The 166357-nt window shown below is 61.4% G+C and carries 153 protein-coding genes, 6 pseudogenes and 1 riboswitch; of the genes and pseudogenes, 79 read left to right on the forward strand and 80 right to left on the reverse strand.

Translation table 11 applies throughout. From position 1 onward, the window contains the following. Positions 1-99 precede the first annotated feature (99 nt). Entirely contained in the window at positions 100-327 is a 228-nt protein-coding gene (locus Tal182_RS32370; RefSeq protein WP_164517815.1) for a hypothetical protein, read from the reverse strand. On the opposite strand from Tal182_RS32370, the gene Tal182_RS22225 reads away from it, so the two are divergent. Together Tal182_RS22225 and Tal182_RS22230 are read left to right on the forward strand one after the other, a co-directional pair. Next, on the forward strand, positions 275-841 hold the full coding sequence (locus Tal182_RS22225; RefSeq protein WP_085861026.1) for a sugar transferase: 567 nt from the start codon (positions 275-277) through the stop codon (positions 839-841). The genes Tal182_RS32370 and Tal182_RS22225 overlap by 53 nt on opposite strands. Positions 842-965: 124 nt before the next feature. Further along, entirely contained in the window at positions 966-3017 is a 2052-nt protein-coding gene (locus tag Tal182_RS22230) for a nucleoside-diphosphate sugar epimerase/dehydratase (protein WP_085861027.1), read from the forward strand. Here Tal182_RS22230 and Tal182_RS22235 read toward each other — a convergent pair. The 3 genes from Tal182_RS22235 to Tal182_RS22245 all read right to left on the reverse strand — a co-directional run bounded on the left by Tal182_RS22235 (position 2993) and on the right by Tal182_RS22245 (position 5304). Then, positions 2993-4267: an O-antigen ligase family protein gene (locus Tal182_RS22235; RefSeq protein WP_085861028.1), complete on the reverse strand. Its 1275-nt coding sequence runs from the start codon at positions 4265-4267 to the stop codon at positions 2993-2995. The two genes, Tal182_RS22230 and Tal182_RS22235, sit on opposite strands and share 25 nt — an antisense overlap. 360 nt (positions 4268-4627) lie before the next feature. Beyond that, positions 4628-4879 (reverse strand): hypothetical protein, encoded by a 252-nt coding sequence (locus Tal182_RS22240; protein WP_085861029.1) that lies wholly within the window; start codon positions 4877-4879, stop codon positions 4628-4630. 38 nt (positions 4880-4917) lie between these two features. Next, positions 4918-5304 (reverse strand): DUF2934 domain-containing protein, encoded by a 387-nt coding sequence (locus Tal182_RS22245; RefSeq protein ID WP_085861030.1) that lies wholly within the window; start codon positions 5302-5304, stop codon positions 4918-4920. Between the two features lie 186 nt (positions 5305-5490). Here Tal182_RS22245 and Tal182_RS22250 point away from each other — a divergent pair, with 186 nt between their 5' ends. Both Tal182_RS22250 and uxuA read left to right on the forward strand, forming a co-directional pair. After that, the gene (locus tag Tal182_RS22250; RefSeq protein WP_085861131.1) at positions 5491-6213 is read left to right on the forward strand and encodes a GntR family transcriptional regulator; all 723 of its coding nucleotides are present in this window, start codon (positions 5491-5493) and stop codon (positions 6211-6213) included. A 44-nt stretch (positions 6214-6257) separates the two neighbouring features. After that, the gene (gene uxuA, locus Tal182_RS22255) at positions 6258-7445 is read left to right on the forward strand and encodes a mannonate dehydratase (RefSeq protein ID WP_064806438.1); all 1188 of its coding nucleotides are present in this window, start codon (positions 6258-6260) and stop codon (positions 7443-7445) included. Between the two features lie 12 nt (positions 7446-7457). On the opposite strand, the gene Tal182_RS22260 is transcribed toward uxuA, so the two are convergent. Further along, a complete protein-coding gene (locus tag Tal182_RS22260) occupies positions 7458-8324 on the reverse strand; it encodes an aldose 1-epimerase family protein (protein WP_085861031.1) in 867 nt (288 codons plus the stop codon). 85 nt (positions 8325-8409) lie between these two features. Beyond that, a complete protein-coding gene (locus Tal182_RS22265; RefSeq protein ID WP_085861032.1) occupies positions 8410-8739 on the reverse strand; it encodes a DUF6665 family protein in 330 nt (109 codons plus the stop codon). Positions 8740-8881: 142 nt separating this feature from the next. On the opposite strand from Tal182_RS22265, the gene Tal182_RS22270 reads away from it, so the two are divergent. From Tal182_RS22270 to Tal182_RS22290, 5 genes are all read left to right on the forward strand, one after another. Further along, on the forward strand, positions 8882-10504 hold the full coding sequence (locus tag Tal182_RS22270; RefSeq protein WP_085861033.1) for an ABC-F family ATP-binding cassette domain-containing protein: 1623 nt from the start codon (positions 8882-8884) through the stop codon (positions 10502-10504). A 166-nt stretch (positions 10505-10670) separates the two neighbouring features. After that, entirely contained in the window at positions 10671-11243 is a 573-nt protein-coding gene (locus Tal182_RS22275; RefSeq protein ID WP_245344871.1) for a hypothetical protein, read from the forward strand. Positions 11244-11341: 98 nt separating this feature from the next. After that, positions 11342-11506 (forward strand): DUF1328 domain-containing protein, encoded by a 165-nt coding sequence (locus Tal182_RS22280; RefSeq protein ID WP_003571841.1) that lies wholly within the window; start codon positions 11342-11344, stop codon positions 11504-11506. Between the two features lie 327 nt (positions 11507-11833). After that, positions 11834-12355: a DUF992 domain-containing protein gene (locus Tal182_RS22285; protein ID WP_011427480.1), complete on the forward strand. Its 522-nt coding sequence runs from the start codon at positions 11834-11836 to the stop codon at positions 12353-12355. Between the two features lie 74 nt (positions 12356-12429). Continuing rightward, entirely contained in the window at positions 12430-12897 is a 468-nt protein-coding gene (locus tag Tal182_RS22290; protein ID WP_085861035.1) for a GNAT family N-acetyltransferase, read from the forward strand. 57 nt (positions 12898-12954) lie between these two features. Here Tal182_RS22290 and Tal182_RS22295 read toward each other — a convergent pair whose 3' ends face one another. Next, complete coding sequence (locus Tal182_RS22295; RefSeq protein WP_085861036.1) at positions 12955-13884, reverse strand: LysR substrate-binding domain-containing protein; 930 nt, start codon at positions 13882-13884, stop codon at positions 12955-12957. Between the two features lie 73 nt (positions 13885-13957). Between Tal182_RS22295 and Tal182_RS22300 the strand changes: the two genes are divergently transcribed. The 10 genes from Tal182_RS22300 (at position 13958) to glpK (ending at position 25080) form a co-directional block, all read left to right on the forward strand. Beyond that, positions 13958-14875 carry a DMT family transporter gene (locus Tal182_RS22300; protein ID WP_085861037.1) on the forward strand — a complete coding sequence of 306 codons (918 nt, stop codon included), beginning with the start codon at positions 13958-13960 and terminating at the stop codon, positions 14873-14875. A 111-nt stretch (positions 14876-14986) separates the two neighbouring features. Then, positions 14987-15760: a DeoR/GlpR family DNA-binding transcription regulator gene (locus Tal182_RS22305; RefSeq protein ID WP_064806455.1), complete on the forward strand. Its 774-nt coding sequence runs from the start codon at positions 14987-14989 to the stop codon at positions 15758-15760. A gap of 121 nt (positions 15761-15881) precedes the next feature. Continuing rightward, positions 15882-17396, forward strand: coding sequence for a glycerol-3-phosphate dehydrogenase (glpD, locus tag Tal182_RS22310; protein WP_064806457.1), 1515 nt, complete (start codon positions 15882-15884; stop codon positions 17394-17396). A 42-nt stretch (positions 17397-17438) separates the two neighbouring features. Beyond that, on the forward strand, positions 17439-18536 hold the full coding sequence (locus Tal182_RS22315; RefSeq protein ID WP_085861038.1) for an ABC transporter ATP-binding protein: 1098 nt from the start codon (positions 17439-17441) through the stop codon (positions 18534-18536). 9 nt (positions 18537-18545) lie between these two features. Then, complete coding sequence (locus Tal182_RS22320; RefSeq protein ID WP_085861039.1) at positions 18546-19616, forward strand: ABC transporter ATP-binding protein; 1071 nt, start codon at positions 18546-18548, stop codon at positions 19614-19616. Between the two features lie 3 nt (positions 19617-19619). Further along, a complete protein-coding gene (locus Tal182_RS22325) occupies positions 19620-20486 on the forward strand; it encodes a sugar ABC transporter permease (protein ID WP_064806463.1) in 867 nt (288 codons plus the stop codon). A 14-nt stretch (positions 20487-20500) separates the two neighbouring features. Further along, the gene (locus Tal182_RS22330) at positions 20501-21328 is read left to right on the forward strand and encodes a carbohydrate ABC transporter permease (protein WP_064806465.1); all 828 of its coding nucleotides are present in this window, start codon (positions 20501-20503) and stop codon (positions 21326-21328) included. Between the two features lie 13 nt (positions 21329-21341). Further along, entirely contained in the window at positions 21342-21623 is a 282-nt protein-coding gene (locus tag Tal182_RS22335) for a DUF2160 domain-containing protein (protein WP_064806467.1), read from the forward strand. Positions 21624-21701: 78 nt separating this feature from the next. Continuing rightward, positions 21702-23426, forward strand: a complete 1725-nt coding sequence (locus Tal182_RS22340; RefSeq protein ID WP_064806469.1) for an ABC transporter substrate-binding protein — start codon at positions 21702-21704, stop codon at positions 23424-23426. 151 nt (positions 23427-23577) lie between these two features. After that, the gene (gene glpK, locus Tal182_RS22345; RefSeq protein ID WP_085861040.1) at positions 23578-25080 is read left to right on the forward strand and encodes a glycerol kinase GlpK; all 1503 of its coding nucleotides are present in this window, start codon (positions 23578-23580) and stop codon (positions 25078-25080) included. Between the two features lie 102 nt (positions 25081-25182). On the opposite strand, the gene Tal182_RS22350 is transcribed toward glpK, so the two are convergent. From Tal182_RS22350 to Tal182_RS22370, 5 genes are all read right to left on the reverse strand, one after another. Continuing rightward, positions 25183-26091 (reverse strand): alanine--tRNA ligase-related protein, encoded by a 909-nt coding sequence (locus Tal182_RS22350; protein WP_082240413.1) that lies wholly within the window; start codon positions 26089-26091, stop codon positions 25183-25185. 82 nt (positions 26092-26173) lie between these two features. Beyond that, positions 26174-27160 (reverse strand): 4-hydroxythreonine-4-phosphate dehydrogenase PdxA, encoded by a 987-nt coding sequence (gene pdxA / locus Tal182_RS22355; protein WP_085861042.1) that lies wholly within the window; start codon positions 27158-27160, stop codon positions 26174-26176. Positions 27161-27243: 83 nt separating this feature from the next. Continuing rightward, complete coding sequence (locus Tal182_RS22360; protein ID WP_085861043.1) at positions 27244-28377, reverse strand: iron-containing alcohol dehydrogenase; 1134 nt, start codon at positions 28375-28377, stop codon at positions 27244-27246. 354 nt (positions 28378-28731) lie between these two features. After that, positions 28732-29919 (reverse strand): exo-alpha-sialidase, encoded by a 1188-nt coding sequence (locus Tal182_RS22365; RefSeq protein WP_085861044.1) that lies wholly within the window; start codon positions 29917-29919, stop codon positions 28732-28734. 13 nt (positions 29920-29932) lie between these two features. Further along, a complete protein-coding gene (locus Tal182_RS22370) occupies positions 29933-30838 on the reverse strand; it encodes a dihydrodipicolinate synthase family protein (RefSeq protein ID WP_085861045.1) in 906 nt (301 codons plus the stop codon). A gap of 325 nt (positions 30839-31163) precedes the next feature. Between Tal182_RS22370 and Tal182_RS22375 the strand changes: the two genes are divergently transcribed. The 7 genes from Tal182_RS22375 (at position 31164) to Tal182_RS22405 (ending at position 38802) form a co-directional block, all read left to right on the forward strand. Next, positions 31164-32801 carry an ABC transporter substrate-binding protein gene (locus Tal182_RS22375; RefSeq protein WP_085861046.1) on the forward strand — a complete coding sequence of 546 codons (1638 nt, stop codon included), beginning with the start codon at positions 31164-31166 and terminating at the stop codon, positions 32799-32801. Between the two features lie 123 nt (positions 32802-32924). Then, positions 32925-33881 (forward strand): ABC transporter permease, encoded by a 957-nt coding sequence (locus Tal182_RS22380; RefSeq protein ID WP_029531769.1) that lies wholly within the window; start codon positions 32925-32927, stop codon positions 33879-33881. A 2-nt stretch (positions 33882-33883) separates the two neighbouring features. Continuing rightward, the gene (locus Tal182_RS22385; protein ID WP_085861047.1) at positions 33884-34843 is read left to right on the forward strand and encodes an ABC transporter permease; all 960 of its coding nucleotides are present in this window, start codon (positions 33884-33886) and stop codon (positions 34841-34843) included. Continuing rightward, a complete protein-coding gene (locus Tal182_RS22390) occupies positions 34840-35847 on the forward strand; it encodes an ABC transporter ATP-binding protein (protein WP_085861048.1) in 1008 nt (335 codons plus the stop codon). Before Tal182_RS22385 ends, Tal182_RS22390 begins: the two co-directional genes overlap by 4 nt. Beyond that, the gene (locus Tal182_RS22395) at positions 35847-36839 is read left to right on the forward strand and encodes an oligopeptide/dipeptide ABC transporter ATP-binding protein (RefSeq protein ID WP_085861049.1); all 993 of its coding nucleotides are present in this window, start codon (positions 35847-35849) and stop codon (positions 36837-36839) included. Before Tal182_RS22390 ends, Tal182_RS22395 begins: the two co-directional genes overlap by 1 nt. Then, the gene (locus Tal182_RS22400) at positions 36836-37906 is read left to right on the forward strand and encodes a four-carbon acid sugar kinase family protein (protein WP_085861050.1); all 1071 of its coding nucleotides are present in this window, start codon (positions 36836-36838) and stop codon (positions 37904-37906) included. The genes Tal182_RS22395 and Tal182_RS22400 overlap by 4 nt, the downstream gene beginning before the upstream one ends. A 131-nt stretch (positions 37907-38037) precedes the next feature. Beyond that, positions 38038-38802, forward strand: coding sequence for a FadR/GntR family transcriptional regulator (locus tag Tal182_RS22405; RefSeq protein WP_064806492.1), 765 nt, complete (start codon positions 38038-38040; stop codon positions 38800-38802). An 84-nt stretch (positions 38803-38886) separates the two neighbouring features. Here the strand turns inward: Tal182_RS22405 and Tal182_RS22410 are convergent, their stop codons facing one another. From Tal182_RS22410 to Tal182_RS22425, 4 genes are all read right to left on the reverse strand, one after another. Continuing rightward, on the reverse strand, positions 38887-40671 hold the full coding sequence (locus Tal182_RS22410; protein ID WP_085861051.1) for a thiamine pyrophosphate-requiring protein: 1785 nt from the start codon (positions 40669-40671) through the stop codon (positions 38887-38889). A 98-nt stretch (positions 40672-40769) separates the two neighbouring features. Further along, positions 40770-41177: a DUF2934 domain-containing protein gene (locus Tal182_RS22415; RefSeq protein WP_085861052.1), complete on the reverse strand. Its 408-nt coding sequence runs from the start codon at positions 41175-41177 to the stop codon at positions 40770-40772. Positions 41178-41228: 51 nt separating this feature from the next. Next, a complete protein-coding gene (locus Tal182_RS22420) occupies positions 41229-41756 on the reverse strand; it encodes a DUF4142 domain-containing protein (protein ID WP_085861053.1) in 528 nt (175 codons plus the stop codon). Positions 41757-41859: 103 nt separating this feature from the next. Continuing rightward, positions 41860-43842 (reverse strand): protein-L-isoaspartate(D-aspartate) O-methyltransferase, encoded by a 1983-nt coding sequence (locus Tal182_RS22425; RefSeq protein ID WP_085861054.1) that lies wholly within the window; start codon positions 43840-43842, stop codon positions 41860-41862. A 345-nt stretch (positions 43843-44187) separates the two neighbouring features. Here Tal182_RS22425 and Tal182_RS22430 point away from each other — a divergent pair, with 345 nt between their 5' ends. From Tal182_RS22430 to Tal182_RS22440, 3 genes are all read left to right on the forward strand, one after another. Continuing rightward, entirely contained in the window at positions 44188-46086 is a 1899-nt protein-coding gene (locus Tal182_RS22430) for an APC family permease (protein ID WP_085861055.1), read from the forward strand. A gap of 76 nt (positions 46087-46162) precedes the next feature. Continuing rightward, the gene (locus Tal182_RS22435; RefSeq protein WP_085861056.1) at positions 46163-46408 is read left to right on the forward strand and encodes a hypothetical protein; all 246 of its coding nucleotides are present in this window, start codon (positions 46163-46165) and stop codon (positions 46406-46408) included. A gap of 32 nt (positions 46409-46440) precedes the next feature. Beyond that, on the forward strand, positions 46441-46704 hold the full coding sequence (locus Tal182_RS22440; protein WP_085861057.1) for a hypothetical protein: 264 nt from the start codon (positions 46441-46443) through the stop codon (positions 46702-46704). A gap of 51 nt (positions 46705-46755) precedes the next feature. Here Tal182_RS22440 and Tal182_RS22445 read toward each other — a convergent pair whose 3' ends face one another. Further along, on the reverse strand, positions 46756-47556 hold the full coding sequence (locus tag Tal182_RS22445) for an SDR family NAD(P)-dependent oxidoreductase (protein WP_085861058.1): 801 nt from the start codon (positions 47554-47556) through the stop codon (positions 46756-46758). A 243-nt stretch (positions 47557-47799) separates the two neighbouring features. Here Tal182_RS22445 and Tal182_RS22450 point away from each other — a divergent pair, with 243 nt between their 5' ends. Next, on the forward strand, positions 47800-48006 hold the full coding sequence (locus Tal182_RS22450; protein ID WP_064806656.1) for a hypothetical protein: 207 nt from the start codon (positions 47800-47802) through the stop codon (positions 48004-48006). Positions 48007-48024: 18 nt separating this feature from the next. Here Tal182_RS22450 and Tal182_RS22455 read toward each other — a convergent pair whose 3' ends face one another. Together Tal182_RS22455 and Tal182_RS22460 are read right to left on the reverse strand one after the other, a co-directional pair. Then, a complete protein-coding gene (locus tag Tal182_RS22455; protein ID WP_020922670.1) occupies positions 48025-48747 on the reverse strand; it encodes a metallophosphoesterase in 723 nt (240 codons plus the stop codon). 10 nt (positions 48748-48757) lie between these two features. Further along, positions 48758-49564, reverse strand: coding sequence for a nucleotidyltransferase family protein (locus Tal182_RS22460; RefSeq protein WP_064806658.1), 807 nt, complete (start codon positions 49562-49564; stop codon positions 48758-48760). Positions 49565-49761: 197 nt separating this feature from the next. Between Tal182_RS22460 and Tal182_RS22465 the strand changes: the two genes are divergently transcribed. The 3 genes from Tal182_RS22465 to Tal182_RS32375 are packed head-to-tail and all read left to right on the forward strand — an operon-like array spanning position 49762 to position 50344. After that, positions 49762-49983, forward strand: a complete 222-nt coding sequence (locus Tal182_RS22465; protein WP_064812439.1) for a hypothetical protein — start codon at positions 49762-49764, stop codon at positions 49981-49983. After that, on the forward strand, positions 49980-50177 hold the full coding sequence (locus tag Tal182_RS31835; RefSeq protein ID WP_125461498.1) for a hypothetical protein: 198 nt from the start codon (positions 49980-49982) through the stop codon (positions 50175-50177). Before Tal182_RS22465 ends, Tal182_RS31835 begins: the two co-directional genes overlap by 4 nt. Continuing rightward, entirely contained in the window at positions 50174-50344 is a 171-nt protein-coding gene (locus Tal182_RS32375; RefSeq protein WP_164517816.1) for a hypothetical protein, read from the forward strand. The genes Tal182_RS31835 and Tal182_RS32375 overlap by 4 nt, the downstream gene beginning before the upstream one ends. Positions 50345-50348: 4 nt before the next feature. On the opposite strand, the gene Tal182_RS22470 is transcribed toward Tal182_RS32375, so the two are convergent. Then, positions 50349-51374, reverse strand: a complete 1026-nt coding sequence (locus Tal182_RS22470; protein ID WP_085861059.1) for a Gfo/Idh/MocA family oxidoreductase — start codon at positions 51372-51374, stop codon at positions 50349-50351. After that, entirely contained in the window at positions 51371-52360 is a 990-nt protein-coding gene (locus tag Tal182_RS22475) for a zinc-binding dehydrogenase (RefSeq protein ID WP_064806512.1), read from the reverse strand. The genes Tal182_RS22470 and Tal182_RS22475 overlap by 4 nt, the downstream gene beginning before the upstream one ends. Before the next feature lie 179 nt (positions 52361-52539). Here Tal182_RS22475 and Tal182_RS22480 point away from each other — a divergent pair, with 179 nt between their 5' ends. The 13 genes and pseudogenes from Tal182_RS22480 (at position 52540) to Tal182_RS22540 (ending at position 69524) form a co-directional block, all read left to right on the forward strand. Next, positions 52540-53643: an NAD-dependent epimerase/dehydratase family protein gene (locus tag Tal182_RS22480; RefSeq protein WP_085861060.1), complete on the forward strand. Its 1104-nt coding sequence runs from the start codon at positions 52540-52542 to the stop codon at positions 53641-53643. After that, entirely contained in the window at positions 53640-55679 is a 2040-nt protein-coding gene (locus Tal182_RS22485; RefSeq protein WP_085861061.1) for an NAD-dependent epimerase/dehydratase family protein, read from the forward strand. Before Tal182_RS22480 ends, Tal182_RS22485 begins: the two co-directional genes overlap by 4 nt. Further along, positions 55676-56788, forward strand: a complete 1113-nt coding sequence (locus Tal182_RS22490; RefSeq protein ID WP_245344873.1) for a glycosyltransferase family 4 protein — start codon at positions 55676-55678, stop codon at positions 56786-56788. The genes Tal182_RS22485 and Tal182_RS22490 overlap by 4 nt, the downstream gene beginning before the upstream one ends. Positions 56789-56790: 2 nt before the next feature. After that, positions 56791-57921 carry a glycosyltransferase gene (locus Tal182_RS22495; RefSeq protein WP_085861062.1) on the forward strand — a complete coding sequence of 377 codons (1131 nt, stop codon included), beginning with the start codon at positions 56791-56793 and terminating at the stop codon, positions 57919-57921. Next, positions 57918-59006: a glycosyltransferase gene (locus Tal182_RS22500; protein ID WP_085861063.1), complete on the forward strand. Its 1089-nt coding sequence runs from the start codon at positions 57918-57920 to the stop codon at positions 59004-59006. Before Tal182_RS22495 ends, Tal182_RS22500 begins: the two co-directional genes overlap by 4 nt. After that, positions 59003-60103: a glycosyltransferase gene (locus Tal182_RS22505; protein ID WP_085861064.1), complete on the forward strand. Its 1101-nt coding sequence runs from the start codon at positions 59003-59005 to the stop codon at positions 60101-60103. The genes Tal182_RS22500 and Tal182_RS22505 overlap by 4 nt, the downstream gene beginning before the upstream one ends. A gap of 12 nt (positions 60104-60115) precedes the next feature. Continuing rightward, on the forward strand, positions 60116-61162 hold the full coding sequence (locus Tal182_RS22510) for a UDP-glucuronic acid decarboxylase family protein (RefSeq protein ID WP_085861065.1): 1047 nt from the start codon (positions 60116-60118) through the stop codon (positions 61160-61162). 20 nt (positions 61163-61182) lie between these two features. Further along, a pseudogene (locus Tal182_RS22515) lies at positions 61183-61387 on the forward strand (TIGR04290 family methyltransferase); the annotation flags it as partial. A gap of 64 nt (positions 61388-61451) precedes the next feature. Beyond that, positions 61452-62366, forward strand: coding sequence for a cytochrome c (locus tag Tal182_RS22520; protein ID WP_064806524.1), 915 nt, complete (start codon positions 61452-61454; stop codon positions 62364-62366). Between the two features lie 199 nt (positions 62367-62565). Further along, positions 62566-63729 carry a helix-turn-helix domain-containing protein gene (locus Tal182_RS22525; RefSeq protein WP_085861066.1) on the forward strand — a complete coding sequence of 388 codons (1164 nt, stop codon included), beginning with the start codon at positions 62566-62568 and terminating at the stop codon, positions 63727-63729. Positions 63730-63886: 157 nt separating this feature from the next. Then, the gene (locus Tal182_RS22530; protein ID WP_064812451.1) at positions 63887-64282 is read left to right on the forward strand and encodes a response regulator; all 396 of its coding nucleotides are present in this window, start codon (positions 63887-63889) and stop codon (positions 64280-64282) included. 182 nt (positions 64283-64464) lie between these two features. Beyond that, on the forward strand, positions 64465-65487 hold the full coding sequence (locus Tal182_RS22535) for a chemotaxis protein CheB (RefSeq protein ID WP_085861067.1): 1023 nt from the start codon (positions 64465-64467) through the stop codon (positions 65485-65487). Positions 65488-65552: 65 nt separating this feature from the next. Next, complete coding sequence (locus Tal182_RS22540) at positions 65553-69524, forward strand: CheR family methyltransferase (RefSeq protein ID WP_085861068.1); 3972 nt, start codon at positions 65553-65555, stop codon at positions 69522-69524. A 175-nt stretch (positions 69525-69699) separates the two neighbouring features. Here Tal182_RS22540 and Tal182_RS22545 read toward each other — a convergent pair whose 3' ends face one another. From Tal182_RS22545 to Tal182_RS22625, 17 genes and pseudogenes are all read right to left on the reverse strand, one after another. Next, a complete protein-coding gene (locus tag Tal182_RS22545; RefSeq protein ID WP_064806659.1) occupies positions 69700-69963 on the reverse strand; it encodes a hypothetical protein in 264 nt (87 codons plus the stop codon). Between the two features lie 205 nt (positions 69964-70168). Next, the gene (locus Tal182_RS22550) at positions 70169-70591 is read right to left on the reverse strand and encodes a c-type cytochrome (RefSeq protein WP_064812455.1); all 423 of its coding nucleotides are present in this window, start codon (positions 70589-70591) and stop codon (positions 70169-70171) included. Then, a complete protein-coding gene (locus Tal182_RS22555; protein WP_064812456.1) occupies positions 70566-71459 on the reverse strand; it encodes a cytochrome c oxidase assembly protein in 894 nt (297 codons plus the stop codon). The genes Tal182_RS22550 and Tal182_RS22555 overlap by 26 nt, the downstream gene beginning before the upstream one ends. Further along, on the reverse strand, positions 71456-72058 hold the full coding sequence (locus Tal182_RS22560; protein WP_064812457.1) for a cytochrome c oxidase subunit 3: 603 nt from the start codon (positions 72056-72058) through the stop codon (positions 71456-71458). Before Tal182_RS22560 ends, Tal182_RS22555 begins: the two co-directional genes overlap by 4 nt. After that, positions 72055-73968, reverse strand: coding sequence for a cytochrome c oxidase subunit I (gene ctaD, locus Tal182_RS22565; RefSeq protein WP_085861069.1), 1914 nt, complete (start codon positions 73966-73968; stop codon positions 72055-72057). The genes Tal182_RS22560 and ctaD overlap by 4 nt, the downstream gene beginning before the upstream one ends. Beyond that, a complete protein-coding gene (gene coxB, locus Tal182_RS22570) occupies positions 73965-74945 on the reverse strand; it encodes a cytochrome c oxidase subunit II (RefSeq protein WP_064812458.1) in 981 nt (326 codons plus the stop codon). Before coxB ends, ctaD begins: the two co-directional genes overlap by 4 nt. After that, on the reverse strand, positions 74942-75484 hold the full coding sequence (locus Tal182_RS22575) for a c-type cytochrome (RefSeq protein WP_064806661.1): 543 nt from the start codon (positions 75482-75484) through the stop codon (positions 74942-74944). Before Tal182_RS22575 ends, coxB begins: the two co-directional genes overlap by 4 nt. A 221-nt stretch (positions 75485-75705) precedes the next feature. Continuing rightward, a complete protein-coding gene (locus Tal182_RS22580) occupies positions 75706-78108 on the reverse strand; it encodes an FdhF/YdeP family oxidoreductase (protein ID WP_085861070.1) in 2403 nt (800 codons plus the stop codon). 171 nt (positions 78109-78279) lie between these two features. After that, positions 78280-78531, reverse strand: a complete 252-nt coding sequence (locus Tal182_RS22585; RefSeq protein WP_064806537.1) for a hypothetical protein — start codon at positions 78529-78531, stop codon at positions 78280-78282. 304 nt (positions 78532-78835) lie between these two features. After that, positions 78836-79170 (reverse strand): annotated as a pseudogene (locus Tal182_RS33210) (FadR family transcriptional regulator); the annotation flags it as partial. Positions 79171-79200: 30 nt separating this feature from the next. Next, positions 79201-82227 carry an FAD-binding and (Fe-S)-binding domain-containing protein gene (locus Tal182_RS22595; RefSeq protein WP_085861071.1) on the reverse strand — a complete coding sequence of 1009 codons (3027 nt, stop codon included), beginning with the start codon at positions 82225-82227 and terminating at the stop codon, positions 79201-79203. Between the two features lie 319 nt (positions 82228-82546). Further along, on the reverse strand, positions 82547-83167 hold the full coding sequence (locus tag Tal182_RS22600; RefSeq protein ID WP_085861072.1) for a thiamine phosphate synthase: 621 nt from the start codon (positions 83165-83167) through the stop codon (positions 82547-82549). After that, positions 83164-83937: a thiazole synthase gene (locus Tal182_RS22605; RefSeq protein WP_085861073.1), complete on the reverse strand. Its 774-nt coding sequence runs from the start codon at positions 83935-83937 to the stop codon at positions 83164-83166. Before Tal182_RS22605 ends, Tal182_RS22600 begins: the two co-directional genes overlap by 4 nt. Position 83938: 1 nt before the next feature. Continuing rightward, positions 83939-84136 carry a sulfur carrier protein ThiS gene (gene thiS, locus Tal182_RS22610; RefSeq protein WP_085861074.1) on the reverse strand — a complete coding sequence of 66 codons (198 nt, stop codon included), beginning with the start codon at positions 84134-84136 and terminating at the stop codon, positions 83939-83941. Then, entirely contained in the window at positions 84133-85116 is a 984-nt protein-coding gene (thiO, locus tag Tal182_RS22615; protein WP_206426548.1) for a glycine oxidase ThiO, read from the reverse strand. The genes thiS and thiO overlap by 4 nt, the downstream gene beginning before the upstream one ends. Before the next feature lie 2 nt (positions 85117-85118). Beyond that, positions 85119-86951: a phosphomethylpyrimidine synthase ThiC gene (gene thiC / locus Tal182_RS22620; RefSeq protein ID WP_085861076.1), complete on the reverse strand. Its 1833-nt coding sequence runs from the start codon at positions 86949-86951 to the stop codon at positions 85119-85121. A gap of 94 nt (positions 86952-87045) precedes the next feature. Continuing rightward, positions 87046-87177: riboswitch (TPP riboswitch) on the reverse strand. A gap of 105 nt (positions 87178-87282) precedes the next feature. Further along, a complete protein-coding gene (locus tag Tal182_RS22625) occupies positions 87283-88344 on the reverse strand; it encodes an acyltransferase (RefSeq protein ID WP_094299116.1) in 1062 nt (353 codons plus the stop codon). 498 nt (positions 88345-88842) lie between these two features. Between Tal182_RS22625 and Tal182_RS22630 the strand changes: the two genes are divergently transcribed. Together Tal182_RS22630 and Tal182_RS22635 are read left to right on the forward strand one after the other, a co-directional pair. Continuing rightward, positions 88843-90111: a DNA repair exonuclease gene (locus Tal182_RS22630; RefSeq protein WP_085861078.1), complete on the forward strand. Its 1269-nt coding sequence runs from the start codon at positions 88843-88845 to the stop codon at positions 90109-90111. Next, the gene (locus Tal182_RS22635) at positions 90111-93584 is read left to right on the forward strand and encodes an AAA family ATPase (RefSeq protein ID WP_085861079.1); all 3474 of its coding nucleotides are present in this window, start codon (positions 90111-90113) and stop codon (positions 93582-93584) included. The genes Tal182_RS22630 and Tal182_RS22635 overlap by 1 nt, the downstream gene beginning before the upstream one ends. A 120-nt stretch (positions 93585-93704) precedes the next feature. Here the strand turns inward: Tal182_RS22635 and Tal182_RS22640 are convergent, their stop codons facing one another. Next, a complete protein-coding gene (locus tag Tal182_RS22640) occupies positions 93705-94127 on the reverse strand; it encodes a type II toxin-antitoxin system VapC family toxin (RefSeq protein ID WP_064806545.1) in 423 nt (140 codons plus the stop codon). Next, complete coding sequence (locus Tal182_RS22645) at positions 94124-94378, reverse strand: type II toxin-antitoxin system Phd/YefM family antitoxin (RefSeq protein WP_085861080.1); 255 nt, start codon at positions 94376-94378, stop codon at positions 94124-94126. The genes Tal182_RS22640 and Tal182_RS22645 overlap by 4 nt, the downstream gene beginning before the upstream one ends. Positions 94379-94638: 260 nt before the next feature. On the opposite strand from Tal182_RS22645, the gene Tal182_RS22650 reads away from it, so the two are divergent. Beyond that, positions 94639-95550, forward strand: a complete 912-nt coding sequence (locus Tal182_RS22650; RefSeq protein WP_085861081.1) for an acetamidase/formamidase family protein — start codon at positions 94639-94641, stop codon at positions 95548-95550. 159 nt (positions 95551-95709) lie between these two features. Here the strand turns inward: Tal182_RS22650 and yghU are convergent, their stop codons facing one another. From yghU to Tal182_RS22685, 7 genes are all read right to left on the reverse strand, one after another. Next, positions 95710-96588 (reverse strand): glutathione-dependent disulfide-bond oxidoreductase, encoded by an 879-nt coding sequence (gene yghU / locus Tal182_RS22655; protein ID WP_085861082.1) that lies wholly within the window; start codon positions 96586-96588, stop codon positions 95710-95712. A gap of 155 nt (positions 96589-96743) precedes the next feature. After that, positions 96744-97124, reverse strand: coding sequence for a cupin domain-containing protein (locus Tal182_RS22660; protein WP_085861083.1), 381 nt, complete (start codon positions 97122-97124; stop codon positions 96744-96746). 14 nt (positions 97125-97138) lie between these two features. Continuing rightward, on the reverse strand, positions 97139-98230 hold the full coding sequence (locus Tal182_RS22665) for a Gfo/Idh/MocA family oxidoreductase (protein WP_085861084.1): 1092 nt from the start codon (positions 98228-98230) through the stop codon (positions 97139-97141). Between the two features lie 2 nt (positions 98231-98232). Next, positions 98233-99060 (reverse strand): carbohydrate ABC transporter permease, encoded by an 828-nt coding sequence (locus Tal182_RS22670; RefSeq protein WP_085861085.1) that lies wholly within the window; start codon positions 99058-99060, stop codon positions 98233-98235. Continuing rightward, entirely contained in the window at positions 99057-99992 is a 936-nt protein-coding gene (locus Tal182_RS22675; protein ID WP_085861086.1) for a sugar ABC transporter permease, read from the reverse strand. Before Tal182_RS22675 ends, Tal182_RS22670 begins: the two co-directional genes overlap by 4 nt. A 59-nt stretch (positions 99993-100051) precedes the next feature. Further along, complete coding sequence (locus tag Tal182_RS22680) at positions 100052-101305, reverse strand: extracellular solute-binding protein (RefSeq protein WP_085861087.1); 1254 nt, start codon at positions 101303-101305, stop codon at positions 100052-100054. A gap of 76 nt (positions 101306-101381) precedes the next feature. Continuing rightward, a complete protein-coding gene (locus Tal182_RS22685) occupies positions 101382-102047 on the reverse strand; it encodes a GntR family transcriptional regulator (protein WP_085861088.1) in 666 nt (221 codons plus the stop codon). 130 nt (positions 102048-102177) lie between these two features. On the opposite strand from Tal182_RS22685, the gene Tal182_RS22690 reads away from it, so the two are divergent. From Tal182_RS22690 to Tal182_RS22710, 5 genes and pseudogenes are all read left to right on the forward strand, one after another. After that, positions 102178-103374, forward strand: coding sequence for a Tm-1-like ATP-binding domain-containing protein (locus Tal182_RS22690; protein ID WP_085861089.1), 1197 nt, complete (start codon positions 102178-102180; stop codon positions 103372-103374). A gap of 10 nt (positions 103375-103384) precedes the next feature. Continuing rightward, the gene (locus Tal182_RS22695) at positions 103385-104209 is read left to right on the forward strand and encodes a phosphoenolpyruvate hydrolase family protein (protein ID WP_085861090.1); all 825 of its coding nucleotides are present in this window, start codon (positions 103385-103387) and stop codon (positions 104207-104209) included. 89 nt (positions 104210-104298) lie between these two features. Continuing rightward, positions 104299-104751: pseudogene (locus Tal182_RS22700) on the forward strand (universal stress protein). Positions 104752-104882: 131 nt separating this feature from the next. Next, on the forward strand, positions 104883-105797 hold the full coding sequence (locus tag Tal182_RS22705; RefSeq protein ID WP_085861091.1) for a J domain-containing protein: 915 nt from the start codon (positions 104883-104885) through the stop codon (positions 105795-105797). Between the two features lie 2 nt (positions 105798-105799). Further along, positions 105800-106123 carry a chaperone modulator CbpM gene (locus Tal182_RS22710; protein ID WP_085861092.1) on the forward strand — a complete coding sequence of 108 codons (324 nt, stop codon included), beginning with the start codon at positions 105800-105802 and terminating at the stop codon, positions 106121-106123. A gap of 11 nt (positions 106124-106134) precedes the next feature. On the opposite strand, the gene Tal182_RS22715 is transcribed toward Tal182_RS22710, so the two are convergent. Together Tal182_RS22715 and Tal182_RS22720 are read right to left on the reverse strand one after the other, a co-directional pair. Then, on the reverse strand, positions 106135-107064 hold the full coding sequence (locus Tal182_RS22715; RefSeq protein WP_085861093.1) for a phosphatidate cytidylyltransferase: 930 nt from the start codon (positions 107062-107064) through the stop codon (positions 106135-106137). Continuing rightward, positions 107061-107681 (reverse strand): lysophospholipid acyltransferase family protein, encoded by a 621-nt coding sequence (locus Tal182_RS22720; protein WP_085861094.1) that lies wholly within the window; start codon positions 107679-107681, stop codon positions 107061-107063. The genes Tal182_RS22715 and Tal182_RS22720 overlap by 4 nt, the downstream gene beginning before the upstream one ends. A gap of 342 nt (positions 107682-108023) precedes the next feature. Here Tal182_RS22720 and Tal182_RS22730 point away from each other — a divergent pair. From Tal182_RS22730 to Tal182_RS22735, 3 genes and pseudogenes are all read left to right on the forward strand, one after another. Next, positions 108024-108226: pseudogene (locus Tal182_RS22730) on the forward strand (BMP family ABC transporter substrate-binding protein); the annotation flags it as partial. 5 nt (positions 108227-108231) lie between these two features. After that, a pseudogene (locus Tal182_RS31840) lies at positions 108232-108368 on the forward strand (ABC transporter permease); the annotation flags it as partial. 26 nt (positions 108369-108394) lie between these two features. Beyond that, positions 108395-109684, forward strand: coding sequence for an amidohydrolase family protein (locus tag Tal182_RS22735; RefSeq protein WP_085861096.1), 1290 nt, complete (start codon positions 108395-108397; stop codon positions 109682-109684). Positions 109685-109704: 20 nt separating this feature from the next. On the opposite strand, the gene Tal182_RS22740 is transcribed toward Tal182_RS22735, so the two are convergent. Both Tal182_RS22740 and msrA read right to left on the reverse strand, forming a co-directional pair. Then, entirely contained in the window at positions 109705-110484 is a 780-nt protein-coding gene (locus Tal182_RS22740) for a class I SAM-dependent methyltransferase (RefSeq protein WP_085861097.1), read from the reverse strand. Between the two features lie 78 nt (positions 110485-110562). Next, complete coding sequence (gene msrA, locus Tal182_RS22745) at positions 110563-111072, reverse strand: peptide-methionine (S)-S-oxide reductase MsrA (protein ID WP_085861098.1); 510 nt, start codon at positions 111070-111072, stop codon at positions 110563-110565. 188 nt (positions 111073-111260) lie between these two features. Here msrA and Tal182_RS22750 point away from each other — a divergent pair, with 188 nt between their 5' ends. From Tal182_RS22750 to Tal182_RS22765, 4 genes are read left to right on the forward strand one after another with little or no spacing between them, the layout of a single operon-like run. Next, on the forward strand, positions 111261-112406 hold the full coding sequence (locus tag Tal182_RS22750; RefSeq protein WP_085861099.1) for an extracellular solute-binding protein: 1146 nt from the start codon (positions 111261-111263) through the stop codon (positions 112404-112406). Beyond that, positions 112406-113296: an ABC transporter permease subunit gene (locus Tal182_RS22755; protein ID WP_085861100.1), complete on the forward strand. Its 891-nt coding sequence runs from the start codon at positions 112406-112408 to the stop codon at positions 113294-113296. The genes Tal182_RS22750 and Tal182_RS22755 overlap by 1 nt, the downstream gene beginning before the upstream one ends. Continuing rightward, positions 113293-114120: an ABC transporter permease subunit gene (locus tag Tal182_RS22760; protein ID WP_085861101.1), complete on the forward strand. Its 828-nt coding sequence runs from the start codon at positions 113293-113295 to the stop codon at positions 114118-114120. Before Tal182_RS22755 ends, Tal182_RS22760 begins: the two co-directional genes overlap by 4 nt. A 34-nt stretch (positions 114121-114154) precedes the next feature. Then, positions 114155-115234 carry an ABC transporter ATP-binding protein gene (locus tag Tal182_RS22765; protein ID WP_085861102.1) on the forward strand — a complete coding sequence of 360 codons (1080 nt, stop codon included), beginning with the start codon at positions 114155-114157 and terminating at the stop codon, positions 115232-115234. A 5-nt stretch (positions 115235-115239) separates the two neighbouring features. On the opposite strand, the gene Tal182_RS22770 is transcribed toward Tal182_RS22765, so the two are convergent. The 7 genes from Tal182_RS22770 to Tal182_RS22800 all read right to left on the reverse strand — a co-directional run bounded on the left by Tal182_RS22770 (position 115240) and on the right by Tal182_RS22800 (position 122496). Continuing rightward, entirely contained in the window at positions 115240-116073 is an 834-nt protein-coding gene (locus Tal182_RS22770; protein ID WP_085861103.1) for an inositol monophosphatase family protein, read from the reverse strand. Between the two features lie 106 nt (positions 116074-116179). After that, the gene (locus Tal182_RS22775; RefSeq protein ID WP_085861104.1) at positions 116180-117256 is read right to left on the reverse strand and encodes an ABC transporter ATP-binding protein; all 1077 of its coding nucleotides are present in this window, start codon (positions 117254-117256) and stop codon (positions 116180-116182) included. Between the two features lie 61 nt (positions 117257-117317). Continuing rightward, a complete protein-coding gene (locus Tal182_RS22780; RefSeq protein WP_085861105.1) occupies positions 117318-118205 on the reverse strand; it encodes a carbohydrate ABC transporter permease in 888 nt (295 codons plus the stop codon). A gap of 3 nt (positions 118206-118208) precedes the next feature. Further along, positions 118209-119117, reverse strand: a complete 909-nt coding sequence (locus Tal182_RS22785; protein WP_064806570.1) for a sugar ABC transporter permease — start codon at positions 119115-119117, stop codon at positions 118209-118211. A gap of 66 nt (positions 119118-119183) precedes the next feature. After that, complete coding sequence (locus tag Tal182_RS22790) at positions 119184-120446, reverse strand: extracellular solute-binding protein (RefSeq protein WP_064806572.1); 1263 nt, start codon at positions 120444-120446, stop codon at positions 119184-119186. Between the two features lie 104 nt (positions 120447-120550). Continuing rightward, positions 120551-121450, reverse strand: a complete 900-nt coding sequence (locus tag Tal182_RS22795) for a sugar phosphate isomerase/epimerase (protein WP_064806574.1) — start codon at positions 121448-121450, stop codon at positions 120551-120553. 11 nt (positions 121451-121461) lie between these two features. Further along, positions 121462-122496, reverse strand: coding sequence for a Gfo/Idh/MocA family oxidoreductase (locus Tal182_RS22800; protein WP_085861106.1), 1035 nt, complete (start codon positions 122494-122496; stop codon positions 121462-121464). A 135-nt stretch (positions 122497-122631) separates the two neighbouring features. Between Tal182_RS22800 and Tal182_RS22805 the strand changes: the two genes are divergently transcribed. Further along, entirely contained in the window at positions 122632-123675 is a 1044-nt protein-coding gene (locus tag Tal182_RS22805) for a substrate-binding domain-containing protein (protein WP_085861107.1), read from the forward strand. A 195-nt stretch (positions 123676-123870) separates the two neighbouring features. Further along, positions 123871-124740, forward strand: a complete 870-nt coding sequence (locus tag Tal182_RS22810) for a glycerophosphodiester phosphodiesterase family protein (RefSeq protein ID WP_064806581.1) — start codon at positions 123871-123873, stop codon at positions 124738-124740. A 23-nt stretch (positions 124741-124763) separates the two neighbouring features. On the opposite strand, the gene Tal182_RS22815 is transcribed toward Tal182_RS22810, so the two are convergent. From Tal182_RS22815 to Tal182_RS22845, 7 genes are all read right to left on the reverse strand, one after another. Continuing rightward, positions 124764-125573: an inositol monophosphatase family protein gene (locus tag Tal182_RS22815; protein WP_085861108.1), complete on the reverse strand. Its 810-nt coding sequence runs from the start codon at positions 125571-125573 to the stop codon at positions 124764-124766. Next, positions 125573-126577, reverse strand: a complete 1005-nt coding sequence (locus tag Tal182_RS22820; protein WP_085861109.1) for a LacI family DNA-binding transcriptional regulator — start codon at positions 126575-126577, stop codon at positions 125573-125575. The genes Tal182_RS22815 and Tal182_RS22820 overlap by 1 nt, the downstream gene beginning before the upstream one ends. Beyond that, positions 126570-127340, reverse strand: a complete 771-nt coding sequence (locus Tal182_RS22825; protein ID WP_085861110.1) for a glycerophosphodiester phosphodiesterase — start codon at positions 127338-127340, stop codon at positions 126570-126572. The genes Tal182_RS22820 and Tal182_RS22825 overlap by 8 nt, the downstream gene beginning before the upstream one ends. Further along, positions 127340-128395 carry an ABC transporter ATP-binding protein gene (locus Tal182_RS22830; protein WP_064806589.1) on the reverse strand — a complete coding sequence of 352 codons (1056 nt, stop codon included), beginning with the start codon at positions 128393-128395 and terminating at the stop codon, positions 127340-127342. The genes Tal182_RS22825 and Tal182_RS22830 overlap by 1 nt, the downstream gene beginning before the upstream one ends. Continuing rightward, on the reverse strand, positions 128395-129237 hold the full coding sequence (locus Tal182_RS22835) for a carbohydrate ABC transporter permease (protein WP_085861111.1): 843 nt from the start codon (positions 129235-129237) through the stop codon (positions 128395-128397). The genes Tal182_RS22830 and Tal182_RS22835 overlap by 1 nt, the downstream gene beginning before the upstream one ends. Before the next feature lie 2 nt (positions 129238-129239). Next, on the reverse strand, positions 129240-130541 hold the full coding sequence (locus Tal182_RS22840; protein WP_085861112.1) for a sugar ABC transporter permease: 1302 nt from the start codon (positions 130539-130541) through the stop codon (positions 129240-129242). 65 nt (positions 130542-130606) lie between these two features. Continuing rightward, positions 130607-131953 (reverse strand): extracellular solute-binding protein, encoded by a 1347-nt coding sequence (locus tag Tal182_RS22845; protein WP_064806595.1) that lies wholly within the window; start codon positions 131951-131953, stop codon positions 130607-130609. A 249-nt stretch (positions 131954-132202) separates the two neighbouring features. On the opposite strand from Tal182_RS22845, the gene Tal182_RS22850 reads away from it, so the two are divergent. Beyond that, complete coding sequence (locus tag Tal182_RS22850; RefSeq protein ID WP_064812499.1) at positions 132203-132661, forward strand: YbaK/EbsC family protein; 459 nt, start codon at positions 132203-132205, stop codon at positions 132659-132661. An 84-nt stretch (positions 132662-132745) separates the two neighbouring features. After that, the gene (locus Tal182_RS22855) at positions 132746-133759 is read left to right on the forward strand and encodes a Tim44 domain-containing protein (RefSeq protein ID WP_085861113.1); all 1014 of its coding nucleotides are present in this window, start codon (positions 132746-132748) and stop codon (positions 133757-133759) included. A gap of 52 nt (positions 133760-133811) precedes the next feature. On the opposite strand, the gene Tal182_RS22860 is transcribed toward Tal182_RS22855, so the two are convergent. Next, positions 133812-134843 carry a hydroxyacid dehydrogenase gene (locus Tal182_RS22860; RefSeq protein WP_085861114.1) on the reverse strand — a complete coding sequence of 344 codons (1032 nt, stop codon included), beginning with the start codon at positions 134841-134843 and terminating at the stop codon, positions 133812-133814. A gap of 290 nt (positions 134844-135133) precedes the next feature. Between Tal182_RS22860 and Tal182_RS22865 the strand changes: the two genes are divergently transcribed. From Tal182_RS22865 to cydX, 7 genes are all read left to right on the forward strand, one after another. Further along, complete coding sequence (locus Tal182_RS22865; RefSeq protein WP_064806600.1) at positions 135134-135733, forward strand: HupE/UreJ family protein; 600 nt, start codon at positions 135134-135136, stop codon at positions 135731-135733. A 275-nt stretch (positions 135734-136008) separates the two neighbouring features. Further along, complete coding sequence (locus Tal182_RS22870) at positions 136009-136587, forward strand: GbsR/MarR family transcriptional regulator (protein ID WP_064806603.1); 579 nt, start codon at positions 136009-136011, stop codon at positions 136585-136587. Positions 136588-136591: 4 nt separating this feature from the next. Continuing rightward, positions 136592-138322: a thiol reductant ABC exporter subunit CydD gene (cydD, locus tag Tal182_RS22875; RefSeq protein WP_085861115.1), complete on the forward strand. Its 1731-nt coding sequence runs from the start codon at positions 136592-136594 to the stop codon at positions 138320-138322. Next, entirely contained in the window at positions 138319-140010 is a 1692-nt protein-coding gene (locus Tal182_RS22880) for an amino acid ABC transporter ATP-binding/permease protein (RefSeq protein ID WP_085861116.1), read from the forward strand. The genes cydD and Tal182_RS22880 overlap by 4 nt, the downstream gene beginning before the upstream one ends. Before the next feature lie 77 nt (positions 140011-140087). Continuing rightward, positions 140088-141668, forward strand: a complete 1581-nt coding sequence (locus Tal182_RS22885) for a cytochrome ubiquinol oxidase subunit I (RefSeq protein ID WP_085861117.1) — start codon at positions 140088-140090, stop codon at positions 141666-141668. A 6-nt stretch (positions 141669-141674) separates the two neighbouring features. Beyond that, on the forward strand, positions 141675-142829 hold the full coding sequence (cydB, locus tag Tal182_RS22890; protein ID WP_085861118.1) for a cytochrome d ubiquinol oxidase subunit II: 1155 nt from the start codon (positions 141675-141677) through the stop codon (positions 142827-142829). A gap of 13 nt (positions 142830-142842) precedes the next feature. Beyond that, entirely contained in the window at positions 142843-142965 is a 123-nt protein-coding gene (cydX, locus tag Tal182_RS22895; RefSeq protein ID WP_064806613.1) for a cytochrome bd-I oxidase subunit CydX, read from the forward strand. 45 nt (positions 142966-143010) lie between these two features. On the opposite strand, the gene Tal182_RS22900 is transcribed toward cydX, so the two are convergent. The 5 genes from Tal182_RS22900 to Tal182_RS22920 form a co-directional block, all read right to left on the reverse strand. Further along, positions 143011-145014 carry an aldo/keto reductase gene (locus Tal182_RS22900; RefSeq protein ID WP_085861119.1) on the reverse strand — a complete coding sequence of 668 codons (2004 nt, stop codon included), beginning with the start codon at positions 145012-145014 and terminating at the stop codon, positions 143011-143013. A gap of 35 nt (positions 145015-145049) precedes the next feature. Beyond that, positions 145050-146132 carry a sn-glycerol-3-phosphate ABC transporter ATP-binding protein UgpC gene (gene ugpC, locus Tal182_RS22905; RefSeq protein ID WP_085861120.1) on the reverse strand — a complete coding sequence of 361 codons (1083 nt, stop codon included), beginning with the start codon at positions 146130-146132 and terminating at the stop codon, positions 145050-145052. 13 nt (positions 146133-146145) lie between these two features. After that, a complete protein-coding gene (locus tag Tal182_RS22910; RefSeq protein ID WP_064806618.1) occupies positions 146146-146982 on the reverse strand; it encodes a carbohydrate ABC transporter permease in 837 nt (278 codons plus the stop codon). Further along, positions 146979-147839 (reverse strand): sugar ABC transporter permease, encoded by an 861-nt coding sequence (locus Tal182_RS22915; protein ID WP_064806620.1) that lies wholly within the window; start codon positions 147837-147839, stop codon positions 146979-146981. The genes Tal182_RS22910 and Tal182_RS22915 overlap by 4 nt, the downstream gene beginning before the upstream one ends. 83 nt (positions 147840-147922) lie before the next feature. Further along, the gene (locus Tal182_RS22920; RefSeq protein WP_064806621.1) at positions 147923-149197 is read right to left on the reverse strand and encodes an extracellular solute-binding protein; all 1275 of its coding nucleotides are present in this window, start codon (positions 149195-149197) and stop codon (positions 147923-147925) included. A gap of 86 nt (positions 149198-149283) precedes the next feature. Here Tal182_RS22920 and Tal182_RS22925 point away from each other — a divergent pair, with 86 nt between their 5' ends. Further along, positions 149284-150204 (forward strand): helix-turn-helix domain-containing protein, encoded by a 921-nt coding sequence (locus Tal182_RS22925; RefSeq protein WP_064806623.1) that lies wholly within the window; start codon positions 149284-149286, stop codon positions 150202-150204. Positions 150205-150245: 41 nt separating this feature from the next. Here the strand turns inward: Tal182_RS22925 and Tal182_RS22930 are convergent. Further along, positions 150246-150640, reverse strand: a pseudogene (locus tag Tal182_RS22930) (VOC family protein). 134 nt (positions 150641-150774) lie between these two features. On the opposite strand from Tal182_RS22930, the gene Tal182_RS22935 reads away from it, so the two are divergent. Then, positions 150775-151284, forward strand: a complete 510-nt coding sequence (locus Tal182_RS22935; protein ID WP_085861121.1) for a GNAT family N-acetyltransferase — start codon at positions 150775-150777, stop codon at positions 151282-151284. 20 nt (positions 151285-151304) lie between these two features. Here Tal182_RS22935 and Tal182_RS22940 read toward each other — a convergent pair whose 3' ends face one another. Beyond that, a complete protein-coding gene (locus tag Tal182_RS22940) occupies positions 151305-152399 on the reverse strand; it encodes a Gfo/Idh/MocA family oxidoreductase (RefSeq protein WP_085861122.1) in 1095 nt (364 codons plus the stop codon). A 10-nt stretch (positions 152400-152409) separates the two neighbouring features. Then, positions 152410-153420 carry a Gfo/Idh/MocA family oxidoreductase gene (locus tag Tal182_RS22945; RefSeq protein WP_064806630.1) on the reverse strand — a complete coding sequence of 337 codons (1011 nt, stop codon included), beginning with the start codon at positions 153418-153420 and terminating at the stop codon, positions 152410-152412. 358 nt (positions 153421-153778) lie between these two features. On the opposite strand from Tal182_RS22945, the gene Tal182_RS22950 reads away from it, so the two are divergent. Then, positions 153779-154939 (forward strand): fumarylacetoacetate hydrolase family protein, encoded by a 1161-nt coding sequence (locus Tal182_RS22950; protein ID WP_085861123.1) that lies wholly within the window; start codon positions 153779-153781, stop codon positions 154937-154939. A gap of 52 nt (positions 154940-154991) precedes the next feature. Here the strand turns inward: Tal182_RS22950 and scpA are convergent, their stop codons facing one another. From scpA to Tal182_RS32380, 6 genes are all read right to left on the reverse strand, one after another. Then, positions 154992-157130 (reverse strand): methylmalonyl-CoA mutase, encoded by a 2139-nt coding sequence (gene scpA / locus Tal182_RS22955; protein WP_064806667.1) that lies wholly within the window; start codon positions 157128-157130, stop codon positions 154992-154994. Positions 157131-157246: 116 nt separating this feature from the next. Next, complete coding sequence (locus Tal182_RS22960) at positions 157247-157900, reverse strand: methionine ABC transporter permease (protein WP_085861124.1); 654 nt, start codon at positions 157898-157900, stop codon at positions 157247-157249. Next, on the reverse strand, positions 157881-158966 hold the full coding sequence (locus tag Tal182_RS22965; RefSeq protein ID WP_085861125.1) for a methionine ABC transporter ATP-binding protein: 1086 nt from the start codon (positions 158964-158966) through the stop codon (positions 157881-157883). The genes Tal182_RS22960 and Tal182_RS22965 overlap by 20 nt, the downstream gene beginning before the upstream one ends. Before the next feature lie 88 nt (positions 158967-159054). Further along, complete coding sequence (locus Tal182_RS22970) at positions 159055-159894, reverse strand: MetQ/NlpA family lipoprotein (RefSeq protein WP_085861126.1); 840 nt, start codon at positions 159892-159894, stop codon at positions 159055-159057. Between the two features lie 310 nt (positions 159895-160204). Then, entirely contained in the window at positions 160205-161407 is a 1203-nt protein-coding gene (locus Tal182_RS22975) for an MFS transporter (protein ID WP_085861127.1), read from the reverse strand. Continuing rightward, on the reverse strand, positions 161407-161583 hold the full coding sequence (locus Tal182_RS32380) for a hypothetical protein (RefSeq protein ID WP_164517817.1): 177 nt from the start codon (positions 161581-161583) through the stop codon (positions 161407-161409). Before Tal182_RS32380 ends, Tal182_RS22975 begins: the two co-directional genes overlap by 1 nt. A 169-nt stretch (positions 161584-161752) precedes the next feature. Here Tal182_RS32380 and Tal182_RS22980 point away from each other — a divergent pair, with 169 nt between their 5' ends. The 4 genes from Tal182_RS22980 to repC all read left to right on the forward strand — a co-directional run bounded on the left by Tal182_RS22980 (position 161753) and on the right by repC (position 166357). Beyond that, the gene (locus tag Tal182_RS22980; RefSeq protein WP_085861128.1) at positions 161753-162205 is read left to right on the forward strand and encodes a helix-turn-helix domain-containing protein; all 453 of its coding nucleotides are present in this window, start codon (positions 161753-161755) and stop codon (positions 162203-162205) included. A 403-nt stretch (positions 162206-162608) separates the two neighbouring features. Next, complete coding sequence (gene repA, locus Tal182_RS22985) at positions 162609-163823, forward strand: plasmid partitioning protein RepA (protein WP_064806645.1); 1215 nt, start codon at positions 162609-162611, stop codon at positions 163821-163823. A 42-nt stretch (positions 163824-163865) separates the two neighbouring features. Beyond that, positions 163866-164915: a plasmid partitioning protein RepB gene (gene repB / locus Tal182_RS22990; protein ID WP_085861129.1), complete on the forward strand. Its 1050-nt coding sequence runs from the start codon at positions 163866-163868 to the stop codon at positions 164913-164915. A 149-nt stretch (positions 164916-165064) separates the two neighbouring features. Then, positions 165065-166357, forward strand: a complete 1293-nt coding sequence (repC, locus tag Tal182_RS22995) for a plasmid replication protein RepC (RefSeq protein WP_085861130.1) — start codon at positions 165065-165067, stop codon at positions 166355-166357.

The following is a 166357-nucleotide window of genomic DNA, read 5'->3' on the forward strand; positions in this document are numbered from 1 at the left end:
AAAATATCGTCTCATCTGTCCGCGCAGATCTATGGTTAACGAAAGGTGACGGAAATAAACAGAGAGATAACTTCTCGTTAAGATCTTCTGCCTTTGAGATCATGAGGTTGCAAGATTTTTGATCGGCAAGGCGAGGGAAGGATCTATCGACGATCGGACGGCGTTTTCTGGAGAAACGGTGCGGTTGGAGTTGACGTGAAACGCCTTTTTGATGATACGGCGCGATGGCGTATGGCGGAAATCCGCTGAAGAGGCAACGGAAGAAGTGCGGGGCATGGGCTTGAAACGGGCGGTGGATTTTTTCCTGGCTTTGATGGCTTCGGTCATCCTGCTCGTTCCGATCCTTGTCGTCGCTCTTAGTGTCCGGCTAACGTCGCCAGGACCGATCCTCTACTGGTCAAAACGTATCGGGCGTTTCAATCAGATCTTCCTGATGCCGAAATTCCGCAGCATGCGCGTCGACACGCCGACAGTCGCCACACATCTTCTCGAAAACCCCGAACGGTTCCTGACGCCCATCGGCTCGTTTCTGCGCAAATCCAGTCTCGACGAACTGCCCCAGCTCTGGTGCATTTTGGCGGGCAAGATGAGTTTCGTCGGGCCGCGCCCGGCGCTCTACAATCAGTATGATTTGATCGAATTGCGGACGGCCCACGGCGTCGACAAGCTCCTGCCCGGATTGACCGGATGGGCGCAGATCAACGGGCGTGATGAATTGCCAATTCCGGAGAAGGTGAAATTCGATGTCGAATATCTTGAGCGGCGCTCCCTCGGTTTCGACATGCGCATCCTCTTTCTGACGGCCGACAAGGTAGTCCGCCGTAAGGGAATAAGGCACTAAAGTTACCTACTTCTGATAGATAGGCGGTGCGGAAGACTTTGATTTCCGATTATTTCAGTTGCGCTCGTTGTAGAAAATGACAAGAAGGTGGTTGTCTGATTGATCCGCGAGACGCTGGGAAGCAATGCCTGAAAATACCCCCACTGAGACGCCACGCTCGAGATGGTTCTTGGTGCCGATGCAGGCGCTCGTCGCCCCTCTGCTGGCCATGCCGCGTGCTGCCAAACGCGCGCTCGCCTTGCTGGTGGATTCCGGTCTTTGCGTCCTGACGATCTGGCTGGCTTATTGCTTCCGTCTGAACGAATGGACGGTGCTAACCGGCGTGCAGTGGTTGCCGGTCTTCGTTTCCTTGTGCATGGCGCTTCCCATCTTCATCGTCATGGGCATGTATCGGGCGATCTTCCGTTATGCCAACATGGCCGCTTTCATTGCCGTTCTAAAAGCAATTGCGATCTACGGCGTCGCCTTCATGACGATATTTACGGCACTCAGCGTCCCGGGCGTTCCGAGAACCGTCGGCATTCTCCAGCCCTTCCTGCTGCTGATTGCGATCGGCCTGTCACGGTTGGGCATCCGTTATTGGCTCGGGGATACCTATCAGCGTATTCTTCACCAGAATACGCTCGCCAAGGTGTTGATCTATGGGGCGGGAAATGCCGGACGGCAACTCGCCGGCGCTCTGACGAACAGCGCCGAACTCAATGTCGTCGGCTACCTCGATGATGATCCGCGCCTTAAGGGCGGCATCATGGGCGGTTTGCCGATCTATGACCCGTCGGATCTTCCGGTGCTCGCCGAAGCACTTGGCGTGCACAACGTGCTTCTTGCTCTTCCATCCGCATCGCGACAGCGTCGCAATGAAATTCTCGAGCATATCCGCAAAGCCAGGGTGAACGTCCGGACATTGCCGGATCTCACGGCGCTGGCTCAGGGACGAGTCGCGGTCTCCGATATTCGTGAGCTGGAGATCGAAGACCTGCTGGGTAGGGAAGCGGTTGCGCCGCGGCAAGAGCTGCTCGACAAGGCGATGCGCAACAAGGTGGTGATGGTCACGGGCGCCGGCGGCTCTATCGGCGGCGAGTTATGTCGCCAGATTCTGCGCAACGCGCCTTCGAGCCTCATCCTCATAGATCAGAACGAGTTTGCGCTTTATAATATTCATGCCGAATTGCTGAAGCTGGCCGAAGTTTACAAGCATGAGAGCCTGCAGATCGTGCCGATCCTTTGTTCCGTCCGCGACCAGGATCGCATGGAACATATCATGCAAAGCTGGCGGCCTCAGACGCTTTATCACGCTGCTGCTTACAAGCATGTGCCTCTCGTCGAACACAATGCCGTGGAAGGCATCAAGAACAATGTCATGGGGACATTGATCACCGCACGTGCGGCAAATAAATGCGGCGTCTCGAATTTCGTGCTGATCAGCACGGACAAAGCCGTCCGCCCGACGAATGTGATGGGCGCCAGCAAGAGGCTGGCCGAGATGGTGCTGCAGGCGCTCGCGGCAGAGCTGACCGCTGACAGATTGCGGACGAACTTCTCGATGGTCCGCTTCGGAAATGTCCTCGGTTCCTCCGGATCCGTCGTGCCGCTGTTCCGGCAGCAGATCAAGGACGGCGGCCCGGTTACCCTGACGCATCCGAAAATAACCCGCTACTTCATGACCATTTCGGAAGCCTCGCAACTTGTCATTCAAGCGGGCGCCATGGCCGACGGCGGCGATGTTTTCCTGCTCGATATGGGCGAGCCCGTCCGCATTGCCGATCTCGCCCGCAAGATGGTCGAACTGTCCGGATTGACCGTCCGGGACGTTGATAATCCAGAAGGGGACATCGAGCTTGCCGTTACCGGCCTGAGGCCCGGTGAGAAGCTTTATGAAGAACTGTTGATCGGGGATAACCCCGAGACAACTGAACATCCGCGGATTATGAAGGCGCGCGAGGATTTCCTGTCCTGGGCGGAACTTTCAAAGAAGCTCAACTCGCTCAATGCGTCATTGGACCGAAACGACATGGTCGCGGCACGTGCGACTTTGGCAGAACTCGTTTCCGGCTATTCCTCGACGGGCGAGGTTTCCGATCTTGCGTTTACCGGCGCCGAAACCAATCCGGCGCATGGAGATGTCAACGCGCTAGCCTCAGCCGCAGGAAATCAGCTTCGAACGACAGGTGCATAACGCGTGCTGCCCCGGTCCGCGCAAATAAGAGCGACCATATAGGCGAAGATCGGATCCAGAGCTTTTTGGTTGAACATGATGCCGAAGCTGCCGGTTATAATGTAGCTGCTGGTCAGCAAGAGAGCGAGCGCTATGGCTAAATCCCGGCCAGGGCCAGGTTCCTTTTTCCAAGCACCGATCACGGGCGTCAGGAGCAGCAGCGAAAGCGCTGCGATGCCGACAAGGCCGGCGTCAATTCCGGCGGTCAGAAAGCCGTTATGGACATGCGAATAGGGCAGTTGCTGCCTTAGGCTCTCCGGGACTTCTGCCAAGACAGCAGCCATCCGGTTTTGCGGGCCATAGCCGGTCAACGGATCCTTGGTGATTGCCGATAGGGCACCCTTGTAAAGAGCAACCCGCGCGCTCAGCGATGTGATATCGCCATTGGTGCTTTCGAGCGATGACAGATTGTCCTGGAGCTCACGGACGCGATAGACAACCTGGTCGCTGCCCAAGGCGAGAAGTGCCAGCAACAGTACCGATCCGGTGATGGCGAGGCTGCGCAGACTGACATGAAATCGGTTTTTGGGAAAATACCAGAGAAAGATGACGAGCTGAACGGGGATGACAAGCCAGGCCGAGCGTGTTCCGGAAAGCAGCGCGCAGCCGAGGCCCGCGGCATATCCCAATATCGCGATCTTTTGCTCCATGCTTTTGGGAGATTGAATATTGAGTAGCGCGACGCCGCCGAAAAGCACGCCGATAACGCCCAGCAGCGCCGCGTTCGAGGTTCCCGCCTCCGCCCTCGGCATCAGGAACAAGACCTGAAGCAGGCTGAAAAGAAAAGTAACGATCATGCCGAGACCCGCGCCGAGGATAAAGAGCGGCATAAGGCGGCCATCGGGAGATTGACGCATTCGCGGCAAAATCAGCCAGATCGAAAAGAACGGCAGGAGCCGGAAAATCCAATCCAGTTCTTCCGAGAAAGGCGGATTGACGAATATGCTGACGATCATCACCACCGGGTAAATCGTCATGCAAATGGCAACCACTCGGTCGGACTTCGACAGGTTCAGAGGAAAGCGGGCTCTTGCCAGACAATAGAGGCCTGAGACCATCGACCCGAGGAGGATGAAGGAGTTGAAGTTAGGCGAAAGTCCGGGCAGGATTGCAAAGAGAAAGACCGCAATGCCATTGGTTCGATCAAGCGCGCTTCCTGACCCGTTCCCGGGGTGAAGCACCGCAATCACGAGTTGCCTGAAATAATTCACTTTGGTAGCCCTGACGTGTCGCTTTCCAGCCTCGCTAAGGACCGTTGTCACCGCTGTCAAGCCGTGAAGGCAGGAGGAACCTGCGCTTTTTTCACTGTCGTATTCCGGCAACAGCAGATTCGGATGCTCATTGCTCCTGCTCGATGACGGTCGCAACAGGCTGCAACAGTAAAGCTGTTCCGAACAGAAAACACGTTTGAGGTGCGAACCTATTGAGAAGCTTTGTCATCTGGCGGCGCATTCCCGCTATCAGGGAACGCCTGCAGGCACAGGATCTGAATCTCTCGCCATTCCAACCAAAGTGGCCGGCCGTTGTAGGACAGCGACGCGCCAGCGCGCCGCCACTTTTGGGGCCTGCAGCTATCGCCAATATGGGCGCGGCGCGCTTTCCACCGCTGACCGGCCGAGGAGATAGCCGAACCCGAATGCGAGAATACCAATACTGAGCAACAATGCGCTGGCGGTGTGCGGGTGGTTTCTAGCCCCGGCCGTGACTGCATGGACCTCGCGTTTCACCCCGCTGGCCGCCCATTGGACAACCTTGGCCAGTCCTTCCGGCGGCTCGACGGGGGTGCCGGTAAATCCGGCGTCCAAGTCTTTTTTATCGACCATGTCGGGAGACCTTTCCTGCATTGGCTCAAGACCGCAATTTAATTCTGCTCGCGTGTGCCGGGTGAGGCTTCGCGTTGGTCCGCGTCTTCGATATCCGTCTTGACCAGGAAGGCATCGCTATGTTGGCGCGAGGCCTCGCGCAGCGCTTCCAGCTTGGGAGGATTGTCGGCCTCGCCATATTGCGCATCGAGCTCATGCTCGGCGCGGATCCAGTGATCCCGATGCCTGCCCTCCGGCCTGCCTTCCTTCTCCCACAGCGCATGTGCTCTTTTCCGGATCTCCTCCTCACGGAGCACCGCCGGGCCGGTTTCGTGTGTGGCTTGCCGCGCCATCTTCCCTTTCCGCGCGCCGGTGAGGGAGAGTTCCTTCAGCCGTGTGTCGTCGGTCGTGTCTTCATTTTTTGTGCGTCGTACCGGGTTCTTCATCGGCGCCTCCTTGATTGGATCTCAACCAATTCGGCTGATCTAAGTTCCAACCAACAGTCTCGACAGCATCGAAACCGCGGTGAAACGACCGCGAACCTCCAAATGTGATCCAATTCCTCCGTAGGTCTTGGCAGGGTGTTACGACTGATATACTAGTATGCCAGAACACGATCGCGGGTTTTGATTATGCGGCAGTCCTCAGAAGCCCAAGCGCCTGCGGTTTCGATTTTTCAGGAAGTCGGTGCGAGGTTGCGACGCGTCACCACGGCCGGTGCCATCTACGAACGTCTCTATGCCGACATCGTCTCGCTCAGGATGCCGCCTGGCCTGTTGCTGCAGGAAAAGCGGATCGCCGAGGATTTCGCGGTGAGTCGCACGCCGGTGCGCGAGGCACTGCTCAGGCTCTCTGAAGGCGGGCTGGTCGACATCTATCCGCAGTCGGGCACGGTCGTATCGCGTGTGCCTGTCGCGTCGATCCCGGAGGCGGTGGTCGTGCGCAAAGCGCTCGAAGGTACGACCGTCGAGGCTGCCGCCGAAACCGCCAGCGCTGCCGATATTGCCCATCTGGATGCGATCATCTCCCGGCAGCGCTCGCTTGCCGCGCTCGGCAACGCCTCGAACTTTCATGAAGAGGACGAGGCCTTCCATGAGGCGATCGCTGAGATAGCAGGTTATCCCGGCATCTGGGCCCTTCTGAAGACGGTCAAGGTGCAGATCGACCGGGCGCGGCGGCTGGCGCTGCCGGCGCTTGGGCGCATGGACAACGTTGTCCGCGAACACATCGTCATTCGCAACGCGCTCGCCGCCCATGATGCTGCGGCTGCGCGCGGCGCGATGATCCATCACTTGAGCGCCGTCATTCCCGACGTCGACGAATTGCGCTCGCGTTACCCCGATTATTTCTGCTGACGGCAGGATCACTACGAAACGAAAAGGCGAGGAAAGGAACAAGGATGCGGCAGGGTTGGAGATGGTTCGGGCCGGAAGCGCCAGTGACGCTGGATGATGTCCGTCAGACCGGGGCGACCAACATCGTCTCGTCGCTGCATCAGGTGCCGATCGGCCGGGCTTGGACGGAGAAGGAAGTGCGCGAACGCCAATCGCTGATCGAGACGACGCCGGCCGATCGCTCGTCGCTCGTCTGGTCGGTCGTTGAAAGCATTCCGATCCCGGATGCCGTCAAGCGCAGGGGCGGGGAGGCGAAGGCCGAAATCGAGGCGTGGATCGCCAGCCTCGAAGCGGTAGCCGCCTGCGGCATTCCGATCGTCTGCTATAATTTTATGCCCGTCGTGGACTGGACTCGCACCGAACTCGATTTCGTGACGCCGACCGGGGCCACCGCCATGCGCTTTGATCATGAGCGTTTCGCGGCCTTCGATCTTTTCATTTTGGAACGGCCGGATGCGGCACGAGACTATTCCGATGCGGATCGCGAACGGGCGCGCATCGTCTTCGAGGCGATGTCGGAGGATGAGATCGCCGAAATCACCCGCATCATCACATCGGCTCTGCCGGGTTCGACCACTGAACCTCTGACGATTCCGGCCTTCCGGGAAAAGCTTGTCGCCTATAGCGGCATCGATGCCGCAAAGCTGCGCCGGCACCTGATCGAATTCCTGGAGGCGGTGACGCCAGCGGCCGAAGCACGCGGCGTCAAGCTGACGCTGCATCCCGATGATCCGCCGCGGTCGCTGTTCGGCCTGCCGCGCATCGCCTCGACGGCCGATGATTATGCTGCTCTCTTCGATGCGGTGCCATCGAAGGCGAACGGGATGTGCTATTGCACCGGCAGCCTTGGCGTGCGCGCCGATAACGATTTGCCGGCGATCGCCCGCCGTTTCGCCTCACGGATCTATTTCGCCCATCTGCGCGCAACGACGCGAGAGGGCGATGGCCGAACGTTCCATGAAAGCGCGCATCTGGAAGGCGACGTCGACATGGTCGCGGTTCTCCGGGAACTGGTCGCCGAAGACCGTCGTCGCGGTGCTCAGGATACCATCGTCTTCCGCTCGGACCATGGCCACCGCATGCTCGACGATCTCGACAAAACAGTCACGCCCGGCTACCCGGCCATCGGCCGCATGCGCGGCCTTGCTGAACTGCGCGGCATCCTGCATGCGCTAGGCGCTCCGCCGAATTGAGGGCGCGGACTGTCATGAAATCTCGACCGTAAAGGCGAAGCGCGTGCTCGCGCCGGGCGCTAATATGTTCGTGTACGGCCGCCGCGACAGTTCGCTCGAGCCTCCCGCTTCCGCTGCGGTTCCGTGCCATGGTTCGACGCAGATGAAGGGCGCCCCCGGCTTCGTCCACAGGGCAAGATTCGGCAGGTTTTCGAAATGGAACCGCAAAGTCGGCCCGCCCTCGGCGCCGTAGAGCAGCCCTTCGCCCGCGCCTTTGGGGAAGATCATCGCATCCTGGTCGAACAGGGCATGATCCAGCACCACCCGGCCTTTATCGAAGGGCGAGGGCAACGGCGCTGGATTGATGAGGCCGCCCTCCAGCCGCACAAGCTCCGGCTCACCCTCATTGTCGAGCGTGACGGTGTGGGCGCGCCCGGAGGCACCCGGCAGCGGCCAGGCAAAGGCCGGATGGAAGCCGAATCCGAACGGTATCGCCTTCTGGTCGCGGTTGCTGACTTCGGCGGTGACGGTCAAAGCGCGGCCCTCGACCGCGTGTTCCACGGCCAGCAGAAAGTCGAAAGGATAGATCCCCTGTGTAGCCGCAGAGGCGGCAAGCTCGTACCGGCAGGCTGTTGCCGTAGAGGCTGCGAGGGCAAATTCGCTGCGCCGGGCAAAACCGTGCTGCGCCAACGGATAGACCATGCCGTCGATCGCGATTTTGTCGTCCAGAGCCTTGCCGACGATCGGAAACAGGATCGGCGAGCGCCCTGTCCAGAAGGTCGCGTCGCCCGTCCACAACCAAGAGCGCCCGTCATTGGTGGTCAGCGCCTGCATTTCTGCGCCGAGGGAAGAGATGTCGACGGTGATATCCCGATTGCCGATCCGAATTGTGCTTGACATGGCAATTCCTTTCACGCTGGTTCGGTACAAGCATAGCTGCCTGCACCGCGGTTTCTATCTGTAGGTGGAAGACGCACGTCAGCCGTTATTTCCGTATTGCGCCCAGTCTCGCGATCACTTCGTTCGGGATGCCGTAGCGCTGGATGGCGTCGCGGTTGTTGCGCAAGCCGCAAATCTCCCGCTGAATGAAGAATGCCCAGACGGCGTCGGAGGCGTCATTGACAAGCCTCTCGCGTTCCTCTGCGCTTTGATGCTCGCCGGTCCAGGCTTTCAGCGCGGTGAGTGCCGCCTCCACCTTCAGCCCGTGACGCCCGAGCGCATCGGCGCGTTCCGACATCAACTCATATTCGAGGACGTTGAAGCCGTTTTTATCCTGCTGGGATTGTCTGAAGGATTGCGGCGGACGAACGCTCATGGGTGCGGATTCCTTGATCGGCGTAGGCCAACAACATTATCCAATGCGGCCTTCGAGATCGAGAGGGTAGGGGAACGGACCTATCCCGCCGTTTCCCTGCGTGGTAAGGGCGCCGTAACTTTTCTCAGGCCCCGCACACATCATGATTCGTATCGAAAATATCAGCAAGCAGCTCAGCCACCGCATCCTCTTTATCGAGGCTTCGGCAGCCCTCAACAAAGGCGAGAAGATCGGCCTCGTCGGCCCGAACGGCGCCGGCAAGACGACGATCTTCCGGATGATCAACGGTGAGGAGCAGCCCGACGAGGGACAGGTCTCCTGCGAGAAGGGCGTCACCATCGGCTACTTCAACCAGGACGTCGGCGAAATGTCAGGCCACAGCGCCGTCGCCGAGGTGATGAACGGCGCCGGGCCGGTCAGCGTCGTTGCCGCCGAGCTGCGGGAGTTGGAGGCTGCCATGGTCGACCCCGAAAGGGCAGGCGACATGGAGGAGATCATCGAGCGCTACGGCGAGGTGCAGGCGCGTTACGAGGAGCTGGACGGTTATGCGCTCGACGGCCGCGCCCGCGAAGTACTTGCGGGCCTGAGCTTCAGCCAGGAGATGATGGACGGCGACGTCGGCGCGCTGTCGGGCGGCTCGAAGATGCGTGTGGCGCTTGCCCGCATCCTGCTGATGCGCCCCGATGTCATGCTGCTCGACGAACCGAGCAACCATCTCGATCTCGAAAGCCTGATATGGCTCGAAGAGTTCCTGAAGGGCTATGAGGGTGCGCTGCTGATGACCTCGCATGACCGCGAGTTCATGAACCGCATCGTCAACAAGATCCTCGAGATCGATGCCGGCTCGCTGACCTCCTATTCCGGCGACTATGAATTTTATGAGCAGCAGCGGGCGCAGAATGAAAAGCAGCAGCAGGCCCAGTTCGAGCGCCAGCAGGCGATGCTCGCCAAGGAAATCAAGTTCATCGAGCGGTTCAAGGCGCGCGCTTCGCATGCTTCGCAGGTGCAGAGCCGCGTGAAGAAGCTGGAGAAGATCGACCGGGTGGAGCCGCCCAAGCGCCGCCAGTCGGTCGCGTTCGAATTCCAGCCAGCCCCGCGCTCGGGCGAGGACGTGATCAGCTTGAAGAACGTCCATAAGAAATATGGCACCCGAAGCATCTATGAGGGGCTGGACTTCATGGTGCGGCGGCGGGAACGCTGGTGCATCATGGGCATCAACGGCGCCGGCAAATCGACATTACTGAAGCTGGTGACGGGCACCACGACGCCCGACGAAGGCAGTGTCGCTCTCGGGGCGAGCGTCAAGATGGGTTATTTCGCCCAGCACGCCATGGATATTCTTGATGGCGAGCGCACGATCTTCCAATCGCTGGAAGATCGGTTTCCCCAGGCAGGGCAGGGGCCTTTGCGGGCTCTCGCCGGATGTTTCGGTTTTTCCGGCGATGATGTCGAGAAAAGGTGCCGGGTGCTGTCAGGTGGCGAGAAGGCCCGATTGGTCATGGCGATGATGCTGTTCGACCCGCCGAACCTGCTCGTGCTCGACGAGCCGACCAACCATCTCGACCTCGACACGAAGGAAATGCTGATCAAGGCGCTCTCGCAATATGAAGGCACCATGCTCTTTGTATCCCACGACCGGCACTTCCTGGCTGCCCTTTCCAACCGCGTGCTGGAGCTGACGCCGGAGGGCGTCCATCAATATGGCGGCGGTTACACGGAGTATGTGGCGCGCACGGGCCATGAGGCGCCTGGCCTGCGCAGCTGACAGCTACTTTTTCGTCGGCAGGTCGAAACCATCGAAATCGAAACGACCAGCAGAGCGCCGTCCGAAATAGTGTTGGATGGCCGGAGCTTTATCGGCGGTTTTATGTGAGCGAAGAAGAGCGCCAGCCGACATTGCCGGCGCTCTGCCACGATGATGACCCATTTCCGTGGTGTTCGGGCCTTCTTCAAACAATCGGGGCGGGCACATCAGCATGGACTGGATCAATCGTCATATCGATCAGCCGTTATTGAACGGCGCGGCAGGCTTGCTGCGGCAGTGGCACATTCGTACGCGGCAGTCGCCGGAGCTGCTGGAGCCGACATGGAATCTCGTCGTACTGTCCTTTCTCCTTATCGCGAGCGGACAGGTTATGGCGGGCAAACCTTTCGCGCTCAGCATCGCCGCGCTGGTCATGCTGGCCCTGCCTTCAGCCAAAAAATTGCTTTCGGCCGTCAAGGCAGGGGGAAGCGCCTATGGCGCCCGGGAATACAAGTCGTCGAGGGCGCGCGCCGTCGCCAAACGGGAGGCGGAATGGTCGGTGCGGATTATCGTGCTGTTTTCATCCGCCTGCCTTCCATTCATCGCCCGCATCGATGATCCGGTGGGCGCCTGTTTCATGCTGGGGGCAAGTGTCTGGTTCGTGCTGACCGGGCCGCTCAAGACCTATCTCGATGCGGCCGAACCTCCCGAACCGACCGAAGGCGACCGGATGTACAGCGGCGTCTTTCATTTCGGTTGAACAAAGCCAATGCGACGGTCCATCCGCAGGCCGTGAGAGTGAGGGAACCAAACCGGGCGGTCGCCGTTATCTCCGCAGCAACGTAAAAGGAGATTGCGATGCTTTACTACGCTCTGGTGTTTCTCGTTGTGGCCTTGATTGCCGGTGTCCTCGGATTTGGCGGCATCGCAGGGGCTTCAGCTTCCATTGCCCAGGTTCTGTTCTTCATCTTCCTGGTGTTGTTCGTCGTCTCGCTTGTCATGCGCTTCATGCGCAGAGTATAGTGAAGATTGGTCAAGTATAAAGCCCGGTGATAATTATCACCGGGTTTTGTTTTTCTTGACGGCCCTCACCGGCCGGTGGAGACTCGCTTCGAGCGAATGTGCTTTTCGTGCAACCATTCCTAACAAGATCGTGAAAGACCGCATGCTGGTCGCATATGCCTTCGAAATGTCCCAATGGGGCTGAACCGTGGAGCTGTCGCTTGCGCATTCCCACGCGCTTTGAGACGCGACGCGAAAACGGCGCCGTTCGGGATTGCTTTGCCGTCCCCTCCGATATCCGGTGCCGCCAGCCGGGTGTTCCCGTCACGATTTGAGAAGGAGAGACTTATGAAAAAAACTCTTGCGACGGCGTTTGCCGCGGTATCGTTGACGTTTGTCGGCGCGGGGGCGGCCAATGCCGCCGACCCCGTCACCAGAACCTATGAAGAGCCGGACCTGCGCAACGGCGTGAAGATCGGTTATCTCACTTGCGATATCGGCGGCGGCACGGGTTATGTGCTCGGTTCGTCCAAGGAAGCCGATTGCGTCTTTCAGTCAATTGTCGGCAATGAGCTTTTCGATCATTACACCGGCGAAATTCGAAAGCTTGGTATCGATCTCGGCTTTACCACGCGCAGTCGCCTGATCTGGGCGGTGTTTGCACCTACGGCTGGTTATCATCGCGGGTCGCTCGCCGGACTTTATGTCGGCGCCAGCGCAGAGGCGACGGTCGGTGCTGGCGTCGGCGCCAACCTCCTGGTCGGTGGCACCTCCGGTTCAATCCATCTGCAGACGGTTAGCCTGACCGGCCAGCTCGGCCTGAACGTTGCGGCCGGCAGCGCATCGATGACCTTGACCCCGGCGGATTGACGGGTTTGTCGCCCTCGCTGCGACGCGGCGGGGGCGTCACGAGATTATTCGGTTGGCTTGCTGGCGACGAAACGATGAATATCCGAATTGCAACGCCCGACGAGGATGAGATCCTGGTCGGCCACAACCTGAAAATCTGGGACAGCTATGGCACGCCGCCCGAACATTACAGGCCGGATGCGGCGGCGCGGATATCGTCGTTTTTGAGAAGTGGTCGCGAGGAGCGACGCCTCGCCTCGTTCCTGGCCGTTGTGGACGATGAAATCGCCGGTTCCGTATCTTGCCAGCTGCACCAATCGCCGTTTCCGGAAGTCATTCGGCCGGAGCAGCGGTTGCACGGTTACATCTGGTCCGTCTATGTCGCCGAGGCCTTCCGCCGGCGCGGCATTGCTTTGGCGCTGACGAACAGGGCCCTTGATTATCTGAAATCCATCGGCTGCACGACTGCCGTCATCCATGCCTCGGATGTGGGGGAACCAGTCTATCGCAGCGCTGGCTTCGAGCTGGCGAAGGAAATGCGCCTAAAGTTTCCTGTGGAGTGAGCCGCATAGCCGAAGCGCCTACAGACGGCTGAGGAATGTGCGCGGCGCGTTTTCTGTTTATGTTTTCGGCTTGCCAGGTGCGATAAAGGCGTTGATCGCCGCCTCGTCATGGCCGGCTTCGCGCAGAAAGCGGCTGGCGAATTCGATGGCAGGGCTTCTCAATGCATCGTCCGGCCGGATCAGGTGAAAAGCGACATGGGAATCGAGGGTACGCTGTGACACTGCGACGACGCGCCCGGCGGCAAGCGCGGCATCCGACAGCGGCGGCCGTGCAAGCGCAATGCCGAGCCCTTGCGCGCAGGCATCGACAACCAGATTGTAATCCTCGAAGCGTCGGTCCTGGCCACGCGGCGTATAGTCGACGCCATCACGCGCGAGCCAGCGACGCCAGCCCTCGATATTGGAGTCGTGAAGGATCGGCAGATCGAGCAGCGAAAGCGCATCCGAGCGCTGCCCGAGTCGCGCTGCCATCGCCGGTGAGGCGATCGGAAAAGATTTCTCCTGCCAGAGCGGCAGGGCGCGCACGCCGGCCCATGGTCCCTTGCCGCAGCGGATGGCAAGATCCGTGCCTTCGCCAAAGTCCGCCAGGCGGTGCTCGAGCGTCAATTCGACATGCAGCTCATTTCCTTCGAGCTTTGCCAGGCGCGGAAACAACCATAGAGAGGCGACGGACGGGGTAACGGAAAGGCGCACCACCGCCTTGTTCGGCCGTGGCAGCCAGCGCTCGCCGGTGTTACCGAGCAGGGAAAGGGCTTCCTCGGCACGGGCGAAGAAGCGCATGCCCTCCGGGGTGAGGCGCACACCGCGAGCTTCACGCGCGAAGAGCCGCACACCCATCCAGCGCTCGAGCCGCGAGACCTGCCGCGATACGGCGCCATGGGTGATTCCGCTTTCCTCGGCCGCGGCCGAAAATGATCCGAGCCGGGCGGCGCGGGCAAAGGTCTCGAGCGTATCGAGCGGTGGGAGCACTGGCGAGCTGTGAACCATGCGCACATTTGATCATCGATTGCGGTGCTTTTCAAGCATGCGTCCAAGGCCTAATCCATTGTCGCACGCACAGATGGAGGCGAAAATGAGCATGGCGGCAAGCGCACCGGTTTCGGCAAGAGAGCAAGGCGGCTTCGATCTGATCGCATTTGCGGCGATTGTCGTCACCATTCTCTTCTGGGCCTCTTCCTTCGTGGTCATCCGCATCTGTCTCGGTCCGCTGACGCCGATCGAACTGGCAACGGCGCGTTATGTGGCGGCCGGTGTTCTCGCGCTTGTCTACCTCGCCATCTACCGGCCGATGCCGGAAAAGCGTGATTTCGTCCGCCTCTCGGTCACTGCCATCCTCTTCATCGCCGCCTATGCGGTTCTCCTGAATACCGGCGAGCAGACGGTGGCGGCGGGGCCGGCGAGCTTCATCATCAATACCATGCCCGTCTTCACCGCCCTGATTGCCACATTCGCGCTCGGCGAGCGCTTCGGACGCTGGGGCTGGGCGGGAACTGCGGTTTCCTTCGGCGGCGTGGCGCTGATCGCCGTCGCCTCCGACGGCGGCTTTAAGCTCGATCCGAACGCTGTGTTGATCCTCGGCGCAGCGCTCTGCTCGGCGATATCAAGCGTTCTGCAGAAGCCGCTGCTCGCTCGCCTGCCGGCGCTTGCCGTCACCGCCTGGATCCTGCTGATCGGCTCCGTGCCGCTGTTTCCGGCCGTCCCATCGACGATCCGCGCGCTGGCGGAGGCGCCGGCAAAGGTCAATTGGGGCGTTGCCTATCTCGTCATTTTCCCGACTGCGATCGGCTATCTCACTTGGGCCATCGCCTTGAAGCGGCTCACGGCCGCGCGCGCCTCGAATTTTCTCTACGGCGTCCCGCCGGTCGCAACGCTGATCGGGTTCGTCTGGCTGGGCGAGACGCCGACGGCATTGGGTGCTGCCGGCGGCGTCATGGCGATCCTTGGCGTGCTCGTGGTCAACGTCATGCGGAAGCGATAACTGCATCGCGCTGCCGCCACGTTCGGAGTGCGGAAGCCGGGCGACTGACAAATAGGCATTGCGCCGCCGTTCGCTTTCTTTAAAAACGAAAGCAGAGCGAAAGGGGCGCCGATGTTCTTGACCGACCGACAAACTGAAATCGTGGCGATTGCGAAATCGAGCGGCAGGGTTCTGGTCGAGGAGCTCGCCTCCCGCTTTTCGGTGACGCCGCAAACGATCCGCAAGGATCTGAACGATCTCTGCGACGCGCAGGTGCTGACGCGCATCCATGGCGGCGCAACATTTCCGAGCGGAACGGAGAATGTCAAATACGAGGCGCGGCGCCAGATCGCCGCTTCGGAGAAGCAGGCGATCGGTATGGCGGCAGTCGAGCTGATCCCGAGCGGAGCCTCGCTTTTCATCAACATCGGCACGACGACCGAAGCGGTGGGCGAGGCGCTCGCCAATCACCACGAGCTGATGGTGATCACCAATAACATCAATGTTGCCAACAGGTTGCGTCTCTTTCCGGCAATCGAGGTGGTGATTGCCGGTGGCGTCGTGCGTGGCTCGGATGGCGGCATCGTCGGCGAAGCGGCTGTCGATTTCATCCGCCAGTTCAAGGTCGATTATGCCGTCATTGGCGCATCGGCAATCGATATCGATGGCGCGCTCCTCGATTATGATTTTCGCGAAGTGAAGGTCGCTCAGGCGATTATTGCCAATGCCCGCCACGTTATTCTCGTTGCCGATTCGACTAAGTTCGAACGCGCCGCGCCGGTTCGGATCGGCCAGCTTTCCCAGGTCCATACCTTCATCACCGACCACTGTCCGGTGCCGTCGATCCGCAATCTCTGCCTCGAAAACAATGTGAAGCTGATCGAAACGAGCACCAGATCGCGCTAGGTCATGCGAATGGAACAAACATTCGTTTGACATTCACATTCCTTTCGTTTTAACTGTCATCACTTTCGCAATCGCGCGAGTTTTGTGCGATGCGAAATCAGCAGCGGGCTCGGAGGGGCAATTGGGCCGGGAGATACACGACATATTCGTCATCGGGGGCGGCATCAACGGCTGCGGCATTGCCCGCGACGCCGTCGGGCGCGGCTATTCCGTCGCGCTGGCGGAGATGAACGATTTCGCCTCCGGCACCTCGTCCGGAGCCACCAAGCTGATCCATGGCGGCCTGCGTTATCTCGAGCATTATGAATTCCGCCTGGTGCGTGAATCGCTGATGGAGCGCGAGATCCTCTGGGCGATGGCGCCGCACATCATCTGGCCGCTGCGCTTCGTATTGCCTTATCATAAGGGCGGCATTCGCCCCGCCTGGCTGATCCGGCTCGGCCTCTTCCTTTACGATCACCTCGGTGGCCGCAAGCTGCTGCCGGCGACTGATGTGCTCGACATGCGCAGGGATCCGGCCGGCAAGCCGCTGAAGGCGCTGTTCACAAGGGCGTTCGAATATTCCGACGGCTGGGTCGACGATGCCCGCATGGTCGTGTTGAACGCCCGCGACGCTGCCGACAAAGGGGCGACGATCATGCCGCGCACCAAAGTGGTGTCGGCGCGGCGCGAGAATGGACTCTGGCACATTGAAACGACCGATACGGTCACTGGCCGCAATGACAGCCATCAGGCCCGCATGCTGATCAATGCCGCCGGTCCCTGGGTCGATCATGTCATCCGTTCCGCCTTCGGCCAGAACGGGGCTCATCATGTCCGTCTCGTTCAGGGCAGCCATATCGTCGTCAGGAAGAAGTTCGACGACCCGCGTGCCTATTTCTTCCAGAATCCCGACAACCGCATCATCTTCGCTATTCCCTATGAGGGCGACTTCACCCTGATCGGCACCACCGACCGCGACTACACCGCCGATCCAAAAGATGTCCGGATCTCCGAGGAGGAGACCGTCTACCTCTGCAACGCGGCTTCGGAATATTTCAAGGAGCCGGTGCGGCCCGAGGACATCGTCTGGACCTACTCGGCAGTCAGGCCGCTTTTTGACGACGGCGCCTCGAAGGCGCAGGAGGCGACGCGCGATTATGTGCTGAAGCTGGAAGGCGAGGGCGGGGCTGCGCCGCTGCTCAACGTCTTCGGCGGCAAGCTCACCACCTATCGCCGGCTTTCCGAACATGCGCTGGAGAAGATCGGCGCCGCGATCGGCGTTAAGGGTGCTCCTTGGACGGCCAAAAGCCATCTGCCCGGCGGCGACTTCCCGGTCCGTGGCTACGAAGCGGAGGTCGCCGGTCTGAAGCGGCGCTATCCGTTCCTTGCCGATGCACACGCCCGCCGACTGGTGCGCCGCTACGGCACGCGGGCTGTGACGCTGCTTGGCGCTGCCCGCGGCCTTGAGGACCTCGGGCGGCTGTTCGGCGGCGATCTCTACGAGATCGAGGTCAAATATCTCGTCGAGCATGAATGGGCCCGGCACGCCGAAGACGTGCTGTGGAGGAGAACAAAGGATGGTCTGCGCCTTTCGAAGGAACAGGCTCAGTCACTGGAGGAGTACATGGCTGCCATACCGGCGATGGCCGGATAAGGCGGCGTGTGGTCCCCGCTGCGTGGAGGCACGGGAATCGGAATGCTGGAACTGCGAAACGCCGCCAAGATGGTAGGCGCGGACTATCACATCTATCCGACCGATCTGGTCCTTGAGCGGGGTACGCTGAATGTCCTGCTCGGGCCGACGCTGTCGGGCAAGACGTCGCTGATGCGGCTGATGGCCGGGCTTGATCGTCCGACCGCCGGCTCCGTCCATTTCGACGGCGCCGATGTCACCGGCATGCCGGTGCAGAAGCGCAACGTCGCCATGGTCTACCAGCAGTTCATCAATTATCCGGCGCTGACCGTATACGAGAACATTGCCTCGCCGATGCGCATCTCGGGCAAGGATGCCGCCACAATCGACCGCGAGGTGCGCAAGGCGGCCGAGCTTTTGAAGCTGACGCCCTATCTCGACCGCACGCCGCTCAATCTGTCCGGCGGCCAGCAGCAGCGCACCGCTCTGGCGCGTGCACTCGTCAAGAATGCCAGCCTCGTGCTGATGGACGAGCCGCTCGCCAACCTCGATTACAAGCTGCGTGAGGAACTGCGTGAGGAACTGCCGAAGATCTTCGCCCAATCCGGCGCGATCTTCGTCTATGCCACGACCGAACCGTCCGAGGCGCTCCTGCTCGGCGGCAATACGGCGACATTGAACGAAGGCCGGGTAACGCAATTCGGGCCGACCATCGATGTTTACCGCCGGCCCGCCGACCTCGCCACCGCCGGCATCTTCGCCGACCCGCCGCTGAACACGCTCGACGTCACCAAATCCGGCAATGTCTTTACGCGTCCGGGCGGGGCAGCCCTTCCGGTCCCCCCGCATCTGGCTGCCGTGCCGGACGGGCCGGTGACCGTCGTTTTTCACCCGCACCATCTCGGCTTCAAGCCGCAGACGGACGACGCAGCCCGTCTGCAGGCGCGCACGCTGGTTTCGGAGATCACCGGTTCGGAGAGCTTCGTTCACCTGGATTATGACAGCGTGCGCTGGGTGATGCTGGCGCATGGGATTCACGATATCGATCCCGACATGGAGATCGAGGCCTTCCTCGACACGCGCCACCTCTTGGCCTTCGGCGCCGATGGCCGCGCTATCGCTGCAGCCGGCCGCGCTGTCGCAACGACCGGAAAGGCATAGGAGAGCACAATGGCACGCATTACGCTCGACCATATCCGCCACGCCTACGGAGCCAATCCGCAGACGGAGAAGGATTATTCGCTGAAGGAAGTCGACCACGAGTGGAACGACGGCGGCGCCTATGCGCTGCTCGGCCCCTCCGGCTGCGGCAAGACCACGCTGCTGAACATCATCTCGGGTCTGCTGCAGCCCTCGCACGGCCGCATCCTCTTCGACGGCAAGGATGTCACGAACCTGTCGACTCAGAGCCGCAACATCGCGCAGGTCTTCCAGTTTCCGGTCATCTACGACACGATGACCGTTTACGACAATCTCGCCTTTCCCTTGCGCAACCGCGGCGTGGCGGAAGCCGATGTCGACCGGCGCGTCCGCGACATTCTCGAAATGATCGACCTTGCCGGTTGGGCCAAGCGCAAGGCGCAGGGGCTGACGGCCGATCAGAAGCAGAAGATCTCGCTCGGCCGCGGCCTGGTGCGCAACGACGTCAACGCCATCCTGTTCGACGAGCCGCTGACCGTCATCGATCCGCATATGAAATGGGTGCTGCGCTCGCAGCTGAAGCGGCTGCACAAGCAGTTCGGCTTCACCATGGTCTACGTCACCCACGACCAGACCGAGGCGCTGACCTTCGCCGAGAAGGTCGTCGTCATGTATGACGGCCAGATCGTTCAGATCGGCACGCCGGCCGAGCTCTTCGAGCGGCCGAGCCACACCTTCGTCGGCTATTTCATCGGCTCACCTGGTATGAACGTCATGCCGGCGCAGATCGACGGCAGCGCCGTCAAGGTCGGAGACGAGGTGCTGACGCTCGATTACGCGCCGAAGACCGCAGGCAGTTCCAAGACCGAGCTCGGCATCCGCCCCGAATTCATCCGTCTCGGGCGGGAAGGCATGCAGGTTACCATCGCCAAGGTCGAGGATATCGGCCGGCAGAAGATAGTGCGCGCCCGCTTCGCCGGCCAGCCGATTGCGATCGTCGTGCACGAGGACGCCGACATTCCCACGGATGCCCGCGTCACTTTCGATCCGTCCGCCATCAGCATTTACGCCGACAGCTGGCGTGTCGGCAGGGAGGCCTGAGCCATGCAGAAGACGTGGAACAATAAAGCCTGGTTTCTTGTCCTGCCGGTGCTGCTGCTCGTCGCTTTTTCGGCCGCCATCCCGCTGATGACCGTCGTCAACTATTCGGTCCAGGACACGTTCGGCAACAACGAGTTCTTCTGGGCCGGCACCGACTGGTTCGTCCAGACCCTGCATTCCGACCGCTTCTGGGAAGCGCTCGAGCGCAACCTGCTCTTCTCCTTCATCATCCTGGCGCTGGAAATTCCGCTTGGCATCTTCATCGCGCTCAACATGCCGAAGAAGGGCATCGGCGTTCCCGTCTGCCTCGTTCTGATGGCGCTGCCGCTGCTCATCCCGTGGAATGTCGTCGGCACCATCTGGCAGGTCTTCGGACGCGTCGATATCGGCCTGCTCGGCCACACGCTCGAAGCGATCGGCCTCGACTACAACTACGTCCGCGATCCGGTCGATGCCTGGGTCACCGTTATCATCATGGATGTCTGGCACTGGACGAGCCTCGTCGTGCTGCTCTGCTATGCCGGCCTCGTCTCGATCCCCGACGCCTATTATCAGGCCGCCAAGATCGACGGCGCCTCGCGCTGGTCCGTCTTCCGCTACATCCAGCTTCCGAAGATGAAGCGGGTGCTGCTGATCGCCGTGCTCCTGCGCTTCATGGACAGTTTCATGATTTATACCGAGCCCTTCGTCGTCACCGGCGGCGGCCCCGGCAACTCGACGACCTTCCTGTCGATCGATCTCGTGAAGATGGCCGTTGGCCAATTCGACCTCGGCCCCGCCGCGGCGATGTCGATCATCTACTTCCTGATCATCCTGTTGTTGTCATGGATCTTCTACACGGTCATGACCAGCAGCGACGCCAACGCCTGAGAAAGGAGAGATCCATGGGTTCGACAATGAAATACAAGCCCGCCGGAAATTTCTCCTGGGTGGTCACCACGCTCTACATCCTCTTTCTGCTCCTGCCGATCTATTGGCTGATCAACATGAGCTTCAAGGAGAATGCCGAGATCACCGGCGCCTTCTCGCTTTGGCCGCAAAACCCGACGCTCCGGAACTACGCCGTCATCTTCACCGATCCGTCCTGGTATAGCGGTTATATCAATTCCATCATCTACGTGGTGATGAACACTGTCATATCGGTGCTTGCGGCGCTGCCGGCGGCCTATGCTTTCTCGCGCTACCGCTTCCTCGGCGACAAGCATCTGTTCTTCTGGCTGCTCACCAACCGGATGGCACCGCCCGCCGTCTTCGCACTGCCCTTCTTCCAGCTCTATTCGGCCTTCGGCCTGATCGATACCCACATCGCCGTGGCGCTCGCCCACTGCCTGTTCAATGTGCCGCTGGCCGTGTGGATCCTGGAAGGTTTCATGTCGGGCGTGCCGAAGGAGATCGACGAAACCGCCTATATCGATGGTTACTCCTTCCCGCGCTTCTTCGTGAAGATCTTCATGCCGCTGATTGCGAGCGGGATCGGTGTCGCCGCCTTCTTCTGCTTCATGTTCTCGTGGGTCGAACTGCTGCTGGCCCGGACGCTGACGACGACGGCGGCAAAGCCGATCTCGGCGATCATGACGCGCACGGTTTCGGCGGCCGGCATGGACTGGGGCGTACTGGCGGCAGCCGGCGTGCTCACCATCATCCCCGGCGCGCTGGTCATCTATTTCGTCCGCAACTACATCGCCAAGGGCTTTGCCCTGGGCCGCGTCTAAGGAGGAGACAGCCATGAATTTTTCCTGGATGGCCTGGACGCTGCCGACGGCGCTGTTCTTCCTGACGATCCTGGCGCTGCTGATCGCCATGAGCGTTTGGGAATATTTTTCGCCGGGCGGCACGCCGCGCACGGGCGTGCTGCGTTTCGAGACGACGCGCGGCGACCGGCTTTTCATTTCGCTGCTTGGCGCAGCGTTCATTCATCTTGCATGGCTTGGGCTCGCTGGGCCCAACCTGTGGTGGGCTCTTGCCATTTCCGTAGTCTACGCCATCGGCGTGTTCCGCTACGTGTGACGGCAAGGAGAAGACAGATGGCCGGGGGTACTGGCCGCCTGAGACGTGACTGCAATCGCAAACCCTTGGGAGGATATTATGCGACGGCACTTATTGACGACGACAGCAGGCTTGCTGCTGGCGATGACAGCATCGGCCTATGCCGGCATGGACGAGGCCAAGACGTTCCTCGACAAGGAAGTCGGCGACCTCTCGACGCTTACCCGCGCCGACCAGGAAAAGGAAATGCAGTGGTTCGTCGATGCCGCGAAGCCTTTCGCCGGCATGGACATCAAGGTCGTTTCCGAAACGATCACCACGCATGAATATGAATCGAAGGTGCTGGCTCCGGCCTTCACTGCGATCACGGGCATCAAGATCACCCATGACCTCATCGGCGAAGGCGATGTGGTCGAAAAGCTGCAGACGCAGATGCAGTCGGGCGAAAACATCTACGACGCCTATATCAACGACTCGGACCTGATCGGCACGCATTGGCGCTACCAGCAGGCTCGCTCGCTGACCGACTGGATGGCCAATGAAGGCAAGGATGTCACCAATCCTGGCCTCGACGTCGACGACTTCATCGGCAAGTCGTTCACGACAGCGCCTGATGGCAAGCTCTACCAACTGCCGGACCAGCAGTTCGCGAACCTCTACTGGTTCCGCTACGACTGGTTCAACGACGAGAAGAATAAGGCGGACTTCAAGGCGAAGTACGGCTACGATCTCGGCGTGCCGGTCAACTGGTCGGCTTATGAGGATATTGCCGAGTTCTTCACCGGCCGCGAGATCGACGGCAAGAAGGTCTATGGCCACATGGACTACGGCAAGAAGGATCCGTCGCTCGGCTGGCGGTTCACCGACGCCTGGCTGTCGATGGCCGGCAATGGCGACAAGGGCATTCCGAACGGCAAGCCGGTCGACGAATGGGGTATCAAGGTCGACGAGAACTCCCGTCCGGTTGGTTCGTGCGTCGCGCGCGGCGGCGACACCAACGGCCCGGCAGCGGTCTATTCCATCCAGAAGTATCTGGACTGGATGAAGGCCTATGCACCGGCCGCCGCTCAGGGCATGACCTTCTCCGAATCCGGACCGGTCCCCTCGCAGGGTGAAGTCGCCCAGCAGATGTTCACCTACACGGCCTTCACGGCCGACTTCGTCAAGGAAGGCCTGCCGGTCGTCAATGCGGACGGCACACCGAAATGGCGTTTTGCCCCGAGCCCGCATGGCGTCTACTGGAAGGACGGCATGAAGCTCGGCTATCAGGATGCCGGCTCCTGGACGCTGATGAAGTCCACGCCTGTCGATCGCGCCAAGGCGGCCTGGCTCTATGCCCAGTTCGTCACTTCCAAGACTGTCGACGTGAAGAAGAGCCACATGGGCCTCACCTTCATCCGCCAGTCGACGCTCGACCATAAGTCCTTCACCGACCGCGCGCCGAAGCTCGGCGGCCTGGTCGAATTCTACCGTTCGCCGGCCCGCCTTCAGTGGTCGCCGACCGGTACGAACGTTCCTGACTATCCGAAGCTCGCGCAGCTGTGGTGGCAGGCAATCGGTGATGCCTCTTCCGGCGCCAAGACGGCGCAGGAAGCGATGGACTCGCTTTGCTCCGAGCAGGAAAAGGTGATGCAGCGCCTCGAGCGCGCCAAGGTCCAGGGCGATATCGGCCCGAAACTGGCCGAAGAGCATGATCTCGCTTATTGGAACGCGGATGCGGTGAAGAAGGGCAACCTGGCACCGCAGCTGAAGATCGAGAACGAGAAGGAAAAGCCGCTTACCGTCAACTACGACGAACTCGTCAAGAGCTGGCAGAAGAAGTAAGGCGGACCCGGCCGGAGGCGACGGGGCCTCCGGCCATAATTTCCTGCCACCGGCAGCAGGCCGGTGGCACCCCACAATCTTTCTCTCATCAAACCCGGCGTCCTGCCGCTGAGCGGCGGGCTGAGCGGTTTCGTGCGAGCCGGAGACGGATATGAGCGGCTATATTCTTTCGATCGACCAGGGCACGACGTCTTCACGCGCCATCATCTTCGATGGCGACATGAAAATGGCCGGCTCGGCGCAGGCGGAGATCACCCAACATTATCCGCAGCCCGGATGGGTGGAGCATGACGCCGCCGAAATCTGGCAGTCCGTCATTAATACAGTGCGCAAGGCGATCGCCGATGCCGGCATCGACGCCGACGTGATCGCGGCGATCGGCATCACCAATCAACGTGAGACGGCGGTCGTCTGGGATCGCAAATCCGGCACGCCGCTTCACCGCGCGATCGTCTGGCAGGACAGGCGCACCGCCGAAATGTGCGAGAGCTTGAAGGCCGACGGATATGAGAAGCTGTTCAGCGCCAAGACCGGCCTGCTGCTCGACCCCTATTTCTCGGGAACGAAGCTGCGCTGGCTGCTCGACAATGTCGATGGCCTGCGCGAGAAGGCCGAGGCGGGCGAGGTCTGCTTCGGCACGATCGACAGCTGGCTGATCTACAAGCTTACTGATGGTCGCGTGCACGCCACCGATGCGACCAACGCGTCGCGAACGCTGCTCTACAATATCGATGACGGCGCATGGGACGAGGAGCTTCTCGGCATTCTCGGCATTCCCTCAGCCATGCTGCCCGAAGTCAGGGAATGCGCCGATGATTTCGGCCTAGTCGACGAGGCTCTGTTCGGGGCCGCGCTTCCGATCCTCGGTGTCGCCGGCGACCAGCAGGCGGCGGCCGTAGGCAATGCCTGCTTTGACCCCGGCATGATGAAATCCACCTATGGCACCGGCTGCTTCGCTCTGCTGAACACCGGCCGGGACCGTGTTTCCTCCTCCAACCGCATGCTGACGACCATTGCCTGCCGGCTCGACGGCGAGACGACCTATGCGTTGGAAGGCTCCATCTTCATTGCGGGTGCCGCCGTACAATGGCTGCGCGACGGCCTCGGCATCATCAGCCAGGCTTCCGAGGCCGGGGTTCTTGCGACCAAGGCGGACCCCGGCCAGCAGGTCTATATCGTTCCGGCCTTCACCGGCCTCGGCGCGCCCTATTGGGATCCGGGCGCGCGCGGCGCGATCTTCGGCCTGACGCGCAACAGCGGCCCGGCGGAATTTGCCCGCGCCGTGCTCGAGTCCGTCGCCTATCAGACGCTCGATCTGCTGGTGGCGATGAAGAAGGACTGGGGCGCTAACCAGTTGGAAACGGTATTGCGCGTCGATGGCGGCATGGCGGCTTCGGATTGGACGATGCAGTGCCTGGCCGACATCACGGGAAATCCCGTCGACCGCTCGGCGATCCGCGAGACGACGGCGCTGGGCGCCGCCTGGCTCGCCGGCTCGAAAGCCGGTATCTGGCCGGGCAGGCGGGAGTTCGCGCGGGCCTGGGCCTGCGACCGCCGCTTCAATCCCTCGATGGAGGAGGGCGAGCGGCAGGCCAAGATCATCGGTTGGAAGAACGCCGTGTCGCGCATGATTTCGGACACAGCGGCGGGATAGCGCCGGATCGGGTTTGGACTGTCTGACGCAGGCATGTGCCCAGAGGGCGTTCGGCGTATGGCAAGGCCGCCTGTCATCGCCTGTCAGGCGGCCCTATCCTTGTTATTCGCCCATGGTCTCCTGAACGTCGGCGAGATCAATGCCATGGGTGTCAAACCACCAATCCGCACTCATGGCGGAATAGCGGTCACGCAGGCGCAGATATTTAGCGCGGAGCCGCGTCTGGCGTTCGACCTCGTCCTTGAAAAAGGGATGGTCGAGCGCGCCGCCCATTTTATGGATGCGGCGGAGCAATTTGCGCAGAACATATCCCTGCTCCTTGTTGCCCGGCCGATAACCGCTCTCCACGATCGTCATGACCGTCTCGCGCAATGTCTCAAGCGCATCGCTTTGCGGCGTGCCGTTGACGATCATGTCGAGACGCTCCGCGCCGAAGCCGACGTCTATGCAGCTTCCGAGCGGATTGACGATGTTTCCAATCTCGACGCCATCCTTGTAGAACTCGGTGCAGTATCCGGTGATGCTGCCATCGCTCCAAATGCATTCCCGATCTGGAACGACGGGCACGCGCCCGCCATAGAGCGGCGTCCATTCGAGAAGGCAGTCCGGATGGATCGTTACGTGATCCGGCGTGAAGCCCAGCGTTCCCAGAAACGCAAGCCAGAAGTCGATGGCATCGCCGACTGTCATTTCTCTGAAGGAGAAAAGGCCGAGCATGGTGAAGTGGAGAAGATGAGTCCCGTCGCCGATCTCATCGAGGTCGCCCATGCGCAGGCAAGCCTGGCTGTTTGCGACGGTTCCACGATAGGAAGGATCGGAGAAGAGAGATTTGTACTGCTGCATTCCAGCGCTGCAGAAGAGCGTTGTATCGTCGTGCGGCCGTACGGATTCAATGCGTGTGAAATCGATGCCTTTGGAAAGGCAGAAGTCTTGATAGTGCTGGATTAGGCGTCCCGCGATGACATAGGCAACCTCCTTTGCTGTTCGTGCCTTTCTGCAAGATAGCGATATCGCGCGTCTGCGGCAATCCGCTGGCACCAAAGGCAGAGCATGACGACGCTGTCCTGCATCTGCGCAGCTCAGGATCTTGTAATTATGTCCTCTGCCGCGGCGAGCGGGCCATGAGTCTCGCATAGGCGATTGCCGAGAGCATATTGACGTGATTGGCCTTGCCGGTGCCGGCGATGTCGAAGGCGGTGCCGTGATCGACCGAGACGCGGTCGATCGGCAGGCCGAGCGAGACGTTGACGGCCGTCTCGAAGGCGACGAGCTTGATCGGGATATGGCCCTGATCGTGATACTGGGCAATGACCAGATCAAAGGCGCCGTTATAGGCCCGGGCGAAGACCGTATCGGCGGAGATCGGGCCAACAACGTCTATACCCCTAGCCTGCGCCTGCTCGACGGCCGGCGCCAGGAATTCCATGTCCTCGGTGCCGAACAGGCCATTTTCGCCGCAATGCGGATTGAGGCCGGCGACCGCAATGCGCGCCTTCTTGCCGAGGCGCAGGAAATGCCTGTGGCCGGCTTCGATGGTGGCGAGCACCCGCTCGGTCTTGGCGCGTTCGATCGCGCCCTTCAGCGAGATATGGGTCGAGACATGGATGGTGTTCAGCCGCTCGGAAGCAAGCAGCATGAAGGAGCTCTTCGAGCCTGTGAGGTGTGCGAGAAGCCCGGTATGGCCGTCATGGTGATGGCCGGCAAGGTTCATCGCTTCCTTGTTGATCGGGGCGGTGACGATGACATCGGCTTGTCCGGACATGGCGAGATCGACGGCGCGGGTGATGTAGCGCACCGATGCATCGCCGGCGACCGGGCTGATCTTGCCGATTTCGGGCAGGGCGGCGCCGAGCGAGACCTCGTCTACCGCGATCCTGTCGCCGCCGGCGACCTCGGCGGGTCCGAATTTCAGGCCCGAGCCGGTAACGCGATCGGCCCGCTCTAGCGCTTCCACATTGCCCACGATGACGAAATCGCGACGCTCTTCGCTTGGAAGCGCCGCCAAGGCCTTGACGATCACTTCGGGGCCGACGCCGGCGGGATCACCGAGTGTCACGGCGACTTTCGCATTCCTGTCCATCAATCGAGTTCCTTCTGAAACCGTTGCTTAGGTCCGAAGCATGATGTCGTCCGAAAACTGCCCACACTTTTCGGCACCATGCTTTAAAAGGCGGCCGCGTAAATTGAGCGAATGTCGGCGCGGGTGAGATCGCGCGGATTGTTGTCGAGCAGTCGGCGAATGGCAAAGGCGTCGTCGGCCATCGCGTCAAGATCGCTTTCCGGCACGCCCAGACCGGAGAGCTTCATTTCGATGCCGAGTTCGGCGCAGAAAGCGTAAGCCGCATCGAAGACGGAGGCGATATTTTCCGCGGTTTCGTAGCCGAGCGCCGCCATTACCGCTTTCGTCTTCTCCGCGGCTGCCGGCGTGTTGAAGGCGAGAACATGCGGGAAGATCAGAGCATTCGCGGCACCGTGCGCCACGTGCCAGCGCGTGCCCAGAGGGTAGGCGAGAGCATGGCCGCCGGCGGTATTGACCGGGCCGAGACAGAAGCCGCCGTAAAGCGAGGCGAGCGCGAGACCGGCGCGCGCCTCCGCGTCGTTGCCGTCCTTGACGGCACGGGCAAGATACCTGCCGACGAGCCGCGTTCCCTCGATCGCATAGATGTCGACCATCGGATGGGCTTTGCGGTTGGTGAAGGCCTCGACGCAATGGGCCATGGCGTCGACGCCGGTTGCGGCGGTGGTGCGCGCCGGCACGCTGAAGGTCAGCGCCGGATCGACGACGGCGATGTCGGCCAGCATATGCAAGCTTTCAACGGCGAGCTTGGCCATCGTCTTGGGATCGGTGACGAGCGCGCGGATGCCGGCCTCGCTGCCGGTGCCGGAAGTCGTCGGCACCTGGGCGAGCCCGACTTTGCGCGGGCCGTTGACCTTGTTCGGACCGACGACCTCGTGCAGCGTCTGCGTCGAGCCGGCAAGAACGGCGGCGAGCTTTGCCAGATCCATGGCGCTGCCGCCGCCGAAGCCGACGATCAACTCGGCATCGGCCGCGTTGGCCACTGCCAATACGTTGTCGAGATTGGCCGTATCCGGCTCAGGTGTCACCTCGGAAAACACCGTGACCTCGCCCTTCAGTTCCAGCACATCGATGCGCGAAGCGTTGAACGCATCCGAGATCACGAGCGTGCGCCTGTAGTTTTTTTCGGCAGCCCATCTGCCGAGCTTTCCCGCTGTGCCGATGCCGAACTCGATCAAATGCGGCCGAACTATCGTGATTGGCGAACCCAAGCTGGCCATGAACCAGTCCTCCCTGCGGATCTTGCGGCAACAGTGTCGTCTTCTTTAATGTAAAGTTGTAATGTCAATGTCAAGTCGGCATTCCCGAGAGCTGAAAATTTTGTCGCATGATATCGGAAGGTTGAAGCTCTCACGCGGAGAGAATACATATAAACATTAGACAAATCTGGGAGTTATCGGATCTCCCTCGCTGAACTCCAATAGCCCACGCAGGCCGAACCTGCCTGTCGTATGTTCGAGGAGCCAGCCGAACTTGTTATCAAGCTCAAGACGTTCGGCCGGCCGAAGCCATTGAAACCCGCGTCCTTCTCCTTCTTCGGACGCAGATTTACAATTGCTCGGTCGCCGCTTCGCTTACGGCAAGGATTGCGGGGCGAGGCGCACATATTTGATGGCCCGCCGATAGTATGTGTAGGCGATATGGAGTGTACCGTCGCCGCCCTGAACGATCGACGGATAGGAGAATTCGCGGTTCAGCGAATCCTTGGAATTGTTACTGAGGCAGAAGCCGTCGCCGGTATCGAGATCCATGCGATGCGGAAAGCTCTCGCCGCCATCCCGCGATATCGCAAGGCTCAGTGGCGCACGCGGCACACCCCAGACCGCCTTGCGGCCGATAACGGCAACGACGGCGGCCGTTTCTCCAGCCCCGTCGCCTTCGATTTCGTCATAGAGAGACTGGCGCCGCGCATCCGACATGGCTGCATTCGAATGATTGTAAACCATTGCAATCGCTCCATCATCCAGGACCGTGGCCTGGATCGAGGAATTGTTGTTCGGCAGGCCCGTGGGCTCGGGAGCGCTCCACGTCCTGCCGCCGTCGTTCGACCGGCTGGAAAGAACGGTCTCGGCGAAACGGTTGCGGTAGAAGGCGATCATCTCGTCGCCGCCGAGCGGGAGGATGTTCATGTGCACGGCGCCGATGCTGTCGGGAACGTCGTTCATCTGCCAGCTCGCGCCGCCATCGCGCGAGATCAGTACCGCTGCCGTATCGGCGTCGCCGCTCCAGCGCCGGCCGTCGAGGCCGACACAGCGGAAGATCGGCAGCAGCCATTCGCCTCTGTCGTTCACGACGATCGGCTGGCGAACGAAGGTGCCGGGGCTGTCGCAGAGGATACGAACCGTGCCGAACGTCCGGCCACCGTCATCGGAGATCCGGCATTTGACAACGGAACCATCCTGATTGCCCGAGGTCTGCGAGGTAAAAAGCAGCCATGTCTTTCGGTCAGGCGCATTGAAAATCAAAGGGTTCTGCTCGGATTTTTCCGGATCGTCGCTCATCTTTTCCGGTTCCGACCAGCGGTCGGCGCCCGGCGCCAGCCGCGACATGTAAATCGAAATGTCGCCCATGCCCTCCATCGTGCCGCCGAACCAGACGCAGCTCAGCGTGCCGTCGGGCAGGAAGGCGAGATTGGCTGCATGGTTCTGGATGCACGGCGAGGGCAGATAGGCGTCCGCGCGACCCTCGACAGCGGGGTGAGGGGTGATGGCCCCGGTCATCAGGGCTGGAACGGCTTCGGGGGGTAGGCCGGTAGAGCGCATGGCGGGGGTCTCCTCAGGGCAGCTTGGCGTAGCTCTCGGCGAGTGCGGCATAATCAGCTTCGCCGAGCGGCATCAACGGTGCGCGGGTGCGCTTCCAGGCGGGATTGCCTGTCTTCAGTCCGACCATCGCCTTGATGGTCGGGATCTGGACGTAGGAGTTGGATAGTGTGCGGTAGGCGTTGATGCGCACCTGCGCCGCCTCGATTTCGCCGGTGCGCCTCTCGTCATGGACATGGTCGTAGACCGTGCGCAGCGAACTGGCCACGAGATTGGAGGTGGCCGTGATGCAGCCCGCGCCGCCGGCCTTCAAGAGCGGCAGCAGCAGGGGATCGGCGCCCGCCAGGACGGAAAAGCCGGGATAGGCAGCGATAATGGCCTGCATGTTATTGAAATCGCCCGCAGATTCCTTGATGCCGACGACGGTTTCCGGGAAGGCGGCAATCAGCCGGCCGATCAGCGGAATGGAGAGCGGCACACCCGAGACCTGCGGAATATGATAGAGGATGACCTGTAGCCGCGTGTCGGCGACTTTCTCCAGCACCTGCGAATAGGCGGCAAAGAGGCCGTCGTCTGAGACGCCCTTGTAGTAGAAGGGCGGCAGCATCACCACCTTGGTGACGCCGAGCGACAGGGCGTGCCGGGTCAGTTCGACGGTCTCCGGAATGGCGACGACGCCCGTTCCCGGCAGCAGCTTGTCGGCAGGAACGCCGGCCTCCAGCGCCGCTTCCAGAATGGCGCGCCGCTCGCCTCCGGAAAAGGAATTGGCCTCACCCGTCGTGCCGAGCAGGGCCACGCCATGACATCCCTCGGCCAGCAGCCGTCGGCAATGATCGGTGAAAAGGCCGAGATCCGGCGTATTGTTTGCGGTCAGCGGCGTTGCGGCCGCGCTGAAAACGCCTGTAATCCTGTGATGGCTCATTCCGGCCTCCCTTCGGCGCGCCTTGTCTTGCCGATCCGTCGAACCGTCCGACAGCACATGCGATTGTCATTTGTCTGTGGCGATGGAATGCAAAGAACTTTTCCATCGCGGTGCTTTTGTCAAGAAGACAAAATGAGTGACTCCGGAGGCGGAATATTATCTAGCTGTAATTACAGCGTTATTTTTATCATATAATTTTCGACGGATTAAAATCGCGTTTTTTTGTTGACATATTTACAATAACGAGGGAACGATATGACAGGGATTATGCTGCGCCTGGGAGGGTGCAGGGAGAGTGCTGCCGAATTAATCGTGGGAGGAATGCATGTCTTTTGATCAATCTGACAAAACCAATCTATCACGTCGCAATGCGTTGAAACTCGGCCTCGCCGCCGGCGTCGGCCTTACCGTCTTCGGGATGAATGCCCGCATCGTGCTGGCGGACGAAGGCCAAGTCCTGAAAGTCGCGCATCCGGCTTTCGACCAGGACTGGTCGCCGCTGCGTGGCGGCGGCAGAACCTTCCGCTGGAACTCGATCTGGTGGGCTTCTCCGATGTATTTCGACAGTCAGGGCAATATCAAGCCCTACGTCTTCACCAGCTGGGAATCGGCCGACAATACCGTCTGGACCTTCAAGATCGACCCGAAGGCCGTCTTCTCCGACGGCAGCAAGATCACCTCGGCCGACGTCAAGGGATCGTGGGAAGTCGCCTCGATGCCGAACACCAAGAGCCAGCGCGCCGACCAGGTGCTGAGCAAGGTCAAGGGTTACGCCGAAATCGCCGCCGGCTCGGGCAATGAGCTGACCGGTGTCGCGACGCCCGACGAGGGGACGGTCGTCGTGACGCTCGCCGCCGCCGATCCGATCTTCTTCATGCGTCTCGCAAATCACATCGCACCGATCACCAAGGCGTCGCAGTCGCGCGGCAGCGACGGCGAGGAAATCATCGACTGGTACAAGCCGGAGAACAAGCCAGTTTTCTCCGGCCCGTTCAAGCTGACGAGCATCGATATCGATGCCGGCAAGATCACCTTCGAGCCGAATGAGAAATTCTTCGGGCCGAACCCCAAGCTTGCCCGCATCGACATCACCTCGATCGAGGACAATGTCACTGCGACATCGCTGATCAAGTCGGGCGAGTTCAACGCCCATACCGAGCTCGTCACCTCGACGATCATTCAGGATCTCGGCCCGGAATTCTCGGCCGGCCCGCTGATCCCGACCAGCCAGCACTTCTGGTTCAACACTTCCCGCGCGCCGATGGACGATCCGAAGGTCCGCCAGGCGCTGATCATGGCGGTCGATCGCGACGGCCTGTTCAAGGCGTCCTATCCGGATGGCCCCCACAAGAAGGCCGACCAGATCCTCAACTCGGTGCCCGGCGCCGACAATTCCGGCTTCGAGCCTTTTCCCTATGATCCGGCAGCCGCCAAGAAGCTGCTTGCCGAATCGAGCTATGGCGGGCCCGAGCGCCTGCCGAAGCTCCTCTTCGTCGGCATCTCGGCGCCGGCCATTCAGGCGGCCGCCCAGTTCATCGCCGAGCAGTGGCGCCAGAACCTCGGTATTACGGCCGTCGACATGAAGCCGCAGCAGGACGCCTATGCCGGTCCGGATCAGAACTCGGTCCAGATCTTCCGCGACGACGTCGGCACCCGTGTTCCCGACGCCGTTTCCTATCTGGCGGGCAGCATCGCCTCGACCTCGTCGAACGCGCAGAACAAGCTCGGCGGATACAAGAACGACAAGGTCGACAGCGCCCTTGCCGAAGCGGCGACCAAGGCTGCGGACGATCCGCAGCGCGTTGCTCTCGCCCAGCAAGCCCAGAAGGCGTTCCGCGAGGATTGGGCCTTCATTCCATGGTATTCTCAGGCGATGTCGCGCTGGGCCACCAAGGAGGTCAAGGGCATGGAGAAGAACCTCGACTGGCAGATCGCCGAACCCTGGAACATCTCCATCGGCTGATTGGGAATTATCGTTCCTGGCAATAAGCGCGCGAAGGCTGCAAGGCCTTCGCGCAAGTTTCAAGACGAAGAGTGCGATCTGGCTTCAGGGGTGGACCGCATCGACAACAGGTGGGAGGTGGCCTTGCTGCGCTACGTGCTAACCCGGTTCGCCATCTGGATTCCGTCCGTTCTCGTGGTGATGCTGGCCGTCTACGCGCTGGCTTTCTACGGCGCCGGCGATCCGATCAAGCTCATCTTCCTGCGCGCGCCGGGCGACGTCGCCTATAATCCGCAGCGCATCGAGGCCATCCGCGAAAGTGCGGGGCTCAACAGGCCCTTCATCGAACAGTTCGGCCTTTACATCTGGAACCTGCTGCACGGCCAGTTCGGCAATTCGCTGACCTCGGGCCGCGCCGTCTGGGCGATGGTCTCGGCTGCCGCCCCGGTCTCGTTCCAGCTTGCCCTCTGCGCCATCATCCTGACGGCTGTCGTCGCGATCCCGCTCGGCATGATCGCCGCGCTGAACCAGAATTCGCGCCTCGACTATGCCATTCTGGGCTCGGCGCTCTTCCTCTGGGCGATTCCCGCTTATGTCGCCGGTCCGCTGCTGATGGTCGGCCTCATCGTGCTTTTGCCGGGCACGAGCGTGCCTTATGGCTGGGGCGGCGTCTTCGATGTCCGCATCCTGCTGCCGCTGCTCGTGCTTTCCTTCCAGCCGATTGCGCTGATCGTGCGCCAGACGCGCGCCGCCGTCATCGAGGTGCTGTCGGAGGATTTCGTCCGCACGGCGCGCGCCAAGGGTGTGCCGGAGATCATCGTGGCGCTGCGCCATATTCTGCGGCCGGTGCTGACGCCTGTCGTGACGCAGCTCGGCCTGATCATGATCACCATCGTCAACGGGGCGATCTTCGTCGAGCTGGTGTTCGGCCTGCCGGGCCTCGGCCGGCTGACGGTGCAGGCGCTGATCAATTCCGATTATCCCGTCATTCTGGCAATCACGCTGATCGGATCGTTCCTGGTGATGGTGTCGAACCTCCTGGTGGACGTGCTCTATCCGTTGCTCGATCCGCGCGCCAATGATTCAAGAAGGAGCCGCTGACCATGTCCGCAATCCCTCTTTCCACCCCCGAAACCATCGAGGAGCCGCCGGTCAGCCTGTGGCGCGACGCCTGGCATCGGCTGCGGCGCAACAAGCTCGCCGTCTTCGGCCTCATCGTCGTCCTGATCCTTGCCTTCACGGCGATCCTCGGGCCTTATCTTACGCCCTATGATTATCTCAGCCAGGATCTCAACGCCCGCAACGCGCTGCCGTCGATGAGCCATCTGTTCGGAACCGACGACCTCGGCCGCGATGTCTTCAGCCGCGTCGTCTTCGGCACGCGGACCGCGTTCCTCGTCGCCGTCATCGTCACCTTCTTCGCCGTGCTGATCGGCCTCACGCTCGGCGCGGTCGCAGGTTTCTTCGGCAATCCCTTCGACCGCGCCATCATGTGGCTGACCGACGTGACGATGTCGGTTCCCAACCTGCTGCTCGTCGTCGTCATCAACGCGTCGCTGAAATCGCCGATCACCCGGTGGATGGAGGCGCGCTACCTCGAGACCCTCAATCCCTTCTACCGCCAGACGATCTGGGTGGATTTCATCCTCGTCTTCGGGTCGATGGCACTGATCTCCTGGCCGCCCTACGCCCGTCTGGTGCGCGCCCAGGTGTTGTCGATCCGCAGCCGGCCCTATATCACCGCGGCCCAGGCGCTCGGCCTGTCGAACTGGGTCATCATCAAGCGCTATGTCGTGCCGAATGCGCTTGGGCCGCTGATCGTCTCGGTCAGCGCCGGTCTCGGCACGGCGATGGTGCTGGAAAGCGCCTTCAGCTTCCTCGGGGTCGGGGTCAATCCGCCGACGCCGAGCTGGGGCAACATGATCTCGGACGGTCTTCGCGTCTGGCAGCATTATCCGCATCTTCTCGCCGCTCCGGCGGCCGTGCTCGGCCTTGCCTCGGTTGCCTTCAGCTTCCTCGGCGACGGCCTCAACGACGCGCTCAATCCGCGGGGCAGCAAATGATGGACACGCAAAACAGAGAACGCCTGCTCGATGTCAGGGGCCTCACTGTCGAGATCGACGGCCGCAATGGGCCGGCCGTCGTCGTCGACGGCATCGATCTCCATGTCGACAAGGGCGAGACCCTTGGCGTCGTCGGCGAATCCGGTTGCGGCAAGAGCCTCACCATGCTGAGCCTGATGCGGCTCCTGCCGAACAAGATCAAGGTCGCCAAGGGAACGGCCACCTTCGACGGCCGCGACCTGCAGACGATGTCGAACAGCGAGCTGCGCAAGGTGCGCGGCGGCGATATCGGCTTCGTCTTCCAGGACCCGATGACCTCGCTCAATCCCGTCATGCGCGTCGGCGACCAGATCTGCGAGCCGCTGATCTATCATCGCAAGATGAAGAAGGCGGAAGCCCGCGCCCGCGCTGTCGAGCTTCTACGTCTGGTCGGTATTCCTGGTCCCGAAGAGCGCCTGCAGGCCTTTCCGCACGAACTATCAGGCGGCATGCGCCAGCGGGTAATGATCGCCATCGGCCTCGCCTGCAATCCGAAGCTCCTGATCGCCGACGAGCCGACGACGGCGCTCGACGTCACCATCCAGGCCCAGATCGTCGATCTGGTGAAGGATCTCAGAGCCAAGCTCGGCATGTCCGTCGTCTGGATCACCCATGATCTGGCGCTGATTGCCGGTCTTGTCGATCGCGTCGCCGTGCTCTACGCCGGCACGGTCGTCGAGGATGCGCCGGTGGACGAGCTCTATGCTCGTCCCAGCCATCCCTATACGCGCGGCCTGCTCTCCTCTATCCCGAAACTGTCGGATCCGCCGGCAAGCCGGCTGAGCTCGATCGGCGGCACGCCGCCGGAGCCCGGCCGCCGGCCGAAGGGCTGCCCCTTTGCGCCGCGCTGCCCGCTCGTCGAGGCGATCTGTCACGAGCAGGTGCCGCGGCTCGAACCTTTGAGCGGCAGCAGCAGCCATCGCGCCGCTTGTTTCGTCGTCCAGAGAATGCAGGAGGCCGCGTGATGGCTGCTCAACCGCTGCTCAAGGTCGAAAACCTGGTCAAGCATTTCCACGTCAAGCTTGGCGCCTTCGGCGAGCGCTCGGCGACCGTCTATGCGCTCGACAATGTCGACCTCGACATCATGGAAGGCGAGACGCTGAGCCTCGTCGGCGAATCCGGCTGCGGCAAATCGACGACCGGTTTCACCATCCTTAACCTCTACAAGGCGACCAGCGGCAGGGTCGTCTACAAGGGTCAGGACCTCGCGACGCTCGACGAGAAGCAGATGCGGCCCTTCCGCCGCGACCTCCAGATCGTCTTCCAGGATCCCTATTCGACGCTCAACCCGCGCATGACCGTGGGCGAAGCGATCGGCGAGCCGATGCTCTTTCATAAGCTCTGCACCAAGGCTGAGCTGAAGGAGAGGGTAGCGACGCTGCTCACCGATGTCGGCTTGCCCACACGCTTTGCCCAGCGCTATCCGCACGAACTTTCCGGCGGCCAGCGCCAGCGCGTCGTCATTGCCCGCGCGCTTGCCTGCCAGCCGAAATTCATCGTCTGCGACGAGGCGATCTCGGCACTCGACGTATCGATCCAGGCGCAGATCATCAACCTGCTGCTCGATCTGCAGGAAAAATACGGGCTGACATACCTCTTCATCGCCCATGATCTTGCCGTCGTGCGCCACATCAGCACCCGCGTCGGCGTCATGTATCTCGGGCGGCTGGCCGAACTCGCCACCCGCGAGGAGCTCTTCGACAATCCGCTGCATCCCTATACAAAGGCGCTGCTGTCGGCCGTTCCGGAGACCGATCCGGAACTGGAGCGCACCCGCCAGCGCCAGATCCTGCAGGGCGACGTGCCGAGCCCGCTGAACCCGCCGTCCGGCTGCCGTTTCCACACGCGCTGCCCGATCGCCATGGATGTCTGCAGCAAGGTCGTCCCCGCCTGGAAGGAAGCCAGGCCCGGTCATCTCGTTGCGTGCCACGCCGTCAATACGGAGCAAATCGCATGATCCTGAAGGCTGCGATCATTGCCGACGATCTGACCGGTGCGCTCGATACCGGCACACCCTTCGTCGAAGCCGGCCTTTCGGTGGCCGTCGCCATCGATATAGAGGCGGCGCAGGAGGCGGTCGCCACCGGCTGCGATGTCGTCGTCATCAACACCGCCTCCCGCGCACTGGACGAGCGCGAAGCCGCCGAAAGAGTACACTCGGCGGCGGCGGTCTTTCGTGACGAGAAGCCTGCGGTCGTCATGAAGAAGATCGATTCCCGGCTGAAAGGCAATGTCGCGGCGGAAAGCATGGCGCTGGCGAAGGTCTTCGACCTCAAGACCATCCTCGTCGCGCCCGCCATTCCCGATCAGGAGCGGTTGACCTACCGAGGCTGTGTCGTCGGCCGCGGCGTCAACCGGCCGCTGCCGATCGCTGAGCTGTTCAAAACCGGCGCGGACCGCGTTGTCGTTGTCGTTGCCGATGCCGAGGACGATGCCGATCTTGACCAGATCGCCGAGGGGCATGACTGGCAGACGACCCTTGCAGTCGGCGCCCGGGGTCTCGGCGCCGCACTTGCGCGCCACCTCGGCGAGGCAGGTCAATCGATCGGGAGGGAATTTGCAGCGAGCCCGCGGACCCTGTTTGCCTTCGGCTCGCGCGATCCGATCACTGCCGCTCAGATGAACCGGCTTGAAAGCACGGGCGCCTTGCGCATGGTGGTGGACGCGCCAATGGGCGAGATCGAATGTGGAGAGGGCCTGGCGCTGCCGGTGCTGTTGCGTTGCACAGGCGATATGGCAGCCGATGCGGGGCTCGTCGCCCGCAACTTTGCGGCAGGCGTTAAGGCCGTCATCGACGACACGAGGCCTGATATGCTGATGGTCGGCGGTGGCGATACGGCTCTTGCCGTTTTCCGCACATTGGGCGTGAGGGTTTTGGCGCCCAAGGGCGAGATCGAGGCTGGCATTCCCTGGTTCGATGTCACGGCCGCCGATGGCCGGCGTTTTCGGTGCGCCGTCAAGTCGGGGGGCTTCGGCAAGCCCGATAGTCTGCTAAAGCTGGTTCTTCGGAATCAGGCGGCATAGAACAGGACGATTTAGGCCAACCAGCCTAAATCGTCCTGTTCTAAATTCTGGAGTGAGAGCATGATGTCGTCCGAAAACCGCTCACACTTTTCGGCATCATGCTCTAGTAAGATACCGTCGGGGAGAATGACGTGGTTGAAGCGAATGGCGAATCTTTGAACGCGGAAACCGGCCCGCCGGGCAAGCCCGAACGCGGCAAGGCCGTCAAGCTGGTGGATCGTGTCTTCGACCAGTTGCTCGAGCGGATTCGTGGCGGAAATTATCCGCCGGATTCACGCCTTCCCGGCGAACATGAACTTGCCTCGATGCTGGGTGTTTCCCGGCCGATCGTCCGCGATGCGCTGGCGCGCCTGCGTGATCAGGGCATGGTCTATGCCCGACAGGGGGCCGGCACCTTCGTCAGTGCGCATGGATCGCCGACAACGCAGCTTGCCTATTCGCCGGTCAAGACGATTGCCGATATTCAGCGCTGCTACGAGTTTCGTCTGACCATCGAGCCAGCCGCGGCCTATTTCGCCGCCAAACGCCGCAATGAGCAGGCGATCCAGAAGATCGCCAGCGCCCTTGCTGATCTGCGCGAAGCGACCAGCCATCAGCTGCACCGCACCGACGCCGATTTCATCTTCCATCGCGCGGTGACGGAGGCAGCCAACAATCACTATTACACGGCCTCGATCGATGCCCTGAAAGCGCATATCGCCGTCGGCATGCACCTTCATGGTCTTTCCTTGCTCGGTCCCCGCCAGGGGCTGGAACAGGTCTATGAGGAGCACAACGCCATCTACAAGGCGATCGCCGATGGCCGGGCTGATGATGCGCAACGGCTGATGAAGGCACATCTCGAAGGCTCCCGGGACCGGCTGTTCGAAGGCAGGGTGCTCGACCTGTCCTTTTGAACCTTGTCGCCGAGCCGCATACGGGCATCAGATGTCATTCCCCAGTCCGAGCCGCTTTAGTGATATTTTGAAGCGGTAATGAGGTTATCGCCGCAAAAGAATGCCGGCAAAGAGCTGGCGGAAAGTACCGGCAATGACACCCTCCTGATGCGGATCCCCCGTCATTAAGGCCGAGGTGAGATTTCGCATCTGCTCGAAGGTGATGTGCGGCGGCAGCGGCGGCACTTCCGGGTCGGTCTTCACCTCGAGGATGACGGGGCAACCGGCGGTCAGGGCTGCTTCCCATGCGGCGCCGAGCCTATCCGGCTGGTCGACGAAAATGCCGCGCAATCCGATGAGATCGGCGAACTTGTGATAGGCTATGTCGGGAATAGATTGAGACGCGTTGAATTTGGGATCGCCCTCCATCACTCGCTGCTCCCACGTCACCTGGTTCAGATCCTGGTTGTTGAAGACGCAGATGACGAAAGTCGGATCGGCCCAGCTCTTCCAGTATTTGGCAACGGTGATCATCTCGGCGAGATTATTCATCTGCATGGCGCCGTCGCCGACCAGGCCGACGACGGGGCGATCGGAATGAGCGAATTTGGCGGCGATCGCGTAAGGGACGGCAGCTCCCATCGAAGCCAGGCCACCGGAAAGCGATGCCTTCATGCCGCGGCGCATCTTCAGGTCCCGGGCATACCAGTTTGCGCAGGAGCCGGAATCGCTGGTGACGACGGCGTTTGCCGGCAGCCGCGGCGAAAGTTCGGTGACGACGCGCTGCGGATTGACCGGATTGGCGTCGACATGGGCGCGCTCGTCCAGGGTCTTCCACCAGGAGGCGACGTCTTTCTCGATCGTTTGCCGCCAGCTGGTATCAGGATTTTCCCACAAGAGAGGCAGCAGCGCGCTGAGCGTTTCGGCCGCATCACCGGTCAAGTTGAGCTCCATCGGATAGCGCAGCGACAGCATGTCGGGATTGATGTCGATCTGCACGCCGCGCGCCCGGCCTTCTTCCGGCAGGAATTCGGAGTAGGGAAAACCGGAACCAATCATCAACAGGGTGTCGCAGTCGCGCATGAGGTTCCATGAGGGCTCTGTCCCGAGCAGGCCGATCGAACCCGTCACCCATGGCAGGTCATCCGGCAGCGCGGCCTTGCCGAGCAGGGCTTTGGCAGCGCCCGCCTGCAGGCGGTCCGCAACGGCAATGACCTCGTCCGTGGCGTTGAGCGCGCCGGCGCCGACGAGGATCGCCACTTTCTTTCCCGCGTTCAGAATATCGGCCGCAGCCTGAAGATCGTCTCCATGCGGAAAGACCCGCGGCGGGTGGTAACCCGGTCCCGAATGCACGGTTCCATGCTTTCGCGCTGGCTCCTCATAGGGCATTTCCTGCAGATCGTTCGGCAGAATGATCGCTGTCACCGTCCGGTTTGCGAGCGCGATGCGAACCGCGCGGTCGATCAGATGGCGCACCTGCGCCGGAGCGGAAGCCTGCTGCACGAAATCGCCCGCGACGTCCTTGAAGAGGGCGGCAAGGTCGAGCTCCTGCTGGTAATGTCCGCCGAGGGCATGGCGCGCCTGTTGGCCGACGATGGCGAGAACCGGCTGGTGGTCCATGCGAGCGTCGTAAAGACCGGTGATCAGATGGGTGGCACCAGGTCCCGAGGTTGCAATGCAGACGCCGAGTTCGCCTGAGAACTTCGCATAGGCGGCTGCCATGAAAGCCGCCATTTCCTCGTGTCGCGCCTGGATGAACTCCATCTTGTCGGATGCGCGATGGAGCGCCCCGAAGACGCCGTTGATGCCGTCGCCAGGATAGCCAAACAGACGCCGCACCCCCCATTCGCCAAGCCGTGCCACAAGAAAATCGCCGACAGTTTTCGCCATGGATGCTGTTCTCCTGGGATCGTGTGGGATGCGCTGGAAGCGGATCTACTCCGGATCAAGCCGCAGTTTCGGCGCCGGGCCAACCGGTGCGGTCTGCTTCAGCTGTGGATTTGATACCCGAGGCGGCCCCATGACGGATCCCATTCGACGTCCTCGACAAGTTCGACGAAGACGGGCTGGCCGCTATTGTCTCTATGGGACTCCGCCAGTTTGAATGCCGCCTCGGGCTCCATTTCCTCGCCGGGATAGACCGTGTCATCCAGGTCGGTCTCCGCGACCTTGCGGACATATCCCCGGATCTGGTCGCCCGATCGATAAAGTTTAATGATCAGCGACCCTGCCGGCGCCGTGCCACGGGAATATCGCATATATTCCCGACCATCCTCGGCCGGCTCGACCGTATCGTCACCCGCACGATACCAATGTGCGAGGTCCTGACCTTCCGGGCGTCCCTCGCTCTCCCAAATCCGGTAGGCGCGGGTTCTTCTTGTCTCCTCATCGATCATTCTTGCCTCCCGGCGGGCCTCATGATCACCTTGACCATGCGGTCTTGCCGCTTACTTGTTGAGCTCTTTGGCCATCTGCAGATGATGTTCCAGAGCGGGGCGCGTGCTTGCCGCCCATGCCTTCAGTTCGGGATTGTCCCCTTCGTCGCCATAGCGCTTGAAGAGATCGACCGCGTCCTCATGGGCAGATTCCTGGTTGGAGTGATATTGCTTGTTGAAATCGGCTCCTTGCAGGCCGTTCAGCTTGTCGAGCATGCTTTGCTGATCAGACGTCATGGCGCTCGGAAGCGTCGCCTTGATCTTGCCGCCGGAAACCAGCGCCTTGAGTTCCTCGCTGGTCTTCTGGTGGTCGGTGAGCATCTGCTGCGCGAAGGCCTTCGTCGCATCGTCTCCACGCTCGGTCGCAAGCTTGCTGGAGGCGATTTCGAACATGTCGCTTGCGGCTGCTTCCTTGACGAAATCTTCCGTTTTCGGCGGCACACCGATCAGGGAATTGACCCCGCTTTTTTCGGCAGCCGATTGCGCGAAGGCCGGGACAGCAAGCGAGAGGGCAAGCGAAGCGATAACAAAGCGTTTCATAAGGATCTCCTGGGTTGGTGATCGCCAAACTTGCGGACAGGCGCAGAGTTCCCGCCTTATCGCGTTGTTGATGATCGCTGTTCGTTCGACAGCGGCCGGGGCTTTAGAGCCCAAAGGGAAAAGTTTCTGGATCCGATGTACCGGACTCCGGTGCCATGAGCGGTGAAAGCGCCCGGGTTTCATCGAACCAGAGAAATGCATCATATTGCCGCGACAGCGATGTCGACATGTAATGGCTCAGCCGTTCCGTTTCCGGCCGGTAGATGACGCCGATGAAGCGCTGAAGCCGCTGGTCGACGAGGCTTGCATGCAATTCCTCATCGGCCGCGAGGTCGAGGAGAAATCGCGGCTTTCCGGAATCGTGACAGAGACGCTCATAGCTTTGCGGCAGGGACGGATTGACTCGCTTCTTCTCGGCCTGTCCATCCCAGTCGTTTGCCGCAATCACCTCGCCGGAATGCGTTCCCAGTCCAATGAGGCTGGTCATTCCATCGAAACGCTGCCGGCACAGCTGGCCAAGGTTCAGTTCGTCGCGGGCGGCTGCCATATCGGTATAGCGGGCATCGCCGACATGCGAGTTGTGCGCCCATATGATGATCTTTGCCGTCGGACCGTGGAAATCGAGGAGGTGCTCGACGGTATCGGCCATGTAGGTGTCGCGGAGATTCCAGGCTTGAGAACCGCCGTAATACATGATCCGGTAATACCGCTCGGCTGCGGCAAGCAACCGCGCCGACTGGGCGGCGTTCAGAAAGTCATGACCGTCTGAGGCGGCATCATCCAGGGATCGCGCCAGCAGCTCCGTGCATTGCTTCAGCACCGCCTCCTCGCATGACCTATAGGCATCGGTAAGCACGGCCCGGCCATAAGTCGCCGGATCGCTCTGCCAAGGACTGAGGCAGCCGTAGCGTTCCCTGGCAATCTCGGCGGTTTCCGGGCTGACATTTTCGAGATAGTCGAGGACGGAGCGGATCGATCCCGACATGTTGTAGAGATCCAGGCCGTAGAACCGGACCGGATCGGCGTGTAAAGCCTTGCGACGCTCGTTATCCCCCTTCAGCCAGCCGAGGAATCGCGAAAATTCCAGGTTCCGCCACATCCACTTGGGAAAACGGCTGAACGGCTGATCGCCTTTCGACGGCTGGCCGTTTATCCAGCGGTCGATCGCCGCGGCGTCCGGCCAATCCGCTTCGACCGCCACCATATTAAACCCGTGATGTTCGATCAGGTGACGGCTGATGGCAGCGCGCGCCTCGTAGAACTCGGCCGTGCCATGGGTGGATTCACCAAGCAGAACGATGCGGCTTTCGCCAAATCGATCGAAAAGGGCGGCAAAGCTCCGGTCGTCGACCGAGGGAAATTCTTCCGCCACGGCCGCGATGAGTTCGTAAGGCGTTTCCTCCATGCGCGATGACGAGGCTGCCGCCGTGTACATCGGATGTGCGGCAGTCCAGGCATCCTCGCCGATCAGGGGCACGAAGAAGACGCCGCCGAGATCCTCCTCCTCGAAGGTGGTTGCACCGGTGCGCGTGATGCGTTTCAGGCGCTGCTCGTCACCTCGGCCGACCGGGATAACGAGCCGCCCACCAAGATCCAGCTGCTCCTTCAAGGCGGCCGGCACTTCGGGTGCGCCCGCCGAAACGATAATGGCATCGAAGGGAGCGGCTTTGGCCCAGCCCTTGCTGCCGTCGCCCACTCGGACGTCGATGTTGCGGTATCCGAGCTTCTCGAATCGCTCCCGAGCCTGAAGCGCCAGCCTTTCATGCCGTTCAATGGAATAGACGTGTTTTGCGATCCGGCTGATGAGGGCCGAGGCGTAGCCGGAACCGGTTCCGACCTCCAGAACCTTGTCGCCAGCGTCGAGATCGGCTTTTTCGATCATCAGTGCGACGATGTACGGCTGCGAAATTGTCTGCCCCTCGCCGATCGATAACGGCGCATCCTCATAGGCGAATTCCTCGAAACCAGGATCGACGAATTTTTCGCGCGGCACCATCCGCATCGCCCTGGTGACGCCTCGATCGCGAATGCCGCGACGCATGACATGATGTTCCACCATGTGGTCTCGGATGCGGGTCATATCCATGGGTCACCTCCAGTCTCGGGGAGAACAGCTGAAAGCAGGTGGTTGTTCCCCGGCAATGCGGCCATGTCCTTGGTAGGGCTCGTTTGCGGCCATGGCTTGCGGGTTCAACCGGATCGCAGCGCCCGTCAGCACGGCTGATATCAGGCGCGCGTCGTAGATGGTCGAGCACAATACTGCACGCAAGGCCGATTGTTCCGCACAATTCGTGAGTTCGCAATTTCTGAGCGGATGCGATCGGCAAGGGGACGGGCCAGCTGCCTAGGTCTTTCTATGCCCTTGGCTCCGGGAACCCGAGCGGCCGCTGGTTGTTGGTTATCGCCCCAGCCCCCGGATAAGGAATAGAAATTGAACCTCAGCACCCTCCTGTTCGGTCGGCGTCTCGCCAATCGCGAGCACGAAGACAAGAAGATCGGTTGGATAGAAGCCGTGCCCGCCATGGGGCTGGATGGCCTCGGCTCATCATCCTACGGGCCGGAGGCAGCGCTCACCATCCTCATTCCACTCGGCGCGCTCGGCGTTGTCTATATCGGCCCGGTGATCTTCTGTATCGTCGCTCTGCTGGGGATCCTCTATTTCTCCTACCGGCAGACGCTCGCCGCTTACCCGACGAATGGCGGCGCCTATGTGGTGGCGAAGGAGAATCTCGGAGAATATCCGAGCCTGCTTGCCGCCGCGGCGTTGATGATCGATTACGTCCTGAATGTCGCGGTCGGCGTTTCGGCAGGGGTTGGGGCACTCGTCTCGGTGGTACCGAGCCTTCACCCCTACATTCTGCCCCTCTGCCTTGGCATCGTCCTCCTCGTTATGCTGGCCAATTTACGAGGAACGGGAGAGGCCGGCTGGCTATTCGCATTGCCGACCTACCTCTTCATCATCTGCTTCCTGGGCGCCATCGGCTATGGGCTAGCCGGGATCGTTCTGGCGGAGAAACCTGCACCCGTCGTCCTGCCGCCTCCGCTCGGTCTGGCAGCACAAGGCGCGACGATATGGATTCTCATGCATGCATTTGCCAGCGGTTGCACGGCGATGACCGGGGTTGAAGCCGTTTCCAACGGGATGGGTTCGTTTCGGCAACCGGTCATGCGCAACGCCTACATCACCCTCACGATTATCGTCGTCATTCTCACTTTGTTGCTCGGCGGCATCGCAACCATCGCCACCGTCTTCGATATCGGCGCAATGGATCAGACGAAGGAAGGATACCAGAGCGTGCTGTCGCAGTTGATTGCCGCCGTCGCCGGCCGTGGCGCCTTCTACTATATCGCAATGGCAAGCCTTCTCAGCGTCCTTTGCCTCTCGGCCAATACCAGCTTTGTCGGTTTTCCGCGTCTCTGCCAGATGGTCGCTGCCGACGGCTACCTCCCTAAGGCCTTCGCTCAGCCGGGGCGCCGGCTGGTGTTTACCGCCGGCATCCTCTTCCTTTCCGGCTTCGCCGCACTGCTTCTGATCGCCTTCGGAGGGATCACCGACCATCTGATCCCGCTCTTTGCAATCGGCGCATTCTCGACATTCACGATTTCTCAGGCAGGCATGACCGTGCACTGGCGCCGCCAATCCAGAGGATACGCGGCAAAACTGACGATGAACGCCGTCGGTGCGGCAGCGACCGGCGTTGCGCTCGTCATCATCCTGACCGCAAAATTTGCCGAAGGCGCGTGGATCACATTGATTACCGTGCCGCTGACGATCGCCATTCTGAAGTCGATCAAAAACTACTACCGATCGCTTCAGCGCGAATTGCGCAAGCCCGGTCCGATCACCGTCGAAGACGTCGAGCCGCCGACCGTCATCGTGGTCACCGAGACGTGGAACAGATTAAGCGAACGCGCCATCAAGTTTGCCTTGACGATTTCGCCTGATGTGGTCGCCGTCCATTTGATCCGTCTCGGCGGACCGGAGCGGGATGAACGTGAAAACGCGCTTCGCGAGGAATGGCGTGCCGAGGTGGAAGAACCGATCGCTGCGCACGGACTGAAGCCGCCCAGACTCATGTTCATTCCCGCGCCTTATCGGCAACTGCATGAACCGCTCCTGCGACTGATCGAAAAGCTCGATGCCGATAGTCCGGAACGGCGGGTGGCGGTTCTCATCCCCGAAACGGTTAAAGACAAGTGGTGGCAGAAGCTGCTGCATATGAACAGGGCAGGGCGGCTCAGGGCAAAACTGGTCAAGCTCGGCGGGCCTCGTCTGACGGTCGCAACGGTTCCCTGGCGATTATATCGGGAAGAGCAGGAGGCGGGGTAATCGCTCTTTTGCCCGGCCTGTCGGTGGAACTTAGTATAAGAAGCGAAGTTGGACAGGCATCAGCAAAGAGGCGCCAGTGTCCACCAATCCACTTACCAGCGAACCGGTTGAAGATTTCGTCTCTCGTCTTGAGGTGATGACGGACGACGAATTGTTCGTGATCATGAATGATCTGGAAAAAGCGAGCGAGACCACCAAGGGCGGCGCAGCAGAGGAGGTTCTTGCCCGGATCGCTTTGGCCGAAAGCGAGATCGAACGGCGCTATCCCGGCCGGTTGCTCGCCCCGTATCGCGACTGGAAGCAACGACAACCGCTCCTGTAAGCGCTTGCGATATCATGTGAAAGGAAGCTTCAATGAGCAGTTCTGAGACAACGACGGATCATAAGAAAATCCGCAAATGGGTGGAGGAAAGGGACGGCAGGCCGGCGGCTATCCGGACCCGCGGCAAGGGCGGCGTTCTCCGGATCGATTTCGGCGAAAAGGAAGAGGAATTCGACGAGATCGACTGGGACGAATTCTTCAAGATCTTCGACGAAAACAAGCTCGCCTTTCTCTACCAGAACCAGACCAAGGACGGAAAGACGAGCCGCTTCAACAAATTCGTCGAGCGCGACTGAGCGCTCGACCTCATTGCCTTCTGCTCGCTGCCGTGATGACGGCAGCGCCCGCTATTTTGTGCCCGAACCAGGTTTTGCCGCTTTCGAATGCTGATGGTCGAGCACGCTTGCCGGCGTGACATTGGCAACGGCTGCCTGGAGCTTGTTCTTCCAACCGCTCACAACATCGCCTTCGCCGTCCATCATCGCGTCATAGCCGATGCGCGCGACCTCGCCAGCGTCGTCCTTCTTCGACTGACCGATCGCCGTATCCAGAAGACTGGCGCGCTTGAAGAACTCGGTTTCCGTCGCCCCTGGCATCAGGCAGCTGACGGTGACACCGGACTCCTTCAACTCCTCGCGCAAGGCGAAGGAGAAGCTGTTGATGAAGGCCTTGGTGGCGTTATAGACGGCCTGGTAGGAACCCGGCATGAAACCGGCGATCGAGCCTGTCAGCAGAATGCGGCCTTGGCCGCGGCTGCGCATCTGATTGCCGATCTGATGAATGAGATAGATCGTTCCGGTGATGTTGGTATCGACGACCTTGCGCGCCTCGTTGAAATTCTGATCGAGGAAACCTTCGCCGATGCCGCGGCCGGCATTGGCCATCAACAGATCGACCGAACGGCCGCTGGCGGTGATGCGCTCGGTCAGCCGGTCGACGCCTTCAAGCGTCGAAAGGTCGGCTTCGACAGCATCGACTGACGTGCCGAACGCCTTGAGATCTGCGGCTGCCTGGTTGATCCGCTCCTCGTCGGCGACAACGATGAGATCATAACCGTCCCGGGCCGCACACTTCGCCAGTTCGTAGCCAATGCCGGTGGAGGCGCCGGTGACGACGGCCAGGCCTTTGCCTGATTCATCAGGAGCCATCATATTTCTCCTTAAGGTTTGAGAACATCCGTCCTGCTTGTCGCGAAATGTCTTGTAGAGGGTCGGACCGTCTTCCAGCGGTTCTCCTCGCCGGTCGCCGACGGCGCTTCAACCTCAGCTTCGGAGAAATGTTCCCGGCGATGCAGGGCTTTCATGGTCGCCGCTCATGAGCTGCTTCAGGGGAACCAGGGGCTATGCAGTGAGTTCACTCCGGAAGGGCTGCAACGTTTCAAGGAGAAATTCATGACCTCCCCCAAACATGCCAAGACCACCAAGCCTAGCGATATCGACCTTTCGGACGACCCGGGCATCAGCCGTTCGCGTGGCATCGTCTCGCCGCCGGACGACGAAGTGATGCAGGCCGAAAACACAGTCGAAGGCGATACAGCCAACGATACGACGCCCCAGGGCGGTGTAGATCCACGCCATCGTGGACGCACCAACAAATAGTCGTGATACTCGGGCCGGTCAGAGATCGAGCAACGCGTAAGTCTTGCCGGTGGGCTTCTCGATATGGGCGGCGACATTGTAGACGGGGGCGCCGCCCGGCGTACGGCCCTCATAGGATCCCCGGTGGGCATGACCGTGTACGACCGCATTGACGCGGAATCGGTCGATCGTTTCGGCCAGCCGTGAAGAGCCGAGAAACGGATAGATTTCCAGGGGTTCGCCCACCACTGTTTCGGCAATCGGCGCGTAGTGCAGCACGACAAGGGAACGATCGGAGCGGACTTGGCGCATCGCGTTTTCCAGGCGCATCGACTCCTCGACGCTTTCGGCGACCATCGCCTTGATCGCCGCCTCGCCGAACGAGCCGAGCATGTGTCGCCCGAAGCCGCCGGCAAAGCCCTTGACGCCGACGAAACCGACTCCGGCGACTTCGGCCGCCTGGCCGTTGAGCAGTTTCACGCCGGCATCGGTCAGGACCCGGCAGACGTCATCGACCTGGCCGCTCTCGTGATCATGGTTGCCGAGGACGGCGACGGTCGGCACCGTGCAATGGCGCAGATCGCTCGCAAGCAGTTCGGCTTCCCTCGGCTTGCCGAGATCGGTCAGGTCGCCGGCAATGACGAGAACGTCGGCCACTGAGGAAATCTCCGCGAACAGATCCTTGTAGGACTTGGCGCCGTCTTCCGTCACATGAAGATCGGCCACCGCTGCAATTCTCACGCTCTTTCGCTGATCATCCATTGGGTTTCTCCTAATCTCCTCGCAATTCACCTTCGCCGCCGACATCGGCAAAACCCCACTCCCTCACGTCGATTTCGAAATCGATGCGGGAATACATCCGGCCGCGGCATATTTTCATTTGCGGCAGCGGCAGGTCCTGCTGCGCCTTGAGCCGGTCCAGCAGCTCCTCCAGCAGCCATTGCGGAATCTTGTCTCGCTCGGTCGGGTAGATCCACCTGAAATTGAGAAGATGGATGAGGAGGACTTCCCAGTGGACTTCCAGATAAGCCAGCAGCTTGCGCCAATCGATGGAGTCATGTGACTTCAAGATGACGTGCGCGATATCGGCACCATCATAGCGGTGGCGCAGCTGGACGAAGCATTTCGACCAGATCAGTTCGGTCGGGCTGACAATCCTGACCGTGTGGCCGCACATCTTGACCCTGCGCGCATCCTCGAACCAGTCGTCGCCGACCGGCATCGTTCCGTTGGAGGAGGCAAAGATGACGTCGAAGAAATGGTTGCCCTTGAAGACCTTTCCGAGCCAGCGCTCGTCTTCGACTTCGACCGTGTAACCCTTTGCCTTGAAGTGGCCGAGAATGCGCGCGTAGTCGCCCGCTTTGCAAAATATGTCGAAATCCTTCGTCTGGCGCGAAATACCCGTATAGGCGCAGACAGCATAGGTGCCGGCGACCAGAAACGGGATCTGCGATCCGACGAGTTCTCGGACCGCCTGGGTCACGAACGGTTCGGCGTCTGGATCGATGAGTTCCGGAACCGCCTTCACTTTCATGAGCGTATTGTTGTTTTTGCCTCTTTCGGCACTTCGAGCGGTCATCGTCGATCCCAGCATTGATAGGAAAAGCAACACTTGGATGGCTTCTATGTTCCGCCGCGCCTGTCCGGGCGATGAAGCTGCAGTAATGGCAGGGGCCGACGAAAGCTCTCGAATCATTCGGAACTTCGCTACCGGCGCGTCGTTTGGACCATAACAAGCATCGCAGAAACTTTCCCGAGATCTGAACGGAGGATGTCATGGACAAGCGAGCGAAAATATCGACCGGCACCAACGACAGGCCCAGAAACGAGACCATTGCTGAAAGCGGCCCCGGCATTCCCGACGATAGCGGCCGGATGGTTGAGGTGCCGGATGCGGAAGCAAGGCGTATGAAAGCATCGCTGCTGCGCGATCGGCTCGACGAACTCAAGGAGAAGCTCGATGAAGAGACCGAGCTTCCGCAAAGGGGTTCTCCATGAGCGAGGTGAGGAAAGGCGGCCCCAACCCTTCAGGAATGAGCCACGATAATTCCAAACCGCCGCGGCGTATGATGATATTCGTCGTCACCATCTTCCTGATCGCCTGCCTTGTCGCACTCGCATTCACATGGATGAGACATCCCGGCGAACCGGACGAGAAATCACCTGCGGCGACGACGGAGCAGACACGATGAGCGAGGGGGATAGAGATCCTGTTCAGCGGCCATCGTCCTCTTCCGTAGGCAAGCGCACCAGGCTCAATGCCGGCAGAATAGCCCTGATCCTGATCGGCACGGTCGCCGTTGTCGCATTCACGCTTTATGCGACAATTGTTCTCTACGGGCTCATCAAGGGCTCCTGATCAATCACATGCCGGCGCCATAGATGCCGTCGATCGCCTCCGCGACCGCAATGACATTCTCGCACGCGGGATCGTAACGCTGGCCTCTGGCGAGCTTTCTTGCCCAATCCACGGCAGCCCGTCCGCCCCAGTCGTCGGGAGGGAGGGCCAGAGTTTCGCTCGAAGTGCCGGACATCCTGACGGCCGTAAAATCGTAGAATGAGCCATCGACATTCCTGAAGGAGGCGCCTCCCTCGGTCCCGAAGAAATCGGCGCCGATCTCGGCGTCACAGCCGGCGTTGAGGCGCCAGGAGCATGTCAGTCGGATGATTTCGCCGCCGGCAAGCGTCAGCGTTGCGGCCGCAAAATCCTCGACCTGACCTTTGTTTTCAAGCCGTTTCCCGCCCGCTCTCAAGGCGCTCGTGACGTTGGTGACGGAAGGAAAATCGAGGCACCATAAGGCGAGGTCGACGAGGTGAACACCGAGATCGATGACGCAGCCGCCGCCGGACTGGTTCTTGTCGTAGAACCAGGGCTTGTCGGGGCCATAAGCATTATGAAAGGTCAGATCGGCCGCAAAGATCTTTCCAAGAGCGTTCGAACGGATGAGCTGCCGGATCTGCTGCATGCCTTGCGTGTGTCGATAGGAAAGATCGACGCCAAGCAGCCTGTCGGCGGTTCTGGAAGCATCGACGACGGCCCTGACCTCGGATGCCGTTCGGCCAAGCGGCTTCTGGCAGAAGACGGCAAAGCCTGCCCCGAGGGCGCGGATGGACTGTTCGGCATGTGCGGCGCTCGGCGTTGCGATGACGATTCCATCGAGTTCCAGGTCAAGCAACGCGTCGAGATCGGAAACGATCCCGGCATTGGGGGCGAGTGCCGCGGCCTCCCGCGCCATGTCCGCGGAAGGATCGGCGATAGCGGCGGCCTCGGCCGCGCCGCTGTCGAGGATCGCTTTCATCCTATGCCGGCCGATCCATCCGACGCCGAGAAAGCCGAGCTTCGGCCGTTTGATGGTCACCGCATGTTCTCCGGAGATCCACGCCTTCATGAATATTGCACCAGAGCCTTGAGAAAACCGTCCGGCCGGTCGCGCGTCGTGTTGAGGGCGTCGTCCAGCCTCTCCAGCGGATAGATATGCGTGTAGAGCGGCTGCGGATCGATCCGACCGTGGCGCACGGCTTCTATGGCGTCGCGAATGCCTTTGATATAGACGGCCGGCTCGCGCTCGTGAGCGTTGATGACGTCGAGCCCGCGCCAGTTCCAAAGCTGCATGTTGATCTGGCGGGCGCCATCCTGGTGATAACCGGCGATGATCAGTCGCCCCCGTTCCTTCGTAAGCTCGCCCGCCAGGTCGAGCGGCCATTGTTTGCCGACGGCTTCGATGACGCAATCGCAGAATTTTCCGCCCGTAAGTGTTTTGACGCGCTCGATGATGCGCCAATGATCATCCATCGGAATGATCTCGGCCGCTCCCATCTCTCTCGCCACCTCAAGGGAATAGGGCCGGCGCGAGATGGCGATCACCCTTGCGCCGGCTGCCGCGGCAAGCCGGGTGAGAAGGGCGCCCAAGAATCCGATGCCGACGATGGCGACGGTCTGACCGCCTTCGATGTTGCTGCGGTCGAAGATATTCATGGCGCAGCCGAGCGGTTCGCCCGGAAAGGGCTTGCCATCCAACTCCTTCGGCAGTGATGCGACCATCGAGGCATCGGCAATGTCGTGCGTGGCGTAGGCATGGTAGGAAAGAGCGGCGACCCGCTCTCCCATCCGAATCCCCGTGACATCGGGGCCGATCGCGTCGACAATACCCCAGCCCTCATGGCCTAACCCGCCAGCCTCGGTGGGGAACGTCATCCAGTCCGGTCCGGCCCAGGGCGTGAGGTTCGAGGCGCAGACGCCGCATCCTTCCAGTTTCACCCTGACCTGGCCCGGACCGGGTTTCGGCAAGGGGCGGGTCTCCACCGAGATATGTCCGGGGCTGGTGACGATGGCAGCCCGCATGAGCCCGGTCTTCTGTCTCGCCGCAATATCCATAAGATGTCCTCCAATGTGGGCATCCCTAGAACAAAAGGCCTCCCGAAGAGTTCCGGTAGAGGTCAAAGAAGCATAGATGATGAAGTCAATAAAGATGTCATTGAAGAAGGAACTTTTCCATTCGCGTTCGGTTCGGCGCCTATCTCCGAAGCTAATTATTCAACCGGACGGATCTCATAATGACGATTTTGATAACTGGAGGATGCGGCTTCATTGGTCGCCACGTTGCTGAAGAACTTCTGAACAATGGCTATGACGTGCGCATTCTCGATGCGCTGATCGACCAGGTGCATGGCGATGCCGAAGTCAGCGTGCCCGATGGAGCCGAGATCATTCAAGGCGATGTCAGGGACAAGGACGCTGTGCGCGCGGCGCTTGCCGGTGTGAACGGCGTCATTCATCTCGCTGCCGAAGTCGGCGTCGGACAGTCGATGTACGAAATTGCCCGCTATGTCGGCTGCAACGACCTCGGCACCGCGGTGCTCCTGGAAGCCATGATCGGCCTTCCCGTCAAGACGATCGTCGTCGCCTCATCGATGAGTGTCTATGGAGAGGGGCTCTATCGGACGGCGGATGGAAAGCGGCTCGGCTATGTCAGGCGGCGCATGCAGCATGTCAAGCAGGGCCGCTGGGATCCGCTCGACCAGGACAATCAGCCGCTGACACCGGTCGCCACCGACGAGGAGAAGCCGGTCGATCTTGCGTCCATCTACGCTTTGACGAAATACGCCCAGGAGAGGCAGGTTTTGATTTTCGGCGAAGCCTACGGGCTAGATGCCGTCGCGCTGCGTCTCTTCAACGTTTTCGGCGTTGGTCAGGCGCTTTCCAATCCCTATACCGGCGTGCTCGCCAATTTCGGTTCGCGCCTCGCCAACGGCCAGCCGCCGATGATCTTCGAGGATGGCAGGCAGCGGCGCGATTTCGTCCACGTCCGCGATGTGGCGACAGCCTTCCGCCTGGCTCTGGAAAAACCCGCGGCAGCCGGTCACGTGATCAACATCGGCAGCGGCCAGGCCTATTCGATTGCCGATGTCGCGACGCTTCTCGCCGATGCCATGGGTGTGCCCGAGATCGGCCCCGACATCATGAACAAGGCGCGTTCGGGGGACATCCGCAATTGCTTCGCCGACATTTCCAAGGCGCGCGAACTGCTCGGCTTCGAACCGAAATATCGTCTCGAAAATGCCCTCGCTCCCTTCGCCGAATGGGTGCGTCAGACCGGGGCGGTCGACCGTGCCGTCGAAATGAAGCGGCAACTGGAAGAGCGGGGGCTGGTTTCATGAACAAGGCCGGTGCTCGAGCATCCGATCAGGAGACGAGGCAATTCGGTTTCGTCGAATGGTTCCGGCCCGGAGAATATGAGCGGGCTGAGGCCGCGCTGCCGGATATGCTGAGAAGCGGAGCCAGCTATCTCCGTACGCATCTTTCCTGGGCGGAATATCTGGCGCCCGGCGGCCAGCAATGGTTCGATTGGCTGATCCCGCGTGTCGGCAGTGAAATCGATCTTCTACCCTGTATACACTACACGCCGCCTTCCCTCTCCCGGACGGGCAGGTCTTCTGGCGCGCCGGTCAATCTCAAATCCTATGCCGACTTCGTCGATCATATCCTGACGCGCTATGGTCGTTATATCAGTCATATCGAACTCTGGAACGAGCCGAACAACCTGCTTGACTGGGATTGGCGCCACGACGGCGACTTTCTGCTTTTCTGCGAAATGGTCGGGGGCGCCGCCTACTGGGCGAAGCAGAGGGGCTACAAACCGGTGCTGGGCGGTCCGTGCCCCTTCGATCCCTATTGGCTCAATCTGATGGGCACGCGCGGCGTGCTCGGCGTCGTCGACGCCGTCGGCTTCCACGGTTTCCCTGGAACCTGGGACAGCGAGGAGGCAAGCTGGGGCGGCTGGGACATGCATCTCGGAGAGATGCGTGGGATTATCGATCGTTTTAATGCCGATGCAGAAATATGGATCACCGAAACCGGCTACTCCACCTGGCGCAATGACGAGATCGAACAGGCGCGGCGCTTCATCAGAGCGCTGAACGTGCCGGCCGATCGCATGTACTGGTATTCATGGCGCGACGTGCCGCCGGATGTTCCGGTTCAGGAAGGCCTGTGGTTCGATCCCAGGCATTATCATCTTGGCGCTGTCAGCCACGACAATAAACCGAAGCTTCTTGCCCGCCTTCTCACGGAAGGAGGTGTCGAGAGGCTGGAGGAGGTCGCGGCCCTTGCCGCTCCCAATATCACCTCCGGCGCCGCGCCGATCATCGTAACCGGCGGCAGCGGGTTTGTCGGCTGCAATCTCGCCGACCGCCTGCTCAGCGACGGCGAGGACGTCGTCATTCTCGACAATCTCGCACGATCGGGAGTCGATCAGAATCTCTCCTGGCTGAAGGAGCGGCATGGCGGGCGGGTGCATCCGGTCCTCGCCGACGTTCGCGATCTGCTGGGCATCGAAGCAGCCTTCAGGGATGCCAAGGCCGTCTTCCATTATGCTGCGCAGACGGCGGTGACCACCAGCCTCGTCGACCCGCTGGAAGATTTCGAAACGAACGCGCGCGGAACGCTTAATGTGCTGGAATCGGTGCGCAGGGCAGGCAAACGGGCTCCGGTCATCTTCGCCAGCACCAACAAGGTTTATGGTGCTCTCGGCGATCTCGGCATGATCGAACTCGATGATCGTTATCTTCCCGAAGACGAGACCATCAGGAGGCAAGGGATCGGCGAGGATCGGCCGCTCGATTTCTGTACGCCATATGGATGTTCGAAGGGTGTCGCCGATCAGTATATTCTCGACTACGCGAAATCCTACGGCATCCCTGCCGCCGTCCTGCGGATGAGCTGCATTTATGGACCGCGCCAGTTCGGCACCGAGGACCAGGGCTGGGTGGCGCATTTCCTGATCCGTGCGCTCGGCGGCGAACCCATTTCCATCTACGGCGACGGCAAGCAGGTGCGCGATATTCTGCATGTCGATGATGCCGTTGCTGCCTATCGGCTGCTGCTTTCCAATATCGAGCGGGTCAGCGGCAAAGCATTCAACCTCGGCGGCGGGCCGCGCAACGCCGTCAGCGTGCTCGCGGTGCTGCGCGAGATCGAAGTGCTTGCGGGCCGGCCTGTCGAAACCAGCTTTGGCCCATGGCGCGCCGGCGATCAGCTCTATTTCGTGGCCGACACGACGAGACTTGAACAGGAAACCGGCTGGCAGGCCGGAATCGGATGGCGTCATGGTTTGCGGCACCTCGCCGAATGGCTGATCGCCCATCGTTTCGGCGGCCGGCAGCTCCGCAGAGAAAAGCGGAAGGCATCGGCATGAGCGAACATGAACGAAGCAAGGGGCACCGCCGCGTGCTGATGACGGTTGACGCTATCGGCGGCGTCTGGCGCTACGCTATGGACTTGGGCGCAGCCCTGAAATCGAACAACATCGAGGTTGTCTTTGCCGGACTGGGGCTTTTCCCGGCAGACGACAAGATCGCCGAGGCCGGCCGGGTCGGCAAGCTCGTCTGGCTGGATGCGCCGCTCGACTGGACGGTCGAGAATGAAGAGGCAGTTGCCGAAGTTCCGGGGCTGATCGCCGCTCTCGCGCGCCGGGAACAGGCCGATCTACTGCATCTCAATCTGCCGTCGCAGGCGGCGGGCATGGAAACAAACCTGCCGATTGCGGTGGTTTGCCATTCCTGTGTCGTCACATGGTTTGCCGCCGTTCGCGGACGTGAAGTGCCAAAGGACTGGCAATGGCAGTACCGGCTGAACCAGGAGGGCTTTGCATGCGCGGACGCAGTGATCGCGCCAAGCCACGGCCATGCGAAAGCGATGGAAGCGGCCTATGGAGCAATCGGAAATCTCCAGGTCGTTCACAACGCCAGCGCCCTTGAGGCTTCCGACGAACCCAAGCAGGACTTTGTTCTTGCAGCCGGGCGCTGGTGGGACGAGGGCAAGAACGGCGCGGTGCTGGATAAGGCTGCAGCTATGACGCGCTGGACGGTGGCGGCGGCCGGCGCGACCGTCGGCCCTAACGGCCAGACCATGCGATTTCGCCATGCCGATTACCGAGGCGAGCTTTCGCATGAGCGGATGAGCGCCTTGACACGGCGGGCGGCCGTCGTGGCCTCGCCTTCGCTCTACGAGCCGTTCGGTCTTGCCGCTCTCGAGGCGGCGCGGTCGGGCGCGGCCTTGGTGCTTTCTGATATCCCAACCTATCGCGAGATATGGGACGGGGCTGCTCTTTTTGCCGATCCACATCGCCCCGATGCCTTCGCCGATGCTTTCAATACTCTTGCCGACGATCCGCAGCTGCGCGCTGCGTTCGGACGAAAAGCGCGTGCCAGGTCCGCCGCCTTCAGCGTCGAGGCTCAGGCAGAGGCGATGTGCTCGATCTATTCCGGCATGTGCGCCCGCGATTTTTCAACAGCAGCGGAGTAATCATGAAGTTCGTTTTCTACACCCATTCACTGGTCTCCGACTGGAATCACGGCAATGCTCATTTTCTTCGCGGCGTCATGCGCGATCTCCAGCGGCGCGGTCATGAGACGCTGGCGCTGGAGCCGCACCATGCCTGGAGCCGGGCCAATCTGCTGAGGGACCAGGGGGCGGCCGCGGTCGAGGCATTTCACCAGGCATTTCCGCAGCACCGTTCGCGGACCTATGGTGTCGAGTTCGACCACGAAGCAGCGCTTGCCGATGCCGACGTCGTTATCGTCCACGAGTGGACGGAGCCGCAATTGGTCGAGAGGCTCGGCCGCATCCGGCGCGATGGCGCGACCTTCACCCTGCTTTTCCACGATACGCATCATCGCGCCGTCTCCGCTGAAGGCGATATCGCGGGGCTGGCGCTTGACGATTATGATGGTGTGCTGGCCTTCGGGCAGACCTTGCGTGAACGTTATCTCCGAGCCGGCTGGGGAAAGTCGGTCTTTACCTGGCACGAGGCGGCTGACGACGCCCTGTTTCGGCCGCTGCCGGACATCGAGAAAACTGGAGACCTCATCTGGATCGGCAACTGGGGCGACGATGAACGGTCGGCCGAAATCGGCGAATTCCTGATCCGTCCCGCGACAGATCTCGCCTTGAATACGGTCGTCCGCGGCGTTCGCTATCCCGCTCATGCACTGGACGAACTTCGAAAAGTCGGCATCGCCTATGGCGGCTGGATCGCCAATGCCGACGTTCCTGCGGCCTTCGCCCGCCGCAGGGTCACCGTCCACATTCCGCGCCGACCCTATGTCGAACATCTGCCGGGTATTCCGACCATCCGTGTCTTCGAGGCGCTCGCCTGCGGAATACCGTTGATCTCGGCGCCGTGGAACGATGTCGAACATCTCTTCGAAGCTGGCCGCGACTATTTGCTCGTCGGTGACGGCGAGGGGATGAAGAAAAGCCTGCGCGATGTCCTCTCCGATGCCGATCTGGCGGCGAGCCTTGCCGCCGCCGGCCTTGAAACGATCAAGGCCCGTCACACCTGCCGCCACCGCGTCGACGAGCTTTTCGCCGTCCTGGCGCGCTGCGGCACGCATAGGGTCACCGCAAACCTGCAATCCAGGGAGGCTGCCGAATGAAGATCGCCTTTTACGGATCGAGTCTCGTCTCCGCCTATTGGAACGGCGCCGCCACCTATTATCGCGGCTTGCTGCGCGCTCTGGCGGAGAAAGGTTACGACATTACCTTCTACGAACCCGATGTCTATGATCGGCAGAAGAACCGCGACATGGATCCGCCGGACTGGTGCAGGGTCGTTGTCTATGAAGGGACGATCGATGCCCTCAAAACCGTCACAAGCGAGGCGGCCGCGGCCGATATTGTCGTCAAGGCAAGCGGCGTCGGTTTCGAGGACGATCGATTGCTGGAAGAGGTGCTGCGTCACGCACGCCCGCACGCGCTGAAGATCTTCTGGGATGTCGATGCGCCGGCGACGCTCACCGAGCTCAAGGCCAACCCCGATCACCCATTGCGCCATGCGCTCGCCCGGCTTGATCTCGTGCTGACCTATGGCGGCGGCGACCCCGTCGTGAACGCATACCGTTCCGTCGGAGCGGCCGAATGTGTGCCGATCTACAATGCGCTGGACCCGCAAACGCATCATCCGGTGCCGCAGGACTACCGCTTCGCCGCCGATCTCGGGTTCCTTGGCAATCGCCTGCCGGACCGCGAGGCGAGGGTCGAGCATTTCTTCCTGGAGCCGGCGTCGCGCCTGCCGAACCGGACGTTCCTGCTTGGCGGATCCGGCTGGCAGGACAAGCCGATCTCGTCAAATGTCCGTTATATCGGCCATGTCCCGACACGCGATCACAACGCCTTCAATGTGACGCCGATGGCGGTCCTCAACATATCGCGCGCCAGTATGGCGGAGAATGGCTTTTCTCCCGCGACACGGGTCTTCGAGGCGGCCGGTGCCGGGGCTTGCCTTATCACCGATTACTGGGAAGGCATCGATGTCTTTCTGAAGTCCGGCGAGGAGGTCCTGGTCGCGCGCGACGGACAGGACGTGGCTGCCTTGCTCGATGGTTTGTCCCGCCAAGCCGCACGGGAAATCGGAGAAAAGGCGCGCCGGCGCGTCCTGGCCGAACACACCTATAGCAATCGCGCCGAAGCGGTAGACGAGATTTTTCGCGCACGGCTCGGCGGACGGGAGGCGGCCGAATGACGAGATCGCTCGACATCGTCCTCCTCGGGCTTTCCCTTTCCTCTTCCTGGGGGAATGGCCATGCCACGACCTACCGCGCCCTGATCAAAGGCCTTCGGCGGGCCGGCCATAAGGTGCTGTTCCTGGAGCGGGACGTGCCGTGGTATGCCAGCCACCGGGATCTCCCTTCGCCTGACTTCTGCGAACTCGCCTATTATTCCGATATCGGCACAATGATCGAGCGTCACGGCGAAAGGCTCCGCAGAGCCGATGCCGTCATCGTCGGATCCTACGTTCCCCACGGTGTGCAGCTCATCGACAGGCTCGAGGCGCTGGAGCCGAAACGCCTGTGCTTCTATGACATCGATACGCCAGTCACGCTGGCGAAGCTCGATCGGGCCGATCAGGAATATCTGGCGCTAAGGCAGATTCCTTTGTTCGACGCTTATTTTTCCTTCTCCGGAGGCGAGGTGTTGACCCGGCTCGAACAGAGATACGGTGCCCGCAGAGCCATCGCGCTCTACTGCTCGGTCGACGAGAGCCGGTATGTCCGGACGGGCGAGTCCCATCGCTGGGATTTCGGCTATCTCGGAACCTACAGCCCCGACCGGCAGCCGACGCTGGAGCGCCTTCTGCTGGAGCCGGCGCGCCGCCTGCCGTCGATGCGCTTCGTGGTCGCCGGGCCGCAATATCCAGCCGAGATCGAATGGCCGGCCAATGTCGAGCGCATCGAGCATCTGCCGCCTGCCGATCACGCAAGCTTTTACAGTCGGCAGCGGTTCACGCTGAACGTGACCCGCGGCGATATGATCGCCGCCGGCTGGTCTCCCAGCGTGCGGCTGTTCGAGGCTGCTGCCTGTGGGGCGCCCATTGTCAGTGACTTCTGGCAGGGCCTCGATGAGCTGCTGCCGGACGGCAAGGCTTTGTTCATTGCGCGCGCGCCGGAGGATGTCGTGGCGCTGCTGACGGAGCTTCCCGACAGCGACCGTCTGGCGGTCGCCGCCGCAGCGAGAAAGCTGGTGATGAGCAGTCATACCGGTGCCGCACGTGCCGGTGAGCTCGTCAGGGCTCTTTCCGACCTGCCCGCCAAGCCAGCTTTCGACCGTATCTCAGCGTGAAGGAGAGTATCGATGCTTCAAGTCAATCGTCGCGGAAAAGGCAAGACTATTCTGGTGGCAGGAGGCGCCGGCTTTGTCGGCTCGCATCTCTGCGATGCTCTGCTCGGCCGTGGCGACACCGTCATTTGCGTCGACAGCTATATTACCGGCTCGCCGGACAATGTCAGGCCGTTGATGAACCATCCGGGCTTCCGGCTCATCGAACAGGATATCTGCAAATTCATTGAAATCGGCGAACCGCTCGACCAGATCTATAATCTCGCGTGCGCCGCGTCCCCGCCGCAATACCAGGCGGATCCCGTTCACACGATGATGACGTGCGTCGCCGGTACGGGCAATCTGCTGGCGCTTGCCGAGCGGCACCGGGCCGCCTTTCTCCAGGCCTCGACGAGCGAGGTCTATGGCGATCCCGCCGAGCATCCGCAAAAGGAAGACTATCGCGGCAACGTCAGCTGCACCGGGCCGCGCGCCTGCTATGACGAGGGAAAGCGCGCCGCCGAAGCTCTTTGCTTCGATATGCTGCGTGCCGGCCGCGTCGACGTGCGGGTCGCCCGCATCTTCAACACCTATGGGCCGCGAATGCAGGCCAATGACGGCCGGATCGTCTCCAACCTGATCGTGCAGGCACTCTCGGGGAATCCGCTCACCATCTACGGAAGCGGCATGCAGACCCGGTCCTTCTGCTACGTCACCGATCTTGTCGGCGGCCTTATGGCGCTGATGGATGTGCGGCCGAACCCTGGTGTTCCCGTCAACCTCGGCAATCCCGGGGAGTTCACCATCAACGAGCTCGCGCAGATGATCCGTTCGATGGTGCCGGTGCGAACGGCTGTTGCCTACCGACCTTTGCCGAAGGATGATCCTCAACGCCGCCGGCCCGATATTTCTCGCGCGACAGAACTTCTCGATTGGCAGCCGACAGTGCCCCTTACCGAGGGGCTCAGATATACGATCGACTGGTTTGCCGCCAATTTGGATGATCGTCCCCGCAAACGCGTCGCTGCGCCTCGCCGTCATCGCGCCGCGGCTGCCTCGCAGGCTGCCCCCTTGGACAACTGACCGAGAAGCGGATGAACGCGATGATGAACCTGGCTTTGCAACAGCGTATCAACGAATTAGGCCCCCTGGTTTCAGAATATGCGGTTCGGAGAGATCGAAACCGCGCCGGATCATTTTCTCGGCGACTATCCGGCGTTCAAATGGGAAGGCTTCAAGCATGTCGTGCCGAAGGATCTGCAAGGACGCAGCGTTCTCGATATCAGCTGCAATGCCGGCTTTTATAGCGCTTCGCGCTTTGCCTGGGAAAACCGTTTCACACTTTTTCTGGAATTGCTCTAGCGGGTTCAGAATGCTTAGAGGTGCCCGATTGTTTTCGACCGCTGTCGCTGCGGTCCTCCTTGTCTTACTCTCGACCTGGCTGCTGACGAGACCGCATCCACGTTTTGCGGCCGGCGATCCGACGCTGACGCCGGGAGATGCCGGGCGCGGCAGACTGGTCTTTGCCGCAGGCGGATGTGCCTCCTGCCATGCTTCCCCCGGTCAGCCGGACCGCTTCAGGCTGGGAGGCGACCTTGCGCTGGCCTCACACTACGGAACCTTCAGAGTTCCCAATATCTCGCCCGACCCGAAGGCCGGTATCGGATCGTGGTCGGTCGCCGATCTCGCCAATGCCCTGATCTCAGGCGTTTCTCCGTCAGGTCAACATTACTATCCCGCATTCCCCTATGCCAGCTACACCGGCATGATGCTCGACGATATCAGAGATCTCTACGCCTTTCTGCATACGCTTTCGCCGGTGCCGGAGCGCCCGCAACCGCATGAGATTTCTCCGCTGTTTCGCATCCGCCGGTTCGTCGGTTTCTGGAAGCTCCTGTTCTTCCACGAAGGCAGATCGGAAGGAGCGCGGAACGGCGATCCGGTACATGATCGCGGCGCCTATCTCGTGGAGACACTCGGCCATTGCGCCGAGTGCCACTCATCCCGCAACATCTTCGGCGCGGTAAAGCCGAAAACGCGGTTCGCCGGCGGAGTGAGTTCGGAAGGTGTCGGCTTCAGCCCTAACATCACGCCGACAGGCATCGGCTCGTGGTCGCAGCAGGATGTCGTCGAAATGCTTTACAGCGGCAGGACGCCCGACCACGGCTATGTCGGCTGGTCCATGGTGGATGTGGTCGAGAATACGGCGGAACTCCCGGAGGCCGACCGGCTGGCCGTCGCCCGATATCTGAAGTCGCTGCCGCCGCGACCGACGCCGCATCCTTGATGCGTATCGTCCATAAGCGCGCGACGGGTTGCAGACTCCGCCAGAAACCGGAATTATCCGGCAGCAGATCTTGAAGAAGGCGAGGACGCGGCGCTCGAAGCTATCGATGATGCAACGCCATCCGATTGGACACCGGCGGAACAGGGCAATGGCGGGAACGTTTTCAGCTGAACAGATATAATGTGGGAGGCAGATCGTCATGAATACGGCTTTTGACGAACTCGCGCAAAAAGCTGTCTTGGTCGTCGAGGACGATTACGCTCTCGCCAGCGAACTCGCATCGAAGCTGACAGCAACCGGAATCAAGATTGTCGGGCCCGCACCGAGCGTCGAACGAGCGTTGCAATATATTGAAGATTCCCAAGTTGAAGCTGCCATTCTGGATATCAATCTCGGTGGCACGATGGTGTTCCCTGTCGCCGATGCGCTGGCGAAGCGCAATATCCCCTTCTTCTTCGCAACCGGCTACAGCCGCGACGTTGTGCCTCCCCGCTTTGCGGATCGGATTTTCGTGGAAAAGCCGCTGGACACGAGCGCGATTTACGCTGCCCTTTCCGATTGCCGAACTTCGACGGCGAAAGCACCAGGCGGCCAGAAGAATCTCGTTCTTTCCGCTCTTTCCCAGCGTGAAAATGATCTTATCCGGCCGCTTCTCAAGCCGGTTCGGCTGATTCAAGGAGAGATTCTTGAGCAGCAGTTTGGAGAGATCACGACAGTTTCTTTCATTGAAAGCGGGACGGTCTCGCTGATCGCCTCGTCTCTGGATCGCTCACAGGTAGAGGTGGGCCTTATCGGGCGTGAAGGCGTAACGGGCACCGGGCTGTTGGAGGGCGATTGGCGCACTCCCTACAATCTGGTGGTGCAGACCGAAGGAGCCGCGCAGCGCATCGACATCGACAGCTTCCTTCGTCTGACGCAGAGGGCACCGCAACTGCGCTCGCTTTCATCGGCGTTTTCAAGGACGCTCGCAATTCAGATGGGTTATACGGCCCTGGCCAACAGCCGATATTCCATCGAACAGAGACTGGCCCGTTTGCTGCTCATGCTTGATGATCGATCGGAAAGCCAGGTGCTGCTTCTCACCCACGAGCACATGTCTTCCATGCTCGGCGTCCGGCGTTCCGGAGTTACTGGCGCGCTTCCCATCCTGGAGGGTGAAAAGCTCATCAGGTCGGTACGAGGCAAGGTGATCGTCGTCGATCGCGAGGGCCTCATTCTCAAGGCCAATGGCTCCTACGGCATTCCGGAGGCGGAATACGAGCGGTTGATGGGATTTTCACTGAGGGGCACCGAGAATGTTAGAAGAGTTCATAACCAATTACGGCCTCACTTTTACAGCCCCCAAAATTCCGGGGAGAGGTAGTCGCGCATAAATCGCTATGACGAAAATTGCTGAACTTCGTCACGGACGGGATCCCGTCGAAAAAGAGCGCAACTTTAGTCGTCCGCAATCGTTCGGACGCGCAAAGGACTTTGTAACAGTTTGAATCGACGCATCGTGCTCGTTGGAAAGGCGCCCGGTGGAAAAAATCAATCAAGCCAGACTTTTCTCGGGAAAGCGTATTCTGGTTGTCGAAGACGAGTATTTTGTTGCCGACGAGACGCGTCGGAAATTGGAAAATCTCGGGGCAATCGTCGTAGGCCCCACTGCAAATATTCGTCGCGCGCTCGACCTGATCGCCGGGGAAGACGTCGACGCGGCGATCCTTGACGTTCACCTGGGTGACGAGCTGGTGTTTGCTGTGGCCGATGAACTGGAGGCGCGACAAATCAACTTCGTCTTTGCCACCGGCTACGACCCATCCTTCGTTCCGACAAAGTATAATGGTTTTGCCTTGTGCGAAAAACCGACCGAACTCGAAAAGATCGCCGTTGCGCTCTTCGGTGCGACCGATGGTTTGAAACGGCTTGATTGATCGCCTGGCGGTAGAGCTGTCTTGCAGGTGCTGACGTGCACTTGGCTCGCCGGCATCTCCTGGCCGCCAGCCGCAGCTCCGCCGCCTCGAGCCGGTACCCGGCGGACTGATTCCGTTTGCACTCACGCGCAAGGGAACCATATGGGGCACCGACTGTTGGGGTGACATGAAAGGGCAAGACCATGTCTTCCAGCGTTACCAAGGATATTATTGCGATCGGCGGGTCGGCGGGGAGCAGAGCTGTCCTCAAGACCCTCTTTGCCGATTTGCCCTCCGACCTTCCGGCAAGCATTTTCGTCAGCACCCATATTCCTGCAAACTCTCCCAGCCTGCTGCCTGAGATTCTTGCCGATAGTTCCAACCTGCCCGTGAGGCAGGCGGTCGACGGGCAGCCGATCGAGCGAGGCCACATCTATGTCGCCGCACCCGACCGCCACCTTCTCCTCATGGGTGAAACGATCAAGTTCGGAGCGGGTCCGCGCGAGAACATGGTCCGTCCGTCGATTGACCCGATGTTTCGATCTGCTGCCCTGTCGTTTGGTCCACGAGCAGTGGGGCTCGTCCTGACGGGGATGCTCAATGACGGAGCGGCGGGGCTGCATGCGATCAAGTCCCATGGCGGGACGACCGTGGTGCAACACCCGCTTGATGCGGAGGCGGATCAAATGCCCTTAGCCGCGTTGGAAGCAGTGGAGGTCGATCATGTGGCCTCGGCAGCCGAGCTCGGCGGGCTTCTTGTCAAAATCGCCGGAAGCGAGGCCGGACCGGTTCCTGATGTGCCATCCGACGATCTGCGGCTGGAGGTCGAAATCGCCGCTGGCGACCGGCTTGGCAGTGCGGCACTTCGCAAGATCGCGTCTCCAAGCGCCCTGACCTGCCCCGATTGCCATGGCGTGCTTTCCGAGGTTCGCGGTTCGCGGCCGTTGCGATTTCGGTGCCAGATCGGCCACGCCTATACCGCCGACGTCCTTGCTTCGCATATCGACGAGCTTGATGAGGCGATCAGAATCGCCATGCGCATCATGGAGGAGCGGCTGACGCTCGTGGAACGGATGGCACGCGACGCTCGCGCCACCGGCCGCAATGCCGTTGCCGAACTCTACGAGGCAAGGGCGGCGGAGTATCGGCAATATTCCACGACCCTGCGTGACGCCGCTCTGAGCTCGCTGCGCCACGGTCGCGCGTCGCCGTTCCAGGACATCTGATAAAGTTGTATCTTTCTGCCGTGCGGAGGGTTTAGAATCGTCCGCGGCAGAGGCATGGATCGACGATGGCGTACGACGAACGGGAAGACATGGAGGAACAGACAGGCGCGGCTGAGCGAGATCAGCACGAACAGCCTATCGTGATCGTCGGCATAGCGGTATGCGCTCGCTCGCTCCGTTCGCTCGAGCAGGTATTCTCCGACATCGGCGCCGGCCTCGGCGCATCCTATCTCGTGGCGGTGCGCCAGGAGGAGGGGCTCACTGCAGCTGCCGTCCTCGAAATGCTGGCACAGCAGCAACGACTGGCGGTGACGGTCGCGGTGGACGGAGAGTGCATCCTTCCAAACCATATCTACGTCGGCGGTTCCGACGATATGATGACCGTCGAGGATGGTCATATCCGCATTCGGCCTGCCTCGGAACCCGTCGGCCATCGTGGAACGGTCGACACGATGTTGATCTCGCTGGCAGAACATGCCCATGAACGCGCGATCGCTGTGGTCCTGGCGGGTCTCGACAATGATGGCATCGCCGGGGTGGCGGCAACCAAGAAATTTGGCGGTCTGTCGATCACGGAGATAGACGACGGCGACGATCAATCTGCTGAGGAGGGAGGAGTGCTGGCAATCGCTGACTTGCGACTGCCGGCGAGGGGTATCGCAGCCCACATTGCGCTCTATGCCGGCAATGTCGTCGAGGAGGAAGACGCGGGCCTGGATGAGGAGCCATCGAGCGCCATCGAGGCGCAGATCACCCAGATTGCCACGGTTCTTCGTAATGTCACCAGCCATGACTTCCACGGATACAAGCGCGGCACCTTCACGCGGCGCGTTCAGCGGCGTATGCAGGTGCTGCAAATCGGCGATATCGATAGCTATATCGAGCGGCTGCGCGCCAGCCGCGACGAAGTTCAAAACCTCTTTCAGGACCTGCTGATCGGCGTTACCCAGTTTTTCAGAGATCCCGCCGAGTTCGAAGCGCTGGAGCGCGAAATTCCGAGGCTGTTCGAGGGCAAGGAACCGGGTGACCAGCTGCGCGTCTGGGTGCTGGGCTGCGCCACCGGGGAAGAAGCCTATTCGATCGCGATGCTGCTGCGCGAGCATATGGCGACCATGGATTATCCTCCGGACGTGCAGATCTTCGCGACAGATCTCGATGCCCGCGCGCTCGGGATTGCGCGTGCCGGGCGGTATTCCGCAGCGATAACCTCCCAGCTCAAGCCGGACCGGCTTGCCCGATGGTTCGTGCGTGAGGGCGACACCTATTGCGTCGTCAAGGAGTTGCGGGAAATGTGCATCTTCTCGCCGCACAACATCGTCAAGGATGCGCCATTCTCCCGCATCGACATCCTCTCGTGCAGGAACCTGCTGATCTATCTCGACAGCGAGCTGCAGAACCGGGTTATCCCGATCTTTCACTTCGCCCTCAGGCCGAGTGGTATCCTGTTTCTGGGTTCATCGGAAAACGTCACCCGCCACGCCAAGCTTTTCGCGCCTGTCGACCGAAAGAACCGGCTGTTTCGAAGGCTGGAGACGGCGGCCCGCATTATTCCGGACTTCCCGCTCAGTTCACGTCCTCGCAGCCCCGACCATGCGCTTTCGGCGCCGGCGCCGATGCTGCAGACCGGCCGGCTGTCGGCCACGATCAGCCGGCAGGCAGAGGTCGTCGCAGAGCGATTCGCGCCGGCCTATGTCGTCGTCGATTCACATTACGACGTGCTGCACTTTTCGGGACGCACGGGCCGGTACCTCGAACCGGCTTCGGGGACCGCGACGCTCAATCTCCTCAGCCTTGCCCACCGAGATCTGCGGCTTGACATGCGATCCGCCTTGCAGCGTGCCACGACGGAGGCGGTCAAGGTCGAAGTTCCAAGGGTGCTGCTGCGCCAGGACGATCGCACCTACGCCGTCAACATCATTGTCGAACCCCTCGGAAGCGGCGATGTCACCTCGCTGATCGTGCTTTTTCAGGATGCCGGGCAAGTGGCCGAAGGGGCGGCTCCTGACGGAGGGAGGCTGACGAGCGAAGAGCATGTCCAGCGTCTGGAGACCGATCTGCGCGTCACCCGTGACCGTCTTCAGGCAACGATCGAGGAGCTCGAATCGACAAATGAGGAGCTCAAATCTTCGAACGAGGAATATCAGTCGATCAATGAAGAGCTGCAGTCGGCCAACGAGGAGATGGAAACCTCGAAGGAAGAATTGCAGTCGGTGAACGAGGAGCTGCAGACCGTCAACGGCGAGCTTGCCCATCGCGTTACCGAACTCGATCGTACGAATTCCGACTTGAAGAACCTTCTCGAAGCGACGCAGATCGCCACGGTGTTCCTCGACAACGATCTGCGAGTCAGGAGCTTCACGCCGGCGGCGACCGAAATATTCCATCTGCTCGAAACCGATGTCGGGCGGCCGCTGGACCACGTCGTCTCCCGCGTCGCTTATCCGGAGCTGCTGGACGATGTTCGCCTTGTCCTCAGAACGTTGGTGCCTGTTGATCGGAAAGTCAGCGATCCCGTTAATAACCGGCATTATGCTGCACGCGCCCTGCCTTACCGCAGTGTCGACAACTATATCAGCGGTGCTGTCGTCACCTTCACCGATCTGACCGCCACTTACGAGGCGGAGGTGGCGCTTCGACGGAGCGAGGAGCGCCTGCAGCGCGTCTTGGAGACGGACGCGGTCGGCGTGATTTTTCTTCATCGGGACGGCGTCATATTCGACGCCAACGAGGTTTTCCTGAAGATGTCCGGCTACAGCCGCTCGCAGATGGAACGCGGCGAACTGCACTGGCGTCGGCTGACTCCGGAGGAGCATCTCGCCGAGACCGAAGCCCAGATGGAGGCTTTGAAGGAGACCGGCAAGATCGGGCCATATGAGAAGGAGTTTTTCCTCGCCGACGGCACGCGCCGCTGGATGTTGTTTGCCGGTCGTGATCTTGGGGATGGTACGATCGCCGAATTCTGCATCGACATCTCGGCGAGAAAACAGGCGCAAGCAGCTGTGCGGCAGGGGGAGGAGCAGTTCCGCCTGTTCGGCGAAGCCTCTTCCGACGTTTTGTGGATCCGAGACGCAGAGACGCTGCAATGGGTCTATCTGACGCCGGCCTTCGAGACCATCTATGGTGTCGACCGGGAGCAGGCGATGACCGGCAATAATTTCCGCAGCTGGGCCGAACTGATCATTCCCGAAGACCGGGAACAGGCGCTTTCCGAGATTCGCCGTGTGCGGAACGGTGAGCGGGTAGAATTCGAATACCGCATCAGGCGGGCCTCGGACCACGAAATCCGCTGGTTGCGCAACGCCGACTTCCCGCTCTTAGGAGAAGACGGAAATGTCCAGCAGATCGGTGGTATCGGCCGCGACATCACCGATGAAAAGGCCTCTGCCGACCGTATGAAGGTACTCGTTGCCGAGCTTCAGCACCGCACGCGCAACCTCATGGCCGTTGTCCGCTCGATGGCTGATAAGACCATGCGTACCAGCGTCGACCTGGCGGATTTCCACGAAAGATTCCGTAACCGCCTGGATGTGCTGGCACGGGTGCAGGGCCTCCTGTCACGTCTGCAGGAGGGAGACCGCATCACATTCGATCAGCTAATCCGTTCCGAACTGGCGGCCCACGGCGTGCTGGACGGCCAGATGGACCGGATCACCCTGGATGGCGCGGAAGGCGTCAGGCTTCGCTCGACCACCGTGCAGACAATGGCTTTGGCAATGCATGAGTTGGCCACCAATGCCGTCAAATATGGGGCGCTTAGCCAACCCCAAGCGCAACTGTCGATCACGTGGCGCCTCGAACAACCCGGCGACGGGGGCAAGCCATGGCTGCATGTCGACTGGCGGGAGAACGGGGTGAAGATGCCGCCCGAAGATTCCGGACCGCAAGGGGGCGGCCAAGGCCGAGAATTGATCGAGCGGGCGCTGCCCTACCAGCTTGATGCGAAAACCTCCTACACACTTGGAGAGGACGGAATCAGTTGCTCGATCGCAATTCCCATTTCCGTCAGCAACCTGCTCGAGGACGAAGCAAACGGCTGAAGGATAAGGCGTCGATGCTTGGTCGTTCGAGAGGACAGATTTTGGCTGATGGATCTCTCCGGGAGAGCTGAGACAAAGCCCTTGAACCGTGTCAAGCTATAAGCTGACGGCCGTGTCGCAGCTGTTTTCGGGGTCGGTGGGCGTAGCTAAAAGGACGGCGTAAGACTCTCGCCCGTCACGGGGTCGAACTATCTTCGGATCCGCCGGCCTGTTGCTTCTCGTCGCATTCTAGCAGCTCTGCCTTAAGCCTCTCAAGGTGCGCCACATGCATGTCCTGCGACTCCTCGAAATTGGTCAAAAGCCGTATCGCTTCCGTCACGTCGGCGCCGCGGTTGATCAGCTCAGCGACGATCTCGCGCTGCCGAGCGACGTGCAGTCCTCCCGCGGTGACATGTTCTTGCGCCTGCTCTAAATGCTTCTTCACAATCGCGCGATCCATCCGGATCTCCTCTAAAGCGCGTCGAGCAAATTTCTTCATGCCACGCGCTTTAGTTTTTGTTTTGATGCATGTCACATCTTGGAACTGCAGACTTCCGGAGGGCATGCACCCAAGCATGATCATGCGCTTATTATCAACGTTTGGATACTGGCGCCGTGATGGTCCGAGTAACTTTAAAGGCGGGTTGATCGGAAACCCAAATTTCTTAACGAGCATAGAGATAGGCTGCGAGATCGCGGGCTTCCTGTTCGGAAATTCCGGTGGCCGGCATCGCCGTTCTTGGCGAATGGCCCTGCGGCGCGACAATCCACCCGATGAGGTTGTCGGCGGAATTATTGAGCACGCCGGCAATGTAGACCCGCTCGCGCAGATCGGAAAGATCGCCCCCGACCTTGCCGTCGGCGCCCTCGATGCCGGGAATGGTGTGACATCCGGCGCAGCCATATCGGCGAAAAATCGCCGGCGCCCGCGCCGGATCGCCTTTCGTCATGGCGACGGCAACAGCTTGCCTTTCGGAGCGCTGCCGGTAGACGTCGGTCAAAGTCAATGCCGCCGTCAGGCTCACCAGGCAGGCGGCGATCACAAAGGCGGAGCGAAGGGAATTATAGGGCGACGATACGTGTTCCATCTGCGCCTCCTTTTCCGGAATCCCTGATCCACAGAGCCGTCAGCGCCAGCGCAACAGTGGCGTAGACGAGGCCGGCAGGAACCCACATTACCAGGCCTGCCATCTGCTGGTCTTCGAGCGGCGACAGCCCCCAAGCCCCGGACGATCGGGTCTGCACGGCGTAGAGCACGTTCGGTGACAGGGCGATGAGGGCCCCGAGAATGCTCATATGGAGCATCGTCAGGAAAAGATGCCAGGCCGCCAGCCCCCTGTTCGTCTTCCAGATGACGGACCACCAGAACAGGATGGCACTCAGGAAAAAGGAAAGATGCTGCAGACGGTGGAGCGGCGTGCTTTCGATCGCGGCGTCGAACAGGACGGGCGTATGCCATGCCCAGATTGCCGCCCCGTGCAGCAGCGTCGCGACAGTGCCGTTGCTCAGCAACGTCCAGGTCCTGCGGACCATGCTCGAGGCAAGCACCTGTCCCGCCCGGCGCCTGACGATCCTTGGCAGGCCCCAGAGCAGCACCGCCGATGGGCGTGCCAATACGATGAGCGGCGCGGCGATTGCCATGACCAGTTCATGTTCGATCATATGGACGGTGAAAAGCTGCTCTCCCAGCCAATGCAGGGGAGAGATCAGTGCGCCGGCAAGCACCAGCCAGCCGGCCCAATAGGCCAAAAGCCGGTGCGCGAAGACGCGCCGGCCTGCGGATGATCGCGACATGAAGCGAAGGCTTCCGCTTGCATAGAGGGCTGCGCAGACTGCGAGCGGCGCGATTATCCAGGCATCGGCCGTCCATGGAAAGGAACTCGAATGGGCATGGGCTTCATGTGCCAATCCCGGTGTCGCCATAAGAAGAAATGCGATTGTCGTTGCTGTTCTCATAGCCGCGGCACCCAATAGATGCATCCGTAGAGGGGAAGCCAGGCGAGGACGACAAAGTTCCAGTAGATCGCGTTGTCTTCAACATCGCCGTAGCGCCGCGCATTGTCGCCATGCTTCGAAAACATCAGGCAGGCGAGAACGACGGTATCGACGAGATCGGTGATGATGTGGGTCGCGTGCAGGCCGAGCATCGTCCAGACGATCGATCCGTAGGCGTCGTCGTCCCAGCCTATGTGAAGAGCAGGAAATTCGTAGGCGCGAGGTATGAGGGGCGCCGCTCCGAGAAGCGCCATGATGATTAGTCCCGCGCGCACCTTGCGGAGATCCCTCTGCTTCGCCCACCGCGCGACGAGCATATTCGGCACGATGCTGACGAGAAGCAGCAGGGTCAGGATCGTGCCGGGAAGGAGATCCGGGGCAGGGGCTCCGATCGGCCAATGCGGCGCCAGGCTCATGAGATAGAAGTAAACGACGATCGCCAAAGCGAATCCCATGCCTTCAATCAGCATGAAGGCGCTGGTTCCCCAGAACGTCAGGCTCGCGCTGCCCAAGCCGTGCAGGGGAAGCTTCGACAGATCGGTGACCACGCGCTCCTTCATGACTCGTCCTCCGGCGTTTGCTTCGGCCAGAACCATCCTGTCAGGGTGATCGCCACCGGAACGGCTCCCCAGACGACCGCCCACGGGCTGAAGATCGAGCCGATCAGCATGATGCTGGTGGCAATGGCCGCCAGAAATGGCCAGATGGAATCGGCTGGCGAGGCCTCCCGCGCCTCCGGCTCGCCTGATGTGACGCTGCTGACGATCAGTTCCCGCCGATCGAGCCGAAGTCCCGTCGCCACCGGCAACGTCTCGCCCGACATCCAGAGCGGTTCGCGCGTTTCGACCACGGGAATATGCCGAAAATTATAAGGGGGAGGGGGCGAGGGTATGGCCCACTCCAGTGTTGACGCATTCCAGGGATTGGGGCCGGCCGGTGGGCCATGGCGGAAGCTGCGCAGGGCATCGATGAAGAAGACGAGGAAGCCGGCGGCCAGGATAAAGGCGCTAAGGCTGACGAACAGGTTCAAGCCGGCCCAGGGCAGCTCGGGCGGATAGGTGTAGACGCGCCGCGGCATGCCCTGGAGGCCCAGGATGTGCATCGGGAAGAAAGTCAGGTGGAAGCCGGTGAAGATCAGGCCGAAGGCCCACCGGCCGAGCCTTTCGCTCATCATCCGGCCGGTCATCTTTGGGAACCAGTAATAGATCGCGCCGATCAGCGGGAAGACGGAGCCGCCGATCAGCACATAGTGGAAATGGGCGACGACGAAATAGGTGTCGTGGACCTGGGTATCGAGCGGCACCGACGCCACCATGACGCCGGTCAGGCCGCCGATGACGAAGGTGATGAGAAAGCCGATGACGAAAAGCAGCGGTGTCTTGAAGACCGGACGGCCATCCCACAGCGTTGCCAGCCAGCAAAAGATCTGGGTTCCGGCGGGAATGGCGATTGCCATGCTCGAGGCGGTGAAAAAGCTGCTCCCCAGCCGCGGCAGGCCGGCCACGAACATGTGGTGCACCCACAGGCCGAAGGAGAGAATTCCGGTGGCGATCATCGCCAGCACCAGCGGCATATAGCCGAAGACAGGACGCCGCGTGAAGGTGGAGATCATGGCGGAGACGATGCCGACCGCCGGCAGGAAGATGATGTAGACCTCGGGATGACCGAAGAACCAGAACAGGTGCTGCCAGAGAAGGACATCGCCCCCTTCTGCCGGATTATAGAACTGGGTGCCGACCAGCCGGTCGAGAATGAGCGACGAGCTGGCGAACATGATCGCCGGCATGGCCAGGATGACGAGAAAGGCGGTGACCAGCATCGACCAGACGAAGACGGGGATCCGGTCGAGCGACATGCCGGGCGCCCGCAGTTTGAAGACCGTCACGACGATTTCGACGGCAACGGCGAGGGCGGAGACCTCGGTGAAGGTGATCATCTGCGCCCAGAGGTCTGCCCGTTTCCCCACGCCATATTGCGGGCCGGCCAGAGGCACGTAGGAAAACCAGCCGACATCGGGGGCGGTATCGAGGGCGAGAGAGATCCAGAGCAGCAGCCCGCCCGCGAGGTAGATCCAGTAGGAGAAGGCATTCAGCCTGGGAAAGGCGATGTTGCGGGTTCCGACCATCAGAGGAACCAGATAGACCGCCATCGCCTCCATGACCGGCACCGCAAACAGGAACATCATGTTGCTGCCGTGCACGGTGAAGATCTGATTGTACCGGTCGGCGCTGATGAAGCGGGCCTCGGGGAAGGCGAGCTGGATGCGCATCACCAGCGCCAGCACGCCGCCGAGGATGAGAAAGACAAAGGCTGTCGCGATATAGCGCCGACCGATGATCTTGTGATCGACCGTGGAGAGCGCTGCCAGCAATCCGGAAGGCGTCGACCATGTGCGCCTGAGGAAGGCTTCCGCTTCTTCACTGCCGGCAGCCAGATCGGCGGGGGAAGGGGTTCTGCCGCCGCCGGTCATCGCAGACCACTCATGTAGGCGCTCACTTGCCGCAGCTCTTCGCCGGTGAGGGGGACCAACGGCATGTTGTTGCCGGGCTTCAGCGTTTGCGGGTCGGCAATCCATGCCGCAACCGATCCCCGCGTATTCTCCAGCCGCCCCGCGGCAATCATGCTGCGGCTGCCGACATGGGTGAGGTCAGGTCCGGAGGTGCCCGATGCCTCGGTGCCGCGGATGGCGTGACAGGCGGCGCAAGGCTTGCTCATGAAGACCAGCCTTCCCGACGCGGCATCACCATCGGCCGGCGCGGCTGCCGTCTTTCTCTGCGACTCCAGCCATCTGGCATAGTCCTCCGGCTCCTCGGCGATCACCAACAGCGCCATGTGGCTGTGCTGCAGGCCGCAGAATTCGGCGCATTGGCCACGATAGATGCCGGCTTTGCTGGCATGCAGCGTCAGCCGGTTGTCGCGGCCGGGGACCAGATCCTGCTTTCCCGTCAGGTTGGGCACCCAGAAGGAATGAATGACATCAGTCGCTTCCAGACGCAGCCGGACATCGGTTCCCACCGGGATATGCAGCTCGTTGGCGGTCTGGAATGTCCTGGCGGGATCCGCATCGAGATAGGTAAACTGCCACCACCACTGCTGCCCGCGAACGGCGATGGTCGGCGGATTGTCCCGGCCGCGGTCGACGCCATTGGTTGCGTAAAAGCTGGTGATGGTCAGGAAGCTTACGACCAGGAAAGTCATAACGATCGCGCCGCTAACGACCCTGCCCATGGAACGCTCAGTCTGTGGTTCGCCGGGGGCCTGGTTTTTCCTGCCAACCAGCGCCCATGCCATGACGCTCATGACAAGCACGAAGACGACGCCGCAGACGGCGACGAACAGGAATATCAGGCTCTTGAGTTCCGAAGCGGCAGGTCCGTCCGCATTCAGCGCCGATTGCGTCCCAGCGCAGCCTGACAAAAACAGGGTGCATGCCGCGGCGATCTTCAAGGCCGGACACCTCGATCGGAGCGGACGCCCACCGGCCCTTCCTCGAAAAGAGTTGCGGCCGGCGCGCGGTTCTCGGCCGGTCTCGTATGCTTGTCGTCGTTGCGGCTCGGCGCGGTATAGGGGGCGGAATAGGCGCCGATCGTCCTGACATAACCGGCGAGCTGCCAGATCTGGTCGCTCGTCATTCTGTTCGCGAAGGCAGGCATGCCGTGAGGCCGTCCGTCGCGTATGGATGCCACGACCGATACCATTTCCGAGCCATAAAACCACCAGCCGTCAAGAAACGAAGGGCCGGTCCCGCCTCGTCCGTCTCCATGGCAAGTAGGGCAGCCGAACCAGGAATAAAGGCGCTTGCCCTGGCTCAGATCATAAGCGGTCGTCTCATAGGGCTTGCCAAGCGCGAAATAGACGTCGGGTGGTGTGCCGCCGATCCTGTCCGGCATCAGCCGGAACTGATCGAGAGATGATGTGAGCGGCGGATCGGCGCGATACTGCCTTGGATGTCTTGCCCAGCCGATCGCGGCTCCGATCATCAACATACCGAGCAGCACTATCGAGACCAACCAGATGCCTTCCTTCTTGACGGCGCTATCGGCAAGCAAAGGGAACCGATCGGGACCGGACGCGACGGCGGGATGGGCGCGACGCAAGCGTAGACGGCTTGCCCAGGCGATGGCGGCCCAGACGGCTGCCATCGTGAGAAGCGATACTCCCGCCGACCAGGGGACGTGCTTGCTTTCGCGCATTGCCGGGACCTAGATCAGGACCGCGACGACAGGGCCGAAAGACTGAGCCGCACCGGCAACATCTTGTAAGAGGGGGTCTTGGCCTTGGCGTCGTGGTGCGACAGCGGAAAGAGCGGGTTCGCCTCAGGGTAATAGGCCGCACAGCACCCGGCCGGAATTGGGTGCGGAGCAACCTTGAAGCCGGTGACGCGGCGCGTTGTGGCGATGTCGATGGCGGTCGTCAGATCGACGAAATCGCCTTCTTTGAAGCCCAGTCTGCCAATATCCTCTTCGTTCATGAAGACCACCTTTCGCGTCCCCTTCACGCCGCGATAGCGATCGCCGTAACCGTAGATGGTCGTGTTGAACTGGTCGTTGGAGCGTAGCGTGGCGAGGTTGAGAACCTCAGTGGCGCCCGGACCGATGTCGAGTTCGGGGAAGAGCCGCGGCGGCGTGATGAAATTGGCTTTCTGGTTGGGCGTCGTCCATTTGCGTTCCCTGGCCGGCACCGGTCTCGGAATGCCGCCCGGCTGAAACATGCGTTTGTTGAAATCCCTGAATGTCTCGGGATAGGTCGCTTCGATCGCATCGCGGATCTTCGAATAATCGCCGACCCATTCGTCCCAGGGGACTCGGCCATTCGCCAGCGTCGCCTTGGCAATGCCGGCGATGATGGCGGGCTCCGACAGAAGCTCCTCGCTCGCGGGTTTCGCCTTCCCACGCGAGCCATGGAAATGAGCCACAGAACTTTCGATGGAAACGGCTTGCGGACCGCTTGCCTGTTCATCGATCTCGATACGGCCGAGACAGGGAAGGAGATAGGCGATTTCGCCATGGATGACGTGGCTGCGATTGAGCTTCGTCGCGATCTGTACGGTCAGGCGGAGTTTGCGCCAGGCCTCCTCCATCGCTTCCGTTTCCGGGACGGCGCGCAAGAAATTGCCACCGAGGCTGACGAAGGCCTTGGCTTCGCCCTCCATGATCGCCTTGCAGGTGTCGACGGTCGAGCGTCCTTCCCATTGTGGCGGTTCGAACCGGTAGAGCTCCTTCAGCTTATCGAGCGGCACGAGGTCCGGCTTTTCCGTTATCCCGACCGTGCGCTGGCCCTGCACGTTCGAGTGGCCACGCACGGCGCAGATATTGGCGCCGGGCTTGCCGATATTGCCGCGCAACAGCGCGAGGTTGGCGACCATATGAACGTTCTGGACACCCATCACATGCTGGGTGAGACCCATGCCGTAGATCATCAGCACCGCCTCCGAATGGGCGTAGGTGCGGGCTGCCTGAATCATCTGTTCGCGGGTCAAGCCGGAAACACGTTCCAGCTCGGCCCAGTCATATCGGCGGGCGGCTTCGGCGAATTCCTCGAAACCCGACGTATGCGTGTTGATGAAATCGTGGTCGAGAACATGCTTTTTGTCGGCGGCGGCAATGGAAGCGGCGAACGCCACCGCCGCGGCATTATCCGGTTTATGGGGCACGGCATCGGAGCCTGAAACCTTGCTCATGCCCATTGCCTTCATCGCATCGTCGGCTTCGATCAAGGCTTTGCAGACCCCGAAGAGGGCCGCGATGTCGCCTCCGTTCTTCACCTGGTAATATTCCGACGAAATCGGCGTCGACCGACCGGTCAGCATCTGGCTCGGCATTTGCGGGTTGATGAAACGTTCAAGGCCCGGTTCGCGCAACAGATTGAAGGTGACGATTTTCACGCCCCGGTCGACGGCGTCCTGAAGGTCATGCAGCATTCGCGGGGAGGAGGTGGCGACGTTCTGCGCCATATAGAAAATGCAATCGCAGTTCTGGAAATCGGACAGGATTGCCGTGCCGACGGAGGCTCCGATGCTTTCCGGCAGACCGACCGAGGAGCTTTCGTGACACATGTTGGAAGAATCGGGCAAGTTGTTGCTGCCGAAGATGCGGGCAAAAAGCTGATACATGTAGGAGGTCTCGAGGGAGGCGCGCCCGGAGGTGTAGAAATCGACCTCACGCGGAGGAATTGACCGCAGCGCCTCGCCGATTTCTGCGAATGCATCGTTCCAGTCTACCGGCTCGTATTTGTCGGTCGAGCGGTTCCACCGCATCGGATGGGTCAGGCGACCTTGTTCTTCGAGATCGTGATCGCTCCACTGCTCCAGCTCATGCAATGTATGGGCGGCGAAGAAGGCGCGGTCGGCGCGGCGGGAAGTGACCTCCCAGGCGGTCGCCTTTGCGCCGCTTTCGCAAAATTCCATCGCATGCGGTTTTGCAGGCTTGGCCCAGGCACAACTGACGCACATGTAACCGTCTGGTTTGTTGTGATGGGAAAGCAGCGACGGCCCCGATCGGGGGACGTGTTCGCGGAGAAGAATTTCTCCAAGAGATCTCGCCGCCGCCCAGCCGCCAGCCGCAGGCGTGCTCTCACCGATAGTTGGCGGATGTTTCGATCGCGCTGACATTTTTGCCTCCCGATATTGTCGTAGGGGGATCCCCGGCAGATATTTTGCGATCCAAACTCTTCGAGAAACAAACTGTTCCAGGCGAGTCGGCAAAGTGACGAGCGGGGCTGTTGACAGCCGGTGACGGGAGACGAGGCAATAGGCTGGGCTTCTCAGCCGCGTCGCATGTGCTCAGAGCGGCGTCGGAGCGTCGGCCTCCACCTCGGCATAGAGCTGACCGCACATCGTCAGCGATCGCCGCATCGCAGCGACGCGATCTTCGGCGTCTTTGGATGAATAGGCCCAGATGTCGGTCGCCCAGCTCTTGCCATCCATCTCGTACTGCAGGGCAAATCTATAGAGCCGTCGCTCATCTGCATCGGTGCTGACGAAAGCGCGATCGGGATCATCGTGGCGCTGGCGCGGAAAACTTACAACATTCACAACCTGCTCCTCGGGTTCACCTCATCGCCAGGGCTCGAAAGCCCGCTTTTCCTTTGGACTAACCTGATCGCCCGGATTTCGTTCCCTGAGCTCTGAGCGACGAATAATGTGTGGACTTTTTCAGTTGCGAGGGCTTGCGTGCCGAAAACTGGCTGCTCGCGTGAGCGCCAAAAGGGCGGCCCGGCGCGTCGCGGTTGGAAATAGAATGTACCCCGCCTACAGCCGAATCTGGCGTAAGCGGAATTATGGAACTTGCTTCTGTGGTGGGCTATTCGCAATAGCAGCTGTGGCCGCGCGCGAAAGGAACCATTGCCGCATGCTCCTTTTTGATCCTCTTCAGATATCCCTGATCGGCGCGTAACGACTGACGGTGCCTGAGCACCAGTTCGAAGTTGATGCTCTCCATCACGCTTCCAGAAAACTCGGGAAATGCGGGTTGCGCCTCGGGCGTGCGCCGGGTTGCGGCGAGCGCTGCGGCCTGAATTTCGACACCCAGGCGCAGTTCGAGGATCTGCATGGCGGAACGGATGTCTTCGACCCGGCTGATCTCGAAATTCAGGGTCCTGGCATCCTTTTCGCTGACGAAAACGCCGGCCCCTGGCTGGCGGTCACCCTGCCGCCGACCTTCAGCGACGTCAGCGTCTCGCCACCTGCCTTGCGCCCGGGTTTTCAGCTTAACAGATCCCGGATGACTTCTAGAGGATGGGGGATCGTCCTGCGGTCTATTTCCTTGACCTGCGACCGGCAGGAATAGCCGGTCGCCATGACGACGGTCCCGTCCTCGCCGGCGGCGATCTGTTCTGCCCAGCTCATCGCATAGAGCGTTTCGGAAATCTCTCTGTTGCGGGCTTCGTGGCCAAACGTTCCCGCCATGCCGCAGCAACCCGCATCGGCCACCTGCAGGTCGATGCCGAGGGTGCCGAAGACCGCTTTCCACTGCGCAACCGCCGAGGGAATATTGGTGCGTTCGGTACAGTGCGGCAGAAGCCGGACCGTCGCCACGGCCTGCCGCCTGACCGCCTCCGCCAGGTCCTTGCCGTTTGCGGCCAGCCATTCCTGCGGCAGCAGCACGGTTGCGTGGGATAGTCCTTTCGGCAAGGTCATGTACTCGCTGCGATAGGCGAGGGTCATGGATGGGTCCAGCCCGACAAGCGGCACGCCGATTGTCGCCAAACGATTCAGGGAGCGCAAGGTCGCGACGGCCGCCTTTTCGAAACGGTCGAGGTAGCCGTGGACATGCAGCGCTTTTCCGTTGGTGAGCGGCGGCGCGATGAACGGCGACAGCCCGAGCTTGCGGGCGACCTCGACGGCGGCGACGACCACTTTGGGATCGAAATGCGCAGTGAAGGCGTCGGGAATGAAGACGACGGTGCGGCCGCGCGCCTCGGGAGACATCTTCATGATCTGCTCCGCGTCGGCGGTCGGAACCCCGAGGCCAGCCAGCGGTGACGCCGGCGGCATCTTCGGCAGCGCGGTCAAGCCGACGAGCTTCATCGCCGCGCGGCCGGCAGCCGTTCCGGCAAGGAGATTGTAGAGAGGACGGATCCGCGCCATCAGCGGCAGAGTGGCCTCAATGCCGGCCACCAGCGGATCTTTCAGCGGCCTGAGGTAGCGGCCGTAATAGAGGTTCAGGAACTTCGAGCGGAACGCGGGGACGCTCACCTTGACAGGACATTGACCAGCGCAGGCCTTGCAGGCGAGGCACGTATCCATAGCTGCCCGCACTTCGTGCGAAAAATCGGTCCGATTGGCCGGGTTCAGCGAGTTGAACGCCCGCCTGACAAGCCCGATCACCTTGTTCGAATTGCGGAGCCGAACCGCTTCCTCACGGGGATCGACACCCTGCTCGACGAGGAGCCGCAGCCATTCCCGCATCAGGGCGGCGCGCCCCTTCGGCGAGTAAACCCGGTTGCGGGTTGCCTTGTAGGACGGGCACATCGGGCTGGTCTCGTCGAAATCGAAACAGGCGCCGTTGCCGTTGCAATAGGCTGCATTGTCGAAGACCGCGCGGATCTCGTTGCCGATGATGCGGTCGACGCTTCCCCGCAAGGGAATCTCGTCGATCTTCATCAGCGCGCCATCGTCGGGCGTGGCGATCTTGCCCGGATTGAGGCGGTTCTCCGGATCGAACGTCTTCTTGATCTGCTGGAGGCTCGGATAGAGATCGCCGAAGAATTCCGGCACATATTCTGAACGCACACCCTTGCCGTGCTCGCCCCAGAGAACGCCGCCATGCTTGCGGGTGAGCGCCACCACCGCGTCGGTGATTTCCCGGATGAGCGGCACATGGTCGTCCCGCGTCAGGTCGAGGGCCGGCCGCACATGAAGCACGCCCGCATCCACATGCCCGAACATGCCGTAGGAGACGCCGGCCGCATCGAGGAGAGCGCGGAATTCTCGGATATAGGCGGCGAGATTGTCAGGAGGGACGGCGGTGTCCTCGACGAAAGCCACCGGGCGCACCGGGCCTTCGACATTGCCGAGAAGCCCGACGGCGCGCTTGCGCATCGCCCATATCGCCTCGACGTCCGCCTTCTCCCGGGCGATCGTAAGGCCGATATTGCGGACGACATCGGCGCGGGCCAGCGCCGACGTCACCGCCATGAGCTTCTGTTCCAACTCGACCGGGTCGTCGGCCAACACCTCGGCGATATTGATGCCGTTGGCCGGACCGCGCTGGTCATCCGGGAAAAACCGCGCGATGCCGCTCCACACGATGTCACCCTTGGCAAGGCCAAGCACCTTCTCGTCGATCGTTTCCACCGAGGCGACGTTCAGCGCGGTCAGCGACCTTGCGTCTTCGAGAGCGGTGTTGAAGTCGTCGTAGCGGATATTGACCAGCGCCGCATATTTGGGGATCGGCAGAAGGTTGAGCTCGATCTCGGCGATCATCGCCAGCGTGCCTTCCGAGCCGCAGATGATCGCATTGAGATCGAAGCGTCCGTCGTCGCGACGGATATGCGCAAGGTCGTAGCCCGTCATGTAGCGGTTGAGGCGCGGAAAGATTTCCTCGATGCGCGCGCGCTCGTCGCGCGCGATCCTGTCGACCGTCCGGTGGATTTCGCCGACGCGGTCGCCGCGTGACTTGATCTCGGCGAGAGACACGTCGTCGAGGGGACGCGACCACCAGTCCGTCGCATCGGTCAGGACCATCCTGAGGCCGAGCACATGGTTGCTCGTCTTGCCGTAGAGGCAGGAGCCCTGGCCGCAGGCATCGGTCGAGACCATGCCGCCGATCGTCGCCCGATTGGAGGTCGAAAGTTCCGGAGCGAAGAACAGGCCATGATCCTCAAGGGCGCGGTTGAGCTGGTCCTTGACGACGCCGGCTTCGACGCGGGCGACCCGCCGCACCGGATCGATCTCCAGAACCCGGTCCATATGCCGTGAGCAGTCGACGACGAGGCCGTCCGTCAGCGACTGGCCATTGGTGCCGGTGCCGCCGCCGCGCGCGACGACGCGCAGGCCGCGGAACGGGTCTTCGGAGAGGACCCGCATCAAGGCCTTCATGTCCTCGATATCCTTGGGAAAGAGGATCCCCGCCGGCTCGATCTGGTAGATCGAGTTATCCGTCGAAAGCACGGTGCGCGAGGCGGCGCTGGTCTCGATGTCGCCGGCAAAGCCTGCCTCGAGCAGTCGCTCGAAGAAGCCAGCTCCGGGAAGAAGTGAAGATTCTCTGGTCTTGATACGGGGGATCATTTTATCGCTGCCGAAAACGCCCGAGCTTATAAAACTTTTGAAGCAACTGAAATAGAGGTGCGCAGGTACCGCAGCCATTTTCGCCATGGCTGAATGCTGAACCGACAGGCTGGCAAGATTGAAAATTGCTCTTCTCTTGGAGGGAGTAGAACCTGAGACTCGCCATTCGACGTCTGGCTGTTGAACAGATCCGAACCGGCGTTCCCCCTCACAAGTGAACTACGCAATCGAAAAGTCGAATTTCCGGTGTAGTTGAGCATGTAACAATACCCTGCCCGGCAGCATCAAAGGTTTCCGCGCTGTCGGCAAGATCAACCCTTCATACCTCATTCGCGGGCCGCCACGGCGCGGTCGCGGCAAGCCACTGTCGCGTGCGGGCCTCGGGATCCGCGTTGCGGGTGATATCGGTGACCACAGCAGCACTATCGGCGCCTTTTTCCAGCACCAACTGCGCGCGTTCGGCGGTGATCCCGCCAATGGCGACGAGCGGTATCGCGCCGACGCGCCGCCGCCAGTCCGAAAGACGTTCAATGCCTTGCGGCGCCCATTTCATCTGTTTGAGAATCGTCGGCCAGACCGGTCCGAGTGCAACGTAATCCGGCTCGGCCGCCAGCGCCGTCTCCAGCTCCGATATGTCGTGCGTGGAAAGGCCGAGCTTCAGGCCGGCGCGGCGAATGGCAGCCAGATCGGCCGCGATCAGGTCTTCCTGCCCGAGATGAATGAAATCGCATCCCTCGTCGATCGCCAGCTTCCAGTAATCGTTGATGATCAATTGGCAGGCCGCTGCCGCGCAGGTGGCTTTCGCACGCCGGATCTCCTCGCGAAGCACGGAGTTCGGACAATCCTTGATGCGCAGCTGGACGAGTTTGACGCCGAGTGGCACGAGACGCTCGACCCATTCGGCGCTGTCGACGATGAGATAGAAGGGGTCTAGCCTCATGAGAAGACTGCCTTGCCGATGACGGGAGTGGATGGGACGGCCATGTCGCGCGGCTCCAACGGCACGGCGCCATGCGCAATGCGGCCGGCATCGATGGCAAGCGCGAAGGCCTCGGCCATGGCGGCGGGATCACCAGCGCCGGCAACGGCGGTGTTGAGAAGAACGGCATCATAGCCGTATTCCATGACAGCGGCGGCGTGAGACGGGCGGCCGATGCCGGCATCGACGATGAGCGGCACATCCGGAAAATGTGCTCGGAATGCCCGCAGCGCCATCGGGTTCACCGGTCCCATGGCGGAGCCGATCGGCGCGCACCACGGCATCAGAACGCGGCAGCCGGCATCCAGCAGTTTTTCGGCGACGACAAGATCGTCGGTCGTATAGGGGAAGACCTGAAAGCCTTCGCCCGACAGGATGCGAGCCGCCTCGACAAGTCCGAAGACATCGGGCTGCAGCGTATCCTGATGACCGATCACCTCAAGCTTGATCCAGTCGGTGCGGAAAACGTCGCGCGCCATCTTCGCTGTCAGCACCGCCTCCTGCACGCTGTGGCATCCGGCCGTATTCGGCAGCACGCGCACGCCAAGCTCGCGAATCAGCTCGAAGAAGGCGCCGCCCGCCTTGCCGCCGGCGGCCTCGCGCCGCAGCGAGACGGTGACGATCTCGGTTTTGGAGCGTCTCGCTGCCTCTGCAAGGACGGCGGGAGACGGATAGCGTGCGGTGCCAAGCAGCAGCCTTGAGCCGACTTCAACATCGTATAGTTTCAGCATCTTAGCCTCCTTGCATGGGTGAGAGAATTTCGATGCGGTCGCCTTCGCCGAGCCTGAAATCGGCGCGGTCCTCGCGGTGCACCAACTCGCCGTTGACCGCAGTTGCGATCCAGCCGCCTTCGTAGTCCAGAGTGAGAAGCAGGTCTGCCAGCGTCGCGGCGGCGACCTCCTGTTCCTCGCCATTGATGATGAAGGTCATGAGGGCCTCCTTTCCGGTTGTCCTTGGTCGGTGAGAAGACGCCGCGCCACCTCGCCGGCCATGGCCGGCGCAAGCAGAAAGCCGTGGCGGTAGAGGCCGTTGACATGGAGAGTGCGTCCCTCCTGTGTCACGCGCGGCAGATTGTCAGGATAAGCGGGCCGCACGCCTGCGCCGGTTTCCGTCACCCGTGCCTCGCCGAAGGCAGGATGCATCGCATAGGCGGCATTCAGCAACTCCATCAGCGAACGGGCGGTAATCGGGCCGCCATCGTCGCTTTCGATCATCGTCGCTCCGATCATGAAGCGGTTTTCGTCCCGCGGCACGATGTAGATCGGGTGGCGCGGATGCAGCAGGCGGACGGGGCGGGAGAGACTGAGCTCGCTTGTTTCGACGCAGAGCATCTCACCTCGAACGCCGCGCAATCCAGGCAGCCGGCCGATCTGTGCGGCACCGGTGCAGTCGACCACCCGGTCATGATCAACCTCCGCTTCGCCGACGACGCCCAACGTCAGTCGCATTCGGGCGTCCTCAAGTCCTGCGGCCAATGCCGCGAGCGCCTGCCGCGGATCGAGATGCGCTTCCTGCCGGAAGAACAGCGCCCTGCGGAAGCGGCCGGCGAGATCCGGTTCGAGGGCTGCGATTGCCGCCTCGTCCAGCCATTCCCATCCGCTTGTCCGGCGGGAAAAGCGCTCGAGTTCGCCGGTATCGCGCCCGCCCGCCACAACAAGCGTTCCCCGGCGATGGACATGGCCCGGCAGTGCCGCTTCCCACCAGTCCGCGGCAAGGCGACCGAGCGTCAGCACCGGCTCTTCTGCGCTTTCCCGCTCGCACCACGGCGCCAGCATGCCGCCGGCAAAGCCGGAGGCACCAGCGCCGACCTTGTCGGCCAGCTCCGCAAGAGTGACGCGGAAGCCGTGGCGATAGAGCTGCCAGGCCACGGTGAGGCCGGCAACGCCGGCCCCCTTGACGAGAACGCGCATGGTCATTCTCCGACGGGCGTTTTCGCGACCTCTGCGACCGGCATGTAGAGATCGCCGCCATCGCGGTACTTGGCCGCCATGGCTTCCAATCCCTCTTTCTGGGCTTCGGCGCGAATGTCGTGGGAAATTCGCATGGAGCAGAATTTCGGGCCGCACATCGAACAGAAATGCGCCACCTTGTGCGCCTCCTTCGGGAGGGTCTCGTCGTGGAAGGAACGCGCCGTATCCGGGTCGAGGGAGAGGTTGAACTGATCCTCCCAACGGAATTCGAAGCGCGCCCGCGACAGCGCGTCGTCGCGGATGCGGGCGGCCGGATGGCCCTTGGCAAGATCGGCGGCATGGGCGGCGATCTTGTAGGTGATGACGCCGGTCTTGACATCGCTGCGGTCGGGCAGCCCCAGATGCTCCTTCGGCGTGACGTAGCAGAGCATCGCCGTGCCGAACCAGCCGATCATCGCGGCGCCGATGCCGGAGGTGATGTGATCATAGCCCGGCGCGATGTCGGTCGTCAGTGGACCGAGCGTATAGAAGGGAGCCTCGCCGCAGACCTTGAGCTGCTTGTCCATATTCTCTTTGATCTTGTGCATCGGCACATGGCCGGGGCCTTCGATCATCACCTGGCAATCCCTGGCCCAGGCAATCTTCGTCAGTTCGCCGAGGGTTTCGAGCTCGGCAAATTGCGCTGCGTCATTGGCATCCGCGATCGACCCCGGCCGCAAACCGTCGCCGAGCGAGAAGGAGACGTCATAGGCACGGCAGATGTCGCAGATTTCCTCGAAATGCTCGTAGAGGAAACTCTCCTTGTGGTGATGCAAACACCACTTGGCCATGATCGAGCCGCCGCGTGAGACGATGCCGGTGACGCGATTGACAGTGAGCGGAATATAGGCCAGCCGCACGCCGGCATGGATGGTGAAATAGTCGACGCCCTGCTCGGCCTGCTCGATCAGCGTATCCCGATAGACTTCCCAGGTCAGATCTTCGGCAATGCCGTTGACCTTCTCGAGCGCCTGGTAAAGCGGCACGGTTCCAATCGGAACCGGCGAGTTGCGAATGATCCATTCGCGGATGTTGTGAATGTTGCGACCGGTGGAAAGGTCCATGACTGTGTCGGCGCCCCAGCGGATCGCCCAGACCATCTTTTCCACCTCTTCCGCCATCGACGAGGTGACGGCCGAATTGCCGATATTGGCGTTGATCTTCACTAGGAAATTCCGGCCGATGATCATCGGTTCGGATTCGGGGTGGTTGATATTGGCCGGGATGATCGCCCTGCCCTCGGCGACTTCCCGGCGCACGAATTCGGGCGTCACGAAATCCGGAACATGCGCGCCGAAGCTCGCGCCGTCGCGGGCGAGCGCCTCCTTCGCGGCCTGCCGGCCGAGGTTTTCGCGGATCGCGATAAATTCCATTTCCGGGGTGATAATGCCGGCACGCGCATAGGCGAGTTGGGTGACGGCGCGGCCGGCCTTTGCCTTTAGCGGCGTGTTGCGAATGGGAAATTCCGGCGTCAGCCGTTCGCCCGTGGCAAAACCATTGTCTTCAGGCTTCACCACCCGGCCTTCATAAGTTTCGACGTCGCCGCGCGCCCTGACCCAGGCCTCGCGCAAACGCGGCAGACCGGCGTCGATGGAAACCACATGGGCCGGATCGGTATAGGGGCCGGAGGAATCATAGACCGTGACCGGCGGCTCGCCGGAGGTCGGGTGAAGGCTGATTTCGCGCATCGGCACGCGCAGATCCGGATAGAGCGTTCCGGGTTTGACGATCTTGGTCGAGGCCGGAAGCGGGCCGGTGGTGACGACGGGAGTAAGCTGGGGTGCAACAATATTCATGGATGAGGCTCCAAGGTTTGACGTTTGGAGACCCAGTTCCAGTGTTGGAATGATGGAAAGACGCTTTGCGCGACAAAGCGAGATTCGCCCAACAGCCGCCGCGTCCGCACCGTCCCTACGCCAGTATGAACTGGATCAGGTTCAACGGGTCACTGCGCCACAACAGGCAAAGCCATATTGTTCAGCAGAATCTCAGCCCCTTGCCGGGACACCCCTGGTGAATGTTCGGCATCAAAGACCGGAGCGGCCTTCGTGTCAAGCCACGACCCGATGCGTTTCCATCGCCCAATCCCTAGCACGGGGGTTGCCGCCGTCGCAAAAAACGACGCCGTCAAGCTGGTCTGAGCAGCTTGCGGCCTAAATAGACGCGCACGGGTGTATCGAAGCGAGTGTACAAGAGATGCGCAACAGCTATGGCAGTCAGGAGTGCGAGGCCGGCGGTGATCGGCCGTGGGATCACCTCGCCGGTGGAGATTTGGAGCTGAGCGCCGAGTTGCATTATTGGCTGATGGACGATGTAGAGAGGATAAGATATCTGGCCAAGATATGCGGCGAATGGCCGTTTCTCATGGGAGGAAACCGCTACGGCCAGCACGAGCACGATCGGAAATATGATAGCGATGCAGACGAAGTCGAAGATGTCTCTGGCGACGGCAAAGGGGCAAAACAGAACCGCGATCAGGAGGAAAAGCGGGACCTGAGGCGGTACCGCCCTGATACGGTTGCTTATATCCCAGCGGAAGATCAGCACACCGGCAAGGAACGAAAAGCCGACCCTGACCAATCCCTCGAAGAACGTTCGCCAGCTGCCAAATCCGACCGGTCCGACGGTACCCTCGATCGAGACGACGGCGAAAAGCGCTGCGGCCAATAGGGCGAGAGCCGCTATCTCATGCCAAAGACGAATTCTCCGTCGGGCGACTGAGCCGTAGGCCACGCCTGCGACTATTTCAAAACAGATAGACCAGAGGGGGTTGTTGATCGCGAACGCCTCTTGTCCCACCAAAAGTCCGAGCGGCAAAAGAAGCAATGCGCCGAGTGCAAGAATCGAGACGTCAAGACCGGAAAGAATCGAGGCGTAGGTAAATTGCGCCGCGAGAACGCCTAAAGCGACACCGACCGCGATCATGGGATAAAGTCGTATTGTGCGTTTGAGGAGGAATGTCCTGTTTCGCAACATGCCCGACTTCAGCTTTGCGTCATATCCGTGTGCGAGAACGAAGCCACTGAGACAAAAGAAGAAATCCACCGCCAGATAGGCGTGAAAATGAAGGCCGAAGGCAAAAGCCTGGTTAGCATGTAGGAGAACCACTGACAGCGCCGCTATCCCCCGAAGCTCGTCCAGGAAGACAAAATGGTTCTTTACCTCGTTTTCCCAACTGGCCGGGCGCAAGGCGCCATTGGTATCAAGATCCGCGGTGCCACAGAATTCTGATCGGGTTAACTCGTCTGTGACAGCCAAGGGCTTTCACTCCCCTCATGTTTGCGTGCATTTTCCTGCCGGGAGTCAAAAACCGCTGCACATTCCGCGAAGATCGTCCGGCTCATTTTCTTCCGCAAGTTGCGACGATAGACATTCGGGTTGAAAATATTGCCACAGCGGAACCTAAAGTTTTATCGACAGGAAATTTGCCGCCGCGATACCGAAAGCAGCAATCATGAGCTTGCATTCGAAATACCTCATGCTGCGATTGCTGCCGTGCCTGCCCCGATCGAGCAGCATTGACTGTGGATGGGCCGGTTTCGCCGACCCATTTTACTCGCCAGGACGCCGCCGCCATGCTCTGAATGTTCGTGGCATATTCCGATGTTTTACTGCCGGGCGATAACGATCGTACGCTTATCTCCGGCGCCTGTTGGATCACTCTATCGCAACACCATTCTTGCATTCATGGCCTATCGTTTCGTCCACACCGCCGATCTCCACCTCGACTCTCCCCTGCGCTCTCTCGCGCTTCGCAACGCAGAGCTGGCCGACCTCGTGAGTGACGCCAGCCGGCAAGCGCTGGTCGCGATCGTCGATCTTTGCCTTGAAGAGCGGGTCGATGCGCTTGTCATCGCCGGTGATCTCTATGACGGCGAGCAGACGTCGATGAAGACGGCGCGCTTCCTGGCAGGCGAGCTCGAACGCCTGCACCGAGCGGGCATCTCAGTCTTCAAGATCCGGGGCAATCATGATGCGATGTCGAAGATCGCCAGGGAACTGGTGATGCCCGATACGGTGAAGATCTTCGGCGGCCATGCCGAGATCGTGGAGGCCACGAAGGGCAGCTTGTCGGTCGCGATCCACGGCCTGAGCTTTGCGAAACCGCAGGCCCCGGACCCGTTGCTGCCGAAATTCAAGCCGCCGGTAGCGGATGCCGTCAACATCGGCATCATGCATACGAGCCTGGCCGGATCGGCCGGACATGATGTCTATGCGCCCTGCAGCGTGCTCGACCTGCATACCTCGGGTTTCGATTACTGGGCGCTCGGGCATCTCCACCAGCGCAGCCATTATCCCGGCACGGCGACGGTCATCATGCCCGGCATGCCGCAGGGCCGCGACATCAATGAAGCGGGGGTCAAGACCGTGTCGCTGGTGACCGTGGCGGACAACCGGACCGTGACGGTCGAGGAGCGGCGCACCAGCATCGCGCAGTTCGAGCGCGTCAATGTCGACCTCACGGATGTCGATGATTGGCGTGAGGCGGCCACAGTGGTCGAGACGGCGCTGATGGCGCAGCGCGACCGCACGGCTTCGCCGCATCTTGTCGCACGCCTCAGGCTTTCCGGCCGCACGCCGCTCTCCTGGCAGCTGCGGCGCGATGTTGACCTCATGCAGGCGGAAGCCGAGCGGCGCAGCGACGTGATCGGCCGCACCTGGATCGAGAAGCTGGAACTCGCCTTCGAAGCGCCCTCGATCCCCGCAGACGCGCCCGCCGCCGATCCCGTCGTCGAACTCGGCGCGCTGATGCGGGACGAGGTCATCGCCCGCAGCGGGTTTCGCGACGATGTCAGGGAGATGGTCCGGGACCTGCTCGCCGACCTGCCGCCCGAGAGCCGGGCATTTGCCGGCCAGAACGAGGAGGGTTTTGAACGCTTCATCAACAGCCTTCTCGCCGATGGCGCCGAGGACATCGCTGCCCGAATGAAGGCGGTGGATCGGGGAGAGAGCTGATGCGCCTGCGCCGCCTCGACCTCACCCGTTATGGCAAGTTCACCGATCACTCCATCGATTTCGGCACGGCCCGTCAAGGTTCGCCGGACTTGCACATCGTTTATGGCCTGAACGAAGCGGGCAAATCGACCACCTTCGCCGCCTATCTTGATCTGCTCTACGGCATTGGTGAGCGCAGCACCTATAATTTCCTGCATCCCTACAATACGATGAAGGTCGGTGCGCGGCTGGAATTTGGTGGCTCGGAATACGAGCTGGCGCGGCTCAAGCTGCGGACCGGCAGCCTTGTCGACGATCGGGGACAAGCTGTGAACGAGGCGCTCCTGGCCGGCGCGCTTGGCGGCGTCGGTCGCGAGGCCTATCGCACCATGTTCTCGCTCGATGATCAGTCGCTCAAGGAAGGCGGCAACGCCATCATACAAAGCAAGGGCGAACTCGGCGAATTGCTGTTCTCGGCCAGCTCGGGTCTGGCAGGGCTCAGCCGTTCGCTGGTGACCGCGGCCGACGAAGCCAACGCGATCTATAAGAAGCGGTCGTCGAGCACCAGGCTGGCGGAACTCAAGCGCTCGCTCGAAGCGCTCAAGGCCGAGCGCAATGCCATCGACACGCTGGCCTCGGCCTATGCGGGCCTGAAATCGACCCATGAGCAGGCCGAGCGCGCCTATAGCACGACCACACGGGAACTGGCCGAGACCAAGTCGCGGCATCAGGAGCTGACGCGCCTTCTCGGCGCCTTGCCTGCGGCGCTGGAGCTCCGGCGGCTGATCGCAGATACAGCCGGCATGGCCGATCTGCCGCGGCCGCCCTCCGAATGGTATGCGCTCCTGCCGCAGCTTTCCCGCGACGAGACGCGGCTGCAGGCGCTTGTCGAGGCCGCCGACCGCACGCTCCGCCAGCTTGCCGATCAGATCGAGGCGATCACCATCGACGAAAAGGGGCTGGCAGTCGCTGCGCATATGGACCTGCTGGATCAGGGGCGGGCGCGCTGTCTCGCGGCGGAGAGCGATCTGCCGAAACGCCGGTTAGCGCTCGCCGAACAGGAAGGCATGTTGGTTCGGTTGTTGGCCGATCTCGAACAGCCCGGCCACACGGCGCCCGAGGCACTGCTGCTGCCCGCTTCGCTGATCGGCGTCGTCCGCGATCTCATCGAACGGCGCTCCGGCGTCGAGGCCAAACTGGCCGCGGCGGGCCGCGAACTGGTGCGAGCACAAGAGAATCTCGAAAGATCGAACCAGGAAGGCGGCTCGCAAGATGCGGCCGGCCACCTCGATCCCACGCGTCTCGGCCGCATCGAGATCGCCCTGAACCTGCTGACGGGGTCTGATCTCTCGATGCGGCTGACCATGGAGGAACGCACACTTGTCCAGGCGAAGCGAATACAGGAGAAGCAATTCGCACAGCTTGCACCTTGGACCGGTGATGCCGTCGCCCTAGAACGCACGGCTGCGGCGGAGCCACGGCAGATCGAGGTCTGGCGCGGCCAGGCGACCTCTATCGACAAGCGGATCGAGGATCATCAGGCACGGCTGCGGGATCTCGGTACGGAACAGGCGCTGACCAAAGCCCGGATCGTGGCCATCGCCACTGACGGTTCGATAGACGATGGCCAAGCCGCGCGGCTACGCGATGAACGCGATGCCGCCTGGCAGGTGCATCTCGCCAATCTGAATGCCGCCACAGCTCAGACATTCGAGGAGCGGATGCGACAAGACGACATGTTGTCCGCCGGCCGGCTGTCCCGCGCTCAGGAACTGGCCGAACTGCGCCAACTCCGCCAGACGGAAGCGGCAACGACAGCGGCGATCGAACGGCAAAGGGAACTGCTTGCCGAAGCGCGCGCCGAACATGAGGCGCTCTGCGAGCGCCTCGGCGGTCTGCTGCCGGGTGCAATCGACTATTGTGCCGAAGCCGCGGCGCGTATTGCCGCACTCGAGGCATGGAGCGCCAAGCGAGCCGCGGCGCTTTCCGCCTGGAACGATCTGCAGCAGGCCGAAGGCGCGGCGGACGCGCTTCGCCTCGAACTGGAGGGGCACGTCGCGACGCTTGCGGCGAGCCTTGCGGATGCCGGTCATGATGGCGTCGACCAATTATCGGTCGCCGAGCTGATGCAGACTGCGAACAATATGCTTGCCACCGGCAAAGCGGAACAAGCGGCGCGGCAGGCGCATGAGAAGGCGCTCGACGATCTCAATCGCGATTTCAGGGAACGCGAGCGCGACCGGCAGGAGGCGGAAGCCGCCATGGCGGCCTGGGAGCGGGAATGGGCGGAGGCGCTGTCGCGAACTTGGTTTGCCGACAAGGCCGGTTCGATGGCCGCCGTCCGCGCAATGCTGAATGCGCTCGCTACACTGCCCTCCATCCTGAAGGAGAGGGATGACCTCGCAAGTCGTGTTGCCGCGATGGAGCGCGACCAGCAGCAATTCCGCGAGCATATCGCCGGTCTTCTCATAGACTGCGGCCTTAGCCAGCCGGCGGTGGATACGCTCGCCTCCGCAAACGCGCTCGTGGAACGTCATGAGGCGGCGCGGCATGCGGCGCAGCTTCGGGCAGACCGGCAGGCAGATCTCGACAAACAATTGGAAAAACGGCGTGCGCTGGAGGAGGAACTGGCCGTTCACAATGCCCGCAAGAACGAATTGACCGGCTATTTCGCCGCAGACTCGCTTGCTTCGGTCGAAACATTCCTGAACCAGTCCCGAGAGCGGGACCGGCTGGAAGAGCGGGCGGCCACCTTACGCCACCAGATCACCGAGGCATTGCGTGCTGCGAGTTTTTCCGAGGCGGAACAGCGCCTCGACGGTGTCGACGCCGCTGCGGTCGAGCGCGACGCCATGGAGCTTGGCGCCCGGATCGAGGATCTTACCGAGCGTGCGAAGCTTCTCTATTCCGACGTGTCGCTGGCGCGGCAGAAGCTCGAGGCCGTCGGCGGAGACGACGCCGTGGCCCGGATCGAGGCCAAGCGCCGAACCATTTTCCTTGAAATCGAGGAACTGGCAGTGCGGCACCTGACGCTGCGCGCCGGCACGCTCGCGGCCGAACAGGCGCTGCATATCTATCGGGAAAAACATCGCAGTTCGATGATGAACCGCGCATCGGAGGCCTTTCGCCTGATCACCGGCGGCAATTATTCCGGCCTGACGACCCAGCCCGACCGGGACAAGGAGATATTGATCGGCGTGTCGCGCGACGGTGGTTCGAAGCTTGCGGATGCGATGTCGACCGGCACTCAGTTCCAGCTCTACCTCGCGCTTCGGCTGGCGGGTTACGAGGAATTCGCAGCGTTTCGCCGGCCCGTACCCTTCGTCGCCGACGACATCATGGAGAGCTTCGACAATCCCCGCTCCGAAGAGGTTTTCCGCCTGCTCGGCGAAATGGCAAAGGTCGGACAGGTTATCTACCTGACCCACCATTGGCATCTCTGCGAGATCGCGCGAGACGTTGTTCCGAACGTGACCATACATCAACTGCCGTGACAGGTCGCAAAGAAACGCCGCGCCACCATGACGCGACGCTCCTGGTGAGGGCAAACTGGCGGCGTCCCCAGTAAGGAGCAGCCCTGGCCGTAGCATTGTCTCTGCGTTTCGGCAGGGAGATCAATCTTGCCACGGATCCAGCACGATAACGCCTGCGCCTTCGAAATCCCGGACATTGCGGGTAACGACGGTCAGGCCGTGAATCAGGGCAGTCGCGGCAATCAAGGCATCGGCTTCATTGCGCCGGTCTGGAACATGCAGATGCGCGCAGCGCGTCGCGACCGCATCGTCGATCGGCAGGATACGGTCGGCGAATGCCGGTCGAACCTGATTTTCCAGCCACGCACGCAGACGAGCGCCCTGCGCTGCATCGCGGCGCTGCACGCCGAGTATTCCACGTTCCAATTCCAGGATCGTCATGGCGGAGATACATAGGCCTGTTGCATCTTGCGCTCCAGCCCATGCGACCACATTGGCATCGGCCTTGCCGTCTCCGACCTTGCGCAGCTCGGAAACAACATTGGTATCCAGCAGATATTTCAAGATAGATCGACTCCTCGGGGGGCGATCTCAACACGAGACGGGTCGAAGTCGATATCCGAAAGGCCAGGCATTGAGAGAGCATCGACGAGACTGCGGGGCTTGCCGATTAGCCGCTCGAATTCGTCATAGGTCATCAACACGTGGGATGGCTTCCCACGATCCGTGATGATGACCGGACCATGTTGCGCCGCCTTCTTTGCCCTGCTCACGTCGTGATTGAGTTCGCGGCTGGAAAGATGTGTCACGCTCATAATCCACCTCCGACGTAGGTACTTACCTACATATAGCATCCGGAGAATGAAAGGCAAGATCGGCCATAACGCTCCTGAGCGGATCGGCCGACCGTCTCGCGACAGGAGACGTCGGGGCACGATCGCGAAATCGACGCAGGGCTACACGAGCGATGCAGGGATATTGGCTTCCCAGATCATCTCTGATCTAGTCTCGACTCTCAGCCTGGCAGCCCAGCCGTGGCCTGATGGTATCTGAAAAAAGCGAGAGCCGTATTCTCATGACCACTCACCGCTTCATTCCGACGACCTTTCACAATGTCATCGGCTCTCTTCCGCCCGCCTTGCATATCGCTGACGGCGATACTGTGGTCACGGAGACGCTCGACGCCATTGGCTATGACAAGGACGGCATCCGGCGGACATCCGGTCCCAACCCGATGAACGGCCCGATCTTAGTAGAGGGCGCGGAGCCCGGAGATGCGCTGAAGGTCGAGATCATCAGCATGATTCCGACGAGGGACACTGGATTTACGCGCAGCATTGTCGCGGCCAATGTCATCGATCCTGAAACGGTTCGCGACCTGCCGCCGCGCGATATGGCGATCTGGGCCATCGACCGCGAAGCATTGACGGTCCGATTGTCCGAGCCGGTCTCCGGACTCGATAATTTCGTTCTGCCTCTTGCGCCGATGATCGGCTGTTTCGGCGTTGCGCCCAGCCTTGGCCAGGCAATCTCGACGGCGACCAGCGGCGAATATGGCGGTAACATGGATTATCGCCTGTTTGGTCCGGGCACGGCCGTACGATTGCCCGTATCAGCGCCGGGCGCCCTTTTCTTTTTGGGCGACTGCCATGCCGTGCAAGGAGATGGCGAGATCGTCGGCACCGGCGTCGAGACCACTTTCGAAGTCACGGTGCGGCTGACGGTGGAAAAGAAGGCCGGGCTGGTCTGGCCACGCGGAGAAACTACTGAAGACATTTTCACCATCGGCAATGCCCGGCCCCTCGATCAAGCGCTTCAGCATGCGACGAGCGAAATGTTGAACTGGCTGGCCTCGGATTACGGGCTCGACAGGACAGCGGCAAGCCATCTGCTGGGTCAGGTGGTGCGTTACGATGTCGGCAACGTCTTTGACCCGGCCTATACAATGGCTTGCCGGGTCGCCAAGAAATGGCTGGTCCGCCGATAGGCCGCTGCATATCGCCCGGAAGTGTTCAGCGGTTCCGGGGTAAGGACATGCATGGAAGCAAAGAGCTAAGCGCGTCGCATGAATCAAGTTTAACGCGACGCGCTTTAGATCGAAGGCCGATCACCGGCCTTTGATCTGACCGCCTGATGTCAGGCTTGTTTATTCGGCGGCAGCCGCCAGCTTGTCCTGCGTCCTGGTCTCGAAGTCGCTGGCGTCGTGGCGCTCGTGCAATTGCGTCGAGGGTTCGCCGGAGAGACGGTTGACCATCCGGCCGCGTTGAACCGCCGGCCGGCTGTGGATGGCGTCGGCCCAGCGCAGCACGTTCTTGTAGTCCTCGACCTGCAGGAACTCGGCCGCCCCGTAGGTCCAGCCCTTCACCAGGCCACCATACCAGGGCCAGATGGCAATATCGGCGATCGTGTATTGGCTGCCTGCCACATATTCGCTTTCGGCAAGACGGCGATCGAGCACGTCGAGTTGACGCTTCACTTCCATCGCGAACCGGTCGATCGCATATTCGATCTTGACAGGCGCATAGGCGTAGAAATGGCCGAAGCCGCCGCCGAGATAGGGCGCGCTTCCCATCTGCCAGAAAAGCCATGACAGGCATTCAGCGCGCTCACTCGGCTCGGTCGGCAAGAAAGCGCCGAATTTCTCGGCGAGATAGGTGAGGATGGCGCCGGACTCGAAGACGCGGATCGGCTTCGGGCCGCTGCGGTCCATCAGCGCCGGGATCTTGGAGTTGGGATTGACGGCGACAAAGCCGCTGCCGAACTGGTCGCCCTCGCCGATCTTGATCAGCCAGGCGTCGTACTCAGCACCGCTATGGCCAAGGGCCAGCAGTTCCTCGAGCATGATCGTGACCTTCTGGCCGTTCGGCGTGCCGAGCGAATAAAGCTGCAGCGGGTGGCGGCCGATCGGAAGCTCCTTCTCATGTGTCGGTCCTGCTATCGGGCGGTTGATGTTGGCGAATTGGCCACCATTTGCCTTGTTCCAGGTCCAGACCTTCGGGGGGATATAGTCGGAGGTACCGCTCATCTTTTAAACTCCTGGCATTGATCAGACAGAGCGCGACGCCGGTTGGGTCGCCGCATTTTTCCTGACATAGCAGAGGCGATGGGGATTTGTCACAGCTATCGGAGCGGCTTCACGCAATCGTCAGAGCCTCGGCAAAGTCGAGCAAAACGGCAGGTTCAGGCTGCGCCCTCGCCTTCATGATTGATGGCCGTCCTGGTGCCGGAGGAGAACATGATCAGGGCGAAGAGCGGTTCGCTGCCGAGCGCCCGCGCCCAGTGCCTGACATTTCGGGGAATGCGGATCGCATCACCGGCTTCGAGCCGGTAAACGGCGTCGCCGAGCTTGTGCTCGCAACTGCCTGAAATGACGTAAAGGATCTCCTCGCAATCGGGATGCGAGTGCAACTGGTTGCGCTCGCCGGGATTGATGCGGCAGGTGCCGAAGGTCATCTCGGCGCCGGGCGTGCCGTCGCCGGTAATCTTCCAGTTGAGTTCGCCCCAGCTGGTTGGCATGAATTCGCCGCCGGCTTTCCTGAAGATGATGTCGGTCTCGCTCAAGACTGTGCCTCCGGTCAGAGATTGGAAGTGACGCCGGCATCCGTGCGTCTGTAGAATTCGAAGAGCTTCATGATCTCGCAGGCGATTTCGAGCGTGCCCCTTGTTATCTGCGTGCCGCCAAGGATAGCGTCGGTCAGGTGCAGGATTTCGGGCACGTAGCCGAGATAGAAGAGGTTGTTGTTGTAGAGCTGGCCGAGCGAATGTTCGGGCTCATAGAACAGCGCCGCATTCTCGTCCGGCTGGATGAAGCTTGCGGCACGGCCGTAGGACGGCAGGTCGGCTTTGCGGAAATAGATCAGTCGGCTGCCGTTTTCGACGATGGCGTTGGCGCCTTCACCGATGATCTCGACCCGCTCGAAGATGCTGCCGCCGGATTGGCCGGCCGCCAGATGCAGCGTCCCGATCGCGCCGGAGCGAAAGCGCAGGCTGGTGACGCTCGCGCCAGTCAGCGTTTCCCATTCATAGCTAGCACGTTCGATCTCGCCGCCGAGGAAATTGAGGATCGCGCCCGGATGGTAGATGTGATCGAGGAAGCTCTGCATCTTGACGAGATCGGCGCGGTCTTCTCGCCTCGGCAGGCTCTGCGGATAACGGACGTTGATCGAGGTCAGCCTGCCGAAACCGGGCGAGCCGATCAGGTCCTTAAGCTTCTCAATCGTCGGGAAAAAGGTCTTCTTGAGACCGGTCATCACCATGCGGCCGGCCGCCGCACTTGCCGCCTGCAGCTTTTCGATATCCTCCAGGCTCGCAGCCGTCGGCTTTTCCATCCAGACATGCCCGCCTGAGGCAAGGGCGTCAAGCGCCAGATCTGTCGCCTGCACGCGGCCGTCGGGATGATAGGCGGTGACGAGAAAGACCAGGTCCGGCTTTTCCCGCATGAGCATCTCGCGATGGTCGGTATAGGCTTTGCCGGCGCCGAAAAGCTTGGCGAATTTCTCGGCACGGCCGAGATCGAGATCGCAGATCGCGGCGAGTTCGACTGGCGCATAGCGCAGCGCCGGATAGACATTGCGATAGGCATGGCCGCCGGCGCCGATGAAGCAGGCCTTGATGCGGTGATCGAATTCGAAATTGTAGCGGATTTCCCGCTGGACATGATGCGACATGGTCAGCCCTTGATTGCTCCCTGCGTCAGCCCCTCGGTGAAACGGCGCTGCATCAGGATGTAGAGGAGAATGATCGGCAGGAACGAAATGACTGTTCCCGAAAAGACCAGGCGGTAGTCGGAAGCATAGGTGCTGGCGAAACGCACCAGCCCGAGCGGCAGCGTCTGCACTTCGGGGCTGATCAGCACGATCAGCGGCAAGAAAAAGTCGTTCCAGGTGGAGAGCGCGCTGATGATAACGAGCGCCTGCACCGCCGGCGTCGAGATCGGCAGAAACACCTTGGTGAGGATCTGAAAATGCGAGGCGCCGTCAATCTTGGCGGCTTCGATCAGATCGTCCGGCACGCCGATGAAGAAGCTCCGCATCAGGAAAATGCCGAAGGGAATGCCGTTGCTGACCTGGACCAGCACGATGCCAGCAAGCGTATTGACAAGGTTCAGCCCGAAGAGCACCTGATAGAGCGGAATGACGATCGCCTGGACCGGCACGGTGAGGCCGAGGATGAAGGCGTAGAACAGCCATTCCCGGCCGGGAAAACGGATCTTGGCAAGCGCATAGCCAGCCGGCGCGCAGGTGACGAGCGACAGAAGGACGACGCCGATGAGGTTGATGAGGCTGTTGCCTACGAGCTCGCCGAAGCCGCCGATTTGCCAGGCGTCCAGATAATTCCGCCACATCAGGTCGGCGGGCCAGGTGAAGGGATCTGCCTGGCCGATCTCGGCCTCTGTCTTGAAGCTCGAAATTACCAGCCAGACGAAAGGGGCGAGGATCAGGATCAAGACCGGCGTCAGCGCCAGCACCACAAGCCATTCGCGATTGCGCACGCTCATTGGGAAAGCCTCGCGCGCCAGCGGTTGAAGACGATGGTGATCACGATCGCCAGCAGGCTGAGCAGGATGCAGAGCACCGCGGCAAGCCCGTGATCCTGGGACTGGAAGGCAAGCCGGTAGATATAGGTCGTGATCAACTCGCTCTGGTAGAACGGCCCGCCGTTGGTCATGACGAAGACCGTGGCGAAGCCCTTCAGGCCGTTGATCATCGCCAGCGACACGACGAAGGTCATGACCTCGCGAAGCCCCGGCAGCGTCACATAAATCATCTTTTGGAAAGTGTTGGCGCCATCCACTTCGGCTGCATCGTAAAGCGAGTGGTCGATATTCTGCAGGCCGGCGATGAAGAGCAGCATGTAAAGGCCGAACCCCTGCCACGAGCTTGCGACGTTGACGGAGAACAGCACCAGCGCGGGATCGGAAAGCCAGCCTTGGGTGAAGGCGCCGAGTCCGATCCGCGTCAGCGCCGTATTCAGCAGGCCAAAAAACGGATCGTAAATATTGGCCCAGATGACACCGACGACTGCAAGCGAGACCAGATGCGGCAGGAAGAAAGCGGTGCGGAAGAAGACCTGCGTGACCTTGAGCCTGCTGACCGCAAGCGCCAGCAGAAGGCCGAGCCCGCCTGCCATCACGACATGGTAGGCGAGCCAGATGAAGGTATGGCCGAGGCTCTTCCAGACGATCGGATCCTGCGCAGCCTTGGCGTAGTTGTCGACGCCGACGAATCTCGCTGAAGTGTTGAAGCCGGCGGAACTGTTGAAGCTCAGCCAGAAGGTGGCAGCGATCGGCAGCAGCGTGAAGACGGCATAGAGCGCGAGCGCCGGCGCCATCAGCCAGAATGCGGTGCCGGCATCGCCGTTGGGCGACGCGGAGCCTGCCGTCCGGCGTTTGGACATACGGGCGGAGTCGCCGCCCGTATGTCTCGCCATAGCAGGTGCAGTGCTGAGAGGAGCCACGGCCTTGCTTCCCGGCGTTTCTGGAATGGCCACTATTTCGCCTCTGCCATCTTCGCCTGGATCTGCTTCATGCCGTCCTCGCCGCCGATCTGGCCGGAGATGAGGCCCTGGATGACCTGGAAATAAGTGTCGAGCACCGGCCCGGGCAGATAGACGCTCGGATTGTAGCCGACGCCGCTGGCGGCAGCCGCGAAGATGTCTTTGAGAACAGGCGTCGGCGGCTCGACGCCGGGGATTTCGCGCGGATAGATCATCGTGCTTGCCGGATCCTGCGCGCGTTTCTTCATCACCGCATCCGACAGCATGAAGTCGATCCACTTCATCGCAAGCTCCGGCTGCTTGGAGTTAACGGGCACCAGCCAGCTCCAGCCGACGCCGCCCGTCGGGATATCAGCCCCCTTGATGTCGGAAGGCATTGGCGCATAACCGGCATTGGCGAGGTCATAGCCGGCCTTGCGGGCGTTGGCGGTGAACCAGGGGCCGGCAACGAACATGGCGGCGCGCTTGTTGAACCAGAGGCGCGAAGCGCCGTCGAGGTCGAGACCCGCCATTTCCTTCTTGATATAGCCCGCCTCGACCAGCTTCTGCAGCCGGACGGCGCCGGCGGCCACCGAAGGATCGTTGAAGGCGATCTCGCGGCGCAGCGCCTTGCCGATCACTTCCTTGCCGCTCGCCGACTGCAGCAGATTGCCGAAGAGATGGCCGGCGCTGCCCGGCGTGCGCGGGCCGATGGCGATCGGCTGCAGCCCGGTTTGCTCGATCGATTTCATTAACGTTTCGAACTCGGCCCAGGTCGCCGGGATCTTCCAGCCCGCCTGCGCGAAAAGATCCTTGTGATACCAGATACCGAGAGCATCGAGCCCATCCGGAACTTCGTAGATTTCGCCGCCGAACTGTCCTTTCAGTTCAGTGTAAAGCCAGGGGTAGATCTCATTCTTCCAGCCGCGCTTTTCATATTGCTCGGTGAGCGGTATGACTTGCTTGGCATTCTTGACGACGCTGACGCGGCCGATCCCGGAATTGGTAAGGATGACGTCCGGGCCGGCATCCGACTGGATTGCCGCCTGCACCGCGCCGTTGCTGATCGTGCCGGTCGGCGGCATGAATTCAACCGCTACACCAGGATTGGCCTTTTCGAAATCGGCCTTGATGCCGTTCCAGAGCTGCGCGACCAGCGGTTCGGTGATCTGTTCGGGACCCCACATCTTCAAGGTCTCCGCATGCGCCAGCGAACTTGCGGCGATCATCGCCGCCAGTGCCGTACCACGGGCAAGAAATTTCAGCATTGTTCCCTCCTCCCGGCCGCTCCTCGGCCACGTTTTTCGCCTGTTGAAAGGAGACCTCCCTCCTTCATTTCATCCGTCAAGTCGCCAGATTTTCCTTCTGAAAGCGCGCCATGACCGCCTGCTGGACGTCGCTGATATGCGCGTGCATCAGCGCCTTGGCGCGGGCAACGTCGCGCGACCTGAAAGCCTGCAGGATCTGATCGCGCTCCTCGGCCGCCCGCTCGGCGAGATCGCGGCTCTCATTGGCGATCGAGCGGCAGATCTGGATCTGCAGTGCCAGCCGCGCCAGCGTTTCGATCAACGGTGTGCTGCCCGAAAGTTCGGCGATGGTCTCGTGGAATTCCTTGTCGCGGATACCGTAGGTCGCCATGTCGCCGCGGCGCAGTGCCGCCACCGCCTCATCCAGGATACGCTCGAAGTTCGCGATATGCCGATCGCTCATCTCGGGAACGGCGAGCTCGACTGCAAAACATTCGAGTGTCTTGCGCAGATTGTAGAGGTCGTCGATCTCCTTCGGTGTGAAGCTGCGCACGAAGAAGCCGCGATAGGGCTTGATCTCGATCAGTCCTTCCTTGGCCAGCGTGCCGATCGCCTCGCGAAACGGCGTGCGGCTGACCTGCAGGCGTTCCGTCAATTCTTTTTCCTCGATCGAGACGCCGCTCGGCAGTTCGCCGGAGACGATCAGGCGAACGATTTCCTCGTAGATCCGCTCGCGAAGGGTGAGGTGGCGCGGTGCGTTCATGGTCTCCATTTCCGTCTGGCGTTCGTGATTTAAGTATGCAATATGCAAAAGAATATACAATATGGAAAATACAAAAACAGGAACTTTATCGAAAATAAGTGGAAACGGATCAAAAATAGGAGGACAACCAGTGGGAAAGGTCTATGTCGTCGGCACTTGCGACACCAAGGAAGCGGAACTGCGCTACGCCAAGGAGGTGGTCCTTTCGGCTGGAGTCGATGCCGTACTGGTTAATGTCGGTACGCTCGGGGACGGCGCGGGCGCCGATATCCGGGCACGCGATGTCGCCGAATTTCATCCTGAGGGCGCCCCGGCCGTGCTCGGGCAGACGGACCGCGGAACGGCGGTCTCGGCCATGGCCAAGGCCCTGACGGCGTATCTGAAATCGCGTGACGACATCGGTGCGGTGCTCGGCCTCGGCGGAACCGGCAACACGGCGCTTGTCACGGAGGCGATGCGGGCGCTCCCCATCGGCCTGCCGAAACTGATGGTATCGACGGTCGCTTCAGGCAATGTGGCGCCCTATGTCGGACCGAACGACCTCACCATGATGTATTCGGTCGTCGACCTCGCCGGCCTGAACGCGATCTCGCGCAAGGTGATCGGCAATGCGGCCAATGCAGCGGCCGGCATGGCCCGCAACCCCATTCCCGCCTCGACGGACGACCGGCCGGGCGTCGGCATGACCATGTTCGGCGTCACCACCTCTTGCGTCACCCAGGTTCGCGAGATGCTCGGCGAGACGCATGAAATCTACGTCTTTCATGCGACTGGCGTCGGCGGTCAATCGATGGAGAAGCTTGCCGATTCCGGCCTGGTGCAGGGCGTGATCGATGTGACGACGACGGAGGTTCCCGATCTCCTAGTCGGCGGCGTCTTTCCGGCGACCGAGGATCGCTTCGGCGCCATCATCCGCACCGGCCTGCCCTATGTCGGCTCGGTCGGCGCCGTCGACATGGTGAATTTTGGAGCGCGGGAAACCGTACCCGCGGCTTTCCGCGACCGCAGGCTCCACGTCCACAATGCGCAAGTGACCCTGATGCGCACCACGCCGGAAGAAAACAACTGTATAGGCGCCTTTATCGTCGACCGGCTCAACCGGATGCAGGGGCCGGTCCGTTTCCTGCTGCCGCTTCAGGGCGTTTCGGCAATCGACGCCGCCGGTCAGCCGTTCCACGATCCCGAAGCCGACGCGGCGCTGTTTTCCGCCATCCGCACCGGTTGGCGCGATGCGCCGAACAGGCGCCTCGTCGAGATCGATGCCCATATCAACAGCCCGGAATTCGCTGCGGCGCTCGTCGCCAGCTTCCACGAGATCCACGCCTGAGGAGAGAGTTTTGACCCGTATCGACAGAAACGAAATATTGACGAAGCTTCGCCGCAAGATCGCCGAGGGCCGGCCGATCATTGGCGGCGGCGCCGGCACCGGCCTTTCCGCCAAGAGCGAGGAGGCCGGTGCCATCGACCTGATCGTGATCTACAATTCCGGCCGTTACCGCATGGCCGGGCGCGGCTCGCTGGCCGGCCTGCTGGCCTATGGTAATGCCAATGAGATCGTCAAGGAGATGGGCCGCGAGGTCCTGCCGGTCGTGCGCCATACGCCGGTGCTCGCCGGCGTCAACGGCACCGATCCTTTCATGCTGCCCGATCACTTCCTCGACGAGCTGAAGGCGATGGGTTTTGCCGGCATCCAGAATTTCCCGACCGTCGGGCTGATCGACGGCACCTTCCGCGCTAACCTCGAAGAGACCGGCATGGGCTTCGATCTGGAGATCAACATCATAGCCCGGGCTCACGCCAAGGACATGCTGACCACCCCTTACGTCTTCAGCAGCGACGACGCGATTGCCATGACCAAAGCCGGTGCCGACATTGTGGTCTGCCATCTCGGGCTGACCACAGGAGGCGCGATCGGTGCCGAAACGGCGCTGACGCTCGACGGATGTGTGGAGAAGATCAACGCATGGGCGGATGCTGCGAGGTCTGTGCGCGACGATGTGATCGTCCTCTGCCATGGAGGGCCGATTGCCATGCCCGCGGATGCGGCCTACGTGCTCGCTCGCTGCAAGGGTTGCAACGGTTTCTACGGCGCAAGTTCGATGGAGCGGTTGCCGACCGAGCTCGCAATCCGCGCGCAGGTCGAGGCTTTTGCGAAGGTTTAGGCGCTGCTTGGACCGGCGCACGCCAACTGCCGGCGCCTCCAATATGGGGCGTCGGCAGCGGGGATGAGCTATGGCTCACCATCGCGCCCATGTATCGCACGATCGTCTGCGGCATCGGCATGGACTCGAGACAGACGGCCAAGCATCTGCTGCGCCGGGCTGCGGCGCTGGTGGACGAAGGCGGAACGATCGTCGTCATGCACGTCATCGAAAATATCCCGCGCCACCACCTGACCGACATCCCCGAGGAATTCGAGGCGGCTGCCATTATCGACGCCGAACGGAAACTTGCGTCGCTGTGCAAGGGAGCTGGACATTCCGGCGATGATCGAGGTTCGCATCGGCGTTGCCGCCTCGCTGCTCGTGTCGGCCGCAAGGGAGAGAGCCATCCTGGTGTCATCCCTGATATCACCGATTATGTCTTCCCCTCGATCGTCGAGAAGGTCGTGCGCCATGCCGGGTGCTCGGTTCTCATCGACCGGCGCCTCGATCATGCCGATGAAGACTCTGCTGCTCAAACAGAAGACGTCGCTTCGCTCTGATCTGGCGAGCCTCCGCCGTTCATGGCACGACGGGCTTTTGACGTTTGACCACCCCCTCCCCTGCGGCGGCCAGGCAACCTATATCAATCCCAACCCAACCAGCAGTATTCACTGCCCGACCGGAGAGATGCATGAGCCAGGATCCCTATGAGCTTCTGGGCGTGAAGCGGGATGCCACGCAGAAGGATATTCAGAGCGCGTTCCGCAAGCTCGCCAAGAAGCTTCACCCCGATCTCAACCCCGGCGACAAACACGCCGAAGAAAGGTTCAAGGAAATTTCGACCGCCTACGAGATTTTGAGTGATGAGGAAAAGCGCGGCCGCTTCGACCGCGGCGAGATCGATATGTCGGGCGCCGAGCGGGCCCAGCGCAACTATTATCGCGATTATGCCTCGGCAAGCGGTCCCAACGATCCCTATCACAACAGCGCCGGGTTCGCCGATTTCGGCGACGCCGATGATATCTTTGCGAGCTTCTTTTCGCGCCGGACCGGCGGTGGCCGAGCGCGCAGCCATGGCCAGGACCGGCGTTTCTCCATGGAGGTCGATTTCCTCGAGGCAGTCAACGGCGCCAAAACAGAGGTCAAGTTTCCCAATGGCCCCGCGCTCGAGGTGCAGATCCCGCCGGGAACCCGCGACGGCCAGACCTTGCGGCTGCGCGGCAAGGGTGAGCCGGGCATCGGGGGCGGACCGGCGGGCGATGCGCTGATCGAAATCCGGGTGCGGCCGCATCGCTTCTTCACGCGTGACGGCGACGACATCCGCCTGGAGCTGCCGATTTCGCTCAGCGAAGCGGTGCTCGGAGGCAAGATTCGCGCACCGACGCCGTCCGGACCTGTCAGTCTCACGCTGCCGCCGCATTCCAACACCGGCAAGGTTCTGCGCCTCAAGGGCAAGGGCGTTCCGAAACGCGGCGGCGGGCACGGTGACGTCTACGTCTCGCTGAAGATCGTATTGCCCGATCGCCCCGACGACCGGCTGACGTCCCTGGTGCAGGAATGGGCGGCCGCACATCCATACGATCCGAGGAAGAACATGGAGGCCTGATCATGGATGATCTCGAATTCCGTCTTTGCTTGAAAATCGATGTCGTCCAGCTCGATTTCTGGGTCGAACAGGGCTGGCTGATCCCGGAGACGTCGAGTGGACAGCGACGGTTTCGCGACGCCGACGTCGCCCGCGCGAGGCTCATCCTGGACCTGATGGGGAATATGGGCGTCAACGAAGCCGGCGTTGATATCGTCATGGAGCTGGTGGACGAGCTGCACGGGCTGCGGGAAACGATGGCCATGCTGATGTCAGCTATCAATAGCCAGCAGCGGGATGTTCAGCGCCGACTGTTCGCGAGTCTGGAAGATCTCGACCGGTCTTAACATGACCATGCCTATGTCGTGAACCAATAGCGGACGATGTGGAAGAACAGCGGCGCTGAGAAGGTGATGGAATCCATGCGGTCGAGCACGCCGCCATGGCCCTCGATAACATAGCCCCAGTCCTTGGCGTTGAGGTCGCGTTTGATCGCCGAGAGCACGAAGCCGCCGAAGAAGCCCGCGACGACGAGGACCGTGCTCACGGCCGCCGCCTGCAGAGGCGAGAACGGCGTCAGGCGATAGAGCAGCGTTCCCAGAAGGATCGCCGATGCGCCGCCGCCGAAGAGACCTTCCAGCGTCTTCGACGGGCTGATGTTCGGCGAGAAGCGGTGCTTTCCCAGGAGCTTGCCCCAGACATACTGGAAAACGTCGCTGAGCTGCACCACGACGACGAGATAGACGAGAAGAAGCGCGGAGGGTGTGCCGGTCTGCAGCATAAGGAGCGCGGGGGCGTGGCTGATCGAATAGACCGTCAGCATCAAGCCCCATTGCACTCTGGCGCTGCGCGCCAGAAATTCGTTGACGTCCCCCGTCAGGGTGGCCACCGCCGGCAGGATCAGGAAGGCATAGACGGGGATGAAGATCGAAAAGAGCCCGTACCACGCCGTTCCGAGCAACACGTAGTGAAGCGGCAGGACCACGAAAAAGGACAGGAAGAGCGCCAGGTGATCGCCGCGACGCGACGGTGTCAGCGTCCAGAATTCGCGAAGCGCCATGAATGACAGGAATGCGAATAGAATGACCGTCGCCGTATCGCCGAGCAGGATCGCGCCGCCGAAGACCCCGACCATGATCCACCATGAGCGGATACGGGCATTGAGGTTGTGGACGGTGGCGACGGACCCGGGCTCGGTCGCGCGCCGTTGAAGAACGAAGCCGATGGCCGACGCGACGGCCAGCAGGCCGAGGATCGCGGCCAGCACGATGGAGAAATAGCTGGTCATGCGACGAGGCCTCCGTCGGCGAGCTCGATGACCGCGGCGCGGGCGCGGGCCAGGAACGCGCCCTTTTCCTCGCCCGCTTCGACGCGCAGCGGCTTGCCGAACCGCGCCGTGCAGGTTATCGGGACGATCAGCATGCTTCCCTTCGGCAGGATGCGCTGAAGGTTGTCGAGATGAATCGGCACGAGGTCGACATCGGGAAAACGGCAAGCAAGGCGATAGATGCCGCTGCGGAACGGAGCGATCTCGTCGCTGGAGGTTCTCGTTCCTTCGGGAAAGATCAGGACCGAGCGCCCCTCCTCCAGCAGGCGCTCGACCGGCGCCAGCGGATTACTGTCGGGCAGAGGCTTGCGGTCTATCAAGACAGCACGCAGGCCTTTTTCCGCGATGAAACGGAGAAAGGCGTTGGTTCCCCAATAATCGCGCGCCGCGACCGGATGGGTCAGCCGGCGCACTTGCCACGGCAGGGCGGCCATGACGGCGACGGTATCGACATGGCTGTTGTGATTGGCGAAATAAATGCGGCGGGTCGGATCGGGGGTGCAGCCCCGCCATTCGCTTCGGGCGCCGACCATGATACGGACGAACAGCACGAGAAGACGACGGATGAGCGCGATCATAGTCTCTCCAGTGAGCGGGCAAGTCTCGTCATGCGTGTAATGCAGGTGACGAATGCTGTTCGGCGTCACGCCGCTGCGCGCCAGCCATGCGCTCAAGCCGATCGCCCAAGACGACGACCGGCTCGCGATCGGTCGCCGCGAGGCGTCCTCTTCTTCACCCATTTTCATTTCCCCGACCCAATGCTCCAATGCATATCCTGCCAATCTCGTCGCGCCAATCCCTCGTTCCGTCAGACCAATCGCAGCGGCCATCAGCCTGATTTTTAAGCTGGTTCGATGCTTGACACCTTTTTGGGCGCTACTATGATTTTTAAACCAGATGGTAAAAAAGGGGAGCAATCAATGATCAAAGACATGCTGATTTCACGCTGGGTAGTGGTCGTGTCGGGCATTGCGCTTGGCGTCAGCGGCTCGTCCCGCTCGCAAGGGCGGCTGCGCCCCTGAAAGTTGCCGGCCTCCATGCGTCCTGGAACTCCTGTCTGCACAAAGCCCTCCAGGACACCGCCAAGGACGGCGTCATCGAATATGTCTTCTCCGAAGGCGTGCCTTATTCACGCTTCGGCTGCAAACCGTACTGGGCGGGCTCGTGCCTAATCGGCTCTTCCTGATGACGCCCTATATTCTTTGGCCCGCCGCGCCCGCGTTCCGCAGGCGCTGATGCAGCCCTATCGCCGTGGCGAGCGCTGAGACCGTCCACATCCAACGAGGCTCCGATGTTCGATCTGATCGTCAGAAACGCAAATCTCCCCGATGGCCACACCAGCATCGACATCGGCATCGGGGGTGGCAGGATCATCGCCGTCGAGCGCAATCTCCAGGCGCAGGCGGGCGAAGAAATCGATGCAACCGGCAGGCTGGTCAGCCCGCCTTTCGTCGATCCGCATTTTCATATGGACGCCACCCTGTCGCTCGGCCTGCCGCGCACGAACGTCTCCGGCACCCTGCTCGAAGGCATCGCGCTGTGGGGCGAACTGCGCCCGATCGTGACGAGGGAAGAGCTGGTGGACCGTGCGCTGCGCTATTGCGATCTGGCGGTGACGCAAGGCCTGCTCTTCATCCGCAGCCATGTCGATACCAGCGATCCCAGGCTGGTGACGGTCGAGGCGATGATCGAGGTCCGCGAAAGGGTGGCGCCCTATATCGATCTTCAACTGGTCGCCTTCCCGCAGGACGGTTATTACCGTTCCCCGGGCGCGATCGATGCGCTCAACCGGGCTCTCGACATGGGAGTCGACATCGTCGGCGGCATTCCGCACTTCGAACGGACGATGGGCGAAGGGACAGCCTCGGTCGAGGCGCTCTGCCGCATCGCCGCCGATCGCGGTCTGCCGATCGACATGCACTGCGACGAGACCGACGATCCGCTGTCGCGCCATATCGAAACGCTGGCAGCCGAAACCATCCGCTTCGGCCTGCAGGGACGTGTCGCAGGCTCGCATCTGACCTCGATGCATTCGATGGACAATTATTATATCTCGAAGCTCATTCCGCTAATGGCGGAAGCCGAGATCAACGTCATCCCCAATCCGCTGATCAACATCATGCTGCAGGGCCGGCACGATACCTATCCGAAACGCCGCGGCATGACCCGCGTGCGTGAGCTGATGGATGCCGGGCTCAACGTCTCCTTCGGGCACGATTGCGTCATGGACCCGTGGTATTCGATGGGATCCGGCGACATGCTGGAGGTTGGCCACATGGCGATCCATGTCGCGCAGATGGCCGGCATCGACGACAAGAAGAAAATCTTCGACGCATTGACCGTCAATTCGGCGAAGACGATGGGCCTTTCAGGTTACGGCCTGGAGAAGGGATGCAACGCCGACCTCGTCATCCTTCAGGCGAGAGATACGCTGGAAGCGCTGAGGCTGAAGCCGAACCGGCTGGCGGTGATCCGCCGCGGCAAGGTCGTCGCCCGCTCGGCGCCGCGCATCGGCGAGCTTTTCCTGGATGGGCGCCCGGCCCGGATCGACGGCGGCCTCGATTACTCATCACGCTATTGAGACGCGCCGAGGCCTGCGTACTATCCCGCCGCGCGGCGAGCTGTGATGATCCAGGCGCGGGAGTCGAAAAACACGCCCTCCGGCGTCATATGCGCCTCGAGCAAATCGCGCAGACGCTGCAGCGGTTTGCCGGGCGGTTCATCGGTATGTGCGAGTGCGTTCTTCAAAAGATAAAGACCGGCGAGCGCGTCAGACGCCGCATCGACGTCTGGTCCATAGAAGACCGGCTCTCGCACGTCGGCGAAGTCGATCGAATTAAAACCTGCGGCGCTCAAAAGGTCCTTCGCAATCGGAGGAGCGCCAAGCGAAAACGGATTGGGACCACCTGCCGAAACCGCAGTTCCCGGCGCCAGAGCTTGCCGGATCGCGCCAGACCACTCGTTACGCTCCCGGCTCTGCCACACCATCCACACAAGGCGCGCCCCCGGGCGCATCGCCCGACTGATATTGGCAAAGGCTGCGGCCGAATCGGCAAAAAACATTACGCCAAACCGGCTGATGCAGAGGTCGAAACTGGCAGCCGGAAAGGCGTGGAATTGCGCGTCTGCCTGCTCGAACACCACATTTCGCAAACCCTCCGCAGCGCTCCGTCGCCTTGCGACTTCCAGCATTTCTGCGGAAGTATCCACCCCGACCACTTCTCCTTGCAGTGCGGCGCGGGCGGCCTCGCGCGTCGTCTGCCCCGCGCCGCAGCCGATATCGAGCACTCGGTCAGCCACACCGACATCGGCAGCGTCCCGAAGGTGCCGATTATGCCGCGCCAATTCTGCGTCGTAAAAATCGGCACGATCCCACGCCATGACACTGACTCCGCTTCGCCCGGTGGCGTCCCTCATCGGTGAGAATGCCGGAGTCGCTTCCGGCATCCATGAGCGGTATCAGGCGATCTTCTGGCGAGCCGGCAGCTTCCAGCCGGGCCGGACGAAGTGGCAGGTATAGCCATTCGGGATGCGTTCCAGATAATCCTGGTGTTCGGGTTCGGCCTCCCAGAAATCGCTGGCCGGCACGACTTCGGTGACGACCTTGCCGGGCCACAGGCCGGATGCGTCGACATCGGCGATCGTATCCCTGGCGACGCGCTCCTGCTCCGGGCTGACGTAGAAGATCGCCGAGCGATAGCTCGTTCCGACGTCGTTGCCCTGGCGGTTGCGCGTGGTCGGATCGTGGATCTGGAAGAAGAATTCGAGGATTTCGCGGTAGCTGATCCGTGCGGGGTCGAAGATGATCTCGATCGCCTCGGCATGGGTCCCGTGGTTGCGGTAAGTGGCATTCGGCACATCGCCGCCGGTATAGCCGACGCGGGTCGAAATCACGCCCTTATAGCGGCGGATGAGGTCCTGCATGCCCCAGAAGCAGCCGCCGGCGAGCACTGCACGTTCTTCGGTCATTGGATGTCTCCTTGTTTTCCCGAGAGATAGTGTCTCCCACCGCCGATTTCCATACGGCGGAAATCAGCACAGCTGTGCAATTTCCCTTCGAACAGGGCCGCCCTGTCATGCCGATGTTACGCGCCGGCGCTAGCAAAGTCGTGGACAATCCTGCGGAGGCTGAGCCTCGACACTGATGGAGACGGGTTATGAACAGGCGTGAATTTCTGATCACATCGTCGGCCGCGGCCGGTCTTCTGGCTCTTCCGCGTTTCGCAGCGGCCGCGGCCGGCACGATCGACCTCTACAGCGGTTCGGATGCCAATATCGTCGACCTCTGGAACAACATCATCCGTCCGGCCTTCGAAAAGGCCCATCCCGGCGTCGTCCTGAAGGTGACGGATGCCGGCGACAATAACGGCCTGCGCGCCATCGCCGACCGTGCGCTTGCAGCGCTGAAGACGAAGACCGATCCGCAGGCGGACCTGTTCGAACAGTTCGATCCGCGTCTGCCGTCCGGCGGTATCGACGCCGGCCTTTGGGTCAAATTCTCAGCCGAGAACATCGAAGGCTACGGCCACCTCAACCCGCTCGCCCTCGACACTCCCTATTCCCTTCCCTATCGCGGCTCGCAGGTCCTACTCGCCTATGACACCACCAAGCTCGATCCGAAGAATGCGCCGAAGAGCTGGGAGCAGCTCACCACATGGATCAAGGCCAATCCGGGCCAGTTCATCTACAACCGTCCCGACAAGGGTGGTTCGGGCGGCAACTTCGTCCGCCGGGCCATCCATGAGGTCAACGGCCGCGATCCGAAGAAATTCAAGATCGACAATTTCACCGCCGATTTTGCCGGTGAGGCCCTGACGCCGGCCTGGAAGATCCTCAACGACCTCGCTCCCTCGCTCTACGACAAGGGCGCCTACACCGCCGGCAATACGCAGTCGATTCAACTGCTCGCCCAAGGCGTCGTCACCATGGTGCCGGTCTGGTCGGACCAGGTGCTGCAGGCGATCGCGCAGGGCGTGCTGCCGGATACGACCGGTCTCGTGCAGCTCGGCGATCTCGCTCTTTGCGGCGGCTTCTCCAGCATCACCGTGTTCTCGAACGGCGCCAACAAGGATGCGGCCCTGAAGCTTGCCGCCTTCATGCTCACCAAGAAAATGCAGGAATCGATAATCACTCAGATCGGCGGCTTCCCGGCCGTTTCCTGGGACCACATTTCCGATGATCTGCGCAAGAAATATGCCGACGTCATCCCCTCGACGATCCCGACCTTCCCAGGCGGCGATTGGGAAAAGGCGATCAATGACGGCTGGTATCGCAACGTCGCCCCCAACATCAGCCGCACCTGATGTTCGCCGATACTGCCCCGGCGGCTTGGCGTCGTCACAGGTCCATCAACAGGGGGAGCGCAATCGGGCTCCTCCTCGTCGCCCTGCCGGTGTTCCTGCTTGCATGGTTGATCATCTTTCCTATTCTTTCGGCGGTCGTCGGCACGATCTTCGTCCGAGGGCCTAACGGGGCGACGGGCTTTTCGTTCGCCTCCTACTTCTTCTTCTTCACCGATGGCTATAGCCTCGCCAATCTCGGGGTGACGCTCTGGACCACCGCCGTCTGCGGCGTCCTGCTTCTGGCGATCGGGCTTCCGATCGCACTTTACCTCCGCTTCTCGCAGGGACGCCTTGCGGCTTACGTGCAGGGCCTGGCGATCTTCCCGATGTTCGTGCCGTCGATCATCCTCGCCTATGCGCTGATCAGGACCATCGGGCCGAACGGCGCCGTCGACCTGCTGCTGAATTCCGTCGGCCTACCAAAACTGCGCACGCCCTATCTGACGCCATGGGGACCGGTCATCGGTCTGGTCTGGGACAATCTTCCGCTGACGGTGCTGATGCTGACGGCCGGGCTCTCCTCCATTTCGAACAGCGCCATCGAGGCTGCCCGCGATGTCGGCGCAAGGCCGCTGCGGGTCTTCATCTCGATCATCCTGCCGCGCATGGGCAATTCGTTGCTGGTGACCGCCTCCTTCGCCGTGCTCGGCATCTTCTCCGCCTTCACCCTTCCCTACGTGCTCGGCCCTGCATCGCCTGAAATGATGGGGCCGTTCATGCAGCGCACCTTCGCCGATATGAACGATCCGCTTGATGCCATGACCCAAGCCGTCATCACCTTCGGTTTTTGCCTGGTCTTCGGCATCTTTTATATCAGATCGATCGCGCGCAACCGCGAGGCACGGCCATGAGTGTCGGCAGAGCGGGCACCAGCCTTCGCGTCGACTGGATCGGCCTGCTCTTTGCCTGCCTGTTGACGCTGTTCATCGCACTGCCACTTCTCGTCGTGGGAACATGGGCCTTCACCGAGGTCTGGCGCTATCCCTCGGTGATCCCGCAACAATTCGGCCTGCGCTTTTGGGGCCAGACGCTGGCGCGTTCCGATGTCTGGGAGGCTCTCCTCCTCAGCATGCGGCTGACGACGACCGTCACCTTTCTGTCTGCCATCATCTGCCTTCCCGCAGCTTATGCCTTTGCACGCATGCGCTTTCCCGGCAGGAACATCCTGTTCCTCTCGTTCCTGGCGTCACATGCCTTTCCGAAATTCGGCCTGCTCGTCGCCATTGCCGGCATCTTCCTGCAGCTCGGCCTGATCAGCACCTTCTGGGGCGTCGTGCTGATCCAGCTGGTTGGCACGCTGATGTTGATGATTTGGATTCCGGTCGCGGCCTTTCAGAATGTCGACCGACGCATGGAAGAGGCGGCGCGCGATGCCGGTGCTGCGCCGCTGCGCGTCTTCTGGTCGATCACCCTGCCGCAGGCCGCGCCGACCATATCCGCCGCGCTGCTTCTGACCTTCGTCGGCACCTTTTACGAAACCGAAGGCGCCTGGCTGATCGGCGCGCCTGAAATCCGCACTATGCCGGTGTTGATGATCAGCTTCATCAACAATCAGATCGTCGTGCAATACGGCGCCGTGCTCTCCGTCATGCTGTGGGTGCCGTCCTTCATTGCGCTGATGTTTGCGCGCCGCGTCGTCGGCACCGGTGCCTTCGCGAGAGGTTTTGGCGCGTGAGGCGTGGCGCATCTGCTTAAGGAAAGGCTTGAGAATGGCACATCTGGCAATCGAGAGTGTTTCGAAGCTGTTCGGAACCACCTTTGCCGTGCGTGACTTTTCGCTCGAAGTGGGCGACGGCGAGCTCGTCTGCCTGCTCGGCCCGTCCGGTTCCGGCAAATCGACTCTGTTGCGGATGATCGGCGGCTTCGAGCGACCGAGCGGCGGAACGATCCGCATCGATGCCAAGGATGTGACGAACTTGCCGCCGGAACGGCGTCCGACCGGCATGGTGTTCCAGAGTCATGCGCTCTGGACGCATATGGATGTCTTCAACAATATCGCCTTCGGCCTGAAGCTGCGCCGCCTGCCGAAAGCGGAAATCCGCGAGCGGGTCGAAAACGCTTTGGCGCTGGTCGGGCTTGCCGATTATGGACGGCGGACGACGACGCAGCTATCGGGCGGACAGCAGCAGCGCGTCGCGCTCGCCCGTTCGCTGGTGCTCGAACCGAAGATCCTGTTGCTCGACGAGCCCTTTGCCAGCCTCGACCAACACCTGCGCGAAAGATTGCGGGAAGAAGTACGCGATATTCAGCAGCGCCTCGGCATCACAACGCTCTTCGTCACTCACGGCCAGGACGAGGCCTTGGCGCTTGCCGATCGCATCGTCGTCATGCGTGACGGACGAACCGAACAGATCGCGCCGCCGAGCACCATCTATCGGCAGCCGCAGACAGCCTTCGTCGCCGGCTTCATCGGCTCGATGAATTTCGTCGAGAGCCGCATCAGAAACGGCGTCTGCGAGCATCCGCTCTTCCCGCTTGCCGTTCCCATCGAAGACGGGCCGGTGACGCTTGCCAGCCGCCCGGAAGCACTGGCGATCCATCCCTCCGATCGGACGAATGCGGCGACTGTCCACCGCGCCGTCGACTTCGGCACCCACAAAATGGTCGATGTCGATCTTGCCGACGGCACCCGTCTGAAGGCGATGGTGGCGCCGGACGATCGGATCCAGGCTGGAATGAAGGTCGAGCCCAGCTTCGCGAGCTTTTTCGCCTTCCGCGACAACGCCCTCGTGCATCAGTCGATGCCGTCTAAGAGCGATGCGGAGGCCGATCGACTGCTGTCGGTCTGACGCCGTCACACTTGATCTGAGAAGCCTTCCTTGAGCCAGGGATGCAGCGCCTTGCTGGCCGCGAGGATATCGCCGCGCCCGTCGACTTCAGCGCCGGAAAAACGCGTGACGATGCCGCCGGCCTCTTCGACCATCAGCGCCGAAGCGCCGAAATCATGGATCGACAGCCCGTCCTCGAAGAAGCCGTCCAGCCGGCCGCAGGCGACATAGGCGATCGACAGCGCCGCCGAGCCCATGCGGCGCACGCCCGCCGTATTGGCCATCAGGCGTTTGATGGCATCGAAATAGGTCTCTTCCGCAACCGCCTTCACTTGGCCTGGAATGGGCAGACCGGCACCGATCAGCACGTTTTCGATGTCGGCGACAGCGGCGCAGCGGATGCGCTCGCCGTTGAGATAAGCGCCACCGCCGATCTCGGCGCTGAAGAGCTCGTCCTGCATGGCGTCATAGACGACGCCGGCCGCCTGCCTGCCGCCTTCGGCGATCGAGATCGTCATGCCGAAATGCGGGAGGCCCCAGGCGTAATTGGTCGTGCCGTCGATCGGGTCGATGTAGATGATTGGTGTCTCCGGCCCGGCAGTGCGGTTGCCGACAGCCTCCTCGCCCTGGATGGCATAATCGGGAAAGGCCTTCGTCAGCTCCTCCACGATGATGCGCTCGACGGCGACGTCGATCTCCGTCTGGTAGTCACGTGGCGCCTTGGCAATCATTTCCCCAGATGTCCGCCGCCGCAGGGAAGCCCGGGCCGTCTCGCCCGCCTTCAGCACCGTTTCGGCAAGAATGACCAGGCGGGGCGACGCGTTCGGGGAAAGACGCGCTGATATCGGAGAGGTTGCCATGAGGAAAATCCCGATGCTGCAGATATCAACGAAGTGAATCGTGCGGAGCCATTCCCTTCGCAGAGACCGATGATGATTTTATGAAGCTGCCCGCGCCTGACGCGGCTTATAACAGGCGCTCGGTCGATGCGTCAAAGAGATGGACCTGGGCCGGGTCGACCGAAAGTCCGATCATCTCTCCTGGTCTGACCTTGTCGCGCCGCGTTTCGACGATCGTCAGTTCCGGCTGCGTTGCCGCGACGATGAAGGTCGAGGAGCCCGTCGATTCGACGAAGGCGATCGGCACGTCGAAGCTGCCCTGCCCGGGCGCGACGACCTCGACATGCTCCGGCCGGATGCCGGCGACGATTTGGCGCCCCGGTTCGACGGCGCGTGCCAGCGCAAGCTTCTGCTTCACCGCGCCAAAATCCAGGATCAGGCTATTTCCGTCCTCCGCGGCGATGGCGGGAATGAAGTTCATTGCCGGTGAGCCGATGAAGCCGGCGACAAACCGGTTCGCCGGCCGGTCGTAGAGATCAAGCGGCGCGCCCTGCTGTTCGATGATGCCGTCGCGCATGACAACCACATGGTCGGCCATGGTCATCGCTTCGACCTGGTCATGCGTGACATAGACGAAGGTGGCGTTCAGCCGGTCATGCAGGGCGCGGATTTCCTTGCGCATCGAGACACGCAACGCGGCGTCAAGGTTGGAAAGCGGCTCGTCGAACAGGAAGGCCTGGGGGTTGCGGATAATGGCGCGGCCCATGGCGACTCGCTGCCGTTGGCCCCCGGAAAGCTGGCGCGGATAACGGTCGAGCAGGCGGGAAAGGCCGGTGATAACAGCGACTTCCTCGGCTTTCTTTTTTGCTTCGCCCTTGGGGACGCCGTGCATTTTCAGTGAATAGGTCAGGTTCTGTTCCACCGTCATATGTGGATAGAGGGCGTAACTCTGAAAAACCATGGCGATATCGCGTGCCCGCGGCGGCACGTCGTTCATCACTTCGCCGGCAATCTTCAGCGTGCCGCCGGTAATTTTTTCCAGCCCGGCAAGCGAACGGAGCAACGTGGACTTGCCGCATCCCGACGGACCGACCAGCGCCACGAACGTGCCCTTGGGAATTGAAAGGTTGACGTTCTTAAGCGCGTGAAAGGCGCCGTAGTGCTTCTCGACGCCCAAGAGCTCGATTTGGATGTCCTGGCTCATACTGAAAACCTTGCTGGTCCCCAACCGGGACCGATGGGATGGTCAAGGGTGAAAAACGTCGTCATTTGACTGCTCCAGCGGCAATGCCGCGCGTTAGCGTGCGCTGGAAGATCAAGAAGAAGATTACGGTCGGTATTATACCCAGGAAAGCCGCCGAGGCCTGCAGCACCGGGTCCGACATGTTCTGACCGCGGGTGAGGCCCATGGCGACCGAGACCGTCTGGTTGTTGTTGGACACCAGCATGACGAGCGGGATCAGGAATTCGTTCCAAGTCCAGATGAAAAAGAAGGTTCCCAGGACCATGAGCGTCGGCCTCAGCATCGGGACGACGACGAACCACAGCGTTTTCCAGTGGGTCGAGCCATCCATCTCCGCCGCTTCGAGGATTTCCTTGGGAAAGGTACTCAGCACGGTCGAGAGCAGGTAAGTCCCGAAAGCACTTTGCAGGACCGCGAAAATGATGATCACGGATAGCTGCGTATCGTAGAGGCCGCTCGCTTTCGCCATGTAGTAAAGCGGGTAAATGATGGACTCCTGCGGAACCATAATGCCGAGAAGAAAGACCACCAAAATCACGCGCGAACCCGGCACCTTGCCGACCCCAATCGCATAGGCGTTGAACAGGCTTATCAGTACCCCCAGCACCGACACAGCGAGACTGATCACCACGCTGTTGAGCAGCTTGCGGCTGAAATCGGACACCGTCCAGAATTTCTCGATCGCCGTGAGATCGATCGACCGAGGAATCGAAAGCGGTCCGCCGACTGCATATTCGGCACTCGCCTTGACGGCATTGAGCAGAGCAAGGAAAAAGGGAAAGAGCGTAAGGGCGAGGAGTAGAATAAGGATGGCCAGCACCACCCACCGCATGGAATCGCGTCGCGCGCGATCGGTTGCCGCCGTCGTCTTTGCCTTGGTCGTGCCATCGCTGAGAGCTGGGTAAGCCATGATCTACTCCTTCGACTCCTGCTGACTCTGAAAGCGTAGAAAAATCACAGCCAAAGCGATCGTCAGAGTCGTTTGAACGACCGCGATGGCTGCGGCATAGCCGACGCGTTGTGTTGTGAAGAAGTGGTAGTAAGTCAGATAGGATGGCACGAGGGTGGAATTATCGGGGCCGCCGGCGGTGATGACAAAGATTGGCGCAAAGACCTTAAGCGCTGCGATCAGCGTGGTCAGCACGACGACGAAAATCTCCGGCGCCAGAAGCGGAATGGTGATCGTCACCAGCCGACTCCACCAGTTTGCCCCATCGAGCTCGGCAGCCTCGTAGAGGGAAGGGTCGATGCGCGAAAGACCGGCCATGAAAACCACCAGACAATAGCCGACCTGTATCCAGACAATGACGAGCGAGACGGCAGCAAGCGCGTATGTCGCATCGCCGATCCAGTTCTGGGCGAGATTATCAAGGCCGATGGACTTTAGCGTGATGTTGATGACGCCGACGGGATTGAGAATCCAACCCCAGAGCACGCCCGCGACCGTTACGGGCAGAATCTGCGGTAAGTAAAAACCGGCCCTGAAGAAGCTCGAGACCCATTCCCCGAATTGGTCCCTGACGTAGTCGAACAGCAGAGCGGCCAGCACCAGGCCGATGCACACCGGTATCACGGTCATCGAGACGATGAACAGCAGCGTGTGATACATCGATCCCCAGAATTGATCGTCCGTAAGCAGGCGATGATAGTTCTGCAGGCCCACCGGTCGCGGCGTGCCAACGCCTTTCCATGCCGTGAAGCTCAGCCCGAGATTAGCAAGCTGCGGTATGAGTACGATGAGAATGAAGCCGATCGTTCCCGGGATGAGGTAGAGGCTATAGCTTCGTGAACCGTCGCTCGATCGCTGGCTGGATATGGCCATATCATTCTTCCTTCCGGCTCCCAAAATGGGCTGCGCCAGAGGCGCAACCCAGCGTTCAAAGTCGCGCTACTGATTTTCCTGCGCGTCGTCGTAAACCTGCTTGATCTGTTCGACGAACTGTTCAGCAGTCAGACTGCCCTGGAAGAGACCGGTGTCTTTCTGATTAAGCACGTCGTAGTAGCCGGGGACCGGCCAGTCAGGGTAGAAACCGAGACCGCTTTTGTCCGAGATCTGCTGGAAAACTGCTGCGGCGTTCTTGCCGATGGGGTTGGTGATGGCGGAAAGGTCAGCGGCGATCGGCACGCCGCCCGCATTGCCGAGTTCGGCTTGGTACTTCGGCGACAAGGTCAAGCTGATCCACTCGGCGGCGAGATCGGGATTCTTGCTACCCTTGGGAACCACCCAGAGATTGCCTGTCGAGCCGACCGAATATTTCGGGGTCGGAATTACGAACTGACCCCACTTGAAGTCCTTGATGGTCGAGGCAAAGGTGCCGAGATTCCACGTGCCCGAGACGTACATCGGTGCCTTGCCGGAGGTAAAGAGCAGAGCTGCATCCGGGTCCTTCATGCCCGTGGAGTCCTTGCTGATGTAGCCCTTGCTGACCCAGTCGACCAAGGTCTGCGCCGCATAAAGGTAGGGCGCTCCGTCGAGAGGCGCCTTCAAACCTTGATAATTCTGGATCCAGGCGTCATCGGCCTTGGTGTAGGCGAGAGAGGCAAGCAAGTGCTGGCCACTGGTGTCGATGGCGCCGAGCGCGAGAGGTGTGAGACCCTTCTGCTTGAAAGCTTCCATGTCAGACACCCACTCTTCGAGCGTCGTCGGCGGCTTGAGGCCTGCCTTTTCGAACATGTCGATATTGTAGAAGCACGAAACATATTCACCGAAGACCGAGACGCCCCAAACAGGGCCGGAGCCATAGATGCCCTTTTCGTCATAACGGCTTAGGACAAAATCGCCTTCGTTAAGGATCTTGTCCCAGCCTTCCTTCTTCACATAGGCATCCAGATTGGTCAGCAATCCCTGGCTTGCAACCAAGCCAGCGGTCGCATTGCCCTTATTGTACTCGAGCACGTCGGGGGCCTGATCGGAATTGAGGATCATGCCGCCTGAGGCCTGCAACTGCTGAAAGGTCTTCTGCTCAAAGCTGACGTCGATGTCCGGATGTTTCGCCTTGAACTCCTCGAGCGCCTTCTTCCAGACAATGCCCTGAGCCGTGGTCGGCTCCTCGAACCACCATATCTTGAAGGTCTTCTGCTCGGCATGGCCGATCGATGTCATCAGCATCGCCGTGCCGAGTGCTAGCGCAAATGTTGCAATCCTTTTCATGCTTTCCTCCCAAAAAAGCGGCTGCGCCGCGAAAAGACCAGTTAGTCAGTCATGGCGCCCCGCCCCGGCCTCCCAGCCCAACGGCGCGCCACTTAGGCGGTTGATCAGGGATCAACAATGAAATCTCCGCCCCGGCATTTCTTTAGATAGTTGAGCCCGTGAACCTGGCCAGTCATCTCAAGTTCGTCGCGATAGACCGGGTCGTGCCAGCCTTCGATGTCGATCGAGCCCGACCAGCCGGCAAGGCGCAGCTCGGAAATGATGTCGGTCCAGTTGCTGTCGCCGAAACCCGGCGTGCGCATGAAGACGAACTTCTCCTTGCCGAAGATGCCGTGTTCCTTGATGACCTCCCAGCGGATGGTCGCGTCCTTGCCGTGGACGTGGAAGAACTTATGTGCCCATTTGCGGATCTGCGGCATGGGATCGATCAGATAGACCATCTGATGGCAGGGTTCCCATTCGAGCCCGATATGATCGTCTGGCGTCTCGTTGAAGATCAGTTCCCAGGCGTCGGGATTGTGAGCGATGTTCCAGTCGCCGCTCGCCCAGTTGCCATCCATGGCGCAATTCTCGAAGGCAATCTTGATGCCCTTGTCGGCAGCGCGCCTGGCCAGCTCGCTCCAGATCTGCTTATAGCGCGGCAGGCTGTCGGTCAGCGGCTTGCCGCGGACGCGGCCGGTGAAGCCGGCAACGCAGGTGGCGCCGAAATGATGCGCATTGTCGATGCAATCCTTCCAGCCCTGCAACGTTTCGAGATCGATGTCAGTCTCTTCGAGCGGGTTGCCGAACATGCCGAGCGTCGAAATGGTGATATCGCGGTCGCCGATCGCGTCGAGGCAGCGCTTGCCGAGCTCGGCGAGGTTCTGCCCCTTGGTCGTTTGCCAGAAGAAAGGTTCGAAGCTTTCGAAGCCGAGGTCGGCGATCTGACCGATACGCGCGGCGGCATCGCCCTTGTTGCCGCTGACCATGGTGCCGATGCGAATGGATTTTGCAGGGTTGCTCACGTCACTTCATCCTATGCTGAAATTTCGATGCGACGGCCGGTCTTGGCGCTTTCGATCGCGCCGAAGACCATGGCGAGGCTTCTGATATTATCCGAATTGACAGTTTCGGGCTGTTTGCCGGTGCGGATCGCCGCGATGAAATCGGCGATGACGCTGGCATGGCCGTGGGTTTCCGCGTCATGCTCTGGACCGAGAACGTTTACGGAAGCAAAGCCGCGCAGAAGGCCTGGCTCTTGTCCGGCGACGGCGGCCTTGAAGGTCTCCTCACCATCCCAGGTCAGCATTCCCTTCGAGCCGACGAGACGCCACTGGCTTTCCCAGCTGGTGCGCTCGCCTTCGGCGCACCAGGAGCCGCGATAGGTGAAGACGATATCGTCGGAAAATTCGAAAATGGCATTGGCCGAGGCGCCGTGCCGGTACCAGGAACCCTTCGGGTTGCGCTCGACGCAATAGACGGCGACCGGCTTTTTATCCGCAACGTAGCGGGCGGCATCGAAGGTGTGGATCGCCATGTCGAGCAGCAGGACATTGTCCATCTCTTCGCGGAAGCCGCCGAAATGCGGGGCGAGGAAGAAGTCGCAATGAATGCCGGTGAGCTCGCCGATCGCACCGCTGTCGACGAAACGGCGCAGGCGCCTGACCCCCGATATGAAGCGACGGTTCTGGATGACGGCATGGATGCGGCCGGTCTCTGCGGCAAGGTCGATCAGCGCAGCGCCTTCGGCCAGCGAGGCCGCCATCGGCTTTTCGCTGAGCACGTGGCATCCGGCCTTGAGCGCGGTCGAAACGACATCGTATCGGGCAGCTGGAATGACGATGTCGAAAACGAGATCGGCCTTCGTGGCATCGATGACTTCGGACAGGGCAGAGCCGATGACGGCGCCTTTCAGACCGAACTCGGCGGCGAGCTTTTCCGCCGTCTCCCGGTTCAGGTCGACGAGGCCGACGATGGCGATAGACTCGGCGAGTTGAGGGTTGGACGCGATGGCGCGCAACCAACCTTTGGACATAGCTCCGCACCCGCACAGAATGGCACTGAATTTCACGATTTCCTCCGGGGAATGGCGCCAACTCTCCTCGTGACACGCATCCCGTAAACGTTTACGAATGTAGGCGGAAACGTTTTGGGATGTCAATAGAGGCGAAATACGAAAGTGCGAACCGAAGGAAAATCGCCAGCCATGAAAGGGATTCGCCAGCTTGCCGAGCATCTGGATATCTCGATCGGCACGGTCTCCCGTGCGCTGAACGGCAAGCCCGATGTGAACGAGGAAACCCGCCGACGCGTGCTGGCGGCGGCCGAGGAGTTCGGTTATGTCGCCAATCAATCGGGTCGAAGTCTTCGGCAAGGTGAGACGAAGGTCATCGGCCTGATGATCGAATCGAGCCAGGAAGCGGTCGAAAATGCCGACAACTTCTTCCTCGGCGTCACCAGCGGCCTGCAGCATGTCTTTGCCCGCCACAAGCTCGACCTCTTGATGCTTCCCTGCCCGGCCGACGAAGACCCGTGCGAATATCTGAAGCGCATGGTGGCGCGGCGTGTCGTCGATGCGATGATCATCTCCAATACGCAGCGCGTGGACCGGCGCGTCGATCTTCTCTCGCGCGCAAAGATCCCCTTCGCCGCCGTGGGCCGCAGCCTTTCGGCAGGCAATTTCCCCTGGGTCGATCTCGATTTCGAAGGCGTCGCCGAACGCGCTGTCGAACGGCTGGTCGCGCGCGGCCATCGCCGGATCGCGATCACCGCGCCTTCGAGCGAAGTCAACCTCGGCTACGTCTTTGTCGAGAGCTATCGCCGCACGCTCGAACGGCACGGCATTCCCTTCGACCCGTCGCTCGTCATCCGTGTCAAGTCGAGCGAACAGGGCGGCTATCAGGCAGCAGATGAATTGCTGCAGCTTGGACACCGGCCGACCGCGGTCATCCTGATCTACGAGCTGATGGCGATCGGCCTTTACCGCCGGCTGATGGAAGCGGGCATCCGGATTGGCCGCGACCTTGCAGTCATCGGCTTCCGCGATGCCCCGCGCGCACGCTTTCTGCAGCCCTCGCTCAGCTGCTTCCGCATGTCGCTCTACGATCTCGGCATTGCCCTCGGTCAGACGCTTCTCGCCAACATGCCGGCCTATCGCGCATTCTATCCGGACGGCGGCCGCAACATCGTCTGGCCGCTGGAACTGGCACCGGGGCAAAGCGATGCCTTTGAGGTCGAGGCCCAGGCCTGAGCGCTGCGGCGGAGACGGTCGCCGTGCGCCGCGATCGGCCGCCGCCGCGCTCGGCCGCCGCCGCGCTCGCGGCAGCCGTTCCCCTCTCGTGATCGAACGGTAGTGAAGGGGGAGGCCGGCATCTCGTCGTAAGGTCATATTCGGCCCTTGATAATCGCTGCCTGACAAGGCAGGAGAGTGACATCGCGGAGGTAGATGCAGATGACGAGATTGGCGGATTCGCAGGGCCTGGAGATTTCGCATGAGGGGCATCGCACCCGCCTGAAATGGCACCGGCTGCGCAAGCGGTTCGCCGATCCCCTGTTTTCCGCCGAGGTGATGGCGGAGGGTTTTGCAGCAGGCGCCTCGATGGAACTCGATCTGCGCGTGCGCGCCGACGGCGGCTTCGTCGTGCTGCACGACAGGGAGCTCGAAGGTGAAACGACGGGCCGTGGACCAATCGCTGCGAAGAACGTTGCCGACCTCCGCGATGTCAGGATGAAGGACGGCGCCCGGCCGCTGATCCTCAGCGAGGATCTCGCCGATATGATGCAGGCAACGCATCCGGCCGCATTGCTGCAATTCGACATGAAGGACGATTACGACGCTGTCGGCACCCGCGGCATCGAGCATCTTGCCAGGCATTTCCGCGATATCGCCGCCTCGGTGATCGTCAGCGGCGGCAGTCTCGACCTCATCGTGGCAGTCAAGGAAAAGCTTCCGCATCTGCTGCGCGGCATCGATCCGACCGAGAAACTTTACGATATCCGGGAGGCCAGCGGCTGGAGCGCGGCGGAAATGGAACTGCGCGCCGACCTGCGCGGTCCGACCGAACCAGACACGATCTATCTCCACTGGCAGCTGATCCTTGATGCCGCCAAGGATGGCCTCGACCTCATCGGGCTTTGCCGGGACGAAGGCAAACGCGTCGACGCGTGGACCTTCACGCTGAAGGACCCGGTGGCCGGTTTCAGCGATGCGGAATGGCGGAGCTTCTCGACATTGATGGCGCTGAAACCGGATCAGATCACCACAGACGAGGCACCGGCGACCGAACGCGCCTGGGCGCGCCGCATAGCGGCTTGATCGGCGAAAGAACGCACGGCGCTCTAAAGTCCCTCGATATCGAGGATGAAGGCAAATTCGCCGGCAAGCCCCGACGCGTAGGCGATGACGGGCCCGCCTTGCGCAAGCAGCCTGCCGACCGGCGGCATCGCGACCATCGCGCCGGCCTCTTCGGCGATCAGCGCACCGGCGAGCATATCCCAGGCATTGAGGTGGCGTTCGTAACAGAGATCAGCAGCACCCTCGGCAACGCGGACAAGGTCGATGGCGGCTGCGCCCAAGCGCCGGTAATCCATGCCGCGCTCATGAAGTCGCTTGGACAGCGCGAGATACTCATCGAAGCTCGTTTTGCGCGAATGGCCGAGAATGATGAGCGCATTGGCCGGATCGACAGTCGTTGCCGCATGGATCGGCAGTCCATCCTTGAAGGCGCCGCCGCCGCGCACCGCGTGAAAGACTTTGTCCTCGGCAGCGTCGTAGACGACGCCGATCTCGACCTTGTCGCCGACGACAAAGGCGATCGAAACGCCCCAGTGGCGGAAGCCCCTGATGTAGTTGGTCGTGCCGTCGATCGGATCGACGACCCAGGTGCCGGCCCCTTCCGATTGCCCGCCGCTCTCCTCTCCCATGAAGGTATCGTCCGGAAAGCGCGAGATGAGCCCGTGGCGGATTGCCTGCTCGGCCCTCCTGTCGGCGATGGTGACGAAGTCCTGCAATCCTTTGTTTTGAACGGCAAGAGTGCCGGGATCCGACTCGCGCCGAAACCTGGCCGTCTCCCGTCCGACCTCGAGCGCAACGGTAATCGCGGCCTCCGCCCGTGCGCGGACGGCAGCGGCGTCGAATGCGGCATTCATCAGGCAGTCCTTCTTTTTATCAATGTCACCGGTGTGAACTCGACACGCGCCGTCAGCTCCGGTTCGGCCATCCGGCTGATCAACAGGTCGACGGTCTGTTCTGCCTGGAGGTCGCAGGGTTGGCGGATGGTCGTCAGGTCGTAGGCGGTCCAAGCGGCCTGGGGAATGTCGTCATGGCCGATAATAGGGAGCGGCGGCGCCTCATCGCGGCCCCTGCCCTGCATGATGCGGTCGATGACGCCGCAGGCCATGTAGTCATTAGCGCAGAACAGCCCGTCGATGCCGGATGCGGCCAGGTCGGTCGCTGCGTCATAGCCGCTCCGGTAGTCGTTGATTCTGACCTGCAGGAACTGCGCCTCGATGCCAAGCTGCTTGCAGTGGGCGATGAAGGCCTCGCTGCGACGGCGCGCGGTATAAGATCTGGCCGGGGCAGCCATCACGGCGGGCTTTCGCACGCCGCTGTCGATCAGGCGGCTGGCTGCCAGATGCCCGGCCATGCGGTCGTCGGAGATGATACGGTCGACCAAGGGAATGTCGTTGCCCTTGTTGATCAGTACGATCGGTACGCCTTCGGCTGCGCATTGTTCGCAGATTTCGGTCGGCGGCGCGTCCGATGTGACGATGACGCCGGACACGGCGTAATGTAGCAATTGGCCGATGACTGTCGAGGTATCCGCCTCCTGCGAGGTCGGCAACAGGATCGGGCGGAAGTTACGGGCGAGCAGCGCCCGAGAGAGATGCTCGATCTGCAGCGTGCGGAACGGGTTGTCGAAACCGGCGGCGACGAGACCGACGAGATCGGAGCGTTTGTTGGTGAGGCTTCGGGCAAGATAGTTCACCCGATAGCCGAGTTCCTTGGCCGCCTGATAGACCTTCTCGCGCGTTTTCGGTGAGACGCTGGCATCCGGGGTGAAGGCGCGCGACACAGCAGCGCGCGAGACGCCTGCCACCCGCGCCACGTCGAAGGAGGTTGCCTTGCGCGGCCCCTTGTCCTTGTCAGCCAAGTGCTTTCTCCTTGATCGGAGGCGGCCGCATCAGATCGGGCAAATCGGTGCAGATGCCGAGAACCGGGAGTGTCATCAGGTCATCGAGAATGGTCCGCCGCTCCTCGTGCCAGAGCACGATCTCGCGGCCGGCCTCGAAGGCGCGAGCCATCAGCGCCTTGGTCACCAGATCCTGCGGGCGCTCCCCTGCCCTCTCCCAGCAGAGATGGAGAATATCGGCGCCGGCCTCATCACCGAGCGCATGCGGATCGTCGCCGACGCGGATCAGCACCGAGAGCGGAAAATCGCAGGCCGCGTCCCTGAGTTCGCGCACCTGCGCGGTATCGAAGGAGCCAAGGCAGGCAAAGCGCTGGTTCATTTCGACAAGGTGCCGCCAGCAGCGGATGCCGGTTCCCGGCGCCTTGAGTTCGACATAGAGACCGGTTCCGGTCTCTCGGGCGAGAGCGGCGACCTGCGAAAAGCTCGGCACGTCGACGCCGTCAAGGTCGGCAAGCTCAGCCGCCGTCATTTCCGAGATGCGCCGGTCGATGCCGTAGACCCGCTCCAGGTGGTCGTCATGGGAGACGACCACCACGCCGTCACCGGTCAACTGCGTGTCGAGCTCCCACATCTCCGCGCCGAGTTCGGCCGCGCGGCGGAAAGCGGCGAGGGTGTTTTCGCGTTCGTGGCCGCTGGCGCCGCGATGGCCGATGCAGAAGGGAAGCCGGCCCTTGGCCGTCGGCCAGCCATAACGTTCGAAGAAGGCTGAAAAATCGCGGGTCATCAGAGCCTCGTTCCGTTCTCGTCGAAGACGAACACGCCGCGGCTGTCGATCCCCCAGGCGACATCGTCGCCGACGTGAATATCGTTGCGCGCCGGCTGGATCGAGCGCAGCAGCGGCCCGCCGGCAATCCGCACGTCGTAAAGGTTTTCTCGCCCCTGCGTTTCGGCGAAGGTGATCTTGCCGGAGACGGTGACGTCGCCCGCCGGGGTGAAATGCTCCGGCCGCACGCCGAGCATCAGCTTGGTGCCCTCGGCGGCGCCGATGGCGTTCGGCAACGGGACCCGGATCTCACTTTCCGGGATTGCGAAGGCGCCCTTGTTCATGACGCCGCGCAGGAAGGTGATCGGGGGATTGCCGAGGAAGCCGGCGACGAAAGCGGTCTTTGGATCGTTGTACATCTCGGCCGGCGTGGCGATCTGGACGATCTCGCCTTCCTTCATGATAGCGATGCGGTCGCACATGCTCATTGCCTCCACCTGGTCATGGGTAACAAGGATGGCGGTGATTCCGGTCTCGCGCTGCAGGCGGCGGATTTCCGAGCGCATTTCGAGGCGCAGCTTGGCGTCGAGATTGGCGAGCGGTTCGTCGAGCAGCAGCACGTCCGGCTTGCGGATCAGCGCGCGCGCCAACGCCACGCGCTGCTGCTGGCCGCCGGAAAGCTCGGCCGGCCGGCGGCCCATCAGATTGCCGATGTGGACCAGGCCTGCGATGCGATCGACCTCTTTGCGGATCTCGGCGGCAGGCGCGCGCTTGACCTTCAGAGGAAATCCAATGTTCTCGGCAACCGTCATGTGCGGGTAGAGCGCATAGGACTGGAAGACGACACCGACATTGCGGGCCTGGCTCGGGAGATCCGTGACGTCCCGATCGCCGAAGAGGATGCGCCCGCCGGTCGGCCTGTGAATGCCGCAGACTGAAAAAAGTGTCGTCGACTTGCCGCAGCCGGACGGGCCAAGGAGCGCCAGCATCTCGCCGCCGGCGACCTCGAGCCGCATGTTCTCGATGACCTTCGTGGAGCCGAAGCTCTTCGAGAAATTGTCGAGGAGGATGCGCATCAGCCTTTGCTCCCGCCGCCGTAGATGTTCATGAGGTATTTGTTGAAGAGCGCGTAAGCGATCAGCACCGGAATGAGGTAGAAGAGGCCGACCGCCTTGAACATGTTGAAATCGTAATTGTTGTCGTCGGCAAGGAAGCCGGCGAGATAGACCGACAGCACCTGCACCTGATTGCCCGGCGCCAGCACCTGCGGCAGGATGAACTCGCCCCAGCCGGACAGGAAGGAGAACAAGCCGAGGGCCATGATGCCGGGCTTGACCTGCGGCAGCACCAGGCTGCGCCAGACCCTGAAACGCGACGCGCCATCAACGACGCCGGCCATTTCGATTTCCCAGGGCACGGTATCGTAGAAGCCCTTCATCAGCCAGATGCCGAGCGGCAGGTCGATCGCCGCCTTCACCAGGATGACGCCGATCAGCGAGTTGTAGAGGCCGATCATCTGCAGCACGATGAAGATGGCGATGATCAGCGTTACCGACGGGAAGGCGTGCAGCACCATGACGCCGGCAAGGAAGAAGCCGCGTGCCGGCACGTTCAGCCGAGACAGCACATAACCGGCCATTGAGGAGACGATCAGCACCAGACTGGTGGTGCAGGCCGAAAACAGCAGCGTATTCAGGGTCACGTGCCAGATGTTCGCCTTGCCCGCCGTTGTCTGCCACAGGAAACGCCAATGGTGGAGCGTCAAGCCGGAGGGCAGCAAGGCGTCCGGCGGCTTCACCGTTACGGTGTCGAGGAAGAGATAGACATACATCAAGAGCAGCGGCAGGCTGACGATGGTCAGCGCCGTCAGGACAGGCCAGCTGCGATAATTTGCCGAGGGCTGCGTGCGTTCGACCATGGTCAATCCTCGATCAAGGGCTTGGCGACAAGCGTGCCATAGTTGAAGACGCGCAGATAAAGCAGCGACAGCACCACGCCGATGACGACGAGCACCAGCGCCATGGCGGCACCCAGCCCGTATTCGAGATTGCCGGCATAGTTTCTGAGCGCGGTGTGATAGGCGGAGAGCGCCCAGACCTCGGTCGCGTTGCCCGGCCCGCCATTGGTGGCGAGCAGGATTTCATTGAAGGAGGCGAGCAGCGACAGCGTCTGATAGCAGGTGACGAAGAGGATCGGCCAGCGCATCTGGGGCAGGATGATGTAGCGGATCTGCTGCCAGCGTGAGGCGCCGTCGACCTCGCTCGCATAGAACTGGCTCTTCGGGATGGCCTTCATCGCCGACGAGAACACCAGCATGCCCATGGAGGCGCCGATGAAGCCGTTGATCAGCACGACGAAGAACCAGGCATTATAGGCGGTATCGAGCAGGTAGTTCTTGGGGGGGTAGCCGAACTTGCCCATCAGGATCGAAATGAAGCCGCTGTCCCAGGCGAGCCACTTCCACAGCATGACGTAGATGACGACGGGCGTGATGCGCGGCAGGAGCCAGATGCCGCGAAAGATCGAGGCCCGCGTCGGAGGCATGTAATGCGTCCAGATGGCAAGCAGCAGCGCATAACCGACGTTGAAGAGCATCAATACCAGCGCGACATAGAGCACGGTATTGAAAAGCACACGCGCCATGTCGGGCGAGCTGGCCATGCGAGAGAAATTGTCGGTCGTCCAGGTCCAGCCGGTATAGGTGGTCTTGGCGACGGTTTCCTTTTGCTCCGGCGTCAGCTTGAAACCCAGACCGTCCAGCGACGAAAACAGCTGTTCCTTGCTGTCGAAGCGCGTGTTGAGGACGGAGCGGTTGAACTGTTCGGAGATCTGCTTGACCTCGCGCGTCGAAGGCCGTTCGGTAAGATCCTTGATCATGCGTTCGACGTCGCGCCGCGTCGCAAAGACCTCGCCGGCGTGTTTGGCGCGCAACTCCGCCGCGATCGCAGGCGCAAGGCCGAGGCCCTCCACCGCCTTGAGGCCGGCTTCGTCGATCGTGTAGCGCGGCTCGGCCATCTCGGCGGCGATCTCCGGCATCGCCGATTTCAGCGTGATCAGCGAATTGGGTGCGATCTGATAGACGCCCCCTGAAATGCCGGTCGCCGTGGTCATGTTGGTCATGGAGAAGACCGCTGTCAGAACGACCGGCATCAGGAAAAAGAGCACGATCATGACCGCCGCAGGCGCGATCATCACCAGTCCGAGCGTTCTGGACGATTTCATGGAAGCCTCCTCGAAGGGATCGATCGGGCGGCGGGATCCCCGCCGCCCGGAGGGATGCTTCGATCTTAGCGGATGACGATCTTGTCGCCGAGCGTGCTTTTCAGCTCGCTTTCGGCATCGCCGATGGCGGCGTCGACGGTCTTGGCGCCGGTCCAGGAAGCTTCGAGGTTCTTCCACATGATGTTCCAATAGGTGCCGAAATCGGAATTGTTCGGCATGGCATTGGCATGCGGCAGCAGGCGTTCGGTGGCTTCGCGGGTCCACCGGTCAGCCGAGTAAAAATCCACTTCCGACTCCGCCTCCGAGATGCCGAGATGGGCTGACTTGACCGCATGCAACGCGTTGATGCGCGGCTCCGAGGCGATCGTGATCAGCTTGGCGGCGATATCGGTGTCCTCCTTGTCGTGACCTGCGGTCAGGAGGTAGACGAGCGGATGCGTCAGCGTGTTGGCCTTGCCGCCTTCGCCGGCCGGGATCAGCGTGAAGATCACGTTGCCGAAGAAATCCTTGAGGCCTTCCTGGTTGACGAGGCGGGCATAGTGCCAGGTGCCGCCGTCCCAGATGCCGGCCTTGCCAGTGGCGACTTCCTTCCACCACTGGTCGCCCGGCATTCCGATGTGGTTCTTCTTGGTGACGCCTGATTTAACGGCATCGGCGAAGAACTGGTAAGTGCGGGCCATCGCCGCCTTGTCGAAGACAAGCTTGCCGCCTTCTTCCATCGTGCCGCCGAAGCTGGTGTAGAACTGCCAGTAATCCGGGCCGTTGCTGGTGCGCGGATAAAAGCCGTAGCCGGGCTGGACGAGGCCCTTGTCCTGCATCTTCTTGGCGTCTTCGAGCAGGTTCTTCATCGTATACTTGCCGTCCTGCACGTTCTGCGGCAGGGCGTCGAGATCGGCGTCGCTGTAGCCGATCGCCTTCATATACGGCTTCCAGAAGAACATCGGCCGGGATTCGGCATCCTGCGGGATGCCGTAGACGGTGCCGTTGTAGGAGGCGATCTTCAGAAGATTTTCATAGATGCCGTTGAGCGGCCAGGAATCGAGGTCGACATAATCTTCGATCGGAACGATCAGGCCGGATTGCGACCAGGGTGCGATGTCCTCGTGGCCGCTGACGACGATGTTCGGAGCGGTCTTGGCTTCTGCGGCAAGGGTCAGCGCCTGTTTGAAGTCTTCCCAAGCGCTATACGGCTTCTTTTCGACGGTGATTTTCAGATCTTCGCCCTTGAGCGCGGCTTCGCGCTGCAGCTGCTGGGCCGCGATCTCGATGGCATCGAGACGATAGACGTCGTTCGGGCCGGTGCCGCCGGCCCAGACGCTGATTGTAACGTCCTTGGCGAGTGCGAATACGGAGGTCGAGGCCAGGATGGCAGCCGCGATCGTAAGGGATTTCAATGTCGGCAAAATGGTCATCTTCTTCATCTCCCCAGAAGAGCAGTGTGAGGCCTCTTTGACGGGTCATCACTGGTGTTGACGACCGCTTCGAGAGCCCGCGAAAACGTGACAAGTCCCGCTCTATGGGCTGAACGTAACGGCCGAATGACAAAATTGAGCACGTGTGCAAAATTATTATGACGATGTCCACGGCACTTGCAAGCGGCGGTGTTCGGCGGGCATCTTTTATGCTTCAAATTGCGCGTTTCCTGGTCTAGCATCGCACCTATGAGCCTTGAATCCGTCCGCGCCTTCCTCGGCACCCACGCACCCGACATCGAAATCATCGAAACCGCCGAGAGCTCCTCGACGGTGGCGCTTGCCGCCGAAGCCCATGGCGTCGAGCCCGCTCAGATCGCCAAGACGATCTGCCTGCGCGTCGGCGATCAGATGATGCTGGTTGTTGCCGGCGGTACGGCGCGGCTCGACAATCGCAAATTCAAGGATACTTTCGGGGCTAAGGGGCGCATGCTCGATGCCGAAGAGGTCGTGGCGGTCACCAGCCATCCTGTCGGCGGTGTCTGCCCGTTCGGCCTGCCCTCGCCGCTGCCGATCTATTGCGATATTTCGCTGAAACGCTTCGACGAAGTGGTGCCGGCGGCCGGCTCGACCAATTCGGCCGTGCGCATCGCCACAGGACGGCTTGCCGAGCTGACCGGCGCCAGCTGGGTCGATGTTTGTCAGTAAAACGGTCGAAAAACTTCAAACAGAGGAAAGACGACCTATATTCTATCCCGACATGCCGTGATTGTGCATGACAGGAGACCAGAAATGCCGAGTGCCGTTTCGCGTTTTGCCAAGATGGCGGCCATTGCCGTACTGACGAGCGCTACCGTTTTTGCCACGATCAGCGATGCCGATGCGCGCCGCGCCGGCGGCTTCGGCGGGTTCGGAAGCCGTGGGACCCGTACTTTCAGCGCGCCTCCGATTACCCGCACGGCGCCTGCCCCGGCTGCCCCCATTGAACGCTCGATGACGCCGCGCCCGCAAACGACCGCACCTTATGGCACGCAGCAGCCCGGCTACGCCCAGCAGCGCCCGGGTTTCTTCAACGGCTTCGGCCGTTCGATGATCGGCGGTCTGATCGCCGGCGGTCTCCTCGGCATGCTGCTTGGCCACGGTTTCGGCGGCGGCTTCGGCTTCCTCGGCATGCTGCTGCAGATCGCTCTGATCGGCGGCACCATCATGCTCGCCATGCGTTATTTCGCCAACCGCCGCCAGCCTTCTTACGGCGTCGGCGGTCAGAACCGGTCTTACGGCCAGTCCTTCAACATGTCGCCCACCAACAATTCGTCGTTCCAGATCCCGGCGATCGGCTCGGGCGCCGGTTACGGCGAACCGTCGCGCGGCAATCGCCCGAGCGACGAGATCGGGCTGGCTCAGGCTGATCTCGACCAGTTCGAGGAGTTGCTGACGAGCGTGCAGACCGCTTACGGCGCCGAAGATTACGGCGCATTGCGCCGGCTGACGACGCCCGAGGCAATGTCCTACCTTGCCGAGGAACTGGGAGAAAACGCCACCAACGGCGTGCGCAACCGTGTCTCCGACGTCAAGCTGCTGCAGGGCGATATTGCCGAAGCCTGGCGCGAGAACGGCCAGGACTATGCGACGCTCGCCATGCGCTATTCCTCGATCGATGCGATGGTCGAACGCGATAGCGGTCGCGTCGTTTCCGGCGACGACCGCCGTCCAAGCGAAAGCACCGAGATCTGGACCTTCGTGCGCAAGTCCGGCGCGGACTGGAAGCTCGCTGCGATCCAGGGCGCCGGCCAGCGCGCCGCTTAAAACAACGCCTCTGTTTGTGCCCCCCAAGCTGCCGGTCAGCTTGGGCGGCATTTTAGTTGACCGCGACCGGTTTTGAACGCATGCGAGAGACCGTCTCGCGTTCGGCGCGTTTGCAGCGCATCGGCGGCAGGCCGCGATCCATCAGGTCCATGTCCTCGAGCACCATATCGCCCATCTTCTTGAAGGCGCTGTCGAGCGCACCGGCCCGGTGTGCCGAGCGGATGAAGCCTTTCAGGCTGCGTACCGGATGATCAAGCGGCAGCGGCTCCTCAGGGTAGACGTCGCTTGCCGCGACGATATGGCCTGACGAAACGGCCGCCATCAATGCGTCGAAATCGACGACGTCGGCGCGGCTGAGCAGGATGAAGGCCGCGCCCCTGCGCATGCTGGAAAAGGCCTCGGCGCCGAGAAATCCCCTGTTTTCACTGGTGACGGCTGCGACGACAAAGACGAAATCGCTCTTCGTCAGCACATCTTCCAGGCTCGCGGGCTCGACGCCGCTTTCTTCGAGGATCGAGTGCGGCAGCCAGGGATCGAAGACCCGGATGCGCGCCCTGAAACCGGAAAGCACGCGGCGCAGCGCCTTGCCGAGATCACCGAAGCCGACGATGCCGATCTCGGAGCCGGCGATCAGCCGCGCGCTCGCATTGCCCTCCCCGCCCCAGAGCTCGCTGCCTTCGCGGAAGGCAACATCCGCATCGACGATGCCGCGCGCCAGGGCCAGCGCAAAGCCGAGACCGATTTCGGCCACCGGCTCGGCGAAAACCTGGCCCGTCGTCACGACATGAATGCCGCGCTGGAAGAGCACGTCATAGGGCATGTTGTTGAGAAGGTTGCTCTCGACGTTGAGGATCGAGCGTAGAGCCGGCATTCTGGCGAGCGTTTCCGCAGAGAGCGGCGGCTGACCGATCACATAGCGCGCTCTGCCGAGGATCCCGTCGCCAAGCCCGGCGATGTTCTCCGGATCGGCTTCGACAACCTCGTATTTCGCATGCAGTTCGACGCGTGCCTTATCGCTGAAGAGCAGATCGAGCGTGCGCGGCTCGGGCGCGCTGATCGCCAGCGGCCGTTCGGTATTTGTCATCGGCATCTCCTCCGTCGCAGGCGGCTTGTGTTGCCTCGGCTGGAGAATTGATAACCTCCGGCCGCGGCCGTTTCCAGTTGGCGGAGGAGAAATTGGAGAGCAAACCTTTGATCGTCGCTGATCATGAGTGGCCGACGCAATTGAAAGCGGCATTTGCCTATCAGATAAGCAATTGAATTCTCACGCTATTCATGGTTTCTCTGTTGACGGTTCGAACTGCCTGAATTAGCTTGAGGCATCCAATTTGGGCGCCTCGCCGCGGCAGGAAGTCGAAGCAAAGGAAACGAACCATGAAGTCAATACTTAAAAGCGGCCTGCTTGCCTTGGCTGCCGCAGCGCTACCGGCTGTCGCTTCCGCCCATCCTGCCGTCGGTGACGCTGCCGGCTTCGGTCATGGCTTTGCTCATCCGATGTCCGGCCTCGATCATGTCCTTGCCATGGTGATGGTCGGTGTGGTTGCTTTCCAGCTCGGCGGCCGCGCCATCTGGCTCTTGCCGCTGACCTTCGTCTCGATGATGGCGTTTGGCGGTGCTCTCGGCGTTGCCGGCGTTGATCTTCCCTTCGTTGAGACAGGCATTGCGCTTTCCGTCGTCGTTCTGGGGGGCATGATTGCAATCAATGTCAGGGCGCCGCTCGCCGCGGCGTTCGGCATGGCAGGCCTCTTCGCCATTTTTCATGGCCATGCGCACGGCGCCGAAATGCCGGAGGATGCTGCCGGCGCCGCCTATGCCGCCGGCTTCATGATGGCAACCGGACTGCTGCATGGCGCCGGCCTCGCGCTTGGCTACGTGATCGGCCACGCCGGCGAGCGCCAAGGCGTTTTCGTCACGCGGGCGGCCGGCGGCCTTGCCGCTATCTCGGGACTGGGCATCCTGGCCGGTCTGATCTGATCTGTCCGCATCTCGGCAGGAAGCCGATACGCAGCTGACGCACCTCGCTCAGACAATTACGCTCGGCATGCGCGACGCAATGCCGAGCATAGTTTTGCATTATTGCGATGACGAACCGCAGGCTTGCGCCGCGTAATCCGCTACGGTCAATCCGACGCGTGAATTGACAATATCCAAATTGACGCAGGGCGCCTCTTGCTGATTGTCGCCGGGAGGTAAAACTCTGTATAGTGATTTCAGAAATTTCTGAAATCACAGACGCAACGGAAATTGTCATGAACCTTCCGCCTCTCGTTCAGTCCTTTGTGCTCCATTTCGGCGAAATGGGATCGCGCTGGGGGATCAATCGTACGGTGGGCCAGATCTATGCCCTGCTATTCGTCTCCCCCGCGCCGCTCTGCGCCGAGGAGATCGCCGATTCCCTCAGCATCTCGCGCTCCAATGTGTCGATGAGCCTGCGCGAGCTGCAGGCCTGGAACCTCGTCCTTCTCAAACACAAGCCGGACGATCGCCGCGATTTCTTCACCACACCCGATGATGTCTGGCAGATATTGAGGACGCTTGCCGAGGAGCGGAAGAAGCGGGAGGTCGACCCGACGCTGTCGGTTCTGCGAGAAATCCTGATGCAGCGCCCGGCAAGCGAAACCGAGCGCTATGCGCAGGAGCGCATGGGCGAGATGCATACGCTGATCGAACAGCTGACGCATTGGTATGAAGACGTAAAACAACTTGAAACAGAAAGGCTCGCAACGCTACTCTCGCTGGGCGCGAAAGTGACGAAGCTTCTGGAGGCCAAGGACCGGGTCATCTCGCTCGGGCGCAGCCGCCGGCCGAATCCTGCGAACAAGAGTTAGCGGCATGGGCACTGCTTTCTTCGACGCGACAAACGAAGCAGATGGACGGCCGAGGGCTGGAGAGGTCGCGCCGCCACACGCCGATGCGGGCAAAGGCCGGCTGCGCAATGCGGCGATGCTGCAGGCGCTGGCCGCCGCCATCTGGATCCCACAGGCTGCGCTGCTGGCCGTCTCCGTCGGCTGGATCGCCGATGACGGCGGGCTGCATGACGTTCTCTGGCCGGCCTTCGGCATCCTCGTTTTCGGATTGGTAAGAAGCGGTCTTGACGCGGCTGGCGGTCGCATGGCCTTTTGCGCCGCACGGAGCGACCTCAGCCGGAAGCGGCAGGCCGCAGCCGCTTCCCTCTCTCTGTCGTCGCCGGTCGACCGCCGCCGTCCGGCATCCGGCAAGGCCGCGAGCGTCATCGGCGAACAGGCCGAACTCATCGTGCCCTATCTCGCCCGCTTCCAGCCGGCGCGTGTGAAAGCGAGCCTTGTGCCGCTCGTCATTCTTGTCTTTATCCTCCCCGTCTCTTGGATCGCCGCGCTGGTCCTGCTGTTTGCGGCGCCGCTGATTCCGATCTTCATGGCGCTGATCGGTTGGCGTGCCCAGGCGGCCAGCGCAAAACAGCTCGTCGCGACCGGCGGTCTCAACGGCTTCCTGCTCGACCGCCTGCGCGGACTGACGACGATCCGTGCGCTGGACGCGGTCGATACAACGGCCCTGCGGCTGCGTCGCGAGGCGAAATCGCTGCGCGCGCGCACCATGTCCGTGCTGAAGATCGCCTTTCTGTCCTCCGCCGTGCTCGAGCTTTTCGCAGCGCTCGGCGTGGCTATGGTTGCCGTCTATGTCGGCTTCAGCCTGCTCGGCGAAATCCGTTTCGGCACTTGGACAGGACGGCTCGACCTGACAGAGGGACTGTTCGTGCTGCTGCTGGCGCCGGCCTTCTTCGAGCCGCTGCGCGAACTCTCGGCCGTCTGGCACGACCGGGCGGCCGGCGAAGCGGCGCTGAAAGCCCTGGACGCGCTTGCCGCCGAACGTCTGTCCATTCGGGGGTCGGCCGAACCGGCGGCTCTCGCCAGCACCGAGGCGCCCGCCATCCGACTTGAGAATCTCGCCTTTGGTTATGGCGCCGACGGGCCGCTTGTTCTCGACGGGTTCAATCTCGATATCGCCGCCGGCGAACATCTGGCGCTGCTTGGTGTCAGCGGCTCCGGCAAGTCAACGCTTCTTTCGCTGATATCGGGACTGGCGCCCTGCGTCGGCGGTCGCATCGTCATCGGCGGCGTCGAACTCGGAGATGACACCGCCGCCACGCTGCGGGGCGCGATGGCTTGGATCGGCCAAAAGCCGCATATCTTTGCCGGTACCATCGCAGGCAATATCGCACTCGGCAGGCCCGGTATCTCACCTGGTGACGTGGCGGACGCGCTTGCCGCCGCCAAGCTCGGAAAGGTTGCGGACGCCTATGGCAGCCGGCCGCTCGGCGAAGGCGGGATCGGGCTTTCCGGCGGCGAGGCGCTGCGGCTTGCGATCGCGCGTGCTGCCTGCAATCCGGATCTGAAGATCATCCTGGCCGACGAGCCGACCGCCCATCTCGACGCCGACACGGCGGCTGATGTGACCGAGAGCCTGCTTGCGCTTGGGCGGGGTCGTACCCTTATCGTCGCGACACATGATCCGCTGCTCGCCGCCCGCATGCATCGCGCCATCCGCATCGCTGCCGATTTCGCCATGAGGGAGGCGGCCGAATGAGCTTCTTTGTTGCAGACATCAAGCCGATCCTTCGTCTGTTTTTCGCCGAACGCCGGAGCACGCTGTTCGTCGGCGCCGTGCTTTCGGCGGCAACTGTGACGGCAGGGATCGCGTTGCTCGGACTCTCCGGCTGGTTCATCACCGCCACCGCCCTTACCGGGCTATCGGCCGCGGCCGCCGTGACCTTCGACGTTTTTGCGCCGGCCGCCGGCATCCGCCTGCTCGCCATCGTCAGGACCGCGGCACGCTATGGCGAGAGGCTTACGACCCATGATGCAACACTCGGCGTGCTTGCCGCGCTGCGCGAGAGGCTGTTTCGCGGCTTTGCCGAACCGGGTGCTGCCCGCGCTCTCTTGCACCGCCCCGCGCGGTTGCTGTTCCGGCTGACGGCCGATATCGATGCGCTCGATTCCCTCTATCTGCGCATTCTAGTGCCGGCTGCTGTCGCGATCGGCGCAACACTGGCTGCGAGCGTGGTGCTGGGCCTGATGCATGCCCTGTTCGGCCTGTGTTTCGGCCTCTTTCTCGCCGCCGCCGGCCTTGGCCTGCCATTGATCGCGGGCCGTGTTGCGCGCAAACCCGCCCGCAGGCGCGCCCATGGCATCGAGGCGCTGCGGTCGCGGACGATCGATCTCGTCGCCGGCCAGACCGACCTGCTGATGGCCGGTCGGCTTGAGGCACAGACGAGCGCGATCGCTGCCGCCGACAGCTATGCCGCTCGTGCCGATGATCGGCTGAACCGCGTCGAAACCGGTCTGACATTCGGCTTCGGCATCGTCTCCACCCTGCTGCTGACGGCATCGCTGCTTGCCGTCGCAGCCCTTGCGGAAACGAAGGCGATTAGCGCGCCTGTCGCAGCCCTCGGCCTGCTCGTCGCCTTTGCGGCGGTCGAACCCTTCGCGGCGCTCCGCCGCGGCGCTTTGGAACTCGGGCGGACGCTGCTGGCCGCAAGACGCATCGCACCGCGGCTTGCCGTCGCTGATGAGACCCAACCGCCAGCGACGCCGCTGCCGGGTCACGCCTTTTGCCTGGCCGGCGTGTCCGCCTTCCATGAGAATTCCGCCGTGCCGGCGCTGGAGGACATCGACCTGGTGCTCGAGCAGGGCGAACGCCTTGCCGTCATCGGCAGCAGCGGCGCCGGCAAGTCGAGCCTGCTCGCTCTGCTTTCCCGCGAGTTGCCGGCAAGCAAAGGATGCGTCGCCGCGATGAGGGCGACCCTGCTGACGCAACGGACTGAACTCTTCGAGGATAGCCTGCGCGGCAATCTTCTTCTTGCGAACCCGGATGCGAGCGAGGCCCGCCTTCGCGAAGCGCTCGCCGCCGCCGGCCTGCTTGCCGCAATCGAGGCCATGCCACAGGGGGTCGACACAAGGCTCGGCGAGGGTGGGCTTGGACTTTCGGGCGGCCAGTCGCGCCGGCTAGCGCTTGCCCGGCTCTTCCTGCGCGACACGCCGCTCTGGCTGCTCGACGAGCCGACCGAAGGCCTCGATGGCGCCACCGCCCGCGATGTGCTCTCACGGCTGTCGTTAATGGCGGCAGGCCGCTCGCTGGTGATCGCAACGCATATCCGCCGCGAGGCTGCGGTTGCCGACCGCGTCGCCGTCATTGAAGGCGGCCGTATTTCGGAAATTTCGCGCCGTGGGGAGACGGCGTTCGAAAAGGCGCTCGACCGGCTTCGGTCGGACTGAGCAAGACCCGCATGCCCTCACGCGCCGGCCGGCGCTGAGGAACGCTCCATACCCCGTGGGACCGTGGGAGAAAGACAATGGAACTAGATATCGTAGCACTTTCACGCTTCCAATTTGCGCTGACGGCGCTTTACCACTTCCTGTTCGTGCCGCTGACGCTTGGCCTATCCGTGCTGCTCGCGATCATGGAAACCGTCTATGTCATGACCGGTCGTCAGATCTGGCGGCAGATGACAAAATTCTGGGGCACGCTGTTCGGCATCAATTTCGTGCTCGGCGTGGCCACCGGCATCGTCATGGAATTCCAATTCGGCATGAACTGGAGCTATTACAGCTATTATGTCGGCGACATCTTCGGCGCGCCGCTGGCGATCGAGGGTCTGATGGCCTTCTTCCTCGAGGCGACCTTCGTCGGGCTGTTCTTCTTCGGCTGGGACAAGCTGTCGAAGGTCGGCCATCTCGTCGCCACCTGGGCTGTGGCGCTCGGCTCGAATTTTTCCGCCCTCTGGATTCTCATCGCCAATGGCTGGATGCAGAACCCGGTGGGATCGGCGCTCAATCCGCAGACGATGCGCATGGAGATCACAAGCTTCTTCGACGTCGTCTTCAACCCGGTCGCCCAGGCAAAATTCGTCCACACGGTCTCGGCGGGTTATGTCTGTGCTTCGATCTTCGTGCTCGGCGTCTCGGCCTGGTATGTCCTCAAGGGTCGGCATATCGAACTGGCCAAGCGTTCGATGACGGTCGCCGCCTCCTTCGGCCTTGCCTCGGCGCTGTCCGTCGTCGTGCTCGGTGACGAGAGCGGTTATCTCGCAACCGAAAATCAGAAGATGAAGCTCGCCGCGATCGAAGGCATGTGGAAGACGGAGCCGGCTCCGGCAGCCTTCACCGCGTTCGGCTTTCCGGATCAGGAAGCGCGCGAAACACATTTCGCTGTGCATATCCCGTGGGTCATGGGTTTGATCGGCACACGATCGCTGACGACGGAAATCCCCGGCATCGACAAGCTCGAACAGCAAGCCGAAGCCCGCATCCGCGGCGGCATCAGAGCTTACGACGCTCTGATGCAGATCCGCGCAGCGCCGACGCAGGATCAGGTTGCGCGGGAAGTGCGCACCTCCTTCGAGGATCTCGGCCATGATCTCGGCTACGCGCTTCTGCTGAAGCGTTATGTCGACGATCCCCGCCAGGCGACCGACGCTCAGATCGTTCAGGCGGCGCGTGATACGATCCCGCATGTGCCGACGCTCTTCTGGTCCTTCCGCATCATGGTTGGGCTCGGCGTCTTCTTCATCCTGCTGACATCAACCTTCTTCTGGCTGTCGGCGCGGCGCCATCTCGACAAATATCCGCTGCTGCTGCGGATTGCCGTGCTGGCGATCCCGCTTCCCTGGGTCGCCATCGAGCTCGGCTGGGTCGTCGCCGAATTCGGCCGCCAGCCCTGGGTGATCGAAGGCGTGCTGCCGACGGCGGCAGCCGTCTCCAGCCTCGGCGCCGGCACCGTGCTTCTGACGATCATCGGTTTTGCCGCGCTCTACACGGTGCTGATCGTCATCGAGATGAGCCTGATGATCAAGGCGATCCGCCAGGGACCGGAACCGGACGACGAGCCGGAAGCCGTCCTGATTTCCGAAACCCTCGTCCCGGCCGCGGAGTGACCTGCCATGATTCTCCATGAACTCCTCGATTATGAAACCCTGCGCATCATCTGGTGGCTGCTGCTCGGCGTCTTGCTGATCGCCTTTGCGACAACCGGCGGATTCGACCTCGGCGTCGGCACGCTGTTGCCTTTCGTCGCCAGGACCGATACGGAACGGCGCGTCGCGATCAACACCATCGGCGCCACCTGGGAAGGCAACCAGGTCTGGCTGATCCTCGGCGGCGGCGCCATCTTCGCCGCCTGGCCACCGCTCTATGCGGTCTCCTTCTCGGGCTTCTATCTCGCGATGTTTGCGATCCTCTTCGCGCTTATCCTGCGACCGGTCGGTTTCAAATACCGGTCGAAACGGGAAAGCGCCGCCTGGCGCAACGGCTGGGATTGGGCGCTCTTCGTCGGCGGCTTCGTGCCGGCGCTGATCTTCGGCGTTGCCGTCGGCAACGTGCTGCTGGGCGTGCCCTTCCGCTTTGCCGACGACATGCGGATCTTCTACGAAGGCTCGTTCTTTGCTCTGCTCAACCCCTATGCTTTGCTCTGCGGCTTGCTCTCCGTCGCCATGCTGACGATGCACGGCGCGGCCTGGCTGGTGCTGAAGGCGAGCGGCCCGGTTGCGGAGCGCGCCAGAAGGTATGGCAGCATCGCCGCCCTTGCCGCCATCGTGCTCTTTGCCCTTGGCGGCCTCTTCCTGTGGACTGGCGTTGGCGGCTATCGCGTTACCAGCGATATCAGCCCGATCGGCCCTTCCAATCCACTCCTGAAGATGGTGGTGCTCGAGCATGGCGCATGGCTTGCCAATTACACCGCCCATTCCTGGATGATCGTCGCGCCCGTTCTCGGCTTCGTCGGCGCGGCATTGGCTTTCATCGCGATGCGGGCGAGACGCGAGGTGATGACGCTGCTCTTCAGCAAACTCGCGATCTTTGGCATCATCTCGACGGTCGGCCTGTCGATGTTCCCGTTCATCCTGCCCTCCTCACTCGATCCGCGATCGAGCCTGACGGTCTGGGATGCGTCCTCCAGCCATATGACGCTGTTCATCATGCTGGTGGTGTCGGCGATCTTCCTGCCGATCATCTTTGCCTACACGGCCTGGGTCTACAAGGTTTTGTGGGGCAAGGTCGATGAGAAATCCGTCACCGACAAAAACAGCCACGCTTACTGAGGGAAACGAAAAGATGTGGTATTTCGCATGGATCCTGGGCCTGCCGCTGGCAGCCGCCTTCGCCGTCCTCAACGCCATGTGGTACGAGCTCATGGACGACGCAGCCGGAAAGAAGGCGTCGCAGACGCGCAAGTAGATATGGAAAGGGCGCGGTGCGAAGCCGCGCCCTTTCCCTCGTTCATCAGCCTTCCAGCCACTTCACCTGATCGGGTGTCAGCTTGATATCGAGGGCCGAGAGGCTGTCCTCCAATTCGGCGATGGTGCGCGGCCCGATCAATGGAATGACCGGGAAAGGCTGGGCGATCACGTAGGCGAGCGCGATGTGGATCGGATTGCGGCCGAGCTTGTTGGCGAGTTCGATGGCGCGGTCGCGGCGCCCGAAATTCCGCTCGGAATACCAGACGCGCACGATCTCCTCGTCATCGCGCTTGTCGCGGCCGGCACGGTCTGTGAAGAAGCCGCGGCCCTGGCTCGACCATGCGAAGTTAGGGATCTGCTTCTCGTTCAGCCATTTCTTCCAGTCGTCATCGGATGCCGCGACGCAGCCGGCCCAGATCGGGTCGAGCATCTCGGCGAGCGAAAAGTTGTTGGAGAGTGCCGCCGGTGCCGTCTTGCCAGTCTTTTCGGCATAGGCGATCGCCTCGTCGAAACGAGCGCGTGTCCAGTTCGACCCGCCGAAAATGCCGCGGATGCGGCCGCGCTTGACTTCGGCATCCATCGCATCGACGAACTCGCCGACTGGAACGTCGGTATTGTCGCGATGCATGAAATAGACATCGACATAGTCTGTCTTCAGCCGGGCGAGCGACTGGTCGAGCTGCTTGGCGATCATATCGGGATAGCAGAGCGGCGAATGCGCGCCCTTGCCAATCAGCACGATCTCCTCACGCGGAACCTTGCGGCTGGTGTGCCAGTCGCCGAAAATCGCCTCCGTCTTTCCGGCGCCATAGACAAAGGCTGTATCGAAGGCATTGCCGCCGGCCTCGTAGAAGGCATCTAGCGTCAGCGAGGCGGCGGCGAAATTCGGGAAGAATTCGAAGCCGAGCGTGACGACCGAGGCCGGCTTGGAGATACCGGGTATCTCACGGCGCGGGATGGTGCTGCCGCGCGTGACCGCGCCGCCTGATATATTGGCCGTGCGCTTTGCGGCTTTCTCGACGCCGTATTCGAGGCCGACCGAGGCGCGCCATTGGTCGAGCACGCGCAGGTTTCCGATCGAATCCGCCCAGCTCATGCCAGGGGCGCTGAATTCGGTTCTGCCGGCGCGGATGGCATCGCCCGCCGCATCGGCTTCGAAGGAATAGAGCCAGCGATCTTCCTTGACCTCGACCGTTTCCTGTTTGCCGCCCTTGAAGATCTCGATCTTGCCGACGCCGCCCTTGTGACCGGAGGCGAACCAGAAGTCGGCGACTTCGATCCGGCCCTCGGAGCCGATGATGCGAAGCACGTTGTCCTGCTGTGCCATGATCGAGCAGGAGACTTCGGCGATGATCTCGTTGGGGAACTTCAGCACCGCGGAAGCCCATTCGTCGACGCCGCTCTCTCCGAGATGGGCGACGCCCGAAACCTTTTCCGGTTCGAGGAAGGCCTTGCCTTCCTCAGCACCGGCGATCAGCCGCGCCATCGAAACCGGGTAACCGCCGACATCGAGGATGCCGCCGCCGGCGGTATCGTTGGCGAATAGCCGGTGCTCCGGCCGGTAGCTGCCCATATTGAAGCCGAAGCTGGAGCGAATGATACGCAGGGTACCGATGACGCCGCTCTTGATGAGTTCGACCAGCTTCTCCGTCTGCGGATGCACGCGGTACATGAAGGCTTCGCCGGCAAAGACGCCGGCCTTCTTGGCTTCGTAGTAAACGGCTTCAGCATCATAGGCCGAAAGCGCGATCGGCTTTTCCACCAGGATATGCTTGCCGGCGCGGGCGGCCTTGATCGCCCATTCGGCATGGCCGGTATGGGGAACAGAAATATAGACCGCATCAACCTCAGGGTCGGAAAGCAGCGCCTCATAGCCGTTGACGATGCGGGCGCCGGGGAAGTTTTCGGCAAGTCCCGGCTTGGAAGGATTGCGGGTGGCGATTGCCACCAGCTTGCCGGTGCGCGAATGGGCGACGCCATCGGCAAAGGTGCGGGCGATGGTGCCGGGGCCGATGATGCCCCAGCGGATCGGTTGATCGGAAGTCATGGAAACCTCTTTCGTCTTTCTGCCTTGGGAGGGGTTTAGCGAAGCCGTTTACCGGCGCCGTCGAAAAGGAATGTGTGGCGTGCGGGAAGGCCGACGGTCAGCGTCTCGCGATTGCCCGCGGTGCGCGATTCCGGCCGCTCGATGATCAGCTGCTCGCTGCCGATGGCGGCATAGATGTAGCTGGTATTGCCGAGATGCTCGGCGACGTCGATGGCGACTGTGAGATCGGCATCGCCCGCCCCTGCATCGGCGAAATGTTCGGGACGGATGCCGAGCGTCACCTTGTTGCCGGCTTCGACCGGTTCGGCGATGGGCAGCGGCAGTCGCGTCTCGGGGTTGCTTTCCAGCGCGATCACCGCCCTGCCCGGCTGCGCTTCGACCACCACGGCCTTCAGGAAATTCATCTTCGGCGAGCCGACGAAGCCGGCGACGAACTGGTTGGCGGGATCGTCGTAGAGATCGAGCGGCGCGCCGATCTGTTCGATATTGCCGGCGCGCAGCACAACGATCCTATCGGCCAGCGTCATCGCTTCCGTCTGGTCGTGAGTGACGTAGATCATCGTCGTGCCGAGCTGCTTGTGCAGCCTCGAGATCTCGACACGCATCTGCACGCGCAGTTCCGCGTCGAGGTTCGACAAAGGCTCGTCGAACAGGAAGACCTCGGGTTCACGCACGATCGCGCGGCCGATCGCGACGCGCTGGCGCTGGCCGCCGGAAAGCTGCTTCGGCCGCCGCTTCATCAGTTCGGTGATCTGCAGGATATCGGCGACATGGCTCACGCGCCGCTCGGTATCGGCCTTCGGGTTGCCGTTCATGCGCAAGCCGAAGCTCAAGTTTTCCTCGACCGTCAGGTGCGGATAGAGCGCATAGGACTGGAAGACCATGGCGATGCCGCGATCGGCCGGCTCGACGTCGTTGACGACCTTGCCTCCGATCCGAAGCTCGCCCGATGTAATATCCTCCAAGCCGGCGATCATCCTCAGCAGCGTGGACTTGCCACAGCCGGAAGGGCCGACGAAGACGACGAATTCGCCGTCCTTCACCTCCAGATTGGCGCCATGGATGATCTCAAAGCCGCCGAAGCGTTTGACGATGTTGGTCAATGAAAGCTCTGCCATTCGGCTTCCCCGATTACTTGATTGCGCCGGCCGCGATGCCGGCGATGAAATGGCGCTGGAGCGCCACGAAGACGACGAGAATCGGCGCCGTCAGCAGCACCGCGCCGGCCATGATGCCGCCCCAGGACACCTTGGTGAGGCCGATCAGCGTTCCCAGGGCCACCGGCGCCGTCATCATCCCCGGTCTGGAATTGATGAGCAGCGGCCAGAGGTAATTGTTCCACGAATGCAGGAAGAGAATGATCGCCAATGCCGCCATGGTCGGGCGCGCCAGCGGCAGGGCGATGCGCAGGAAGATCTGCCATTCCTTGACGCCTTCAACGCGGGCCGCATCGAAGAGCTCGCCCGGCATCATCGAGAAGGACTGCCGCATGAATAAGACGCCGAGGGAATTGAAGAGCGGCGGCACGATCAGTGCCACCCAGGTATTTGCCAGCTTGAACTCGCGCGCCACCATGATGAATTGCGGGATGACCACCACGGAGAACGGCAGCGTGATCGTGCCGAGGATGATGGCGATGACGACGGAGCGGCCGACGAAACGGTAACGTGCCAGCGCCCAGCCGGCCATCGACGTCAGCATCACCGAGAGCACGGTATAGATAAGCGCCACGCCGATGGAGATCACCATTGCGCCGACGAAATCGGTATCGGCCTGCAGATTTTTGAAATTCTCGACGAAGTTGGTCGATGGCCACAGCACGATCTCGGGATTGAAGATGCCGTTGTCGGGCATTGTCGAGAAGACGAACATCATCCACAGCGGAAACAGCCAGATCAGCGCCAGCGGCGCCAGCGCAGCGTGCAGCGCGATCTGACGGATGAGAAGGGATTGCGACTTGGATCTCATTTCGGGTCCCTCCCGATCCAGAGATTGAAAAGGGAGATCACCACGGCAAGAGCGGCCATCGTATAGGCGATCGCCGAGGCATAGCCGAAGTTCAGCGAGGTGAAACCCTGGCGGTAGAGGAAGAGGCCGAGTGTCTCCGTGCCGCCGCCCGGACCACCGCGATTGGTGATGAGGAAGGGCTCGGTAAAGAGCTGCATGGTGCCGATCACCGAGAGCACCACACAGAAGAGGATGATCGGTTTCAAGAGCGGCAGGGTGATGTGGAAGAATTGTTGTGTCTTGTTCACCCGGTCGAGCGTCGCGGCCTCATAGACATCGTCGGGGATGGCCTGCAGGCCGGCCAGGATGATGATGGCGTTATAGCCGGCCCAGCGCCATGTGACGGCGAGGATGATCACGCCCATCGCAGCATTGGCGTTGTCGAACCAGGAGATCGGACTGAAGCCGACCGCTGAAATCATCTTGTTGATGATGCCGAAATCGAGGCTGAACATCAGCCGGAACACGGCCGCATAAGCGACCTCGCCGACGACGACGGGGGCAAAGAAGGCGAAACGGAAAAGCGGGCGCGCTTTCAGGAGCGGCGAATTGAGCAGCACGGCCATGACGGTGGCGAGCGCGATCATCACAGGCACCTGGATCACCAGGATGATCAGCGTGTTGTACAGAGCGTTATAAAAGGCGGGGTCGTAGAAGAGCCGGCCCCAGTTGGCCTGGAAACTGTATTTCCACGGATTGATGCGGGTGTTCTGAAAGGAAATCAGGAACGAGTCGATGATCGGCCAGACCCAGAAGGTGGCGAAAACAAGCAGATAGGGGGCGAGGAACGCATAGGCGCTCCGGGTTCTGAACGGCATCGAGCCTCCTCCTCACGAACGAATGACGGACCGCGCTGCAGGCGGGTGAAATGCCGGGCGCGAGAAGCGCCCGGCATCGTCATTCATTGCGCGATCGGAAGTCCGGTTGCGGAAGCGATCTGTTTGGCGGCATCGTCGAGAGCCGCTTTCGCGTCGGGGTAGCCGCCGGCGAAGAATTTCGCCTGCGTTGCCTTGAAGATGCCTTCGGCATCACTCTGGAAGGCGGTGCCGCGGCTCGGCACGATCTTCGGCAGTGTCGCGAGGATGTCGGCCCAGACTTTCTGGCCGCCCCAATAGGGCTGCGCCTCGTTGACGAAAGGATCCTTTTCGGCAGAAAGCAGCGACGGCACCAGACCGAATTCCTTCAGCATGGTGACCTGTCCTTCATTCGTACCGAGGGCGTAATTGACGAATTTCCAGGCGGCTTCCTTGTTTGCGGAAGTTGCCGAAATGGCGAGCGAGGAACCGCCGAGGTTGGCGGCATGGGGACCATCGGCTGTCAGGCTCGGCATTCTGTAAACGCCCCACTTGCCCTTGAGGTCAGGCGATGTCGAGCGCACGGTGCCTTCATACCAGCCGCCATAGAGCTGGCTTGCGGCCTTGCCGGCGGTATTGGCCTGGATCTTCTCGTCCCAGTTGGCCGCCGTCAGCGTGCCGGCATCCTTCATCTCCTTCACCTTTTGCAGCGCGGCGACGCAGGCTGGCTGATTGATGGTGATGTTCTGGCCGTCGGTCGAGAAATAGCCGCAGCCCTGCTCGTTGGCGATCATGCGGAACCATTCGCTGTCGCCGTTGAAATCCGCCTGCGCCATGACGACGCCGGGATTGGCGGCAGAAATCTTCTTGCCGGCGGCGATGAAATCGTCCCAGGTGCTGATCGTGCTCGGATCGACGCCGGCCTTTTCGTACATGTCGCGGCGGTAGAAGACGGCGACGGGACCGGAATCCCACGGCATGGCATAGGCGACATCGCCGACCTCAAGTTCGGTGCGCTTGAAGTCGGGGAACTTCGCCTGGATATCGGCCGTGTAGCCGAGCTCCTTCAGATTGGCGAAGCAGTCCGGGAAACGGCTCCAGAAGATTTCAGCCTCGAAATTCTCAATGCTGACAATGTCGGGCAAGCCGTCGCCGCCGGCAGCGCAGGCCGCGAGCGTCTTGTCGAAGACCTGGCTGTTGCCAAGGTCTTCGACGGTGACCTTGATATCGGGGAACTGTTTGTTGAAGCCGGGAAGCGTGGATTTCAACGCCGATGCGGCGACATTCCAGCTCCAGATGGTGAGATTGGCCGACTCAGCGAAGGCGGAGCCGGAAGCAAGCAGTGCAAGAGCTGCGGTCGCAGCGAGAAGTTTGAAGCGCATTGAAAATCCTCCCTTTTCAATTGCCGATCTTTCACGAACGCGGTTAGACTATCCGCAAGGGAGCGGCTGTCTCCTAAAAAGGGAATATGGATTTGGCGGAAAGTAAGGTCAGCACGCGCGCAATCTATCAGCCCGGCGCAAGCAGCATTGAGGGTTCGCCGACGGCGCTGCAGATGTTCCACGCCCATCCGCCTGTCATGGTCATGCCGCACTGGCATGCGCAGGTCGAAGTCAATTATGTGATGCGCGGCAGCGTGCATTACCGCATGAGCGACCACGAATTCCGGCTGAACGCTGGGGAAATGTGCCTGTTCTGGGGCGGGCAGCCGCATCAGATGGACGAATCCTCGGATGATTCGCTCTATGCTGGCGCTCATCTGCCGCTCGTCTATTTCTTTCGGCTGCGCCTGCCCATCAGCATTTCAAGCCGGCTGATGAAGGGCGAGACGCTGCTGACCTCGGCAACGGATGCGGCCGACATCGACAACTTCGCCCGTTGGTTCCGCTATGCCAACTCAGGCGACGCCGCCAAGGCTCAGCATGCCGTCGACGAGCTGCTGCTGCGCATCGAGCGTATCGCATTCGAACCCTATTCGATGACGACATCGAAGACGACCGCCAGCCTGGAAGGCGATCAGCTTCATCCCAACTCCTCGCGCAGCGTCGCGCGCATTTGCGATTTCATCGCCGCCAATTTCCTGCAGGACATCGATTCGGTCGATATCGCCCGCGCCGCCGATCTGCATCCGAAATATGCCATGAATCTTTTCAAGCGATCGACCGGCATGACGCTCAGCAAATATGTGACGCTGCTCAGGCTGTCTCGCGCGCAGGCGATGCTGATGAGCGAAGGCGCCAACGTTCTGCAGGTGGCAATGGACAGCGGCTTCGGCTCGATCAGCGCCTTCAACAAATCCTTCCGCCACATCGCCGGGATGTCGCCGTCCGATTTCCGCCGCGACATCCGGCTGGTGACGACGATGCCCGCCGGCGCCTTCCGCAATTAACGCATGTTCCGCCTCATGGCCTGTCATATGCGGCTGAGGACTTATCTTTTTTCAGCGAGCTCAATCTGGATGCCATCGGGATCGCGCACGAAGCGACCTTGTGCAGGACCTCGGCGTTGATTGCCAGGCGCGGCCGCTCCTTGACCTCGACGCCGGTCTTTTGCAGACGGGTGAAGGTCTCCTCGACATCATCGAACAGGAAGGTCAGGTGGCGCAGGCCGGCCGTGCCCTCGGGCACATCGACCGCCCTCGCCGCGCCTCCCGCCGGTGCGAAAATTTCCAGCATGCCGCCGCCGGCGTCGAGAAAGGCGATCTCGGCACCATCGGCCATCCTCTTGCGCAGATGCAGGCGCAGGCCGACCAGACCGCAGTAGAAATCGACGGACCGGTCCATGTCACTGACCGTCATGCCGACATGTTCGAAGGATTTCAGCATGGGTGCTTTTCTCAGTTCGGATTGCAAAAGGATTTCATAGAAGTCTTTCAGCGTTGACGGCAGCAGACGTGGCGGCCGCTTGTGCTCTGTGGGCGTCGCCGCTACGGTGAGGGTCAAAATGGGGTCAGAACCATATGCACATTCGAAAGGCAGTATCCGCCGATGCGGAGGAGCTGTGCAGTCTCCTGAACGAAATCATTCTGGCCGGGGGGACAACCGCGCTCGAGACGCCGTTGACGGCTGCGGAATTCGCGGATTGGTTCATCGACGGCGAGTTCCCCCTCATCTGTCATGTTGCGGTGCATGATCGGTCGCTTGCCGGCTTCCAGTCATTGAGCCTCTATGGCGATCCGCCGAAAGGTCATGCCGATATCGCAACATTTGCCCGCGCAAACCCGAAGATGCCAGGCGTGGGCCGCGCCCTTTTTCCGGCGACGCTGGCAGCAGCCGAGGAACTCGGGCTTGAATTCATCAATGCGACCATTCGGGCCGATAATGTCGCCGGTCTTGCCTATTACACAAAGATGGGCTTCGAGCCCTATGACCGGCTTATTCAGGTTCCGCTTCTGGACGGAACGCCCGTCGATCGGATCAAGAAGCGTTTCAGAGTAGATGCCGAGCGCCGCCCGGCATCCTCCGTTTGACCGTTCGGGGTCGGAATCGTTCAGAGGCCGCCAGCCCTGCGCTGTTCTTCCGGAAGCCATGAGCGATAGAGCGGATGATCGGCGGCAATCGGCATCGGCGTCGGCTGGCCGGTGCGCTGAGAGAAATAGGCGGCCGTCACCAACTCCAGCGAATTGCGGGCGTCCTGCAATGTCACCGGCGGATCCGTGTCTTCGACGATCGCCCGATGGAACAGCTCGAACTGGCGGGTATAACCATCCTCGCCCGGCACATAGGCGGCGAGCGCCGCATCGATCCGCACCTGGTGCTCTTCGGTTCCGGCGGTAAAGACCCAGGGATCGCGGCCCATCGTATAGGGTTCGAGGATGCTTTCGGCGACGAGATCGCTGAAGCAGAAGCGTAGCCGCGAGATTTCTTTGCGCGAGCCGAGCGTCATCGACAGCGTCGCCAGCGAGCCATTCTGCATTCTCACCGAGAGGGCGGCCGTATCCTCGACCTCGATCGGATTGACCAGCGTCGCGCCATAGGAAAACACTTCGGCGCAAGGGCCGTGCACATAGTTCAGCATATCATGGGCATGGATCGCGTGGCCGAGAAGGCCGCCGCCGAGTTCGCTCGCCCATTTGCCCCGCCACGGCACGGCGTAATAATCCGGGCCGCGCCACCAATGGGTTTCGATCGTCGTCAGGAAGGGCTTGCCGGCGAGGCCCTGCTCGATCAGCAGTTTCAGCTTCTGCAGGCCGGAGCCGTAGCGATACTGAAAGATCGGCATCAGCTTCCTGCCGGGGAAGCGGGCGAGGATGCGGCCCATATCGTCGACTTCGGCAATCGAGCCAAACAGAGGCTTTTCACAAATCACGTGCTTGCCGGATTCAATGCCTTTGCCGCAGAGCTCGAAATGCGAGCTCGGCGGCGTCGAAATGTCGATGATGTCGAGATCGTCCCGGGCAAACAGCGAATCCGCATCCTGCGTATATTCCGCTATGCCGAATTCATCGCACAGCGCCCGGCCGCGATCCTCATCGAGCGAGCAAAGTACGGGAACCTCGAAGAGGTCCTTGTTCCAGCCGAAGCCGGTCAGGTGCCGCGCGGCGATACCAGCGCCGATAACGCCGACGCGTAATTTTCTGGCCATGATATCCTCCTCAGCGAGCGCCGATGCGCGCGGCTTTCGTCTGGGCTTCGAGCGAAAGGCGGCAGACTTCGAAAACGTGATCCTGCGTCATCGCCGTTTGCGTACGGTTTGCGACATCGGCGGTGAACGCGTCGAAATAATCGAGTGTCTCGCCGCTGCAATCGATATGGGTCATCTCCTTGCCGTTGACGAGGAAGAGGTGATCCTTGCCCGGCCGGCCGGCGATATCGATATATTTGCGCAGCTCGATATAACCTTCGGTGCCGAGGATGGTGAGGCGGCCGTCGCCCCAGGTGGGCAGCGCCTCCGGCGTGAACCAGTCGACACGGACATAACCCGCCGCCTTGTCGGAGCGCAGCAGCACCTCGCCGAAATCCTGGAAGGCGGGTTTATCGGGCATTCCGAAATTACCGATCGAGCTGGCGATGACTTCGCCTGAGGTCGAGCCGGTATAGAACAGGAACTGATCGACCTGGTGCGAGGCGATGTCGACGATGATGCCGCCGAAATATTCCGGATCGAAGAACCAATCGGGCCGCGTCGGCAGCTGCAGCCGGTGCGGACCGACGCCGAGCGTCTGAATGACCTTGCCGATCGCGCCTTCCTTTACCAGCTTGCCGGCCTTGACGGCGGAGCGCACGCAGTGGCGCTCGGAAAAGCAGATGGAGAAGATCTTGCCGGTTTCGGCAACGGTGCGCTTGACCTCTTCGAGCTGGGCAAAGGTCGTCACGCCAGGCTTGTCGGTCATCACGTCCTTGCCCGCTTTCATCGCGCGGATGGCAAGCCCGGCGCGGTCGCGCGGAATGGCGGAAATGCAGATGACGTCGATCGAGGGATCGTCGAACAGTTTCTCCCGGTCGATCTGCGGTGCATCGGGATAGGTCTTCTCAAAGGCTTCCCGCAACGCCGGCACGGAGGTCTGCGGGCAATAGCCGACGAACTCGCCGCCTGCGGCGAGCAGTCCCTTCACGTGATCGAACGTATGCCCATGGTCGATTCCGACGACGGCAAATCTCAACATCGCTGCAATATCCTCCCGGGATTTTCCTGGCACCGGCCGAGCCGGCATCCTCCGTGTCGGCCAAAACAGATAACGAAAGCTCACTCCTGTCAAGGCGAGAAGAGCGGTGAAATCGCCCTGGCTCCAGATTAAATGCATGAAAAATAATGATTATTTTGTATCTAAATAGTTATTTTGCCGCATGTTTAGGGTTGGAGATCCGCCTTTCGATCCAATCGGGCGAAAGTCTTTTTCCTGCGCATATCTTGCCCCGTCTCCATGAATGTGATCGATTTCGGCCGCCGCCGGGCTGGAGGGCGGCAACGACTTCGAAAAATTTCAAAGAGCGCTCGCCGCTTGCCTGTGACGGAGGATCACCATGTCTCATCCCCTTCTCGATGCCGCCGCTTCGGGTGGTCTTTTTGTCGGCCGCGTCTGGAACCCTGAGGCCGCCGGCCCAAGCATCGTGACGCTTCGCGAGGGAATGCTGATCGACATTACCTCGCGCGAGGCGCCGACGCTGAGCGCCTTGCTCGAAAAGGAGGATGCGGCCGGCTTCGTCCGTGCCGCAACCGGCAAGGGGATCGGCTCGCTTGAGGAGATCGCTGCCAACAGCACCGGAACCCCGGATGCCGGACGGCCCTACCTCCTTGCGCCCGCCGACCTACAGGCGGTCAAGGCCTGCGGCGTCACCTTTGCCCAGTCGATGATCGAACGCGTGATCGAGGAGAAGGCGGCAGGCAATCCCGATCGCGCCGCTTCGATCCGCGAGCGCGTCAGCGCGCTGATCGGCGGCAGTCTCACCAATCTCAAGGCCGGTTCGCCGCAGGCCGCCAAGGTCAAGCAGGCGCTGATCGACGAGGGCATGTGGTCGCAGTATCTTGAGGTCGGCATCGGCCCCGATGCCGAGGTCTTCACCAAGGCGCCGGTGCTCTCTTCCGTCGGCTGGGGTGCCGATGTCGGCCTGCATCCGATCTCGACCTGGAACAATCCGGAGCCGGAAATCGTGCTCGCGGTCAACAGCCGCGGCGAGATCAAGGGTGCGACGCTCGGCAATGACGTCAACCTTCGCGATGTCGAAGGCCGCTCGGCACTCTTGCTCGGCAAGGCCAAGGACAACAATGCCTCCTGCTCGATCGGTCCGTTCGTCCGGCTGTTCGATGCCGGTTATGGGCTGGACGAGGTGCGCAGGGCCGAACTCGACCTAAAGGTAACCGGGCAGGACGGCTTCGTGCTGCATGGCAAGAGCTCGATGTCGCAGATCAGCCGCGACCCGACCGATCTCGTCAAACAGACGCTTGGCCCCCACCATCAATACCCCGATGGTTTCATGCTCTTTCTCGGCACGCTGTTTGCGCCGACGCAGGATCGCGACGCGCCAAAGCAAGGCTTCACGCACAAGATCGGCGATGTCGTCGAGATTTCCTCGGCCGGGCTCGGCACGCTCGTCAATACCGTGCGCCTCTCCACCGACTGCCCGCCCTGGACGTTCGGCATATCGGCGCTGATGCGCAACCTTGCGACGCGCGGGTTACTCTAAGCAGCAAAAGTGCGCAGCGGTTTTGTGTCCGGCATTGCGCAGATTTTATGACCTATTGGTTTCGCCGTTTGCCCTCTAGCAGGTCGAGAACGGAGTTTGCCGCTTCCAGAACGTTCGTGCCCGGGCCGAACACGGCCGCAACGCCGTGTTCATGGAGGAATTCATAGTCCTGCCGTGGAATGACGCCGCCGCAGACGACGATGATATCGTCACCGCCCTTTTCCCTGAGCCTCTCGACCAATTGCGGCAGCAGCGTCCTGTGGCCTGCGGCGAGGGACGAGACGCCGACGACATTGACCTTTCGATCAAGCGCCAACTCGACAGCCTCGTCAGGCGTCTGAAACAGCGGACCGGCGAGCACGTCGAAGCCGATATCGCCGAAAGCCGAGGCGATCACCTTGGCGCCCCGGTCGTGCCCGTCCTGACCGAGCTTGGCGACCATGATTTTCGGCCGGTATCCCATCGCTTCCGTCACCCCGGCCATACGCTCCCTCAGGACGGCAAGTTCCGGCTCGTTGTCATAGGCTTCGCCATAGACGCCTTTGATGACATCAGGTATCGCGGCATGATCACCAAAGGCAGCGCGCATCGCATCCGATATCTCGCCGACTGTGGCACGGGCCCGCGCCGCCTCGATGGCGGCGGCCAGCAGATTGCCTTTGCCGCTGCGTGCGGTTTCCGCCAGGGCGGCCAGTGTTTCGCGCACGGCGCCGCTATCGCGCCGCCGCTTCGTCTCCTCGATGCGGCGGATCTGCGCGGTGCGCACCGCGCTGTTGTCGATCTCCAAAATGTCGATCGGCTGTTCGTTGTCGAGCCTGTAGCGATTGACCCCGACGATGACCTCGTCGCCCTTGTCGACGGCGGCCTGGCGGCGCGCCGCCGCTTCTTCGATCAGCCGCTTCGGCAAACCGTCGTTGACAGCCTTCGTCATGCCGCCGAGCGCTTCCACCTCCTCGATCAGCGCCCAGGCGTTGTCGGCAAGTTCCTTCGTCAGGCTCTCGACATAATAGGAGCCGGCCAGCGGATCGACCACTTTGGTGACGCCGGTTTCATGCTGAAGGATCAGCTGGGTATTGCGGGCGATGCGGGCGGAGAACTCCGTCGGCAGCGCGATCGCCTCGTCGAAGGAATTGGTGTGCAGCGACTGCGTGCCGCCGAGCACGGCCGACATCGCCTCGAAAGCGGTGCGGATGATGTTGTTGTAGGGATCCTGCTCCTGCAGTGAGACGCCGGAGGTCTGGCAATGGGTGCGCAGCATCAGCGAGGATGCCTTCTTCGGCTGGAACTCCTCCATGATGCGGGTCCAGAGCAGCCGGGCGGCGCGCAGCTTTGCCGCCTCCATGAAAAAATTCATGCCGATCGCAAAGAAGAAGGAGAGCCTTCCCGCGAAATCATCGACGTTGAGACCCTTGGCGATCGCCGCCCTGACATATTCGCGACCGTCGGCCAGCGTGAAGGCAAGCTCCTGCGTGAGCGTCGCGCCGGCCTCCTGCATGTGATAGCCGGAGATCGAGATCGAGTTGAATTTCGGCATCTCCCTTGCCGTATAGTCGATGATGTCGGCAACGATCCGCATCGAAGGTTCTGGCGGATAGATATAGGTGTTGCGGACCATGAACTCCTTAAGGATGTCGTTCTGGATGGTTCCTGATAGCTCGGCCCTCGGCACGCCCTGCTCTTCGCCGGCGACAATGAAGGAAGCGAGGATCGGAATGACGGCGCCGTTCATGGTCATTGAAACCGACATATCCCCAAGGGGAATGCCGTCGAACAGGATTTTCATGTCCTCGACGCTGTCGATCGCGACGCCTGCCTTGCCGACATCGCCCTCGACGCGAGGGTGGTCGCTGTCATAACCGCGATGGGTGGCAAGATCGAAGGCGACCGACAGGCCCTTCTGGCCGGCAGCGAGATTGCGGCGATAAAAGGCGTTCGATTCCTCTGCCGTGGAGAAGCCGGCATACTGGCGGATCGTCCAGGGACGGCCGGCATACATCGTCGCGCGCGGTCCGCGGGTAAAGGGTGCAAAACCGGGCAGCGAGCCGAGATGCGCGGCGCCTTCGAGGTCCTCAGCGGTATAAAGCGGCTTGACTGCGATGCCTTCCGGCGTGTGCCAGGTCAGTGTCTCGGGTGAGGCGCGCAGTTCCTTCTGCGCAAGCTCCGCCCAATCCGACAGCGTCTTCTTCGTCATGCGTTCCTCCGGCTGCTTCATCGCCACCTTATCACTTCACAGGTGGATGATGCGATACAGCCTTAGGACAATTAACACAGCAAGGCATTCGCCCGCCGCAAGCCTCCGACTTTGACCTATCTGTGGTCGAGCTTGGTGACCAGCCGGTCGCCGAGCCACTGGATGCCGCAGACGAGGATGACGAGGACGGCGACCACTGCGATCATGACATTGGTTTCGAAGCGCTGATAGCCATAGCGGATGGCAAGGTCGCCGAGGCCGCCGGCGCCGATCGCGCCCGCCATGGCCGAGGCGCCGATCAGCGTCACCAGAGTGACGGTGAAGCCCGCGACGATGCCCGGCAGTGCTTCAGGCACCAGCACCTCGCGGATGATGGTCCAGCGATTGCCGCCCATGGCGCGCACGGCATCGATCAGGCCGCGGTCGACCTCGCGCAAGGACACCTCGGCGATGCGCGCATAATAAGGTGTTGCGGCGATGGCGAGCGGCACGATGGCGGCCCCGGTGCCGAGCGCGGTGCCGACGATCAGCCGCGTCAGCGGGATCAGCGCCACCAGCAGGATGATGAATGGCACCGAGCGGAAGCCGTTGATGACGGCGCCGAGCATGCGGTTGATCCAGAGATTTTCGGCGATGCCGCCGCGCGCGGTGACAACGAGGGCAAGGCCGAGCGGCAGGCCGGCGACGAGCGAAATCACCCCCGAGGCGACAGTCATCAGGATCGTCTCCCAAAGCGAGCGAAGAAGCAGTTCAAGCATGATCGGTGTCATAACCAAGCACCTCCACCCGGGCGGACCGGGCCGTCAGGAATTGTTCGACCTTTCCGGCGAGCGCGGGGTTGCGCGCGGGAACGGCGATGAAGAACCGCGCCACCGGCTGGTTCTGGATATGATCGATGCCGCCATGGACAAGTCGGAAGGAGTGCGGCAGCGTCGCCGAGAGTTCCGCAAACAGCGCGCCTTGCGCTTGCGGCCCGGCAAGATCGACACTGAGGATCACTTCGCTGCCCGCCGTCGCCGACAGCCGGCCGAGAATATGATCGGGAAGTTGCGGGCGGATACCGCCAAGCAAGCTCCTGGTGATGTCAGTCTGCGGATTGGCGAAGACCGACCAGACCTGGCCCTCCTCGACGATCCGTCCGGCATCGATGACCGCGACGCGATCGGCAATGCCGCGCACCACTTCCATCTCATGCGTGATCAGCAGAATGGTCAGTCCGAGCTTACGGTTGATATCCCTGAGCAGCGCCAGGATCGATCGTGTTGTCTCGGGGTCGAGGGCCGATGTCGCCTCGTCTGACAGCAGTAGTGCCGGGCGCGCCGCCAGCGCCCGGGCGATGCCGACGCGTTGTTTCTGGCCGCCGGAGAGCGATGAGGGATAGGCCTGCGCCTTGTCGGCGAGACCGACGAGCTCGAGCAGTTCCTGCGCCCGCCTCAGGCGCTCGGCCCTGGCAATACCCTCGATCTTCAGCGGCAGCGCAACATTGTCCTCGACCGTCTTGGCGGAAAGCAGATTGAAGTGCTGAAAGATCATGCCGATGCGGCGACGCAGCGGCTGCAGTTCCTGCTCTTCTAGCCCGGTAATATCGCGGCCCTCTATGCGGATCTCGCCGCTGTCGGCGCGCTCCAGCCCGTTCAGGCAGCGGATCAGCGTCGACTTGCCGGCGCCGCTGCGGCCGATGATGCCAAGGATCTCGCCCCTATTCACGCTCAGCGAAATACCGTCAAGTGCCGGCGTGGCCCCGAACCGACGCTTCACGTCGATAAGCCTCACCACCTCTTCGGCCGCCGCCTGCGGCCGCGGCTCGATCGCCGCCTTGGAAACAACGGAGTTCATGTACTTTTCCCTGCAAATACCGAAGGCGGCCCCGGCAGGAACGCCCGGGCCGCCTTTCGGCAGGCCTTAACTGCGGCCCAGTTTTGGATCAATAGGCGCTGAGACCCGTCCCCTTGTATACCTTGTCGAACTCGGCCTTGACGGTGTCGTTCTGGTAGGAAGATACCAGCGTCTTGACCCAGTCCGCATCCTTGTTCTCTTCCTTGACGGCGATGAAGTTGCGGTACGGGTTGTCGGCGATCGGCTCCTGCGCAATGCGCTCGGCCGGAGAAAGTCCGCTCTTCAGCGCCCAGTCGGTGTTGACGACGCCGGCATCCAGATCGTCGATCGAACGGCCGACGATGCCGGCATCGAGCTCCTTGATCTCGATCTTCTTCGGATTGTCGCTGACGTCGGCAACGGTCGCAAGAATGCCGGTGCCGTCCTTCAGCTTGATCAGGCCTACATTCTGGAGAACCCGCAGTGCCCGACCTTCGTTCGAGGGGTCGTTCGGAACGCCGATGACGGCGCCTTCGGGAATCTCGGCGACGGCCTTGTGCTTCTTGCTATAGAGGCCGATCGGCCAGACGCCGGTGTAGCCGACGGGGACGATGTGATAGCCGTGCTGCTGGATCTGATTGTCGAGATAGGGCTGGTGCTGGAAGGCATTCGCGTCGATTTCGCCGCGCTCCAGCGCTTCGTTCGGCTGCGTGTAATCGTTGAAGATGACGGTTTCGATCGTCAGGCCCTTCTTGGCCGCCTCGCTGGTCACCACCCTCCATACATCCTCATCCTCGCCGGCCATGATGCCGACCTTGATCGACTTGTCCTCCGCAAAGGAAGGTGCCGGTGCTGCGAAGGCAAAAAGCGTTGCCGCGGAAACAGCGACGGCCGCAAGAGCCGCGCGGCGCGAAAGGTGGAAGCGGTGAAGATTGTTGTTCTTGGTCATTTTATATCCCGTCTGACTGGATGAGGCCGAACGCCTCGAGCAGGCCAATCATGGCAAATGGCTGGATCACGAGCGAAGCAAGAATGTCTGATGTAGGGGAAGGGCCGGAAAAACTCTTGCCCCACCATCAATGCCGGCAGGATAAATTTCCATCAAATTTATGGATTAATTGCGGCTTTTGAGCATATTCTAATAAGGGAAACCGTCGCCTTAGGCCGCCGTTTCCTATGACGGCGGCCTAAGGCCGACGGAATTCTCCGACCGCTGCGAAAGCGGATCGGACGAGACACCGTACTCGTGACGGATGGTCTCAGGCCGGTTTGTGCTTCGGAATACGGGGCAGCAAGATCGTCAGCAGGCCGAGCAGCGGCAGGTAGGAGCAGATGCGGTAGACGAAGGCGATGCCGTGAGTGTCGGCGAAATCGCCGAGCAGCGCAGCCCCTAGCCCCCCTGCCCCGAATGCGAAGCCGAAAAAGACACCGGCAATCAGCCCGACGCGACCGGGCACCAGTTCCTGCGCGAAGACGACGATCGCGGAAAAGGCCGACGCGAAGACCAGGCCGATGACGATGCTGAGCACGCCTGTCCAGAAAAGATCGGCATAGGGCAGCAGCAACGCGAAGGGAATGACGCCGAGGATCGAAAACCAGATGACGAAACGGGCACCGAAGCGATCGCCGATCGGTCCGCCGAGGAAAGTGCCGACGGCGACCGAGCCGAGGAACAGGAACAGCATCAGCTGCGCCTGCTGCACGCTGAGTTCGAACCTGTCGATGACATAGAAGGTGAAGTAGCTCGACACGCTCGCCATGTAGACATTCTTCGTCGCCGTCAGCAGCACCAGGATCAGCAGCGCCCAGACGACCCGGTTCTGCGGCAGCGGCAGAGTTCGGCTGACGGCCGGTTTGCTGGCGTTTTGACGCCTGTGGCTCATATACCAGCTGCCCACCCAGCTCAGCACGACCATGCCGATCATGGCGATGGCGGCAAACCAGGAGACGCTATGTTGCCCGAGCGGCAGCACGATGAAGGCTGCGAGCAGCGGACCGATCGCCTGGCCGGCATTGCCGCCGACCTGGAAAAAGGACTGCGCGAAACCGTGACGGCCGCCGGAAGCAAGACGGGCAACACGCGAGGATTCCGGATGGAAGACCGCCGAGCCAAAGCCGATCAGGCTTGCCGCGACCAGCAGCAGCGCGAAACTGCCGGCATTGCCGAGCAGAATGAGACCGCAAAAGGTACTCGCCATGCCGACCGGCAGCGAATAGGGCATCGGCCAGCGATCGGTGACGATGCCGACGGCCGGCTGCAGCAGAGACGCCGTGACCTGGAACGTCATGGTCAGCAGGCCGATCTGGACAAAATCGAGATCGTAGTTTGCCTTGAACAGTGGATAGAGCGAGGCGAGCAGCGACTGCATGATGTCGTTCAGCATATGGCAGAAGCTGACAGCCATCAGAATGGACATCGTTGTCTTCTCGAAACGGGGCGCGCGCTCGGCAACGGTTGCCATCAATATCCCTCCTGAACAGGCACGATCAGTGCCGCGGCGTTTTCGATGGATTTTGGGCGATCGGGGCTGGCGAGACTATCGAGCGACGGTCGCTGAAAGATATTTACCGCAGGCCGGGCAATGATCACCAGCCCGGTTTGGCCTGGATCGGTACGGCTTTTGTTTGATTTGCCCATCCCCGACCGGCTCTTGCGTCGCTGGCCGTGTGTGGATGGGGGTTTTCATATCACAGTCAGCCGCGATCATCGCATGTATGCTATACTATATGAAAACAACCGTGGAAAACTGCTTACGGGGGTACTACAGCTGCGCCGATTGAAATCCGATCGAGGCTGAAAACACGCGATGAATGTGAAGACACCGAATGCCATAGACAGCTACGTCGGAGCGCGCATCAGAACACGCCGGCAGCTGCTTGGAATGAGCCAGGAGCGGCTTGCCGAGCAGATCGGCGTGACTTTTCAGCAGGTTCAGAAATACGAGAAAGGCATCAACCGCATTGGTGCGAGCCGTTTGCAGCGCATCGCCGAAGTGCTTCACACCTCACCGAGCTTCTTCTTCGAGCAGAACGAATCCCAGCCATTGAGCCTGCAAGGATTGGCTCTGCCGGACAATGCCGACCCCGTCGCTGAATTCCTGCGGACGAAGGAGGGATTGGTGCTTAACCGCGCCTTTCTGAAGATTGCCGATCCCGATATTCGTGAAACGATCCTCGCATTGGTGAAAGCGATGGCGCAGGCGGAAAGCGGTCCGGATTTGCCATCGATAGCGAATATCACTCGTCCGCCCCTGGAGTAGCTGGCCAGGCGGGCAAAATCTCCTGTGAGCTCAGGCTCGAATGATCTGGCAAGTTACGGCTGATCAACCAGACCCGGGACTTGCCGCCGCGCCCCCGCTCAATGCACGCCAGCGAACCGTTGCCTTGCAGCTGCGGCGTGGCGCAAAGCGCTTTGCACGTCCGACATTACGATTCGGATTATACTGCCATTGTTTCCAGCCGGTCTCGTCCGATTCGGCCTGTGAATGTGCGATTGCCGGACGGCCGGCGACACGCGCGGCCTGCGCAAGCATTTGAAATAGATTGGACAACCTTTTTTGATAGGATCTTGTTAACCCTATTTGCCTTGCCACGCTTCCAGAATCGGCGCTAAATGCGGTTTCAAAGCGCGTAGAGCTTTTAAATCGCATTTTCGAGATTTCCATGAATATGGCACCGCAAATAGAAAAAGCAATTTCCGATGTCGACCAGCTGATCATCGGTCAGGCGCAGGAACTATCCGACAAGCTGAAGCAGCATCGCCTCGAAATGTTTCCTCCACGCGCGCTGAAGGGTCTGCGGGAATTTCAGCTGGCCGAAGTGGCGCGGTTTCTCGGCGTGACCAGCGGCTATCTTCGAAATCTCTCGCTCGAGGGCAAAGGTGCCCTCCCCCAGGTTACCCCGTCTGGCCGCCGGTCCTATACGGCGGAGCAGATGGAAGAGATGCGCGGCTTCCTTGAGCATAATGCTCGTGCCGGAACGCATTATATGCGTCATCGCCGCGGCCACGAACATCTGCAGGTCGTCGCCGTCGTCAACTTCAAAGGCGGCAGCGGTAAGACGACGAGTGCCGCGCACCTTGCCCAGCATCTTGCTCTGACCGGTCATCGCGTCCTCGCCGTCGATCTCGATCCGCAGGCGTCTCTTTCTGCCATACACGGCTTTCAGCCGGAGTTCGACGTCAACGAAAACGAGACGCTCTACGCCGCCATTCGCTATGACGATCAGCGGCGTCCGCTGCGGGACATTATTCGGCCGACCAACTTCCCGAACCTTCATCTTGTGCCGGGCAATCTCGAGCTGATGGAATTCGAGCACGACACGCCGCGGGTCCTCGCTCAGGGCAAGGCGAGCGATTATGGGCGCGTCTTCTTCGCGCGGCTGGATGAGGCGCTGGCCTCGGTCGCGGATGATTACGACGTCGTCATCATCGACTGCCCTCCCCAGCTTGGCTTTTTGACCATGAGCGCCATTTGCGGTGCGACGGCGGTTCTGATCACCGTTCATCCGCAGATGCTCGATGTCATGTCGATGTGCCAGTTCCTGCAAATGCTTGGCGAAGTGCTGAACACGCTGAAGGGAGCCGGCGGCAACATGAACCTCGACTGGCTGCGTTACCTCGTGACCCGTTACGATCCGCAGGACGGGCCGCAGACGCAGATGGTCGCTTTCATGCGTTCGATGTTCAAGAGCCACGTGCTCACCAACCCGATGCTGCGCAGCGTCGCGATCTCCGATGCGGCGATGACCAACCAGACGCTGTACGAAGTCGAGCGAAGTCAGTTTACCCGCGCGACCTATGACCGCGCCATGGAGGCGATGGAGTCAGTCAACACGGAAATCGTCGATCTCATCCACAAGGCATGGGGCCGGAAATGAGCGGGAAGTTTACTGCGGTAAACCGGGGCAAGGAGCTGGTTGATGGCGCGTAAAAATCTTCTGTCGGGCCTGATGGACGATTCCAAGAAGTTTACTGCGGTAAACAATGAGGATGAGCCGGTCCATCGCGACGAGAGGCAGCATATCACCTATAAGGGGATTGGCGCGCTCGGTGCGGTCACCCGCAGCATCGATGCCCTGGCCGCCAAGGCCGATGCCGCCAAGGCGATCGAAGAGCAGCTGGCGAGCGGCGAGACGGTGATCGATCTCGACCCGGCGCTGATCGAAGATTCCTTCGTGACCGACCGACTGGCGCATACGGACGAACAGTTCCGGGAATTGGTCGAGGCGATCCGCCTGCGCGGCCAGGATTCACCGATCCTTGTGCGCCCGCATCCCGAGAGGGAGGGGCGATATCAGATCGCTTTTGGTCATCGTCGTGCCCGGGCGGCAAAGGAGCTCGGCCGACCTGTCCGGGCGGTGGTCAAGAGACTCGACGACCGCGACCATGTCATTGCGCAGGGCCAGGAGAATTCGGCGCGCGCCGATCTGTCCTTCATCGAGAGGACGATGTTTGCCGACAAGCTCGATACGTTGGGTTTCGACCGGGAAACGATCATGTCGGCACTCAGCGCCGACAAGACGACAGTGTCCAAGATGCTGTCGGTCACGAAGCGGATTCCGCCCGAAGTCCTGGCCGCGATCGGCGCAGCCAAGACGACCGGCCGCGATCGCTGGCATGATCTTTCGGCGAAATTCGAGACGGAAAACATCGCCGCCCGGGCGATCGAGTTCACCAGATCGGCGGAGTTCGAGACGGCGGAGCCGGACGCCCGCTTTGACATGCTCGTCGCCTTCATCAGCAGGAAGCAACCGGCTTCGCCCGCTGCCGCAATTCAGCCGGTGGCGCACGCCTGGCAGCGCCAGGACGGAGCCGTCAAAGCGAAGATCAAGGATGATGGAAAACAGTTCACCATCTCGCTGAAGGCGGAGAAGGCATCTGCCTTTGGCGCCTACATCGCCAGCAATCTGGATCGTCTCTACGAGGCGTTCGAGAAGACACAGGATTTGACGAAGAACGGAGATCAATAAGCAAAAGAAAAGGCCCCCGAACGTTGCCGTCGCGGAAGCCCTCTCTGATCTAGACACCCAGAGAATCACATTTCCGCGAATCATAGTCAAGAGTCTTTGGCACCGAATTTGGTGAGCCGTGATCTTTTGCCTTGAAGAAGGCGAAGAAAATGGAAAGCGGAAGTGTAACGACGCCCTTCGGGCGGCGGCCGATGACGTTTGGCATGTTGGCAAGTCAGGCCGCTGCTCGAAAAATCGAGCCGGGCCGATCGATTGATAAATGGAAACTCTATCGCGCTCTGTGCGAGGCCAGGCCGCTGCTCGGCATTACCGACCGCGCGCTTTCCATCCTGAACGCCTTGCTGAGCTTTTATCCCAAGGGAGAACTCTCCGAGGACAGCGGGTTGGTTGTTTTTCCTTCGAACACGCAGCTCTCTCTGCGCGCGCATGGAATGGCGGAGCAGACGATCCGTCGCCATCTGGCGGCGCTGATCGAGGCCGGATTGCTGATCCGCAAGGACAGCCCGAACGGCAAACGTTACGCCCGCAAGGAGCAGGGCGGGGATATCCGTGAGGCATTCGGCTTCTCGCTGGCGCCGCTGCTTGCGCGCGCGGACGAGATCGAGCGGCTGGCGGCGGAGGTGGCAGCCGAACGATTGCAGTTGCAGCGGCTCAAAGAACGCCTGACGCTTTGCCGACGCGACATCGCCAAGCTCATCGAGATGGCCGTGGAAGAGGGGGCCTCTGGTGATTGGAGCGGGGTTCACCTGCATTTTCGAGGCGTTGTCGAACGGTTGCCGCGGTCACCATCCTCCGAGAAGATCGCCGCCGCACTCGACGAACTGGAACTATTGCGCGAAGAAATCACCAATCAGTTGGAAATACAGGTTAAAGCTCCAGATCAAAGCGGCAATGCCCAACATTCTGAGCGGCACATACAGAATTCAAACCCACACTACATTACTGAATCTGAACCAGGCTTCGAAACGAAGCAGGGCGCAACGGCGGACGACCAATCGGAAGGTCTGGCCGAGCCGATGGCCAGAATAGCGACACAAGAAGGGAAGGGCCGGCCCGTGCCGGCGGCAAGCTCGGCCTCGGTTGCCGCCGGCGGGCTCAAATCCTTCCCGCTGGGCCTAGTGCTGCAGGCCTGCCCAGAGATCACCGCCTATGGGCCGCAGGGTTCGGTGGGCACATGGCGCGATCTGATGGCGGCGGCTGTCGTCGTGCGCTCAATGCTGGGAGTGAGCCCCTCGGCCTATGAACAGGCCTGCGAGGTCATGGGGCCTGAAAATGCGGCTACCGTCATAGCGTGCGTGCTTGAAAGGGCAGGGCACATCAATTCCGCCGGCGGTTACCTCCGTGACCTGACCCGCCGCGCCGAGAGAGGCGAATTTGCCATCGGACCGATGTTGATGGCGCTTGCCCGCACCAATTCGCCAATCAGAGCCAAGACCGGATGA

It is taken from the genome of Rhizobium sp. TAL182 (genome assembly GCF_002117725.1).
Lineage (GTDB): Bacteria > Pseudomonadota > Alphaproteobacteria > Rhizobiales > Rhizobiaceae > Rhizobium > Rhizobium esperanzae.

What these genes read in the sequence shown, in the direction of transcription:
- Tal182_RS22425 (WP_085861054.1), bottom strand. Translation starts at nt 43,842, where the DNA reads ATGGATATGACCCGCATCCGAGACCACATGGTGGAACATCATGTCATG.
- Tal182_RS22855 (WP_085861113.1), top strand. Translation starts at nt 132,746, where the DNA reads ATGCCGAGTGCCGTTTCGCGTTTTGCCAAGATGGCGGCCATTGCCGTA.
- Tal182_RS22935 (WP_085861121.1), top strand. Translation starts at nt 150,775, where the DNA reads ATGCACATTCGAAAGGCAGTATCCGCCGATGCGGAGGAGCTGTGCAGT.
- Tal182_RS22710 (WP_085861092.1), top strand. Translation starts at nt 105,800, where the DNA reads ATGGATGATCTCGAATTCCGTCTTTGCTTGAAAATCGATGTCGTCCAG.
- cydD (WP_085861115.1), top strand. Translation starts at nt 136,592, where the DNA reads ATGGGCACTGCTTTCTTCGACGCGACAAACGAAGCAGATGGACGGCCG.
- cydB (WP_085861118.1), top strand. Translation starts at nt 141,675, where the DNA reads ATGATTCTCCATGAACTCCTCGATTATGAAACCCTGCGCATCATCTGG.
- Tal182_RS22520 (WP_064806524.1), top strand. Translation starts at nt 61,452, where the DNA reads ATGCTTAGAGGTGCCCGATTGTTTTCGACCGCTGTCGCTGCGGTCCTC.
- Tal182_RS22735 (WP_085861096.1), top strand. Translation starts at nt 108,395, where the DNA reads ATGTTCGATCTGATCGTCAGAAACGCAAATCTCCCCGATGGCCACACC.
- Tal182_RS22400 (WP_085861050.1), top strand. Translation starts at nt 36,836, where the DNA reads ATGATCCTGAAGGCTGCGATCATTGCCGACGATCTGACCGGTGCGCTC.
- Tal182_RS22290 (WP_085861035.1), top strand. Translation starts at nt 12,430, where the DNA reads ATGAATATCCGAATTGCAACGCCCGACGAGGATGAGATCCTGGTCGGC.
- Tal182_RS22270 (WP_085861033.1), top strand. Translation starts at nt 8,882, where the DNA reads ATGATTCGTATCGAAAATATCAGCAAGCAGCTCAGCCACCGCATCCTC.
- Tal182_RS22765 (WP_085861102.1), top strand. Translation starts at nt 114,155, where the DNA reads ATGGCACATCTGGCAATCGAGAGTGTTTCGAAGCTGTTCGGAACCACC.
- ugpC (WP_085861120.1), bottom strand. Translation starts at nt 146,132, where the DNA reads ATGGCAGAGCTTTCATTGACCAACATCGTCAAACGCTTCGGCGGCTTT.
- thiC (WP_085861076.1), bottom strand. Translation starts at nt 86,951, where the DNA reads ATGAATATTGTTGCACCCCAGCTTACTCCCGTCGTCACCACCGGCCCG.
- glpK (WP_085861040.1), top strand. Translation starts at nt 23,578, where the DNA reads ATGAGCGGCTATATTCTTTCGATCGACCAGGGCACGACGTCTTCACGC.
- Tal182_RS22370 (WP_085861045.1), bottom strand. Translation starts at nt 30,838, where the DNA reads ATGAGCCATCACAGGATTACAGGCGTTTTCAGCGCGGCCGCAACGCCG.
- Tal182_RS22455 (WP_020922670.1), bottom strand. Translation starts at nt 48,747, where the DNA reads ATGGATGATCAGCGAAAGAGCGTGAGAATTGCAGCGGTGGCCGATCTT.
- Tal182_RS22810 (WP_064806581.1), top strand. Translation starts at nt 123,871, where the DNA reads ATGCAGATGACGAGATTGGCGGATTCGCAGGGCCTGGAGATTTCGCAT.
- Tal182_RS22555 (WP_064812456.1), bottom strand. Translation starts at nt 71,459, where the DNA reads ATGAGAACAGCAACGACAATCGCATTTCTTCTTATGGCGACACCGGGA.
- Tal182_RS22785 (WP_064806570.1), bottom strand. Translation starts at nt 119,117, where the DNA reads ATGGCCATATCCAGCCAGCGATCGAGCGACGGTTCACGAAGCTATAGC.
- Tal182_RS22635 (WP_085861079.1), top strand. Translation starts at nt 90,111, where the DNA reads ATGCGCCTGCGCCGCCTCGACCTCACCCGTTATGGCAAGTTCACCGAT.
- Tal182_RS22260 (WP_085861031.1), bottom strand. Translation starts at nt 8,324, where the DNA reads ATGTCAAGCACAATTCGGATCGGCAATCGGGATATCACCGTCGACATC.
- Tal182_RS22740 (WP_085861097.1), bottom strand. Translation starts at nt 110,484, where the DNA reads ATGGCGTGGGATCGTGCCGATTTTTACGACGCAGAATTGGCGCGGCAT.
- repC (WP_085861130.1), top strand. Translation starts at nt 165,065, where the DNA reads ATGGAAAGCGGAAGTGTAACGACGCCCTTCGGGCGGCGGCCGATGACG.
- Tal182_RS22825 (WP_085861110.1), bottom strand. Translation starts at nt 127,340, where the DNA reads ATGACCCGCGATTTTTCAGCCTTCTTCGAACGTTATGGCTGGCCGACG.
- Tal182_RS22600 (WP_085861072.1), bottom strand. Translation starts at nt 83,167, where the DNA reads ATGAGGCTAGACCCCTTCTATCTCATCGTCGACAGCGCCGAATGGGTC.
- Tal182_RS22300 (WP_085861037.1), top strand. Translation starts at nt 13,958, where the DNA reads ATGGAGGCGAAAATGAGCATGGCGGCAAGCGCACCGGTTTCGGCAAGA.
- Tal182_RS22340 (WP_064806469.1), top strand. Translation starts at nt 21,702, where the DNA reads ATGCGACGGCACTTATTGACGACGACAGCAGGCTTGCTGCTGGCGATG.
- Tal182_RS22805 (WP_085861107.1), top strand. Translation starts at nt 122,632, where the DNA reads ATGAAAGGGATTCGCCAGCTTGCCGAGCATCTGGATATCTCGATCGGC.
- Tal182_RS22940 (WP_085861122.1), bottom strand. Translation starts at nt 152,399, where the DNA reads ATGGCCAGAAAATTACGCGTCGGCGTTATCGGCGCTGGTATCGCCGCG.
- Tal182_RS22540 (WP_085861068.1), top strand. Translation starts at nt 65,553, where the DNA reads ATGGCGTACGACGAACGGGAAGACATGGAGGAACAGACAGGCGCGGCT.
- scpA (WP_064806667.1), bottom strand. Translation starts at nt 157,130, where the DNA reads ATGACGAAGAAGACGCTGTCGGATTGGGCGGAGCTTGCGCAGAAGGAA.
- Tal182_RS22480 (WP_085861060.1), top strand. Translation starts at nt 52,540, where the DNA reads ATGACGATTTTGATAACTGGAGGATGCGGCTTCATTGGTCGCCACGTT.
- Tal182_RS22465 (WP_064812439.1), top strand. Translation starts at nt 49,762, where the DNA reads ATGGACAAGCGAGCGAAAATATCGACCGGCACCAACGACAGGCCCAGA.
- Tal182_RS22815 (WP_085861108.1), bottom strand. Translation starts at nt 125,573, where the DNA reads ATGAATGCCGCATTCGACGCCGCTGCCGTCCGCGCACGGGCGGAGGCC.
- Tal182_RS22950 (WP_085861123.1), top strand. Translation starts at nt 153,779, where the DNA reads ATGTCTCATCCCCTTCTCGATGCCGCCGCTTCGGGTGGTCTTTTTGTC.
- Tal182_RS22305 (WP_064806455.1), top strand. Translation starts at nt 14,987, where the DNA reads ATGTTCTTGACCGACCGACAAACTGAAATCGTGGCGATTGCGAAATCG.
- Tal182_RS22325 (WP_064806463.1), top strand. Translation starts at nt 19,620, where the DNA reads ATGCAGAAGACGTGGAACAATAAAGCCTGGTTTCTTGTCCTGCCGGTG.
- Tal182_RS22605 (WP_085861073.1), bottom strand. Translation starts at nt 83,937, where the DNA reads ATGCTGAAACTATACGATGTTGAAGTCGGCTCAAGGCTGCTGCTTGGC.
- Tal182_RS22240 (WP_085861029.1), bottom strand. Translation starts at nt 4,879, where the DNA reads ATGGTCGATAAAAAAGACTTGGACGCCGGATTTACCGGCACCCCCGTC.
- Tal182_RS22225 (WP_085861026.1), top strand. Translation starts at nt 275, where the DNA reads ATGGGCTTGAAACGGGCGGTGGATTTTTTCCTGGCTTTGATGGCTTCG.
- Tal182_RS22365 (WP_085861044.1), bottom strand. Translation starts at nt 29,919, where the DNA reads ATGCGCTCTACCGGCCTACCCCCCGAAGCCGTTCCAGCCCTGATGACC.
- Tal182_RS22675 (WP_085861086.1), bottom strand. Translation starts at nt 99,992, where the DNA reads ATGGCGAGACATACGGGCGGCGACTCCGCCCGTATGTCCAAACGCCGG.
- Tal182_RS22535 (WP_085861067.1), top strand. Translation starts at nt 64,465, where the DNA reads ATGTCTTCCAGCGTTACCAAGGATATTATTGCGATCGGCGGGTCGGCG.
- Tal182_RS22630 (WP_085861078.1), top strand. Translation starts at nt 88,843, where the DNA reads ATGGCCTATCGTTTCGTCCACACCGCCGATCTCCACCTCGACTCTCCC.
- Tal182_RS22575 (WP_064806661.1), bottom strand. Translation starts at nt 75,484, where the DNA reads ATGTTGATGATCGGAGCCGCGATCGGCTGGGCAAGACATCCAAGGCAG.
- repA (WP_064806645.1), top strand. Translation starts at nt 162,609, where the DNA reads ATGAATATGGCACCGCAAATAGAAAAAGCAATTTCCGATGTCGACCAG.
- Tal182_RS22500 (WP_085861063.1), top strand. Translation starts at nt 57,918, where the DNA reads ATGAAGATCGCCTTTTACGGATCGAGTCTCGTCTCCGCCTATTGGAAC.
- Tal182_RS22915 (WP_064806620.1), bottom strand. Translation starts at nt 147,839, where the DNA reads ATGCCGTTCAGAACCCGGAGCGCCTATGCGTTCCTCGCCCCCTATCTG.
- Tal182_RS22285 (WP_011427480.1), top strand. Translation starts at nt 11,834, where the DNA reads ATGAAAAAAACTCTTGCGACGGCGTTTGCCGCGGTATCGTTGACGTTT.
- Tal182_RS22470 (WP_085861059.1), bottom strand. Translation starts at nt 51,374, where the DNA reads ATGAAGGCGTGGATCTCCGGAGAACATGCGGTGACCATCAAACGGCCG.
- Tal182_RS22485 (WP_085861061.1), top strand. Translation starts at nt 53,640, where the DNA reads ATGAACAAGGCCGGTGCTCGAGCATCCGATCAGGAGACGAGGCAATTC.
- Tal182_RS22685 (WP_085861088.1), bottom strand. Translation starts at nt 102,047, where the DNA reads ATGAACGCACCGCGCCACCTCACCCTTCGCGAGCGGATCTACGAGGAA.
- Tal182_RS22495 (WP_085861062.1), top strand. Translation starts at nt 56,791, where the DNA reads ATGAAGTTCGTTTTCTACACCCATTCACTGGTCTCCGACTGGAATCAC.
- Tal182_RS22230 (WP_085861027.1), top strand. Translation starts at nt 966, where the DNA reads ATGCCTGAAAATACCCCCACTGAGACGCCACGCTCGAGATGGTTCTTG.
- Tal182_RS22845 (WP_064806595.1), bottom strand. Translation starts at nt 131,953, where the DNA reads ATGACCATTTTGCCGACATTGAAATCCCTTACGATCGCGGCTGCCATC.
- Tal182_RS32380 (WP_164517817.1), bottom strand. Translation starts at nt 161,583, where the DNA reads ATGGGCAAATCAAACAAAAGCCGTACCGATCCAGGCCAAACCGGGCTG.
- Tal182_RS22840 (WP_085861112.1), bottom strand. Translation starts at nt 130,541, where the DNA reads ATGAAATCGTCCAGAACGCTCGGACTGGTGATGATCGCGCCTGCGGCG.
- Tal182_RS22335 (WP_064806467.1), top strand. Translation starts at nt 21,342, where the DNA reads ATGAATTTTTCCTGGATGGCCTGGACGCTGCCGACGGCGCTGTTCTTC.
- uxuA (WP_064806438.1), top strand. Translation starts at nt 6,258, where the DNA reads ATGCGGCAGGGTTGGAGATGGTTCGGGCCGGAAGCGCCAGTGACGCTG.
- Tal182_RS22595 (WP_085861071.1), bottom strand. Translation starts at nt 82,227, where the DNA reads ATGATCCCCCGTATCAAGACCAGAGAATCTTCACTTCTTCCCGGAGCT.
- Tal182_RS22330 (WP_064806465.1), top strand. Translation starts at nt 20,501, where the DNA reads ATGGGTTCGACAATGAAATACAAGCCCGCCGGAAATTTCTCCTGGGTG.
- Tal182_RS22650 (WP_085861081.1), top strand. Translation starts at nt 94,639, where the DNA reads ATGACCACTCACCGCTTCATTCCGACGACCTTTCACAATGTCATCGGC.
- Tal182_RS22780 (WP_085861105.1), bottom strand. Translation starts at nt 118,205, where the DNA reads ATGGCTTACCCAGCTCTCAGCGATGGCACGACCAAGGCAAAGACGACG.
- Tal182_RS22910 (WP_064806618.1), bottom strand. Translation starts at nt 146,982, where the DNA reads ATGAGATCCAAGTCGCAATCCCTTCTCATCCGTCAGATCGCGCTGCAC.
- Tal182_RS22960 (WP_085861124.1), bottom strand. Translation starts at nt 157,900, where the DNA reads ATGACACCGATCATGCTTGAACTGCTTCTTCGCTCGCTTTGGGAGACG.
- Tal182_RS22760 (WP_085861101.1), top strand. Translation starts at nt 113,293, where the DNA reads ATGAGTGTCGGCAGAGCGGGCACCAGCCTTCGCGTCGACTGGATCGGC.
- Tal182_RS32375 (WP_164517816.1), top strand. Translation starts at nt 50,174, where the DNA reads ATGAGCGAGGGGGATAGAGATCCTGTTCAGCGGCCATCGTCCTCTTCC.
- Tal182_RS22460 (WP_064806658.1), bottom strand. Translation starts at nt 49,564, where the DNA reads ATGACCGCTCGAAGTGCCGAAAGAGGCAAAAACAACAATACGCTCATG.
- Tal182_RS22920 (WP_064806621.1), bottom strand. Translation starts at nt 149,197, where the DNA reads ATGCGCTTCAAACTTCTCGCTGCGACCGCAGCTCTTGCACTGCTTGCT.
- Tal182_RS22865 (WP_064806600.1), top strand. Translation starts at nt 135,134, where the DNA reads ATGAAGTCAATACTTAAAAGCGGCCTGCTTGCCTTGGCTGCCGCAGCG.
- Tal182_RS22505 (WP_085861064.1), top strand. Translation starts at nt 59,003, where the DNA reads ATGACGAGATCGCTCGACATCGTCCTCCTCGGGCTTTCCCTTTCCTCT.
- Tal182_RS22750 (WP_085861099.1), top strand. Translation starts at nt 111,261, where the DNA reads ATGAACAGGCGTGAATTTCTGATCACATCGTCGGCCGCGGCCGGTCTT.
- Tal182_RS22830 (WP_064806589.1), bottom strand. Translation starts at nt 128,395, where the DNA reads ATGCGCATCCTCCTCGACAATTTCTCGAAGAGCTTCGGCTCCACGAAG.
- Tal182_RS22510 (WP_085861065.1), top strand. Translation starts at nt 60,116, where the DNA reads ATGCTTCAAGTCAATCGTCGCGGAAAAGGCAAGACTATTCTGGTGGCA.
- Tal182_RS22315 (WP_085861038.1), top strand. Translation starts at nt 17,439, where the DNA reads ATGCTGGAACTGCGAAACGCCGCCAAGATGGTAGGCGCGGACTATCAC.
- thiS (WP_085861074.1), bottom strand. Translation starts at nt 84,136, where the DNA reads ATGACCTTCATCATCAATGGCGAGGAACAGGAGGTCGCCGCCGCGACG.
- Tal182_RS22970 (WP_085861126.1), bottom strand. Translation starts at nt 159,894, where the DNA reads ATGACCAAGAACAACAATCTTCACCGCTTCCACCTTTCGCGCCGCGCG.
- Tal182_RS22860 (WP_085861114.1), bottom strand. Translation starts at nt 134,843, where the DNA reads ATGACAAATACCGAACGGCCGCTGGCGATCAGCGCGCCCGAGCCGCGC.
- Tal182_RS22885 (WP_085861117.1), top strand. Translation starts at nt 140,088, where the DNA reads ATGGAACTAGATATCGTAGCACTTTCACGCTTCCAATTTGCGCTGACG.
- Tal182_RS22665 (WP_085861084.1), bottom strand. Translation starts at nt 98,230, where the DNA reads ATGTCGCATCATGTCCAGCGGGAAATCCGCTACAATTTCGAATTCGAT.
- Tal182_RS22375 (WP_085861046.1), top strand. Translation starts at nt 31,164, where the DNA reads ATGTCTTTTGATCAATCTGACAAAACCAATCTATCACGTCGCAATGCG.
- Tal182_RS22560 (WP_064812457.1), bottom strand. Translation starts at nt 72,058, where the DNA reads ATGAAGGAGCGCGTGGTCACCGATCTGTCGAAGCTTCCCCTGCACGGC.
- Tal182_RS22360 (WP_085861043.1), bottom strand. Translation starts at nt 28,377, where the DNA reads ATGGCCAGCTTGGGTTCGCCAATCACGATAGTTCGGCCGCATTTGATC.
- Tal182_RS22415 (WP_085861052.1), bottom strand. Translation starts at nt 41,177, where the DNA reads ATGATCGATGAGGAGACAAGAAGAACCCGCGCCTACCGGATTTGGGAG.
- Tal182_RS22770 (WP_085861103.1), bottom strand. Translation starts at nt 116,073, where the DNA reads ATGGCAACCTCTCCGATATCAGCGCGTCTTTCCCCGAACGCGTCGCCC.
- Tal182_RS32370 (WP_164517815.1), bottom strand. Translation starts at nt 327, where the DNA reads ATGACCGAAGCCATCAAAGCCAGGAAAAAATCCACCGCCCGTTTCAAG.
- yghU (WP_085861082.1), bottom strand. Translation starts at nt 96,588, where the DNA reads ATGAGCGGTACCTCCGACTATATCCCCCCGAAGGTCTGGACCTGGAAC.
- Tal182_RS22475 (WP_064806512.1), bottom strand. Translation starts at nt 52,360, where the DNA reads ATGGATATTGCGGCGAGACAGAAGACCGGGCTCATGCGGGCTGCCATC.
- Tal182_RS22775 (WP_085861104.1), bottom strand. Translation starts at nt 117,256, where the DNA reads ATGAGCCAGGACATCCAAATCGAGCTCTTGGGCGTCGAGAAGCACTAC.
- Tal182_RS22980 (WP_085861128.1), top strand. Translation starts at nt 161,753, where the DNA reads ATGAATGTGAAGACACCGAATGCCATAGACAGCTACGTCGGAGCGCGC.
- Tal182_RS22385 (WP_085861047.1), top strand. Translation starts at nt 33,884, where the DNA reads ATGTCCGCAATCCCTCTTTCCACCCCCGAAACCATCGAGGAGCCGCCG.
- Tal182_RS22870 (WP_064806603.1), top strand. Translation starts at nt 136,009, where the DNA reads ATGAACCTTCCGCCTCTCGTTCAGTCCTTTGTGCTCCATTTCGGCGAA.
- pdxA (WP_085861042.1), bottom strand. Translation starts at nt 27,160, where the DNA reads ATGGACAGGAATGCGAAAGTCGCCGTGACACTCGGTGATCCCGCCGGC.
- Tal182_RS22755 (WP_085861100.1), top strand. Translation starts at nt 112,406, where the DNA reads ATGTTCGCCGATACTGCCCCGGCGGCTTGGCGTCGTCACAGGTCCATC.
- Tal182_RS22390 (WP_085861048.1), top strand. Translation starts at nt 34,840, where the DNA reads ATGATGGACACGCAAAACAGAGAACGCCTGCTCGATGTCAGGGGCCTC.
- Tal182_RS22925 (WP_064806623.1), top strand. Translation starts at nt 149,284, where the DNA reads ATGGATTTGGCGGAAAGTAAGGTCAGCACGCGCGCAATCTATCAGCCC.
- Tal182_RS22835 (WP_085861111.1), bottom strand. Translation starts at nt 129,237, where the DNA reads ATGGTCGAACGCACGCAGCCCTCGGCAAATTATCGCAGCTGGCCTGTC.
- Tal182_RS22975 (WP_085861127.1), bottom strand. Translation starts at nt 161,407, where the DNA reads ATGGCAACCGTTGCCGAGCGCGCGCCCCGTTTCGAGAAGACAACGATG.
- repB (WP_085861129.1), top strand. Translation starts at nt 163,866, where the DNA reads ATGGCGCGTAAAAATCTTCTGTCGGGCCTGATGGACGATTCCAAGAAG.
- Tal182_RS22850 (WP_064812499.1), top strand. Translation starts at nt 132,203, where the DNA reads ATGAGCCTTGAATCCGTCCGCGCCTTCCTCGGCACCCACGCACCCGAC.
- Tal182_RS22280 (WP_003571841.1), top strand. Translation starts at nt 11,342, where the DNA reads ATGCTTTACTACGCTCTGGTGTTTCTCGTTGTGGCCTTGATTGCCGGT.
- Tal182_RS22670 (WP_085861085.1), bottom strand. Translation starts at nt 99,060, where the DNA reads ATGAGCGTGCGCAATCGCGAATGGCTTGTGGTGCTGGCGCTGACGCCG.
- Tal182_RS22295 (WP_085861036.1), bottom strand. Translation starts at nt 13,884, where the DNA reads ATGGTTCACAGCTCGCCAGTGCTCCCACCGCTCGATACGCTCGAGACC.
- Tal182_RS22445 (WP_085861058.1), bottom strand. Translation starts at nt 47,556, where the DNA reads ATGGCTCCTGATGAATCAGGCAAAGGCCTGGCCGTCGTCACCGGCGCC.
- Tal182_RS22245 (WP_085861030.1), bottom strand. Translation starts at nt 5,304, where the DNA reads ATGAAGAACCCGGTACGACGCACAAAAAATGAAGACACGACCGACGAC.
- Tal182_RS22525 (WP_085861066.1), top strand. Translation starts at nt 62,566, where the DNA reads ATGAATACGGCTTTTGACGAACTCGCGCAAAAAGCTGTCTTGGTCGTC.
- Tal182_RS22395 (WP_085861049.1), top strand. Translation starts at nt 35,847, where the DNA reads ATGGCTGCTCAACCGCTGCTCAAGGTCGAAAACCTGGTCAAGCATTTC.
- Tal182_RS22705 (WP_085861091.1), top strand. Translation starts at nt 104,883, where the DNA reads ATGAGCCAGGATCCCTATGAGCTTCTGGGCGTGAAGCGGGATGCCACG.
- Tal182_RS22265 (WP_085861032.1), bottom strand. Translation starts at nt 8,739, where the DNA reads ATGAGCGTTCGTCCGCCGCAATCCTTCAGACAATCCCAGCAGGATAAA.
- Tal182_RS22420 (WP_085861053.1), bottom strand. Translation starts at nt 41,756, where the DNA reads ATGAAACGCTTTGTTATCGCTTCGCTTGCCCTCTCGCTTGCTGTCCCG.
- Tal182_RS22320 (WP_085861039.1), top strand. Translation starts at nt 18,546, where the DNA reads ATGGCACGCATTACGCTCGACCATATCCGCCACGCCTACGGAGCCAAT.
- msrA (WP_085861098.1), bottom strand. Translation starts at nt 111,072, where the DNA reads ATGACCGAAGAACGTGCAGTGCTCGCCGGCGGCTGCTTCTGGGGCATG.
- Tal182_RS22880 (WP_085861116.1), top strand. Translation starts at nt 138,319, where the DNA reads ATGAGCTTCTTTGTTGCAGACATCAAGCCGATCCTTCGTCTGTTTTTC.
- Tal182_RS22410 (WP_085861051.1), bottom strand. Translation starts at nt 40,671, where the DNA reads ATGGCGAAAACTGTCGGCGATTTTCTTGTGGCACGGCTTGGCGAATGG.
- Tal182_RS22545 (WP_064806659.1), bottom strand. Translation starts at nt 69,963, where the DNA reads ATGGATCGCGCGATTGTGAAGAAGCATTTAGAGCAGGCGCAAGAACAT.
- Tal182_RS22720 (WP_085861094.1), bottom strand. Translation starts at nt 107,681, where the DNA reads ATGATCGCGCTCATCCGTCGTCTTCTCGTGCTGTTCGTCCGTATCATG.
- Tal182_RS22580 (WP_085861070.1), bottom strand. Translation starts at nt 78,108, where the DNA reads ATGTCAGCGCGATCGAAACATCCGCCAACTATCGGTGAGAGCACGCCT.
- Tal182_RS22790 (WP_064806572.1), bottom strand. Translation starts at nt 120,446, where the DNA reads ATGAAAAGGATTGCAACATTTGCGCTAGCACTCGGCACGGCGATGCTG.
- cydX (WP_064806613.1), top strand. Translation starts at nt 142,843, where the DNA reads ATGTGGTATTTCGCATGGATCCTGGGCCTGCCGCTGGCAGCCGCCTTC.
- Tal182_RS22440 (WP_085861057.1), top strand. Translation starts at nt 46,441, where the DNA reads ATGAGCAGTTCTGAGACAACGACGGATCATAAGAAAATCCGCAAATGG.
- Tal182_RS31835 (WP_125461498.1), top strand. Translation starts at nt 49,980, where the DNA reads ATGAGCGAGGTGAGGAAAGGCGGCCCCAACCCTTCAGGAATGAGCCAC.
- Tal182_RS22490 (WP_245344873.1), top strand. Translation starts at nt 55,676, where the DNA reads ATGAGCGAACATGAACGAAGCAAGGGGCACCGCCGCGTGCTGATGACG.
- ctaD (WP_085861069.1), bottom strand. Translation starts at nt 73,968, where the DNA reads ATGACCGGCGGCGGCAGAACCCCTTCCCCCGCCGATCTGGCTGCCGGC.
- Tal182_RS22250 (WP_085861131.1), top strand. Translation starts at nt 5,491, where the DNA reads ATGCGGCAGTCCTCAGAAGCCCAAGCGCCTGCGGTTTCGATTTTTCAG.
- Tal182_RS22645 (WP_085861080.1), bottom strand. Translation starts at nt 94,378, where the DNA reads ATGAGCGTGACACATCTTTCCAGCCGCGAACTCAATCACGACGTGAGC.
- Tal182_RS22900 (WP_085861119.1), bottom strand. Translation starts at nt 145,014, where the DNA reads ATGACTTCCGATCAACCGATCCGCTGGGGCATCATCGGCCCCGGCACC.
- Tal182_RS22680 (WP_085861087.1), bottom strand. Translation starts at nt 101,305, where the DNA reads ATGCTGAAATTTCTTGCCCGTGGTACGGCACTGGCGGCGATGATCGCC.
- Tal182_RS22550 (WP_064812455.1), bottom strand. Translation starts at nt 70,591, where the DNA reads ATGGAACACGTATCGTCGCCCTATAATTCCCTTCGCTCCGCCTTTGTG.
- Tal182_RS22945 (WP_064806630.1), bottom strand. Translation starts at nt 153,420, where the DNA reads ATGTTGAGATTTGCCGTCGTCGGAATCGACCATGGGCATACGTTCGAT.
- thiO (WP_206426548.1), bottom strand. Translation starts at nt 85,116, where the DNA reads ATGCGCGTTCTCGTCAAGGGGGCCGGCGTTGCCGGCCTCACCGTGGCC.
- Tal182_RS22450 (WP_064806656.1), top strand. Translation starts at nt 47,800, where the DNA reads ATGACCTCCCCCAAACATGCCAAGACCACCAAGCCTAGCGATATCGAC.
- Tal182_RS22965 (WP_085861125.1), bottom strand. Translation starts at nt 158,966, where the DNA reads ATGAACTCCGTTGTTTCCAAGGCGGCGATCGAGCCGCGGCCGCAGGCG.
- Tal182_RS22715 (WP_085861093.1), bottom strand. Translation starts at nt 107,064, where the DNA reads ATGACCAGCTATTTCTCCATCGTGCTGGCCGCGATCCTCGGCCTGCTG.